Source organism: Solibacillus sp. FSL W8-0474 (assembly GCF_038004065.1).
GTDB classification, from domain to species: domain Bacteria; phylum Bacillota; class Bacilli; order Bacillales_A; family Planococcaceae; genus Solibacillus; species Solibacillus faecavium.
The window spans coordinates 3,223,054-3,453,739 of record NZ_JBBOQJ010000001.1 but is presented as its reverse complement, the minus strand read 5'-3'; the positions used below and the strand labels follow the sequence as shown (position 1 = coordinate 3,453,739).

Annotated in this window: 204 protein-coding genes, 17 tRNA genes, 3 rRNA genes, 1 other RNA gene, 1 pseudogene, 2 riboswitches and 1 other annotated feature (1 of these 229 cut by a window edge); of the genes and pseudogenes, 173 read left to right on the top strand and 53 right to left on the bottom strand. The window is 37.8% G+C overall.

Annotated elements, in window-relative coordinates; translation table 11 throughout:
• Positions 1 to 11 precede the first annotated feature (11 nt).
• The 8 genes from NYE67_RS17585 to nikC all read left to right on the top strand — a co-directional run bounded on the left by NYE67_RS17585 (position 12) and on the right by nikC (position 8,757).
• Positions 12 to 320: a hypothetical protein gene (locus NYE67_RS17585; protein WP_340730716.1), complete on the top strand. Its 309-nt coding sequence runs from the start codon at positions 12 to 14 to the stop codon at positions 318 to 320.
• Positions 321 to 509: 189 nt separating this feature from the next.
• Positions 510 to 1,058 carry a nucleoside tri-diphosphate phosphatase gene (gene ntdP, locus NYE67_RS17580; protein ID WP_191701017.1) on the top strand — a complete coding sequence of 183 codons (549 nt, stop codon included), beginning with the start codon at positions 510 to 512 and terminating at the stop codon, positions 1,056 to 1,058.
• Positions 1,059 to 1,188: 130 nt separating this feature from the next.
• Entirely contained in the window at positions 1,189 to 2,934 is a 1,746-nt protein-coding gene (locus NYE67_RS17575) for an ABC transporter ATP-binding protein (RefSeq protein ID WP_340730715.1), read from the top strand.
• A 161-nt stretch (positions 2,935 to 3,095) separates the two neighbouring features.
• Positions 3,096 to 4,115: an ABC transporter ATP-binding protein gene (locus NYE67_RS17570; protein WP_340726184.1), complete on the top strand. Its 1,020-nt coding sequence runs from the start codon at positions 3,096 to 3,098 to the stop codon at positions 4,113 to 4,115.
• Positions 4,090 to 5,067: an ABC transporter ATP-binding protein gene (locus NYE67_RS17565; RefSeq protein WP_340730714.1), complete on the top strand. Its 978-nt coding sequence runs from the start codon at positions 4,090 to 4,092 to the stop codon at positions 5,065 to 5,067. Before NYE67_RS17570 ends, NYE67_RS17565 begins: the two co-directional genes overlap by 26 nt.
• Before the next feature lie 39 nt (positions 5,068 to 5,106).
• On the top strand, positions 5,107 to 6,753 hold the full coding sequence (locus NYE67_RS17560; protein ID WP_340730713.1) for an ABC transporter substrate-binding protein: 1,647 nt from the start codon (positions 5,107 to 5,109) through the stop codon (positions 6,751 to 6,753).
• Positions 6,754 to 6,842: 89 nt separating this feature from the next.
• Positions 6,843 to 7,847, top strand: a complete 1,005-nt coding sequence (locus NYE67_RS17555) for an ABC transporter permease (RefSeq protein ID WP_340726181.1) — start codon at positions 6,843 to 6,845, stop codon at positions 7,845 to 7,847.
• A 16-nt stretch (positions 7,848 to 7,863) separates the two neighbouring features.
• Entirely contained in the window at positions 7,864 to 8,757 is an 894-nt protein-coding gene (nikC, locus tag NYE67_RS17550; RefSeq protein ID WP_340730712.1) for a nickel transporter permease, read from the top strand.
• 47 nt (positions 8,758 to 8,804) lie between these two features.
• On the opposite strand, the gene NYE67_RS17545 is transcribed toward nikC, so the two are convergent.
• Complete coding sequence (locus tag NYE67_RS17545; protein ID WP_340730711.1) at positions 8,805 to 9,899, bottom strand: aromatic acid exporter family protein; 1,095 nt, start codon at positions 9,897 to 9,899, stop codon at positions 8,805 to 8,807.
• A 175-nt stretch (positions 9,900 to 10,074) separates the two neighbouring features.
• The gene (locus NYE67_RS17540) at positions 10,075 to 11,361 is read right to left on the bottom strand and encodes a glutamate-1-semialdehyde 2,1-aminomutase (protein WP_340730710.1); all 1,287 of its coding nucleotides are present in this window, start codon (positions 11,359 to 11,361) and stop codon (positions 10,075 to 10,077) included.
• Between the two features lie 133 nt (positions 11,362 to 11,494).
• Here NYE67_RS17540 and bcp point away from each other — a divergent pair, with 133 nt between their 5' ends.
• From bcp to perR, 3 genes are all read left to right on the top strand, one after another.
• Positions 11,495 to 11,962 carry a thioredoxin-dependent thiol peroxidase gene (bcp, locus tag NYE67_RS17535; protein WP_340726177.1) on the top strand — a complete coding sequence of 156 codons (468 nt, stop codon included), beginning with the start codon at positions 11,495 to 11,497 and terminating at the stop codon, positions 11,960 to 11,962.
• A 23-nt stretch (positions 11,963 to 11,985) separates the two neighbouring features.
• A complete protein-coding gene (locus tag NYE67_RS17530; protein WP_340730709.1) occupies positions 11,986 to 12,933 on the top strand; it encodes a D-2-hydroxyacid dehydrogenase in 948 nt (315 codons plus the stop codon).
• Positions 12,934 to 13,110: 177 nt separating this feature from the next.
• Positions 13,111 to 13,557, top strand: a complete 447-nt coding sequence (gene perR, locus NYE67_RS17525) for a peroxide-responsive transcriptional repressor PerR (protein ID WP_340730708.1) — start codon at positions 13,111 to 13,113, stop codon at positions 13,555 to 13,557.
• 91 nt (positions 13,558 to 13,648) lie between these two features.
• On the opposite strand, the gene NYE67_RS17520 is transcribed toward perR, so the two are convergent.
• The gene (locus NYE67_RS17520; protein ID WP_191701029.1) at positions 13,649 to 13,990 is read right to left on the bottom strand and encodes a YgzB family protein; all 342 of its coding nucleotides are present in this window, start codon (positions 13,988 to 13,990) and stop codon (positions 13,649 to 13,651) included.
• A gap of 269 nt (positions 13,991 to 14,259) precedes the next feature.
• On the opposite strand from NYE67_RS17520, the gene NYE67_RS17515 reads away from it, so the two are divergent.
• The 23 genes from NYE67_RS17515 to nagB all read left to right on the top strand — a co-directional run bounded on the left by NYE67_RS17515 (position 14,260) and on the right by nagB (position 23,777).
• Positions 14,260 to 15,153 (top strand): nucleotidyltransferase-like protein, encoded by an 894-nt coding sequence (locus NYE67_RS17515; RefSeq protein WP_340730707.1) that lies wholly within the window; start codon positions 14,260 to 14,262, stop codon positions 15,151 to 15,153.
• A 339-nt stretch (positions 15,154 to 15,492) separates the two neighbouring features.
• Positions 15,493 to 17,047 (top strand): 16S ribosomal RNA (locus NYE67_RS17510).
• A 268-nt stretch (positions 17,048 to 17,315) separates the two neighbouring features.
• Positions 17,316 to 20,244, top strand: a 23S ribosomal RNA gene (locus NYE67_RS17505).
• Positions 20,245 to 20,364: 120 nt separating this feature from the next.
• Positions 20,365 to 20,480: ribosomal RNA gene (rrf, locus tag NYE67_RS17500) — 5S ribosomal RNA — on the top strand.
• The 16S, 23S and 5S rRNA genes sit together here with 16 tRNA genes alongside, the layout of an rRNA operon.
• A 13-nt stretch (positions 20,481 to 20,493) precedes the next feature.
• Positions 20,494 to 20,569, top strand: a tRNA-Asn gene (locus tag NYE67_RS17495).
• Between the two features lie 9 nt (positions 20,570 to 20,578).
• A tRNA-Ser gene (locus tag NYE67_RS17490) sits at positions 20,579 to 20,670 on the top strand.
• Between the two features lie 15 nt (positions 20,671 to 20,685).
• Positions 20,686 to 20,760, top strand: a tRNA-Glu gene (locus tag NYE67_RS17485).
• 23 nt (positions 20,761 to 20,783) lie between these two features.
• Positions 20,784 to 20,859, top strand: a tRNA-Val gene (locus NYE67_RS17480).
• Positions 20,860 to 20,884: 25 nt separating this feature from the next.
• Positions 20,885 to 20,959 (top strand) — tRNA-Met (locus NYE67_RS17475).
• A gap of 3 nt (positions 20,960 to 20,962) precedes the next feature.
• Positions 20,963 to 21,038, top strand: a tRNA-Asp gene (locus NYE67_RS17470).
• Between the two features lie 25 nt (positions 21,039 to 21,063).
• A tRNA-Phe gene (locus tag NYE67_RS17465) sits at positions 21,064 to 21,139 on the top strand.
• A gap of 7 nt (positions 21,140 to 21,146) precedes the next feature.
• Positions 21,147 to 21,222: transfer RNA gene (locus NYE67_RS17460), tRNA-Thr, on the top strand.
• Positions 21,223 to 21,228: 6 nt separating this feature from the next.
• Positions 21,229 to 21,312: transfer RNA gene (locus tag NYE67_RS17455), tRNA-Tyr, on the top strand.
• A 10-nt stretch (positions 21,313 to 21,322) separates the two neighbouring features.
• Positions 21,323 to 21,396: transfer RNA gene (locus NYE67_RS17450), tRNA-Trp, on the top strand.
• Positions 21,397 to 21,426: 30 nt separating this feature from the next.
• Positions 21,427 to 21,502, top strand: a tRNA-His gene (locus tag NYE67_RS17445).
• 39 nt (positions 21,503 to 21,541) lie between these two features.
• A tRNA-His gene (locus NYE67_RS17440) sits at positions 21,542 to 21,617 on the top strand.
• A gap of 15 nt (positions 21,618 to 21,632) precedes the next feature.
• Positions 21,633 to 21,707: transfer RNA gene (locus tag NYE67_RS17435), tRNA-Gln, on the top strand.
• Positions 21,708 to 21,716: 9 nt separating this feature from the next.
• Positions 21,717 to 21,791 (top strand) — tRNA-Gly (locus tag NYE67_RS17430).
• Between the two features lie 4 nt (positions 21,792 to 21,795).
• Positions 21,796 to 21,869, top strand: a tRNA-Cys gene (locus NYE67_RS17425).
• 48 nt (positions 21,870 to 21,917) lie between these two features.
• Positions 21,918 to 21,999, top strand: a tRNA-Leu gene (locus NYE67_RS17420).
• A gap of 246 nt (positions 22,000 to 22,245) precedes the next feature.
• Complete coding sequence (locus NYE67_RS17415; protein WP_191699444.1) at positions 22,246 to 22,449, top strand: helix-turn-helix transcriptional regulator; 204 nt, start codon at positions 22,246 to 22,248, stop codon at positions 22,447 to 22,449.
• Positions 22,449 to 22,826: a hypothetical protein gene (locus NYE67_RS17410; protein WP_340730706.1), complete on the top strand. Its 378-nt coding sequence runs from the start codon at positions 22,449 to 22,451 to the stop codon at positions 22,824 to 22,826. The genes NYE67_RS17415 and NYE67_RS17410 overlap by 1 nt, the downstream gene beginning before the upstream one ends.
• Positions 22,827 to 23,045: 219 nt before the next feature.
• Positions 23,046 to 23,777, top strand: a complete 732-nt coding sequence (gene nagB / locus NYE67_RS17405) for a glucosamine-6-phosphate deaminase (RefSeq protein WP_340730705.1) — start codon at positions 23,046 to 23,048, stop codon at positions 23,775 to 23,777.
• On the opposite strand, the gene NYE67_RS17400 is transcribed toward nagB, so the two are convergent.
• On the bottom strand, positions 23,778 to 24,692 hold the full coding sequence (locus NYE67_RS17400; protein WP_340730704.1) for a DMT family transporter: 915 nt from the start codon (positions 24,690 to 24,692) through the stop codon (positions 23,778 to 23,780).
• A 129-nt stretch (positions 24,693 to 24,821) separates the two neighbouring features.
• Here NYE67_RS17400 and NYE67_RS17395 point away from each other — a divergent pair, with 129 nt between their 5' ends.
• Positions 24,822 to 25,733, top strand: a complete 912-nt coding sequence (locus tag NYE67_RS17395) for a S66 peptidase family protein (RefSeq protein ID WP_340730703.1) — start codon at positions 24,822 to 24,824, stop codon at positions 25,731 to 25,733.
• Positions 25,734 to 25,957: 224 nt separating this feature from the next.
• On the opposite strand, the gene NYE67_RS17390 is transcribed toward NYE67_RS17395, so the two are convergent.
• Positions 25,958 to 26,467 carry a DIP1984 family protein gene (locus tag NYE67_RS17390; RefSeq protein ID WP_340730702.1) on the bottom strand — a complete coding sequence of 170 codons (510 nt, stop codon included), beginning with the start codon at positions 26,465 to 26,467 and terminating at the stop codon, positions 25,958 to 25,960.
• 12 nt (positions 26,468 to 26,479) lie between these two features.
• On the bottom strand, positions 26,480 to 27,169 hold the full coding sequence (locus tag NYE67_RS17385; RefSeq protein ID WP_340730701.1) for a B3/B4 domain-containing protein: 690 nt from the start codon (positions 27,167 to 27,169) through the stop codon (positions 26,480 to 26,482).
• Between the two features lie 89 nt (positions 27,170 to 27,258).
• Between NYE67_RS17385 and queG the strand changes: the two genes are divergently transcribed.
• Positions 27,259 to 28,392 carry a tRNA epoxyqueuosine(34) reductase QueG gene (queG, locus tag NYE67_RS17380; protein WP_340730700.1) on the top strand — a complete coding sequence of 378 codons (1,134 nt, stop codon included), beginning with the start codon at positions 27,259 to 27,261 and terminating at the stop codon, positions 28,390 to 28,392.
• Between the two features lie 17 nt (positions 28,393 to 28,409).
• Positions 28,410 to 28,883 carry a tRNA (uridine(34)/cytosine(34)/5-carboxymethylaminomethyluridine(34)-2'-O)-methyltransferase TrmL gene (gene trmL, locus NYE67_RS17375; protein WP_191699452.1) on the top strand — a complete coding sequence of 158 codons (474 nt, stop codon included), beginning with the start codon at positions 28,410 to 28,412 and terminating at the stop codon, positions 28,881 to 28,883.
• A gap of 39 nt (positions 28,884 to 28,922) precedes the next feature.
• Here the strand turns inward: trmL and NYE67_RS17370 are convergent, their stop codons facing one another.
• Positions 28,923 to 29,690 carry a sporulation protein gene (locus NYE67_RS17370; RefSeq protein WP_340730699.1) on the bottom strand — a complete coding sequence of 256 codons (768 nt, stop codon included), beginning with the start codon at positions 29,688 to 29,690 and terminating at the stop codon, positions 28,923 to 28,925.
• 69 nt (positions 29,691 to 29,759) lie between these two features.
• Positions 29,760 to 30,647: a VOC family protein gene (locus NYE67_RS17365; protein ID WP_340730698.1), complete on the bottom strand. Its 888-nt coding sequence runs from the start codon at positions 30,645 to 30,647 to the stop codon at positions 29,760 to 29,762.
• 363 nt (positions 30,648 to 31,010) lie between these two features.
• Between NYE67_RS17365 and NYE67_RS17360 the strand changes: the two genes are divergently transcribed.
• Positions 31,011 to 31,172, top strand: coding sequence for a multidrug ABC transporter ATPase (locus NYE67_RS17360; protein WP_340730697.1), 162 nt, complete (start codon positions 31,011 to 31,013; stop codon positions 31,170 to 31,172).
• A gap of 56 nt (positions 31,173 to 31,228) precedes the next feature.
• On the opposite strand, the gene NYE67_RS17355 is transcribed toward NYE67_RS17360, so the two are convergent.
• Positions 31,229 to 32,845: a long-chain fatty acid--CoA ligase gene (locus tag NYE67_RS17355; protein ID WP_340730696.1), complete on the bottom strand. Its 1,617-nt coding sequence runs from the start codon at positions 32,843 to 32,845 to the stop codon at positions 31,229 to 31,231.
• 177 nt (positions 32,846 to 33,022) lie between these two features.
• Here NYE67_RS17355 and NYE67_RS17350 point away from each other — a divergent pair, with 177 nt between their 5' ends.
• Positions 33,023 to 33,853 (top strand): aldo/keto reductase, encoded by an 831-nt coding sequence (locus tag NYE67_RS17350; protein ID WP_340730695.1) that lies wholly within the window; start codon positions 33,023 to 33,025, stop codon positions 33,851 to 33,853.
• A 27-nt stretch (positions 33,854 to 33,880) separates the two neighbouring features.
• A complete protein-coding gene (locus NYE67_RS17345; RefSeq protein ID WP_340726163.1) occupies positions 33,881 to 34,435 on the top strand; it encodes an acyl dehydratase in 555 nt (184 codons plus the stop codon).
• A 45-nt stretch (positions 34,436 to 34,480) separates the two neighbouring features.
• Here NYE67_RS17345 and NYE67_RS17340 read toward each other — a convergent pair whose 3' ends face one another.
• From NYE67_RS17340 to NYE67_RS17330, 3 genes are read right to left on the bottom strand one after another with little or no spacing between them, the layout of a single operon-like run.
• Positions 34,481 to 35,314 carry an RluA family pseudouridine synthase gene (locus NYE67_RS17340; RefSeq protein WP_340726162.1) on the bottom strand — a complete coding sequence of 278 codons (834 nt, stop codon included), beginning with the start codon at positions 35,312 to 35,314 and terminating at the stop codon, positions 34,481 to 34,483.
• A gap of 59 nt (positions 35,315 to 35,373) precedes the next feature.
• A complete protein-coding gene (locus NYE67_RS17335) occupies positions 35,374 to 35,844 on the bottom strand; it encodes a thioredoxin family protein (RefSeq protein WP_191699461.1) in 471 nt (156 codons plus the stop codon).
• 1 nt (position 35,845) lies between these two features.
• Entirely contained in the window at positions 35,846 to 36,271 is a 426-nt protein-coding gene (locus NYE67_RS17330; protein ID WP_340726161.1) for a disulfide formation protein C, read from the bottom strand.
• A gap of 127 nt (positions 36,272 to 36,398) precedes the next feature.
• Here NYE67_RS17330 and NYE67_RS17325 point away from each other — a divergent pair, with 127 nt between their 5' ends.
• The 5 genes from NYE67_RS17325 (at position 36,399) to NYE67_RS17305 (ending at position 41,731) form a co-directional block, all read left to right on the top strand.
• Positions 36,399 to 37,940 carry a carbon-nitrogen hydrolase family protein gene (locus NYE67_RS17325; RefSeq protein WP_191699463.1) on the top strand — a complete coding sequence of 514 codons (1,542 nt, stop codon included), beginning with the start codon at positions 36,399 to 36,401 and terminating at the stop codon, positions 37,938 to 37,940.
• A 102-nt stretch (positions 37,941 to 38,042) separates the two neighbouring features.
• Positions 38,043 to 38,546 carry a sigma-70 family RNA polymerase sigma factor gene (locus NYE67_RS17320; protein WP_340730694.1) on the top strand — a complete coding sequence of 168 codons (504 nt, stop codon included), beginning with the start codon at positions 38,043 to 38,045 and terminating at the stop codon, positions 38,544 to 38,546.
• Positions 38,546 to 39,826, top strand: a complete 1,281-nt coding sequence (locus tag NYE67_RS17315; RefSeq protein WP_340730693.1) for a DUF4179 domain-containing protein — start codon at positions 38,546 to 38,548, stop codon at positions 39,824 to 39,826. Before NYE67_RS17320 ends, NYE67_RS17315 begins: the two co-directional genes overlap by 1 nt.
• Positions 39,827 to 39,960: 134 nt before the next feature.
• Positions 39,961 to 41,073, top strand: coding sequence for a GAF domain-containing sensor histidine kinase (locus tag NYE67_RS17310; protein WP_340726158.1), 1,113 nt, complete (start codon positions 39,961 to 39,963; stop codon positions 41,071 to 41,073).
• 10 nt (positions 41,074 to 41,083) lie between these two features.
• Entirely contained in the window at positions 41,084 to 41,731 is a 648-nt protein-coding gene (locus NYE67_RS17305) for a response regulator (RefSeq protein ID WP_191699467.1), read from the top strand.
• Between the two features lie 52 nt (positions 41,732 to 41,783).
• On the opposite strand, the gene NYE67_RS17300 is transcribed toward NYE67_RS17305, so the two are convergent.
• Positions 41,784 to 43,091 (bottom strand): hemolysin family protein, encoded by a 1,308-nt coding sequence (locus tag NYE67_RS17300; RefSeq protein WP_340727284.1) that lies wholly within the window; start codon positions 43,089 to 43,091, stop codon positions 41,784 to 41,786.
• 428 nt (positions 43,092 to 43,519) lie between these two features.
• The gene (locus tag NYE67_RS17295; RefSeq protein WP_340726157.1) at positions 43,520 to 43,729 is read right to left on the bottom strand and encodes a YheE family protein; all 210 of its coding nucleotides are present in this window, start codon (positions 43,727 to 43,729) and stop codon (positions 43,520 to 43,522) included.
• Between the two features lie 107 nt (positions 43,730 to 43,836).
• Between NYE67_RS17295 and NYE67_RS17290 the strand changes: the two genes are divergently transcribed.
• From NYE67_RS17290 to NYE67_RS17265, 6 genes are all read left to right on the top strand, one after another.
• Positions 43,837 to 44,982: a DUF445 family protein gene (locus NYE67_RS17290; protein ID WP_340730692.1), complete on the top strand. Its 1,146-nt coding sequence runs from the start codon at positions 43,837 to 43,839 to the stop codon at positions 44,980 to 44,982.
• Between the two features lie 22 nt (positions 44,983 to 45,004).
• Positions 45,005 to 45,349, top strand: coding sequence for a YlbF family regulator (locus NYE67_RS17285; protein ID WP_340730691.1), 345 nt, complete (start codon positions 45,005 to 45,007; stop codon positions 45,347 to 45,349).
• A gap of 527 nt (positions 45,350 to 45,876) precedes the next feature.
• Complete coding sequence (locus NYE67_RS17280) at positions 45,877 to 47,379, top strand: coproporphyrinogen III oxidase (RefSeq protein ID WP_340730690.1); 1,503 nt, start codon at positions 45,877 to 45,879, stop codon at positions 47,377 to 47,379.
• Between the two features lie 275 nt (positions 47,380 to 47,654).
• Positions 47,655 to 47,903, top strand: coding sequence for a DUF3006 domain-containing protein (locus tag NYE67_RS17275; protein ID WP_340726154.1), 249 nt, complete (start codon positions 47,655 to 47,657; stop codon positions 47,901 to 47,903).
• Positions 47,904 to 48,018: 115 nt separating this feature from the next.
• Positions 48,019 to 48,807, top strand: coding sequence for an HAD family hydrolase (locus NYE67_RS17270; protein ID WP_340730689.1), 789 nt, complete (start codon positions 48,019 to 48,021; stop codon positions 48,805 to 48,807).
• A gap of 331 nt (positions 48,808 to 49,138) precedes the next feature.
• Entirely contained in the window at positions 49,139 to 49,513 is a 375-nt protein-coding gene (locus tag NYE67_RS17265; RefSeq protein WP_340730688.1) for a DNA polymerase III subunit delta, read from the top strand.
• 87 nt (positions 49,514 to 49,600) lie between these two features.
• Here the strand turns inward: NYE67_RS17265 and NYE67_RS17260 are convergent, their stop codons facing one another.
• Complete coding sequence (locus tag NYE67_RS17260; RefSeq protein WP_340730687.1) at positions 49,601 to 50,866, bottom strand: polysaccharide deacetylase family protein; 1,266 nt, start codon at positions 50,864 to 50,866, stop codon at positions 49,601 to 49,603.
• A 260-nt stretch (positions 50,867 to 51,126) separates the two neighbouring features.
• The gene (serA, locus tag NYE67_RS17255; RefSeq protein ID WP_340730686.1) at positions 51,127 to 52,749 is read right to left on the bottom strand and encodes a phosphoglycerate dehydrogenase; all 1,623 of its coding nucleotides are present in this window, start codon (positions 52,747 to 52,749) and stop codon (positions 51,127 to 51,129) included.
• Between the two features lie 80 nt (positions 52,750 to 52,829).
• Positions 52,830 to 53,075, bottom strand: a binding site (T-box leader).
• 378 nt (positions 53,076 to 53,453) lie between these two features.
• On the opposite strand from serA, the gene NYE67_RS17250 reads away from it, so the two are divergent.
• Positions 53,454 to 55,124: an FAD-binding dehydrogenase gene (locus NYE67_RS17250; RefSeq protein ID WP_340726149.1), complete on the top strand. Its 1,671-nt coding sequence runs from the start codon at positions 53,454 to 53,456 to the stop codon at positions 55,122 to 55,124.
• A 150-nt stretch (positions 55,125 to 55,274) separates the two neighbouring features.
• Positions 55,275 to 56,057, top strand: coding sequence for an enoyl-CoA hydratase (locus tag NYE67_RS17245; RefSeq protein WP_340726148.1), 783 nt, complete (start codon positions 55,275 to 55,277; stop codon positions 56,055 to 56,057).
• A gap of 122 nt (positions 56,058 to 56,179) precedes the next feature.
• Here the strand turns inward: NYE67_RS17245 and NYE67_RS17240 are convergent, their stop codons facing one another.
• Positions 56,180 to 56,365 carry a YhzD family protein gene (locus NYE67_RS17240; RefSeq protein WP_191699479.1) on the bottom strand — a complete coding sequence of 62 codons (186 nt, stop codon included), beginning with the start codon at positions 56,363 to 56,365 and terminating at the stop codon, positions 56,180 to 56,182.
• A gap of 196 nt (positions 56,366 to 56,561) precedes the next feature.
• On the opposite strand from NYE67_RS17240, the gene yhaM reads away from it, so the two are divergent.
• Positions 56,562 to 57,497, top strand: a complete 936-nt coding sequence (gene yhaM, locus NYE67_RS17235) for a 3'-5' exoribonuclease YhaM (RefSeq protein ID WP_340726147.1) — start codon at positions 56,562 to 56,564, stop codon at positions 57,495 to 57,497.
• Between the two features lie 25 nt (positions 57,498 to 57,522).
• Here yhaM and NYE67_RS17230 read toward each other — a convergent pair whose 3' ends face one another.
• On the bottom strand, positions 57,523 to 58,770 hold the full coding sequence (locus tag NYE67_RS17230; RefSeq protein WP_340730685.1) for an MFS transporter: 1,248 nt from the start codon (positions 58,768 to 58,770) through the stop codon (positions 57,523 to 57,525).
• 66 nt (positions 58,771 to 58,836) lie between these two features.
• Positions 58,837 to 59,934, bottom strand: a complete 1,098-nt coding sequence (gene serC / locus NYE67_RS17225) for a 3-phosphoserine/phosphohydroxythreonine transaminase (RefSeq protein WP_340730684.1) — start codon at positions 59,932 to 59,934, stop codon at positions 58,837 to 58,839.
• 296 nt (positions 59,935 to 60,230) lie between these two features.
• Between serC and NYE67_RS17220 the strand changes: the two genes are divergently transcribed.
• Positions 60,231 to 60,563, top strand: a complete 333-nt coding sequence (locus NYE67_RS17220) for a zinc ribbon domain-containing protein YjdM (protein WP_191699484.1) — start codon at positions 60,231 to 60,233, stop codon at positions 60,561 to 60,563.
• A 49-nt stretch (positions 60,564 to 60,612) separates the two neighbouring features.
• Here NYE67_RS17220 and NYE67_RS17215 read toward each other — a convergent pair whose 3' ends face one another.
• Positions 60,613 to 61,461, bottom strand: coding sequence for a peptidylprolyl isomerase (locus NYE67_RS17215; protein WP_340726143.1), 849 nt, complete (start codon positions 61,459 to 61,461; stop codon positions 60,613 to 60,615).
• A gap of 150 nt (positions 61,462 to 61,611) precedes the next feature.
• On the opposite strand from NYE67_RS17215, the gene NYE67_RS17210 reads away from it, so the two are divergent.
• A complete protein-coding gene (locus NYE67_RS17210; protein ID WP_081483416.1) occupies positions 61,612 to 61,716 on the top strand; it encodes a YjcZ family sporulation protein in 105 nt (34 codons plus the stop codon).
• 64 nt (positions 61,717 to 61,780) lie between these two features.
• On the opposite strand, the gene NYE67_RS17205 is transcribed toward NYE67_RS17210, so the two are convergent.
• The 5 genes and pseudogenes from NYE67_RS17205 to NYE67_RS17185 form a co-directional block, all read right to left on the bottom strand.
• Positions 61,781 to 61,966, bottom strand: coding sequence for a hypothetical protein (locus NYE67_RS17205; protein WP_191699486.1), 186 nt, complete (start codon positions 61,964 to 61,966; stop codon positions 61,781 to 61,783).
• 33 nt (positions 61,967 to 61,999) lie between these two features.
• Positions 62,000 to 62,542 (bottom strand): DUF3267 domain-containing protein, encoded by a 543-nt coding sequence (locus NYE67_RS17200; RefSeq protein WP_340730683.1) that lies wholly within the window; start codon positions 62,540 to 62,542, stop codon positions 62,000 to 62,002.
• Positions 62,543 to 62,686: 144 nt separating this feature from the next.
• Positions 62,687 to 63,247 (bottom strand): HTH-type transcriptional regulator Hpr, encoded by a 561-nt coding sequence (locus NYE67_RS17195; protein ID WP_191699875.1) that lies wholly within the window; start codon positions 63,245 to 63,247, stop codon positions 62,687 to 62,689.
• Between the two features lie 180 nt (positions 63,248 to 63,427).
• Complete coding sequence (locus NYE67_RS17190; protein ID WP_340730682.1) at positions 63,428 to 63,799, bottom strand: YtxH domain-containing protein; 372 nt, start codon at positions 63,797 to 63,799, stop codon at positions 63,428 to 63,430.
• A 159-nt stretch (positions 63,800 to 63,958) separates the two neighbouring features.
• Positions 63,959 to 64,384 (bottom strand): annotated as a pseudogene (locus NYE67_RS17185) (HIT family protein); the annotation flags it as partial.
• A gap of 166 nt (positions 64,385 to 64,550) precedes the next feature.
• Here NYE67_RS17185 and NYE67_RS17180 point away from each other — a divergent pair.
• Both NYE67_RS17180 and NYE67_RS17175 read left to right on the top strand, forming a co-directional pair.
• Complete coding sequence (locus NYE67_RS17180) at positions 64,551 to 65,300, top strand: ABC transporter ATP-binding protein (RefSeq protein WP_340726140.1); 750 nt, start codon at positions 64,551 to 64,553, stop codon at positions 65,298 to 65,300.
• The gene (locus NYE67_RS17175; RefSeq protein ID WP_340726139.1) at positions 65,284 to 66,462 is read left to right on the top strand and encodes an ABC transporter permease; all 1,179 of its coding nucleotides are present in this window, start codon (positions 65,284 to 65,286) and stop codon (positions 66,460 to 66,462) included. The genes NYE67_RS17180 and NYE67_RS17175 overlap by 17 nt, the downstream gene beginning before the upstream one ends.
• Before the next feature lie 445 nt (positions 66,463 to 66,907).
• Here NYE67_RS17175 and NYE67_RS17170 read toward each other — a convergent pair whose 3' ends face one another.
• The 3 genes from NYE67_RS17170 to NYE67_RS17160 all read right to left on the bottom strand — a co-directional run bounded on the left by NYE67_RS17170 (position 66,908) and on the right by NYE67_RS17160 (position 68,552).
• Positions 66,908 to 67,435 (bottom strand): chromate transporter, encoded by a 528-nt coding sequence (locus NYE67_RS17170; protein WP_340730681.1) that lies wholly within the window; start codon positions 67,433 to 67,435, stop codon positions 66,908 to 66,910.
• Positions 67,432 to 67,983, bottom strand: a complete 552-nt coding sequence (locus NYE67_RS17165) for a chromate transporter (RefSeq protein ID WP_340726137.1) — start codon at positions 67,981 to 67,983, stop codon at positions 67,432 to 67,434. Before NYE67_RS17165 ends, NYE67_RS17170 begins: the two co-directional genes overlap by 4 nt.
• Before the next feature lie 62 nt (positions 67,984 to 68,045).
• Positions 68,046 to 68,552 (bottom strand): Target of RNAIII-activating protein, encoded by a 507-nt coding sequence (locus NYE67_RS17160; protein ID WP_340726136.1) that lies wholly within the window; start codon positions 68,550 to 68,552, stop codon positions 68,046 to 68,048.
• A 249-nt stretch (positions 68,553 to 68,801) separates the two neighbouring features.
• On the opposite strand from NYE67_RS17160, the gene hemE reads away from it, so the two are divergent.
• From hemE to NYE67_RS17115, 9 genes are all read left to right on the top strand, one after another.
• The gene (hemE, locus tag NYE67_RS17155; RefSeq protein ID WP_340726135.1) at positions 68,802 to 69,851 is read left to right on the top strand and encodes a uroporphyrinogen decarboxylase; all 1,050 of its coding nucleotides are present in this window, start codon (positions 68,802 to 68,804) and stop codon (positions 69,849 to 69,851) included.
• A gap of 185 nt (positions 69,852 to 70,036) precedes the next feature.
• On the top strand, positions 70,037 to 70,969 hold the full coding sequence (gene hemH / locus NYE67_RS17150) for a ferrochelatase (RefSeq protein WP_340726134.1): 933 nt from the start codon (positions 70,037 to 70,039) through the stop codon (positions 70,967 to 70,969).
• Between the two features lie 14 nt (positions 70,970 to 70,983).
• Positions 70,984 to 72,417 carry a protoporphyrinogen oxidase gene (hemG, locus tag NYE67_RS17145; RefSeq protein ID WP_340730680.1) on the top strand — a complete coding sequence of 478 codons (1,434 nt, stop codon included), beginning with the start codon at positions 70,984 to 70,986 and terminating at the stop codon, positions 72,415 to 72,417.
• A gap of 164 nt (positions 72,418 to 72,581) precedes the next feature.
• Entirely contained in the window at positions 72,582 to 73,544 is a 963-nt protein-coding gene (locus tag NYE67_RS17140) for a YncE family protein (RefSeq protein ID WP_340730679.1), read from the top strand.
• A complete protein-coding gene (locus NYE67_RS17135; protein WP_340730678.1) occupies positions 73,541 to 74,233 on the top strand; it encodes a response regulator transcription factor in 693 nt (230 codons plus the stop codon). The genes NYE67_RS17140 and NYE67_RS17135 overlap by 4 nt, the downstream gene beginning before the upstream one ends.
• A complete protein-coding gene (locus tag NYE67_RS17130) occupies positions 74,230 to 75,621 on the top strand; it encodes a sensor histidine kinase (RefSeq protein ID WP_340730677.1) in 1,392 nt (463 codons plus the stop codon). The genes NYE67_RS17135 and NYE67_RS17130 overlap by 4 nt, the downstream gene beginning before the upstream one ends.
• Positions 75,621 to 76,118 carry a FixH family protein gene (locus tag NYE67_RS17125; protein ID WP_340730676.1) on the top strand — a complete coding sequence of 166 codons (498 nt, stop codon included), beginning with the start codon at positions 75,621 to 75,623 and terminating at the stop codon, positions 76,116 to 76,118. The genes NYE67_RS17130 and NYE67_RS17125 overlap by 1 nt, the downstream gene beginning before the upstream one ends.
• 120 nt (positions 76,119 to 76,238) lie before the next feature.
• The gene (locus tag NYE67_RS17120) at positions 76,239 to 76,814 is read left to right on the top strand and encodes a TetR/AcrR family transcriptional regulator (protein WP_340730675.1); all 576 of its coding nucleotides are present in this window, start codon (positions 76,239 to 76,241) and stop codon (positions 76,812 to 76,814) included.
• An 89-nt stretch (positions 76,815 to 76,903) separates the two neighbouring features.
• Positions 76,904 to 79,090 (top strand): YhgE/Pip domain-containing protein, encoded by a 2,187-nt coding sequence (locus tag NYE67_RS17115; protein WP_340730674.1) that lies wholly within the window; start codon positions 76,904 to 76,906, stop codon positions 79,088 to 79,090.
• 165 nt (positions 79,091 to 79,255) lie between these two features.
• Here NYE67_RS17115 and yhfH read toward each other — a convergent pair whose 3' ends face one another.
• Positions 79,256 to 79,381 (bottom strand): protein YhfH, encoded by a 126-nt coding sequence (gene yhfH / locus NYE67_RS17110; RefSeq protein WP_008406441.1) that lies wholly within the window; start codon positions 79,379 to 79,381, stop codon positions 79,256 to 79,258.
• Between the two features lie 140 nt (positions 79,382 to 79,521).
• On the opposite strand from yhfH, the gene NYE67_RS17105 reads away from it, so the two are divergent.
• The 8 genes from NYE67_RS17105 (at position 79,522) to NYE67_RS17070 (ending at position 89,562) form a co-directional block, all read left to right on the top strand.
• The gene (locus tag NYE67_RS17105) at positions 79,522 to 80,514 is read left to right on the top strand and encodes a lipoate--protein ligase (RefSeq protein ID WP_340726126.1); all 993 of its coding nucleotides are present in this window, start codon (positions 79,522 to 79,524) and stop codon (positions 80,512 to 80,514) included.
• A gap of 225 nt (positions 80,515 to 80,739) precedes the next feature.
• On the top strand, positions 80,740 to 81,444 hold the full coding sequence (locus NYE67_RS17100; protein WP_340730673.1) for a response regulator transcription factor: 705 nt from the start codon (positions 80,740 to 80,742) through the stop codon (positions 81,442 to 81,444).
• Positions 81,444 to 82,427: a sensor histidine kinase gene (locus tag NYE67_RS17095; RefSeq protein ID WP_340730672.1), complete on the top strand. Its 984-nt coding sequence runs from the start codon at positions 81,444 to 81,446 to the stop codon at positions 82,425 to 82,427. The genes NYE67_RS17100 and NYE67_RS17095 overlap by 1 nt, the downstream gene beginning before the upstream one ends.
• 23 nt (positions 82,428 to 82,450) lie before the next feature.
• Positions 82,451 to 82,747 (top strand): hypothetical protein, encoded by a 297-nt coding sequence (locus NYE67_RS17090; RefSeq protein ID WP_340730671.1) that lies wholly within the window; start codon positions 82,451 to 82,453, stop codon positions 82,745 to 82,747.
• Between the two features lie 11 nt (positions 82,748 to 82,758).
• Positions 82,759 to 83,532, top strand: coding sequence for an ABC transporter ATP-binding protein (locus NYE67_RS17085; protein ID WP_340726122.1), 774 nt, complete (start codon positions 82,759 to 82,761; stop codon positions 83,530 to 83,532).
• The gene (locus tag NYE67_RS17080) at positions 83,504 to 85,438 is read left to right on the top strand and encodes an ABC transporter permease (protein ID WP_340730670.1); all 1,935 of its coding nucleotides are present in this window, start codon (positions 83,504 to 83,506) and stop codon (positions 85,436 to 85,438) included. The genes NYE67_RS17085 and NYE67_RS17080 overlap by 29 nt, the downstream gene beginning before the upstream one ends.
• A 137-nt stretch (positions 85,439 to 85,575) precedes the next feature.
• The gene (locus NYE67_RS17075) at positions 85,576 to 87,126 is read left to right on the top strand and encodes a fatty acid--CoA ligase family protein (protein WP_340726120.1); all 1,551 of its coding nucleotides are present in this window, start codon (positions 85,576 to 85,578) and stop codon (positions 87,124 to 87,126) included.
• A gap of 462 nt (positions 87,127 to 87,588) precedes the next feature.
• Positions 87,589 to 89,562 carry a S9 family peptidase gene (locus tag NYE67_RS17070; protein WP_340730669.1) on the top strand — a complete coding sequence of 658 codons (1,974 nt, stop codon included), beginning with the start codon at positions 87,589 to 87,591 and terminating at the stop codon, positions 89,560 to 89,562.
• Positions 89,563 to 89,823: 261 nt separating this feature from the next.
• On the opposite strand, the gene NYE67_RS17065 is transcribed toward NYE67_RS17070, so the two are convergent.
• The gene (locus tag NYE67_RS17065) at positions 89,824 to 90,600 is read right to left on the bottom strand and encodes an enoyl-CoA hydratase-related protein (RefSeq protein WP_340730668.1); all 777 of its coding nucleotides are present in this window, start codon (positions 90,598 to 90,600) and stop codon (positions 89,824 to 89,826) included.
• Positions 90,601 to 90,712: 112 nt separating this feature from the next.
• Here NYE67_RS17065 and NYE67_RS17060 point away from each other — a divergent pair, with 112 nt between their 5' ends.
• The 21 genes from NYE67_RS17060 (at position 90,713) to NYE67_RS16960 (ending at position 109,627) form a co-directional block, all read left to right on the top strand.
• Positions 90,713 to 91,951 carry an EAL and HDOD domain-containing protein gene (locus NYE67_RS17060; RefSeq protein WP_340730667.1) on the top strand — a complete coding sequence of 413 codons (1,239 nt, stop codon included), beginning with the start codon at positions 90,713 to 90,715 and terminating at the stop codon, positions 91,949 to 91,951.
• 98 nt (positions 91,952 to 92,049) lie between these two features.
• Positions 92,050 to 92,904 carry a YitT family protein gene (locus NYE67_RS17055; RefSeq protein WP_340730666.1) on the top strand — a complete coding sequence of 285 codons (855 nt, stop codon included), beginning with the start codon at positions 92,050 to 92,052 and terminating at the stop codon, positions 92,902 to 92,904.
• Positions 92,905 to 92,955: 51 nt separating this feature from the next.
• Positions 92,956 to 93,267 carry a cytochrome c551 gene (gene cccB / locus NYE67_RS17050; RefSeq protein ID WP_340730665.1) on the top strand — a complete coding sequence of 104 codons (312 nt, stop codon included), beginning with the start codon at positions 92,956 to 92,958 and terminating at the stop codon, positions 93,265 to 93,267.
• Between the two features lie 153 nt (positions 93,268 to 93,420).
• Entirely contained in the window at positions 93,421 to 94,359 is a 939-nt protein-coding gene (gene hprK / locus NYE67_RS17045) for an HPr(Ser) kinase/phosphatase (protein ID WP_191699516.1), read from the top strand.
• Between the two features lie 28 nt (positions 94,360 to 94,387).
• Positions 94,388 to 95,272: a prolipoprotein diacylglyceryl transferase gene (lgt, locus tag NYE67_RS17040; protein ID WP_340730664.1), complete on the top strand. Its 885-nt coding sequence runs from the start codon at positions 94,388 to 94,390 to the stop codon at positions 95,270 to 95,272.
• A 267-nt stretch (positions 95,273 to 95,539) separates the two neighbouring features.
• Positions 95,540 to 96,187, top strand: a complete 648-nt coding sequence (gene ppaX, locus NYE67_RS17035; protein WP_340730663.1) for a pyrophosphatase PpaX — start codon at positions 95,540 to 95,542, stop codon at positions 96,185 to 96,187.
• The gene (locus NYE67_RS17030) at positions 96,184 to 96,714 is read left to right on the top strand and encodes an acyltransferase (protein ID WP_340726113.1); all 531 of its coding nucleotides are present in this window, start codon (positions 96,184 to 96,186) and stop codon (positions 96,712 to 96,714) included. Before ppaX ends, NYE67_RS17030 begins: the two co-directional genes overlap by 4 nt.
• 289 nt (positions 96,715 to 97,003) lie before the next feature.
• Positions 97,004 to 98,164: an ATP phosphoribosyltransferase regulatory subunit gene (locus NYE67_RS17025; RefSeq protein ID WP_340726112.1), complete on the top strand. Its 1,161-nt coding sequence runs from the start codon at positions 97,004 to 97,006 to the stop codon at positions 98,162 to 98,164.
• 3 nt (positions 98,165 to 98,167) lie between these two features.
• The gene (hisG, locus tag NYE67_RS17020) at positions 98,168 to 98,791 is read left to right on the top strand and encodes an ATP phosphoribosyltransferase (protein WP_191699521.1); all 624 of its coding nucleotides are present in this window, start codon (positions 98,168 to 98,170) and stop codon (positions 98,789 to 98,791) included.
• Between the two features lie 14 nt (positions 98,792 to 98,805).
• Positions 98,806 to 100,089 carry a histidinol dehydrogenase gene (hisD, locus tag NYE67_RS17015; protein ID WP_340730662.1) on the top strand — a complete coding sequence of 428 codons (1,284 nt, stop codon included), beginning with the start codon at positions 98,806 to 98,808 and terminating at the stop codon, positions 100,087 to 100,089.
• Positions 100,086 to 100,679 carry an imidazoleglycerol-phosphate dehydratase HisB gene (gene hisB / locus NYE67_RS17010; protein WP_340730661.1) on the top strand — a complete coding sequence of 198 codons (594 nt, stop codon included), beginning with the start codon at positions 100,086 to 100,088 and terminating at the stop codon, positions 100,677 to 100,679. Before hisD ends, hisB begins: the two co-directional genes overlap by 4 nt.
• On the top strand, positions 100,676 to 101,296 hold the full coding sequence (gene hisH, locus NYE67_RS17005) for an imidazole glycerol phosphate synthase subunit HisH (RefSeq protein ID WP_340730660.1): 621 nt from the start codon (positions 100,676 to 100,678) through the stop codon (positions 101,294 to 101,296). The genes hisB and hisH overlap by 4 nt, the downstream gene beginning before the upstream one ends.
• On the top strand, positions 101,290 to 102,048 hold the full coding sequence (hisF, locus tag NYE67_RS17000) for an imidazole glycerol phosphate synthase subunit HisF (RefSeq protein WP_340730659.1): 759 nt from the start codon (positions 101,290 to 101,292) through the stop codon (positions 102,046 to 102,048). Before hisH ends, hisF begins: the two co-directional genes overlap by 7 nt.
• The gene (hisIE, locus tag NYE67_RS16995) at positions 102,045 to 102,662 is read left to right on the top strand and encodes a bifunctional phosphoribosyl-AMP cyclohydrolase/phosphoribosyl-ATP diphosphatase HisIE (protein ID WP_340726107.1); all 618 of its coding nucleotides are present in this window, start codon (positions 102,045 to 102,047) and stop codon (positions 102,660 to 102,662) included. Before hisF ends, hisIE begins: the two co-directional genes overlap by 4 nt.
• Before the next feature lie 292 nt (positions 102,663 to 102,954).
• Entirely contained in the window at positions 102,955 to 104,481 is a 1,527-nt protein-coding gene (locus NYE67_RS16990) for a tetratricopeptide repeat protein (RefSeq protein WP_340730658.1), read from the top strand.
• Positions 104,482 to 104,558: 77 nt separating this feature from the next.
• Positions 104,559 to 105,503: a thioredoxin-disulfide reductase gene (trxB, locus tag NYE67_RS16985; protein WP_340726105.1), complete on the top strand. Its 945-nt coding sequence runs from the start codon at positions 104,559 to 104,561 to the stop codon at positions 105,501 to 105,503.
• Positions 105,504 to 105,854: 351 nt separating this feature from the next.
• Complete coding sequence (locus NYE67_RS16980) at positions 105,855 to 106,325, top strand: NUDIX hydrolase (protein ID WP_340730657.1); 471 nt, start codon at positions 105,855 to 105,857, stop codon at positions 106,323 to 106,325.
• A gap of 5 nt (positions 106,326 to 106,330) precedes the next feature.
• Positions 106,331 to 107,221: an RNase adapter RapZ gene (gene rapZ / locus NYE67_RS16975; protein WP_191699533.1), complete on the top strand. Its 891-nt coding sequence runs from the start codon at positions 106,331 to 106,333 to the stop codon at positions 107,219 to 107,221.
• 4 nt (positions 107,222 to 107,225) lie between these two features.
• Entirely contained in the window at positions 107,226 to 108,200 is a 975-nt protein-coding gene (locus NYE67_RS16970; RefSeq protein ID WP_340730656.1) for a gluconeogenesis factor YvcK family protein, read from the top strand.
• A gap of 48 nt (positions 108,201 to 108,248) precedes the next feature.
• On the top strand, positions 108,249 to 109,190 hold the full coding sequence (gene whiA, locus NYE67_RS16965; RefSeq protein WP_191699535.1) for a DNA-binding protein WhiA: 942 nt from the start codon (positions 108,249 to 108,251) through the stop codon (positions 109,188 to 109,190).
• A gap of 179 nt (positions 109,191 to 109,369) precedes the next feature.
• Positions 109,370 to 109,627, top strand: a complete 258-nt coding sequence (locus NYE67_RS16960) for an HPr family phosphocarrier protein (RefSeq protein WP_191699537.1) — start codon at positions 109,370 to 109,372, stop codon at positions 109,625 to 109,627.
• A 228-nt stretch (positions 109,628 to 109,855) separates the two neighbouring features.
• Here NYE67_RS16960 and clpP read toward each other — a convergent pair whose 3' ends face one another.
• Positions 109,856 to 110,449 carry an ATP-dependent Clp endopeptidase proteolytic subunit ClpP gene (clpP, locus tag NYE67_RS16955; protein WP_191699538.1) on the bottom strand — a complete coding sequence of 198 codons (594 nt, stop codon included), beginning with the start codon at positions 110,447 to 110,449 and terminating at the stop codon, positions 109,856 to 109,858.
• Positions 110,450 to 110,646: 197 nt separating this feature from the next.
• On the opposite strand from clpP, the gene NYE67_RS16950 reads away from it, so the two are divergent.
• From NYE67_RS16950 to NYE67_RS16930, 5 genes are all read left to right on the top strand, one after another.
• Positions 110,647 to 110,718 (top strand) — tRNA-Arg (locus NYE67_RS16950).
• 954 nt (positions 110,719 to 111,672) lie between these two features.
• Positions 111,673 to 112,455 (top strand): basic amino acid ABC transporter substrate-binding protein, encoded by a 783-nt coding sequence (locus tag NYE67_RS16945; protein ID WP_340730655.1) that lies wholly within the window; start codon positions 111,673 to 111,675, stop codon positions 112,453 to 112,455.
• Positions 112,456 to 112,484: 29 nt separating this feature from the next.
• Entirely contained in the window at positions 112,485 to 113,186 is a 702-nt protein-coding gene (locus NYE67_RS16940) for an amino acid ABC transporter permease (RefSeq protein WP_340730654.1), read from the top strand.
• Positions 113,187 to 113,909, top strand: coding sequence for an amino acid ABC transporter ATP-binding protein (locus NYE67_RS16935; RefSeq protein WP_340730653.1), 723 nt, complete (start codon positions 113,187 to 113,189; stop codon positions 113,907 to 113,909).
• 148 nt (positions 113,910 to 114,057) lie between these two features.
• The gene (locus NYE67_RS16930; protein WP_340730652.1) at positions 114,058 to 114,843 is read left to right on the top strand and encodes a basic amino acid ABC transporter substrate-binding protein; all 786 of its coding nucleotides are present in this window, start codon (positions 114,058 to 114,060) and stop codon (positions 114,841 to 114,843) included.
• A 231-nt stretch (positions 114,844 to 115,074) separates the two neighbouring features.
• Here NYE67_RS16930 and NYE67_RS16925 read toward each other — a convergent pair whose 3' ends face one another.
• A complete protein-coding gene (locus NYE67_RS16925; protein WP_340730651.1) occupies positions 115,075 to 115,335 on the bottom strand; it encodes a Parvovirus coat protein VP1-like protein in 261 nt (86 codons plus the stop codon).
• A 164-nt stretch (positions 115,336 to 115,499) separates the two neighbouring features.
• Complete coding sequence (locus NYE67_RS16920) at positions 115,500 to 116,747, bottom strand: Zn-dependent hydrolase (protein WP_340730650.1); 1,248 nt, start codon at positions 116,745 to 116,747, stop codon at positions 115,500 to 115,502.
• Between the two features lie 125 nt (positions 116,748 to 116,872).
• Here NYE67_RS16920 and NYE67_RS16915 point away from each other — a divergent pair, with 125 nt between their 5' ends.
• The 9 genes from NYE67_RS16915 to NYE67_RS16875 all read left to right on the top strand — a co-directional run bounded on the left by NYE67_RS16915 (position 116,873) and on the right by NYE67_RS16875 (position 128,836).
• Positions 116,873 to 118,414, top strand: a complete 1,542-nt coding sequence (locus tag NYE67_RS16915; RefSeq protein ID WP_340730649.1) for a PucR family transcriptional regulator — start codon at positions 116,873 to 116,875, stop codon at positions 118,412 to 118,414.
• A 170-nt stretch (positions 118,415 to 118,584) separates the two neighbouring features.
• Positions 118,585 to 119,940, top strand: a complete 1,356-nt coding sequence (locus tag NYE67_RS16910; RefSeq protein WP_340730648.1) for an aspartate aminotransferase family protein — start codon at positions 118,585 to 118,587, stop codon at positions 119,938 to 119,940.
• Between the two features lie 15 nt (positions 119,941 to 119,955).
• Positions 119,956 to 121,473, top strand: coding sequence for a CoA-acylating methylmalonate-semialdehyde dehydrogenase (locus NYE67_RS16905; RefSeq protein WP_340730647.1), 1,518 nt, complete (start codon positions 119,956 to 119,958; stop codon positions 121,471 to 121,473).
• A gap of 651 nt (positions 121,474 to 122,124) precedes the next feature.
• Entirely contained in the window at positions 122,125 to 123,522 is a 1,398-nt protein-coding gene (gene hydA / locus NYE67_RS16900; protein ID WP_340730646.1) for a dihydropyrimidinase, read from the top strand.
• A gap of 57 nt (positions 123,523 to 123,579) precedes the next feature.
• Positions 123,580 to 124,917, top strand: coding sequence for an NAD(P)-dependent oxidoreductase (locus NYE67_RS16895; RefSeq protein WP_340730645.1), 1,338 nt, complete (start codon positions 123,580 to 123,582; stop codon positions 124,915 to 124,917).
• Positions 124,918 to 124,928: 11 nt separating this feature from the next.
• The gene (preA, locus tag NYE67_RS16890; RefSeq protein ID WP_340726092.1) at positions 124,929 to 126,212 is read left to right on the top strand and encodes an NAD-dependent dihydropyrimidine dehydrogenase subunit PreA; all 1,284 of its coding nucleotides are present in this window, start codon (positions 124,929 to 124,931) and stop codon (positions 126,210 to 126,212) included.
• Between the two features lie 118 nt (positions 126,213 to 126,330).
• On the top strand, positions 126,331 to 127,812 hold the full coding sequence (locus NYE67_RS16885; RefSeq protein ID WP_340730644.1) for an NCS1 family transporter: 1,482 nt from the start codon (positions 126,331 to 126,333) through the stop codon (positions 127,810 to 127,812).
• A gap of 21 nt (positions 127,813 to 127,833) precedes the next feature.
• Positions 127,834 to 128,046 carry a hypothetical protein gene (locus NYE67_RS16880; RefSeq protein ID WP_340726091.1) on the top strand — a complete coding sequence of 71 codons (213 nt, stop codon included), beginning with the start codon at positions 127,834 to 127,836 and terminating at the stop codon, positions 128,044 to 128,046.
• Positions 128,047 to 128,398: 352 nt separating this feature from the next.
• The gene (locus NYE67_RS16875) at positions 128,399 to 128,836 is read left to right on the top strand and encodes a nucleotide-binding protein (protein ID WP_340730643.1); all 438 of its coding nucleotides are present in this window, start codon (positions 128,399 to 128,401) and stop codon (positions 128,834 to 128,836) included.
• A 122-nt stretch (positions 128,837 to 128,958) separates the two neighbouring features.
• Here the strand turns inward: NYE67_RS16875 and NYE67_RS16870 are convergent, their stop codons facing one another.
• Positions 128,959 to 129,135: an asparagine synthase gene (locus NYE67_RS16870; protein ID WP_340726089.1), complete on the bottom strand. Its 177-nt coding sequence runs from the start codon at positions 129,133 to 129,135 to the stop codon at positions 128,959 to 128,961.
• A 178-nt stretch (positions 129,136 to 129,313) separates the two neighbouring features.
• A complete protein-coding gene (locus NYE67_RS16865) occupies positions 129,314 to 129,925 on the bottom strand; it encodes a spore coat protein (RefSeq protein WP_340726088.1) in 612 nt (203 codons plus the stop codon).
• 95 nt (positions 129,926 to 130,020) lie between these two features.
• On the opposite strand from NYE67_RS16865, the gene NYE67_RS16860 reads away from it, so the two are divergent.
• The 9 genes from NYE67_RS16860 (at position 130,021) to eno (ending at position 139,551) form a co-directional block, all read left to right on the top strand.
• A complete protein-coding gene (locus tag NYE67_RS16860; RefSeq protein WP_191699566.1) occupies positions 130,021 to 130,608 on the top strand; it encodes a LemA family protein in 588 nt (195 codons plus the stop codon).
• A 48-nt stretch (positions 130,609 to 130,656) separates the two neighbouring features.
• A complete protein-coding gene (locus NYE67_RS16855) occupies positions 130,657 to 131,436 on the top strand; it encodes a TPM domain-containing protein (RefSeq protein ID WP_340730642.1) in 780 nt (259 codons plus the stop codon).
• 308 nt (positions 131,437 to 131,744) lie between these two features.
• Positions 131,745 to 131,978, top strand: a complete 234-nt coding sequence (locus NYE67_RS16850; protein ID WP_339214005.1) for a glutaredoxin family protein — start codon at positions 131,745 to 131,747, stop codon at positions 131,976 to 131,978.
• Between the two features lie 161 nt (positions 131,979 to 132,139).
• On the top strand, positions 132,140 to 133,177 hold the full coding sequence (locus NYE67_RS16845) for a sugar-binding transcriptional regulator (RefSeq protein ID WP_445683379.1): 1,038 nt from the start codon (positions 132,140 to 132,142) through the stop codon (positions 133,175 to 133,177).
• Positions 133,178 to 133,243: 66 nt separating this feature from the next.
• Positions 133,244 to 134,257, top strand: coding sequence for a type I glyceraldehyde-3-phosphate dehydrogenase (gene gap, locus NYE67_RS16840; protein WP_339214001.1), 1,014 nt, complete (start codon positions 133,244 to 133,246; stop codon positions 134,255 to 134,257).
• Positions 134,258 to 134,600: 343 nt separating this feature from the next.
• Positions 134,601 to 135,785 (top strand): phosphoglycerate kinase, encoded by a 1,185-nt coding sequence (locus NYE67_RS16835; RefSeq protein WP_340730640.1) that lies wholly within the window; start codon positions 134,601 to 134,603, stop codon positions 135,783 to 135,785.
• Positions 135,786 to 135,888: 103 nt separating this feature from the next.
• Positions 135,889 to 136,650, top strand: coding sequence for a triose-phosphate isomerase (gene tpiA / locus NYE67_RS16830; protein ID WP_340726084.1), 762 nt, complete (start codon positions 135,889 to 135,891; stop codon positions 136,648 to 136,650).
• Positions 136,643 to 138,184: a 2,3-bisphosphoglycerate-independent phosphoglycerate mutase gene (gpmI, locus tag NYE67_RS16825; RefSeq protein ID WP_340726083.1), complete on the top strand. Its 1,542-nt coding sequence runs from the start codon at positions 136,643 to 136,645 to the stop codon at positions 138,182 to 138,184. The genes tpiA and gpmI overlap by 8 nt, the downstream gene beginning before the upstream one ends.
• A gap of 74 nt (positions 138,185 to 138,258) precedes the next feature.
• The gene (gene eno / locus NYE67_RS16820; protein WP_191699573.1) at positions 138,259 to 139,551 is read left to right on the top strand and encodes a phosphopyruvate hydratase; all 1,293 of its coding nucleotides are present in this window, start codon (positions 138,259 to 138,261) and stop codon (positions 139,549 to 139,551) included.
• A 154-nt stretch (positions 139,552 to 139,705) separates the two neighbouring features.
• Here eno and NYE67_RS16815 read toward each other — a convergent pair whose 3' ends face one another.
• Complete coding sequence (locus tag NYE67_RS16815) at positions 139,706 to 140,923, bottom strand: Zn-dependent hydrolase (protein ID WP_340730639.1); 1,218 nt, start codon at positions 140,921 to 140,923, stop codon at positions 139,706 to 139,708.
• On the bottom strand, positions 140,916 to 141,635 hold the full coding sequence (locus NYE67_RS16810) for an L-2-amino-thiazoline-4-carboxylic acid hydrolase (protein ID WP_340730638.1): 720 nt from the start codon (positions 141,633 to 141,635) through the stop codon (positions 140,916 to 140,918). The genes NYE67_RS16815 and NYE67_RS16810 overlap by 8 nt, the downstream gene beginning before the upstream one ends.
• Positions 141,636 to 141,896: 261 nt before the next feature.
• On the opposite strand from NYE67_RS16810, the gene NYE67_RS16805 reads away from it, so the two are divergent.
• From NYE67_RS16805 to NYE67_RS16790, 4 genes are all read left to right on the top strand, one after another.
• Complete coding sequence (locus NYE67_RS16805; RefSeq protein ID WP_340730637.1) at positions 141,897 to 142,481, top strand: TetR/AcrR family transcriptional regulator; 585 nt, start codon at positions 141,897 to 141,899, stop codon at positions 142,479 to 142,481.
• A 438-nt stretch (positions 142,482 to 142,919) separates the two neighbouring features.
• Positions 142,920 to 144,335, top strand: a complete 1,416-nt coding sequence (locus NYE67_RS16800) for a DHA2 family efflux MFS transporter permease subunit (RefSeq protein ID WP_340730636.1) — start codon at positions 142,920 to 142,922, stop codon at positions 144,333 to 144,335.
• A gap of 79 nt (positions 144,336 to 144,414) precedes the next feature.
• Positions 144,415 to 144,543 (top strand): hypothetical protein, encoded by a 129-nt coding sequence (locus tag NYE67_RS16795; protein WP_340730635.1) that lies wholly within the window; start codon positions 144,415 to 144,417, stop codon positions 144,541 to 144,543.
• A 271-nt stretch (positions 144,544 to 144,814) separates the two neighbouring features.
• Positions 144,815 to 145,045, top strand: coding sequence for a hypothetical protein (locus tag NYE67_RS16790; protein WP_340730634.1), 231 nt, complete (start codon positions 144,815 to 144,817; stop codon positions 145,043 to 145,045).
• Between the two features lie 306 nt (positions 145,046 to 145,351).
• On the opposite strand, the gene NYE67_RS16785 is transcribed toward NYE67_RS16790, so the two are convergent.
• Positions 145,352 to 146,281, bottom strand: coding sequence for a nuclease-related domain-containing protein (locus NYE67_RS16785; protein ID WP_340730633.1), 930 nt, complete (start codon positions 146,279 to 146,281; stop codon positions 145,352 to 145,354).
• 180 nt (positions 146,282 to 146,461) lie between these two features.
• Between NYE67_RS16785 and NYE67_RS16780 the strand changes: the two genes are divergently transcribed.
• Positions 146,462 to 146,701, top strand: coding sequence for a hypothetical protein (locus NYE67_RS16780; protein WP_340730632.1), 240 nt, complete (start codon positions 146,462 to 146,464; stop codon positions 146,699 to 146,701).
• A gap of 62 nt (positions 146,702 to 146,763) precedes the next feature.
• Here the strand turns inward: NYE67_RS16780 and NYE67_RS16775 are convergent, their stop codons facing one another.
• Entirely contained in the window at positions 146,764 to 147,375 is a 612-nt protein-coding gene (locus NYE67_RS16775; protein ID WP_340730631.1) for a hypothetical protein, read from the bottom strand.
• Positions 147,372 to 148,013: a phosphate starvation-inducible protein PhoH gene (locus NYE67_RS16770; RefSeq protein WP_340730630.1), complete on the bottom strand. Its 642-nt coding sequence runs from the start codon at positions 148,011 to 148,013 to the stop codon at positions 147,372 to 147,374. The genes NYE67_RS16775 and NYE67_RS16770 overlap by 4 nt, the downstream gene beginning before the upstream one ends.
• Positions 148,014 to 148,207: 194 nt before the next feature.
• Between NYE67_RS16770 and NYE67_RS16765 the strand changes: the two genes are divergently transcribed.
• From NYE67_RS16765 to secG, 4 genes are all read left to right on the top strand, one after another.
• Positions 148,208 to 149,329 (top strand): ABC transporter substrate-binding protein, encoded by a 1,122-nt coding sequence (locus NYE67_RS16765; protein ID WP_340730629.1) that lies wholly within the window; start codon positions 148,208 to 148,210, stop codon positions 149,327 to 149,329.
• A 17-nt stretch (positions 149,330 to 149,346) separates the two neighbouring features.
• A complete protein-coding gene (locus tag NYE67_RS16760; RefSeq protein WP_340730628.1) occupies positions 149,347 to 150,348 on the top strand; it encodes a FecCD family ABC transporter permease in 1,002 nt (333 codons plus the stop codon).
• On the top strand, positions 150,345 to 151,190 hold the full coding sequence (locus NYE67_RS16755) for an ABC transporter ATP-binding protein (protein WP_340730627.1): 846 nt from the start codon (positions 150,345 to 150,347) through the stop codon (positions 151,188 to 151,190). The genes NYE67_RS16760 and NYE67_RS16755 overlap by 4 nt, the downstream gene beginning before the upstream one ends.
• 126 nt (positions 151,191 to 151,316) lie before the next feature.
• The gene (secG, locus tag NYE67_RS16750) at positions 151,317 to 151,544 is read left to right on the top strand and encodes a preprotein translocase subunit SecG (protein ID WP_191699596.1); all 228 of its coding nucleotides are present in this window, start codon (positions 151,317 to 151,319) and stop codon (positions 151,542 to 151,544) included.
• Positions 151,545 to 151,633: 89 nt separating this feature from the next.
• Here the strand turns inward: secG and NYE67_RS16745 are convergent, their stop codons facing one another.
• Positions 151,634 to 152,287 (bottom strand): response regulator transcription factor, encoded by a 654-nt coding sequence (locus tag NYE67_RS16745; protein WP_340730626.1) that lies wholly within the window; start codon positions 152,285 to 152,287, stop codon positions 151,634 to 151,636.
• Positions 152,288 to 152,342: 55 nt separating this feature from the next.
• A riboswitch (cyclic di-GMP riboswitch) is annotated at positions 152,343 to 152,426 on the bottom strand.
• Positions 152,427 to 153,467: 1,041 nt separating this feature from the next.
• Here NYE67_RS16745 and NYE67_RS16740 point away from each other — a divergent pair.
• The 9 genes from NYE67_RS16740 (at position 153,468) to ssrA (ending at position 161,813) form a co-directional block, all read left to right on the top strand.
• On the top strand, positions 153,468 to 154,049 hold the full coding sequence (locus tag NYE67_RS16740; protein ID WP_340730625.1) for a TasA family protein: 582 nt from the start codon (positions 153,468 to 153,470) through the stop codon (positions 154,047 to 154,049).
• 270 nt (positions 154,050 to 154,319) lie between these two features.
• Complete coding sequence (locus NYE67_RS16735) at positions 154,320 to 155,195, top strand: hypothetical protein (protein WP_340730624.1); 876 nt, start codon at positions 154,320 to 154,322, stop codon at positions 155,193 to 155,195.
• Between the two features lie 55 nt (positions 155,196 to 155,250).
• On the top strand, positions 155,251 to 155,865 hold the full coding sequence (sipW, locus tag NYE67_RS16730) for a signal peptidase I SipW (protein WP_340730623.1): 615 nt from the start codon (positions 155,251 to 155,253) through the stop codon (positions 155,863 to 155,865).
• Positions 155,866 to 155,910: 45 nt separating this feature from the next.
• Positions 155,911 to 156,567, top strand: a complete 657-nt coding sequence (locus NYE67_RS16725) for a hypothetical protein (RefSeq protein ID WP_340730622.1) — start codon at positions 155,911 to 155,913, stop codon at positions 156,565 to 156,567.
• Positions 156,568 to 156,746: 179 nt separating this feature from the next.
• Positions 156,747 to 157,493 carry an alpha/beta hydrolase gene (locus NYE67_RS16720; protein WP_340730621.1) on the top strand — a complete coding sequence of 249 codons (747 nt, stop codon included), beginning with the start codon at positions 156,747 to 156,749 and terminating at the stop codon, positions 157,491 to 157,493.
• A gap of 241 nt (positions 157,494 to 157,734) precedes the next feature.
• Positions 157,735 to 160,143 carry a ribonuclease R gene (gene rnr, locus NYE67_RS16715; RefSeq protein WP_340730620.1) on the top strand — a complete coding sequence of 803 codons (2,409 nt, stop codon included), beginning with the start codon at positions 157,735 to 157,737 and terminating at the stop codon, positions 160,141 to 160,143.
• Between the two features lie 74 nt (positions 160,144 to 160,217).
• Complete coding sequence (smpB, locus tag NYE67_RS16710) at positions 160,218 to 160,682, top strand: SsrA-binding protein SmpB (protein ID WP_336045717.1); 465 nt, start codon at positions 160,218 to 160,220, stop codon at positions 160,680 to 160,682.
• Positions 160,683 to 160,954: 272 nt separating this feature from the next.
• On the top strand, positions 160,955 to 161,209 hold the full coding sequence (locus NYE67_RS16705; RefSeq protein WP_340730619.1) for a hypothetical protein: 255 nt from the start codon (positions 160,955 to 160,957) through the stop codon (positions 161,207 to 161,209).
• Between the two features lie 247 nt (positions 161,210 to 161,456).
• Positions 161,457 to 161,813: a transfer-messenger RNA gene (gene ssrA, locus NYE67_RS16700) on the top strand.
• A gap of 127 nt (positions 161,814 to 161,940) precedes the next feature.
• On the opposite strand, the gene NYE67_RS16695 is transcribed toward ssrA, so the two are convergent.
• The 3 genes from NYE67_RS16695 to NYE67_RS16685 form a co-directional block, all read right to left on the bottom strand.
• Entirely contained in the window at positions 161,941 to 163,125 is a 1,185-nt protein-coding gene (locus NYE67_RS16695) for a site-specific integrase (RefSeq protein WP_340730618.1), read from the bottom strand.
• Between the two features lie 628 nt (positions 163,126 to 163,753).
• The gene (locus NYE67_RS16690) at positions 163,754 to 164,932 is read right to left on the bottom strand and encodes a tyrosine-type recombinase/integrase (protein ID WP_340730617.1); all 1,179 of its coding nucleotides are present in this window, start codon (positions 164,930 to 164,932) and stop codon (positions 163,754 to 163,756) included.
• 75 nt (positions 164,933 to 165,007) lie between these two features.
• Positions 165,008 to 165,199, bottom strand: coding sequence for a helix-turn-helix domain-containing protein (locus NYE67_RS16685; protein ID WP_340730616.1), 192 nt, complete (start codon positions 165,197 to 165,199; stop codon positions 165,008 to 165,010).
• Between the two features lie 241 nt (positions 165,200 to 165,440).
• Between NYE67_RS16685 and NYE67_RS16680 the strand changes: the two genes are divergently transcribed.
• The 10 genes from NYE67_RS16680 (at position 165,441) to NYE67_RS16635 (ending at position 183,860) form a co-directional block, all read left to right on the top strand.
• Positions 165,441 to 167,348: a hypothetical protein gene (locus NYE67_RS16680; RefSeq protein ID WP_340730615.1), complete on the top strand. Its 1,908-nt coding sequence runs from the start codon at positions 165,441 to 165,443 to the stop codon at positions 167,346 to 167,348.
• A 366-nt stretch (positions 167,349 to 167,714) separates the two neighbouring features.
• On the top strand, positions 167,715 to 170,825 hold the full coding sequence (drmA, locus tag NYE67_RS16675; protein WP_340730614.1) for a DISARM system helicase DrmA: 3,111 nt from the start codon (positions 167,715 to 167,717) through the stop codon (positions 170,823 to 170,825).
• Positions 170,822 to 172,555 (top strand): DUF1998 domain-containing protein, encoded by a 1,734-nt coding sequence (locus NYE67_RS16670; RefSeq protein WP_340730613.1) that lies wholly within the window; start codon positions 170,822 to 170,824, stop codon positions 172,553 to 172,555. Before drmA ends, NYE67_RS16670 begins: the two co-directional genes overlap by 4 nt.
• A gap of 18 nt (positions 172,556 to 172,573) precedes the next feature.
• Positions 172,574 to 175,828: a helicase-related protein gene (locus NYE67_RS16665; RefSeq protein WP_340730612.1), complete on the top strand. Its 3,255-nt coding sequence runs from the start codon at positions 172,574 to 172,576 to the stop codon at positions 175,826 to 175,828.
• Positions 175,825 to 176,547, top strand: a complete 723-nt coding sequence (locus NYE67_RS16660) for a DUF4391 domain-containing protein (RefSeq protein ID WP_340730611.1) — start codon at positions 175,825 to 175,827, stop codon at positions 176,545 to 176,547. The genes NYE67_RS16665 and NYE67_RS16660 overlap by 4 nt, the downstream gene beginning before the upstream one ends.
• Positions 176,548 to 176,836: 289 nt before the next feature.
• Positions 176,837 to 178,738 (top strand): site-specific DNA-methyltransferase, encoded by a 1,902-nt coding sequence (locus NYE67_RS16655; RefSeq protein WP_340730610.1) that lies wholly within the window; start codon positions 176,837 to 176,839, stop codon positions 178,736 to 178,738.
• Between the two features lie 12 nt (positions 178,739 to 178,750).
• Positions 178,751 to 181,735: a restriction endonuclease gene (locus NYE67_RS16650; protein WP_340730609.1), complete on the top strand. Its 2,985-nt coding sequence runs from the start codon at positions 178,751 to 178,753 to the stop codon at positions 181,733 to 181,735.
• 11 nt (positions 181,736 to 181,746) lie between these two features.
• Positions 181,747 to 181,959, top strand: coding sequence for a YdbC family protein (locus tag NYE67_RS16645; protein WP_340730608.1), 213 nt, complete (start codon positions 181,747 to 181,749; stop codon positions 181,957 to 181,959).
• Between the two features lie 548 nt (positions 181,960 to 182,507).
• On the top strand, positions 182,508 to 182,747 hold the full coding sequence (locus tag NYE67_RS16640) for a hypothetical protein (protein WP_340730607.1): 240 nt from the start codon (positions 182,508 to 182,510) through the stop codon (positions 182,745 to 182,747).
• A gap of 549 nt (positions 182,748 to 183,296) precedes the next feature.
• Entirely contained in the window at positions 183,297 to 183,860 is a 564-nt protein-coding gene (locus NYE67_RS16635; protein WP_340730606.1) for a hypothetical protein, read from the top strand.
• Between the two features lie 489 nt (positions 183,861 to 184,349).
• Here NYE67_RS16635 and NYE67_RS16630 read toward each other — a convergent pair whose 3' ends face one another.
• Positions 184,350 to 185,870 (bottom strand): hypothetical protein, encoded by a 1,521-nt coding sequence (locus NYE67_RS16630; RefSeq protein ID WP_340730605.1) that lies wholly within the window; start codon positions 185,868 to 185,870, stop codon positions 184,350 to 184,352.
• A 700-nt stretch (positions 185,871 to 186,570) separates the two neighbouring features.
• Here NYE67_RS16630 and NYE67_RS16625 point away from each other — a divergent pair.
• Complete coding sequence (locus NYE67_RS16625) at positions 186,571 to 187,365, top strand: hypothetical protein (RefSeq protein ID WP_340730604.1); 795 nt, start codon at positions 186,571 to 186,573, stop codon at positions 187,363 to 187,365.
• 414 nt (positions 187,366 to 187,779) lie between these two features.
• Here the strand turns inward: NYE67_RS16625 and NYE67_RS16620 are convergent, their stop codons facing one another.
• Entirely contained in the window at positions 187,780 to 189,420 is a 1,641-nt protein-coding gene (locus NYE67_RS16620; protein WP_340730603.1) for a competence protein CoiA, read from the bottom strand.
• 193 nt (positions 189,421 to 189,613) lie between these two features.
• Here NYE67_RS16620 and NYE67_RS16615 point away from each other — a divergent pair, with 193 nt between their 5' ends.
• Genes NYE67_RS16615 through NYE67_RS16605 form a run of 3 tightly spaced genes read left to right on the top strand, consistent with a single transcriptional unit; the run spans position 189,614 to position 196,704 of the window.
• Entirely contained in the window at positions 189,614 to 191,593 is a 1,980-nt protein-coding gene (locus NYE67_RS16615) for a DUF262 domain-containing protein (protein ID WP_340730602.1), read from the top strand.
• A gap of 27 nt (positions 191,594 to 191,620) precedes the next feature.
• The gene (locus NYE67_RS16610; RefSeq protein ID WP_340730601.1) at positions 191,621 to 195,202 is read left to right on the top strand and encodes an AAA domain-containing protein; all 3,582 of its coding nucleotides are present in this window, start codon (positions 191,621 to 191,623) and stop codon (positions 195,200 to 195,202) included.
• Positions 195,203 to 195,204: 2 nt separating this feature from the next.
• Positions 195,205 to 196,704, top strand: a complete 1,500-nt coding sequence (locus NYE67_RS16605) for a phospholipase D-like domain-containing protein (RefSeq protein ID WP_340730600.1) — start codon at positions 195,205 to 195,207, stop codon at positions 196,702 to 196,704.
• Positions 196,705 to 197,381: 677 nt separating this feature from the next.
• Here NYE67_RS16605 and NYE67_RS16600 read toward each other — a convergent pair.
• Positions 197,382 to 200,156 (bottom strand): UvrD-helicase domain-containing protein, encoded by a 2,775-nt coding sequence (locus tag NYE67_RS16600; protein WP_340730599.1) that lies wholly within the window; start codon positions 200,154 to 200,156, stop codon positions 197,382 to 197,384.
• A 272-nt stretch (positions 200,157 to 200,428) separates the two neighbouring features.
• Positions 200,429 to 200,683, bottom strand: a complete 255-nt coding sequence (locus NYE67_RS16595) for a hypothetical protein (protein WP_340730598.1) — start codon at positions 200,681 to 200,683, stop codon at positions 200,429 to 200,431.
• Positions 200,684 to 200,768: 85 nt separating this feature from the next.
• On the opposite strand from NYE67_RS16595, the gene NYE67_RS16590 reads away from it, so the two are divergent.
• From NYE67_RS16590 to NYE67_RS16505, 18 genes are all read left to right on the top strand, one after another.
• The gene (locus NYE67_RS16590) at positions 200,769 to 201,008 is read left to right on the top strand and encodes a DNA/RNA helicase domain-containing protein (RefSeq protein WP_340730597.1); all 240 of its coding nucleotides are present in this window, start codon (positions 200,769 to 200,771) and stop codon (positions 201,006 to 201,008) included.
• Positions 201,009 to 201,294: 286 nt separating this feature from the next.
• Positions 201,295 to 201,492, top strand: a riboswitch (cobalamin riboswitch).
• A 163-nt stretch (positions 201,493 to 201,655) separates the two neighbouring features.
• Positions 201,656 to 205,507, top strand: coding sequence for a DUF4430 domain-containing protein (locus NYE67_RS16585; RefSeq protein ID WP_340730596.1), 3,852 nt, complete (start codon positions 201,656 to 201,658; stop codon positions 205,505 to 205,507).
• Between the two features lie 66 nt (positions 205,508 to 205,573).
• The gene (locus NYE67_RS16580; protein ID WP_340730595.1) at positions 205,574 to 207,001 is read left to right on the top strand and encodes an S-layer homology domain-containing protein; all 1,428 of its coding nucleotides are present in this window, start codon (positions 205,574 to 205,576) and stop codon (positions 206,999 to 207,001) included.
• Positions 207,001 to 207,813, top strand: coding sequence for a DUF4430 domain-containing protein (locus NYE67_RS16575; protein WP_340730594.1), 813 nt, complete (start codon positions 207,001 to 207,003; stop codon positions 207,811 to 207,813). Before NYE67_RS16580 ends, NYE67_RS16575 begins: the two co-directional genes overlap by 1 nt.
• Positions 207,813 to 208,694, top strand: coding sequence for an energy-coupling factor transporter transmembrane component T (locus NYE67_RS16570; protein ID WP_340730593.1), 882 nt, complete (start codon positions 207,813 to 207,815; stop codon positions 208,692 to 208,694). Before NYE67_RS16575 ends, NYE67_RS16570 begins: the two co-directional genes overlap by 1 nt.
• Entirely contained in the window at positions 208,667 to 210,313 is a 1,647-nt protein-coding gene (locus NYE67_RS16565) for an ABC transporter ATP-binding protein (RefSeq protein WP_340730592.1), read from the top strand. The genes NYE67_RS16570 and NYE67_RS16565 overlap by 28 nt, the downstream gene beginning before the upstream one ends.
• Positions 210,277 to 210,975: an ECF transporter S component gene (locus NYE67_RS16560; protein ID WP_340730591.1), complete on the top strand. Its 699-nt coding sequence runs from the start codon at positions 210,277 to 210,279 to the stop codon at positions 210,973 to 210,975. The genes NYE67_RS16565 and NYE67_RS16560 overlap by 37 nt, the downstream gene beginning before the upstream one ends.
• 223 nt (positions 210,976 to 211,198) lie before the next feature.
• Positions 211,199 to 211,792, top strand: coding sequence for a hypothetical protein (locus NYE67_RS16555; protein ID WP_340730590.1), 594 nt, complete (start codon positions 211,199 to 211,201; stop codon positions 211,790 to 211,792).
• 410 nt (positions 211,793 to 212,202) lie between these two features.
• The gene (locus NYE67_RS16550) at positions 212,203 to 213,183 is read left to right on the top strand and encodes a LacI family DNA-binding transcriptional regulator (protein WP_340730589.1); all 981 of its coding nucleotides are present in this window, start codon (positions 212,203 to 212,205) and stop codon (positions 213,181 to 213,183) included.
• 3 nt (positions 213,184 to 213,186) lie between these two features.
• Entirely contained in the window at positions 213,187 to 214,059 is an 873-nt protein-coding gene (gene rbsK, locus NYE67_RS16545; RefSeq protein WP_340730588.1) for a ribokinase, read from the top strand.
• Between the two features lie 59 nt (positions 214,060 to 214,118).
• Positions 214,119 to 215,480 carry an acyclic terpene utilization AtuA family protein gene (locus NYE67_RS16540; protein WP_340730587.1) on the top strand — a complete coding sequence of 454 codons (1,362 nt, stop codon included), beginning with the start codon at positions 214,119 to 214,121 and terminating at the stop codon, positions 215,478 to 215,480.
• Between the two features lie 3 nt (positions 215,481 to 215,483).
• Positions 215,484 to 215,789 carry a DUF4387 domain-containing protein gene (locus NYE67_RS16535; RefSeq protein ID WP_340730586.1) on the top strand — a complete coding sequence of 102 codons (306 nt, stop codon included), beginning with the start codon at positions 215,484 to 215,486 and terminating at the stop codon, positions 215,787 to 215,789.
• Positions 215,790 to 215,816: 27 nt separating this feature from the next.
• Positions 215,817 to 216,710 carry an ABC transporter permease gene (locus NYE67_RS16530; protein WP_340726041.1) on the top strand — a complete coding sequence of 298 codons (894 nt, stop codon included), beginning with the start codon at positions 215,817 to 215,819 and terminating at the stop codon, positions 216,708 to 216,710.
• Between the two features lie 13 nt (positions 216,711 to 216,723).
• Positions 216,724 to 217,602 carry a carbohydrate ABC transporter permease gene (locus NYE67_RS16525; protein WP_340726040.1) on the top strand — a complete coding sequence of 293 codons (879 nt, stop codon included), beginning with the start codon at positions 216,724 to 216,726 and terminating at the stop codon, positions 217,600 to 217,602.
• 24 nt (positions 217,603 to 217,626) lie between these two features.
• Complete coding sequence (locus tag NYE67_RS16520; RefSeq protein ID WP_340730585.1) at positions 217,627 to 219,087, top strand: ABC transporter substrate-binding protein; 1,461 nt, start codon at positions 217,627 to 217,629, stop codon at positions 219,085 to 219,087.
• A 9-nt stretch (positions 219,088 to 219,096) separates the two neighbouring features.
• Positions 219,097 to 220,245, top strand: a complete 1,149-nt coding sequence (locus tag NYE67_RS16515; protein ID WP_340730584.1) for an ADP-ribosylglycohydrolase family protein — start codon at positions 219,097 to 219,099, stop codon at positions 220,243 to 220,245.
• Positions 220,246 to 220,267: 22 nt separating this feature from the next.
• Positions 220,268 to 222,367 (top strand): ADP-ribosylglycohydrolase family protein, encoded by a 2,100-nt coding sequence (locus NYE67_RS16510; protein WP_340730583.1) that lies wholly within the window; start codon positions 220,268 to 220,270, stop codon positions 222,365 to 222,367.
• A gap of 298 nt (positions 222,368 to 222,665) precedes the next feature.
• A complete protein-coding gene (locus NYE67_RS16505) occupies positions 222,666 to 223,145 on the top strand; it encodes a hypothetical protein (protein ID WP_340730582.1) in 480 nt (159 codons plus the stop codon).
• Between the two features lie 256 nt (positions 223,146 to 223,401).
• Here NYE67_RS16505 and NYE67_RS16500 read toward each other — a convergent pair whose 3' ends face one another.
• From NYE67_RS16500 to NYE67_RS16485, 4 genes are all read right to left on the bottom strand, one after another.
• Positions 223,402 to 224,691: an RNA-binding domain-containing protein gene (locus tag NYE67_RS16500; protein ID WP_339213934.1), complete on the bottom strand. Its 1,290-nt coding sequence runs from the start codon at positions 224,689 to 224,691 to the stop codon at positions 223,402 to 223,404.
• A gap of 495 nt (positions 224,692 to 225,186) precedes the next feature.
• Entirely contained in the window at positions 225,187 to 225,669 is a 483-nt protein-coding gene (locus NYE67_RS16495) for a hypothetical protein (RefSeq protein ID WP_340730581.1), read from the bottom strand.
• Positions 225,670 to 225,671: 2 nt separating this feature from the next.
• Complete coding sequence (locus tag NYE67_RS16490; RefSeq protein ID WP_340730580.1) at positions 225,672 to 226,928, bottom strand: replicative DNA helicase; 1,257 nt, start codon at positions 226,926 to 226,928, stop codon at positions 225,672 to 225,674.
• Entirely contained in the window at positions 226,925 to 227,656 is a 732-nt protein-coding gene (locus NYE67_RS16485) for a conserved phage C-terminal domain-containing protein (protein ID WP_340730579.1), read from the bottom strand. Before NYE67_RS16485 ends, NYE67_RS16490 begins: the two co-directional genes overlap by 4 nt.
• A gap of 594 nt (positions 227,657 to 228,250) precedes the next feature.
• Here NYE67_RS16485 and NYE67_RS16480 point away from each other — a divergent pair.
• The 4 genes from NYE67_RS16480 (at position 228,251) to NYE67_RS16465 (ending at position 230,388) form a co-directional block, all read left to right on the top strand.
• Positions 228,251 to 228,760 carry a DUF421 domain-containing protein gene (locus NYE67_RS16480; protein ID WP_340730578.1) on the top strand — a complete coding sequence of 170 codons (510 nt, stop codon included), beginning with the start codon at positions 228,251 to 228,253 and terminating at the stop codon, positions 228,758 to 228,760.
• Positions 228,761 to 229,020: 260 nt separating this feature from the next.
• On the top strand, positions 229,021 to 229,515 hold the full coding sequence (locus tag NYE67_RS16475) for an RNA polymerase sigma factor (protein ID WP_340730577.1): 495 nt from the start codon (positions 229,021 to 229,023) through the stop codon (positions 229,513 to 229,515).
• Complete coding sequence (locus NYE67_RS16470) at positions 229,512 to 230,066, top strand: zf-HC2 domain-containing protein (protein WP_340730576.1); 555 nt, start codon at positions 229,512 to 229,514, stop codon at positions 230,064 to 230,066. The genes NYE67_RS16475 and NYE67_RS16470 overlap by 4 nt, the downstream gene beginning before the upstream one ends.
• 1 nt (position 230,067) lies before the next feature.
• Positions 230,068 to 230,388, top strand: coding sequence for a YfjL-like protein (locus NYE67_RS16465; protein ID WP_340730575.1), 321 nt, complete (start codon positions 230,068 to 230,070; stop codon positions 230,386 to 230,388).
• A 166-nt stretch (positions 230,389 to 230,554) separates the two neighbouring features.
• Here NYE67_RS16465 and NYE67_RS16460 read toward each other — a convergent pair whose 3' ends face one another.
• A protein-coding gene (locus tag NYE67_RS16460; protein WP_340730574.1) for a plasmid pRiA4b ORF-3 family protein crosses the window boundary here: on the bottom strand, positions 230,555 to 230,686 show its 3' portion. Its footprint extends 1,035 nt past the window's final position; the window shows 132 of its 1,167 coding nt (coding positions 1,036–1,167); its start codon lies beyond the right edge, outside the window; its stop codon occupies positions 230,555 to 230,557.

The following is a 230,686-nucleotide window of genomic DNA, read 5'->3' as shown; positions in this document are numbered from 1 at the left end:
GGTGAAAAAATATGAAACGAAACGATCAAAACAACCGTAATAACCAACAAAATCGTAACAACCAGCAACAAAACCAAAATCAATTCCAAAACCAAAACAATCGTGAGGAATTTGGTGAAGATCTAAACTTTAATAATTTTAACCAAAATCAAAATCAAAACCAAAAGCAAAACCAAAACAACCAAAATCAACAAAATAATAACGAAGAATTTGGTCAAGAGTTGAATTTTAATGAAGTTCAACGACAAAACCAAAAACAAAATCGTGAGCAAGAACAACGTAACGCTCAATTTAATAAGCGTAATAACAATAACTTCTAATTTGAAGTAGAAGAGGGTGTTCTGAAAGTGTCGTACTTTCAGAGCATCCTCTTTGTTTTGGGATGAACCACTATCATTTTTCCGAATTTTTCACACAAAATTGAAAATAATTGCATTCTAACTACAAGTTTTGTTAAAGCATTGTTATAATACAATAAAGACAGCTAAGACGAAAAGGTGGGCTTTAAGATGGCATTACCGGTTGAAGGAGAAACAATCCAAATACATAGTTATAAGCACAATGGTAATATCCACCGTGTCTGGCAAGAAACGATGGTATTAAAGGCAACAAAAAATATCATTATCGGTGCGAATGAAAAAACACTTGTAACCGAATCAGATGGTCGCACATGGTTAACGCGTGAGCCATCGATTTGTTACTTCCATGCTGAGCATTGGTTTAATATTATTTGTATGCTGCGTGAAGATGGAGTGTATTACTACTGCAACATTAGTTCACCATTTGTGTTTGATAATAATTGCTTAAAGTATATTGACTATGATTTGGATGTAAAGGTGTTTCCTGATATGAGTCATGCATTGTTGGATGAAGATGAATATGAACAGCACAAGTTGGAAATGAATTATCCTGAAGTCATTGATAAAATTTTAAAGCGCAATGTCAAAACATTATTGAGCTGGATTGAACAGCGTCGTGGTCCATTTGCTCCAGACTTTATTGAATCGTGGACAAACCGCTATGAGCTATTAAGTGAAATTCAGGCAAATAAAGAGTAAACAAAACACAAGTGACTTTTTAGGTTGCTTGTGTTTTTCTTTTGGGTAAAGTCCAACTATAAATAGTAATTGAAAAATTATGATATGATAGTTGCTGTTGCAAAATTTCTGAGGGGAAGTGTTCTTTGCATTGGATAGTATTAAACGTTATATGCGGTTCGTAAAGCCGTATAAAATGCTCTTATTTTTAACAATCGTCATCGGTATACTTAAATTTGCAATACCGTTATTTTTACCATGGCTATTACAAATAATTATAGATGATATCTTATTAAAAGAAGGTCTGTCTACAGAAGAAAAAATGAGGCAGCTATTTACATGGATTGGTATTGCACTCGTTGTGTTCTTTATTATTCGACCACCCATCGAATATTACCGTCAATACTTTGCGCAAAATTTAAGTAATAATATATTATTTGATATACGTAAAGAATTGTATGGGCACTTACAAAAGTTGAGTTTAAAGTATTATGCAAATACCCGTGCTGGAGAAGTAATTTCAAGGGTAATTAATGATGTCGAGCAAACCAAAAACTTTGTCATGACAGGATTAATGAATTTATGGTTGGATTTAGCAACAATTTTAATCGTCATTGCCATTATGTTTACGATGGATGTAAAGCTGACAATTGTTTCGTTAATTGCACTTCCGTTTTACGCTTTTAGTGTTAAATACTTCTTCGGTAAATTAAGAAGGTTAACTAAGGATAGGTCACAGGCCTTAGCGGGCGTTCAAAGTTATTTACATGAGCGCGTCGCAGGGATGAGCATTATAAAAAGTTTCACATTAGAAAAGCATGAGCAAAAAATATTTGATGATACAAATGGTGAGTTTTTAAATAAAGCATTAGCCCACTCACGTTGGAATGCGAAGTCTTTTGCAGTCGTCAATACAATTACAGATATGGCACCGTTAATCGTTATTGGATATGCAGGTTACCAATATTTACAAGGCGCACTTTCAATTGGTGTACTCGTTGCTTTTTATGCATATATTGAACGCCTTTATGGTCCTTTACGTCGTTTAGTAAGCTCGTCAACAACATTGACACAATCTATTGCCTCGATGGACCGGATGTTTGAGTTAATGGACGAAAAATACGATGTCCAAAATAAACCGAATGCACTGCTACTTCCACAAGCAAAGGGTAAACTTCAATTTGAAAATGTCACTTTCCAATACGAAAAAGATGGGAAAATAATCTTGAATAGTGTGGATTTTACCATTGAGCCGGGACAAACTGTTGCCTTTGTCGGGATGAGCGGTGGAGGGAAGTCCACGATCGTCAGTTTAATCCCACGTTTTTATGATGTAACAGAGGGCGCAGTAAAAATTGATGATTACAATGTTAAAGATGTAAGTATAGAATCTTTACGTTCACAAATTGGGATAGTATTGCAAGATAATATTTTGTTTAGTGACTCAGTAAAGCAAAATATTTTAATGGGTAATCCAAATGCAACAGATGAAGAAATAGTTGCAGCTGCTAAAGCGGCAAATGCTCATGATTTCATTATGAGTTTACCTGAGGGCTATGATACTAAAGTCGGTGAGCGGGGAGTCAAACTTTCTGGAGGTCAAAAACAACGTGTAGCAATTGCACGGGTATTTTTGAAAAACCCTCCAATACTAGTATTGGATGAAGCAACTTCAGCGCTTGATTTGGAAAGTGAAGCACTTATTCAGGATTCGCTCGACCGATTAGCACATGATCGTACGACAATTATTATTGCGCATCGACTATCTACAATTACCCATGCACATAATATATTTGTTATAGAGCATGGGAAAGTAGTTGAAGCAGGAACCCACCAACTACTAATGGAGCAAGAGGGAGCATATTATAACTTATTCCAAGTACAAAAATTAGATTAAAACCTAAAAGCTATGTTGAAACAATAATTCAGCATAGCTTTTTTATTGGTTTAATATTCATAATATTCAATAAATTATATCACGATAATGTTGTAAATTTCCAATTGGTATAATATCATATTTTCAAATACTTTTAATCTTCAGAATATTGAGGTGGTTGAATGAGTCGAAAAGCTGTGTTGGAAGTGAGAGAGTTAGAAACTACATTTTTTTCGGATAGCGGAAAGGTTGCTGCTGTTGATCGAATAAGCTTTTCAATTCATGAGGGGGAAATTCTTGCCATCGTAGGAGAATCTGGTTGTGGGAAAAGTGTAACTTCTCTTTCCATAATGGGTCTTGTACCTAGTCCTCCGGGAAAAATAACGAATGGGAGCATTTTATTGAAAGGTCAGGATATCTCGAAATTCTCTGATAAGCAAATGCGAAAGATTCGAGGTAATGAAATCGCTATGATTTTCCAGGAGCCTATGACTTCGCTTAATCCATTATTTACGATCGGAAATCAGTTAATTGAAGCTATACGCATCCATCATCCGAAATGGTCGAAAAAGGAATCTACTGCGCGGGCAATAGAAATTATGAAACTAGTAGGATTACCAAGAGCAGAGCAACTGATTAAGGATTACCCCCATCAGCTATCCGGCGGGATGAGGCAGCGCGTTATGATTGCAATGGCTCTTGTATGTAATCCAAAAGTGCTCATTGCGGATGAACCAACAACTGCACTAGATGTAACGATACAAGCCCAAATTTTAAAATTAATGCGTGATTTAAATGAACGTTTGAACACCGCGGTCTTATTAATTACGCATGATTTAGGGGTCGTTGCTGAAACGTGTGAGCGCGTCATTGTAATGTATGCTGGTCAGATTGTGGAAGAAGCACCGGTTAATGAAATATTTAAAAACCCCCAGCATCCATATACAAAAGGGCTCATACAATCTGTACCTGATATGCGCTATAAGAAGGATACGCTTTATTCCATTCCCGGTAATGTACCAAAGCCAGGTTCTATTTCAGAGGGGTGCCGTTTTGCAGCACGCTGTGAATATGCATTTGAACGGTGTTTAACTAGTAATCCCCCATTATATGATGCTGCAGGGGCACATAGAGCACGATGTTTCTTATTGGAAATGGAAGAAGGGGGGATTTCACATGTCGAAAGTGCTGCTGAAAGTTGATCATTTAAAGAAGTATTTTCCAATTCGCCATGGGATGTTTGCCCGACATGTTGGAGATGTAAAGGCAGTCGATGATGTGTCATTCGAACTTTATGAAGGAGAAACACTTGGGATTGTCGGGGAGTCAGGATGCGGAAAGTCTACAACCGGTCGCGCAATTATGCGATTACATGAACCGACAGAAGGAAAAGTGTTCTTTGATGGTATTGAGCTTACAGATTTAAATAGTGAGCAAATGCGAAAAGTTCGAAGAGATATACAAATGGTATTCCAAGACCCGTACGCATCGTTAAATCCGAGGCATACGGTAGAAAAAATTTTGGAAGAACCGTTAATTGTCCATGGCATCGGCAATGCGAAGGAAAGAAAAAAAAAGGTTCGAGAATATTTGGAAATTGTAGGACTGAGCTCATACCATGCGAAGCGTTATCCTCATCAGTTTAGTGGAGGACAACGGCAGCGTATTGGAATCGCAAGAGCGCTTATGACCAATCCGAAACTGATTATTGCTGATGAGCCAGTCTCGGCACTTGATGTATCAATTCAAGCGCAAGTATTGAATTTAATGCAAAGATTGCAGGATGATTTAAAGCTCACTTATATATTTATTGCACATGATTTAGGTGTTGTACGGCATATTAGCGACAGAGTAGGTGTGATGTATTTAGGAAGGCTCGTTGAAATTGCTGAAAGTGAATCACTGTATCATGAGCCGCTTCATCCCTATACACAAGCGTTATTATCCGCTGTACCAATACCGGACCCAGTATATGAAAGAGAGCAACTATTACTAAAGGGTGATATTCCGAGCCCATCCAATCCACCAACAGGGTGTACTTTTCATACGCGCTGTCCGCATGCTATGGAAAAATGCAAACAAGTTATTCCTATGCTCCAGAAAATCAAATCGGGTCATTCTGTTGCGTGTCATTTATATGAAACGCCGCAATGATAATAGATTAAAAGAAAAAGAATCTAGGGGGTTGTTTTATTGAAGAAAGGTAAAGTGTATTCATTAAGTCTCATTATGCTATTAATGATGGCTCTATTTTTGGCTGCTTGTGGTGCTGATGATGGAGAGACATCGACAGCGGAGCCAGGTACAGACTCAAGTGCAACAAATACAGAAAGTGATGCGACAGACAATTCGAATTCTTCAACACCTCAAGTATTAGTATTTGGTCGCGGAGCAGATTCGGTTTCGCTCGATCCAGGTATTGTAACAGATGGCGAATCATTTAAAGTAACACAAAACTTGTTTGAAACGTTATTGAATTTCGGAAAACAAGATACAACGATCAACCCTGGTTTAGCAAAAGAATGGGAAGTTAGTGAAGATGGATTAACTTACACATTCCATCTTGAAGAAGGTGTAATGTTCCATGATGGTACAGAATTCAATGCTGAAGCGGTCATTAAAAATGTTAACCGTTGGAAGGGTGGAAAAGAAGAAGATTTCTACTACTTCAACTCAATGTTTAAAGCTGAAGGGGAAGACATTATTAAAGATGTAACAGCAGAAGGAGATTATACTGTTGTATTTACACTTTCCCGTCCGCAAGCACCATTCCTTAAAAACATAGCAATGAGCCCGTTCGGTATTGCTTCACCAACAGCATTTGAAGCAGCGGGTGAGAGCTTTGGTGATCAACCGGTAGGAACAGGTCCATTTAAATTTGTTGATTGGAAACGTAATGACTCAATTACAATTGAGAAGTTTACCGAATACTGGCAAGAAGGTTTACCGAAATTAGATAAAGTTATTTTCCGTTCAATTCCGGATAACTCTGCGCGCCTAAATGAATTAATGGCAGGTAACATTGATTTAGCAGATGGGATTAATCCTTCAGATGGAAAAACAGTGGAAGGTAATTCTGAATTACAACTTATTGAACGCCCATCTATGAACATCGGCTATTTAGGGTTAACGAATACTCGTGCACCTTTTGACAACAAATTAGTGCGACAAGCGGTTAACTATGCCATTGATAAACAAGCTATTGTAGACGCGTTCTTTGAAGGTCGTGCAGAAGTAGCAGCAAATCCAATGCCATCGTCAATTAGTGGCTATAACGATGCGATTTCTCCGTATCCGTATGATCCGGAAAAAGCGAAAGCATTATTAGCAGAAGCTGGCTATGACGGAAAAGAAATTGAGCTATGGGCTATGCCTGTACCACGTCCATATATGCCGGACGGTGCTAAAGTAGCGGAAGTTATTCAGAAAAACTTAGAAGATGTAGGCATTCCATCAAAAATCGTAACATTTGAATGGGCGACATATTTAGAAAAAGCGAAAAATGGAGAAGCAGATGCGTTCATGCTTGGATGGACTGGCGATAACGGAGATGCAGATAACTTCATTTACACATTATTGGATAAAGACAATATCGGCTCTAATAACTATGCGTACTATTCTAATGATGAAGTGCATGAGTTATTAATTAAAGCACAGTCAGAAACTGATGAAAATGTACGTAATGATTTATACAAAAAAGCACAGGAAATTATTCATGAAGATGCACCGTGGGTACCACTTGCTCACTCAACGCCTTTACTTGCAGCTAAAGCAGGGGTGAAAGATTTCCTTCCACATCCAACAGGTTCTGATAAATTAACTAATGTTTCATTTGAATAATAGAGGCTTTATTTAAGTGAAAGGGGAGGTAATACGCCTCTCCTTTTTTCTACTAGTAGAAACATACATTCATAAAAGGGGTGAAGAGCATGCTTCACTACATTGGCAAACGTCTACTGCATTTAATACCCGTATTACTCGGTATGACCTTTTTAGTGTTTTTAATTATTCGTGCCATTCCAGGTGACCCAGCCCAAGTAATTTTAGGCCAGCAAGCTACCGCGGATGCTATAGCAGCGCTTCGCCTAAAGCTAGGGCTCGATAATCCATGGTATGTTCAATACTTTGATTATTTAAAAGGAATATTTACAGGGAATTTAGGTGACTCATTAAGAACAAGACAACCAATTGCCACTGAAATTTGGCCATATTTGGCTGCTACATTTGAACTTGCACTTTTCGCTATGATTATTGCTGTTATTGTCGGAGTAAATGCAGGGATTATTTCCGCATGGTTTCAAAATTCCTGGTTCGATTACATGGCAATGATTGTTGCTTTAATAGGAGTATCCATGCCAATTTTTTGGTTAGGATTAATGGAACAATGGGCATTTAGTATCCAACTAGGATGGTTGCCAACTTCGGGTCGTGAGGAAGTACGAGATCCGGTTACTGCCATTACGCATTTTTATTTAATCGATACATTAATGCACGGTAGATTTGATCAGTTTGTTGATGTAATCAAGCATTTAATATTGCCGGGCGTTGCACTAGCGACAATACCTACAGCAATTATAGCTCGTATGACAAGAGCGTCCATGCTGGAAGTAATGCGATCAGATTTCGTTCGTACAGCTCGTGCAAAGGGGCAAAAAATGTTTATTGTTGTTTATAAACACGCTTTGAAAAATGCCTTAATTCCTGTGTTAACAGTAGTAGGTTTACAAACGGGGATGCTTTTAGGTGGTGCCATATTAACTGAAACTATTTTTAGTTGGCCTGGTATCGGACGCTATATATATGAAGCGATAGGATTCCGAGATTATCCTGTCATTCAGTCGGGCATTTTAATTGTTGCCTTTTTATTCGTCATGATTAATTTAATCGTTGATATTTTGTATACAGTAATCGATACACGCATTAAATACAACTAGGGAGGAGGCGCATAGCATGTCTGAAATCATACGAAATCAAGTACGACAAATTGAAGTTGAAGAAAAAGTAAAAGGGCCATGGCAAGAAGCATGGACGAGTTTCAAAAAAAGTAAATCAGCCTTAGTGGGCAGTGCAATTGTTATATTTTTTGTCCTTATTGCTGTTTTGGGCCCTTTTATAGCACCCCAAGGAATTAATGAGCAAAATTTAAGTATGCGCTTGCAGCCTCCATCCGCTGAATTTTGGTTTGGGACAGATGATTTGGGTCGTGACATTTTTTCGCGAATTTTACATGGTGCTCGAATCTCTTTAACAGTTGGTTTGTCCGCAGTATTAATTTCCGCAGTTGCTGGTAGCTTTTTGGGAATTATTGCGGGTTATTATGGTCGTTGGGTTGATACAATTATTTCACGGATATTTGATATTCTGCTCGCATTCCCAAGTATTTTATTAGCGATTGCGATTGTTTCAATTTTAGGTCCTTCATTGCAAAATGCCTTAATTGCAATTGCGGTCATTAATATACCGAACTTTGGTCGACTCATTCGTTCGCGGGTGCTTAGTATTAAGGAAGAGGAATATATTCATGCTGCAAAAGCAATTGGGATGAGGAATACGAGGATATTATGGAAACATATCTTACCGAATTCTATGACACCTGTAATTGTCCAAGGAACATTGGCGATTGCAACGGCTATTATTGAAGCTGCAGCACTTGGCTTTTTAGGGCTTGGAGCAGAAGCACCTCAGCCGGAGTGGGGTAAAATGTTGGCGGATGCGCGGATGTTTTTATTAAATGCACCGTGGGCTATGATATTCCCGGGACTTGCAATTATGTTGACGGTAATCGGATTTAACTTAATGGGCGATGGGCTACGAGATGCACTCGATCCAAAAATGAAAAATTAAAAAGAGGAGGTGTGCAAAAGCACATCTTCTCTTTTTAAGTAGTTCGTCTAATAAAAGTCTGATTCTAAATTAAGATTTTTTTCCTCACTATGATAGCTACGGTAGGAAACAATTAATGTATCAAGATGCTCTAAGTTTTCCTCGTAATCTAAAATCCTGGATAAAATGTAAAGCAAATGGTAGCTTGAAAACTGTTCATCTTCAGAAGCCTCTTCCTGGGCGAGAGCAATTTGTTTAATGAATTGCTCCATAAGCTCACTACCTTGTAAATATTCCTCATGCCGCGTCCATTTTGAATGTTCGGGCCTTAGTTTTCCTGTATATTTCAATAATAGTTGTTCGTGATAGGTTAGTAAAAAGTCCAACCGCTCCTGAATAATAATTTGAAATTTGTTCGGCAGCTTACCAAGTTCGTTTTCATGTTTATGCAATCGGACTAGTAATTCATAGCTTTTTTTCGAAGTTAATAGCATTTGACGATATATAACAAGCTTCCGTGCTTTTACATACTTTTGCTTGTTGGAATAACCGCGTTCTTCTTTAAAAAAGCCATACATTGTATCCAATTCATTTAGACGGGATTCCAATTTATTGACGGCCATCTTAGTAGATGTATGTTCACTTGCTTGGCGTACAGCTAGACGCGTCCAACGAATAATATCGTCTTGTATGGAGTTGATTTTTTTAAACAGCTTTACTTCATATTTCGGTGGCAAAAATACTAAATTTACAACAAAGGCAGCAAAAACACCGAGCATAATTGTTCCAAAGCGAATTAAGCCAAACATTAAAAAGTCATCACCAGGCACTTCCATAATGGCTATAACAGTAACAAGTGCAAGTGAAATAGATTTTTCAAGCTTCAGTTTCATCATAAGACCGAGTACGATAATTGCAGCAATGCCGACTGCAACGATATGATGTCCGAATAGTAAACCAAATATTACAGCAATAGTAGCTCCAATTAAATTCCCTTGCATTTGCTCTAAAATAGTAAGATAAGACCGGTAAATAGAAGGCTGAATAGCAAAAACAGCAGCAATGGCAGCAAATACAGGTGAGGGAACATTTAATATTTGAGCTAAAAATAGGGCAAAGACGATTGCAACGCCAGTTTTTAATACACGTGCACCAAGTTTCATGTGCACTTCCTCCTTTCTTGCGGAGTTATGATATAGAAGCCACTATAAACTAAAAATTTATAGTGGCTTTCATGTTTGTCTCGTATTATAGAATATCGCACTAAAGGACACTTTCAAGTAATGTTTTGTGCGCCGATACTCCAATAACTTGGAGGGCGCCTTTTCGCTTTAGTTCCTATAATTGAGAAAATGCGTAATCTACCGCTCTTAATGTTTCTTCTATATCAGCTACGGTATGCTCTGTCGTTAAGAACCATGCTTCATATTTTGAAGGGGCTAAGTTGATGCCTTGTGATAACATTAATTTAAAGAAGCGACCGAACTTTTCACCGTCCGTATTTTCCGCTTGCTCATAGTTTTCCACTTTTACATCAGTAAAGTAAATTGCGAACGCGCCTTTTAAACGGTTTAATGTTATCGTCACATTATGTTTTTTGGCAGCTGCTAAAATACCTTCCTCAAGAAGAGCACCTAAGCGATCCATTTCTTCATAAATACCCGGTTGCTGCAACACTTCAAGACATGCAATACCTGCTTGCATACTTGCAGGGTTTCCTGCCATAGTACCAGCCTGATATGCAGGGCCAAGTGGAGCGACTGTTTCCATAACTTCTTTACGACCACCGTATGCACCGATTGGCAGACCGCCGCCGATTACTTTCCCCATTGCGACTAAGTCCGGAGTTAAGCCAAGCATTGTATGTGCTGCACCGTAGTGGAAACGGAAAGCTGTAATGACTTCATCGTGAATTGTTAATGCACCATATTCTTTTGCCAATGCATGTACATGTTCCAAAAATCCTTTATGCGGTTCTACAATTCCGAAGTTGCCGACGATTGGTTCGATTAAAATCCCTGCAACATCATTGCCCCATTTTTCCATTGCTAATGTGAATTCTTCCTCGTTGTTAAATGGTACGGTAATTACTTCTGTAGCGACAGCATGAGGAACTCCTGCAGAGTCAGGTGAACCTAATGTTGCTGGACCTGATCCCGCAGCAACAAGTACTTGGTCGAAGTGACCGTGATAGCACCCAGCAAATTTAATGATTTTTGTACGACCGGTGAAGGCACGAGCGACACGTACACATGTCATCACTGCTTCAGTACCGGAGTTGTTAAAACGGACTTTATCTAATGTAGGAATTGCTTCTTTTAACATTTTTGCAAACTTAATTTCATGCTCTGTCGGTGTACCGAATAAAACACCAGTTTCAGCGGCGTGTGCAATCGCTTTTGCAATATGCGGATGTCCGTGCCCCGTAACGATTGGACCATAGGCTGCTAAATAATCGATGTAACGATTACCGTCTACATCCCAAAAGTATGCTCCTTTACCGCGGACCATGACAACAGGTGCGCCGCCGCCTACTGCTTTATAAGAACGGGATGGACTATTTACCCCGCCAACGATATGTTCGAGCGCTTCTGCATGAAGTTGCTCAGATTTAGTATGATTCATAATTTATTCCTCCAAAATAGGTTACATGAAATGATTTCATATCTATTGTAGTATGTAATGAAAGGGAACGCCAAAGAAATTGAAGCAACGGGCATTGTTTTGTATCATAGAAGAAAAATTTGGAGGGAAAGTTATGACATTAGAAAATTTACAGGCACCAGCATTTACATTGCAAAACGAAGAAGGAAAAACAATTTCGCTGGAAGACTATAAAGGTAAAAACGTGATTCTCTATTTTTACCCGAAAGATTTAACACCTGGCTGTACAACACAGGCTTGCGACTTCCGCGATAAATATGAAGATTTTTCAGATTTGAATGCCGTAATTTTAGGTGTAAGTTTAGATGATGCAGCGAAACATACCAAATTTATCGAAAAGCACGGATTACCGTTTTCGTTATTAGTGGATGAGAATCATGAAGTGGCGGAGAAATATGGTGTTTGGACATTGAAGAAAAATTTTGGTAAGGAATATATGGGCATCGAGCGTACGACATTTTTAATTAATGAAGAGGGCATAGTTGAAAAAGAGTGGAGAAAAGTACGTGTAAAAAATCATATTGAAGATGTGTTAAACTATTTAAAAAATCGCACAAATTAATGGGTGCTCAAAGGGGAGTTATAATGGCAACGATTTATTTTACATTTGAACCGCGTGAAGATTTAAAACAGCCGCTTTTATCGGAGTTTCCACAAGTAGATTTTTTATTTGATACAAAATTGGATATAGAGAAACTTGCACAGGCAGAAATATTAGTAACATACGGGGAAGATCTAAAAGAACAGCATTTGCAGTATGCAGATAAATTACAGTGGATCTTCGTTGCGTCAGCGGGAATCGAAAAAATGCCCGCAGAAGCAATCGCAAAACGTAATATTATCGTATCAAATGTACGTGGGATACATAAAAAGCCGATGACTGAATCGATCCTGGCGCATATTTTAGCTTTAAAACGTGTATTGCCATTTATTTATGAACAGCAACAAAAGAAAGAATGGAATAAAAAGGCCCGACCTACTGAGTTAAACGGCAGCACAGCACTTATAATTGGACCAGGTGCGATTGGGGGAGAAATCGGGCGTATATTACAGGCATTTGATGTTCATACAATTGGCTGCAACCGTTCAGGTACTGAAGCACCCTATATGAATGAAACATATAAGCTGGATGCCTTGAAGCAACATTTACCAAAGGCAGACATTGTAATTTCGATCCTCCCATCTACGAAGGAAACAAAACATCTGCTAACTCGTGAGCATTTTGAGGAAATGAAAAACTCTGCAATCTTCATGAACTTTGGACGAGGAGATGTAGTAAATACAGAAACACTCATTAAAGTACTCCAAGACAAATTGATTGAGCATGCTGTATTGGATGTATATGAAGTTGAGCCTTTACCATCGGATAGTCCATTATGGGATTTAGACAATGTAACTCTTTCTCCCCATTTTTCAAGTCATTCATCACGTTATGTGGAGCGAAGTTTAGATATTTTTAAACCGAGTTTGCAAAAATGGTTGAATGGAGAGCGGGACTTAGAAAATAAGATGGATATTCTTAGAGGTTACTAACTGAGAAAATTTGTTAGTGAAGTTAAGCTTTGCTTGGATGGATTTTCAATTAGCAATTTTATCTAATGACTTTTACTTCTATTAGAATAAGCAATTGTTGACAACTTGAGGATAAATTCGATACACTATTTATAACGATTATAAATTAATAATATGTATGAAAAGGGGTGTATGACGATGTCTGAAATGCATTTAAAGGATGCGCTGGACACGTTAAAGACTACTGGTGTACGAATTACTCCTCAGCGTCATGCGATTTTGGAATATCTAATTCAAAGTATGATTCACCCAACAGCGGATGATATATACAAAGCACTTTGCGGCAAGTTTCCTAATATGAGTGTCGCAACAGTATATAATAATTTACGAGTATTTCGTGAGGTTGGCTTAGTTAAAGAGCTTACTTACGGAGACGCAGCAAGTCGTTTCGATTTTGTAACGGGCGATCACTATCATATGATTTGTGAATGTTGCGGCAAAATTGTAGATTTTCATTATCCTGGATTAAATGAAGTAGAGCACTTCGCTTCTCAAGTTACAGGCTTTGAAGTTAATTCGCACCGTTTGGAAGTATACGGTACTTGCCCAGAGTGTATTGCAGTCGGTGGAAAGAAAGTTCAATAAAAAGTTTAACCTAGTAACGATTGTTGCTAGGTTTTTTGTATGAAAAAACTGCATTAACCCAAAGTGAGTATCAATGCAGCTTATTTATACTTTATTTTTTGTTGTATTCTTGATTAAATTCTTTACCTTCTAATGAAGGATCTAATGTAAGTGGTTCGTTGCAATACATGCAAATATCTACACGACCTAATACTTTTGTCCATTTTCCGCATTCCGGACAAACCACTTGTACTGCTTTAGTTGATAAAAGTCCAATCCATCCATAAACAGCAGTACTACCGATAATGCACAGAAGCCCTATAGACATGAAGATTAATACAAGAATTTGATTGTCTTTAAAAAAGATTGCACCATACATAATTACAAAGCCGATGAAAATAAGCGATAATGCAAATGATCGTATTTTATTTATTTTACTATTATACTTTTTCATTATAATTGCCTCCTAATCTAAAATATACTATAACATAAATTGGATTTAGATTAGTAGATTTGAAAGATTTTGGAGATATTCTATTATATGAATTTAAAGGTATTTCCAAACTTATTGTCGAAACAATTCTATTATTCTAGTTATAATTAATAACGACTTTTTATTGGATTAAATATTCAATGAGATAACACTAGTTAATTTGATATATAGCGATTACAATAACTTAGAAACAAATATATATAGTAGCAAAATTTTATAGGGGGATAACAATGGAACATATTTTAAGACCAATTTATCAGGAACGCGCAAGTCAGCCAGAGACGTTAGGGGTTATTTTAATTAATAAGCGTGAAGGCGCTGAGAATATGACCGATACATTTGATTCGGTACTTTTAATTATTGTAAAAGATAGTGACACGCCTATTTATTCAAAACACTATATGTATGGTGATGCGAAAATGGTGATGCATATATTAACGGAAGAGCGTCTGCGTAAATGGATCTTTATTGGTTCGAATAAGCGTTTAGTTGATTGGCTATTCCACGGTAAAATTATGTTCGATCGAAATGAATTTTTATTTAAGCTGCGTTCAGAACTACAAGAGTTTCCTTTTGTCGGTCGTAAGTTGAAAACAGGAATTCAGTTCGCTAAGTTAATCCGCCGTTATCAAGAAGGAAAAGAATTGTTTGAGGATGGTCACTATTTAGATGCTTATAATCATGTAGTTGCTTCATTACATCATTTAGGTAGATTATCAATTATTGATAGTGGTCACTATCCGGAAGTCACTGTATGGGCTCAAGTGAAACGAAATGACCCGGCGATTTATAAGTTATATGAAGAATTAATTATGAGTAATGAAAGTTTGGAAAAGCGTCTGGAGCTTTTATTTTTAGCAGGAGAGTTTCTAATTAATTCAAGAACGACTGATGGGGCGCAGCATATTTTAGAAACAATGCTTGCTCAACCCTATTGGACAATACAGGAATTACATGATCACCCTGAATTAAGTTACTACTCTATAGATCTAGAAGTTTTTGTTGAATATTTAATCGAGAAAGAGTTAGTTCAAGTAGAGACCGTAGTTGCTAAAAATGAAGCGATATTCCATCGTAACTATTATGTAGACCGACACTTTATTGAAAGTGAATACGGTTTATAGTATATTAATCAGAGCGTTAAATAACGCTCTGAAACTTTTTTTGAAAAAAGTATTGACGTAAGTGTGAGTGATATTGTAATATATTAAATGTCGCTAAGACGTACTCGAAAAACAAAATAACTTCTAAACGCTCAAACAACTTTGCAAAAAAAAGTTGTTGACAGAGAAAAGAAGAAATGTTAAATTAGAGAAGTCGCTAAAACGACATAGCAACAAAATGAACCTTGAAAACTGAACAAGCAACGTTAATGAAACAAGCTTCTTAAATGAAGCAAACAATAGATTTTAACTTTTAATTAAGTTGAATCGCTAGCAAAGCAAATGAGCTTTCAAACTACTTTTATGGAGAGTTTGATCCTGGCTCAGGACGAACGCTGGCGGCGTGCCTAATACATGCAAGTCGAGCGGATGATGAGAGAAGCTTGCTTCTCTCTGATTTAGCGGCGGACGGGTGAGTAACACGTGGGTAACCTACCTTATAGATTGGGATAACTCCGGGAAACCGGGGCTAATACCGAATAATACTTTTAAACACATGTTTGAAAGTTGAAAGACGGTTTCGGCTGTCACTATAAGATGGACCCGCGGCGCATTAGCTAGTTGGTGAGGTAACGGCTCACCAAGGCAACGATGCGTAGCCGACCTGAGAGGGTGATCGGCCACACTGGGACTGAGACACGGCCCAGACTCCTACGGGAGGCAGCAGTAGGGAATCTTCCACAATGGACGAAAGTCTGATGGAGCAACGCCGCGTGAGTGAAGAAGGATTTCGGTTCGTAAAACTCTGTTGCAAGGGAAGAACAAGTAGCGTAGTAACTGGCGCTACCTTGACGGTACCTTGTTAGAAAGCCACGGCTAACTACGTGCCAGCAGCCGCGGTAATACGTAGGTGGCAAGCGTTGTCCGGAATTATTGGGCGTAAAGCGCGCGCAGGTGGTTCCTTAAGTCTGATGTGAAAGCCCCCGGCTCAACCGGGGAGGGTCATTGGAAACTGGGGAACTTGAGTGCAGAAGAGGATAGTGGAATTCCAAGTGTAGCGGTGAAATGCGTAGAGATTTGGAGGAACACCAGTGGCGAAGGCGACTGTCTGGTCTGTAACTGACACTGAGGCGCGAAAGCGTGGGGAGCAAACAGGATTAGATACCCTGGTAGTCCACGCCGTAAACGATGAGTGCTAAGTGTTGGGGGGTTTCCGCCCCTCAGTGCTGCAGCTAACGCATTAAGCACTCCGCCTGGGGAGTACGGTCGCAAGACTGAAACTCAAAGGAATTGACGGGGGCCCGCACAAGCGGTGGAGCATGTGGTTTAATTCGAAGCAACGCGAAGAACCTTACCAGGTCTTGACATCCCGGTGACCACTATGGAGACATAGTTTCCCCTTCGGGGGCAACGGTGACAGGTGGTGCATGGTTGTCGTCAGCTCGTGTCGTGAGATGTTGGGTTAAGTCCCGCAACGAGCGCAACCCTTATTCTTAGTTGCCATCATTCAGTTGGGCACTCTAAGGAGACTGCCGGTGATAAACCGGAGGAAGGTGGGGATGACGTCAAATCATCATGCCCCTTATGACCTGGGCTACACACGTGCTACAATGGACGATACAAACGGTTGCCAACCCGCGAGGGGGAGCTAATCCGATAAAATCGTTCTCAGTTCGGATTGTAGGCTGCAACTCGCCTACATGAAGCCGGAATCGCTAGTAATCGCGGATCAGCATGCCGCGGTGAATACGTTCCCGGGCCTTGTACACACCGCCCGTCACACCACGAGAGTTTGTAACACCCGAAGTCGGTGAGGTAACCTTTATGGAGCCAGCCGCCGAAGGTGGGATAGATGATTGGGGTGAAGTCGTAACAAGGTAGCCGTATCGGAAGGTGCGGCTGGATCACCTCCTTTCTAAGGATTATTTCGGAATCATTCTCACGGAGAATGAAACATTAACGGTTGCTGTTCAGTTTTGAAGGTTCATTCTTAATTGAATGGAATACTTCAAAACCATGTTGGTTGATTCATCTTGTGTGAGTAAGCCGCATTTCGTTCTTTGAAAACTGGATAAAACGACATTGAAAGCAATAAATCAAATTTCTATTTTATAGATTTTTAAACAAGTCAAGCAATTGACGTGTAAACTTAAATCTTGGATTTTATCCAAGTGTTAACTTTTGGTTAAGTTAATAAGGGCGCACGGTGGATGCCTTGGCACTAGGAGTCGATGAAGGACGGCACTAACACCGATATGCCTCGGGGAGCTGTAAGTAAGCTTTGATCCGGGGATTTCCGAATGGGGGAACCCACTATCTTTAATCGGATAGTATCTACACGTGAATACATAGCGTGATGAGGACAGACGCAGGGAACTGAAACATCTAAGTACCTGCAGGAACAGAAAGAAAATTCGATTCCCTGAGTAGCGGCGAGCGAAACGGGAAGAGCCCAAACCAAAGAGCTTGCTCTTTGGGGTTGTAGGACACTCTATACGGAGTTACAAAAGAATGAGTTAGACGAAGCGACTTGGAAAGGTCCGCGAAACAAGGTAAAAGCCCTGTAGTCAAAAGTTCATTCCCTCCAGAGTGTATCCTGAGTACGGCGGAACACGTGAAATTCCGTCGGAATCCGGGAGGACCATCTCCCAAGGCTAAATACTACCTAGTGACCGATAGTGAACCAGTACCGTGAGGGAAAGGTGAAAAGCACCCCGGAAGGGGAGTGAAATAGATCCTGAAACCGTGTGCCTACAAGTAGTTAGAGCCCGTTAATGGGTGATAGCGTGCCTTTTGTAGAATGAACCGGCGAGTTACGATTACGTGCGAGGTTAAGTTGAGAAGACGGAGCCGCAGCGAAAGCGAGTCTGAATAGGGCGAATTAGTACGTGGTCGTAGACCCGAAACCAGGTGATCTACCCATGTCCAGGGTGAAGGTGAGGTAACACTCACTGGAGGCCCGAACCCACGCACGTTGAAAAGTGCGGGGATGAGGTGTGGGTAGCGGAGAAATTCCAATCGAACCTGGAGATAGCTGGTTCTCTCCGAAATAGCTTTAGGGCTAGCCTCGTGATTGAGAATACCGGAGGTAGAGCACTGTTTGGACTAGGGGGGCATCTCGCTTTACCGAATTCAGACAAACTCCGAATGCCGGATATTTATACACGGGAGTCAGACTGCGAGTGATAAGATCCGTAGTCAAGAGGGAAACAGCCCAGACCACCAGCTAAGGTCCCCAAGTAATCGTTAAGTGGAAAAGGATGTGGCGTTGCTTAGACAACCAGGATGTTGGCTTAGAAGCAGCCATCATTTAAAGAGTGCGTAATAGCTCACTGGTCGAGTGACGCTGCGCCGAAAATGTATCGGGGCTAAACGATTCACCGAAGCTGTGGATGCATACTTTGAGTATGCGTGGTAGGAGAGCGTTCTAATAGCGTTGAAGTCAGACCGGAAGGACTGGTGGAGCGATTAGAAGTGAGAATGCCGGTATGAGTAGCGAAACATGGGTGAGAATCCCATGCACCGTATGACTAAGGTTTCCTGAGGAAGGCTCGTCCGCTCAGGGTTAGTCGGGACCTAAGCCGAGGCCGATAGGCGTAGGCGATGGACAACAGGTTGATATTCCTGTACCACCTCCTCACCGTTTGAGAAATGGGGGGACGCAGTAGGATAGGGTAAGCACGCCGTTGGTTGCGCGTGTTCAAGCAGTAAGGCGTGTATGTAGGCAAATCCGCATACTTTAACGTTGAGCTGTGATGACGAGCTCTTATGAGCGAAGTTCCTGATTTCACACTGCCAAGAAAAGCCTCTATCGAGGTGAGAGGTGCCCGTACCGCAAACCGACACAGGTAGTCGAGGAGAGAATCCTAAGGTGTGCGAGAGAACTCTCGTTAAGGAACTCGGCAAAATGACCCCGTAACTTCGGGAGAAGGGGTGCTTCTTTGGGTGCATAGCCTAGAGAAGCCGCAGTGAATAGGCCCAGGCGACTGTTTAGCAAAAACACAGGTCTCTGCAAAACCGTAAGGTGACGTATAGGGGCTGACGCCTGCCCGGTGCTGGAAGGTTAAGAGGAGCGGTTAGCGCAAGCGAAGCTGTGAATTGAAGCCCCAGTAAACGGCGGCCGTAACTATAACGGTCCTAAGGTAGCGAAATTCCTTGTCGGGTAAGTTCCGACCCGCACGAAAGGCGTAACGATCTGGGCACTGTCTCAACGAGAGACTCGGTGAAATTATAGTACCTGTGAAGATGCAGGTTACCCGCGACAGGACGGAAAGACCCCGTGGAGCTTTACTGTAGCCTGATATTGAATTTTGGTACAACTTGTACAGGATAGGTAGGAGCCAGAGATCCCGGAGCGCCAGCTTCGGAGGAGGCGTCGGTGGGATACTACCCTGGTTGTATTGAACTTCTAACCCATGCCCCTTAGCGGGGTAGGAGACAGTGTCAGGCGGACAGTTTGACTGGGGCGGTCGCCTCCTAAAGAGTAACGGAGGCGCCCAAAGGTTCCCTCAGAATGGTTGGAAATCATTCGAAGAGTGTAAAGGCATAAGGGAGCTTGACTGCGAGACCTACAAGTCGAGCAGGGTCGAAAGACGGGCTTAGTGATCCGGTGGTTCCGCATGGAAGGGCCATCGCTCAACGGATAAAAGCTACCCCGGGGATAACAGGCTTATCTCCCCCAAGAGTCCACATCGACGGGGAGGTTTGGCACCTCGATGTCGGCTCATCGCATCCTGGGGCTGTAGTCGGTCCCAAGGGTTGGGCTGTTCGCCCATTAAAGCGGTACGCGAGCTGGGTTCAGAACGTCGTGAGACAGTTCGGTCCCTATCCGTCGTGGGCGTAGGAAATTTGAGAGGAGCTGTCCTTAGTACGAGAGGACCGGGATGGACACACCGCTGGTGTACCAGTTGTCTTGCCAAAGGCATCGCTGGGTAGCTATGTGTGGACGGGATAAGTGCTGAAAGCATCTAAGCATGAAGCCCCCCTCAAGATGAGATTTCCCATTACGCAAGTAAGTAAGACCCCTGAAAGACGATCAGGTAGATAGGTTCGAGGTGGAAGTGCGGTGACGCATGCAGCTGACGAATACTAATCGGTCGAGGACTTAACCACATTTTATTGCACAAATTCAATGAAACGTTTATCCAGTTTTGAAAGAATGAATTTATTATAAAAAACACTTGCCAAATAAGGAAAGTGTGGTATAATAAATAAGGTCTTTCTGAAAAATAGTCTAGTGATGATGGCAAAGAGGTCACACCCGTTCCCATACCGAACACGGAAGTTAAGCTCTTTAGCGCCGATGGTAGTTGGGGGCTTCCCCCTGTGAGAGTAGGACGTCGCTAGGCTGTATAGAAATATTCCGAAGTAGCTCAGTTGGTAGAGCATCCGGCTGTTAACCGGCAGGTCGCAGGTTCGAGTCCTGCCTTCGGAGCCATTAACTCTTGGAGAGTTGTCCGAGTGGCCGAAGGAGCACGATTGGAAATCGTGTATGCGGGTAACCCTGCATCAAGGGTTCAAATCCCTTACTCTCCGCCAGCCATTTATTAAAATGGCCCGTTGGTCAAGTGGTTAAGACACCGCCCTTTCACGGCGGTAACACGGGTTCGAATCCCGTACGGGTCACCATTCATTTCATTAATATCCAGCATGGAGGATTAGCTCAGCTGGGAGAGCACCTGCCTTACAAGCAGGGGGTCGGCGGTTCGAGCCCGTCATCCTCCACCATTCAAATTTTAAATCATAGTATTGTCGCGGGGTGGAGCAGTGGTAGCTCGTCGGGCTCATAACCCGAAGGTCACAGGTTCAAGTCCTGTCCCCGCAACCAAATGGTCCCGTGGTGTAGCGGTTAACATGCCTGCCTGTCACGCAGGAGATCGCCGGTTCGATCCCGGTCGGGACCGCCATTTTTAAAATACTACATATTAATATGGGTTTGTAGCTCAGTTGGTAGAGCATTAGATTGAAGCTCTAAGTGTCGGCGGTTCGATTCCGTCCAAACCCACCATATTTTTGCCGGTGTAGCTCAGTTGGTAGAGCAACTGACTTGTAATCAGTAGGTCGAGGGTTCGACTCCTTTCGCCGGCACCATTACCTGGAGGGGTAGCGAAGTGGCTAAACGCGGCGGACTGTAAATCCGCTCCTTAGGGTTCGGCGGTTCGAATCCGTCCCCCTCCACCATCCTTTTAATAGGGGCATAGTTTAAAGGTAGAACTACGGTCTCCAAAACCGTCAGTGTGGGTTCGATTCCTACTGCCCCTGCCAATAAATTCAAAAACTCAAAATAATATAGTGGCGGTTGTGGCGAAGTGGTTAACGCACCTGATTGTGGTTCAGGCATTCGTGGGTTCGATTCCCATCAGTCGCCCCATTTTTATTTAGGTTTAAGAGTTAAAATTATAATATAGTGGCGGTTGTGGCGAAGTGGTTAACGCACCTGATTGTGGTTCAGGCATTCGTGGGTTCGATTCCCATCAGTCGCCCCATTATATTAAAAGCTTTGGGGTATAGCCAAGCGGTAAGGCAACGGATTTTGATTCCGTCATGCCCTGGTTCGAATCCAGGTTCCCCAGCCATTTTTTTTTGCGGAAGTAGTTCAGTGGTAGAACACCACCTTGCCAAGGTGGGGGTCGCGAGTTCGAACCTCGTCTTCCGCTCCAATATGGCGGCATAGCCAAGTGGTAAGGCACAGGTCTGCAACACCTTTATCACCGGTTCAAATCCGGTTGCCGCCTCCATATTTAATTAATCGGTAATTCCGGTTTTTTTTTACCCTTTTTTATTTTGCCGATATGGCGGAATTGGCAGACGCGCCGGACTCAAAATCCGGTTCCTTCTGGAGTGCCGGTTCGACCCCGGCTATCGGTATCATTGAGTTCAAGTTAGAACTATTAAAACACCCTCAAAGTCTTGATTACAGGCTTTGAGGGTGTTTTCGTTTACTATAGTTTATTTTTTAGTTGAGAAGGAATTACAGTACTACAACAGTTGGCTTACAAACATCGAAGAAAACAAAACGTTTTCTCGTATTATATTTACAATTATTTACTTCTTTTATATAATGAATGTAAAGTTAGCTTTACGTAAAATATACTTTACTTTAGGTAGGTAAAAATGAAAAATAATATTAAGGATTTACGTACACGGTACGGTTTATCACAGGATGGCTTAGCTGAAAATTTAAAAGTTTCTAGGCAAACGATTATTTCTTTGGAAAAGGGACGTTATAACCCTTCCATTACATTGGCATTTAAGTTAGCCCGTCAGTTTAACTGTCACATTGAGGATATATTTATTTATGAGGAGGACAATCAATAATGATCACTGGAAACCGGTCATTCTTTTTGTTTATCGGTATCTTTATGCTTTTAATAGGTATTTTGATTAATGGATCTCATATGTTTTCTGGGAAGTTTCCTGATGCATTAATGGTAATTACCCTTTCAATAATGGCGTTTAGTTTGGCTTATTTAGAACCTCACTTTGCAGCAAAAGATGAACGTGCTCAAAAGATTCGAGAACGTGCAACATACATTAGTTATTTTTGGGGAGTGATATTTGCCATTATATTAATGTTGATATTTAACCCATTGTCTCCTCTAAATGTTTCAGCCTTTCAAGTGTTATCACTATTCATTGCATTATATATTTCAGTCGTATTTTTAAATATGGTTTATTATGCAAAAAAGTACTAGTTTACAATGTCCTGCCCTTTTTCCGGCTTGAAATTCATTCCTAACATATTAATTAATTATATGGGTACAATTAAAGTTAAATCGTATTTATTAAAAGGAAATATGAACTGTTTTATATAGCATATTAAAAATTTATGCTATAAAATTAACGTATTGATGTAAGGAACTTAGAATGATATTTATATTTGAATTATATAAGCATAGGGAGTAGGGGAATGAATGAATGCTGTAACAAATTTAAAATGGGTTGAAGCGACAGATTATGATGAAGTGAGTAAAATTGCTGCAAGTATTTTTGTAGAGCAGTTAAAGGAAAATAGTAAAACTGTTTTTGGGATGGCAACTGGAAGTACACCTGAAGGGTTTTATAAAGAACTAGTATCAATATATAAGGAAGGGAATATTTCCTTTGCTCAGGCTAAGTCTTTTAACTTGGACGAATATATTGGTATTAATCCATCTAATGAGGCAAGTTACCATTACTATATGGACCACAACTTATTTAATCATATTGATATGAAGCAGGAAAATATCTACTTACCAATAGGTAATGCAGCAAATATTGAAAAAGCAGCAATGGATTATGATGCAATGATTGAAGCAGCAGGGAATATTGATATTCAGCTATTAGGTATTGGTGTTAATGGACATATTGGCTTTAATGAGCCAGGAACACCATTCGATTTAGGTACAAACGTTATAGAGTTAGCTGAGTCGACTCGTGAAGCGAATAAAATTTACTTCGACTCAATCGATGATGTACCGACACATGCAATTACTATGGGTATTAAAACAATTATGAAATCAAAAAAGATTGTCTTACTAATTGCAGGTGTAGCGAAGCAAGAAGCATTTGATCGTCTTCGTAGTGGTGAAGTTACAGAAGACTTCCCAGCAAGTGTATTAAACTATCATCCAGACGTAACTGTTATTTATACGGGAGTAGAATAATTAAGAGGAGTGCTGATGATGCACTCCTTTTAATTTACTTTTTATAGATGAAATAAATACCCCGACAATTATGGCAACCCCGCCGATTAATTGTGCAAGTAGTAACTTTTCATTTAAAAAGATTACTGCAAAGATGCTAGCAAACAGAGGGATAAAGTTTAAGTAAATTCCTGCCTTGTTCGCACCTAATGCTACAACGCCTGTATTCCAGCTTAGAAATGCCACAATCGATGCAATGACTCCAACATAAAAAATAGCTCCAATAGTAGTAGTGCTCCATACAATAGTTTGTGATGTAGTGAGTAGTTCATATAACATAAATGGGAGCAGCATTAAAGCACCTATAGCAATTGTTACTAAAAATGTTGAATAGCCAGGGAGCCTGCCAGCATACTTCTTAATAAGCAATGAATAAATACTCCAACAACACACTGCCACTAGTACAATCAAATCTCCTTTATTAAATGAATAGGCAAGTAAGCTTTGTAATGAGCCCCCGGAAATAATAAAAGACACGCCTCCCAGAGAAATTACTGTACCTAACAATTGATATTTAGTTAAACGTTCTTTTAAGAAGAGAAAGCTTAATATGTATATAATTATCGGTGTGGAAGAATTCATTAAAGATGCATTGATGGATGTAGTATAATACAAACCGATATAAACGAGCGTATTGAATGCAGCGACTCCTGTCAAAGCTAACATAATGACGGCCACCCAATTTTGCTTGAGTGCATCCCATTCCTTTTTTGTCCTCTTGTACGCAATGGGGAAAAATACGGCAAAGGCAACAATCCAGCGTAAAAATGCCAGGGTTATAGGAGGAATTTCTCCAGTAACGGCGCGACCAATTACAAAGTTACCGCCCCATAATAAAGTAGCAAATATGAGAAGTACCTGTGGTGGGTATTTCATTAAATAGCAGCCCCTTAATATTGGAAAAATAATTTTATCTATTATAGGGACAACCTGGGGGGAATTGCAATGCGCTTTACATAAAACGCTATGATACAATAGCGACAGAAGCAAAAGGAGGTCATTTACTTGAAAATACGACCAGCAAGATTACAGCATGGAGATACAGTAGGATTAGTAAATTTAAGCAGCCCGCTTAATATAGAATCTTTAGGGGACAAATTAGCAATATTGGACGAGCTTGGTTTGAAATATAAGCTAGGCAATACGATCCAAGCGTATGACGGCTTTTTAGCAGGTACTGACGAGGAACGATTAGAAGATTTTCATCAAATGATTCGTGATCCGGAAGTGAAAGCGGTCTTTTTAGTAAAAGGTGGTTACGGTATTTCTCGAATTATTGATAAAATTAGCTACCCGTTAATCGAGGACAATCCGAAAATCATTTGGGGCTTTTCGGATGTTACTGCATTACATACACAAGTGAATGAGTTTTCGAATGTCGTTACATTCCACGGTCCTATGTTATCTAGTTCAAAAGGGGAACTTGATCCATTATCGAAAAAGATGTTTCAGCAATTATTCCAACCGATTGAAATTCAGTATACCGAAAGCATATCATCACTTCGTACAATCGTACCTGGCGTTGTACGCGGTGAGTTAACAGGTGGTAATCTGAATCGCCTTGTTAGTACACTTGGAACAAAATTTGAAATCGATGTACGGAAAAAAATTGTTTTGATCGAGGATATCGGTGAATCGATAGAACAAATTGATTTATCATTAAACCAATTACGTCTCTCCAGAAAGCTTGAGCTTGCTGCAGGCTTCGTTATAGGCGATTTTAATATGCTTAGCAGTGGATATAGCTATGATGATGTTATGAACGTTATAGAAGGGTATATAAAGCCCTTAAACAAACCTGCAGTAGCAGGATTTAAATTTGGTCATTGCGAACCAAATATTGCGATACCACTAGGAGTAGAAGCTATTCTAGATGCGGATGAAAAAACATTACGGATATTACCGGGTGTAGAATAATAATAGGAAATCAATAACAAAGACACCTTTTCACTACATAGTGAGCAGGTGTCTTTTAATAACGAGCGACGGAAATACACAATTTAGTTTGTAGTTATCTTTTACAATAGTTGGTCATTAGTGAAAGGTAACGTTGTAACAGTTAAAAGTTGATTGGTTTTTCTAAGTTTGCCTAAGCAAAAATCGCTCGTTATTACCTAGATTGGAGTCTCACCGCTCTAGGATTAGAAGTAGTTGCTATCATCAAATTCGATTTCTACTTGGTAGTTTTTAGCGTTAATTAAATTGGAAAGGCGATGTGCTTCCTTTTCCAGCTCGTTCGCACGATTACGATATGTCATCGGATCATACAGTGCTACACGGTATAGGATAGCTTCACCAGAATTGTGGTAGAATGCTTCTTTTTCTTCAGAACCTAAGCTTTTACATAAGGCAGCTTCTGCACGTAACTGGCTAGCAAGTTCGATCGCTTCTACAATAGGCATTTCCTCGTCTTTAAATACGATTAGATTATCAATATTTGCACGGTAAATGAGTGAATCCAGCTTACGAGAGTCATACCGTAATTGTTTTAATTCAGCTTCAAGCATTTCAAGTGTATAATCGGGCCTTTTTGGTTGTTCACCTTTTTCAATAATAACATGTGTTAGTTGATTTACAGCAAATGTACGTTCTTGAATTTTCTTTGTAATAACGCTTTTTAGTTTTACAGCCTCTGCTAGATTAATGCTCACACTATCAGCTCCTTAAAAATGAATTTTTTTATTCTCCGTTGAAAGGACATGCGCCTCAAACTCGCCACCGCTTACTTGGGTAAACATTTTTCCGGCACTGTTTAATAACTTTTGTGCTTCCTGTTCACTAATCGATGGGCGTAAATAAAAGATTTGCAATGCATTAGTCGTTACTTCAGTTACCGCAGTTCGCTTTGAATCAACATATGGGCTACCGAATGGACCGAACGTATCTTTTAAATAAATGATATTTTCCAATGTGTTGTAACGACCATTTATTCCTTCATAGCCTGTTGATGCATTACCAACTTGTATTTCAACATTTCCTTGAATACCATCCAAATCATATATGCCGACTGGAATTTCAAATTGCAATGAAAAGAAATTATTCAAATCTACCGCTATATGAAACGGTGTTAAATATTGCTGTTTAGCGATACGTCGCATTAAGCTTTCGGCAGAGTGACGATAACGATTTGGATCGGCACCATAAGATTTCCAAAGCTGGCGCCATTCTTTAATTCCAGTTCGCTCAGTTACAGGTTTTTCCTGTAATTCTAAATATAAATTTTCCTGATATAGTTGCGTGCGACCTTTAATCATTTGAGGAGATTCCTCTACGATAATTTTGCTATAATGGATAAGGCCAATTTTAAATTGTTCATTCACTGTAAAGAGTGAGTCATTAATAGTAATATTCAAATACAGCACCTACTTAAATAATAATATTGGATAATTATGTAATATAAAATAACTTGTATTCATTGTATCATTTGAAAGGAGCAAGTGAAATGAAAGTATCTCAACTTCAAGAAGAATTAATTCAATACGCAATTTCTATTGGGGTAGATAAAATCGGATTTACAACCGCTGCTCCGTTTCATGAACTGAAAAACCGTTTACGACGACAGCAACAATTAGGCTATCAGTCGGGATTTGAAGAATCGGATATTGAGCTTCGTACAGAGCCGTTAAAATTATTGGAAGATGCCGAAAGTATTATTGCTATTGCAATAGCTTACCCCTCCCGAATGCAGGATGCTCCACAGGGGAAAAAGGGAGAACGCCGTGGAATCTTTTGTCGTGCTTCATGGGGAGTCGATTATCATACAGCAGTGCGTGAACGTCTTCAGCTTATTGAATCATGGCTACAAGAAAGAGTACCAAATGTGAAGGTGAAATCGATGGTCGATACAGGGGAGCTTGTCGATCGCGCTGTAGCAGAGCGAGCTGGAATCGGGTGGAGCGGGAAAAACTGTTCCATTATTACACCTGAGTTTGGTTCTTACGTATATTTAGGTGAAATTATGACAAATTTACCTTTTGCTCCTGATACACCGATAGAGGATGAATGTGGAGACTGTAATTTATGCATTGACGTCTGTCCAACGGGTGCAATTGTAGCACCAGGTCAACTGAATTCACAGCGATGTATTGCTTTTTTAACACAAACAAAAGGGTTTTTGCCTGATGAATTTCGTAGTAAAATAGGGAATCGTTTGTACGGCTGTGATACATGCCAAACAGTATGTCCGAAAAATAAAGGAAAACTAAATTGGATTCATGAAGAATTCAAACCGGATCCTGAAATTGCCAAACCTTTACTTCTGCCTCTTTTATCAATCTCCAATAAAGAATTTAAAGCTAAATTTGGTCATGTTTCGGGTTCATGGCGCGGTAAAAAGCCAATTCAGCGCAATGCCATATTAGCATTGGCTCACTTTAAAGAAGAATCGGCAATGCCTGATTTAGTTCAGGTGCTGCAAAAAGACGAACGCCCGGTATTAAGAGGGACGGCCGCATGGGCAATTGGAAAAATAGGAACAAATGAAGCCGAGGGAATTTTATTGGCTGCCAAAAAAATAGAGCAAGATGAAGAAGTGCTAGCTGAAATAGAAAAAGGACTAGCAATGTTAAATCAATAAGAGAGAAGGATTTTGAAGTGCCAAACCATATTGTGTTATACCAACCGGAAATACCGGCAAATACAGGAAATATTGCACGTACATGTGCTGGAACGAATACATCTTTGCATTTAATACGTCCATTAGGATTTTCGACAGACGATAAAATGTTAAAACGTGCAGGATTGGATTATTGGGAGCATGTTAATGTTGTGTATCATGATTCTTTAGAAGAATTTATTGAGTACAGTAAGAATGGAGATTTATATTTAATTGAGACTTATAGTGATGAGCCTTTTACAACACATGATTTTAGTGATACGTCACGGGACATCTACTTTATGTTCGGAAGAGAAACGACCGGTTTACCGAAAGAGTTTGCAAAGGAACGTGCCGATATGTGCCTGCGCATTCCGCAAAGTGACCATATTCGCTCACTAAACTTATCAAACACAGCAGCCATCGTTATTTATGAAGCTTTAAGACAACAAAACTATCCAGGATTAAAATAAAAAAGGCAAGAAGCAGATTAATTTGCTTCTTGCCTTTTATTATTTCATTTTAGCTTCTATCGCGTGTGAAAGTTTTGCTGACAAATTATCATTATCGAATAGCGTAAGGCGAATGAAGCTTTCATCCATATCAAAAGCTTCTGATAAAAATCCTCCAAGGCCGCGTGCTCGTCGGTCGACTTGCAGTAGAATTTCAACCGAGTTAGGTGAATGACCTAAAAAGACTAACTCTAGCTCGTCTAGATACCGGCGATACGTTTGATTAGTAGGGGTAAATTCAAATTCCTGCACAATTGGTGTTTGGCGACGTAAATAAGATGGCGCTTGCTCATTGTCTACTTTACGTAATCGAAAACCAATGTTTTGAATTGCTGTTAACACACTATTTGCCAGAGGTGATGGCTGAATATCAATAAAGTCTTTATCTTTCGGATCCACAGCATTTTTAATGTCTAATCCAGTTTGAATCCACACTCGAGATTTACCTATAGTAATTGGAACTACAGAAGGTAAAGGAAATGCGAAGGGGATTTCACGTTTTTCATTTGCTTGAATTATAAACGGCTCATTTAGTTGGAACTGGGAAAGCATTGCTTGATCATTAATTTTTTTGTCATCGATTTCACGTATGAAATTTGTATAAAGTGATAAATAGATAGCATCAATTTGTTGCTCAGTACTCCCTCCAGTAATTTCCACTACACCCGTTACATTTTCATCTAATGTATAAGAAGATTTGTGTAATTTTGTATCAACTTTAGCAGAACCGATTCCTACACTCGCTAAAACTTTATTAAATAGTGACAATAAAATTCCTCCATTGTATGTTAAGTAATAATTTATACGCTGGAGGGAAAAGAAAGTTTCAAAAATATTTTATTCTCCGTCTACTGTAAACACGATTCTTAGACCATTAGGATCGATTGTTGAGAAAAGTTGTTTACCGCCATATGCAGGTGCTTCAGCAAAGGTCTCAACGACGAAATTATTGTCTATTAAACTTTGCTTAACTTCATCTGCATATTGCTCGTCTTTTAATACAATCGTAAATGATTTTAGACCGACCATATTCTCTGTTGGTACATGACCATTATTACTGTTCCAAGTATTCATACCGAAATGGTGATGGTACTTTCCTGTAGAGACGAACAGAGCCTGTGCACCATAACGCGTTACGACATTATAATCTAATACATTTGTATAAAATTGTTCTGATTTGTCTAGATTTACTACTGATAAGTGAACATGACCCATTACCGTATCAGCAGGTAAACCAGCCCATTTTCCATCTGCAGCTTCTAAAATAGGTTGGAAATTAAGTTGTTCTGTTACCATATGCACTTGTTCATGTTCATTCCATGTCCATTCTGTTTCGTCACGGTCTATGTAGATTTCGATTCCATTCCCGTCAGGATCATTTAAATAGAGTGCTTCGGATACGTCATGATCTGCTGCTCCAAGGCGAATATTTAAGTCAACAAAGTGCTGTACGATGTTTCCTAAGTCCTTGCGAGAGGGTAATAGTAATGCTAAGTGGTATAAACCTGCAAACCCTTGTTTTAGAGGTAGAGCATTTTGTACTTCCACAAGAGAAACTAAGCTCGTTTGGCCATCTGTTGTTAAATATGCTTCCGACTCTGTTTGCTGTAAGACTTTAAATCCGATTATCGTTGTGTAGTATTCAATCGAACGTTTTAAGTTAGAAACTTTTAGTTGAACATGAGCTGGATATAAATTTGGTTTTTTATGAAAATGAGTAGGCATATAACATTCTCCCTAATTAGTTATTTTTTATAATCAACTTACTTAATGTAACTAATATATTTTATAAAAGGGAAAAAGTCAAATTAAAAAGACAATCGCATAATTACGATTGCCTTTTAATGAAAAGCTAATAGGATTAGTTTTCTTTTGAGAATGGTTTGCTATCATAACCAGCAGTGAAAATTGCTGTTAAGAATGCGATGCAAACACCAAGAATTAAAATTAATTTCATGGAAGTATCCTCCTCATGTTTCTAATTATCTCTTTTTTTAGTATAGCATAAATTACCTGTATGAAAACTTTAATTATGTCAGAAATAGTTCAAAATTGGAAAAATATAAAATAAAAAATGGAGGGATTTAAATGAAAAAAGATGAGATTGTAAATGGCAATATGGCGAATTCAATGGAAGATTTAAAAAATCTCGGAAAGCAAATGGAAAATATGCGTGATGGAGGGCAATTGGAGGAATCGGATCGTATTGCAGATCCACAGCAATTTGATGATGAAGAGGAAGAGAAATAAATGAATTAAAGGTGTGCCAGAGGGAATATTCGGGCACACCTTTTATGTTTGATTTTCTAACTTGTTTGAACTTCGTAGTCTTTTAATTCTTCTCTTAATTTCGCTTTTAAAAACTTACCTACAGATGTTTTTGGTATTTCCTTTAAGAATACGATATCGTCCGGGAGCCACCACTTTGCAAAATCCTGTTCAATAAATTGAAGAAGCTCTTCTTTTGTGGCATGAGCATCTTCTTTTAAAACGACACAAGCTAACGGTCTTTCCTGCCATTTTGGGTGGGGAACAGCAATGACTGCTGCTTCAAAAACATCTGGATGAGACATGAGCGCATTTTCTAAATCAACAGAAGAAATCCACTCACCTCCTGATTTTATAAGATCTTTTGTACGGTCTGTAATTTTGATATAACCTTCCTTCGTTAATACTGCAATATCACCCGTATATAGCCAGCCATCACGGAATGCTTCATTTGTCCGATCATCTTTATAATACTCTGAAGCAATCCAAGGTCCGCGTACACGCAATTCACCCATAGTTTCTCCATCCCAAGGAACCGGACCTTTTTCATTTACGACTTCTGTTTCAATTAAAGATACGGTTAGTCCTTGCGTTACACGAATATTTAACATTTCATCATCCGTATAACTGTTCATTTCGGTTGTTGGATGCGACATACTTACAAGCGGTGATGTTTCAGTCATACCGTAAGCGTTTACATAAGGGACTTTTAACTTTTCGTTATAGGCTTGAATTAATCCTTTCGGTGAAGCTGACCCCCCAGAGATAATTAAACGAATGGATGATAAATCGCGTGGTTGCTTTTCTAGTTCTGCAAGAGCACCAAGCCAAATTGTCGGAACACCTGCTGTAATTGTCACTTTCTCTTGTTCTATTAAATCCAAGATTAAACTTGGCGTCATCATTGGACCTGGTAATACAATATTTGCGCCAAAATTAAGAGCAGCAAAAGGGAAACCCCATGCATTTACATGGAACATTGGCACAACTGGTAATGCAATATCACTTTCTTTTAGTGCAAAGGACTCCGCAAGACCAAGTGCTAAGCTATGCAAGACAATACTCCGATGTGTATAAACGACACCTTTAGGCATGCCTGTTGTTGCGGATGTATAGCACATCCCTGCCTGCATATTTTCATCTAAATCTGCAGGGAATTCGAAATTTTCATCGGCTTCCTGAAGAAGTTGTTCATAGCTGTAAACATTCGGAAAGCTGGATGGTGGAGCTACCGGATCATCACTCATGACGATAATATGCTTCACTGTTTTTAAATGACCTAGAGCAGGCTCTACTAATGGGAATAAGTCACCATCGATTAATAAAATTTCATCTTCTGCATGATTAATAATATAAATAATATGCTCGGGTGCTAGTCGGATGTTAATTGTATGCAGAATGGCACCACTACATGGAATAGCAAAGTAGGCTTCTAAATGGCGATGGTGATTCCATGCAAAAGTACCGACTTTTGTACCGCGCGTCATACCTAGCTTCGTTAAAGCATCAGCTAATCGATGAGTTCGTTTTACATAATCTTTGAATGGAATGCGATGTGTCATAGTAGGGCTAGTACGAGAAATGATTTGTTTGTTTGGAAAATACCGTTGTGCGCGCTTTAAAAAACCTGTTAAAACTAATTGCGTGTCCATCATAGTTTTTCAGCTCCTAAACAAATTTATTGAAAATCTATTGTAAGAATTTTCTGTTAATAAAATTGTGCTAAAAAACATCGAGACAATCTACCATTTTTTCCTTATTTTTGAAACCATTTCGTAACATTTACGTAAGTAGTGCTATAATAAAAACATTCTAATACCGAGGTGATGAATATGAATTTACAAATAACAAAAGAATTAACGAATGGAGTTAAAATGCCTATGCTTGGTTTAGGCGTTTATAAAATGACTGACCGGGATGAAACGCTTCAAGCAATTACTACGGCGCTGGACTTAGGTTATCGGGCAGTCGATACAGCAGCCCTTTACTACAATGAAGAAGAAGTAGGAGAAGCAATCAGACATTCTTCAGTACCGCGCGAGGATATTTTCGTGACAACAAAAGTTTGGAATAGTGACCAAGGCTATGACAACACGTTGCGTGCTTTTGAAACATCGCTAAAAAAGCTTGATATGGATTACATAGAACTATATTTGACTCACTGGCCAGTTAAAGAGAAGTATGTGGAAACATACCGGGCAATTGAACGCTTATATGAAGAAAAGCTGATCCGTGTACCGGGTGTTTCCAATCACCATGAGCATCATTTAAAAGACATCCTAGCAAGCTGTAATATTGCCCCAATGGTCAACCAAATTGAAGTACATCCATATTTAAGCCAAGAGTCCTTAAGAAACTATTGTGCACAGGAGCAAATTGCGGTAACAGCATGGTCACCGCTTGGACGGGGAAATGTATTAAATGACGATACAATTGTACGTATTGCACATGAATACAATGTCACACCAGCACAAATAATTTTACGCTGGCATCTCCAAAATGATGTCATTATCATTCCAAAATCTGTTACACCTTCACGTATTAAAGAAAATAGTGAACTCTACCACTTTGAATTAACAAAAGAAACAATGCGGCAACTGAATGCGGTCAATCGCAATGAGCGCTTTGGACAAAATCCGGATAATTTCAAATTTGATTTTTAACATATAATTACTTAGGGGAGTGAGACAATGTTTAAAAATTTTTCGCCCGGTTTATTTTTTTCAATGGCAGCAGTAACAGTTGTTATTTTTGCACCATGGATAATGATATTTCATCCAATTTTTCATCTGGAGTATTTATCTTATAATAATCGGGTATCGACATTCATCCCTAATCCTGTAAACCTGAGACTCGTGCTTTTATCTTGTCTAGCATTAATCATAGCGTTCGGCATTATTGGCTACAGACAAGAAAGAAAAATGTATCTTTTTAGTATTTTGTTTTTTGGATTAAGTATTGGGATTGCTTATTTATCTACAACAAATTATTTACTGATCAGCCAGGAAGCAATAGAAAGACACCATTTTTTTGATAAACAGCAATATCGATGGGAACAATTAGATGAGATTGTTTTTGAATATGTTGTAGGGAGTAAAAAGGGCGACATTACATTTACAGCAAAATCGGGGGAACAATTTGTTATTAATCATAAGGAAATTCATTCAGCAGGTGTAAGCCAAATTTATCACTTAGCATATCAGAATGGAATAACTTATACCGAGCGTGAAAAGAGATTAAAGTAAAAATAAAAATACGTCCGTAGCAAGTAAGCTTACGGACGTATTTTTTCAATTATCTTTTACAATAATCTGCTCATTTAAAAATGGGTGCATAAATGAAAGTTGAATTGCGTGCAGGGCATAATCGCCAGAAGCAGTTTCACGTGCACCGTACATTGTATCCCCAACAATCGGGTGACCTAAGTGAGCCATGTGCACGCGGATTTGATGGGTACGTCCTGTTTCTAGAACGACATGGACAACACATGTCCCTTTAAAACGATTTACTACCTCATAATGTGTAACGGCAGATTGTCCATTCGGGGCTACAACTCTACGTGTATTGTGATGACGGTCTTTACCAATTGCGGCTTTAATCGTACCACTATCTGTACGTAAGTTTCCTTGAACTTCAGCAGCATACGTACGGACGATTGTTTTTTCTTCAATCATACGATCAAAAATAGACTTCGCTATCGGATGTTTGGCAACAAGTAATAAGCCGTTCGTTCCTTGATCCAAACGATGTACATGCTCAGCGTAATGTCCCCCATTATCGACAATATGGCGCATTACATGATTCATACAAGTATCACTGTCCATTGGCTCATTTGGATGAGTAGCCATCCCTTTAGGCTTTGATACGATTAAGCAATGCTCGTCTTCATAGCGTACAGTCACTTCACATTTATCTGTTGGGATATAATTAGACGCGGGGATATCGAAAGCAAAATGAATTGTCGTCCCTTTCTCTAAAGGCTCTTTCCATAGTACTGGTTCATCATTTAATGTTACTGCTTTTGCCATGCGTAATTCATGGACAATCTTTTTTCCTAAACGCCATTTCGTACGTAAGAGCTCTTCTACAGTTAAGCCGTTTTCATTGATTGTATATGTGAACATTGTAAATTCCTCCAAATGAAAAATCGTGCTCATGAAGAACACGATTTTATTAATACTTCTTATTTTAACACAACATCATTAAAGAATTGGCGCGTTGTTTCATTAGGAGCGTCACCTTCTAAACGGGCAACTTCTTCACCGTTTTCGAAGTAAATAAGTGTTGGTGTTGCTGTAATATTATAAGTATCCCATTCATTAGTATACTCAAGAATATTTAATTGATCCACTTGAATATCCATCTCGTCAGCAATAGGCATAAGCTTCGGTGTATAATTTTTACAATGCGAGCATTCAGGACTGAAGAAATAGCCGACAACCCCTTCACCTGATTCAATTTTCTTTGCTAATGCATCTGGTAAAATGATATTTTGATAATTCTCATCATCCAAAAGATCAATTGTAGATTGTTTTAGATTTTTCGTGCCGTAAGGGTTATCCTCTAATTTCTCACTATTTTTCATATTTGTCAGTATAATAATTCCAGCGAATAATAAAACTATTACTGCACCGACAATTGCTAATTTCTTCATCCTAATTTTCCTCCTTTAAAACTTTTAACATATAAAAACTAATAATTGCAATAATAGTAAAAGCCGTAAGTGCTAAAAATGGAATCGTGATAAAGCCAAGCCAGTTAATGTATTGACCTGTACATGGCACACGTCCACATGCAGGGGCTGTATCCTGCAAAAAATCCAGTTTTTGTAACCCATAATGGTATAATGATGTTAAAGCACCAATCGTTGAGAACACGGCTGTAGTCATGGCGATTCTAGCATTTTTTTGTATGTATGCTATTGTAGCAATAATAACAATGGGATACATGAGGATACGCTGATACCAACATAATGCACATGGTTCGTAACCCCGTATTTCTGAAAAATATAAAGATCCAAGGGTCGCTGTTAATGATACTACCCAAATGACGAGCAAGGCATTTTCGAGTTTTTTAGACATACTGTTACCTCTATATTCATAATTTAATCTCAATTGATTATAGTTTGAATTCGAGAAAAAGTAAATTACTACGTTTATGGAGTGCTATGAAAAGGAAAGTCTATATATGTATGGAGGGGGAGTTATTATGACAGATGCATTAGATATGTCCAAATTTGAAAAACCAATGATTATACGAAATATGACAGTAGAGGATATAGATGCGATATTAGAAATTCAGCGCATATCTTTTCCAGGTATGGAGCCGTGGGAGCGGGCACATTTATATAGTCATTTAACAATTTTCCCGGAAGGACAAATTGTTGCAGAGTTAGATGGAAAGGTGATCGGTTCATGCTCGAGCCTACGTATAAACTTTGATGAATACGATGATCGCCATACGTGGAATGATATTACAGATAACGGCTTTATCACAAACCATGATCCAAATGGCTATAATTTATATGGAATCGAAGTAATGGTGCATCCAGAATATCGCCGTATGAAGGTAGGGCAAAGGCTTTATGAGGCACGTAAGGACTTGGCTCGTACACTCAATTTAAAGTCTATTATTATTGGAGGACGTATTCCGAATTATCATGTACATTCGAATGAGATGAGTCCACGTGAATATGTAGACGCGGTAAGCCGCCATAAAATATATGACCCGGTGCTGACATTCCAAATGATGAATGGCTTTATTTTAATGCGTATAAATCCGAATTATTTAACAGATGATGTTGCATCAGGAAAGTACGCAACGTTATTGGAATGGCATAACGTAGATTATCGTCCGCTCTCGAAGCGTCACTTTAAAACAAGTTATCCAGTACGTATTTGTGTTGTCCAATATATGATGCGTGCAATTGATTCCTTTGAGGATTTTGCAAAACAGTGTGAGTACTTTGTTGATGTAGGCTCTGATGCGGGTTCAGACTTTGTCGTATTCCCGGAAATTTTCACAACACAATTAATGAGCTTTTTAAATGAAAAATCACCTTCGCAGGCAGTCCGTAAACTGACAAAGTATACACCTGAATACATTGAATTATTTACAAGCTTAGCGGTTCGCTACAATGTGAATATCATTGGCGGTTCTCATTTTGTTGAGGAAGAGGATGAGGAGATTTACAATATCGCTTATTTATTCAGACGTGACGGGACGATTGAAAAACAATATAAAATTCACATTACACCAAATGAACGTAAATGGTGGGGAATCAGTAATGGCGATAAGGTCCGTGTGTTTGATACCGACTGCGGCAAGATTGCAATTCAAATTTGCTATGATATTGAGTTTCCGGAACTTGCTCGAATTGCAACAGATATGGGCGCGAATATTATTTTCACACCGTTCTGTACAGAAGACCGCCAAGGCTATTTACGAGTGCGCTACTGTGCTCAGGCGCGTGCAGTTGAAAACCAAATTTATACAGTTATTTCTGGAACCGTGGGGAACTTGCCTGAAACGGAAAATATGGATATTCAATATGCACAATCAGGCATTTTTGCGCCGAGCGATTTTGAATTTGCCCGAGACGGCATTGTAGGCGAAACAAGCCCGAACTTAGAAATGGTTCTCATTGGAGACGTCGACTTGGAAATTTTACGTCGCCAGCGTCAAGATGGGACAGTAAAGCATTTAAAAGACAGACGTCATGACGTATATCGTGTTGAATATTTAAAGTAAATTTAATGGGGATTCTGCTATTGTAAAAGATAGCAGAATTTTTTTATTTGGACTGAACGAAACGTATGTTACAAATGTCTAATAAGTAGGGAGGTGTCTTTCATGGATGAGCAGGAACTTATAAAAAGTGCGATTGCTGGTAACGAACGAGCAATTGTTGAAATGTTAGAGAGCTATGAAGACGGATTGTATAAAATAGCTTTTGCATATTTGAAAAATGAATATGATGCAGTCGATGCGATTCAGGAAATGACGTACCGTTGCCTAAAAAAATTACATACAGTCAAACAACCCGAATATTTGCAGACATGGCTTATTCGTATTTTGATTAATATTTGCCTTGATATGAAAAAGAAACAAGCTCGTTATGATTTGAAGGAAGAAATAGAAATACCGAATGAAGAGGTCCATCCTTTAGAGCTTGCAGATGTTATAGCGGAGCTGCCGATTGAACAGCAAGAACTTATATATTTACGATTTTTTAAAGATTTAAAAATGAAAGACATCGCTCGAATTCAACAAGTATCAGAAGGAACGATTAAATCTCGTTTGCACCATACGCTTAGAAAACTTCGAGGGATTTTAATAGAAAGAGGTGAACGATAATGGATGATAAGCTAAAGGAATATTTAAATAAGCTTGAAACCCCAAATGAAGCATTAGCAGCAGCAAGAGCCCAAGCAATCATGAAAAAAAGAGCGGACCAAAAAAGGCGAAATCATTGGACAGCTACCATTATCTCAGCTGCAGTCATCTGTCTTTTTATTTTGTCCATACGTTTTTCGCCGACAATCGCATATGCCGTATCAAAGGTTCCGGGATTAGAAACGATTGTCGAGCTCATTTCTCATAATAAGGGAATTGAGGATGTGTTGGAGCAAGGGTATAATGAGAAAGTTTATGCATCAGCTGAACAATATGGGGTCAAGGCAGTAATTGAAGAGGTTATAGCAGATGAAACAGGAATGTTCATTATGTATCGGTTAAGCAGTGAACAGGATTTGAGTAAATATAAAAAAATTAGTTTAAGCGTACTTCAAAACGGAGAACCCGTAAAAGCAGGTGTGGGATTTAGTACATTTATGGATGAGGAAACATATGAATTTGCGAATTCGATTGAAGTTGTTTCAAGCGAAGGCATGGATTATAGTGAACGGAATTTCGAAGTGCAATTCATGTTAAATGATGAAACGCTCCGTGTTCCTTTTGAATTGAAAAATAAAATTAAGCAAACGAAAGTTTATGCAGTTAATGAACAGTTGGAAATAGAAGGGCAGCGTTTTACTGTAAAAGAAGTCCAGATTTCACCACTGCGTGTAGGGATTCAAATAGCGGTTGATCCTATAAACGACAAACGTATATTAAGCTTTAATTCAATTGAACTGATGGACGAAAATAATGAGATTTGGAGTGAAGTTTCGAATGGCGTTACGGGTCATGGCACAACGGATGAAAATGTAATGACTCATTTTTTACAAAGCAATTATTTTAGAGAGCCTAAGTCACTGACATTAAAAATTTCTGAAGTGGAAGCTTTACCTAAAGGGCAGGATTATATGGAAGTTAATTTTGAGAAGCAAGAAGTAATTTTTGCTCCTGACTTTATTGATTTATCAAAGGTTGAAGTATATCCAAAAAAGTTAAGAGTACAATATAAGCCAGCAAACATGACACATTACCGTCAACTATTAGGTACTGCAATTGATGCGACAGGGAAAGAATTAGGTGAAATGAATTCATCCGTGTCGGGAATGGATGGAAATTATCACGAAGTCACTGTTAGCTATGATATTGAAAAATACGTTAGTCCAGTTAAAATTTATTTTAATAGTTATCCTTCTTATTTAGAAGGGGCAGCAGAAATTATCATTCCAATGCAAGAGTAACTTGTGAGTAAAGGGTGTCCCGTTAAGTTTTGGGACACTCTTTTCATTCAAAAGTATGAGGTGTGTAGCGGTGCGAACTGATTAAATGAAATGGTATGATAGAGAAAAGTGAATGATGCAAAGGAAGAGTCAGAATGCCAAAAGACCATTCGAATATTGCAATATTGAAAGAGATTGCAGAGTTATTAAATGAAGAGACCGAAATGATTCCAATGTTAAATGGGGCACTTTCAAAATTTTTAAGTGGAACAAAATTTGAAACGGGTTGGATTTTCTTTATTGATGAAAGAGGAAAATCGGAGCTTGTAGTGAAGCAAAACTTACCGGATGCGCTTAGCTACAATGATTGTCAGCATTTAAAGCGCGGTGGATGCTGGTGTGTTTCACGCTTCCGCAATGAGGAACTGGAAAAAGCTTCGAATATTATTGAGTGCCAACGAATTGAAAGCGCGATAGAAGCGAATGTTGGCGAGCATAGCGACATTACACATCATGCGACAGTACCATTGCAATCCGGTCAGGAACGTTTTGGATTACTAAATGTTGCATCGAGAAATACAGTACGCTTTAGCGATGAGGATCTGGACTTACTGGAATCAGTCGCATTTCAAATGGGCTCTGCGATAAAGCGCATATATTTAACAAATGAACAGCAGGAAATTGCCCTTGTGCAGGAGCGAAACCGCTTGGCTCGTGATTTACATGATTCTGTTAATCAGTTGCTCTTTTCGGTAACTTTAACTGCAAGAGCAGGGATTGAAATGAGCGAGCAGCCGGATATTAAGGAAACGTTTAAAGATATCCAACAGCTTACACAAGAAGCCCTGACGGAAATGCGTGCACTTATATGGCAATTGCGTCCAAAAGGATTGGAAAGTGGACTCATTGAAGCGATAAAAGTATATGCTGAAATGCTGAATTTGAAATTGGCGGTCAATGTTTCAGGTGTTATCCAATTTCCTTCAAGAATAGAAGAAACGCTATTTAGAATTGCGCAGGAGGCCTTAAATAACGTGCGTAAACATGCTGGCGTTACACAAGCAGAAATTTATATTAGCGTAACAGCTACGGATGTATTACTGGTTGTTAAAGATGAAGGGCAGGGCTTTAATATTGAGGCTCATCGCCATATACCTTCAATTGGATTGCAGTCAATCATTGACCGGGTTCATGCAGTAGGTGGGACCGCTGATTGGGTAAGTGAGATCGGAAAAGGGACAGAGTTATTAATTCGTTTACCATACTAGGGGGAGTTCGATGATACGAGTATTAATTGCAGATGATCATCATGTTGTACGCAGAGGACTATTATTCTTTTTAAAAACACAAAAAGATATTGAAGTTGTAGGGGAAGCCAAAAACGGGCTAGAAGCAATTGAGCTGGTAGAGAAATTTGCACCGCATATTGTACTTATGGATTTGGTCATGCCAGAGATGGACGGTATTCAGGCGACAAAAAAAATAAAAAGTAAGTGGCCAGATACGAAAGTACTTATGCTCACAAGTTTTTCGGATAAGGACCATGTGCTGCCGGCGATGGAAGCTGGTGCATCAGGCTATCAATTAAAGGATATTGAGCCAGATGATTTAGTAGAGTCGATTCGGCAAATTATGCGCGGCGAAAATACAATTCATCCGGAAGCTACATCACAGTTAGAAGAAGGGCTTCGAGAAGACGAAAATAAGCCTCATATTTTAAATCCGCTTACACCAAGGGAAAAGGATGTACTGGCTGAATTGACAAAAGGGAAAAGCAATAGAGAGATTGCATCATCACTTTATGTAACAGAAAAAACTGTGAAAACACATATTTCTAACATTTTTACAAAGCTTCAAGTTCAGGATCGTACCCAGGCAGCTCTTTACGCTGTGAAGCATAATTTAACGGAAACGAACGATGGATAAGTTCATAAATTAAAAAGAACGCAACCTTACTAAAAGGTGCGTTCTTTTTGAATTATACTTCTTCGTCTATTGTTTCAGAATTGGGAAGCTTAGTTACTTCTAAGTATAAGATGTGGTGGCCGTCCAATTCGGTAACTTTGAATTGGTAGCCTTGTTCATCGATTGTATCGCCTACTTGCATATCAAAACGCTGTGTCATAAACCAGCCGCCGATTGTATCGATATCTTCATCTTCAATTGTTGTCCCTAAAATATCATTCATATCTTGCAATAACATTTTAGCATCAAAGATGTAGTGGTTTTCTGAAATCTCCTGAATTTCAGGAATTTCATCTTCATCAAACTCATCTTGAATATCACCGATAATTTCTTCGATAATATCTTCAATTGTAACTAAACCGGATGTCCCACCGTATTCGTCCATTAAAATGGCAAGGTGAATACGTTCATTTTGAATTTTTAATAATAAATCACTAATTGGAATCGTTTCAATTACACGAATAACGGGTTGCATATATTCTTCGACAAGCTTATCACCATTTGTTGGATCTTTAATATAGGCTGTCAATAAATGCTTCATATTGACAAGACCAATGACGTGGTCTTTGTCACCGTCTGTAATTGGGTAACGCGTATATTGTTCAATACCCATTACTTCAAATACTTCGCGAATTGTTTGACCTTTTTCAATACTGATTATTTCAGTTCGAGGTACCATTATCTCTTTCGCAATACGATCAGAAAACTCAAAAATACTATTTACGTATTCATATTCAGAATGGTTAATTTCCCCACCCTTGAAGCTGTCTGATAAAATCATGCGAAGCTCTTCTTCAGAGTGCGCTTCTTCAGATTCAGAAATCATTTTTAAGCCAAAAAGTCCAGTTAATGCACGTGCTGATCCGTTTAGAGCACGAATAAAAGGGTACATAATATTATGGAATAAAATTAATACTCCAGATAGCTTTAATGTTACGGCTTCTGCTTTTTGAATAGCGAGAGTTTTTGGTGCTAATTCCCCTACGACAACATGTAAAAACGTTACGAGTGAGAAGGCAACAATAAATGAAAGAACAGATGTGATACTACCGCTTAAGCCGAAGAACTCGAATACTGGATGAAGAAGAATTTCAAAAGTCGGTTCTCCTAACCATCCTAGTCCTAATGCAGTAATCGTAATTCCTAACTGACAAGCAGATAAATACTCATCTAAGTTTGAAATTACCTTTTTTGCTCTAATTGCAGATTTGTTACCCTCTGCAACGAGCTGGTCAATTCTTGTTGTCCTTACTTTAACTATTGCAAACTCAGTTGCAACGAAAAATGCCGTAGCGGCAATTAAGATAGCAAATGCTATCAACCTAATGGTTAGTTCGATTCCTATGTCTACGTCCAACTATATTCCCTATTTGCGGCGCAAATGAGCGTGGCAAATAAAGAGTACACCTCCTAAAAAAAATTTAATAATATAATCATAAAATATTTACGTAAAAAAAACAATTTTTCAATTTGAAATTTGAGGAAATAATTTGTTTTTAATTAATGGGGAAATTATAGCGTTATTTATAATTTTAATAATATACAATCGAATTAATAGAAAATTGAAATTTTAGTAAATCTATGCTAATGTGAAGAGGTAGATAGTGATAATTTAGTAGACGGGAAATATAAAAAATAGCCAGCAAATACATATACCCGTAGCCAGCTACTAAATTATGATTAGCTCGAAACGCGCATAAAGGAGGGAGCATCCGAGTAGTAATAATCGGATGCTCCCTCTTTAATTTTTTATTCATATACATGAAAAAGCATTAATTCATGAATCACTTTTTCAATATTTTCCCTTTGGTCTTCTGAAGGACCTTCACCAATAAATTGAATACTACCATCTTTATAATACTCTGCTGCATAACGATTCTGCTCATAGAAGAAACTAATTGACCAGCCCGGTATTTGACTATTTTCAAATAGGGGTTTATAGCTAAAATGTTGAATCATGAAACTTCCCTCCCAATTTAATCGTACAGAAAGTAGTACATTGTTGCAATTTATCTTTTAAAAAATTAATAATAGAACATACACATGTTGAAGAAAGAGTGAGCAAAATGGGAGAATTTATTTCGTTATTATTCCTGCTTGGTGTTGTAGGCGCTGCTGTTGGTGCAGCGACAAACTATATGGCGATTAAGATGTTATTTAGACCATATAAGCCAATATACTTTAAAAAGTGGAAGTTGCCATTGACGCCGGGCTTGATTCCAAAGCGTCGAGAAGATTTGGCGATTCAGCTCGGAAAAACAGTTTCGGAGTACCTACTGACACCTGAAACGATTAAAAAGAAATTTTTATCTGAGGAAATACGCACAAATGTTTTAACCTTCGCACAGAATAAAGTAGCGCAAGAAGTATTTACAAACGAAAAAACAATTAATGATTGGATTCACTTAGCAGGTTTTACACAATTACCACAATCGGTTGAGGGAAAAGTCAATGACATTATCCATACTCAATTTATTTCCGTGAAAAATACATTATCTACGAAATCAATTAGAGAGTTATTACCTGATGATTTGGAGCCGGTATTGGATCGGAAAATTGATGAAGCGGTCATACAAATTTTGAAAAAGGGCGAAGATTATTTCTCGTCACCAGAAGGTACGATGACAATCAAAAATATGCTGGATGACTTTTTATCGACGAAAGGCTCTTTTGGTGGAATGATTCAGATGTTTTTAGGGGATTCTTCATCACTTGTGGATAAAGTGCAACGGGAACTCATAAAGTTTCTACAGGCGCCAGGGACCGCTTCACTTTTACACCGTATTTTCATAGCAGAATGGGAAAAAATTAAAAATCGTCCTGCAATGGACTTTATGAATGATGTGAATTTTGATACGATTGAAGCTAATGTCCAAAGCTATGCAAAAAATGCACTAGCATTGGAAACACGCCTGGATAAAACAATTAATGACTATTGGCCAAAAGGGAAAGCGTGGGCTTCTAATGATTTACTACCGAAAATAATGGATAAAGCATTTTTAGCTGCTGAAGGAAAACTTGAAGACGTATTAAAACGTCTGAATTTAGCTGGAGTTGTCCGTGAGCAAGTAGATTCCTTCCCGATTGCCAAATTAGAAGAGCTCGTACTAGGTATTATTAGTAAAGAGTTAAAATTAATTACGTGGCTAGGCGGTATTATAGGTGGTCTTGTCGGGATCATTCAAGCGTTAATCGTCTTTATGACGAACTAAAATTAGAAAGAAGGACTATTACATGATCAATATTTATGAAGATATTAATAAATTGGAAACAACATTCCGCAAGACTGATGAGTTTCAAAATTTACAAAAGGCAGTAGAGACAGTACGTGAAGATGAAGAGGCAAAAGTATTGTTTACAAACTTCCGTGATGTTCAATTGAAGATGCAAGATAAACAAAATGCTGGTGAAGAGATTACTGAAGAAGAATATGTATTTTTACAGAAAACAGCGCAACTTGCTCAACAAAATGTGAAAATTTTAGAAATGCTTGAAGCTGAAATGGCGTTAAGTGCAGTGATTCAAGAAATTAATCGTATTATTACACAGCCAATCCAATCTTTATATGATGGACTATAAAAAGGAAGAGGAGCACAGTTAAACTGTGTTCTCAGACTGTAGACAAACTCGAAGAAATTCGGGATTGCCTACAGTCTTTTTTATTAAAATAAAGTTAACTAATGAAAACCGTTGATTTCCATTGCGGGACCGATGCTTTCCCCGGGCACGGCTCCAGCTAACTAAATTGTGCCTACAACGGCAGGCACAATTCAGTGGATCTTCCGCGCGCGCTATTCCCGGTGGAGTCACGGTCCCTCCACTCCAATCAACTTATTCATCGCTTTAAATAAAGTGAGATACGATATCTACGATGACTAGTAATCAATCAAATCAATGAACATGAACAACTTATTCCTGCTAAGCATCTAGTAAAAATTTATAAAAAGACAAAAGGCCTTTTTTTGTTTTGCAATTAAAAAGTGAAAGTTTGTTTAATAAGAAGTGTCAAATAATATATGTAATAATTCATTTTTCTCTTATAGAGGTTTTTTTGTTACAATGAGATAGATTTTTATTATTTAAAATTAAGAAAGTAGAGAAATGTTATGAAAACAATTCATATAAATGAGCAGTTTAAAGAAGATTGGACGCGTGTTCTTAATCATATAGCAAATTTATTTTACGAAGACTCCGTTATTCAAATTGAGCAGGACGGTTCGGATATGTCGATTGAATTTAACAAAGCAATCGATGAAAATTTTACGATTTCCACTTATGCCAAACTTTTAGTGGATGGTCAAGAATATACGAGTGATTATTCCATTCAGTATACGACAGAAGGAACTGAGAAAGAGCAAAATATCCGAATGAAACGTGCATTGTCACATGTCATGCTTGATGTACTTGAACAATATTCAGGTATGGTACAGCAATGGGGGATACTGACAGGAGTACGTCCAACAAAGCTTTATCATAAATATCGTAAAGCCGGTATGAATGATGAGCAGATTGCCGCGGTACTAAAAGAGGATTACCGAATTTCAGATCAAAAGATCGCATTGATGAAAGCGATTGTTGAGCGTCAACTTACGATTATTCCTGATTTGGATGAGCTTGGAAAGGAAATTTCAATTTATATTGGGGTACCGTTTTGTCCGACAATGTGTGCTTATTGTACATTCCCGGCCTATGCGATCCAATCAAATCGTAAGGCAGGACGCGTAGAGAAATTTATCGATGGCCTTCACATTGAACTACGTGAAATGGGTAAATGGCTGACAGAAAAAAATATGCGCATTACTTCGATTTACTGGGGTGGGGGCACACCGACTTCTATTGAGGCGCATGAAATGGATGCATTATATAAAACAATGTTTGATGCATTCCCGAATCCCGAGTCCATTCGTGAAATTACGGTAGAAGCAGGACGCCCGGATACAATTACACCGGAAAAAATCGAAGTGCTGAAAAAATGGGGCATTGACCGTATTTCCGTTAACCCACAAAGCTATACGCAAGAAACATTAAAAGCGATTGGCCGTCATCATACTGTTGAAGAAACAGTAGAGAAGTTTTGGCTGTCACGGAATTCCGGTATGAACAATATTAATATGGATTTGATTATCGGCTTACCGAACGAAGGCATTAAAGAATTTAAACATTCTTTGGAAGAATCGGCTAAAATGCAACCGGAAAGCTTAACTGTTCATACACTGAGCTTTAAACGTGCTTCCGAAATGACTCGAAATAAGGATAAGTATAAAGTTGCCGACCGTGAGACAGTTGGGGAAATGATGCAGATGGCAACAGAATGGACAGCTGAAAACGGCTATGTACCGTATTATTTATACCGCCAGAAAAATATTCTAGGTAACTTAGAAAATGTTGGCTATTGTAAACCGAAAGAAGAGTCGATCTACAATATAGTCATTATGGAAGAAGTGCAAACAATTTTAGGTATTGGCTGTGGGGCATCCTCTAAGTTTGTGCATCCTGAAACAGGCAAGATTACACAATTCCATAATCCGAAAGATCCTGCCGCATACATTTTGACATTTGAAGAATCAATTGCAAAGAAAATAGCTATTTTAGAGGAGCTATATTCTTGATTAGTTAGGTCCTATACAAATAGCACAGCCACTTTCTGAGGTATGTGCTATTTGTTGTTTTTACCGAGTGGAGAAACAGGAAACGATTGTCATCACACCAGATTGGGTATCATATGAAATAGATACACAGCAGTGTATTGAGGGGGGCAACGAGGTGAATCCCATTGCCAAATGCACGAAGCAGTATCCAAGTTAGCTTGTTAGTAATGGTGCGTGTGAAGAGACTTTTGTAATTTTAAACAGTCAAAGTATATAAAGCGAAGGGGGAGATTGTAGTGAATGAAAATAAATATACGCTGGATCGATTTGAAGGAGATTATGCAATTTTTTTAAAACGTCCTCAAGAAACGGACCAACTTTTAATCCACCGTGATGAAATGTCAGTAGAGGTGAAAGAAGGGGACATTGTAGAAATTCAAGATGATGGCTTTGCGTATACGATTAAATTATTACCGGAAGAAACAGCTGATCAAAAACAGCGTGTTAACAATTTATTAGAGCAATTAAGGAATAAGAATCAGTAAGCACAGTACGGTAACAGTTGTTTTAAAAAGTTAGAAAAATCAAAAAGTATCGGAAACTATACGCTTCTATATGGTAGAATATATGAGTACATATATTAATTTTAGGAGCATAACAATGGCAATTAAAACAATTATATTCGATTTAGATGATACTTTATTATTTGATCAAAAATCTGTAAAAACGGCATTTGAAAAAACGTGTGACTATGCAGCAACTATAAAAAATGTAGACTCCCGAGAATTGGAAGAGGCGGTTAAAGTAGCGGCTCGTGGATTGTATGAAAGCTATCCTACATACGACTACACAGTCTTAATCGGAATAAACCCTTTTGAGGGGCTTTGGGGGACATTTGATGACCCTACACCACAATTTCAACAGATGAAGGAAATTGTGCCTGCATATCGTGCCCAGGCTTGGACAAACGGTTTAGCGACAGTTGGGATTGAAGATGCTGAGCTAGGCGCGGAACTTGGAGAGCGTTTTGTTGAAGAACGTAAAAAAGCCCCGTTTTTCTATGAAGATACTTTTGAGGTGTTAGATCAATTAAAAGGGAAATACGAGTTAATTTTACTTACAAATGGGGCACCAAGCCTACAAAATTTAAAGTTGGAGATTACACCTGAAATTGTCCCTTATTTTGACCATATCGTTATTTCAGGAGACTTTGGTAAAGGTAAGCCAGATGCTTCTATTTTCGAATTTGTTATGGATAAAGCAGGTTTAACAAATGATGAAGCCATTATGGTGGGTGATAACTTAATGACGGACATTTTAGGTTCATCTCGTGTCGGTATGCGGAACGTTTGGATTAACCGTGAAAACAAACCTAAAAACCCCGATGTAGTGCCAACTTTTGAAGTTACATCATTAACTGAGTTTTTACAGTTATTAAAGTCGATATAAAATTGAAGAGCTTGTGACAAAACGAAAACTATCTATTTTTTCAAAAAAGAAATAGATAGTTTTCTGCTTCTGGCAAAATTGATTTCCGTTACGGGGACGCTTTCCGGGGGCACGGCCTGAGCCTGTAGTCTCAGGCGTCGTGCGGTTCCCCCAGGAGTCGCCCCTTCACTCCAATCAATTCATAGAGTATCAACTTCTTAATAAGATTATTTTCCTTATAAAAAGAAAATTCTACTTATGTCTCAGCCTCTTTATTTCGTACATAAGAATGAATTTTCTGATTATTTATGTTATCATAATTAATAAGAAACTAATGAAAGAGGTTCTTCCTATGGGAAATGCTAATACATATCGCTGTGAAAACTGTAACCGTACAAATGAATCTATCCAAGTGAATAGAGTAATATTAGCTCATCATACGGCAAACCTTTGTTTAACTTGCGAACATGTACTTACTTTACCTAAAAATGAAGACCGCTTTTTCCAACTCATACGTAATAAAAAGAGACAGCACTCCAATATCGAGATGCAAAAGGCGCACCGGACTTTAACGGCTTTTATTGCAGTTGGTGTTTTGTTTTTAGTTGTAATTGCAGCATTGGCTGTAACACAAAACAATGGCTTCTCTACTCAAGCATTGCAGGTAATACAGTCAGATACGATGAATCAGCAATTGACGTTCTTACATTTAAAGTCATTCAATTAAAATATACAGGAATCACAATAAAGAGCATCGCAAATTTTTCCATAGTTTGCGATGCTTTTTAATTATTTTATTAAACAACTCAAATCATTACTTTTTTAGTAATTCTGAAACTGTCACAAATGTATAGCCTTGGATTTGTAAATCTATAAGTATTGTTTCTAATGCATCTGCAGTTGCTTGGTGAATATCATGCATTAATATAATGCTACCGTTGTTTACCTGTTCCTCTATAGCAAGCGCCGTTTTTTCCGGATCGCGGTGTTTCCAATCCAGTGTATCAATTGTCCACATTACGCTTGGCACTTTTAACTGCTTTATAACGGTTTCATCATAGCTCCCATAAGGCGGACGGAAAACCGTTGCATTTTTACCTATAACAGATTTAATTAACTCATCAGTTGATTGAATTTGATGATTCACTTCTTTTTGAGACAATGTTGTCAACTTTTCATGATTGTATGTATGATTGCCAATTTCATGGCCTGCTTCATATACTTCCTTTAAAACTTCAGGGTACTTCACCACTTCTTGGCCAATAACAAAAAATGTAGCTTTTGCGTTATATTTATCAAGTGTTTTTAATATTTGCCTCGTCACTTTCGGGTGGGGACCATCATCAAATGTTAAAGCAATTTTTTTTCCCTTCACAGGTTGTGCCGATTTAGGTTTGGATGGCTTCGGAGGTACAGCTTTTTGTACAGGAGTTGTTAAGCCACTCATAGGCACATAGCCAGATAGACTCTCAGATGTGACAAACGCCCAGCCCTTTAAGTTAGTTAACATTGTGACATTACTGTTTTTACGTAAAGTCCCTATTTCATCACTCGATGAGCTAGCAATAGATCGGACTACTAAATCTTTAGAGGCTTTTACCTTCATCTTTTTTCCTGTAGGCTTTATGAGAGCATGCTTATTTACATACCCTGCCAGACCACCGTATTTTATGAAAACAAAATCGGTAGAGTTAGATCCGTACAGTTCAACAATACTATTTAAATAAAGTTTTCCGATAGACCCGCTGTGTTGTTTATTCGTTACTCGGACAAGAGGCTCATTTTGGGATTTAACGAGCATGTACTGGGGAGAAACCGATTTTAAATACTCACTCTTTATAAAGCCGATTACCGTTTTGTACTGAATTTTAGTCCAACCTTCAGTTTCAGATAATACGATAATAGGGGTCGCCTTTGATAGAGAAATAATTTTTTCCTGCCGATTTTCTTTTAATACTTCGGTTTCTATCGTTGTTAGTTTAATTGTGGCTGAAGGAGCAGCGGAAGTACTTTCGACATTTACTGTAAAAAAGCCAATTAAACAAAAAATCAAAAAATAAAAATTGAATACTTTTTTCAACTTAATTCCCCTTTAGTAATATAAAAATGCGCGAGTAAAGTGAAAGTAGAAAGGAGGAATAGTGTAGATTAATTCACTTTCTCTAAAACCTTTAAATTAATTTATACTGAATTAAAACAAAGAGATACCATTACATTTAAACATATGTACTGTAAATGAAATTATGAAAATAAAAAAGGGGTTATCCCTGAAAGTTAGTTAGTACGAAGAAAGGCTTTGTTAAAGGTAATGTTTACCTTAACAAAGCCCCGTAGTTAAGTTTAAAGAGAAATAGCTTTTACTTCATCAATATTTTCAAGCTGTGCTACGAACAGTAAATCTTCTGTAGTCACTTCATTATCCACAACTAGCATCATAACAGCAGATCCGCCAATTTGGTCGCGTCCTACTTGCATTGTGGCAATGTTGATATTCTTTTCAGCTAATTTAGTAGCGACACGTCCGATAGAACCTGGTTTATCCTGGTTTTTAATATAAAGAAGATTACCGTTTGGAATAACGTCTACTACAAATCCTTCAACTTTTACAATGCGGGCACCTAGACCATTTAATAAAGTCCCTGCTACTGTATGTGTTTCAGTTTCTGTAACGATTTCAACTGTAATTAAGTTTGTAAAACCTTTTGCTGTTGTTGTTTTATGTTCATTTATTTGAATACCGATACGTTCAGCTAAATAACGTGCATTAACATCATTTACGTGAGAGCCGTGGTTTGTAGAAAGTAGTCCTTTAATGGCATTTGCCGTTAATGGGCGAACATCAAAGTTTGCGACTTCACCAGCGTATGAAATATTTAACTGTTGAATGCTTTCTTCAGTAACTTGAATTAAAAACTTTCCAAGCTTTTCTGCTAATGCGAAGAATGGCTCAACTTCTGCAAGCTTTTCTTTTGGAATAGACGGCATATTTACAGGGTTTGTTACTGTACCTGTTTTAAAGAACTTAATAATGTCGTTAGATACGTCAACTGCAACTGACTCTTGCGCTTCTACTGTAGATGCGCCTAGGTGAGGTGTAGCAATGACTTGTGGCAATGTTAATAGCTTATGATCTGTTGCCGGTTCCTGAACAAATACGTCCAGTGCAGCACCAGCTACTTTACCTTCGACAATAGCATCGTATAAATCATCTTCGTTAATAATGCCGCCGCGCGCACAGTTGATAATGCGAACACCGTCTTTCATAATTGCAAAACGTTCCTTGTTAATGATATTACGTGTTTCTGGTAATAACGGCGTATGAACTGTTACAAAGTCAGCTGCCGCACATACTTCATCCACAGTACCCTTTGTAATACCTAATTCTTTAGCACGGTCTTCCGTTAAGAATGGATCATATGCGATAACATTCATGCGTTGGCCTTTAGCGCGATAGGCTACTTCTGCCCCGATACGTCCCATACCGATAACACCAAGTGTCTTATTCTTAAGCTCTACACCTACATAAGATTTACGATCCCATTTTCCATTTTTTAATGTGTTGAACGCTTGTGGAATAAAACGTGCAAGTGATGTCATCATGGCGATTGTATGTTCAGCCGCAGAGTTTGTATTACCATCTGGAGCATTTACAACGATAATTCCATGTTCAGTTGCTGCATTTAAATCAATGTTGTCAACACCTACACCAGCACGACCAATAAGCTTTAAGTTTTTCGCTTTTTCAATTACTTCGCGTGTAACAGTAGTTTGAGAACGAACAAGCAATACGTCAACATCTACAATTTTTTTCATTAAATCTTCAGGTGCTAAACCTGTATCAACAATAATATTCAAATTTAGTTCTGTTTCTTGACGTAATGGGAAAATACCGTCATCACTAAGCGGATCTGCAATAAATACATTAATTGTTTTTGTGCCTTGTTCGATTAATTCTGTTGTCATAATAAAATCTCTCCTCTAATTTCTTTATTAATTTACTGAAATGATTCAACAAAAAAAGCCTTCCGTCCCTTACGTGTAACGTAAGGGGCGAAAGGCATTCATTAAACAAATCGCGGTACCACCCTTATTCGTTGCCATAATATTTAAAAAAATATATGTACAACCTTATCCATATGCGTAACGTGCATGGGACGGAATAACCTACTGATAAATTTCAGCTATTCTATTCAAGAGTGGAGCGAATTCGAAGCATACACTGATTTACACCAACCATCAGCTCTCTTTGGTAATACATTCGAAAAGCATGTCTCTATCGTTATATTTTGCTGTGTTTAAGTTGATAACATCATAAACCCGATTGTTCACCTTTGTCAACGGAGTTTTTAGAATAATTTGAGTAATTTTCTTTATGTTTAATAAATAACACCTTTAAAGCGAACTATTTAGATTAATTATCAATAAAATGTTCGGGTTTATAATTTCCCTATGTAAGCGCTAACGATGTTGATATAATAAGATTTAATTGAATTTACAGAAAATTTATAGCATTTAAAAATTATCATTAAAATTTATTTTTTATTTTGTGACATAATTTTGTCACGTTTAAAATTAAGCGTATTTTTTAATTGGAAAATAAATAGAAGGTGAAATGTAAAATAACTCGAAATGGTAATACATATGTACATATAAAGGGGGAGTAAAATATGCATTATGATGTAATCGTTATTGGAGCAGGGTTGGCTGGATTGACGGCAGCTTGTCAGCTAATTGACGCGAAGAAAAAGGTACTGCTTGTGGATCAGGAGCCGGCTAATTCAATTGGTGGGCAAGCATTTTGGTCATTTGGTGGATTATTCTTAGTTGATTCCCCTGAGCAAAGAAGGTTAGGGATTAAAGACAATAAAGAGCTTGCATGGCAGGATTGGCGTGGTTCGGCAGGCTTTGACCGTTTAGAGGACGAGGATCATTGGGCGTATGAATGGGCAAAAGCATATATCGATTTTGCTGCTGGAGAGAAATACAACTGGTTAAAATCCCAAGGCATCAATTTTTTCCCGGTCGTTGGTTGGGCAGAACGAGGCGGCTCTTTAGCAGGGGGGCATGGCAATTCTGTTCCGCGCTTTCACATCGTATGGGGGACAGGTCCTGCATTGGTAGAACCGTTTGCAAATAAAGTGTTGAATGCTTCTGAAAAAGGGGATATTACCTATTTGCCGCGGCATCAAGTCACAGAGCTGATTACTGAAGATGGGACTATTACAGGTATTCGGGGAAATGTTTTGGAAAATAGCATTATTCGAAGAGGTGAAGAAAGTTCTAGAGTAATAGTAGATTCATTTGAGTATATGGCAGATGCAGTAGTAGTGGCAAGTGGCGGAATTGGAGCAAATATCGAGTTAGTGAAACAAAATTGGCCATCAAGACTCGGGTCACCACCAAACAGCATGGTGTCGGGAGTACCTGCCTATGTAGACGGAAAAATGTTGGAAATTACTGAACAAGCTGGTGGTCGCATCGTCAATCGAGATCGTATGTGGCATTATACGGAAGGTTTAAAAAACTGGGATCCTATTTGGAATAATCATGGTATTCGCATATTACCTGGCCCTTCATCAATGTGGTTTGATGCATTAGGAAACCGTTTTACTGCTCCGAACTTTCCAGGATTTGATACATTAAGTACCCTTGAAGCGATACAGAAGACTGGATATGATTATTCGTGGTTTATTTTAACTGAAAAAATAATCGAAAAAGAATTCGCTTTATCGGGTTCAGAGCAAAATCTGGATTTAACAAAAAAGAGTATTAAAGATGTGTTGAAACGTGTTTTACCAGGACCGCCAAAAGCAATTCAGGATTTTAAGGATCATGGAGAAGATTTTGTAATTGCCGATAGTTTAAAAGATTTAGTGGCAGGTATGAATAAACTTGTAGGGAATGATTTACTCGATTTCCTGCATATTAAAGACCAGATTTTGGCACGAGATCGGGAAATTGAAAATCCCTTTACAAAAGATGCACAAATTACAGCATTACATGGTGCAAGAAATTATATAGGGGATAAATTAATTCGTGCTGCAAAACCTCATAAAATCTTGGATCCATCAGCAGGGCCATTAATTGCGGTACGCTTAAATATTTTGACACGAAAAACATTAGGAGGATTACAAACAAAATTAAACGGGCAAGTACTTAATGAGGAAGGAAATCCTATACCAGGACTTTTCGCTGCTGGTGAAGTGAGTGGATTTGGTGGTGGAGGCGTCCATGGCTATCGCTCATTAGAAGGGACATTTTTAGGGGGATGCTTGTTTACAGGCTTGCAAGTAGGAAAATATTTAGCTGTTTCCCATAAGTATTCGAGTATGACCTAAATGTAATAAGATCAGGCGCTAAAACATACAGTGTGATGGAGCTTGAGCCAAACGCACAAACTTTTATTAATATTGGTTTTGGAAAATTAAAGGGATATCACTAAGTTATGTCGAAATGAATGATTATTCATTTATAAGGGGTGTATGGAAATGAACTTTGAAACGATTAAATTGGAAATAGCAGAACGAAAAGCAACTTTAACATTAAATCGTCCGAATGCGATGAATGCAATGGATTTTACAATGATGCGGGAATTGGCCGACTGCTTCGAAGCATTACATAATGAAAAGGACGTCCAAATTCTGATAATTAAAGGAGAAGGGAAAGTCTTTTCAGCAGGAGGCGATGTGAAGAGGATGGTTGCCTCGAATGATTTTTCTGATTTTGGTACGATAATGGATGATATTGCACGTTTAGTCAGAGCATATTACACGCTTCCGATGATTACAATTGCACAAATTCATGGTGCTTCTGCTGGGCTAGGCTTTAGTTTGGCATTAGGAAGTGACATTATTGTTGCAGAACAATCAAGTAAACTGGCGATGAACTTTATCGGTATTGGTTTAATACCGGATGGTGCCGGCCACTTCTTTATGAAGGAACGTCTTGGTACAGTAAAAGCTAAGCAAATGATTTGGGAAGGGAAAGTAATGAATGGGGATGAGGCACTAGCGTTAGGTCTGATTGATTATAGTTGTCCAGATGGGACGGCATTAGAAACAGTTGATCAGCTCGTTGGGAAAGTACTGGCATCTCCAATTCTAGCAATGATTGAAACAAAATGTATTTTGCATGCTTCTAATCTTGACCAATTGGATGAAATTCTGAAGGGCGAATCAGAGGGACAAGTGAAGATGCGACAAACTACAGATCATTTAGAAGGCATTAAGGCATTTGTAGAAAAGCGTATGCCACAGTTTATAGGAAAATAATTAGCAATGAAAAATCCACCACTTTGTTGAACAGCAAAATGGTGGTTTTTTTAAGCATAAATTTCTAAAGAAAAATTAAAATGCCCTAAATTATAGGGCACCTCCGATTTATGTACGGTAGTTTACACGTGGAATAAAATTAATTTGCCAGATGAGTTTACTAATCGGTGAGTTTTTTCAGCAATACCTTTTTCTTCGATTTGCTTCTGGCCATCGATTTTTGCAGCGTCATCGTTTGCAAAAGTCCATACTTCATCGAATAAAGTTTCCCCTGTTTTCTCAAATGCAGTAAAACGATAATTCTCCATTTAAACCACCCTTTATAAGCAAGATAATATAATTATACTAGAAATTTTCGGATAATTCACGAAATAAAGCTTGTTTTGTAGAAAAAAGACGAAAGTAATGTCATTTAGATGAACAGGAATATAGTCTTTTAATCGATAAGTATTGCATATACATGTTACAATAAATTGTAATAGAGTTATAAAGGGGAGATTGCTTGTGAATGGAATTACAAAACTCCAACCGGGTGACCAAGTAGATCAATATTTACTTATTAAAGAAGCAAAAAAAGGTGTAACGACAGTTGGTAAACCATTCATGTCACTCATTTTACAAGACCGAAGTGGAGATATTGAAGCAAAGCTTTGGGATACAAATGAAGAACATGAAAATTTATATCGGGCTCAGGTAATTGTTAAAGTCGGTGGAGAAATTCACGATTATCGTGGAAAGAACCAGTTACGAGTAAAACAAATTCGCCCGACACGTGAAGAAGAGGGTGTTCAGATCAGCGACTTACTGCCGACATCCGCTATTCCGAAAGAGCAATTATTTGAAGAATTAAATCAATATTTCTTCCAAATTCAAAATCCCAATATTTCACGTCTCACACGCTATATCGTGAAAAAGTTCCAAGATCAATTAATCATATTCCCAGCAGCTACAAAGAACCATCATGATTATGCATCGGGTTTAATTGATCATGTCGTTTCAATGTTGAAATTAAGTGAAGCGATCTGTGATTTATATCCAACATTGAATCGGGACTTGCTATATGCGGGTGTGATTTTACATGATGTTGGTAAAGTGATTGAATTAAGTGGTCCTGTCGGTACAATGTATACGGTGGAAGGGAACTTGCTTGGCCATATCTCGATCATGGTCAATGAAATCGGTCAAGCTGCACATGAGCTAAAAATAGAAGGTGAAGAAGTGATGTTACTGCAGCACTTAGTGTTGAGCCATCACGGAAAAGAAGAATGGGGTAGCCCTAAAAAGCCTATGATTCAAGAAGCAGAAATATTGCATTACATTGATAATATTGATGCGAAAATGAATATGCTTACACGTGCCTTGGATAAAACAAAACCAGGTGAATTTACAGAGCGCTTATTCCCATTGGACAATCGTTCATTTTACAAACCAACGATATAAGAAAAAGCATGAGCCAAACCTTGGCTCATGCTTCTTTTAATTGCGGTTGTTTTTTTATAAGAATAACGAATAGGCTTGCGAGGAAACAAAATCCTCCTGCCAGCAAAAAGGCCATTTTGTATGAGCCAAATGCGCTGTAGAATACTCCACCGTAGTAGGCAGCTACTGCAGCCCCTACTTGGTGAAATGCCACCATCCAGCCGTACATCATAGCGCTTTTTTCTATACCGAAACGTTGACGTGTTAAACCAATTGTCGGTGGGACAGTTGCAATCCAATCAAGCCCATAAAAAATGGCGAAAATCATTAGCCATGCATAGGAACCTGTGTCAAGTGCAAAGGGAAGTGCAAGTAATGAAAGCCCTCTTAAAGAATAATACCAAAATAAAAGCCAGCGATTATCAAAACGATCCGATAACCAGCCTGATAATGTAGTACCGATTAAATCAAATATCCCCATAAAGGACAACATTGCGGCTGCTGTAACGACAGGGATACCAAAGCTAATACAATATGAAATAAAATGAGTCCCTATTAACCCGCTTGTCGATAAACCACAAATGAAAAAACTACCAGCCAATAGCCAAAATTCCTTTGCCTTCAATCCTTCAATAAGTGAAGCTATTGCCATAGCAAAAGGGTTTCCTGTCGAGCGTACCGGCTCTACTAGACCATCATGACCATAAGGAGCGATTTTTCTTTCAATCGGATAGCTGTACATAAATATGGAGATGACGATGATCATCAAGAGACTTAATACAAAAATTAAAGCAATTGCTGCTTGCCACGAATAGCGGTCAACTAATGCAGCAAGTACCGGCAATAATATCAGCTGTCCAGTAGCGGTTGCGGCTGTTAAAATACCTACTGCCAGACCTCTTCGTTTAACGAACCATCGATTTGCGACTTGTGTACTTAATACAGTTAAGAATAAACTAGAGCCGATGCCCATCATAATGCCCCATATAAGTATAAGTTGCCATTCTTTTTGCATGATGAAGGTACTGGCTAATGCGAGGGAAAGTAATGTCATTGATCCAAGCATCATACGCTTTAAGCCGTACTTTTCAACGAATGCAGCCATAAAAGGCCCTGAAAATCCGTATAAAAATAAAGATACAGCAAAAGCCATCGAAATAGAGGGGCGACTCCAGCCAAACTCCTGCTCAAAAGGATTAATGAATACCCCAGCGGATGAGCGGATAATACCAGCGACAATAATAGATATAAACGTGACAGCTAATATAATCCAACTATAATGCCATTTTTTCAACATTCTACCCCCCTATAGACAAAAATGCCCCCATGATATTAGGGAGCATTTTCACTTTAGTAAATTTTATTGGTTGTCTTGCTGGAATTTAACCATGAATTCTGAAAGAGCCAAGCAAGTTTCTACCGGTACAGCATTGTATGCAGAAGCGCGGCAGCCACCTACAGAACGGTGACCATTTAAACCAACGAATCCGGCTTCTTTTGCTTCAGCTAAAAATTTCTTTTCTAGCTCTTCGTCAGCAACGCGGAAAGTAATATTCATCAGTGAACGGGATTCTTTTGTTGCATGCCCAAAGTAGAAGCCATTTGAGTTGTCGATTGCATCATAAATATATTTTGCTTTTTCCTCGTTACGTTGCTCTATAACTTCTATACCACCTTGTTCTTCCATCCATTTTAAAACTTCACCTAACATGTAAATTCCGAAAGTAGGGGGTGTATTGTATAAAGAATTATTTTTAGAATGCGTCGTGTATTTTAACATTGTAGGAATGTTAGAATTTGCACTTTCTAATAGGTCCTTACGAATGATTACTACTGTTACACCAGATGGACCAAGGTTTTTTTGTGCCCCTGCATAAATCATTGCAAAGTTTGAAACATCTACTTTTTTCGATAAAATATCAGAAGACATATCTGCAATTAATGGAATATTACCTGTGTTAGGGAATGTTTTCCACTGAGTACCGAAAATTGTATTGTTTGATGTTAAGTGAACATATGCAGATTCTTGATCAATTTGGATGTCTGAAAGAGCAGGGATATTTTTATAGTTATTCTCTTTTGAACTTGCCGCTAAAACTGGTGTACCGAATAATGCCGCTTCTTTAAAAGCTTTTTCTGACCAAGCACCAGTTTGAATATAGCTTGCTTTTTGACCTTCTTTTAAGAAGTTCATTGGAATCATGGAAAACTGTAGGCTTGCTCCACCTTGTAGAAATAATACTTCATAGTTTTCAGGTATTTCATATAGCTTACGCAGACGTGCAATTGCTTCATTATGTACTTCTTCAAATGCTGCACTTCGGTGACTTAATTCCATTACTGACATGCCAGTACCTTTAAAATCAACCAGTTCTGCTTGTGCTTTTTGTAAAACTTCAAGTGGTAATGCTGATGGACCTGCATTAAAGTTATATGCGCGTTTTGTTGTTATCGTCAATGGAAACACTCCTTATGTTAGTTAATTCATATAAGTAGATAATATACTCTTTTTATATTAATGTGTGAAAATTCATTAAATTATTTTTCCAAAAGGCATAAATGAGAATAACTAACTACATATATAAGCATTTTTGTACAATGTGAAATACGAATGTTCGGGTTTAGGGGAAATAGTATTAATAAATTTAAAAGTTCATTTAATTATATTGGTGTGATAGTAGACCAGCCATGAACTTGTTTAAAGGTTTGATTTATGCCAGTATAGAGAAGATGAATGACTGGAGGTTTTATGAAATGGAACAATTACCAAAGTGTCCGGAATGTGGCTCGGAGTATACGTATGAAGATGGACAAAATTACGTGTGCCCTGAATGTGCGCATGAGTGGTCCCAATCGGTGGAAGTAGAAGAAGGGTTAGTTGTCCGAGATGCTAACGGGAACCTTTTAACAGATGGTGATACCGTTACAGTTATTAAAGATTTAAAAGTAAAAGGGAGCTCATCGACGCTAAAAATCGGTACTCGAGTTAAAAACATTCGTCTTGTGGAAGGCGATCATAATATTGACTGTAAAATTGATGGCTTTGGTGCGATGAAACTAAAATCTGAATTCGTAAAGAAAAACTAAAAAATGCGAGACCCGTCTGGAAATGGGTCTCGCATTTTTCATGTAGAAATTATTCAGCAGTAAAGCTAGAAAATGCGTCTTTTAGATCTTCATCTTTTACATCTATTTTAGCGCCTTTAATTAACTCCGCCATTTTTGCGTTCCAATCACCTTTTGTTGCAACGATTGACTCACGGATTTCTTCTTTTTTCTCTTCAAGTGTCCCGTAATCTTTTACAGCACGTTTTTCTTGTACTTGAATGATGTGGAAACCGTGTTGAGTTTGAACTGGTTTACTAATTTCATCAACTTTTAATGCATAAGCAGCATCATTGAATTCAGGCACCATTGTACCAACAGTGAACCAACCTAAATCTCCGCCTTGTTGACCAGAACCTGGATCAGTTGAGAATTCTTTAGCTAATTCCGCAAAATCTTCACCAGCATTTAGCTTTTCGATAATTTCATTTGCAGTTGCTTCATCTTCAACTAAAATATGGCGAGCATTTAATTCTTGAGAAGCTTGGTCATAATATTTTTGGATTTCTTCGTCTGTTACTTCAACATCTTCTGTAGCTTTTTGTTGTAACAAAGTGAAGCGGATATTTGTTTTTAGCATTTCTTCCGTTAAATTGCTCTGTGCTAATGCAGCATCATAGCCTTCACCATACTGCTCTTTTACAGTAGCTAATTCTTCTTCAATTTCTTCATCTGTTACTTTATATTTATCGTTTAAAATTCTTTCAACTACTACTTGTTGTAATAATTGGTCTCCTGCAATGTCTTTCATTGAATTATAAAATTCCTCTTGAGTAATGTCGCCTACATTTGTGGATACGACAACTTCATCTCCAGGATTACTACACGCAGCTAAACCAATTGAAGCTGCAACTGTTAATGCGAAAAGAGTTTTTTTCATGTTAATACGCCCCTAACTTAACTTTTATGCAAATGTAACTATAACATAAACGAAATAAAAACAAAAATGGTTCCATGGAAAAAAGAGCCTAAGTTTTATGAACGTTAGTGCATACGATAATTAGGAAAGCAAGGGAAGGAGGTGGCAAGTATGGGCGGTGGAGGTTATAACGGCGGCGGCTATGGCTCTGGATTTGCGCTTTTAGTTGTTTTATTTATCTTGTTAATTATCGTAGGCGCAGCATTCATCTACTAAAAAAAAAGGTGGTAAAAATCGTATTTTACGATTTTTACCACTTTTCAATTGAATGTGGAACGACTTAGACAGCCAGCAGCACTTCAACATACAAACTGACGAGTAAAATTGTAATTAAAACATTTATCGTACGGAAAATTTTTGGTTGTTTTTCTTCTGGAATTTCACGGCGACTGCATAATGCAGCAGTCATTCGATTTATTTGGAATAAGTATATTACTGAAAATAAGATGACAACAAGTAGTAACAAATTTATTCCTCCCCTCTAAAGCATCAATAAAAACTATAAATCAAGTGGTACTAAAATTTCATAGCCTCTAGGCGTCTCTTCAATTATAGCATTGTTTGGTGCAGACATTAAATTTTTCACATATAAAAAATCCATAAGACAAATACTACAATGTAAAGCAAGCAGTCCGCTAAAATAATGTGCGTATTGGGGAATTGAAAAGCCCCCAAATATTAAGCTTGCATTTATTACGATAAAAGGCGTGACAAGTGCAAAAAGATAAGATCTTTTTGGGATGCCATTTTCTAAGCGCATCTGAATAACTGGAATAAAATAGTATTTAATCTTCAAACGAAGTATAAGTGACTTTTTATATTGAAATAAAGCAAGATAATGCAAAAATTTGTGTAAAGGATAAAGAAACGGAATTACTAAAAAAACTAACCATAAATAATGATCAATATGCTTACCATTAAAATTAAAACTAAATGCAATGTAAGAAAAGCAAAAAACCAGTACAAAAATGGTAATTCCCAATAAAAATAAGCGTGTTGTACCGTATTCACGTTCAATATTAATCGTTTTCCAACAATGCATGTTACCCCCCCTAAAACAAAATGGATAACGATTTACTTTATTTTCCCATTAAATATTAAGATTTAAACATTAAACTAACTATAATGAAAGAAAAAAGAAATGTCACCAATTTAAATTGACGGCATTTCTTTCTAATTGATTTATTTAAGTAGTCGGTATACTCGGTTTTCCTGAATCGTCCAACGTCTCTTTGAAATTGTAGAAAGAGCGTTCGAAAATTTCAATGAAGTCATCGCCGTAAATATTGCGAATAACAGCCATTACATCTAAAAACTCAGGGAATCTCCCGTATAATTCTTTTAATGGCAATGCACCCAATAAAATAGAATGCTCTGTATCGTGATAGTGGTCATACATACGTAAAATCAGTTCAGAGCCCTTTTCAGTCAACTCGACATATGTATTACGTTTATCTTCATCACGTTTTGAGAAAGTGAGTAATCCACGCTCTTCCAATTTTTTTGAAAAGTTGAAAGCAGTAGATACATGCATGACGCCGAATTTAGCTACATCCGAAATTGAAGCGCCTTTCAAATGATATGAAATCCATAAAATGTGATGTTCATTAATGTTTAAATCGAAAGGTTTAATCCATGTTTGCCAATCTTTTTCAATAGCTTTCCAAAGAGCTTTTGATAGCTGTGCGACTCTTTGGCTGAACAGCATAGCCTCTCTTTGTGAGTATAAATCTTCTGTCAAAGCAATCACCTTCTTCTTTCATTATCATTTTAAAAATATTATAGCAATAAAAGAAAAGACTTTAAAGTTAGAAAAATGGAATAATTGAACATTGCTTGAAATATACTACAAAAAGATAATTTTAGGATTTAATTAACTATTTCTGTAAAAGATAGCAGGTCTAAATAACTACGAGTGAATAGCTGTTCATTGTACATTATTTTTGTTTGAAGGGATATTTTTCTCGATTTCACTTATAGAATTCTGTAAATTTTCAATTTCTTGTTTTAATAATGCTGTTTCTGGTTCGATTTCTGTTTTGAAAGTTGTGAAATTATCTTTTAATTCATTTATTATACTAGGCATATTATTCTGGGCTTCTGCCTTTAATGTTGTAATGGATTGTTTTACATTATTCAGTTCGCCCTGTACTTCTTGTAACTTAGATTTAACATTTTTTGTATTGGCAATAAGATTCTTTCTTAATTCAGTACCTGATTGTGGTGTGGAAAATAAAATGACTGCAGCACCGCTGACAATTCCTGTTGTGACCCCTAATAGAAATGATTTAACTTTCATAATGATTCCCTCACTTTTCCTAATATTTCTTTATCCAAATCTTTTTCCAAAACCATCTACCAATAAACATTTAAAACAGGATTTAGGATGGAGAGGAAAAATAATTCATACAAAAACCAGCATTTTGTATGGAGAAGATGCTGGTATCGTTAGATGAAACTATAACTGTGCTTTAATCTGCTCTGAAAGGTTTGCTAGTACATCCGCTTGGAAATCCTGTTGACGACTGTTCCATTCAACTACTAAGCCATCTGTCTCGTCATAGCGCGGTACGAGATGAAGATGATAATGGAATACGGTCTGACCTGCAGCAGCACCATTATTGTTGATCGTGTTCATACCTACTGGATTAAAGGCAGCCTTAATCGCATTCGCCACTTTTGGAGCAGCTGCATATAAATTGCGTGCAACTTCCTCTGGCATTTCAAATAAATCTTTGCAATGCGTTTTAGGAATTAGTAATGTATGACCCTTTGTTAATGGGGCAATATCCATAAAGGCAAATACATGATCGTCTTCATAAACTTTCAAACTTGGTATGTCACCAGCAATAATTTTACAAAATAAGCAATCGTTCATCGGATTTTTTCTCTCCTTTTTCTATTATTTTTCTTTATTTTATCATAGATTATTTTGAAAACTACTTTATGTAAAGGATTTGTATGAAACGTATAAAGAATTGGCTGATTCATTCAGTGTTCAACTTCATGAGCATTTGATAAACTGAATTTAGAAAAGAGGAGTGACGACTGTGACAATTTTACAATTAGAAAATGTAACAGGTGGTTATACGAAAAAACCTGTAATTAAAGACTTATCATTTGAAATTAAAAAAGGTGAGCTTGTTGGATTAATCGGATTAAATGGTGCCGGGAAAAGTACGACAATTAAACATATAATCGGTACACTCTTACCACGTTCTGGGGAAATACGCTTGAATGGCGTGACACTAAAGGAGAATTTGGATAAATATCGTTCTAGTTTTTCTTATATTCCGGAAACGCCTGTCCTTTACGAGGAACTAACATTGAAAGAACACTTACAATTAACAGCAATGGCTTATGGAATAGATGAAAAGACATTAAATGACCGTTCTGAAAGCCTATTGAAGGAATTCCGCATGGAAAAGCGTTTAAATTGGTTTCCATCGCATTTCTCAAAAGGGATGCGTCAAAAGGTTATGATTATGTGTGCATTTTTAGTTAATCCAAGCCTTTATATTATCGATGAGCCCTTTGTCGGTTTGGACCCACTAGGGATTCAATCATTACTAGATCAAATGGATGAAAAGAAGCGTGCAGGAGCATCGATTTTAATGTCGACACATATTTTGTCTACTGCCGAAAAGCATTGTGACCGCATCATCCTCCTGCACGAAGGACGAGTACGGGCACAGGGGACGATGGATGACTTACGGAAAGCTTTCAACATGCCGACTGCAACATTGGATGACTTGTACATTGCGATGACAAAGGAGCAGGACAATGAACAACATGCATAATGTATGGGCTAAGCGCTTTGAGCATTACATAGGCGAAGTAATGAAATATATGCGCTTCGTCTTTACGGGGCATATAGCCATTGTCCTCGTTTTTATTGCTGGCGCAGGAGGCTATCAATACAGTGAATGGCTAAAAGTAGTATCAACAGATTTCCCGGCTGAGTGGATTATTGCCATAATGATTGGGGCACTGATTGCATTGAGCCGACCAGTAACATTAATAAAAGAGCCGGATCAAGTATATTTATTGCCACTAGAAAGTCAGATGCCCGGCTACTTTAAAAAAGCGATGAACTGGACATTTTGGTCGCAAGTTTTGATTCCGGTTGTATTATGTATTATAGCGATTCCATTATTAAAGGCAGTAACTGAACTTTCTGCTGCAGAAATTTGGATGAATGTATTATTTATAGCAATCTTGAAGTGGTTTAATGTGCGAGGTGAATTCCATTATAGATATGTGAACCGTGGTCACTCAATTGGGTTGGACCGGGTTGTCCGGATGGTCGTATCAATTTTGGCAATTCAAATGATGCTAACAAACGGTTTTATCGGTATCGTATTCCTGATTATGCTCGTATTTTATAACATCACGCTTCAGAAAAAAATGCAGAATAATCCAGTACCATATGAACATTTTATTAAACTGGAACAAAATCGCATGATGCGTTTCTATCGTTTTGCGAATTACTTCACAGATGTCCCGCATTTAAAGGGATCGGTTAAACGCCGTGCTTGGTTGGATTTTGCTTATAAGGCGATTAGTTTTAAAAAGGAAAATACACAGGCTTTCTTAATTTACCGTACATTTATTCGAACAGATGACCATTTCTATCTATGGGTACGTCTAACGGTTATTTCGGCGATTATTGCTATGTTTATAACAATTCCGTTTGTAACATGGATTGTAGTCGGGGCATTGGCATTTGCAACGACTTTACAACTTAAATATGCATTAATGTCGGCAGGGGATTTCCGAATGGACATGCTTTATCCGATTCCACGAGATACGAGAAAGCAGGCAGTCGCAAAGTTACTCCGTCAATTAAGTATTGTACAAGCAATTATTGTGACAGCATGTGCGATAATGCAGCCTCAATTTTACATTCTTCCGTTTGTGATTATTGGAGTAAGTGAATTAACGATGAGAATGTCTAAATAGATTTAATAGCACAACAAAGAGCATCACTCCGAGTGATGCTCTTTGTTGTCTACAAAAGGTTACTAGAGTTCTTCTAGATGCGTTAACAGGAACAAGTTGTTCAAACGTTCTTACCCTATTTCTTGTTCATTAATTTGACTGCTAGTCATATTAGATCTTACCTCACTTAATGTAAAGGAATTAATAAGTTGATTGGAGTGGAGGGACCGTGACTCCACCGGGAACCGAACGTGCGGAAGATCCACTAACTTGGGCCTGCCGTCGTAGGCACAAGTTAGTTAGCTGGAGCCGTGCCCGGGGAAAGCATCGGTCCCGAAACGGAAATCAACGATGTCTAGATTCAATTAATTTTAAAATAAAAAACTGTAAACAAACACTATTTAAGAGTTTGTCTACAGTCTGAGAGCATCATTCCGAGTGATGCTCTTTTGTTTGCGCTATCATCCTATAAAAACAATCCCCCAATTAATAGACCAGCTAAAATGACAAAGGCAGGGTGAATTTTAAATTTCTCCAAAGCGAAATAACTTGCAGCAAGTAATAGAATTGTAGGAATAAGGTTATTTAATTCATAAGAAGTTTTTGCAAAATCAAATGTTAGAGAAAGCATTAATATTGCGATAGCCGGCAATACATAGCTGGACAAACGCTTTACTCGTAATGAATGACGATGCTTATATAATAAGTTTAACAATAACAGCATAAGTGCGAGGGAGGGCGCTACTGTTGCAAATAGTGCAACCATACTTCCTAAAACGCCGGCCACTTCAAAACCAATATAACCTGCCATTTTGGTTGCAATCGGTCCGGGTAAAGAGTTGGCAAGGGCGAATACTTCGCTGAATTCTGTTTTCGTCATCCAGCCATATTTTTGTACAACTTCATGCTCGATTAATGGAATTGCAGCCGGACCGCCACCGTAAGCAAGAATATTCGGAAAGAAAAATGCTAAAAATAAATGAAAGTAGGTCATGAGATATTACCTCCTTTCACAGGAAGAGCAAGTGCGATTATTAATAATGTAGCAATAACAAAACCGGGATGAATATTTAATACAATAATAGCAATGAAACTTACAATAAAAATAATCGAAGCCAATTTAATACCAAGGGATGCTTTTGACTTTTTTATAAAATCCCATGTTAAAACACCCATCATCACGGCAACAATGGGAATAACCCCATTTGTCATACCGTTAACGAAATTAGATTCGCTAAATTGCTTTAGTGAACCAAGTAATAATACCAAAAGGATGACAGTTGGAAGAACCGTTGCAAGTAATGCGGTTATGAGTCCTAGCCATCCACCTACCCGAAAACCAATATAACCAGCCATCTTTGTAGCAATCGGACCAGGTAAGGTATTTCCAATTGATATCACATCAGAAAATTCCTCATCTGTCATCCACTCATAAGTTTTAACAACCTCTTTATGTACTAGCGGGATTGTCGTGGGGCCACCACCAAAGCCAAGTATTCCCGATCTAAAAAATGCAATAAAAATATGTAACTGCTTATTCAATGTGTTTCCTCCTTTAAATAAGAAAGGAGTTACCTTCATAGGAGAGATAACTCCAAAAAACATTATTCTTTTGATGGGGCACTGTATGTCGTAATATATGCTGATGCGTTAAACATTGACTGCAAAGCCTGAGTAGTTCCCTCGAATACTGGAGAAAAAGAGGTTTTATACTCATTGCTGTTTTTCCATACTTCATAGGTAGCAGGTCCACCCCATTGGATAATAAATAAATATGTGTCTGCTTTGATCGGACGGAGTAGGCGATATGCAATGATACCGTCGTTTGTATTTAATGAAGAAATGGCGTCGAGAGCTTTTTTCTCGAAAACAGGACGTTCATCTGACATAATGGGCATATTGTAAAAAGTAAAATAGCCCTTCTGCTCAAACTGTCCTTTCTCTGCAATGACTTCGAAATTACGAGGTACAGCAAAGATAGACTTTTTATCGGTTTCATGTAATACAACAGAGTTACCATTTCCGTGTAATAAGATGAGCGGGTGCTTAGCATTTTTTTCGACTAACTTTTCCATATAGTCGGGTGTACCTGAAGTTACATAAAAATTCATGGATATGACCACCTTTTCTTTATTTAGGGGTTTGATTACGTAAACGTAATTGGTTCTATTATTTCCATTTATAAAGATGTTCAAGCTATTTGTCAAAAAGTTCTATAGCAGAAAGGACAATTTTATGACATTTAAAGAAGAAATCTATACAATTATTCTTGAAAAGCTTATAGTCAATAATGGATATCAATGACGTTTTTTAAAAGTACAGAATAAAAATGAATTTATTTTAAGGGGTAGAAATCAAACATGATGAAATTTAATGATACATTATTACGTGCTGCTCGCGGTGAACAAGTAGAACATACGCCAGTTTGGTTTATGCGCCAGGCAGGTCGTTCACAGCCAGAATATCGTGAAATTAAACAAAAATATTCATTAGAAGAGATTACAATGCAACCTGAACTATGTGCATATGTTACACGTTTACCCGTTGAACAATACAACGTAGATGCTGCCATTCTTTATAAAGATATTGTAACCCCTTTACCTGGTATGGGAGTAGATGTAAAAATTAAGGCGGGTATTGGACCGGTCATTTCTAACCCGATTCGTTCTGTAGCCGATGTAGAAAATTTGCGCGAGTTTAATGCAAAAGAGCATACACCATATGTTTTAGAAACGATTAAAATGTTAACGAAAGATCAGTTAAATGTTCCGTTAATCGGCTTTGGCGGTGCTCCGTTTACACTGGCGAGTTATATGATTGAAGGTGGTCCAAGCCGTAATTATGCAAAAACAAAATCCTTTATGGTTTCACAGCCAAAAGCTTGGATTGCGCTAATGGATAAATTAGCTGACATGATTATCGCGGATATTACAGCACAGGTAGAAGCTGGTGCAAAAGCAATCCAAATTTTCGATTCATGGGTAGGCGCATTAAATGTGGAAGACTACCGAATTTTTATTAAGCCAACAATGACACGCATCTTTGCTGAATTACGTGCTTTAAATGTACCTTTAATTCAGTTTGGTGTTGGGGCAACACATTTAGTAAACGAATGGCATGACCTGCCAATCGATGTCGTAGGGTTAGACTGGCGTTTACCAATCCGTGAAGCAGAAGCACGTGGTGTAACGAAGGCCGTTCAAGGGAACTTAGATCCTACATTATTATTGGCAGACTGGAACGTAATTGAAGCACGTGCAAAAGATATTGTTGACCAAGGATTAGCACATACAGGTGGTCATATTTTCAACTTAGGCCATGGTGTCTTCCCAGAAGTAGATCCAGCCGTATTAAAACGATTAACCGCATTTGTACACGACTACAGCCGCGAACAAATTGCAAAGCGATAATAATCATTAAATAATTAATTCTAATTTGATTCATTGCTATTTGAGAAGGAGAAGGTGAGTGTCCTACTGATGTTTTCACCGTTTGCACAGTGAAAACATTAACTCCTTTCTTGTCAGCAATAAAATGAAAGCGAAAATTATTCGAAAAAGAAGACGTGTTTAAAAACATTCAGAGGTGATCTTACATGAAAGAAGTACGTGGATTATTAGTAATGGCGTATGGTACGCCATATAAAGAAGAAGATATTGAACGTTATTATACACACATTCGTCATGGCCGTAAGCCGAGCCAAGAACATATTGACGATTTAACAGAGCGTTACCGTGCAATTGGCGGGATTTCACCTCTTGCGAAAATGACGGAGGCACAAGCACACGCATTATGTACACGTTTGAATGAGGTTCAGGATAAAATAGAATATAAAGTATTTATCGGTTTAAAGCATATTGAGCCATTTGTAGAGGATGCCGTAGAAGCAATGGTAAAAGAAGGTATTACTGAAGCTGTTTCCATCGTTTTAGCGCCACACTTCTCTACTTTCTCCATTAAATCTTACAACGGACGTGCTAAAGAAGCTGCCGAAAAATTAGGCGGTACATTAAATATTACTTCTGTTGAAGCATGGTATGACGAGCCGAAATTTATAGAATTTTGGAAGCAAGCGGTAAATGGTGAGTTGGCGAAGATGTCTGAAGAGGAACGTGCGAATGCTTGTTTAATTGTTTCTAACCACTCATTACCGGAAAAAATTAAATTAGCTGGTGATCCATACGAAGAGCAATTAGTTGAAACTGCCCGTTTAATTGAGGAAGCTTCTGATATTGTGAATGTTGAAGTAGGCTGGCAATCAGCTGGACAAACGCCGGAGCCATGGTTAGGGCCGGATGTGCAGGATTTAACAAAGGAATTATTTGAGCAAAAAGGTTATAAAGCATTCATCTATACGCCAGTAGGCTTTGTTACAGAGCATTTGGAAGTTCTTTATGATAATGATATTGAATGTAAAGTTGTATGCGATGAAATTGGCGCAAGCTATTATCGACCAACAATGCCAAATACGCACCCTTTATTTATAGACGCAATGGTAGATGCGATAAATAAGAAAATAGCGAATTAATATAGAGAGTGATGATGAAGGTGACTTTAAAAAAGAGGAAGGTTGTTATCGTTGGCGGTGGAATCACTGGTTTAACGACGGCATACTATTTACAACAAAAAACGAAGGCGCACAATTTACCAATAGATATTGTGTTAATCGAAGCGTCCCTGCGTTTAGGTGGTAAAATCCATACAGAGCGTAAAGATGGATATATCATTGAACGTGGACCTGAATCGTTTTTTGATACAGGTAGCAGTGTCCGTAAGTTGGCACGTGATTTAAATATCGAACATGAAATAGTTCAAAATAATAACGGTCGAACATTCATCGCTGTTGGTAGCAAGCTACATCAAATTCCGAGTAATATTTTACTCGGAGGGTCACCTAAAATATTCACGTTTATGACATCGAATGTCCTTTCTTTAATGGGGAAATTTCGAGCTGCAGGGGATTTATTTTTACCTAAATTACCTCATGAAGCCGACGAGGCGATCAGTGAGTTTTTCAGTAGACGCTTCGGGAAAGAGCTCGTAGAAAATTTGGTGGAACCGGTATTGGCGGGAACATTTGCCGGCGATGTCGATCATGTTAGTATGCAATCGATGTTCCCACAATTTTATCAGCTTGAAAATGATTATCGTAGTTTATTGGTTGGCATGAAAAAGACAGGTAAAGGAATTTACGCGCTTGTAGATACACCGGGTGAAATTCATTATGAGTCATTTGTAAATGGATTGGAGTCGTTAATTGAGACATTGGAAAACTCGTTGACCGACGTGACCATTCTTAAAGGACTGAAAGTAAATTGCATTGAAAATAATAGCGATTTTTCACAATCGATTGCATTAAATGATGGTACTACTATAGATGCCGATAAAGTTGTGATGACAACACCATTTAATGTGACTAAAAAAATCTTCCCGGATTCTGATATTATGCAGCAAGTGCCGGAGATGAACTATGCAACCATTGCAACTGTAACGATGGCTTTTAAACCTGGAACAACCAAAAAGTATGAAGGTGCGCTTAACTTCTTCGTTTCGCGTAACAGTCATTTTGCGATAACAAGCTGTACGTGGAGTCATCAGAAGTGGGATAATATTACCCCGGATGGTCATGAGCTAATACGTGTGTATATTGGTCGTGTCGGTGATGAGTCTATCGTAGAGCTATCAGATAATGAAATTGAGAAAATCGTTTTGCAGGATTTGAATCGGGCAGTTGGACTCGATGCACAACCGCTGTTTACGACAGTTGCCCGCTGGAAAGAAGCTATGCCCCAATATACTATCGGTCATCAGATACGCATGTCTTCAATGAAGGAGCAGTTTTACAAAGAATTCCCGAATGTCTATTTGGCAGGAAGTTCGTATGAGGGTATTAGTATCCCGGATTGTATCCTACAAGGGAGAGAAACCGCGGAGCTACTACTTGCGCAATTGTTAGAACAAAAGTTGGCAATTTAATCACTCAATATGTAAATTGAACAAAAACGCTGTATTAAAAGTATAATTGCTTTTAATGCAGCTTTTTTGGTGTGAATTTCCTTTATTCGTTCACAAAATTATCCTATTGGCTTCATGCAAATTTCACATATTTTTAGTACGCTTATTAATGAGGTGCAATGAAAATGAAAAAATTTATAATATATTTTTTTAGTTGCATAGTTCTTTTACTTTTAGCTAGTTGTGATAGCGAAAGAATGGAAGAAATTAATCCACATCAGCCTTTTGTTGCATCCCTTAATATTTTGCAGCCTTCCTTAACGTTTTACGAACAGTCAGGTGAATTACTCGCGACATGGGTTTTCGAGAAAGGATATACAGGAGCAGTATTAATTGGATTTGACCACGTATTGCTATATGGCTATCAATTGCAGCATGCAGATATTTTACAGCTTTCATCTGGGGAAAAGGTAAAGTCCATTGATGTAGGCTTAGGCATTACAAACGGTTATTATGATGAAGATACGAGCCAACTATTTTTAACAAATGGCAAAACAAATGAACTAATAAGCTATACCGAAAAAGGGAAGCTTAAGAAAAAAGTTAAGCTGCGCAATTATCCAATGTCAATGGCAGCGTCGAAAGATTATTTATATGTGATAAATTATAAAGATACTGTGTTATCTGTCGTACATAAAGGAAACTTAAAGGTAATCGATGAATGGCCTGTTTCAACTTCTTCCCAAGGGTTGTATGTATCATATGACCACCAGGAATTATGGGTTGGGGGACATGGTATAGGTAATAAACCAAACAAATTCGTCCGGGTTTATGATTTAAGTACAGGTCAGTTAAATAGAGAGTTCACACTGCCTCTAATGCCGATTGCCTTTTCGAAGACTGATGAAGATATCATCGTTTCGAGTCATGGTTCCAATACAATTTACCGCGTTGCAGCTGATGGTGATATATTATGGCAACAGGAGATTGGGGCAAATCCATTTGCAGTTGCCCAATTTCAGGATAAGTTGGTTGTTGCGGGATATGATGATCATACGCTTTACTTTATAGATGATGGCGAAGTTCAAAAGCGGGTTAAAACAAGAGAAGGACCTTTTCAATTGCTCGTAAGGGGGGATAGTCATTGACAACTATTTTAATAGTAGATGATGAAGAAAATATGCGCCAATTAATCGATGTTATTTTAACGAAATCTGGATTTGAAACGGTACAGGCATCAAATGGCGCTGAAGCATATTTTATCTTGTCCCAGCAGCAGGTGGATTTAGTTTTGCTTGATGTGATGATGCCAGGGGAAGACGGATTTGCTGTTTGTGAAGCAATGCAGGCTATGGCGAAAGTTCCTATTATTTTTTTGACAGCCCGCGATGCGAATGAAGATAAGGTAAAGGGTCTAATGATCGGGGGCGATGATTATATCGTCAAGCCTTTCACTGCCGATGAACTAGTCGCACGAATATTTGCGGTGTTAAGAAGGGTCGGAACAGTAAGTGAACAGCCTTCCATTCAATACTTGTACAGGGGTATTTTAAAAATGGATGAAATTTCTCGTAAAGTATACATCGAGCAGGAACCTGTATTGTTAACTTTAAAGGAATTTGAGCTTTTGCATTTATTTATGCTAAAACCGGGGATTGTCTATACGCGCGAGCAACTTTTAGAACGGATTTGGGATATTGATTATGCGGGTGGAGCTCGTACAGTAGATACTCATATTAAAACATTGCGGCTAAAACTGAGCAAAAAATCGAAAGAAGCGAGTGAATACATCCAAACTGTATGGGGTGTAGGCTATCGCTTTGAGCATACGACATGAAAAAAATATCTTCAAAGCTATGGCTATTAATGGTGTTATTTTTAAGTGCCACTATCATTTTTATGTACATATTTACGAACTTTTTATATGAACAGCTTTACGTGGAAGATACGAAAAGTACTATGATTGAAACAGGCGAGAAGCTTCAGACGAAGTATAGTGGAGGTAAAGTATCAGACGAACTAATTTCTGATATTGAACAATTTGCTGCCTACTCTAATCTTGAAATATTTGCTGTTCGAAATCCGAGGGAATTAAGTGCTTGTGTACCATTTGATATTGACTATGATGCATTAATTGGCCCGGATGAGCGGAAGCAATTACTTTCAGGGAATGCTGTAACAAAAATCGGTTATGAGGAACGATTCGATCGGCAAATTATATCCATCATTCTCCCTTTTACTGATCAAAATCGGCTGGAAGGTATTCTTTACATCTATTTTCCGTTAGCTAAAATTTCGGAATTGGCAAAAGAAGAAGTGATTTTACTCATTACAGGGGCCATTATGTTTTTGCTTGTAGCTGGCTTTTTCGTGTATCAAGGAATGCGGAAAATCCTACTGCCGTTGGAGACATTGCAGCATGCCGTAAAACAAATGACAGCCGGGGATTACAATGTACGGGTCAATGTTTCCGTAAATGATGAAATTGGGCATTTATCTTCCGCTTTCAACCAAATGGCGGATGCAATTCAGCAAGATGACGAAGTACAAAAATCCTTTTTAGCAACAGTTTCCCATGAGCTGCGTACACCGATCAGCTATGTGAAAGGATATAGTGAAGCCATTCAAAAAGGAATAATCGATGAAGCTAAGCGGGATGAAGCGATCCGGTTAATTGAAAAAGAAGCAACAAGAATGGAGCGCCTAACGAATGAGCTTATGCAGCTGGCACGTAAAGAAGACAGCCAGGCAGAATCGTATTTTGATATGCTAGTCTTTGCGGAAACTATCCGTGATGCCATTCGTTTAGTACAACAAAAAGCAAATAAAAAAAATATTCAAATCGATCAACAATTAAATGAAGAGATAATTGTCATTGGTGATGAAGAAAAACTTAAGCAAGTTTTTATTAACATCCTGGAAAACGCGATACACTATTCAACTGATCATTCTAGCATTCGTGTAGAATCTTCTATAGTAGATTCATATGCAGTTTTAACAATTACCGATTATGGGATAGGTATTCCACCAGAAGACCTGCCTCATGTAACAGAGCGATTTTACCGTGTGAACAAAGCGCGGAGCCGATCAGACGGCGGAAGTGGTCTCGGATTATCGATAGTGGAGCAAATTGTCAAACAGCATAAAGGAAAATTGAAAATTAAAAGTATATTAGATGAAGGAACAGTTGTAAGTGTAATGTTCCCTTTAATGGAGGAAGAATGATGAAAAAATGGTTATATAGTTTAGTTGCAGTACCTTTCGTATTATTCGGCTGTGGAGATGACGAAGTGAAAACACTAGAAACTGCTGAAGTACCTGCATTTGTCGAGGTACAAATTCAAACTGAAGAGCAATTAAACGTAGGGGAAGTTCAGCTTGCCGCACGTGTCACGCAGGATGAAGAAGTTGTGAATGACGCACAGGAAGTAAAGTTTGAAGTGTGGGAGTCCGGATTTCGGGATGAGGGTGCCATGTTGGACGGACAACTAACGGAGGATGGTATATACGTTGCGGAATATACATTCGATCATGATGGCGTATATTATATGTTTGCCCATACAACGGCTCGCGGAATGCATGTCATGCCAAAGCAAAAGCTCATTGTCGGGAAACCCGATATGAGTAAAGTCATCGAAGATATTAGCTCGGATTCAATGGAACATGGGTCAAGCCATGAAGGTGATGAAGAGGAAGAAGAAAAAGAGGAGCATGGACATTAATTGATTGCAAAATGAAATGAACGGTGTATAATAATGACTGGATGACCGATGTGGTATTCTGGTCATTTTTGATTTTAAAATTAATTATAAGAACGCTACTTTTTTTGAGGAGGTGGATTTATGGATCGTCGACATGAAATTCTACTGGCTGCAACAAAGTCCTTTACTTTATTCGGCTATAAAGCAACAACGATTGAACAAGTTGCAAAAATTGCTAATGTCGGGAAAGGGACAATTTATACGTTTTTCAAAAATAAAGAAGAGCTATTTCAGGAAGTTGTATTCCATTTAATCGGTGAAATGAAGCGCGAAACAGATCAGCTAATTGATACTAATGCGAGCTTTATGCAAAATGCCCATACAGCATTGATGAAAATGCTGCAGTTCCGTGAGCGTCATTTACTGTTTGCCAAACTAATAGATGAGGAAAGAGCACTGGGCACTCCTGAAGTACAGCAAATGCTGTTGAAAATTGAGTCGGAAATCATTTCATACGTCTCGATGCGTATTCGTAACGGTATTGCAAAAGATGAGGTCATTGACTGTAATCCTGAGCATGTAGCCTTTTTATTGTTTAAATCGTATTTGGCTTTTATTGTAGACTGGCAGTTGACGCATAATGAACCACTCAATGAACAAGAAATTTTGACATTATTCAGCGAAACCATTTTCCGTGGTTTGGCAAAGAAAAATTAGTAGTCACTTCCTAGTGAAGTGGTTTCTTTTTACCAATAAATGACCGAATGACGATATTGGTCATATGGTTTTAGAAGGAGGAAATTAGTGTGATAAAAGCAGAATGGCTGAAGATTTTCAAAACAAAAAAAATGCTTATTTCAGTTATTGCCGTTCTTTTTGTTCCTGTCATGTACAGCGGAATGTTCTTATGGGCATTTTGGGATCCATATGCTAATTTAGAAAGCATGCCAGTAGCCATTGTCAATGAAGACAAAGGGGCTATGATGGATGACGAAACAATGGAACTCGGTCAAACATTGGTCGACAAACTCATAGAGAGTAAGCAATTCCAGTTTGAGGAAGTAGATGTAAAGGAAGCAGACCAAAAATTACTCGATCAAAAATATTATATTTTAATTAAAATTCCGGAAAATTTCTCGGAACATGCGACAACATTATTAGAGGATCAACCACAAAAATTGGTGATCGATTATATTCCGAATGAAGGCTTTAACTTTTTAGGTGCACAAATTGGTGAAACTGCAATGGACCGTATTAAAGCGGAAGTAAATACACAAGTTTCTGCAACATATGCCGAAAAATTATTTGATTCCATTACACAACTTGGTGATGGTTTTGTCGAGGCTGCAAATGGTGCAGGAGAACTTGATGAAGGTGCCGCGAAGCTTGCGGATGGCGCTGATGAGCTGAAAGGCTATTTAGAGCAATTGGCATCAAGTACTGTTGAGCTATCTGATGGTACAGGCACATTAATAGCCGGTGCCAAAAATGCTGCGACAGGTGCAAACGAATTAGCAGCAGGGGTAGCAAAAATGGCTGAAGGTAGCAATCAATTGTCAGACGGAGCAAAATCTGCAGCAGATGGTGCCAATACTTTACAACAAGGGATTGAAAGCTATACTGATGGTGTTGCACAAGTAGCAAACGGACAAAAAGACATTACATCTGGTCAGGCGAGCTTAGCTGAAAATTTAACATTATTAACACAAGGTACAGCGAATATTGATGATAAAGTTAAAGCATTGGCGGATGGTTCAGCTAATGTAGCAGGTGGGATGGATAAATTAGCAAGTCAATTAGAAGGAATTCTTCCAATGCTGCCAGAAGAAAATCAAGAAGCTTTAAAAACAGCACTTGCACAGTTACAAGCTGGCAGTAAAGAGGTAAGCGGTGGTTTAGGCCAGTTACATGAAGGTATGAATGGGCTAGATGATAAAATCGCGGCGATTAGTGATGGTGCGAGTAAATTAAATTCAGGACAACAACAAGTCAATGCCGGTGTTGCACAATTACAGCAAAATTCAGAACAACTTCTTGCAGGAGCGCGTTCACTAGCAGAAGGCAACACAACTATTGCTGGAAAATTAGACGAATTAAGCAAAGGTGCATTGAGTGCCACTACTGGTGCCAATTCATTGGCGCAAGGTTTAAACACATTAGTGGATGGGTCAAATAAATTAAGTGATGGCACACGCTTATTAGCTGAAAAATCAGGTGAGTTAGTGCAAGGTTCGACTACTTTAGTAGATGGTACGAAAGAGTTAAAGGACGGTACGAAAACATTATCTGGTAAGTTAACTGAAGCAAGCGAAAAAGCAGAAGTTAATCCAACTGAAGATACTTATAATATGGTTGGCTCTCCTGTGGAAATAGAAAAAGAATCAGTAAACCATGTGCCTAACTACGGTACAGGTTTTGCACCATACTTCATTTCCCTAGGATTATTCGTTGGAGCATTATTAATCTCCATCGTGTTCCCATTTGTTGAACCAGTCATTATACCGAAAAACAGTGCAAGCTGGTTTGCAAGTAAAGTAACAGTATTGATCGGTGTTGGATTAGTACAATCTTTCATCACAATTGCAATTGTCGTTTGGGGGCTTGGTCTTGAAGTCAATAGTATGCCACAGTTCATTTTTACAACGATTTTAACAAGCTTTACATTTTTAGCAATGGTTCAATTATTAGTATCACTGTTTGGCGATCCAGGACGATTTATTGCAATTGTCGTTTTAATCCTGCAGTTAACAACAAGCGCAGGTACGTTCCCAATCGAACTAGTACCAGAACAATTGCATTTCTTTAACAAAATTTTACCGATGACATTCTCTGTACAAGGTCTAAAAGCAGCTATTTCAATGGGTGATACAGCATTCTTGATGTTCAACTGGGCTATTTTAGGTACAGTATTGTTCTCATGCTTGGCAATTACATTCAGTTACTTTACATTACTTTATAAAAAACGTTATTCAAAACATCATACAGAAGCTTAGAGAGAAGAAGCGTGGATTCAAGGGTAACCTGAATCCACGCTTTTTTATGGAAAGAAAAAGCCACGAGCATTGAGCGGGCTCGTGGTTTGTGTAAGTGTAAGCTATTATAGGTTCATCTTTTTTCTAAGATGAAGGGATAGTGCGAATTAAACAGTGAATATAGAATTAAAGAGAGTTACATTTATCACAATTGTTGCTGTAGCACTCGCTTTGTTCTTCGATTTTATCACCGCATTGAACGCAAATTTTATCAGGTAAATTCTTGAAAAATTCCACTACGTTTTCTAACATTGTGCATGCCTCCTTTAATGTTCTGTTATATTACTTCTGTTTATATTATGTATTGTATTATAACAGTTTGAATTCGTCAACACAAATGGCCTATTTTAAGTTAAAATAAATATGGACATATTGTGAAGGAGAGAAGCCCCATGTATTTTATCGATAACAAAGGGATTACAGATCCACGCATTAACTTGGCGATTGAAGAGTATGTATTAAAGAATATGGATATTGAGAAAGACGATTATTTACTTTTTTATATTAATCAGCCTTCAATCATTATCGGCAAAAACCAAAACACAATCGAAGAAATAAATACGGACTATGTAGAAGAAAACGGAATCATTGTCGTACGTCGCCTTTCTGGTGGTGGCGCGGTTTATCATGATCTAAACAACTTAAACTTCAGCTTTTTAACGAAGGATGATGGGAACAGTTTCAGCAACTACAAAAAGTTTACTCAACCAGTTGTGGATGCACTAGCAAAATTAGGCGTTAATTCAGAGCTTTCAGGCCGTAATGATATTTTGGCTGAAGGGAAGAAAGTATCGGGCAATGCACAATATTCGACTCGTGGCCGAATGTTTAGTCATGGTACGTTAATGTTTGATCTGGATATAGATGCTGTTGTTAATTCACTTAAAGTTAAACAGGACAAAATTGAATCTAAAGGGATTAAATCTGTGCGCTCGCGTGTGGCAAATATCGTTGATTTCCTGCCTGAAAAGATTACAGTTGAAGAATTCCGTATGGAAATTTTAAAATCAATTTTCGGTGGCGAGGAAAATATTAAATATTACGAGCTAACTGAAGATGATTGGGAAAAAATCCACGAAATTTCTAAAAGCCGTTATCAGTTATGGGAATGGAATTATGGCAAATCGCCACGCTTCAATATTCAAAAAACAAAGCGTTTTCCATCAGGCAGTTTAGATATTCGTTTAGATGTAAACAAAGGGGTTATTGAAGAAGCGACTATCTTTGGAGATTTCTTCGGTATAGGTGATGTGGAGGAAGTCGCACAATTACTGATCGGCACTAAATACGAACGTAATGCAATAGCGGAAAAGCTGAAAAATATAGAGATTCCTACTTACTTTGGTGGGGTTTCTGAAGAGGACTTCCTTCAATTAATATATTAGCATTCAGTGTATCGCATCATGAAAGTAATAGAGATTGTTTAAAGTGGGGCTCCAGATTTCGAGAGCTCCCTTTTTTTGATACAATAAGAGAGAAATTAGAAAATTTTTTCAGCCATCTTTTTGCGCGGAGAGAAGTCGCGTATATGCCACTACTGTGGAAACGATGGACTAATAAAAAGATTAGGTATTATTGTTGAATATCCTATTGAAAAGGAGGTCATTCAGATGGAAAAGCATCGGATTTTCATCGTCGAGGATGATCCAAAAATAGCTTCACTATTAGCAGATACATTAAGGAAATATCAATATGATGTGGAAACGATTGCTGACTTTGATTTATTAGTCGAGCAATGCCTGGCATTTTCACCACACTTGATTTTATTGGATATAAATTTACCTTCTTATGATGGATATTATTGGTGCCGAAAGTTAAGACAATTTACGAAGTGTCCAATACTATTCATTTCAGCCCGCTCCGGAGAAATGGATCAAATATTTGCGTTGGAAAATGGCGGGGATGATTTTATTACGAAGCCGTTCAACTATGAAATCGTACTTGCTAAAATTCGCAGCCATTTACGTCGTACATATGGAGAATATTCCGCAAGACAGGAGGAGCGAACAGTTGTACAAGGTCAGCTCACTTTATATTTGGAACGGATGGAACTTCAGTTAAGAGATTTGGTCATTCCTTTGCAAAAGAAGGAATGTATTATTTTAGGATTGTTAATGGGACAAGCACCAAAAGTGGTGTCTCGCGATCATTTGCTAGAGGAATTATGGGATGATCAAGCATTCGTCGATGAAAATACATTGAATGTAAATATGACACGTGTCCGGAAAAAGCTAGCAGACTATGGCATCAAATCAGTGATTGAAACCGTACGCGGGGCAGGCTACCGCTTTTTATTGAGTGCGGAGGAAATGTAATGGCGATCAAAATGTTTATTAAGGAGCATCTTTCCTATATTATTTTTCAAATTGTGCTGACATTATTTTTACTATCTTTATTTTGGCTGGATGGCTTTCGTAATATCAACACCGCCATTTATGCCATTGCTATTAGCACTCTTCTTATTTTTTCTTTTCTAGTTGTGAGGTATATGTTAAGACGCCGATATTTAGCAAAGATTTCGGTGCTTCCAAATACTATGGAAGATGCGCTTCAAAAAAACGCGAAAACTACCGAATATACAGTAACAGAACAGTATTTACATGAGCTTTACCGGCTGTATCAGCATGAAGTACAGGTATTGTATGCGACCCAATCGCGGCAGTATAAATTTATGAACCAATGGGTACATCAGATGAAAACACCCGTATCAGTTTTAGAGTTGTTGTTACAGCAGGATGAGGAGCTGGATAAAAAAAGTGTCCAAGAGGAAGTGGAGCGTTTAAAGCGAGGCCTTGAAATGGTGCTCATGCATGCGCGATTGGAAAATTTTGCGGACGATATGCAAATCATGAAAGTACCGCTTAAATCCGTTATTATGAATACCATTAACGAGAATAAGCGCTTATTTATTACGAACCGTGTTTTTCCGGAAGTGAATATTGATGAGGATATAGTGGTAATGAGTGATGAAAAATGGCTGCGCTTTTTAATTGAACAATTTATTACGAACGCGGTGAAATATACATTTGAACCAAATAAGAAAATTTATATTACTGTCGTGCAGAACGAAAATCAGGTGCAATTATGCATACGTGATGAAGGAATTGGTATACCGAAAGCTGATTTATCCCGAATTACGAAAGCTTTTTATACAGGAGAAAATGGCCGGAAAACGGGTGAATCTACCGGTATGGGACTTTATATTGCAAAGGAAATATGCGATAAGCTCGGGCATCAACTCGTGATTACTTCTGAAACAGGTCAAGGTACACAGGTAGAAGTGATCTTTCAATCATAGGGGTAGAAGCGTGTGAAAAACATTTGGAACATGTAGTACTTGATTTTGCCAAGGACCTTGGTATTGATCTTTCCAAGCCAAGTCAACTGGAAAGTCATCAAGTAAACGACAATACAGCCATTATGTATTCGGGGAAATACCATATTATCGGCGAAATTGTGGAAGGTGAAGTCGATGGATGGGATATCATACTTGGAGAGCACTGTTTTTCGCTAACTGATGAAATGGATCAAGTTCCAATAATGATGGATGGTCCTATTATCGAAATTAGCTTTGAAGTTGTCCTGCCTTGGGTGCTAGAAAGTAATATACTCATTTAAAAGGAGTTACTATGCCAATTTTACAAATACAGGAAGCGACGAAAGTGTATGAGGGAAAAGTGACGAAGCGTGCACTAAACCAACTTAGTTTTGAGGTGGAAAAGGGTGAGTTTATAGCAATTATGGGTCCGTCGGGCAGTGGTAAAACAACACTGTTAAATATGGTTTCCATGATTGATACACTTACTTCCGGAGAGATTATTTTCAATGGAATGAAACCGCAAAAACTTAATAGTGAGGAGCTCGCATTTTTCCGTCGACGTCAGCTCGGATTTATATTTCAAGACTTCAATTTGCTTCCGACTTTAACGGTAGAAGAAAACATTATATTGCCGTTAACGCTTGATGAACAGCCAATAGCTGTTATGGAAGAGCGCCTTCATCATTTAAGTGAACTGCTCGAATTGACTTCTATTTTAGAAAAGCGTCCAAATGAAATTTCCGGTGGACAAGCACAACGTACTGCGATTGCTCGGGCATTAATTCATAGACCGATGCTTGTTTTAGCGGATGAGCCGACAGGGAATTTAGACTCGAATGCGTCACGAGAAGTTTTGGAGCTGTTGGGAAAAATGAATCAAGAAAATAACACTACTATTTTAATGGTGACACATGATCCGATCGCAGCAAGCTATTGCGACCGTGTAATTTTTATTAAAGATGGTGAGTTTTTCAATGAAATCTATAAAGATGACCGACGCCAAACATTTTTCCAACGAATTTTAAATGTATTAAGTTTATTAGGGGGACATGTCGGTGACTTTTCTTCAATTCGCCTACCGTAACGTTTTCCGGAATTTTCGAAACTACGCTGCCTTTTTTATGGCTAGTTTTTTTAGTGTTTTTGTTTTTTTTATCTATTCAATGTTGATGTTTCATCCTGAAATAGAAAGAGGGTTTTTAGGAGAAGTATCAATTGCAGGGATGGTTATTGCTGAAATCATACTTGTTCTCTTTTCATGGTTTTTTATTTTTTATTCGATGCGGGCCTTTTTAGAGGCGCGTTCGAAGGAATTTGCGATATTGCTTCAACTTGGCATGGACCGCAACCAACTCGGAAAACTGATTATCATTGAAACGATGACAATTGGTATATTCTCATGCATTTCAGGAATTGTTTTTGGTTATGCATTTTCTAAGTTTTTCTTTATGATTGTGCGTGAAATTTTAAACTTAACTGCGTTGCCGCTCTATTTATCATGGGAGCCGTTTGTACTTACGTTATTTGTTTACTTGAGTGCTTTTATTGTAATTTCAACAATCAGCATTATTTTTACTCCTGATATAAAAATCCGGAATTTGATTCGGGGCCCGAAATTTGTTGATGTTGTAACGAACTATTCAAAACGTAATGCGATTTTAGGAATTGTACTTATTTTATGTGGCTACAGTTTAGCGCTTATTACAACCAAATCATCTATTTTTACGTATACGCTGCTTATCCCGATCTTTGTAACTTTCGGGACGTATTATTTCTTTACAGATACAACGCTTTTTATTATAGATCGTTTGAAGAATCGAAAGCTGTTTTATTGGAAACGAGCACGTATGTTGGCGATAGCCGAGCAAGTGCATATTTTACGTGTTAATTCTCGGATGTTCTTCATCGTTACCCTTGTTTCCACACTTGCCTTTTTAACAGTGGGTGTATTATCTGCAATGTCGTCCTATACTTCTCAATACGATAAGCTCAACCCGATTGGTCTTATTTATAAAGGAGTAACCGATAATCCATATGAAACTGAGCATATTCTCTCTATTATAGATGAGTTGGAAGATAGCGGAATAAGTTATCATATGACGCGTTTTACTGTAGTACGTCAAACATCCACCTATACTTCGAATCCGGTAGAGGTGTTTCGGGAAACCGATATTAACCATTTACTGTTTTCCTATAAATATCCGCTTGTTAGTTTAACGAGTGGGGAAGCGATGTTCATCCCGTACTCGGAAGATTCGATTGAAACATTGGAGGAGACGGTTGTAGAGACGGTTTTAAAGGAAAACGATATTCATCTGACGATTGATAGTGTGTATCCGAAAGTGTTTTTCCCATCTGCGATTATTAGCAGTAATGCGATTATAATTAGCGACGAAGACTTTACGCGTCTCGTAAATGATTTTGAGATGACACCTTATGTCGAGCCGGGGTATCACTTATTTACTTTTGATATTCCTAACTGGACTGAAACTGACCAAATTGGTCTTGGAATTCAGCAAATGGTCGCCAGAGATTATATTTTAAATAGTGACTATACACTGCCATTTTATTTTGAAAATGCTGGTTTAAATTATTCTTATATATTAGCTACGTATTCTTTGTTAACGCTCGTTGGTATATTAGTAGTAGCTGTATTTTTATTGGCTTCAGGTAGCTTTGTATATTTCAAAATATACGCAAACTTGGACCGTGAGAAAAAGCAGTTTGATATGCTTAAAAAAATCGGTTTAAGTGATAAGGAACTAAAGCGGCTTATTACAAGAAATTTAGTCATTCAATTTTTCCTGCCATGGGGCTTAGCCTTTATTCATAGTGCTTTCGCGTTCTTTGTCGTCCAAACTGTTTTAAATGATGTCATGAATTTATCGATCGTAAAGGAAGTTGTATTCTCATTTACGTTGTTTGGAATTATACAAGTTGTCTATTTTTATTTAATAAGATGGCGGTATTTATCTCACGTCCGAGGATGATGTGGATAGAAAAAATATGATTTTAGTACAATATTTCGGTATAAACGAGAGTTTGGTATTGTTTTATTAATATACTTATCTTATAATGCTAATAAAGTGAATATTGTTTCATTTTACGCATAAAGGGGATGGGTGTATTGAATTTAGTTGAAAAGGTAAGACAACAAGCTTTCGAACAACCAGAAAAAACAGCGTACTACTTTTTAGGGAAAGGCACGTCATACGGGGAATTGGAGCAAACCGTTGCGCGATTTGCTGCTGCCTTGGAAGATTTAGGTGTACAAAAGGGCGATCATGTCGCATTTTTACTTGGGAATACACCGCATTTCATCATCAGTCTTTACGCTTCTATGCGTATTGGTGCTGTGGCAATTCCGATTAATCCAATTTATACAGCAGATGAAATTTCCTATATTATTAAAAATGGTGACGTTAAGGTTGTTATCGCACTTGATTTACTTTTACCGCTTGTGGAAGCAGGGGTGCATAGATTACCACAAGTTGAACAGTATATTATTTGCGAAACGACACCGGAAATCGGTGAGAAATATGCGGCACTTTCGGATGCTGCTAAAGAAAAAACAAAGCTGTTTTCACAAGTACTGGCTACAACGGCTCGTACAACTGATCCGGTAGATTTAGCTCCGGACGATACAGCTATTATTTTATATACTTCCGGTACAACAGGTCATCCAAAAGGCGCAATGCTGACACATAATAACCTGTTTTCTAATGCACGTGATATTGGAGATTATTTGCAAATGACGACGGATGACCGTGTTATTGCAACATTACCAGTATTCCATGTATTTGCATTAACGGTTGTGGTGAACTCTCCATTAACGCGGGGAGCGACAATTTTATTGGCACCACGCTTTAGTCCAGGAGAAATTTTTGAACTAGCTTCGACATATAAGGCAACTGTATTTGCAGGAGTGCCGACAATGTTTAATTTCCTGTATCAGTATGAACAAGGTGATGTTTCGGCATTTTCAAGTGTTCGTTTAACAATTTCAGGGGGAGCATCATTACCAGTATCATTACTACATAACTTTGAGCAAAAGTTTAATGTACGAATCTCTGAAGGCTACGGTTTATCAGAAGCTTCACCGGTAACATGCTTTAATCCTATTGATCGCGAACGTAAACCGGGTTCAATCGGGCAGTCGATTGTGAATGTTGAAAATAAAATTGTTGATGAAAACGGCGAGGAAGTAGGAGTCGGTGAAGTCGGCGAATTGATCGTTCGTGGACCAAACGTAATGAAGGGCTACTACAAAATGCCGGAAGAAACGGCTGTTGCGATTCGTGATGGCTGGTTATATACAGGAGATTTAGCGAGCAGAGACGAGGAAGGGTACTTCTATATCGTTGATCGCAAAAAGGACTTAATAATTGTAGGCGGTTACAATGTGTATCCTCGTGAAGTTGAGGAAGTATTGTTCTCGCATGAAGGAATAGTAGAGGCAGCAGTTGTAGGCTTCCCTGACCGTGATTTTGGTGAGGCGGTACATGCATATGTTGTATTAAAAGATCCTTCTCTTACAGTTGAGGACATTCGAGCATATTGTGCAAAGCATATCGTGAAATACAAAGTACCGTCTGTTATTGAAATTTTGGACGAGCTTCCTAAGAATACAACAGGTAAAATTCTGCGACGCTCTTTAAAAGAAATCGCAAAAGCATAGCATACAAACACCTACTGCACTTGTGGTAGGTGTTTTGCTATTTGAAAAGGTTCTACAGAAATGGTAGAAGGAATTAATAATACACTTAAAGTATTAAAAGGAAGGCCTATATTTTTCTTTAATTTTAACACTATAAAGCAAAGATATTACTAATTAAATCATGTATATAAAAATGTAGGGATACACCTTGGTTAATCGAGAGTTGATTGGAATGGAGGGCGGCAGACTCCTGCGGGAACAGCACGACGCCTGAGACTACAGGCTCAGGCCGTGCCCGCGGAAAGCGTCCGCCCGTAATGGAAATCAACGGCTTTATTAGAAACAACAAAAAGAGGTAGTGACAATTGAAGAAATAATGACACTACCCCAACAAAAAGTTATACTAATAATATTTTGAACTTTCAAATAAAAAATGTTAAAGTATTATTACGGAAATCGAAATAAATTTTAAGAGGTGTTATAATGGCAAACTATGTAACGAAAGAAAGTCTTTTTGAAATACAATCCATTACGAATCCAATACTTGCACCAAACGAGAAAGAAGCATTATTTATACGCACTCAATTGAATGAGAAGGAAAATAACTATAATGCTCATCTGTTTCATATTGATTTGGAAACAGGGGAATCAACGCAGTGGACTTACGGCAACGAAAGAGTTTCAAGTCCACAATGGTCACCGGACGGCAAGCAAGTGGCGTTTTTGGTTAAGCGCAATGAAAAACAGCAGCTGTATATTTTAAATAGCCGTGGAGGAGAAGCCCAGGAAGTAACGACACTTCCGAATGGCGTCAATTCATACTTATGGAGTCCATGCGGTGAGAAGCTTTGGATTACGAGTACTGTAAAAAAAGGCTTGGGCATTACAGAGCAGGAAGAAAAAGAAGAGAAGAAAGTTCCAAAAGCATATGTAGTCGACAAAATGAAATACAAAGCAGATAGTGTTGGGTTATTACCTCAGGAACGTTATTCACAAATTGCGAAGGTCGATTTAGCAACAAAAGAAGTGAGTGCTTTTACAGAAGGTGATTATTCTCATAGTTTACAAGGGATTTCACATGATGGGAAAACATTGGTCATTGCAGTAAATCGTGCTGAAAATACGGATGATGTATTCCGTACACCACTATTTTTAGTTGATGTTGAGACGAAAGAAGAAGCAGTATTAATTGATGAAGATGGCTATTATGGTGGCGCGGAGTTTTCATTTGATGATCGTTATATAGCATTTGGCGGCTCAGACCATACATATAAAAACGCGACACATGGCCATGTTTATATCTATGATACAGAAACTAAAACAACGCAGAAGCTGACTGAGATGCTAGACGTACCAGTAGGGGATTATGCCGTTGCAGATATCCAGCAAGGTGTAGATGCTCCAACGGTCATTTGGACGGAAAATAATGATTTATACTTCCAAGTGTCTACTGAAGGAGATATCCGGTTATATTATGCTACATTAGACGGCGCAATTTATCCTGCATCACCTGAAAATGAACATGTATATGGATATGCCGTTTTCAAAAATGGTAACCGTGCATTGATGACGGTTTCGAATCCGACATTCCCTGGTGAGTTATTCGATTTCGACATTACAACGGGCGAGCGCAAACAGCTGACATCGTTTAATGCCGAGTTTTTAAAATCAACAACACTTTCAACACCGGAAGCGATTTCGTATACAGCGAAAGATGGTATCACTGTACACGGATGGATAATGAAGCCGGCTCAATATACTGAAGGCGAGAAATATCCTTTCATCGTGGAAGTGCATGGTGGACCTCATACATTGTATGCGAATACATTTTTCCATGAAATGCAGTTATTAGCGGCAAAAGGATACGGTGTATTATATGTGAATCCTCGTGGCAGTCATGGTTACAGCCAGGAATTTGTAGATGGTGTGCGCGGTAAATATGGTGAAGGTGACTATGAGGATATTATGGCGGGTGTTGACTATGTATTGGAAAATTATGCATGGATTGACGAGTCACGTTTAGGTATTACTGGTGGTAGTTACGGTGGATTTATGACGAACTGGGTTGTGGGACACACGAATCGATTTAAAGCAGCTGTTACACAGCGTTCGATTTCAAACTGGATTAGCTTCTACGGGGTATCGGATATCGGCTATTACTTCTCGGAGTGGCAAATGCTGGCGGATATGAATGACGTTGAAAAGCTATGGCATCATTCGCCGTTAAAGTATGCGGCAAATGTTGAGACACCGTTACTTATTTTACACAGTGAACGCGATTTCCGCTGTCCAATTGAGCAAGCTGAGCAGTTGTATATTACGTTAAAGCGTATGGGTAAAGAAGTTGGATTCGTCCGCTTCCCGGAATGTGATCATAACTTATCACGAACAGGGATTCCAAATTTACGACTAGAACGATTAGAGCAAATCACAGGTTGGTTTGAGAAATATTTATAAAAAGTAAGGAACTGGGGCATAACCAAAAAAGCCATTTTTCTCAAGGAGAAAAATGGCTTTTTTGCTATGTGTAAAATTGATTTCCATTCCGGGACGCTTTCCGGGACGCTTTCCGCGGGCGCGGCCTGAGCCTGTAGTCTCAGGCGTCGTGCCTTTCCCGCAGGAAGCTTTGCTTGTAGCGAAAGGCGTTAGCCGTCAGCTACACTCGCCCTTCATTCCAATCAAATTTCCTCTTCTGTCCCAGTCTCTTTTTTAAGAATTTTATTTCCCTTTAAACTGTGGGGGTCTTTTTTCTGCAAAGGCGTTTAGTGCTTCAATGCGGTCCTCTGTAGGAATTGTCAGTTCATATGCTTTGCGTTCAATTTGCAAACCAGTTTGAATGTCGGTTTTCATTCCTTGCTTCACGGCAAATTTAGCCTGCTGTAGAGCAATCGGTGCATTTTTTAAAATTAATGCCGCAAAATCAGCAGTTACTTCACGTAGATTTTCAAAAGGTGCTATTTTTGTGACCACGCCATATTGAAGCGCCTCTGCTGCAGTCATCCGTTTAGCCGTTAAAATAAGTTCGAGCGCTTTTGCTTCGCCGATTAAACGTGGCAGTCGCTGTGTACCGCCTGCACCTGGAATAATCCCTAAGCTTGTTTCCGTTAAGCCGAGTGAAATCTGGTCAGCAGCGATGCGGAAGTCACAAGCAAGTGCCAACTCAAGTCCTCCACCAAAAGCATATCCATTTAAAACACAAATTGTCGGCTGCGGTAATTGTTCAATCAGTGTAAACACTTCACCAAAGCGATTTAAATTTCGCTTTACCAGTGTGTCAGGCAGTGTTTTACGTTCTTTTAAGTCTGCACCAACAGAAAATGCTTTATCACCTGCTCCTGTAATCACGACAAGGCGAATATCAGGATGAATTTGAATAGATTCGATGACACTTCGTAATTGTTCAAGCATTTCAAAGTTAAAGGCATTTAACATATCCGAACGATTAAGAGTTATGTATGCAATAAAATCTTTTTGGTCGTATTTTACAGTATTCACATTTACTACCTCCTAATATTTTGTTACTCTATTTTTATAGTACATTGTAAATGGTTTTAATTACAACAAATTACATTATAGTGAAAATATACTAGAATTAGGGAGGGTTAAATTGGAAGTTTTCATCGGTAGACAACCAATATTTAATAAATACGAAGAAATCATTGCATATGAGTTGTTGTACCGAAATAATTACGTGAACAAGTTTCCGGATATTGATTCGGATACAGCGACAATCGAATTATTAATTAATTCATTTCTTTCCATAGGTATTAATGAAGTAGCAAATGGCAAACCGTCTTTTATTAATTTCACTGAAAATTTAATTATGCAAGATTCGGTAGACTTTTTAGACCCTGAACAAGTAGTGATCGAAATACTGGAAAACATTTCAATTACTCCTGAACTAATTCAACAGCTAAAACACTTAAAAAGTGCAGGTTACAAGCTTGCTCTTGATGATTTTGTAATTGATGAGAAAGTTCTTGTATATGATGAGCTCTTTCCTCAAATTGATTATATTAAAATTGACTTTTTACATACTTCGGAAAATGAGCGAATAGTAACAGAACAGCTAATTAAATCAAAATTTCCTCATATTAAGCTTTTAGCAGAGAAGGTAGAAACGCGCGAGCAATTCGAAATTGCAAAACAATCGGGGTATTCTTTATTTCAAGGATACTTTTTTGAACAGCCCCAAATATTAACTGCAACCGATATACCAGCAAATATCTTTCAATATTTTCAAATTATATCTTTATTACGTAATGATGAAGCGAATTTTGATTTATTGGCAGAAAATATCGAACGTGAGATTTCACTTTCATATCGGTTATTGAAGTTAATTAACGGATCCTCTAGGCGAACGAAAAAGAAGGTGCGTTCGATAAAGCAGGCAATATTAATGTTGGGACTGTTGGAACTGCGTCAATGGGTATACTTGCTAGCGATGCGTGAGTCGAATGTAAACCCTAATAACGATGTGTTTAAAGAGTTAATGTATGCATCGTTATTTAGAGCAAAAGCATGTGAAATAAGTGCTCGTTTAAATTATAAAAAAAATTACTCAGAGTACTTTTTAGTTGGGCTCTTTTCATTAATCGATTCTTTATTAAAACGTCCTATAAACGTTATTGTTACACAATTACCGTTGTCAGAAGATATTATAGAAACAATTTCTGGATCACAGACAGTTATGACGCCTTACCTTCAATTTAGCACAGCTTTAAGTAAGCTAGATTGGGAAAATATAATGCCGTTAGCCAATCAATTAAATATTCCGAGCGATGAGATTTTACCAATGTATGAGGAAATAAAAGGATGGGTAAATGATACGCTTAATATGAAATAATCGGTACAGCTCTACGTCCTCTTTACTTTAATGAAGTTCTCATTTTATGTTGGATTTGCTATAATTCAAAGGAATTTGCAAAAGAAGCGAGGATTAATATGACGTATAGTTCACAACATTCAGTGAAAGATAGTATAAAAGAGTATTTATTTGTCATTATAGGAGCGGCAGTCATTGCCTTTGGTTTTAATGTATTTTTATTTCCAAACCAAGTTGCTTCTGGCGGGGTTAGTGGGATAAGTACTATTTTGCATGGTATGTTCGGCTGGAATGCCGGAATAGTACAATATGCATTTAATATCCCTTTATTTATCGCAGGAGTACTTGTACTTGGGAAGAAATTCGGCATTAAATCATTTATCGGTACGATTGCGTTACCTTTTTTCGTTATTTTAACGGCAGACTGGGATGCATGGACGTTAAATCCGTTATTAGGGTCGATTTTTGGTGGGATTGTTGTCGGCTTAGGTATTGGACTTGTATTTAAAGGAAATGCTTCAACAGGTGGAACAGATTTACTTGCACAAATTATAACAAAATTTACAGGCCTGACTTTAGGGACGAGCGTATTGTTTATTGATGGCGTCATCGCTGTTAGTGCGGCGATTGTTTTTGATTTGGAAAAAGGCCTTTATGCTTTAATCGGTCTTTATGTCACAACAAAAACGATTGATATTGTTCAGCTAGGTTTTAGTCAATCTAAAATGGTTTATATCATTACGCGAAAAGAAATAGAAGTACGCGATGCGATTTATAAAGAAGTTAATCGTGGGATTACGAGACTTCCAGCATATGGTGGCTATACGGGTGAGGAGCGGCCGGTATTGATGGTTGTCGTCTATCAAACAGAGTTCACAAAGCTGAAACAAGTATTGAAAGCCGTTGATCCGGAAGCGTTTGTTATCGTTTCAGATGCTTATGAAGTGTTAGGAGAAGGTTTCAAAAAAGTATAAGTTTGTTATAATTAGCAGTGGATTAGTAAAACGTTTTTGGAGGGGTTTAGAGTGAAAAAAGGTTTACTTACATTAGTATTTGGCTCAGCGCTATTTTTAGCGGCATGCGGTGGCGATGATTCGGCAACAAACGGCGAAACAGCAGAAGTTGATGGTGAAAAAGTAGTTAAACAATCCTGTGCATCATGTCATGGTGGTCAATTACAGGGTGGAAATGCTCCAGCATTGGATAAATTAGGAGCAAAATATTCTGAAGAAGAAATTTTAGATATTATTTTAAACGGTAAAGACCGTATGCCTCCTGGGATTGTAAAAGGCGAAAAGGCTGAAGCGGCTGCAGAGTATTTAGCAACTTTAAAATAACAAACGAAACGATGGGCAAATGAGCTTCATCGTTTTTTTGTTGGGCTATTTTTAGCGGTTCCGTGAAGAAAAGTAAGTTCGTTTTATATTGGAAATTTATAAGTCATGTTAAAATACTAAATAGATGTCTGGAGATAGGAGCGTACCAAATTCATGATTCAAGTAATTGCGAAAGATGTTATGGAAAAATTCAATTTAAAGCTGATTAGTGGTGAAGAAGGAATTGGACGTTATATAACGACTAGTGATATTTCAAGGCCAGGTTTGGAAATGGCGGGGTACTTTACCCATTATCCGGCTGATCGTGTCCAGCTATTAGGGAAAACAGAGCTATCATTTTTTGAAATGCTGCCTGAAGAAGATAAAATCAGCCGAATGAAGCGCCTCTGTTCCGATGAAACACCAGCTATTATTATTTCGCGTGATTTACAGGTGCCGAAAGAGCTTATCGATGCATCCAACGAAAATCATGTACCTGTATTTGTAACAAATCAAACTACAACGTGGTTTTCAAGCCGGTTAACCAACTTTTTAGAAAGTAAGCTTGCCCCGACAACGGCAGTGCATGGTGTTCTTGTCGATGTATATGGGATTGGTGTATTAATAATGGGGAAAAGCGGTGTCGGTAAAAGTGAAACAGCACTTGAGCTAGTAAAAAAAGGGCATCGTTTAGTAGCGGATGATAGCGTTGAAATCCGCCAAGAAGGGGAAAATATGCTTGTCGGGAGCCCCCCGCCATTATTGGAGCATTTGCTTGAAATACGCGGAATCGGTATCATTGATATTATGACACTATTTGGCGCAAGTGCTATTCGTCCATATAAGCGGATTACGTTAATTATCGAGCTGGAAACGTGGGATCCTGAAAAGTTTTATGATCGTCTAGGTCTTGATGAAGAGAAGATGAAAATTATTGATACAGACGTAACGAAACTTACTGTTCCTGTTCAGCCTGGTCGAAATGTATCGGTAATTATTGAAGTGGCTGCTATGAATTATCGTCTGAAAAAAATGGGTGTTAATGCAGCAGAGGAATTTTCACGTCGTTTAGATGATATGCTTGTCGTAAATGATGAAATGGATGATTATTAATGGAGTAGGTAGTTGAAGGGAGAATTTTATGGGTACAAATTTATTAGCGATTAATCCGGTCGCATTTCACCTTGGATCATTTCCGGTGAACTGGTATGGCATTATAATTGGATTAGGTATTGTTATTGCTTACTTTTTAGCACAAAAGGAGTCGGTACGCCGTGGATTCGACCAAGAATTTATAGCTGATTTACTCATTTGGGCAATACCGATTTCGATTTTATCAGCACGTGCGTACTATGTTGTGATGAAGTGGGACTATTATAGTCAAAATCCAGGACGCATTATTGAAATTTGGAATGGTGGTATTGCGATCCACGGTGCCTTAATTGGGGCATTTATTACGGCTTATATATTCACTAGAAAGCGTAAAGTGAGCTTTTTGAAATTAGCCGATATTGCTGCACCGAGTATTTTAGTCGGGCAAATTATTGGTCGCTGGGGGAATTTCGTCAACCAGGAAGCTTACGGTGGACCAGTGTCGCGTGAATTTTTGGAAGGTTTATTTATTCCGAACTGGATTATCGAACAAATGTATATTAGAGAAGAAGGTACATATGTCCACCCGACATTTTTATATGAATCATTATGGAATGTTGTCGGATTAGTAATTTTACTGTTTGCTCGTAAATTGAATTGGCGACGCGGGGAAATGTTTTTCTTCTATTTAATATGGTATTCAGTAGGCAGATTCTTTATCGAAGGATTGCGTACGGATAGTTTATATATAGGGGACGAGTTACTGCGTTCTGCACAGGTTGTATCTATTATTGGAATAGCTGTTGGTATTATCGGTATTATTTACCGCCGAGTGTATGTTAAACCAGCTGTGCATTATTTAGATGAGGAAAAAAAACCAGCAAAACCAGCAGCAAATAAAAGTAAAAAGAAAAATAACAATAAAAAGAAATAATAGTACTGAGGCTGGGACATAAATCTTTGTATAAGGGAAATACTCTTATGAAGAAATTGATATTATATGAATTGATTGGAGTGAAGGGGCGACTCCTGGGGGAAAAGCACGACGCCTGAGACTACAGGCTCAGGCCGTGCCCCCGGAAAGCGTCCCCGGAACGGAAATCAATTCTGGCAGAAGTAGAAAAATATCTATTTTTTCTTTGGGAAAATAGATATTTTTCGTTTTGTCCCAGGCTCTTTTTAAAAGAAAGAGGCCGTGGTTATGAAAACAAAAGCGTTGTTATTTGATTTTGATGGTACGTTACTGAATACAAATGAATTGATTATCCAAACGTTTATGTATATTTTTGACGAAAGATTTCCCGGGCAATATTCGACAGTAGATTGCCTGAAATTCATCGGTCCGTCATTAAAACAGACTTTTGACGAATTAACACCTGGTGAAACAGAAATAATGATTGCAAAATATAGAGAGTGGAGTGCGGCAAACCATGATTCGTTAGTGACTGGCTATGAAGCGGTAGTTGAAACTTTGGAAGAGCTGCATGCATTAGGAATTAAAATGGCCATTGTTTCTACAAAAAGCAGAGAAGGGTTAGCTCGCGGAATGAAAATTTTACAAGCAGAGCACTTATTTGATGCTGTAGTTGGTTTAGATGATGTCGAACATGTAAAACCACATCCTGAGCCGGTTCTTTTAGCATTACAAAAGCTTGGCGTTGATCGAAGTGAAGCAATTATGATTGGGGATAACTCACATGATATTGAAGGCGGGAAGAATGCCGGTGTTCGAACAGCTGGTGTTGCCTGGTCTGCAAAGGGTGTCGACTACTTAATGTCTTATGAACCGACATATATGCTGCACCATATGCGTGATTTACTTGAAATTGTGAAAGGGGAGTCTTCATGAGGAGAACCGAACGCTATCGTGTACAAAATGCTAATTCATTGTGGAATGTATATGAAACGGTTTCGTTTTGGAAAGTAATGAAGTGCTTTATCGTAATCCAAATTGGACGTATTACACCTGTTATGGCTTGGAAAAATTGGCTGTACCGGACGTTTTTGAAAATGAAAATCGGCAAACAAGCCTCACTGGCGCTAATGGTTATGCCGGATTCGATGTTTCCGGAGCGTATTTCGGTAGGAGATAATTCCATCATCGGCTTTAATACGACAATTTTAGCTCACGAATACTTAATCGAGGAATATCGATTAGGTGATGTAGAAATCGGCAGAAATGTTATGGTTGGTGCAAACTCAACGATATTACCGGGAGTAAAAATTGGAGACGGGGCTATTGTTTCTGCTGCAACACTCGTTCATAAAGATGTCCCAGCTGGCGCAATGGCAGGAGGCAATCCGATGCGTATTATCTTCACTGCTGAGCAGATGGCAGAACGAAAAAAGAACGATCAGCCTGTATGGCAAAATTAAATTTGGAGACACTTTGCTACGGCGGGGTGTCTTTTTTAGTCTCGTCACATTTGCGGCAAATGAAAACTACTTGCAAACCCTTTGCCTAAGATATTTCACCATATATGATATATAATGAATTGATATATCAGAAAATTAAATTATTGAATATTCAACAATTCCATTGACTATGGAAACTAGTAGCAGTAAAATACTTTCATACACTAGTGATTCATTACTCTAGCGAAGTGAAGTGAAATTACGAAACAGGAAATAATATTTTATTTAAAAAAGTTTAGGATGTGTCAAAATGTCATCGATAAAAATGTTTGAAAAACCTCTTGGGATGCGCGATACATTTCCCGATATATATGAAAAACTTGAATTAATTCGATCGACTGGTCGAGAACTACTGCATACTCGTGGTTATGAGTTTATTAAAACGCCCTCTGTAGAATATTACGACACGGTGGGGAAAGCATCGGCAATTTCTGATGCCCGTCTATTTAAACTTGTTGATAGTCAGGGGAATACACTTGTATTACGCCCGGATATGACAACACCCATTGCACGTGTCGCGACTTCAAAATTACTAAAGGAAAAAATACCACAGCGCTTAGCCTATTTTGCAAATGTATTCAGAGCACAGCAACGTGAAGGTGGGCGCCCAGCGGAATTTGATCAAATGGGTATTGAATTAATCGGCGACAATTCAGTGTTTGCTGATGCGGAAGTCATTATGACTGCCATTGATTTAGTAAAGAGCTTTAATATTACCGATTTCAAAGTCACGATCGGACATGCCGGCGTATTAAGTCGCATATTAAAGGATTATACAGAGAGTGACGAACAGGCTCTTCATTTAAATGATTTACTCGTACAACGGAATTTTGTAGGCTTTGAAGAAGCTGTTTTGGCATTTGATTTACCGAAAACAAAATCTGATGCATTGTTGGCCTATATTGAAGAAGCGATTAGAGTCCCTTCTATAGAAGCTATTGAAAAATATGTCCGAAAAAATGATGCGCTTGAATATATGCGCAGCTTAGCAAAAATTTTGGATGCTGCTGGGTATGATGAATATATAGCATTCGATTTTACATTGTCGAGCCATATGAGCTATTACACAGGGATGTTATTTGAAGTATTTGCTTCAGGCAGTGGTTTCCCGTTAGGAAATGGTGGTCGTTATGATGGATTACTTCAGCAATTCGGTTCGCAAGTTGGCGCGACTGGTTTTGGATTACGTGTAGATCGCGTTTTTGAAGCGATGCCAAAAATTGATATTGTAACAGACAATGTACTTGTATTATTTGAATCAGAGCGTTTTTCTGAAGCTTTACAGACGGTGAAGCTTTTACGTGAACAAGGTAAGCAAGTGACGTTCCAATCATATGAGGGAATCGAAAATATAGAAGCATTGAAGGCACATTATAAAATAGTTAATGAATTTAAAAGCAGGGAGGCATAAGCAATGACAGAGCTAACAATCGCGATGCCAAAAGGCAGAATTTTTGAAGAGGCATATGAAATGCTGCTCGAGGCTGGTTTCAACCTTCCTGAAGAAGTAGAAATGTCCCGTAAGCTAATGATTGAAATTCCAGAGGAAAAGATCAGCTTTATTTTAGCGAAGCCTATGGATGTGCCGGTCTATGTAGAGCATGGTGTAGCCGATATTGGAATTGCGGGGAAAGATGTACTGCTTGAGCAACGCCGGACAGTTCATGAGCTGCTCGATTTAAAGATTAGTGAATGCTATATTGCTTCAGCAGGTTTACCGAATACAACGATGAGTGAAATCGCACCACGTATTGCGACGAAATATCCGAATATTGCGTTGAAATATTATAAAGGTATCGGTGAGCAAGTTGAAATTATTGAGCTGAATGGTTCGATTGAGCTTGCACCGATGATTGGCTTAGCGGATCGTATTGTCGATATCGTATCAACAGGACGTACATTAAAGGAAAATGGCCTCGTGGAATATGAACATATTGCCGAAGTCTCATCACGTTTGATTGCAAACCCTGTAAGCTATCGTATGAAAAGCGACCGTATTCAGGATTTAGTTACGCGCTTAAAAAAATGTGTGAAATAAGAGAGGCTAAATAGATGAAAATAACAATTTTAAACGATGGTATTTCTTTAAAACGCCAACTCGAGCAAGGTAACGAGCAGCAGCTGCAAACCGTTCGTGAAGTAATTCAGCAAGTACGAACAGAAGGGGATGCGGCAATTAAATATTATAGTGAAAAATGGGACGGCTTTGCACCTGAAAATTTACGTGTCTCGGAGCAGGAAATTGTTGAGGCTGTAAAAAATTTCGATCAGCAATTATATATCGATTTACAGGAGGCAGCTGATAATATTCGCCTTTACCATAATGAACAAAAGCGCAGTGGCTTTCACTTGCCGTTAGCAGACGGTTCGTATTTAGGGCAGCGAATAACACCCCTTGATGCAGTAGGGCTTTATGTGCCAGGTGGTTCTGCGGCTTATCCTTCTTCTGTGTTAATGAATGTCATTCCGGCGCAAGTTGCAGGGGTGAAGCGTATTGTCATTACATCACCAGCAGGAAATGATGGGAAGCTGCCGGATGCGGTATTAGTGGCAGCCCATATTCTAGGTGTGACTGAAATTTACAAAGTAGGCGGTGCACAAGCGATCGCGGCACTGGCTTACGGGACAGAAACAATTGCCCCGGTAGATAAAATTACGGGTCCGGGAAATATATTTGTGGCACTGGCAAAGCGTGAAGTATTTGGTGAAGTGGCGATTGATATGATTGCAGGACCATCTGAAATTTGCGTTTTGGCGGATGAAACTGCCTATGCCGATGAAATTGCAGCAGATCTTTTATCACAGGCTGAGCATGATGCACTGGCTTGCGCGGTACTCATTACGACAAGCGATGATTTGGCAGATGCGGTATCAGACCAGGTAGAAATTCAATTATCCAAATTACCGCGAGAAGCAATTGCTAGAAAATCAATCGAAAACTTTGGTCATATTTATGTGGCTGAATCGATGAAAGAAGCGGTGCGAGCGGTGAATTCATTAGCACCGGAGCATTTAGAAGTTGTAACGGAAAATGCCGAAAAGGTTTCGGAAATGATTACACATGCGGGTGCTATTTTCATCGGGCGCTATAGCTCTGAGCCAGTAGGTGATTATTTTGCTGGTACGAATCACGTATTACCTACAAATTCAACAGCACGTTTTGCAAGTGGGTTGAATGTGGATGATTTTATAAAACGAACGAGCGTTGTCTATTACAGCGAAAAAACTTGGAAGCAAAATTCGCCGAAAATTGCACGTCTTGCACGACTTGAAGGGTTGGAAGGACATGCAAGAGCAGTAGAATCACGGGGCTGGGATAAAGGAGAAGAAGAATGACACGTTTTGCGAAAATCGAACGAGATACAAATGAAACAAAAATTGCAGTAGAGCTTAATATAGATGGTTCTGGGCAAGCTGAAATAAAAACAGGTGTCGGTTTTATGGACCATATGTTGGATTTATTTATAAAGCACGGGTTATTTGACGGAAAAATTATTGCAAATGGCGACACTTGGATCGATGACCACCATACGACAGAGGATATAGGTATCGTATTAGGTCAAGTATTCCGTGAAGCATTGGGCGATAAAAAGGGGATCAAACGCTACGGTACAGCATTTGTCCCGATGGATGATGCATTGGCACAGGTTGTGGTGGATTGTTCGAACCGTCCGCACTTGGAATACCGTATTACACCTGAACTTAATGCCAAGGTAGGGTCATTTGATACAGAACTTGTGCATGAGTTTTTATGGAAGTTTGCGTTAGAGGCGCGCATTAATTTACATGTCATCGTTCCTTATGGACATAATACACACCATATTATTGAAGCAGTTTTTAAAGCATTAGCACGTGCCTTAGATCAAGCGGTTCAAATTGACCCGCGTGTGAAAGGCGTGCCATCAACGAAGGGGCTGTTAACGTGAAAATTGGTGTAATTGATTATGGAATGGGTAATTTATTCAGCGTTGAGCAGGCATTGAAGCGCCTTAATGTTGAAGTCATTGTGTCAAATGACAAAGCGGAACTGGAAACAGCAGATGCTTATGTTTTGCCAGGTGTTGGTGCCTTTCCAGATGCAATGAAGCGTTTAAAGGAAACAGGTTTAATTGATTTCATTCGCAATACGAAAAAGCCGTTACTCGGAATTTGCTTAGGAATGCAGTTATTGTTCGAAGAAAGTGATGAAGTGGCTGTAACGGAAGGGCTGGGCATTTTTAAAGGGCGTATTCAACGCTTTGAAGGGGTGTCCCGCATTCCGCATATGGGATGGAATGACTTAACATTGCAGCATACGCCAAGCTGGCTGGATAGAGATAACCTGCCTGCAGCACGCCATGTATATTTTGTCCATTCATTTTATGCGAACGGATTGGATGAGAAGGAACGGGTTGCTTCGGCAGACTATGAACATATACAAGTGCCTGGGATTGTGGCGAAGAACAATTTTACAGGTATGCAGTTCCATCCGGAGAAGTCAGGTCCGTTTGGTATGCACTTGTTGACGGCTTGGGCAGAAGGAGTGAAAGAAGGCGTATGTTAACAAAGCGCATTATTCCATGTTTAGATGTAAAAGAAGGACGCGTAGTAAAAGGTATACAATTTGTTGAACTGAAAGATGCAGGCGATCCGGTCGAATTAGCAAAATTTTATGATGAGCAAGGTGCGGATGAGCTCGTATTTTTAGATATTTCGGCTTCACATGAAGGACGTGAAACGATGGTCGATGTTGTCCGTCAAACAGCATCTGCGTTAGCCATTCCATTTACTGTAGGTGGTGGCATTCGTACTATTGAGGATATGAAACGCATTTTACGTGCCGGTGCAGATAAAGTGTCGGTTAATACATCTGCTTTAGAGCGTCCGGAGATTATTAAAGAAGGCGCGGATTACTTCGGTGCACAATGTATCGTTTGTGCGATTGATGCGAGATATTCCGAAGAAGACGGGACATGGATGGTGTATACACACGGTGGCCGTAACAAAACTTCATGGAAAGCTATCGATTGGGCAAAAGAAGCGGTAAAACTAGGTGCTGGCGAGATTCTACTTACGTCGATGAACCAGGACGGTGAAAAGTCCGGCTTTGATTTAGCGTTAACGAAGGCAGTTCGTGATGCGGTTACAGTACCGGTTATTGCAAGTGGCGGAGCGGGTAATGCTGAACATTTCCGTGAAGTCCTGCAGGATGTTGATACAGATGCCGCACTTGCTGCGAGCATTTTCCACTATAAAGAAACGAGCGTAGCAGAAGTGAAAAGCTACTTAAAAGAAAAAGGGGTACGTGTACGATGAATGTTAAATTTAATGAACAAGGGCTAATTACAGCAGTAGTACAGGATGCTCGATCAAAAGAAGTATTAACGGTTGCTTATATGAATGAGGAATCTTTACAAAAAACAATTGAAACGAATGAAACTTGGTTTTACTCTCGTTCTCGCCAAGAGCTATGGCATAAAGGGGCAACAAGTGGTAATACACAAAAGGTTGTTTCAATTAAAACAGATTGTGATCAAGATGCATTAGTAGTTGAAGTTGTTCCTGCGGGTCCAGCTTGCCATAACGGTACAACATCTTGCTTTACAGAAAGCTTGGTAGAAAACGAACGACCTGGTACTGTAGCAATTTTACCGCAGCTTGTGGAAGTAATTAAACAGCGTGAAATTGATATGCCTGAAGGGGCGTATACGACGTATTTATTCGATAAAGGTATCGATAAAATTTGTAAAAAAGTTGGCGAAGAGGCAACAGAGGTAGTAATCGGGGCGAAAAACCGTGACAAAGAAGAAGTGAAATGGGAATCTGCCGACCTTCTTTATCACTTACTTGTGTTACTTCAAGAACAAAAAGTGGATGTATATGAAGTGCTTGATGTGCTACAAAAAAGACATGAAGGTAAGAAGCAATAATCAGAAGAGAAATTCCGTTGTTTGCAAACATGATTTAAGTACATATTTGCTACATATGCTATAATGGAAAGAATTGATTAAGGGACGACACTTGTGCGTTCCTTATTTCTTTGTTTATTTCTCAGTGGTTGTCAAAAGGCTACTGAACGAAATAAAAGCTTCGGAAAGATGTCAACTTCCTGTTAGAGGATGATAATGATGCCGAGGCGTATTTTACTACAATTGAGCATACGATACACTTCGTATTGAATTATATAAAGGTATTGAACGGAAATGACTCGGAGGAATTTTATTGGAAAATAAACGTTTAAAAGCAAATGCATCAAATGTCGTGTCGTTTGTTCCGAATGGGGATTATTATTATAGCGTAGCATTAAAAGCAATTGAGCGGGATGAAATGGATAAAGCCTATAAGTTTATTAAGCGCGCAGCAGATTTAAGTCCGGATGACGCGCACGTGTTATTGCAATATGGCATTTTAGAAATGGAATTGCAAAACTTTGAACACGCCTATGAATTGATCCATACCGCTTATAGTTTAGAGCCGGATGAATCTGAGATTATATTTATGATGGCAGAAGTTTCAGGCTGTATCGGACATATTGCTGATGCACAAAAGTACGCAGCCCGCTATTTGGAAATGGAACCTAATGGTGCTTACATAGAGGATGCTTCTGAAATATTGGAATTTGTCGACTATGTAGGTGAAGAGATAGATGATATGGACGAATTTGAAGGGGCAAAGCATGTAGCGCAGGAAAAAGCTCGTCGTCACATGGAACAAGGGGATTTCCAAGCTGCAATTGAAATGTTGGAGCAAATTATTGAGGAATACCCGGATTTGTGGAATGCGTACAATAACTTGGCGTTAGCCTATTTTTATGTTGGCGATGCTGAACAGGCGCGCGCACTTTTATATAAAGTGTTGCGTGAAAACACGGGGAATCTCCATGCAATGTGTAACTTAGCGGTGTTTGCCTATTATGAGAGAAACACAGAAGAGCTTGAGAATCTCCTTTCAATATTAAAGAAAATCCAACCTTTTGAATGGGATAATCGCTATAAGCTAGGTGCAACATTGGCATTGATCGGTCAATATGATGAAGCGTATAAATGGCTGCGTTCAATGAGTAAAAAGGGATATGAAGGGGATCCAGGCTTTTATTTTTGGCTTGCCCAATCAGCCTACTTTACAGGACATGAAGCAGTAGCCAATGAATCATGGAAATTGCTGATTCAGTTGGACCCTTCAAAAGAAGGTATGGAGCCATGGAAAAGTAATGAAGGAACGATTTTCGGTAACTCGGCTGAAAATCATCGGGAATTCATTATTCGCCAATTATCGGATGAGCATGAATCAAGCCGGTTATTCGGACTTTTTCTATTAAAGCGTTCTGCGTATAAGCAGGAGATTGTAGCACATCCTACTATTTTAAATGTTGCTAGTTTTTCGGACTTGGAAAAACTATGTCTGGCCTATGCCCTTGAATATGATTTCGATAAAAAAAGTAATGAGGAAAAGCACTTTTTACGTTTTATGGAAGTGGCGGAACTTATAACAGAAAAAAATGAATCGATTTCACTTGAAGTAGCACAAATATTAAGCACGTGGTTTGCACTAGGCGAAATCGCTTTCCAGCAAGGGTATGCGTTTAAAAATAGTGCTGCATTGGCTGCTGCGGTTGAATATTCATATAACATCGCACTTGAAAAAAAGATAACGAAAAAGGCGATTGCAGGCAAATACGGTATTACAACTGCGACATTAACGAAGTATAGTGATGAATTGTACGAATTCATACCGGCTGACTTTGAATAGGGCAGTATATTTGTATTTATCCAAGCAATCTTATACGATAAAAATATCGTAATGGTATACGCAAGAGGAGGATCAACATGTCTGAAGAAAAAATTTATGATGTAGTAATTATCGGAGCAGGTCCGGCAGGTATGACGGCTGCGGTTTATGCATCACGCGCAAACTTAGCAACATTAATGATTGAACGTGGTATTCCTGGTGGTCAAATGGCTAGTACTGAAGAAGTGGAAAACTACCCAGGTTTCGATACAATTTTAGGACCAGAGCTATCTACAAAAATGTTCGAGCACGCGAAAAAGTTCGGTGCAGAATATGCTTACGGTGATGTTTCCGAAGTAATCGATGGTGAAGAATATAAAATTATCGTTTCAGGTAAAAAACAATACAAAACACGTACAATAATTATTACAACAGGTGCAGAATATAAAAAATTAGGCATTCCAGGTGAAACAGAGCTTGGAGGTCGTGGTGTAAGTTATTGTGCTGTATGTGATGGTGCATTCTTTAAACAAAAGAACCTAATTGTAATCGGTGGGGGCGACTCAGCTGTTGAAGAAGGTATTTATTTAACACGCTTCGCAGACAAAGTAACAATTGTTCACCGCCGTGATAAATTACGTGCTCAAAAGATTATACAAGATCGTGCATTTGCCAATGAAAAAATTGATTTCATCTGGAATACACAAGTGAAGGAAATTCATGAAGTGGACGGCAAAGTAGGGAAAGTAACATTAGTTTCAACGGTTGATGGCACTGAAAAGGAAATGCAGGCAGATGGTGTATTCGTATATGTGGGCACGCTTCCATTGACAGCTCCTTTTGCTTCACTGAATATTTTAAATGAAGCAGGCTACATTTTAACAAATGAAAAAATGGAAACAGCTATTCCGGGTATTTATGCAGCGGGTGATGTCCGTGAGAAAATGCTGCGCCAAATTGTAACAGCTACTGGCGATGGCAGTATTGCTGCACAATCAGCCCAACATTACATCGAAGAAATAAAAGAAAAAATAAATCAATAAATCCTTAACATAAATGTAATCATATCGTTACAAAATAAGGGTATACTAAAAGTAGAATTTGTTTTAACCCCCTTATATTTTTATCCTTAGGTTGTTTCAAGCGCGATCTGCGCTGAAACAACCTCTTTTTGTGCGGAATTATAGATACTCAGCCCTCAATCCTTTATTTACTAATGGGACAAATGGTACGAGTACTTTTACGTAATGCCTGGGACAAGGTATAATAGAAATATAAGCATTAGGAAAAGAAATTTAGCGTACAATAGCGTGAGAGGCTATCTGTACTTTATGTGGATTATCTTGAAAGTCATAAATTGATATCCACAAATGAAAGAATTGAGGTGATTACGTATGCAGCGTATTACAAATTTACTTGCAATAAAAGATGGCAAAGTGCTGTTGCTCCAAAAACCGAGAAGAGGTTGGTTTGTTGCACCCGGCGGCAAAATGGAGCTTGGGGAATCCATCTATGAATCAGCTGTTCGTGAATTTCAGGAAGAAACGAATTTAAAACCTAAAAACGTTCATTTAAAAGGTATTTATACTATGGTTATAAAAAATGGAGATACAGTCGTAGATGAATGGATGCTCTATACATTTATTGCAACAGATGTAGAAGGAACACCGTTTGTGGAAACACGTGAAGGCATTTTGGACTGGTATCCAATAGAGCAATTAAACGACCTTCCGATGGCAGCAGGTGACCGCACAAATTTATTATTTGCAACAGCAAGCCAAGGAATGCAATATGGTACATTTGAATATACAGAGGATTTTGAGCTATTAAGTGAAACCATTCAACACTCGATAGAACAAAACTAGAGGAGATGAAACAAGTGGGTAGTTCGAGCTTTACACATGAGTTAGTTATTATTACAGGAATGTCAGGGGCGGGCAAAACGGTCGCAGTTCAAAGCTTTGAAGATTTAGGCTATTACTGTGTTGATAATTTACCACCGGAACTTTTGACTACTTTTTTAGCACTAATGAAAGATTCCGAAAAGAAAATTTCACGTATCGCGGTCGTAATGGATTTACGTGGGAGAGAATTTTTTGGGTCGTTAATTGAATCGCTCGATGCGTTAATGAATGAAGAGGACATTTTACTCCGGATTTTATTTTTAGAGTCCGACGATGCCACTTTAGTTCGACGTTATAAAGAATCTCGTCGTTCACACCCACTTGCAACACAAGGCTTACCATTGGAAGGAATTCAACAGGAACGGGAATTACTTTCTGAGGTAAAAGGCCGTGCAAAAACAATTGTAAACACATCTAAGTTGAAACCCCGGGAATTACGCGAACGCATTGCACAGGAATTTTCAAATATGAGCAGCCCGACTTTTTCACTTAATATTATGTCATTTGGCTTTAAGCATGGCTTACCGATCGATGCCGATTTAGTGTTTGATGTACGTTTCTTGAAAAATCCTTATTATGTTGAGGAATTGCGTCATAAAACCGGTCTTCAGACAGAGGTTTCTTCCTATGTGCTTGCAACAGAAGAAACACAGCAGCTCATTGCCAAGTTAACGGACTTGTTTACGTTTATGATTCCGCATTATCGCAGTGAAGGAAAGTCGCAGTTAGTAATCGCATTTGGCTGTACAGGTGGACAACATCGCTCGGTAACGCTCGCTGAATACTTTGGCAAACTGTTAGCAAAAAATGATCAAGTCATCATTTCACATAGAGATATCAATCATAGAAAGGATTGATTAAATGAAGAAAAAGAGAACACGTATCGTCGTAATCGGTGGGGGCACGGGGCTTTCTACGATATTACGAGGTTTAAAACAGCATCCTTTTGATATTACAGCCATCGTTACGGTAGCAGATGACGGTGGCTCTTCTGGGCGTTTACGAGATGACTATGATATTCCGCCTCCAGGGGATGTCCGGAATGTGATTGCAGCATTGTCGGATGTAGAGCCTTTAGTTGAGCAAATGTTTCAATACCGCTTTTCGCAATCCAATGACCTTGACGGACATTCTTTAGGCAATTTAATGCTAACAGCTTTAACGGAAATTACAGGTGATTTTAACCATGCCATTGCAGAAATGAGTAAAGTTCTGAATGTGCACGGAAAAGTCATTCCTGCTGCAAATAAAAAAGTGACATTACATGCTGAATTAATGGATGGTTCAGACGTTATCGGGGAATCGAAAATCCCGTCTGGCCATGCACCAATTAAGCGTGTGTATTTAGAGCCGAGCAATTTAAAACCGTTGCCAGCTGCTGTTCACGCAATTGAACGCGCGGATTTTATTTTGATTGGACCAGGCAGTCTTTATACGAGCATCATTCCGAACTTATTAGTTAAAGGAATTGGCCAGGCGGTAATTCGAGCAAAAGGTGAGAAAATCTATATTGCTAATTTAATGACCCAGCAAGGTGAGACAGGTCAATATACAGCCTCACAGCATATCGAGGCCATTCATGCGCATGTAGGCGAACCGTTCATTCAATCGATACTGATTAATGAAAAAGAGCTTCCGTCGTCAGTTTATGAAAACTATCGTGAAGAAAATGCCGAGCCCGTAAAATTTGATATAGATAGAATAAAAGAGATGGGCATTAATATTATTCAAAAGGAAATTGCACTTATCCAAAATGGGACAGTACGTCATGATGCGAGTAATTTAGCGGATTGGCTGTGTGAATATACAATACTAAAACAACAAACAATGAAGTAATATTACTTGTAATCACTACATAGTTTGCTAGGAAAGGGGGAGCACATAATGTCATTTGCATCTGAAACAAAAAAGGAACTGACACAGGTTGAAGCGGATGACAGTTGTTTGAAGGCTGAAGTGTCCGCCCTTATACGAATGAATGGTTCGTTAAGCTTTGCGAATCGTCAAATAAGCTTAGATGTTCAAACAGAGAATGCAGCTATAGCACGTCGACTATATATCATTGTAAAAAGGCTCTATCCATATAATGTAGAGCTTCTTGTGCGAAAAAAAATGCGCCTGAAAAAGAATAATGTGTACATATGCCGTGTTCGGGAAGGTGCCCGTGAAATATTGGATGATTTAGAAATTGTATCGAATTCTTTTGAATTTAATCATACGATTTCAAAATCGATCATTCCGCGAAACAGTGAGCGCCGTGCCTATTTACGTGGGGCATTTTTAGCAGGCGGATCAGTTAATAACCCGGAGACTTCCTCTTATCATTTGGAAATCTATTCTTTATATAAGGAGCACGGGGAAGCGTTGGCACAGCTGATGAATCGTTATGATCTCAATGCAAAAACAATCGAACGAAAAAAAGGCTATGTCACTTATTTAAAAGAAGCAGAAAAAATTTCGGATTTTATGAATTTAGTCGGTGCTGTACAGGCAATGCTGAAGTTTGAAGATGTACGAATCATAAGAGATATGCGTAACAGTGTAAATCGTATCGTCAACTGTGAAACGGCTAACTTAAATAAAACAATTGGCGCGGCACTGCGGCAAGTTGAAAATATCCGGTATATTGATAATGCAGTGGGACTTGATCAGTTACCCGAAAAACTACGAGAAATTGCCCGTCTTCGAGTCGAATATCAGGATGTTACATTAAAAGAGCTTGGTGAGATGGTATCAACAGGCGTTGTAAGTAAATCAGGCGTTAATCATCGTTTACGTAAAATTGATGATATAGCGGAGGCCCTCAGACGTGGTGAAAAAATTTAGTGGCATTGGCTACGTAGAATTTTGGAATGAAACTTACGATTTAAGTACATTTATGCTAATGTATAGGTAATAATGGTAACGATTTCATGTGTACCGGAATCTATTATTGTTCTTTTCGAATAATTCCGATAAGATAGATAAAAGTAGCGATGAACGGTTGTGAAAGGGAGTATATCAAGATGATCGAAAAACAAGTAGAAGTAAAGCTGAAATCTGGCTTACAGGCAAGACAAGCTGCATTATTTGTACAAGAAGCAAATCGTTTTAAAGCAGACGTTTTTTTACAAAAGGATACGAAAAAAGTAAATGCAAAGTCGATCATGGGGATTATGAGCTTAGCAGTGGCTAAAGGTACAGTTGTCACATTATGTGCTGATGGTCACGATGAAGAAAAAGCCATTAATGCTCTCCAGCTTTTAATCGAAAAAGCAAACTAACTTGAAAAGCACAACCAATTCACAGGATGAACGGGTTGTGCTTTATTTTTTTGGGGGAGTGGCGATTAAATGAAGGAGAGTGACGAATAAGCTTACCTTTTTGGCGATTATCGTTATTGAAATGGCGAATAAATTTACACTTTTGGCTATTAAAATAGAGCGAGTGGCGAATAAAATGATGCATTAAAAAAAGCACACAGGATTAACTCCTGCATGCTTCATGTTACATTATTTATTTAATTGGTTACGCTCATAGATTTTGTCGATAAGACCATAATCTAATGCTTGCTTTGCAGTCATGAAGTTATCACGATCTGTGTCGCGCGCTAATGTTTCGTATTCTTGGCCAGTGTTCTCAGCCATGATGCGGTTTAATTTTTCGCGTAAATGTAAAATACGTTTTGCTGCGATTTCGATTTCAGTTGCTTGACCTTGTGCACCGCCAAGTGGTTGGTGAATCATTACTTCTGCATTCGGTAATGCAATTCGCTTACCTTTTGCGCCAGCAGAAAGTAAGAAAGCACCCATTGATGCTGCCATACCGATACAAATTGTTGAAACATCCGGCTTGATGAAGTTCATCGTATCGTAAATAGCCATACCCGATGTGATAGAACCACCTGGTGAGTTGATGTATAGGTAGATATCTTTATCTGGATCTTCTGCTTCTAAAAATAGTAGCTGTGCAACGATTGAGTTTGCTACGTTGTCATCGATTCCGCTACCTAATAAGATGATGCGGTCTTTTAATAAACGTGAATAAATGTCATATGCACGTTCCCCGCGATTTGTTTGTTCAATAACTGTAGGAATTAAGTTCATTGAATAATCCTCCCTTTGTTAAAGCTTTTATTCGCATTCTTATGCTGAAAAATGGAAATCATTTCAGCTGTAAACCTATCATACACGTATTAGTCAGTTATGGTCAAATATAAACTCTGACTTTTGCTATTGAAAATCTGGCGTACCATCTGTATAATGGGAAAAGTTGAACATATACTTATTTTACTTATTAATATGTCCTCGTGGTGTAATGGATAACACTTCAGATTCCGGTTCTGAGGCTGGGGGTTCGATTCCCTCCGAGGGCGTCTTTTTTTTTTGCGAATAATTAAGTATTAGCGTTCTTTAATAGGATGATAAGCATTCTAATTCCATTATTTAACATTCGTTTTAGGCACTATACTATAAATTTCCGAATTCTGTATAATTTAAACGCACTTTTAAAAAATATTTAAATTCTTTAAATGAAATTTATAATTTAGACTTGAAAAAAGAGAAGATAATTAGTAAATTATTAAAGGTTATGTTCAAGCGATACTATATTATCATGTCCAATAGGACGCCATTTTACTGTTTTCATATACTTTTCTATATCAATTGTAGAAAAATAGCATAATCGTTATTGTTCTACAATGGAGAATGGATTTTTTGGTAGGATAGAAGGAATCACTGTACCGATTCCTTTTATCCTTCGTTCATTCTTAAATCAAGACTACTTTCGGGATTGCCGTGAAGTAGTCTTTTTTTATACCCTAGTTTAGGGTTTATCACCTTAAATTGAGGATGATAAATAATGAGATAAATAGCGGAACGAATTTCCGTTATTTCGAAAATAACGGAAGAGATTTCCCTTATTGGTCTAAAAAACATGGAATTTCGGAATTTTATTTAAAATAACGGTAAAACGTTCCCTTATTTATTCAAAAAATGAGCTACAGCATTCAAATAACGGTAAAATCTTCCCTTATTTTAGGGGGCACTGGCAACCGCATGTTATGGTAATGAACCCAAATTTTTTAAAAGAGAGAATAAATATACAGTGTTCATCGTATAAAGAAGATTAAAAAACAAGAATGATATAATAATTTAATGAATAAATATTAAAAGATATGCAGATTTCTTATCAATTTTGTTATAAAAATTCATCATACTGCAATAATAATCAATTTTTTAAAAATTAAATGTTGTATATTAATTGGGGAATTAATATAATTGAACAAGATATTAATTAAAAAATTAAAAACTCCAGGAGGATATTTATAATGAACGCTAGAAAATTACTTAAATGGGCAGCCCCTTTAGCAGCAGCTTCAATGATTTTAACAGCATGTGGAACAGATGATAAAACATCGTCTACAGGGGATAAAGAATATACAAAAATCGTAGCAGGTACAGAAGCGACATATGCTCCTTTTGAGTATTTAGATGATAAAGGAAATGTAGTAGGTTTAGATGCTGATATTTTAGCAGCAATTGGTGAAGAGATGGGTATCGAAACAGAAGTTAAAAATGTTGGCTGGGACTCAATGATGAGCCAAGTGACAAATGGTGAGATCGATATGGGTGCAGCAGCCATTACGATTACAGATGAGCGTAAGCAATCATATGATTTCACAGATCCATACTATGAGGCGACATTATTAATCGTGACAAAAGAAGATTCTTCAATTGAATCTTTAGAGGATATTAAAGACAAAAAAATCTCTGTACAGATTAATACAACAGGTCACAAAGCAGCACAAGACTTACAAGGCGTTTCAAGTTCAAAAATTTTAGCATATGAAAACTTTTCAATTGCACTAACAGAAGTATTAACAGGTGCTTCAGATGCGGCGATCGGTGATAATGCGGTTATTTTAGAATACTTAGAGAAAAATCCGGATTCTGGTTTAAAAGCGATTGAAGACGATTCATTTGAAAAAGATTACTTTGGTTTCATGGTGAAAAAAGGGAATACAGAGCTATTAAATATTTTAAATGAAGGTCTGGACAAAATTAAGGCTAACGGAAAATTAGCTGAAATTACAGGTACAGAAATCGAATAAGCTATTTTTAATTTATTGGAGGGTTTCAGATGGAGTTTTTTGATTTTTTCCGTTGGGAAATTATCTGGAACTACCGTGAGCTATATGCAAAAGGACTTTGGGCGACCATTGTTCTAACCGCATGTGGTTATATTGGTGGTATCATTTTCGGTCTACTATTAGGGTTAGGCCAAGTTTCGAAAAAGAAATTGATTTACTGGCCGGCTAAATTTTATGTAGACGTATTCCGTGGTACACCATTGCTAGTGCAATTATTATTAATTCACTTAGCTGTTATTCCAACTATTTTTGGTTCATCACAAGGTTGGTGGGTATCGGGTATCGTAGGATTAATTTTAAATAGCGCGGCATACAATGCGGAAATTTTCCGTGCAGGGATTCAATCAATCGACAAAGGGCAAATGGAAGCAGCAAGGTCATTAGGTTTAACGCATAGTCAGGCGATGCGCAAAGTTATTTTACCTCAAGCATTCCGTCGTATGATTCCACCACTGGGGAATGAGTTTATTGCCTTATTAAAAGATTCATCTCTTGTAACGGTTATTGCCGGTGCAGAAATATTATACGTGAGTAAAGTCGTTGCCGGAACGTATCAGCGTTTCTGGGAGCCATATTTATTTGCAGCGTTCTTATATCTTGTATTAACGTACGCCGTAACGAAGCTCATCGCATTTATCGAAAAGCGGGTCGATATCAATTACAACCCACGTAAGAAAAAGGAGCGCGCGTAAATGATTAAAGTAGAAAACTTACACAAGCATTTTGGCAAGCTCGAAGTGTTAAAGGGCATTGATTATGAAGTTCATGAAAAGGAAGTTGTGTGTGTGATCGGTCCATCCGGATCTGGTAAATCGACTTTCCTCCGTTGCATGAATTTACTGGAAGAAGTAACAGATGGCGCGATTTATATTAATGGTGTCAAAATTAATGACCCGAAAACAAACATTAACGATATCCGAACAGAAGTAGGGATGGTATTCCAACAGTTTAACTTATTCCCGCACATGTCGGTTATTGATAATATTACAATGGCTCCGATGCAAATTCGCAACTTAAATAAACAAGATGCCGAGAAACTAGCAATGGAGCTACTTGATAAAGTTGGATTGCGTGAAAAAGCGGATAATTACCCGCAGCAATTATCAGGGGGGCAACAACAGCGTGTTGCAATTGCACGTGCTTTAGCAATGAAGCCAAAAGTGATGCTATTTGACGAGCCAACTTCAGCGCTGGATCCTGAAATGGTTAAAGAGGTTTTAGAAGTAATGAAAGACCTTGCCAAAGAAGGTATGACGATGGTAGTTGTCACACATGAAATGGGCTTTGCACGCGAAGTTGGTGACCGCGTACTGTTTATGGATGGTGGCTATATTGTAGAACAAGGTCATCCGGAAGAAGTATTCGGCAATCCTCAAAATGAACGCACGAAGGCGTTTTTAGGGAAAGTATTATAGAGATAGAAAAAGGCTATCTTTTACTATATTAAAATATAGTTGAAGATAGTTTTTTTAATATAAAATATCGGAAAATTCTAAATAAATGTTGTATTACTATATCCAACAAATGTATAATTATAACGTAAAATGTATAGGGGGATTTACAATGTCAAATAAAAAATGGTTAACAATGATGCTGCTTGTGGCATTATCATTAGTTTTAACTGCATGTGGTACTGGGGATAAAGAAACTTCCGGTGCAGGTGCCGAAGATAAATTTTCTAAACTATTAGTCGGCACGGAAGCTACTTTTGCTCCGTTTGAATCGATGAATGACAAAGGGGAAATTATCGGGATTGATGTAGATATTATGAATGCAATCGGTGAAGAGATCGGTTCAGAAATCGAATTTAGAAATGTTGGTTGGGAGCCGGTATTCCAACAGTTAAAGAATGGTGAGCTGGATTTAGGGGCATCAGGAATTACAATTACAGATGATCGTAAACAAACATTTGATTTCACAGATCCATATTATGAAGCGACATTAATGATTGTCGTAAAAGAAGATTCACCGATTACAACATTGGATGAATTAAAGGATGAAAAAATTTCTGTACAAATTAATACAACAGGTCATGAAGCGGCGAAAAAACTGCAAGGTATGACGAGCTCGAAAATTTTAGCTTATGAAAACCAGCCAATTGCCTTCCAGGAAGTAATCAATGGCGCAACAGCAGCGGCAATTGGTGATAATGCAGTAGTAATTGAGTACTTAAAAAACAATCCTGACTCAGGCTTAAAAGCAATTGAATCAGATCAGTTTGAAAAGGAATATTACGGCTTTATGGTGAAAAAGGGAAATACTGAGTTACTTAATCTTTTAAATGATGGTCTTGCGAAGATTAAAGAGAATGGTAAGCTTGAAGAAATTACAGGACAAAAAATCGACTAAGAGGGAAAAATATTTTCCGCTCCCGCCAGAATTGATTTCCGTTACGGGGACGCTTTCCGGGGGCACGGCCTTACACGAACGTCTCAGGCGTCGCGCTTTTCCCCAGGAGTCGCCCCTTCACTCCAATCAATTCATTTTGTCACTGATATTGCAGTTGCAGTTATTTGCACTTAATAGTTAGATGAATAGGCATGAAACCTTGTTAAAGGATTTCATGCCTATTATTTATTGTTATAAAAGATTATTTTTAACGTGGATGGCTTTAGAGAATAATCTGGCGTCTCTGCCCATTTTAGTGGGAGCGTATTTGTATTGGCTTAAACAGTGCTGGAATAGTGCATCGCAATATCTTTTATCGTATCCGTAGTCATAGCATGCATCGTGGTACATACAGCAGTTATCTACTGCATTTGTTGGTGCACCGGGACCGGTACAGCCAGGACCGCAGTATCGGTAACCCGGATAACAGAAACCGAATGCAGAGCGTCTCATTGTTTTTATCTCCCTTCTTTTTAATAGTTACCATATAGTATGATTTCCTAAATAAGAAGGGGAGGGCTAATCTAGTTATTACTAGGTGAAAACAATGCATAAGGCCCTGCATGATGTTAGTTAAAAAGCAGATTGGAGAGAGGCGTTAGTTTAGCCTCTTCTCGTTAGTTCATGCTAGCGGACTTTACCGGTAAAACGGCGCTTTCTGCGATTTTTAAAATGGCATTTACAAGAACGTCCGCACCCTTTGAGCATTCTTCATAGGAAGTGTATTCATCTTCACGGTGACTATAGCCGTTTTTGCTAGGGACGAAAATCATTGTGGATGGGATATACCCGGCAATAAATTGTGCATCATGACCGGCGCCGCTATACATTTGTTGGCTTGAATATCCTAATTCATTTACGCTTGCAGCTACGGCATCTATGACTTCCGGTGCGAAATGGACAGTGTCGCGGCTCCAGAGCTTCTTATAGCTAAGCTCACAATTTTCGATTTCCTTTGGCAGGTCAAAAATGATTTGTTCTACTTGCTGAATAACAGAAGGGTCTTGATGGCGGGATTCTAACGAGAATGTTACTTTATTTGGAATGACCGTATGAATATTCGGGTAGGCGTTAATGCGCCCGATTGTATAAACAAGATCATCAGGAAGCTGTTTTAGTTTGTTTTGCAGAATTGAAATAATTTGCATTGTGGCAAACATACTATCTTTTCGCATTGAAATAGGAGTAGTTCCGGCATGATTTGATTCGCCGGTTAATGTGATGTCATAACATACCATGCCAAGTACTCCTTCAACGACACCGATCTCTTTTTTATAATGTTCCAGCACGGGTCCTTGTTCAATATGGAGCTCTAAATAGGCGTGGGCATCTGTTAAGCGGTTTGCGATATCGCCTTCATAGCCGCTTTGTTTTAGGGCCTGTTCAAAAGTTACGCCTTCTACATCTGTGGAAGCGAGCATGTTTTCCTTTTCGAATTTTCCTGAAAGTACGCCCGAAGCCATTAACGAAGGTTCAAAGCGTGCGCCTTCTTCGTTTGTGAAGTTCACGATTGTGAGAGGGTGATTCAGTTCAAGGCCTGCATCAACGATCGTTTGTACGGCCTCTAACGCAGTTAAAACGCCGAGCACGCCATCAAAGCGTCCGCCTTTAATAACGGAATCCAAATGGGAACCCATTACAATCGGTAAATGGTCGGCTTTGCCTGGCAATGTTGCATACATTGTCCCCATATCATCTGTTGTGACAGTCATGCCAAGCTGTTCGCAAGTTTCTTTTAATTGGTTGCGGGCTAAAATATCCTCCTGGGAAAGGCTTAAACGTGTGACACCATTATTTTCCGTAGCTCCAAATTGACTGTATAAATCAATACTATTTTTAAGTCGTTCACGATTCGTTTTTAACATTAGGAGTCCCCCTTTAATCCATTAATATATATACATTAGCATTTTCATATAACAAATTAATATATACCTAATGTAAAATGATACAATAATTGTATGGACGATTTGTTAATTAGAGGAGGCTGCCTATGATAACTGTAAAAGAAGTTCTTAATCGAAAATACTTTGAATCTGCCAAAGTTGTTGCAGGTCAATCAGGATTAAATCATGCGATAAAATGGATACATATATTGGAAGTTATCGATGTGAAGCAGTTAATAACAGGTAATGAGCTCATTTTGACAACAGGCGTTATTTTAAAGGATAACGAGCAAGGTTTTTTAAACTTTGTCCAGCAGCTCAGTGATTTGGAAGTAGCGGGACTGTGTATCGAACTCGGTATGTACATTCAGGTCGTACCGGAAAGTGTCGTTAATTTAGCGAATAGTCTGGATTTTCCGCTCATTGTGTTTCAGGAAATCGTGCCGTTTATCGGGATTACGCAGGATTTGCATACAGCAATTATTCATCAGCAATACGATATACTGAGGCAGCTGGAGGATTATTCCCAAAAAATAAACAACTATGTTTTAAAGGTGAATGACAAAGCGAAGATTCTCCAATACATGCAAAAATATTTAAACGTGAATACTTACTTTGAAGTGAATAAAGGGACAAGTCTCGCAATCCCGGATAAAAAGATTGAAAATTATAAAGATTTCATCAATAGCTTGAACAATAAGAATAAGGCGAGTCTTGAAATGACGTTATTTGATCAAGTATATGGCACGGTTCATATTTATTCCGAGAAAAGGGAAATTACTGAATTGGATTTGCTTATTTTGGATCGGACAGTCGTTACATTATCTCAGTTTGTTTTAAGGGATTTATATATTGAGGAAAAACTTGAAAGTGAAAACCGTAAATTTTTTGAAAAGTGGCTGGAAGGTAAAAACAGTGATGATGAAATACGTTATTTCATTGAAGAATCAGACCAGAAGCTAAAACAAAACGGCTGGATGGTCATGATTCATCAGATGCGAAGAAAAAATATTATTAAGGATTTAACGAATTATAAAATTAATCTTCGTCAAGCTTTGCAAAAGGAAGGCTTTTATACATTTATCGTAGAGCAGTCGCAGTATTTAATTTTTATATTGAATGATTTGGGGCCGGAAGATACGTATAAAGAACGTATGAAGCGTGCGATGAATGAGCTGATTAATCAGTACAGGCTGGATACACTTATTGCGGTAGGTAAATATGTTTCTCATTACAATGAATTGAAGGAAAGCTATCAAACTGCGCAGGAGACACTTCAAATACGGATGACGAATATGGAGCTCTCTTATTTCTATGATGAGCTGCTTCTTTATCATATGGTAAAGGTTTTGCAAAATAATAACAGTTTAATGCAAGCAGCAAAGGAAAAGATTGAAAAGCTCAGTCAGTATGACAGTAAGCACAACACGAATTTAATTCAAACGTTGGATATATATTTTCAGTGTAACGGATTGAAAAAGGAAACGGCCGAAAAATTATTTATTGTGCGTCAAACGCTGTATCACCGTCTTGAAAAAGTGGAGCAAATTATTGGCAATGATTTTATGAATTACGAAAATCGTTTATGTATAGAACTCATGTTATTGATGACAAAGCATAATTATTATGAGGGGATGAAAGTCACCTAATATCGCTGGCCGGACTATACGAAAACGTTATATTAACCTACTAATGATGAACCGACTAAATTACCTTAATGTGAAGTGAATGCAAAAAATCATTTTACACAATGTATAATGCCCTAATAAGTTCGATAAGCGAAAATAGAGGTAAGTTCTGAAATTTAGGAGGGAAATGCATGAGCCAATACGTAGAGTATAACTGGAAGGCAAATGACGAAAAGCATGTGTGGCATTCGATGAAGCCTTATAACCCGGATGCAACGTTTATTGTAGATAGAGCAGAAGGGGCTTGGCTGACGGACATCGATGGCAACAAATATTTGGATGCGATGGCAGGGCTATGGTGTACGAATATTGGTTATGGGCGCAAGGAAATTGCAGAAGTAGCCTATGAGCAGATGCTTAAAAATTCCTATACACCACTCACATATGGGCATACTCCGTCCATCTTACTTAGCCAAAAAATTAGCGAGCTGCTTGGGGATGAATATGTCGTTTTCTACTCCAACAGTGGCTCGGAAGCAAATGAAGTCGCATTTAAAGTAGTGCGACAATACCATCAGCAAAAAGGTGAAACGAATCGCTATAAAATTGTTTCCCGCTACCGTGCGTACCACGGGAATACGATGGGTGCTTTAGCGGCTACTGGCCAGGCTCAGCGTAAATATAAATATGAGCCACTTGCTCCAGGTTTTTTGCATGTAGCACCACCTGACCAATACCGTAATCCGGAAGAAATGCAGGGTGAAGATCCAACGACATTACCGAGTGTGAAAAACTTGGATCAGGTAATGACGTGGGAAATGTCGGAAACGATTGCCGCTGTCATTATGGAGCCTATTATTACAGGTGGTGGGGTGATCGTACCGAATGAGGCCTATTTGCAAGGTGTCCAGGAAGTATGCAAAAAGCACGGCGCGTTACTCATTATTGATGAGGTTATTTGCGGCTTTGGGCGAACTGGGAAAGCATTTGGATTCCAAAACTACGGAATTAAGCCGGATATCGTTACGATGGCAAAGGGGCTGACAAGTGCCTATATGCCATTATCGGCAACTGCTATCCGTCGTGAAATATATGAACAGTTTATAGCTGAAGGAGATTACGAGTTTTTACGTCACGTTAATACTTTCGGAGGTTCACCAGTCGCTTGTGCGGTTGCGTTGAAAAACATTGAAATTATGGAGCGCGAAAATTTATTTGAGCAATCCACGCTGCTTGGGGAATCGCTCAAGGGAACTTTAGAGGGAAATTTAATTGATCATCCTTATGTTGGGGATATTCGAGGAAAAGGTTTATTGATCGGGATTGAGCTTGTGGAAGATAAAGAAACGAAAGCGCCGCTGGATATTAACAAGGTCAATGCGGTGATTGGCTATTGTAAGCAAAAGGGTGTCATTATCGGTAAAAATGGTGTGACAGTAGCGGACTTCAACAATGTATTAACACTTTCACCACCGCTTTCCATTACGTTAGAGGAAAAGGACTTTATTGCAACGACATTGATAGAGGCATTAAACAGCATTAAATAGAGGAGGACATTCATAATGACAGAAGCAGTTTCGGTAAAAAGATTAACGCATTTTATTAATGGAGAATTAGTCGAGGGAAAAAGCAGAAGCTATTCAAAGGTCTATAATCCGTCTACCGGCGAAGTGATTGCTGAAGTACCGATCGCAACAGCCGAAGAAACACGTGAAGCGATTGCAGCGGCAAAAGCGGCATTTCCTGCGTGGAGAGATTTATCCGTTGCGAAGCGAGCTGAAGTATTAATGCGCTTCCGATATTTAATTACAGAAAATATGGATCAGCTGTTGGATATCATTTGTACGGAAAGCGGTAAAACGTTGGAGGATGCGCGCGGTGAAGTAACGCGGGCATTGGAGTCGGTTGATCTAGCAATCGGGGCACCTCACCTTGTGAAGGGGGAGTATTCGGTCAATGTCGGCGGTCAAATTAATGCCTACTCGGCAAAGTATCCTTTAGGTGTCGTAGCTGCTATTTCACCGTTTAACTTCCCAATCATGGTACCGCTGGCGCAAACGTCAATGGCGATTGCTGTAGGGAATGCCGTTATTTTAAAAGCTTCTGAAAAGGTGCCGATGACTTCACTATTTGTAAGTGAGCTATGGAAAAAGGCAGGCTTGCCGGATGGTATTTGGACAGTAGTAAATGGCAGCAAGGACGCGGTAAATGAGCTTCTGGAAAACCCAACTGTACAGGCGATTTCATTTGTAGGGTCAACGCCGGTAGCAAAATATATTTACGAAACAGGTGCTAAATACGGTAAGCGTGTTACGGCACTTGGTGGCGGGAAAAATAATATGGTTGTTATGCCGGATGCGGATTTAGAGCAAGTGGCGAACGCGTTTATTGGTGCTGCGTACGGCGCGGCTTCTCAGCGTTGTATGGCGATTTCTACGATCGTGCCGGTTGGTGAAGAAACAGCTGATAGATTAGTAGCGATTTTAAAAGACAAGATCAGTAAATTAAAAGTTGGTAGCTACACAGAAGAAGGTACGGATTTTGGACCGGTTATTTCGAAGGAGTCCAAAGAAAGTATTTTAAAGGCAATCGATTTAGCTGAGCAGCAAGGTGCAACGATTGTGAATGATGGTCGTGAAGTGGATATTGTGAAAAATTCGGAAGGCTTCTTCGTAGGTCCGACGCTATTGGACAATGTGACAAAGGAAATGGATATTTGCGATCAGGAAGTTTTCGGACCGGCTCGAAATGTCGTGCGCGTAGGTTCGCTTACGGAGGCGATTGACTTCATTAACGATCAGGAGCTAGCAAATGGTGTCGCGATCTTTACAAATGATGGTGCTGCGGCGCGTAAATTTACTACGGAAATTGATGTGGGCATGGTTGGTGTTAATGTGCCGATTCCAATCCCAGTAGGCTATCATAACTTTGCCGGCTTTAAAGGGTCACGCTTTGGAGAAGGGCATATGTTTGGTCCGGATCAGGCGCGATTCTTTACAAAGACGAAAACGGTATCCGAGCGCTGGCCGGAAACAACAGAAACGACGGCATCGACATTCGCGTTTCCGAGCAATAACTAAGTTAATATGCAAAAACGGCCTGATACCGGAAAAGGGATCAGGCTGTTTTTTTATGTAATTGGAATTTTATTAGCACAACTGTGATGGATATTAGAAAATGCGGGTGGGATATTAGAAGGTTGAGAGGGGATTTTAGAACAGTTTGCACCTTTTTTAGCACATGCCGAGGTTTTATTAGAAGATCAAAAATATATTAGAACAACTGAAAATATATTAGAAGATTTCAAAGTTTATTAGAACATTTTTTGCTGAAAATATCGAAATAGCACTTATTATGTCATAAAATGTAACATGAAAAGTGATTTTTCCCTTATCTTTTTACGTTATGTCCAAAAAGATTATTGGAAAAATTACCTTTTGTATATTAATTTTTAACCGAGCATCGAGTAAAGTTAAGTGTATGAAGGGAAGAAGCATCTTTTAAAAATATTTTTATTTTTTAGAATAATTAGATATTATGTTATAAAAAATAACATATAATAATATATATTTAATTATATGCTTCTCAAAAGTTAAATATACCAAAAAATCAAAATCGTATTATTTAGTTCTAACTGTGACTTAAATTTATCGAAAATTCAGATTTAAATGTAGTTTCATCGGTTCTTTCTAGAACTTAGCTAAATTACTAGAAAAATAGGAGGGTTTACTATGAAAAAGATCATTACTGGGGGAACAATTGTTACGGCTACAGACACGTATAAAGGTGATGTGCTGATTGAGGATGGCGTAATTAAGCAGATTGCGGCAAGAATCGAAGACGTGGATGCAGAAATCATTGATGCTACAGGAAAGCTATTATTTCCGGGTGGTATTGACCCTCATACACATTTGGACATGCCGTTTAACAATACGGTAACAGATGATGATTGGCAATCAGGTACCATTGCAGCAGCATTTGGTGGAACGACGACAATTATTGATTTTTGTATTAGTGCAGGCTCTCCGACATTGATGGATGCGATTGATACTTGGCATGGCAAAGCGAAGGACAAGGCCGTGATCGACTATGGCTTCCACTTAATGATTGGTGATTTAAATGAACAGCGCTTAAAGGAATTACCGGAAGCACTGGAACGGGGCGGGATTAGCTCGATCAAAGTGTTTTTAGCATATGCAAAGGAATTCCAGGCGACAGATCGTACGTTATTCCAGGCATTTAAAGTCGGGAAGCAATTAGGTGCGACGGTTATGGTGCATTGTGAAAATGGGTCTGTTATCGATGAGCTAGTAGAAGAGGCGAAGGCGAATGGTAAGACGGAGCCGATTTATCATGCACTGACTCGTCCACCGGAAGTTGAAGGTGAAGCGACTAAGCGTGCAATTGAGCTAGCAAATTTAGCGGGTGCACAGCTTTATGTTGTACATGTTACGTGTAAAGAAGCCGTTGATGAAATTATTTCAGCGCGTAATAAAGGCTACAACGTTTTAGGGGAAACTTGCCCACCGTATTTAGTATTGGATCAGACAGCATTGGAAAAGCCGAACTTTGAAGGGGCAAAATATGTATGGTCTCCGCCTCTGCGTCCAGTAGAGCATCAGGAAGTATTGTGGAATGCACTGAAATCGAAGCAGTTGCAAACGATTGGCTCGGACCAATGCTCATTTAGCTTCAATGGCAAGAAAACATTAGGGAAGGATGACTTCTCAAAAATTCCGAATGGTGGACCGTTTATTGAAGATCGCTTCTCCGTACTGTATTCGGAAGGCGTAGCAAAAGGCCGTATTTCGGAAAATGAATTTGTCGATATGATTTCAACGCAGTCTGCGAAGATTTTCGGACTGTTCCCTAAAAAAGGGACAATTGCAGTTGGTTCGGATGCGGATATCGTATTATTCGACCCGACAGTGAAACGGACAATCTCGGCAGAAACACACCATATGAATGTGGATTACAACGCATTTGAAGGGCTGGAAGTAACGGGTGAGCCAATAAGTGTGTTAGTGCGTGGCGATTATGTCATTCAAGATAAAAAGTTCGTCGGCAAGCTTGGAAGTGGTGAGTATATTCGCCGCGAAGTGAAGAGTACCACTAAAGTAACTTCATAGAACTAATAATCAGCTGAAAAAGTAATAACAAATCAAACGGGAGAGGGTTGTTATGAAATGAGCAATAGTTTAGCGAAAAACTTTGAAGAAATATTTGGTGGTTTAACAACATACACAGCAACCGTGGAAGCGAATCGATGTTTGTATTGCTATGATCCACCGTGTGTTAAAGCGTGCCCGACAAGCATTAATATTCCGAGCTTTATAAAGAAAATCGCCTCGAATAATATGAAGGGCTCTGCACGTGTCATTATGGAAGCGAACCCAGTAGGAGCAAGCTGTGCACGTGTATGTCCGACAATCGAGCTTTGTGAGGGAGCTTGCGTGTTGAACAGTGAAGAAAAGCCAATACAGATTGGTCACTTGCAGCGCTATGCAACAGACTGGCTTCGTGAAACCGATGTGAAGTTGTTTACACCGAAACCTGCAAACGGCAAGAAAATCGCGATTATTGGAAGTGGGCCAGCTGGATTATCTGCTGCACGTGAACTGGCATTACTAGGATACGGTGTGACAATTTACGAAGCAGATGAAAAAGCAGGGGGCTTGAATTATTACGGAATCGTTTCATTCCGCCTACCTCAAGATGTTGTGGAATGGGAAGTGCAGCAAGTACAAAACCTCGGTGTTGAAATTAAAACGAGCACAAAAATCGGCGAAGATGTCCTAGTAGATGAACTTCTAGCTAATTTTGACCGCATCATCGTAGCGGTTGGTATGGGGAAAGTACCGATGCTAAATATTGAGGGCGAACACTTAGAAGGTGTCTATGATGCGATTGATTTTGTAAAAGAATCGAAAGCTTCGTTTACAGATAAAATGCTAGGCAAAAAAGCAGTCGTGATCGGTGCCGGTAATACTGCGATTGATGCGGCCACATGTTCAGTAAGGCTAGGCGCAGAACAAGTTCAGATCGTTTACCGCCGTACATCGAAAGAAATGACGGCTTATGACTTTGAATATGATTTTGCTAAGCAGGACGGTGTTGAATTTAGATGGTTATCGTTACCGAAGCGAATTATCGGGGACGAAGCCGGCAAAGTAATCGGTTTGGAATGCATTAAGATGAAGCTAACGGAAATCGAGAATGGAAAAGGTACGTTAACGGAGATTCCGGGGTCTGAATTTGTAATTGAAACGGATGCTGTCATTCGGGCAATTGGTCAAGCGAAGCAGTATGAGCTGATTGAACATCTAGGGCTGGCGAATACTCGTGGGGTCATTGATGTCGAGATGAATAGCTTAAAGACATCGAATCCGAAAATTTATGCTTGCGGTGATGTAATTTACGGCAATGGGTACGGTGAAGCGACTGTTGTATCCGCGGCACAGCAAGGGAAAGATTCGGCATACGCAATTCATTATGAACTAAACGCAAATTCAGAGATCGCATAGGGGGTATTCAAATGGCTGATTTAAGTATAAATTTTGCTGGTATAAAGTCACCGAATCCATTTTGGTTGGCATCTGCACCACCGACAAACTCGGGTTATCAAGTTCAGCGTGCTTTTGAAGCAGGATGGGGCGGCGCTGTTTGGAAAACGTTGGGGGACCCTATTTTAAACGTTTCTTCTCGTTTTGCAGCTGTCAGTTTTAATGGTCAAAAGGTGGCAGGGTTTAACAATATTGAGTTAATCACGGACCGACCGCTTGAAGTGAACTTGAAGGAAATTTATGAAACGAAAAAACGATTCCCGAATCATGCGATCATTGCTTCGTTAATGGTAGAACCAAAAGCTGAAAAATGGCATGAAATTGTAAAAAAAGTACAGGATGTCGGGGTCGATGGCTTCGAATTAAATTTTGGATGTCCCCATGGAATGGCCGAGCGTGGCATGGGTGCCGCTTCTGGTCAGGTGCCGGAACTGGTGGAAAAGCAGACGTTTTGGGCGAAGGAATATGCTCAAGTACCGGTCATTGTTAAGCTGACGCCGAATATTACTGATATTACGGTAACAGCAGAGGCGGCGATACGTGGTGGTGCTGACGCGATTAGTATGATTAATACAATCAATAGTTTGGCAGGCGTTGACTTAAACTCTTGGAATACAATTCCGCATGTTGGAAACAAAGGTGCTCATGGAGGCTATTGTGGTCCAGCGGTGAAGCCAATTGCGCTGAACATGGTTGGTGAATGTGCAAGAAATCCTTATATTAATGTACCGATTTCAGGCATTGGCGGTATTTCAAACTGGCAGGATGCTGCTGAGTTTATATTGATGGGTTCTACAAGCGTGCAAGTGTGTACAGCAGCGATGCACCACGGCTTCAGCATTGTAGAGGATATGATTGATGGCTTAAGCAACTATTTAGATGACAAAGGCTTAGACTCGGTCATGGATCTCGTTGGAAAAACGGTTCCGAAGTATTCAGATTGGGGCGATCTGGACTTAAATTATAAAGTTGTAGCAGAGATTAATAATGATGTTTGCATTAACTGTAATAAGTGCCATATTGCGTGTGAAGATACATCGCATCAATGTATCGATCTGTATACGGAAGACGGTCGTCCGATGTTGAAAGTTCGCGAGGAAGATTGTGTAGGCTGTAACTTATGTTCGATTGTTTGTCCGGCAGAAGGTGCTATTACGATGAAGGAATTGGTGCCTACACAACCACCAATGACATGGAATGAAAGACAGTCGTTGATCGCAGGATTTGCAGCGAACAGTTCGACTATTGCAAGGTAGTCCTTTGGTAAATATTTTTAAAGAAATACATGTCAGCCTAGCAAAGTCGCATCGAGTGATACCGGCTGGCTGACCCACGTCCTGTGGACCCAAAAATTGAATAATGAGAGGTGTAGCGATGTCCAATCCAAAAAGCTCGAGTAATAATTATTTGAAATCACCTGATTTACTTCCTGTCTCGCATGAGAATCGCAGTATTGGAGTGCTTGGCTTTGGTATGATCTGGGTAGGAATGGCGATCGTACTGGCCGCATTTGCGATCGGTGCTGGCGGAATTGTGAATTTGAGTATGCCGATGCTGATCCTTGCGACATTGGTCGGATCAATTTTAATCGGTATTTTTATGGTCATTATTGGTGATATCGGTGTAGAACACGGTTTATCGTTTCCTGTGTATATGCGTGCACCGTTCGGAACGATTGGAACACATCTTCCTTCATTTGCACGTGCATTTACGGCATCATGCTGGTTTGGTATTAATACGTATTTCGGAGCCCTTGCAATCAATGGAATTTTAAATATTATGATAGGCTTCGATAATTGGTTTGTGTGCTTTATTGTCTTTGCGACATTGCAATTATTCAATGTATCGTTAGGGATTAAATCAATTGAGCGTTTCGCTGATTTTGCTGCACCGATCATTATCTTTATTTCGATTTGGATGTACTTACAATTATCGGCTGAAGCGAAGGAACAAGGAAAAGCGGTATGGTCTTGGGTGGAAGCACCGCAAACAGGTTTTGAACAGTTTACGGCATTTATGATTGTCGCGATGGCAATTATGGGCTTCTGGGCAACACTTGCTGCGGATATGCCGACACTTTCACGTCACTTTAAAGCACCGAAAAATGAACGTAACTGGTTCAAGCGAAATAAAACGCAGTTATTAGGTTCACTTGTTGTTCAGCCAATTTTTAATACGCTGATGATTGTTATTGGGGCGGTATGTTATATGTCTACCGGTTCAGGTGACCCGATTAACGCACTACAGCAAGCGGCAGGTGGCATTGTCCTTGTAATGTTATTATCGATGATCGTACTGGCTCAATGGTCGACAAATACTTCCGCAAACGTTATTCCGGCTGCGACGATTTTCTCGAATATCGGCGGCCCGAAAGTACCGTTCTGGGTAGGTGTTGTCATTGCCGGTATTGTCGGGACGATTGTTCAACCGTGGAGCTTATTTGATATTTTAAATAGCGTACTGCTCGTTGTCGGCGGTATCCTTTCTTCAATTGTTGGTATTTTATTTGCCGATTATTATTTAATTCGTAAGCGACGAGTAAATGTAAAGGATCTATATGAAACAGACGGTCAATATCAGTATTTAAAAGGTGTCAATGTAGCGGGGATTATCGCGTGGGTACTTGGTGGGTTGATCGCGAATATTTGGCCATCATTTTCTTCACTAATTGGCTTCTTTGTAGGGGCGGCAATCTATTATGTGCTAGCGAAATTCTGGTGGTTCAAAAAGTATCCGCAAGCTGAAATTACGAATCCGAGTGATGAGGAGTATTTAGGCATTACAGCGGGACGCAGCTGGGAGATTGATGTGACGCCAGAACCGATTGGTGTTCAACAAACTGCTTCTACAGATTAAAATGTAAATGGGGGTGCGACGATGTCAGAATATGAATTTGTGGCAAAGGAAATTTTACAGATTGATGAATTACTGGCCGATAATTATATTTTTAAAAGCATTCACGAAAATTTAGAAGGTGCCTTCGTTACTTTTATTAATGAAGAGAGCAACGAAGAGCGTATGCTGCATATTAAAATGGCGGATGCGCGGAAATATTTCTCCAGTAAATTATACGAGCAATTACAAAGTTAAATAGGTGAACAGGCGCATTTCATTTCTTATATGAGATGCGCCTGTTTTTTGTTGGAGAGAAATAGAGGGAAGAGTTCCGCTTATTTGGGCATATCAAGTGTAAGTGGCCAAAAATAAGAGGAGAAATTCCCCTTATTTGCTTGTATGAGGCTGGAATACATGGATTTTTTAAAAATAACGGAAGTTTGTACCCTTATTTTAGCTGAATATGGGTTGTTCCCTTGAAATAACGGGAAATCCTACCCTTATTTTTTTGTAAAGCATATTTCGACATGTTTATACATATTGTGAAAAATACAGTGGATGCACTAGTCGGGTTCAGGCAAATTTTTTATTGAAGTGGAGGGCTTTTATGGGAGAAAAGAAGGGAACATTTAAGAAGTGGAAGGATAAAGTGAACGAGAAAGTCACGACACTAAGCAACAAGACGTCTTTTGCTGTAGATCGATCAAAAATACGTAAGCAGATTGCTGCGATTGAAGAAGAGATAAAACTGCTTAAACAGGAAATTGGGGAAATTGTTAATCTGAATCGGAACACCTTATTTTCGGTGAGTATGGTGAATTATCAGCTTATGCAAATTGAAGCGAAGGAAAAGGCTGTTGCGATGCTGGAACAGGATATTGAAGAATTAAATGAACGCAGTAAGGCAGCGGGTGCTGAAGAGGAGATGATAGTGGACTCTACAGATATTATCGAGGTTACGCAAACGTATATTTGTGCGAATTGTAATGAGTTTTACGATGAATCGAAAAAATTCTGTGAGGAGTGCGGCTACAAAATGGTCTGATAAAGTGTGCCCGACTTAAAATAGTTGGGCATTTTTTTATTTCTATAAAGAAAAAGCTGACTGCAAAGAATTATTATCCTTTGAGCCAGCTTCCTCGTCAAAAGCAGTTGTACCTGCTCTTTCTACTTACGATGTTCTACAAGGTCAATTGCACCCAATACCATATGGGCGAGACCGAAACCGAAAATGGTATTGGCAAGCATCTTGTTCGTACCGATTTTTTGTTTCATCGCATACCCTGTTGCAGTTACAGCTGATCCAAGTACAGTCGGAATTAAACCTTCACGAATATTTTTCATAAAAGCCCCTCCTTCATCGTAGTAGGTGATACAACACCATTATTAGTGTTTGTTCGTTTGGGGAAGTATATTCTTTAATTTTTGCAAGTAAATATTGGATATCCACAAAAAAAATGTATTATTATTAATTCAAAGCCAATAATTAATGGAAGAATTAATCCGAATACTTTATTGGGGATTAGTTAGGCATATTTTTAGCTTGCTGTGCCTGCCCATACATATTGAGCATCGTATTCATATCTTGCTGCGAAAGTTGTGGTACTTGATAATACCCTTTTTTGTTTTGGTACAAAGAGATTTCGTAAGCCATTTCGATACAGTTTGGTACAGAGTCCTGTAGCACACGACGTACAACTGGATTTGTAGACTCTAAAGCTGCAGCAGTTTTCCCAGCTGCTCCTGCTTTATGGCAGCTCAGCATGAAGCTTGAAATGATCGCGTCATTAATTTCGTTAGCAGAAGTAATTGGTTTTTTAGGCTCGCCTGGTGTCAAACCGTAGTTTGTATCATTGCCCATTTGCATATTGTAGCTGCGAGTTGGGTGTTTTGGATCGTGGCCTGTTTTGTAGGCTTCCATTGTAAGGTTGTATTCATCAAGCATAAATGGGTATTGTCGATCCATAATAGATAGTAGCTCTGGATCTTGAATTTGGTCACGTAATAAAACGTATTGATTTAATCCGCCGATCATAGCGCCTAGCACTTCATGAACATCCAGTAATTCATGGGCACCATGATTCATTGAGAAAGGCATTTGGTTGTCTTGTGATTGGGATGATTGGGTAAACATTCAGTAACCTCCATAATAAGAATTTCGTACGCTCTTATTGTGGAAGTGAATGAAAATTTTATACGCATTTTTTTAGAAAGAGGGGATGAGACAAAATGTATTCTAAAAATGAAAGAGGCAGTGCTGGTTTAATTACGGTCATTGCCATCATTGTAGTGATTGTCATTGCGGCAATGATCGTCGTACCGAAATACAACAATTTAGTGAGTGGGGAAGAAACGGTGGATGCAGCATGGGCGCAAGTGGAAAACCAGCTGCAGCGTCGATTTGATTTAGTGCCGAACTTAGTGAATACCGTTAAAGGTTATGCGAAGCAGGAAGAGGAGATTTTTACTCAAATTGCCAATGCACGTACACAATATGGCAATGCCAATACAGTTGGTGAAGCAGCGGAAGCGAATAATGATTTATCTTCGGCATTATCCCGATTATTAGTAGTCATTGAAAACTATCCGACCTTAAAATCGGATGTCCAATTTACACGTTTAATGGATGAGCTGGCAGGAACTGAAAATCGTTTAGCTGTAGCGCGTAAGGATTATAATGATACGGTTCAGCAATTCAATAATACTGTGCGTCGATTCCCAGGAAACTTGATCGCGGGCATGTTCAGCTTTGAGCAAAAAGATTACTTTGAAATTAAAGAAGGTGTGGAGGAAGCACCGGCTGTCGATTTTGATTAATCGAATTGCACGGGCAAGGTCCGAAATTTCTAAAAAGGGGGGTTGCGTATGAGATGGATTGTCTCGCTTTTCATATTATTCCTGGCTGTACCGCTTCAGGCGATGGCCGCTATACCGGAGAAGCCGGCTTATAATTCCTACGTTTATGATTATGCGAATGTACTATCTGATGATGTGGAACAACAGCTGATTCAGTCCGCAAAAGCATTGGAAGGTTCAACTGGCAATGTAATCGTCATGATGACCATTGATACGATCGGTGGAATGGATGCGTATGAATTCGGAACGGAAACGATTCGGCAATGGGGAATCGGTGGTGCGAACGAGAATAACGGGATGCTGATTTTCGCTACGACTGAGCAAGGTCCAGGGGAAAATGATGTATGGATTACGGTCGGCGGCGGCTTAGAGGGTGATTACCCGGACGGCAAACTCGGCAGTATGATTGATGAATATATGTTTCCTTATTTAATGAATGGGGATTATACGAGTGCTTTTGCGAATATTTTCTCTGTTTTTTATGAGGAAATGGGTGGTGAAGCAGGTGGGGCTGATTTAGTGAAGCCTGTTTCATCGGGTGATGATGACGGCATTTCCATTGGCTTTATTATTTTTATTATTATTCTCTATTACCTCATTACGAAGTTTGGCGGTGGCGGCGGTCCAGGTGGACGTAGACGTACTGCTCGACGTGTATACCGTAGCGGCGGATTCCCTGGTGCATTTGGCGGAGGTTTCGGCGGTAGAGGTGGCGGCTCTTCTGGCGGTGGATTTGGTGGCTTCGGCGGTGGCGGATCATTCGGCGGCGGGGCTGGCAGGAAGTTTTAGGTTTTAGGATGGGCATCTTACTCTTTCGGGGTGAGGTGCTTTTTTGAGGTGTGGTGTGCAGCAGGCGGTGGAGGTTTTCTAATAAGTGCCGGGGATGTTCTAATATGTGATGCGATTGTTCTAATAAAATGTTGATTTGCTAATAAAAGTGTTAGATGTTCAAATAAGTGGGGTTCATTTGCTAATAAGTGTTATGAAAGTGCTAATATGTCAGCTGGAAGCGCTAATATGTTGCAAAGATTTTCTAATAAAAGCTTCCCCCATTTCTATTTTCCCCGGCTATAATAGTAAAAAAGGGAGGAAATACCATGATTATTAAATTTTATTCAAAACCGGACTGTGAGCTTTGTGTGGAAGGGCTTCATACGTTGAAAATAGTTCAGGAAGATATCGACTTTACAATTGAGCACTATAATATTGAGGAAGATGATGCAGTGCATGAGAAATATATGCTGATGATTCCTGTTGTTGAGCAGGATGGGGAAATTATTCAGTATGGACAGCTTGATTATGCAACGTTATATGAGGCGCTCGGAGATTGAGATGAGCGCCTTATTTTTGTTGAAAGACATAATTCCGACAAGTATATAAGTTGCAAAACAACATTATGCATTTTATAATAAAGACAGAAATTATTTTTTTTGTTCTAAGTGGGACTAAAAAATAATGCGCGGGACAAAACTTGTCCAATATAGTCGAGTAGGTGGTTTTTTTGACTGATGTTTCGTTTTTTGCAGCAGAGCGCAAACTAATGCCTGAAATCGATAGGCTCTTTCAAAAGAGGTTTCGAATATTGCAGGCTTTAGCGACATTCGGACCGATTGGTAGGCGTGCTTTAGTCGAGCAGCTTCAGATGACAGAGCGTGATATTCGTAATGAAACAACCGTCCTCAGTGAGCAGCAATTGATTTCGATTCAGAAAAAGGGCATGATTTGTACGCCAAAAGGGTATGAAGTATTAGAACAGCTTTCCGAATTACATCGGGAGTTGTCAGGTATTGTGGCGATGGAACAACAGCTTAAAGAAATGTTCGGGATTGCACGCGTTATTATTGTGACGGGTGATGCGGAACAGGATATGACTGTAAAGCAACAGCTCGGTAAAGAAGCGGCACAGATGTTACAGCAACTCGCTAAAGGTAAAGATCAAATTGCTGTGACGGGCGGTAGCAGTGTTGCCTCGATGAAAGAGTATTTAACAGCAGGCACGGTGCTCGGTGATGCGAGTTTTATCGCAGCACGAGGCGGTATGGGTGACGAGATGACGTTCCAGGCGAATACGGTTGTTTCCAAGTTTGCTAAAAGGTGTGGCGCAAAATATCGTACTTTATTTTTACCTGAGCATTTAAGTGAGCAGGCTTATGAAGCGATGAAGGATGAGCCAATCATTAAAGAGATGATTGAATTGTATGAGCAGGTGGATATTGTCGTTCATGGCATTGGAGCCGCTCAGGAAATGGCACTTCGTCGCAATAGCACATACGAGGAGCAGCAGCTGCTTGAACAAAAGGGAGCCGTTGCAGAAGCGTTTGGCTATTATTTCAATAAAAATGGCGATATTGTTCATCATTTACGTACAATTGGGATTCAGCTTGAGCATGTAAATAAGGCGCAACATGTCATTGCGATTGCGGCAGGCAGTAACAAGGCAGCTGCAATTCAGGCTTATTTCAAAAATGCAGTAAAGCAGACGATTTTAATTACGGATGAACAAACCGCAAATACAATTCTAGAAAGATAAGTTGTTTTTAAAAGTATGTCCATTACACATACTGTTTAAATAATAAATATATTGGAGGAATTTCACATGGTATTACAATTAGCAATTAATGGATTTGGTCGAATCGGACGTTTAGTATTCCGTGAAGCAATGAAGCACGAGGAATTTGAAGTTGTTGCAGTAAATGATTTAACAGATGCCGGACAGCTTGCACACTTATTGAAGTATGACTCAGTACATGGTGTATACGATGCAGATGTTCAGGCGGAAGATGATGCATTTATCGTAAACGGCAAACGCATTCAAGTGTATTCAGAAAAAGATCCTGCAAAATTACCATGGGGCGAAATTGGTGTGGATGTTGTTTTAGAATGTACGGGTAGATGGCGTTCAATGGAAGAAGTAGAGAAGCATATTCAAGCCGGTGCGAAAAAAGCGATTCTTTCAGCACCAGCAAAAGGCGATATGCCAACTTATGTTATGGGCGTAAACCATACTGATTATGACCCATCAGAGGATGTTATCTCGAACGCTTCTTGTACGACAAACTGTTTAGCACCGCTGGCAAAAGTATTGGATGAACAATTCGGTATTAAGCGCGGTATGATGACGACAATTCACTCGTATACAAATGATCAGCGTATCCTTGACTTCCCGCACTCAGACCCACGTCGTGCACGTGCTGGCGCGGTATCAATGATTCCGACAACTACGGGTGCAGCGGTTGCAGTATCGAAAGTATTGCCACAATTAAAAGGTAAACTAGACGGCTTCTCAATGCGTGTTCCTACACCAAACGTATCTTGTGTGGATTTAGTTGTGGAGCTTGATAAAGACGTAACAGCTGATTCAATCAATGCTGCATTAAAAGAAGCTTCAGAGGGCGACTTAAAAGGAATTCTTGCGTACAATGAATTACCGCTTGTATCGATCGACTATAACGGCAATCCGGCATCATCAACAATTGATGGCTTATCGACAATGGTAATGGAAAACCGTATGGCGAAAGTAGTTGCTTGGTATGATAATGAAATCGGGTATTCTACTCGATTAATGGATTTAGCGTTATATATCGCTGAGCAAGGAATCGACAAAAACTAATTGTGACATACTTTTTAAAGAATGAAGAAAATATGTGACATATTAATTAGAATTTGACATAAAAAGTATAGCCTTTAAAAGGTAGAAACCTTATAATGTATAAGGGTAAAAGAGCGGCAGGGAATTACCCGACCGCTCTTTTTTTGAATATAAGAAAATTGGGTAAATACATATTGTTTAGAGATTTAAGCGCAATGATTCATCTTCGTCATAAATATTAGCGAATACGAGGGAAATCAGAGGCGACACAAGACAGCATTATTGAAGTTTGATACTATTTTAACTAACGAGTATACTATCCACACAATAATTTCACGATCGAATTTAAAGGAGGATTTTCTTTATGTTTTTAAAGAAGTCAATGAATGATGTAGATGTAAAAGGGAAGCGCGTATTTGTACGTGTTGATTTTAATGTACCGATGGAAGAAGGCAAAATTACGGATGAAACGCGTATTCGTGCAGCCGTTCCAACAATTGAGCAATTAGTGAGTGCAGGGGCAAAAGTTATTTTAGCTTCACACCTTGGTCGTCCAAAAGGTGAAGTGAATGAAGATATGCGTTTAACAGCAGTAGGTGAACGTCTTTCTGAATTAATGGGCAAGCCTGTTTCGAAGCTTGATGAATCAATTGGTACAGATGTAGAAGCAGCGGTAAACAATATGCAAGATGGCGACATCATTCTTCTTGAAAACGTACGCTTCCATAAAGGCGAAGAGAAAAACGACGAGACATTGGCAAAAGAATTTGCAAAATTAGCAGACCTTTACGTAAATGATGCATTTGGTGCAGCTCACCGTGCACACGCTTCAACAGAAGGTATTGCGAAGCATGTACTAGCTGTATCAGGTTTATTAATGGAAAAAGAATTAGACGTATTAGGGAAAGCTTTATCAAATCCGGAGCGTCCATTCACAGCGATTATTGGTGGCGCAAAAGTTAAAGATAAAATCGGTGTTATTGAAAACCTGCTAGATAAAGTAGACCACCTGATTATCGGTGGCGGCTTAGTATTCACATTCGTAAAAGCAATGGGTCATGATATCGGAAAGTCATTGCTAGAAGAAGACAAAATTGAGTTGGCAAAAGGCTTTATCGAAAAAGCAAAAGAAAAAGGCGTTCAGCTGCACATGCCAGTTGATGCAGTCGTAGCGAACGAATTTTCAAAAGATGCTGACACTAAAGTAGTTGCAATCGATGCGATTCCTTCTGACTGGATGGGACTTGATATCGGACCAAAAACTGCGGAAAACTATGCAGAAGTCATTAAGCAATCAAAATTAATCATTTGGAACGGACCAATGGGTGTATTCGAAATGGAGAAATTTGCAAATGGTACAAAAACAGTAGCAGATGCAATGGCAACAACAGATGGCTACACAATTATCGGTGGCGGTGATTCAGCTGCAGCGGTAGAGAAATTCGAAGTAGCATCTAAAATGGACCATATTTCAACAGGCGGCGGTGCTTCATTAGAGTTAATGGAGGGTAAGGAATTACCGGGTATTGTTGCGTTAAACGATAAATAATTTATAGAATAATTATTTGTGTCAACACTGACTCAAAGCGTCCGCCTTAGCGGAAAACAGTTAGTGTTAACGAACAAAATAATTAAAAACTGGAGGGTTTTGAATGAGAAAACCGATCATAGCAGGAAACTGGAAAATGTATAAAACATTTGATGAGGCAGTGGACTTTGTGGAAGAGATTCAGCAAGAGATCCCATCTCCTGATAAAGTGGATGCAGTCATTTGTGCACCAGCACTATATTTACCAACGCTTGTCGTAGCATCAGAGGATTCAAGCCTGGCAATTGGCGCACAAAATATGCATTACGAAAATGAAGGTGCATTTACAGGTGAAATCAGTCCTGTGATGCTTGCCAATATTAATGTAGATTACGTTATTTTAGGGCATTCAGAGCGTCGTGAAATGTTTAACGAAACGGATGAAGCGATTAACAAAAAAATTCGAGCAGCTCTTAGTCAAGGAATTGTACCGATTATTTGCTGTGGTGAAACGTTAGAAGAGCGTGAAGCGGAACAGACAGAGGCAAAGGTAGCACGACAAATTACAAAGGCGTTGGAAGGCTTTGCACCGATCGAGGTTGAACATATGGTCATTGCTTATGAGCCAATCTGGGCAATCGGAACAGGTAAAACGGCTACGGCTCAAGATGCTAATGTGGTATGCTGTGCAATTCGTTTAGCGATCGAAACGTTATATGGCAAAGATACTGCTAGAAAAGTACGTATTCAGTACGGTGGCAGCGTAAAGCCTGAAAATATTAAAGAGCTATTAGCGCAAGAACATATTGATGGTGCCTTAGTAGGTGGAGCGAGCTTAGATCCGGCATCATTTATGAAGTTATTGGAGGCGGCAGCAAATGCCTAAACAACCTGTTGCATTAATTATTTTGGACGGCTTTGCTTTTCGTGATGAAGTAAAGGGAAATGCCGTTGCCCAAGCATATAAACCGAATTTCGATCGCTACTGGAATGTTTACCCGCACGCTACATTAACAGCGAGCGGGGAGGCTGTAGGTCTGCCAGAGGGCCAAATGGGGAACTCTGAAGTAGGTCACTTAAACATCGGTGCAGGGCGCATAGTTTATCAAAATCTTACACGTATCCATAAATCGATTCGTGAAGGTGATTTTTTCAGAAATAAAGCATTTTTAGCTGCTGTTGAACATGCAAAAGCTCATGGTTCAAAGCTGCATTTAATGGGGCTGCTTTCAGATGGTGGCGTACATAGTCACTATGAGCATCTGTTTGCCTTATTGAAATTAGCGAAGGCAAATAATCTGGAGGAAGTGTATGTCCATGGCTTCCTCGATGGTCGTGATGTTGGTCCGACGACAGCGCTTAACTATATTCTAGAAACAGAAAAGCAGATGACGGAAATCGGTGTAGGGAAGTTTGCCTCGATTCATGGCCGCTACTATGCAATGGACCGAGATCGTCGCTGGGAGCGTGTCGCATTGACATATAACGCCTTAGTCGATGGAGTTGGACAGACTGCTTCTTCTGCTACTGCCGGTGTAGAGTCTTCGTATGAGCGTGATCTGCATGATGAGTTCGTTGTTCCGTTTGTTGTGACAGAAGAAGGTAAGCCGGTCGCTACAATTGATACGAATGATGCGGTTATCTTTTTCAACTTCCGTCCGGACCGTGCGATTCAATTGTCGCAAGTGTTTACAAGTGAAAATTGTGATGGCATTCCGTTATCACAAAACCATCCACAAAACTTAAAATTTGTTTCTTTCACACATTATAGTGAAGATGTCGTATCTGAAGTTGCCTATGAGAATGACAACCTTGTAAATACACTTGGTGAGGTCATTTCAAGAGCAGGCAAAACACAGCTACGCATTGCGGAAACGGAAAAGTATCCGCATGTGACATTCTTTATGAGTGGAGGTCGTGAAGTTACCTTTGTAGGGGAAGAGCGTATTTTAATCGCTTCTCCGAAAGTAGCGACATACGATTTGAAGCCTGAAATGAGTGCTTATGAAGTAACGGATGCTTTATTGAATGCCATTGCAGAAGATAAATTCGATGCAATTATTTTAAATTTTGCCAATCCGGATATGGTAGGGCATTCAGGCATGCTGGAGCCAACGATTAAAGCGATTGAAGCAGTCGATGAGTGCTTAGGTAAAATCGTCGATGCGATCGCAGAAAAAGGTGGCCATGCAATTATTACTGCAGACCATGGCAACTCGGATGAAGTTGTGACATTGGATAATCAGCCGATGACAGCCCATACGACAAACCCAGTGCCGGTCATTGTGACAAAGCCTGGTGTGATGCTTTATGAAGATGGAATTTTAGCAGATTTAGCACCTACTATGCTGGATTTGCTTGGGATTGACCAACCTGCCGAGATGACAGGGAAATCGTTAGTTATGCCAAACGAAAAGTAATTCGCGCGGTTAATTATATTGCTTGTCATTGTGCAAGCACCTAATAAATTTATTGACAGAGGAGATTTTTAATTATGCCATTCATTACTCAAGTATACGCTCGTGAAGTATTAGACTCTCGCGGTAACCCAACAGTAGAGGTAGAAGTATTCACAGAATCAGGTGCATTTGGCCGTGCGATCGTGCCATCTGGTGCATCAACTGGTGAATATGAAGCAGTGGAATTACGTGACGGAGATAAAGGCCGCTACTTAGGTAAAGGTGTTGAAAAAGCGGTAGAAAACGTAAACACAATTATCGCTGAAGAATTAGAAGGTCAATATTCTGTATTGGACCAAGTTGTAATCGACCAAGCGTTAATCGAACTTGACGGAACAGACAACAAAGGTAAATTAGGTGCAAACGCAATTTTAGGTGTTTCTATGGCTGTAGCACATGCAGCTGCTGATTACTTAGATATTCCTTTATATCAGTATTTAGGTGGCTTCAATTCAAAACAATTACCATTACCAATGATGAATATCATCAACGGTGGTGAACATGCTGACAACAACGTAGACATTCAGGAATTCATGGTAATGCCAGTAGGTGCGAAATCATTTAAAGAAGCATTACGTATGGGTACTGAAGTTTTCCATAACTTAAAAGCAGTTTTAAAAGGTAAAGGCTATAACACAGCAGTAGGTGACGAAGGTGGATTCGCGCCAAACTTAAGCTCAAACGAAGAAGCGATCACTGTTATTATTGAAGCAGTTGAAAAAGCTGGCTACAAAATGGGCGATGATATCCGTATCGCACTTGACGTTGCATCTTCTGAGCTTTACAACAAAGAAACAGGCAAATACGTTTTAGCTGGTGAAGGCGTAGAAAAAACTTCTGAAGAAATGGTTGCATGGTACGAGGAATTAACTTCTAAATACCCAATCATCTCAATTGAAGACGGCTTAGACGAAAATGACTGGGCTGGCCACAAGCTATTAACTGAGCGTATCGGTGACCGCGTACAATTAGTAGGTGATGATCTATTCGTAACAAATACTGAGAAATTATCTCGTGGTATTGAAGAGGGCGTGGGCAATGCGATTTTAATTAAAGTAAACCAAATCGGTACTTTAACTGAAACGTTCGAAGCGATTGAAATGGCGAAACGTGCTGGCTACACGGCAGTAATTTCTCACCGTTCAGGCGAATCAGAAGATAACACAATTGCTGATATCGCTGTTGCAACAAATGCGGGTCAAATTAAAACGGGTGCACCATCTCGTACAGACCGTGTTGCGAAGTACAACCAATTACTACGCATTGAAGATCAATTAGGCGACACTAGCCGTTTTGAAGGATTAAAGTCTTTCTATAATATTAAATAATGAATGAGTTAAGGCCGGGGCATTTATATGTCCCGGCCTTTTTAATAATTATTATAACCTTGAACCGTTGATTTCCATTCCGGGACCGATGCTTTCCCCGGGCACGGCTCCAGCTCAGCTAACTATCCCCTAGAGGTCGCTGGTTTCACTGTGATTATCGCTGATCAAGTTCAAGTAAAGTTTGTTTTAAAACATTTGCTCCTGCGATGATATCTTCGGCTGAGGTGAATTCTTTTGGGTTATGGCTGATGCCGTCTTTTGAGCGGACGAAAATCATTGCTACCGGGAATTGTCCGTTAAATTGCATCGCATCGTGTCCGGCACCGCTTGGTAAATGGACGACTTGCTGTCCATTGTCTGCGATAGCTTGTGCAATAATTTGTTGGATTTCGGCATCACATTTAACTGGTGCCACTCTTTGCAATGTTTCAATTGCTAATGTAAGTTGGCGCTCTTGTGCGATGGCTTGGGCTGCGTGATAGATTTCCTGTTCCAATGCATTTCGGACTTCCTCTTCGATATCCCGAATATCAACTGTAAAGGTAACTTCACCAGGAATGACATTGACTCCGTTTGGCGATACGGATAGCTTTCCGACCGTTGCTACTGCTGCAGGATACTGACGTGCAAGCTCTTCAATTTTCGCAATGATTAAGCTTGCGCCGACTAAAGCATCCTGTCTTAGTGCCATTGGTGTTGCGCCTGCGTGTTCAGCTGTACCGGAAAGAGTAATTTGCTGCCAAAGTGGTCCGGCAATGCCTGTTACTACACCGACACCTACACCTGCTTTTTCTAGCACTTTTCCTTGTTCAATATGCAATTCAACATAGCAGTCAACATTCGATAATTTTGCGTCGGCTACATTTGCGGCATCTAGCCCATCCTGCTGCATCGCTTCTGCTATCGAAATACCTTCTTCATCCGTACGCTGTAATTCCTCTAGCTGTAATGTTCCGGCAGCTGCACGACTGCCAATCATACCAAACTGGAAGCGTGTCCCTTCCTCATCCTTAAAAGCAATCACCTTTACCGGGCGTTTTAATGGGATGTTGTTGTCTTGTAGTGTATGGATTACCTCAATTGCACTTAATACGCCTAGCGCACCGTCATAGTGCCCACCGTTTGGCACCGTATCAATATGTGAACCTAACACGATGGCCGGAGTGTCAATATGACTGTTTACTTCACCGATAATATTGCCGATTGCATCAGTAGATACTGTCATTCCGGCTGCTTCCATCAGTTGCTTAATATAGAGATTCGCTACCATTTCTTCTGCGGTAAATGAAAAGCGATTGACCCCTCCCTCGGGAGTAGAGCCGATTTTGGCAAGTTCAGCTAGATGCAGCAGTAGTCGTTCTTCATTAATCATATAGAGGATCAATTCCTTTCTCTTTCATTTGGAAGCGGAAGTGGCACTGGCCTTCACGGAGTAAATACTGGTCGTGAATAACGTCAAATTTGTTGTTGTAGCCATAGGCAATGGAGTTATCAATGACTTGGCAGTACAAAATACCGTATTCATGCATATTGTCGTCAGCCCATTGTTGGCCAAGTGGACAGCCTGTAAAAGTTTGCTCCAATTCATTTGGCGTGTAGTTATCTTTCATTACGAATAACTCACTGCGCCCCATATCGTAGTTTGGAATATAGTTCTCAACGGTGTTTTCCTGCCCGTTTAAGCGAGCGCGCTGTGCAATGCCCCGACCACGTTTTTGTCCGAATTGCCATACGCTTTTCTTAATTACTTCTTCACCTTCATTACCGTAGCGGTCTACAATTTGCTTTGTGACCTGTGCAAACAGCTTGGCGAATAAGGCAAAGGGTGTGGCATTTTCGTAGTTGTCCGTCGCTTGATGGTCAGTGGGGATGTAGTCGTAAAGTGAGTGAATAGAACCTTCTAACGTTGCTTTAATAGCTATTTGCTCCGCATTATAGTAGCCAAAAGAGCGAACGGCGTTTTGTATGAGCGGTATGACCTCTTGCCCGAAAGCTTCTTTGGTATTCGTCTCGATTTGAGTGAAAAGCATTGCTGTCATGTATTCCATTGAATATGGTTTGATGGAAACCGGCTGTTGTTCCATAATGTATCGCCTCCTCAATAATAGTTTATAAAGCCTAGTGATATACTTAAGATTAGGCTATTTTATAATATTCTAATAATTATGTAAACGATTTGAATTTTTAATAGTTTGTATGAATCCAGTAGAGAGTAAGCAAGAAAGGAAACTGTTGAGATTTTGTGAACATTTGACTGATGCTTTTCGTCATTTGATATTATGTGATAAGGTTAGACCGATAAGTAAAGATGAATTAGACCGATCATTATAATTGTGGAGGGCAGCATGACAAAGCAAACAAAAGATAAAATTTTAGAAACAGCAACGAGGCTATTTTATTTTCAGGGGTTTCATGGAACAGGCTTAAATCAAATTATTCAGGAGTCGGGATCGCCTAAAGGTTCGCTTTATCATTATTTCCCTCAAGGCAAGGAGCAATTGGCAGAGGCGGCGATTGAGCTATCGAAGCGAAGAATTGGGGCGTCCATCCAGCGTTATATGAATGAATTTGAGGACGTAGAGGCTGCGTTAAATGCACATATTTTAGCAATGGCTGAGTTATTTGATATGGAAAGTGGCCTTGAGGAGCATTCATTTACGATTATGCCTTTTGGTTTGTTGGCGGCGGAATCGGCTTTTATGAATGAACGTCTACGCAAAGCATGCGGAGATACGTATAAGTATTGGGAATCGATTTATTATACGAAGCTCATTTCAAACGGCTATAGCGATGAATCGGCTGTCATCATTAGTAAAGCTGTCAGTGCGATGATTGAAGGTGCGGTAACGTTATCATTATCACAGCGGTCAAATGAACCGTTATTAAATATAAGTAAAGTAATCCCAGCAATACTTGCGCAATATAAGTGAACCGTTAAGGCGAAAATGTCTTAGCGGTTTTTTTAAGTCAATTTGTTCACAATTGATATTTTTTTGAGGGGAAATGGATAAAGAAGTGTTGCAAAATGAACGTTTATCATAGCAAAGCGCATTAAATGTTGATGTATCAGCTTTTGTCACCATTTGTTCAAATTTAGATTAAAATTTTGCAATCGTTTTCAAATCGGAAATGGAAGTAACTGTCTACGATGCATAGCTCCATAAAAGGTTATAAATGGATATTAGGTGTTCACAATTATAATGAATGGTCTAATTTTTATCCTGAAATGATTGAATTTCTATGAAAAAATTTGGTATATTGTAAAGCGTGCTGTTAAAGCAAAGCAAACGTTATATAACAGCAAAAGTATGATAGGAAGCAATTATCATCTTCATAAATAAGTTTTTATAGTACAGGAGGAAACAGAAGTGGCAGCACCTTTTTTCAATGTTAAAAGCCCTAAAGGTATGGCAGCGGTATTAATGATCGGGACGTTCCTAGGTCTATTCGGTGAAACAGCCTTAAACATGGCATTAACAAATATAATGGATGATTTCAGTGTATCCGCAGCATCAGCGGCGTGGTTAACAACTGGTTATCTTTTAGTTTTAGCAGTATTAGTTCCATTATCATCATATTTAGTACGTTGGTTTACAACGCGTCAATTAGTTGTGGCGGCAATTGTCATTGCAATTATCGGTTCGTTATTAGGCGCATTAGCACCAAACTTTACGGTTTTATTAGTCGGTCGTTTTGTACAAGCGGTCGCAACGGGTATTATTTTACCATTAATGTTTAGTGTCGTAATGTTAATTTTCCCAGTGCAAAAGCGTGGGGCAGTAATGGGCATTGTAGGTATTATTTTAACTGCAGGTCCAGCATTAGGGCCATCGATTGCAGGGTTAATCGTCTCTTCACTTAGCTGGCGATATATTTTCTGGATCATGGCTGTTGTTTATGCGCTCGTTATTTTCTTAGCATGGAATAATATAGACAACGTATCAAACGTTACACGACCTAAAATTGATCTATTATCATTAGTTGCATCGACATTAGGTTTCGGTGGTGTTGTTTTCGCACTTGCTACATTGGCTGAACAATCGATTACAGAAGTGATCGTTTGGGTACCGCTTATTGTAGGTTTACTATTATTAGTAGTATTCGGTATTCGCCAAACAAAAATGGAGGAGCCAATGATCGACTTATCGGTATTCAAGTCACCGATGTTTAGTTTAGGTGTCGCTTTAATGGTAGCGTCAATGTTCATGATTTTATCTGTAGCAATCTTAGTACCAATGTTCCTGAAAACAGTATTAGGTTTCGCAGCATTAACGGCAGGTTTATGTATGCTGCCGGGGAATATTTTAAATATTATTATGTCACCGATCGTTGGTGCTAATTTCGATAAAGTGGGAGCAAAAATCTTCACGCGCATTGGATTTACGATGATTTTAGTGTCGATGGTTGTATTCTTAACAACAATTTCAGCTACAACAGCGACTTGGATTATTATCGTTAACTTATGTGTATTTTTCGTTGGGGTTTCGATGACAATTATGCCGGCGCAAACAAATGCAATGAACTCATTGCAACCGCAGAAATTTGCGGATGGTTCAGCGGCCTTAAATACATTAACTCAAATCGCGGGTGCTTCAGGTACAGCAATCGCGATTACACTGTTCACAATTGGACAGGAAAATTATGCTGAAAAGTTCAGCAACGCATTACCGGGAGAAATGCTCGCGCACGGTGTACACACAGCGTTCGTCGTGGTGAGCGTAGTGTCTGTGATCGGGTTAGTAGGTTCATTCTTTGTGAAAAATAGTAAGCCAGTGGGGAACTAAGGTTTTTCGCTGGGTGTGCAGCATCGGGTTATTGCCGGTGCTGTTTTTTTGTGGGGTGGCGCGGGTTTTATTAGAAGAATTGGGTGAGTTATTAGAAGAGTTGTGCTGGATATTAGAAGAAGTGCGGGGGATATTAGAAGATAAGCGGATTTGGGGGTGCATCGCTGCATTAAGTGGGGCGGGGAAACGGGTGCGCGGATTTTATTAGAAGATTAAAGTGGGTTATTAGAAAATAGTGAGGGGATATTAGCACATTTCAGAGTTTTATTTGAACATCGGGAGCACTTATTAGCACAATGGGAACTTTTATTAGCAGATCGGCAATTTATTAGAACAAATAAATTTATATTAGAACATTTCGCGATATATTAGAAAATCCGTAGACAAGGGAATGCAAGTATTTCTTATGTATTAATGTTTTCTTAATATAATTATGGTATTGTTACTATAAATGAAATAAAAGGGATGTTTATTACTTTATGGAAAAAATAGATAGAAAATGGGTATATGCTGTACTCAGCGGCTTTTTCGCGATTTTTTTATTGATTATGTTTAAACCTACTGGATACGACTATATTGTTTTTGCGATTGCTTCTGCTTTATTAGCGTACGGTGGCTTTATTCGCAGGAAAAATATGATAGATAAAATTTCTGTTCCACTGGGTATCGTTTTATTTTTTGTTTTTGTAATATTGTATTTTGTAAATTAGTAGCCATTGTGCTGCTTTTTTTATTGCATAGAAAGAAGTGACTTCATCGAACCGTTGATTTCCATTTCGGGACCGATGCTTTCCCCGGGCACGGCTCCAGCTAACTAAATTGTGCCTATAACGGCAGGCACAATTTAGTGGATCTTCCGCGCGGTGCTCCTGCGGTTACTCGTCGCAAAATAAATTTTGCCATTCCCGGTGGAGTCACGGTCCCTCCATTCCAATCAACTTATTAATCACTTTAAATAGAAACGATGAACAACAAAAAGGTCTCGAGAGGTCGTCTCTCGAGATCCCTTCTTAATTTCAGTCAAACTTCTCCGGAATGATATAGTATGTCCCTTTATTCGTCCCATGCTTTTCGAGGCCGGCTTTGGCTAATAGTTTGGATGCGATATGGATACAGGGGATGTTGAAAAATTCGCGGAACGCTTTATTGGATATGCGGGGACTGACTAAAATGCGGTATTGCAATAAAGTTTCATATAGGGCTTCCTTACTTTTGGCGCCGCAGACGGGACAGATGAAATAGCCTTGCTTATAGTGCATTTCGTTGACGTAGTCGCACTGCTTGCATAAAACGCCGGTGCGGAGACGGTGCTTTTCTATCGTTCTGCGTGGGGGGAGCGGTTCGTATAATTGTTGGAATTGTTTTTGCAGAATAGTAAGATGTGCACGGGGTTTTGGATGGTGCTTATAGAGCCTTTCGATAAATCTTGGGATGCCGCTCATATGCATGATTGGGAAATTGTTTAAGGACTCATCGAGCTTTGCGCGGTAATTTGCTAGAACGACGATGTGGTAAACGGGAATGCATAGTTGCCAAGTCTTTAACTGGTGCTCGAGGAATAGCTGATGACGGTAGGCTTGGTCTAATGGATTGGGGAAATTTTCGTTCATTTGATCCTGTACGCGGAAAAATTCGTGTAGGGAAGGTTTGTAGAAGAGGGTACCGGATATTTGTTTTACTTCAATGACTAAGAGGAAATTTGGTGTTAAGAGCAAAGCGTCCATTTGATGGGTGAAGCCGTTGGAATTTTTACATTCAAAATTATAAAAGATGTGAAAATCTGATTTAAAATAAAAATCTGTTAGTAGCCGCTTTATTTTTTGCTCGCCTGATAAGCCGGCCTCTAATCGGTAAAATTCCTGTTGGATTGCTGAGGTCTCTGAATCGTCCATTCTTATGCGCTTCATCAGTGTTTCGATAAGTAAATAATGTCTTGATTTTTGCACTTTTTCCACCTCCTGTACTCATTATAAAATATCCTAATTTATGGGGAAATAGAAAGGGTGAAAATGTTTTTTTGCAGGAAAAATGAAAAAATATGTTTCTCTTTTGGTAAAGCTGGGAAAAGACCACCAAACAGTAAGGGAGGCAATTTATTTATGAAATTAAAAAAATACTCTACACTTATGGCGGCAGCGGTGTTATCTTTATCACTTGCAGCATGTAACGACGACGACGATCCGGTTATTATTGAAGATGATAACGATGGTGTTGTTGACGATAATAACGACGGTACTAATCTAGACTTAGATGTAGATAATGATGGCGATGCAGGTACTGATGGTGACGCAGGTACTGAAGGTACAGGTACTGAAGGCACAGGTGTTGAAGACGAAGACACTACTGATGACAACAGCAACGACTAATTAAAAGCATAAAGCATGGCGCTCGCATTTATTTGCGGGTACCATGCTTTTTTTCTGTTCTATTAAATTTCGCCGCAAGCTAACCATGGGAGGAAGCCGTCTAAAAACTTCTCCGTTGCCGGCATGAAATACGAACCGAAATGGAAATCAGGGTCAAGTGTTGTGACAATCCAAGTGCCTTTTGAGCTGACTTTATCGACGTACAATAATGAACCGCCGTCCTTCATATCGATGAGTGACTGCATGCCCTCCTGTAAATGGAATACGCCGTGCTGATGCCATGTGCACCCTGCTTCATCCAAGAAACCGTCACGGAATAACGGGTAATCCGGTGCAACCATACGTAAACCGCTGTCCGCATCCTTTTCAAGCCACCACCAGAAATTTGTCGGGCGCGTTTCCCAGTTTTGCCCTGGAATCCAGTTCCATGGCTGAGGACCGAATGCTACGACAACGCCGCCGTTATCAGCAAAACGTCGAATAGCCGGTGCTGCTTCCAGCAATAATTTGTTGTGCAATTGCGAAGGGACAATTAATACGTCCATATCTTCTAAATCCTGCTCCGCAAAGCGAGGTAAGTAGATGATTTTATCGAAATATTGTTTGTATTTTGGTGTGTTGAATGTTACGAAATGTGGTGCGTGACCGCTATATAAAACTGCTATTTTTCTCATGCTTGAGCTCCTTTTAAGCGTAGTAATTCTTCATCCAGCCATGCCAAAAATTGTGGTGCAATCAGCTGTGTCGAGTTTTCACCTGTTGCGTAAGTTAAAAAGTCACGGCAAGAAGCAGCGACAACTGTTCCTTTTGTTGCTGTGCGGTCAATGAAAACGATTGGTGTGCCGTCTGTATATTGTAAAATTACTTCCGATTCTTTATTTACGATAGGGTGTGACCCGCGTGCATAGAAGCCTGAAACGCCTTTACGATACGCAAGCTCCATCATGTCAACGCCTTCATAAAATGTCCCTTCAGATGCAGGCTCCATTAAATAATCAGCGTGCGACTTAATTTCCTTTGGCATAAACAATCCAGCGCCCGGTAGCCAAGGACGGAAAATATGTGTGTTGGCGATAACAATTTTCCCCTCATTTAAGAAGTTTTCAATTACTTGTTTTTGTTCATAAAGATGTTCCTGATCGATAAAGTCTGTTACGACCAACACATTGAATGCGGAAAGGTCAGCAGTCGAAATTTCATACTGATCGAGAAATGTTACATGGTCCATTGGTTCGTTTGAGACGTTCATTGCGCGTCCCTCTAGGCTGAATGCATGGCCGCCATCCAGTTTTACAATTTTGTATTCAGACATAAAAATCTCCTTTAATCCTGTAAATTTAATTAATTGATACATATTCTCATTTACTAATTGACACTGAAAATCATTATCAATTATACTCAATATTGTATTAAATTCAAATGATTTTTTAAATGAAATAATATTTTTTTATTATGAACTGGTAAAAAAGTAGTTACATAGTATTGGGAAGAGGAGAGACTTTTAAGATGAAACGTAAAGCAATTTTAAGTTCGCTTGCAGTGGCGGCGATGGCACTTGCAGCATGCTCAGATAAAGAGGTTGCAAATTCTGGAGGAGAGGTTCAGGCAACGGCAGAGGAAAAAATCGTTATCGACCAGGCGGGAACAGAGGTAACGATTCCTGCTGAAGTGAATTCGATTGTATCGGGCGGGATTTTACCATACTTCCACACGTGGTATGTGGCGACAAACTCTACAAAGGAAATCGTAGGGATGCATCCAAATTCTTATAATGCGGCAGAAAACTCGATTTTAGCGAAAATGTCGCCGGATATTTTAAAGGCGGATACATCGTTCGTTCAAAATGGTGAAATGAATGTAGAGGAATTAATGAAAATTAACCCGGACGTATTTTTCGAGCTCGCGACAGATGAAAAATCAATCGAGCAAGCGCGTAAAGCCGGTATAAATACAGTGGCGATAAAAGCAATTGATGCAGCGGCAGCAGAGCCACTTGCAACATTCAATAGCTGGCTGGAGTTAACGGGTGAAATCGCAAGAACAACAGATCGTGCAGATCAATTCATCGAAATCGGTACAGCGGTACAAAAGGAAATTAACGAAAAAATTGATGGCTTAACGAAGGAACAGAAGCCCAATGCATTAATGATGTATCAGTTGTCAGAGCAGGCGATTACAGTGAGCGGTAAAAACTTCTTCGGGAATCAATGGCTGAATGCAACAGGTGCCAATGATGTAGCAGAAGACGAAGTAACGGGTCGCAAAGATGTGAACATGGAGCAAATTTATAACTGGAATCCGGAAATCATTTACTTAACGAACTTTACGGAAATCCAACCAGAGGACCTATATAACAATACGATTCCAGGTCAGGACTGGAGCGAGGTTGAAGCGGTTAAGAATAAGCAGGTTTATAAAATTCCATTAGGTATTTATCGTTGGTTCCCGCCAAGTGGGGATGCACCGTTAATGCTGAAGTGGTTGGCGAATAATAACCAACCTGATTTATTTGACTATGATATGAACGCAGAAATAAAGAGCTATTATAAAGACTTTTACGGATTTGACATAACAGATAAAGAAGTAGAGCGCATTTTGCATCCTTCTTCTGATGCTGCGAAGTATTAAGAAATCGAGGGACGCTTATGAAAACGTGGAAAAATATTTTACTATGGGCTTTACCGCTCGTTATTGCCATCGCTTCACTCGGTATTGGACGCTTTGAAGTGGATTTTGTAACGGTCGTAAAAATTTTAGGCTCACATATTTTTCCGATAGAAGAAACTTGGACGCAAATGGAATATAACGTTGTCATGACCGTTCGGCTGCCGCGTATTATCCTCGCACTATTGATCGGTGCGGGGCTTTCCATTTCCGGTGCAGCTTTCCAAGGGATGTTTGCCAATCCATTAGTGAGTGCGGACATTTTAGGTGTCGCTGCAGGTGCAGGATTTGGTGCTTCTATCGGGATTTTATTATTCGGAAATGGTTATATAACACAAGGCTTGGCATTAATTTTTGGTTTAGCAGCCATTGGTTTTACGTATGTAATCGGCGGGTCTGGGCGCAATATGCCGATCTTTATGCTTGTATTGGCCGGGGTTGTAACAAGTGCGTTGTTTAATGCGTTAATTTCTTTAACAAAGTTTGTAGCCGATCCTGAAGAAAAGTTGCCTGCCATTACGTATTGGTTAATGGGGAGCTTAGGGACAGCCTCTTATCGTGATTTATGGACTGCCGGACCGATTATTTTAGTCGGAATGTTGATATTACTGGCATTACGCTGGCGCATTAACTTATTAACATTGCCTGATGAAGAGGCAAAATCATTAGGGATTAACGTAACACGTCTAAAGTGGCTTGTTATTGCAGGGGCTACGCTTTGTACAGCGGCAGCCGTTGCGGTAGCGGGGATTGTTGGCTGGGTTGGATTAATTATTCCGCATATTGCGCGTATGTTTGTCGGCAGTAATAATGAACGGGTATTACCGGTGTCCATTGCACTTGGCGGAGCGTATTTGTTATTAATCGATACACTAGCTCGTTCGGTAACGGCTGCGGAAATTCCGTTGTCTATTTTGACTGCGATTGTCGGAGCGCCGTTCTTTGCTTATCTTTTACGTCGTACAGGAGGTAGCTGGTCATGAAAATAGAAGTACGTGAAGGCAACTTCTGCTATGCAAAAAAGAAGGAAGTAAAGCCTTTTATATATGAATCGAATATTAGCTTTACGCTGGAGCCGGGGAAGATTATGGCCATTCTAGGTCCAAACGGTGCAGGGAAGACAACGCTATTAAAATGTATTACCGGCTTGCACGACTGGCGGGTTGGTGAAACATTGATTGATGATGTACCGCTTGCGAAAGTTTCGCAAAAGGAGCTTTGGAAGAAGATCGGTTACGTGCCGCAAGCGCATAAAATGGTGTTCGGCTTTTCAATTGAAGATTTAGTCGTGATGGGGCGTGCGCCGTATATTGGCTCGTTATCAAAGCCACGCAAGGAAGATTATGAAAAGGCGCATCATGCATTAAATGAAGTTGGGATTGTGCATTTGGCGAAAAAGTCGTGCAATGAAGTGAGTGGCGGGGAATTACAGCTTGCGTTAATCGCCCGTACACTTGTATCGAATCCAGAAATTTTAATATTGGATGAGCCGGAATCGCATTTGGATGTGCAAAAACAAGTTGTTATTTTAGAGACGTTAAAACGCCTATCTCAAGATCATAATATTTCATGTATTATTAATACACACTACCCGAACCATGCCTTTTATTTAGCGGACCAGGTGCTGATGATTGCGAAGAACAAGAAAGCGGTGATCGGTCCGGTACAGGAGGTCATGACGGAATCGCGCATGAAGGAGTACTTCAATATTGAACTGCGAAAGCTTATTTTTGAGGAAGAGGATTTACTATTTGAAACGATGGTGCCACTTGCGCTTGCTGCAAAACGAGATATTAGCGAATGCCGATTTAATAGCTTTGAATAAATCGCAGGCTGCAAAGCGCTATATTTGGATAAAATTTGCTGTGCATTTCCAAGAAATATTGTAAAGAGGTTCGCAGTTTGATATACTATTTGGTATTGTGACGTCCATATTTAGGAGGTGGAGCAAATGCATACGTTATTTACAGTATTACTTCTGATCGTAGCTTTAGCCTTAATCGTTGTCGTGTTATTACAATCAGGTAAAAGCGCTGGTTTATCAGGTGCCATCTCTGGTGGAGCTGAGCAACTATTCGGTAAACAGAAAGCTCGCGGGATGGATCTAGTATTACACCGCACAACAATCGTTCTTTCTGTTGCATTCTTCGTTTTGGCACTTGCTATTACGAAATTCTAATTGAACGAAAATTAAACGCCCAACCTCGCATTAAATGCAGGGTTGGGCTTTTTTTGCAAAATGAAATTTTAATCATTGGCACCACGTTATTAAACAACTACACTATGCTTAAATTGAACCAATCCTGTTTCGTTCGCAAAGAGCGCAACTTGCGTACGATCACCAAGCTCCAATTTTGATAATACCTGGCTTACATGCTTTTTTACGGTATTTTCTGATATATAAAGACTATGAGCTATTTGTTTATTGGAATAGCCCATTCCTAGTTTTTGCAATACCTCTTTTTCCTTAGAAGTAAGGAGCGCTAGACGGCTGTCATCTTTTGGTGACTCCTTTTGTGTTTGCATGAGCATATCTATTAAATCTGGATCATAATATTTCTTTCCCTTTTGAATGATTTGAATGGCATAAATGAGTTCTTCTGGTTGTGAATTAAGTGAAATATATCCAACCACGTCCATCGCCATTGCACGTTGAAATGATTCACGATCTTTTGAAAAGGTAAGAATCGCAAATTTGCAAGTGCCCCCTAATTTTCTCGCTTCTTTAATCAATTTTAATCCACATTCATCTCCTACATGAAAATTAATAATAGCCAAATCAGGCATTTCTTTTTGAAACAAATTAAGTGCTTCTTGTGTATTGTCGGATTCTCCGATTATTTCCAACTCTTCATCCGAAGATAAAATGGAAATTAACCCTCTGCGAATGATTGCTTGATCATCCACCAATAAAATTTTCATCAATAAATTGCCTCCCCAGTCAAATAAAAAAGTGCTCCTAAAAAGTGACTTTCAAATGAAATGAGGCCGGTTGCACCACTGACTCCATACATCCAAGGTGCCCAATTTGAGGATGTATTTCATAGTCTCCCAATGTAAAACTTAGTTAGCTCTATTAATAAGTAGTATTTGTGTTTTGTATAAGATTGAAGTGTCAGATGATGGAATTTTCAGTCTATTCTCTGCGGAATTTACTACGGATAAATTATTTTTTTCTATCAAAGTAACTCATGTCTTTAAATGTAAAATGTAGAAAATTACTATAGAAGGTTTGATAATTGGAAACTCTATTTGATTATACCTAGTTAACTTTGGTATTTTTTGTCATTTTATATCTGTCTTTAGGCACTTTCTTTGCAAACTTTCGTCGTTTCATATCTATTTATGTTGGAATTAAATAATAACATTCCAAATTTTATGACTTTTTGTACTTATGAAGCAAGCCATTTGGACTGGAAGTAGTACATTAGTTGGCTAATTAGACTCAATATTTCTTTCTATATAAGATAGCGAAGTACAAATGAAACATGTCGCCTAAAGAAGTGGCAGTAATCATGAATTATTAATAGAACAAAAGGGTGAGTGGATGTCACCGTCGGATGCCAATAGACATGGGTAAGTAGGTAAATGAAAACGTGTAAATGTAAATTACGATTCGAAATATTTTCATTAATTGGTTGTATTTCTTAATTTTAGCACTGTTTATAAGTAAGTTAATTAAAAAGTGATTTATAAAAATCAAAGTCAGCCTAATCATGCTATTAAAAATCTAGTATTGAAAAAAGAGTGCAAATCATTGGTATTTCAACGTTTATAGAAGCTGTCTAACCAATTGGTAGTATGTGGATTAGCACTAAAGTATACCATTGGGTAAGTTCCAAAGTAGAATGCCAAAGTGCTAAAAATCACCCATTAGAGGTGAGAGGAAATTTATGGGGCGGTCTATACTAAACCTAGTTCCACTTTCATAGTCGAAAAGTGAAGTGCAAAGGGGGAAGACGTTCATTTAGTAACACACTATGAATTTGGTGCAATTTATCAAACTGTAAGAATCTCGTACCCAACGTCGAGAAAGATGACTTTCTTATACGATCCAGGGAAGAGGCAAAAAAAACTAAAAAACTAATTGGAGGAATTTAAAATGAGTATCAAAAAGAAACTAGCAATGGGAATCGCAACGGGAGCACTAGCTGTAAGTATGATCGGCGGAGGAACTTATGCATTTTTCAGTGATACAGTAACAAGTACAAATTCATTCACGGCAGGTACATTGGATTTATCTCTTAACCCTACGGAAATTATCAATGTAGAGAATATTAAACCTGGGGACAAGATGACTAAAACATTTAAATTGACAAATGACGGTACACTTAATATTGCAAACGTGTTGCTTAAAACAGAATATGAAGTAACCGATTTAAACAATAATAATAGTGTAAATTTCGGTAAAGATATAAAGGCTAAATTCATGTGGGGCAATCATGTAATTTACGAAGATACTCTTTTTAATTTGCGACAAGGAGAGCTTAATACCCAGGAATTATTGAAAGGGAAAAATATCACTTGGGCCGGTTTAGCAAAAGATGAAACTCAGGAATTGAAAGTTGAATTTGAATTCATTAATAGAGATTATTCACAAGATTACTTCCAAGGTGATTCATTGAGTTTGACATGGAACTTTAAGGCTTTACAGGGTAATGGCGTAGAATTCAAATTAAACTAATTTTATATAGAATATGGGAGGAGAGCCCTTCTCCTCCCTTATTTTATGTAACAATCTGTCGGAACTCTTCCTTATATATATTTCTCAGCGTATAAATGGCGTTTGTGTTTTGAGGAATATATTTAAGGAAATTCCAATTAACGAAATTAGAAAGGCGGTATTGGATTGAACCCCAGACCTAGAGGCAAATATAAGAAAAAGACATACAATCTCATTTTGTATTTAAAAATGACCCTTATTGGATATTTAGCTATTTTTGGAGTCAATTATTTGTCTTCTGATACCACAGCCTATTACAGCAGTCAGTCTGTTATTACCGAGACGATTACTGCTGATATATGGGAAGTGCCAGTGGCTCCAGCCTGTGGGGAGGAAGACTTGGATGAGAAGGTGCCGGGTGAGGAATCCGAGCCTACAAACACAGAACAAACAACAAACACAGAACAAACAACAAACACAGAACAAACAACAAACCCTGAAGAAGCAGCAACTACTTCCCAGGAAGAAACAGCAACGGTTGCTATAACAAGTTCAGAGAATGAAATGGACTGTGTAATTGTGGTGGGTGCTCCTGGACCTGGAGCTATAGATGCAGGTAATTCAAGTGATTTTGCATGTAAGAAAACAGATGTACCAGTATTGGAAGTTCCTGTATCGGAAGTATCCGTTTCAGAGCCCGTAACAGCAGTGGTCCCTGTATCGAATGACAAAGTCGATTGTAAAAAAGAAGATAAAGATGAAGCTGAAAAGAAAGATGAAGAAAAAGATAAAGATAAAGCACCAGAAGATGTAGAAGCACCAGCTAGTGACAAAGAAGCTGACAAGAAAGATCCGGAGAAGGATGAAAAAGAAGCTGAAAAAGACAAAGCAGCAGAAGATGTAGAAGCTCCAACCAATGACAAAGAAAAAGCTTCAGAAGAGGCGGAAGCTCCAGCTAGTGACAAAGAAAAGGCAGAAGTCCCAAGCCAAAAGGAATTAACTCCTGTGGAAAAAGAAGCGGAGAAAGATTCCGGAACTAAAGAAGGTTCAGGTGAGAGCAAAGGAAGCGAGGGACAGAAATCGAACGATGAAAGTCCAACTCAGCCGGTTAGCAACCCTGAAACTACTAACAAAGCCAGCGAGGGTTCGCCAGTAGCGCAGCCATAAAACTCGTGAAGACTAAAAATACTAATAACAAAAAATCATGCAAAGGGTGGTTCGAATGAGACGTATAAGAAATAAAGCAAAGAACAGCAAAGTAATGAAATGGATCAACAATATTGTTACAGGTATTTTAATGACGCTTCTCATTAGCGTCGCTTTCATCGTAGTTATTTCAAAAGCATCGGGCGGAGAGCCTCAATTTTTTGGGTATCAATTAAAGACTGTTCTTTCGGGATCGATGGAACCAGACATCCAAACAGGTTCTATTATCGCTGTCAAACTTGCTGAGGATAAAACGAGCTATAAGGCAGGGGATGTCATCACATTCCAGGAAGCAGAAGACTTTTTAGTAACTCACCGCATTACGGAAGTTGTTAAAAGTGGAGATTCTGTACTTTACCGGACAAAAGGTGATAACAACAATGCAGAAGATATGAATCCAGTAATGGCTGAAAATGTGGTAGCACAGTACACAGGCTTCACATTGCCATACGTTGGGTATTTTAATAACTTTGCTTCTTCAAAAAATGGCGCACTTTTATTGATTATTCCAGGCATCCTTTTACTTTTATACTCAGCATTTACACTTTGGAAAGCACTAGCTTTAATCGAAATACCTCTTAGAAAACAAGATGAAGTCGTTGCAGAAGATAATGCGAAAAGTACATCTTGAATCGATTGCAAGGATATGGAGGATTATATGAAAAAACTGTTTCAAATGATACCGCTGCTTTTGCTGCTAGGCAGTATGTCGTTATTTCCCGTAAGCAGTGCGTTTGCAGATGATGAAAACACTACGGAAAACAATGAAATAAACATCAGCCTTTCACCAACAGAAACCTTATTTGATATTACGAATATGAAGCCTGGTGACTGGGCTCCTAGAACAATTACAGTCAAAAACATTGGAAGTAAAGACTTTGAATACCTCATGCAGTTACAAAATAGTGGAGATGAAAAGCTGTTTAACGAGCTGCTACTGGAAATAAAAGCTGGGGACGAGGAATTGTTTCAAGACAAATTGGCTGCCTTTAAATCTTTGCCAATAAGAAAACTGGCAACCGGCAATGAGGAGAATTTGGATGTAACAATTCGTTTTCCAGAGCATCTTGGCAATGAATTCCAAGGGCTTCATGCCACATTCGATTTCGTTTTTACAGCAGAAGGAAATGACAGTGAGGCAGAGACTGTGACTGTTCAAGAAGTGATGGTCGGAAAGATTGATAGCTCAGGAAGCCCCATGTCAGGTGGTCCACGTTTACCTGACAGCACAACAAATTTAGTTAATTTCATGTTAATTGGTGGTGCTCTTGGAGTAGGCGGGATTGTCTTAATCGTCTTCCTTTATTACAGAAAGCTAAGATTTGCTCAATAATCTTATACGGATTTTACTACACGCCTAACCAAGCATTTACTGCTAGGTTAGGCTTTTTCTTTTAGTACGGGGGAAAACACAGTATAATAGAAGAAATGGAAAGTTATTCATCAAATTTCGATTCGTAGGTGTGTGCGGGTCGTATTTTTCATATCATGAATAAGACAGGAGCGACTAGCATGAAAACAGCTTTGTCTTCACCGTTCTTTTTTGAGTCAGGGAAAAGAGCGGTATTACTATTACATGGATTTACAGGAAGTTCAGCGGATGTGAGGATGCTTGGTCGCTTTTTGGAAAAGCAGGGCTATACATCGCTGGCACCGCATTATAAAGGGCATGGTGTACCACCGGAAGAATTAATCGTCTCCAATCCCGATGAATGGTGGGAAGACGTAAAAAGTGGGTATACTACATTAAAGGAAGCAGGCTATGAGGAAATCGCCGTTGCAGGACTATCGCTCGGTGGCGTATTTTCATTAAAGCTTGCGACAAGTCATCCAGTGAAAGGTGTAGTCACAATGTGCTCACCGATGACGATGCGCACGACAGACATTATGTTTGAAGGCGTACTTGAATATGCAAAACAATACAAAAAAAATCAAGGTAAAAGTGAACAGGAAATTGAATTAGAGATTGAAGCAATTAAAGAGCAGGGCATGCCTTCATTGCCTGACCTGCAGCAGCTTATTTACGATGTACGACAAACGATTGACCATTTGTATGCGCCGATTTTAGTCATTCAATCGACGAACGACAAAGTCATCAACCCCGATTCCGCCAATATCATCTTTGATACCGTCGAATCCATCGACAAGAAACTCAGCTGGTATGAAGAATCAGGACACGTCATTACACTCGATAAAGAAAAAGACAAGCTTCATGAAGAAGTTCTCACGTTTTTAAATTCGTTAGATTGGACAGTCTAATGATGTGAAATAATTTTGTTCAATTTATTTATAAAGGGAAATTTTTTTAACTGTACAGCAGTTGATTGGAGTGGAGGGGCGACTCCTGGGGGATTAGCGTGACGCCTGAGACTACAGGCTCAGGCCACGCCCCCGGAAAGCGTCCCCGCAACGGAAATCAACGGTTATAAGGGAATAACCTTTTAAACATATTATAGGTAAACTTGAACTTTATTTTCTGTTCAAAGGAGGGAAATAATACATGACACAACAAAATGAATTACAACAGCGCGTCCTCGATATGATGAAGGACGATGGCTACAAACCAATGACCGTTTCGGAAATTGAAGATACGCTTGAATTGGTAGAAGCGGATGATTTCCGTGAATTAGTGAAAACACTCGTAAAAATGGAAGCACAAGGACAAATCGTTCGCTCCCGTTCGAATCGTTACGGTTTACCGGAGCGCATGAACTTACTGCGCGGCCGATTTATCGGGAATGCAAAGGGCTTTGGCTTCGTTGCACCGGAAGAACAGGGTATGGACGATATTTTCATCCCGGCACATGAAGTAAACGGGGCGCTAAACGAGGATACTGTATTAGTCCGTGTATTAAAGGAACAATCAGGTGACCGCCGTGAAGGTACGGTAGTTAAAATCGTTGAACGCAGCAAAACATCATTTGTCGGTACGTACCAGGCAAATCGTGGCTTTGGCTTTGTTATCACAGATGATAAAAAGCTGAATATGGATATTTTCATCGCGAAGGAAGATTCATTAGGCGCGGTTGATGGACATAAAGTAGTCGTAGAAGTGACGCATTGGCCAGATGCAGCGAAATCAGCGACAGGGATGGTAACGAAAATTTTAGGACATAAAAATGATCCAGGTGTGGACATTTTATCGATCCTTTATAAATATGATATTCCGCCAGAATTCCCGCAAGAGGTTGTCCAGGCGGCAATCGATGTACCGGAGGAAATTACGGAGCAGGATTTAGTCGGTCGTCGTGACCTACGTAATGAAGTCATCGTAACAATTGACGGTGCAGACGCAAAAGACTTGGATGATGCCGTAACAGTTGTCAAAAATGGCGATGGTACGTATAAATTAGGTGTTCATATTGCCGATGTTAGTTACTATGTGACACAGGGCTCGGTACTGGATGAGGAAGCTTATGAACGTGCGACTTCTGTTTATTTAACAGACCGCGTTATTCCGATGATTCCACACCGTTTGTCAAATGGGATTTGTTCATTGAATCCACAGGTGGACCGTTTAACATTATCTTGTGAAATGACGATTGATGGAGCAGGTCATGTTGTGAAGCATGAGATTTTCCAAAGTGTCATTAACACGACGGAGCGTATGACGTATTCGGACGTTTATAATATTTTAGAAAATCCGGATGAAAACCCGGAGCTAATGGAGCGCTATGAAAAATTAGTGCCGATGTTTAAAGATATGGCGGACTTAGCGCAAATCCTACGCAACAAACGTATGGGGCGCGGTGCGATTGACTTTGACTTTAAAGAATCAAAAGTATTAGTTAATGAAGACGGTTGGCCGACTGACATCGTATTACGCGAACGTACAGTAGCAGAGCGTCTAATCGAAGAATTCATGCTTGCGGCGAACGAAACGATTGCTGAGCATTTCCACTGGATGGAGCTGCCATTCATTTACCGTATTCACGAAGATCCGAAGCCAGAAAAATTACAACGTTTCTTTGAATTTGTTACAAATTTTGGTATTATGATAAAAGGTACTGGAAACTCGGTACATCCGAAAGCATTACAGGAAGTCATTAAATCGATTGAAGGCTTACCAGAAGAACCGGTTATTTCAACGATGTTATTACGCTCGATGCAGCAGGCGAAGTATTATGCGGAGTCTTTAGGTCACTTCGGCTTATCGACAGAGTTTTATACGCATTTCACATCACCAATCCGTCGTTATCCGGATTTAATCGTCCATCGTTTAATTCGTACGTATTTAGTAAATGGTGATACGTCGAAGGAAACAGTTGTACAGTGGAGTGCTGTAATGGATGAAATTGCGGAACATACGTCAAGCCGTGAACGTCGTGCAGTAGAGGCAGAGCGTGATACTGATGCATTGAAAAAAGCACAGTTCATGTCTGACAAAATTGGTGAAGAGTTCGAAGGGATTGTATCATCGATTACGAACTTCGGTGTTTTCGTGGAGCTTGAAAATACAGTAGAAGGACTTGTGCATATTTCGAATATGACCGACGATTATTACCGATTTGATGACCGTCAATTGTCAATGATCGGTGAGCGTACGGGTCGCCAATTCCGTATCGGGGATGAAGTGAAGATCCGTGTAGCGAATGTCGTGATTGAGGAATCATCAGTTGACTTTGAAATTGTCGATATGATCAGCAGTCCTCGTCCAGCACGTCGCTCAACATCAAAAGTCATTCATGCAGGCCGCAGAGAAGGGCGCAAAAAAGATGATGAGCGTACAGGCGAAAAACGCGACCGCAAAGCACGTGGCGGAAGCAAGGCACGTCCTGAGAAAGCAAAACGTTCAGGCTCGTCTGACCGTGATCCACGTGGACGCCGAAAAGAAGGCAAAGCGGGCGATAAGCCGAAGTTTTACGAAGGCATCGCTAAAGGAAAAAAGAAAAAGAGTAAAAAGAAATAATAAGGTGTGAAGCTATGGTGCAATTTTCGGCATCATAGCTACCTCCCTTATGTTGATAATAGAGGTGTTTAACGATGGCAAAAGGCGCAGGAAAAGTGTTAGCTCAAAACAAAAAGGCGAGCCATGATTACTTCATAGAAGAAACGATTGAAGCAGGGATGGTACTGACAGGTACAGAGATTAAATCTGTACGAGGTGCCCGCGTCCAGCTGAAGGAAGCGTATATTAGTGTGATGGGCGGCGAAGCATGGGTTAAAAATATGCATATTTCTCCGTTCGATCAAGGTAACCGCTTCAATCATGACCCACTACGCGAACGCAAGCTGCTCTTACATAAAAAGCAAATTAGTGAGTTAGTCGGTGCAGTAAAACGTGACGGCTATACAATCGTGCCGCTTAAAATGTATATTAAGGACGGCTATGCGAAGCTGTTAATCGGTCTTGCAAAAGGTAAGAAGGATTACGATAAGCGTCATGATATGAAGAAAAAGGAAGCAAAACGCGATATGGAGCGTGCTTTCAAGGATCGCCAGCAGTAAGCAGAATTTTTTTTATTTTAGTAAGAATAACTACCTAATAAGTAAATTGAATAGGAGCAGCCCGGTTTTTACTGAGGCCGCTTGTATAAAACTTTTTAAAAGGTATGTTAAAGGTTTTAAAATCTTTTAACATATCTTTTTTTGTGTGAAAAAAGTGGTTTTGAATATTTTACTTGTGGGTAATAATTAAAAATGGACATTAAATTGACAATATTTTAGGTAGAACAGGTTGTAATTAGGAAAGGTACTAGGATAATAGGGGGATATAACAGGTGATAAGAATACGCAATGCAGAAATTATAGATAAAATTGTTTTGTTCGTTGAAAAACATTGTGAAAATCCTAAATGCATGGCAATGGTAGAAGAACTCGTTGCGATAAAATGTCCAGAATACGAGGAGGTTTTTGAAGAACAAGTAGGAATGCCTTTAAGTGAATATATTTCAGCAATTCGTTTATGTAGAGCAAAGAAATCGCTAGTGAATAATGGGGGCGGCCGTATAAAGTTGCAAAGCCAATTCAGTTGATTCGTTCGTGGAAAGAACAGGACAATCATAAATGTGCTTGATGGAAATGAAGCGATGACGGAATAGTAGCTTTACGGTGGAGAGCGAAGCAAATATTGGCAAGGTGTAATCGAAGCGGATTTACTTGCAAGCTCGCATGTTTTGTCATATAATTTAATGTACTAGCCAGTGTGTATCTACTCATACGGTACACGTTTTAATGAGCATCTAGCTCATGCCGAAACTTAACTCGGGTTTACTACTACTCGGGGACGTTACGGATTCGACAGGGGTGGTTCAAGCTCTGGTCGCGCGTCGGAGGTCTCGTCTTCGTCAACAACGGAAGTTATATAATAACTGGCAAACAACAAAACTTCGCTTTCGCAGCTTAATACTGCGTAGCACTCAGCCTGTCTATCGCCCATGTAGACTACGCTGGGTTCAACTTAAGTGGGATACGATCGTTGGCACCACCTGAGTCAACGGTAAGAGATTTCCAGGTTAGCGATTCGGACGCCTGTCTGTCGGCATAAGAATTCGCGAATTGCAAATAGACAAACTACACGCGTAGAAGCCGGCGTATTGGAGCTTCTGGACGTGGGTTCGACTCCCACCGTCTCCATACTGTGAAATGTACTGAATTTCACTGAGTGTCATGAACGTTGATATAAAAACGTTTATGGCACTTTTTTTATGTCTTTGAATTGTACTGAGTGGTATTGAATCCTTATTAAAAACCTTATTAACCTTTGTTAATCCTTTGTTAGTCCTTTGGCAATTGGATCATTTTCATTTAAGAAATTCGTGAATTTATCAATCGTTTCGGATTTTGCTTTTTTAGTTACGTGTGCATAGACATCTAAAGTAGTTTTGACATCACGATGCCCTAGACGAAATTGAACTTCTTTAATAGATGCACCAGCTTCAAATAGTAAGGAGCAGTGTGTATGCCGTAATCCATGAGCGGTAATGTGTTCAAGACTATGCTTTTCTAAAAAAGGGGTTAGCCATTGAACGGTTTTATTTGGATCTTGAATACCATTATAAACATTTGAGAAAACAAGCTGCTTTTTAGTATTTGTATTAATTCCATTTGCTTTGAAAAGTTTGGCTTGTTCTTCTTTCCACGCAGCTAAATACTGTAATGTCTTCCCATCAATTTTAATCGTTCGTGGATCCCCATTTTTAGTAGGGCCTAAATATAACCCATTCTTACCTCTCTTAACCGCTTTATTAATTCGAATTTCATTTTCTTCAAAATTAATATCGTTCCAGCGAAGTGCAAATGCTTCTCCTTTTCTCATTCCTGAAAAACTTAGCAAATAAAATACAGCAATTCGCTTTAAATTTTTATCAGCTTCTAAACAAGTAAGGAACTCAAGCAGTTGCTCTCGCGAATAAAAGTTTTCAAATTCCTCATCTTCGTCATCTAAATTAATTTTCTTTTTAATAACAGGCATTTCCACAAGCTCAAAAGGATTTTTATCAATGATGCTGTGTTTCATAGCGTATTTCATCACTAGCGAGGCATAGTTTTTAATCATGCGGAAACGTTCAAGTTTTTTAGCCCATTGATTTACATGCTTTTGGCAAATAGCTGTATCAATATTGACAATACGATAATCTCCAAACATAGGCAAAATATGATTCCTAAAAATACGTGTAGTTTTTAAAAATGTGCTGTCTTCTACTGTATTTTCATAGTGTTCCACCCATAAATTATACACTTCACGATAAGTGTCCTTAGCAACTTTACCAAAAGTGCCTTTTTTGATTTCTTGTTGTAACGTCAAATACGCTTCTTTCGCTTCTTTTTTTGTTTTAAATCCACTTCGGGTTGTTGTTTTTTCTTTGCCTGTTAAATGGTCAGTACCGATATAAATATGAAATTTGTATCGGACTTCACCATTTTGTAATTTGTAAGAATGAATTTTCATTGTACGATCCTCCAGTTTCGTGTGCTTACGGAGACTAAAGGATGTAGTAAGGTACTACAACTTTTATTGTATGTAATAAAATCCTTTTGAGCAAATAAGAAACAAAAAACGTAACAGAGCTGTTGGGCTCTATTACGTCTAATAATTATTATTCAACCAAGTATGGTGGCGTAAAGGCTGGCAAATCCTCGAGGGAAGTAAATTCTTTGGCGAGATATTTGTCATAACATAACATTAAAATTTGTTATTCTTTAACTTGTCGACAAAAATCTTCATGGAGAACTTTGTTGTAGACTTCAAAGGCAGAGATATGATTGTAAAAGTGCATTTCAACTTCGTTTGAAAAAAAAGCTGTCCATACGAAATGATTGTCATGATCAAAGTAAATGCTAGCAACATCATAATGATTGTTAAAGTTTTTTACAGCTTTTGTTAAGCCAAAGACTTTGAATTCATCGAAGTTTTGAACGGTGTATATTGATTACTAACAACAATCCAAGTTCCTTCAATTTTTACAGCGTTAATTGTATTGTTCATACACCATTTTCGTACTGTAAGTTCTGTGACGTTCCATTTTTTGAAGCTTCTTTTAATGACATTAAGTGATTCCTACATAATTTCCTCCAGTTTATTTGATATCAAAATCTTTATAATAGTTTAATAGACGTTGCAAAACTTCTTGTTTAATAATGTCTGTGGCATGGACGTAAACTTCTTCAGTTATAGAGTTCTTATGAAAATGTCCGACACGATCTTTTACACCAAATAAGTCTGCACCAGCTTCAATCAGATTAGTAATGTGAGTATGACGTAATCCGTGTACAGTAATAGATTTAGTGCGGGTTTCTTCAATAGCAGTTTTTAAATAATCATTTGGATAAGTGATTTTTAAATAATTGTTAACTGTATTATTAAAAATAAGCTGTTCAGAATCTACTTTACGAATTAAACCTAATTGTTTTAATTCGCTTGCTTGTAACTCTTTCCATTTCAATAAGATTTGTATTGTAGTTGGATCTAGCGGAATAGTACGTGGTTGCTTATTTTTAGTTAGTCCTACATTATTACCGTTGTTGTGTTTCGAATAAGAATAAGAAGCGTTAATGGACACTCGGTTTTCTAGAAAATTAATATTAGACCAATTCAATACCAATACTTCACCTTTCCGCATTCCTGAAAAAATTAATAGTCGTAATAAACAGTGAGCTTTAAAATTTAGATTAGGCAAAAATCGGATGATTTTTTTGATATCTTTTACACCTAAAAAATTGTCATGTTTGATGTATGGTGCCTCTTTTGGAATTTTAGCTCGGGCAAAAGGATTAGCATGGATATGTCCATGAGTGATTGCAGTTTCCATGACGTCAGAAGCATAGTTAACAATATGATGGAAATACTTTAATTTTTTCGAAAGACCAATTGCGAATTGCTCACACATTGCAACATTAATTTTTGCTAATTTCCTTTCCCCAAAGAACGGTAAGATATGATTTTCAAAATAACCTACTGTTTTTGAAAAAGTACTCATAACTACGCCAGACACCTGATATGATTCGATCCATTGCTCATAAACCTGGTTATATGTTTTTAGCATACTTGTTGGATTTAAACCATTGCTAAATTCAAACTTTAACTTTTCAATAGCTAGTTCAGCTTGTTTTACCGTCTTAAATTTACTGCGAGTCACAGTTTCTTCTTTTCCTGTTAGCGGGTTTACTCCAATGTAAATCGTGAAGCGGAATAATGTTGTCCCATTTTTTAATTGATAATGTTTAATTTGTGGATACTTCTTTGATGTGTTTTGCATATGAAATGCCCTCCTATAATTTTATTTATGGTGATGGAGAGGATTAGCTTTAAAATAAGAAATCCTCTCATTGATTTAAAAGCTATGTTGCTTCATGAATTCGTCTAGAGCGGATTTTGAAACACGTCGAATTCGTCCAATCTCAGTAATTTCTAGACCCATTGCACGAAAAGACATTAATGTCTTGTACGAGATGTTTAAATATCCGGCAGCTGTTTTTAAATCCATCCATTCTGTATCTGTTTCCGTATGCTTAGAATATTGCATTTGAAATTTCCTCCTTTCGAGCTTTGAAATACTATACTTGCGAAGTAACCATATTCTAAGAGGTGAATAGTAAAAAAATATAAAGGAGTCTATTGAACTATATTTAGCATTAAGTAATGTTGTTTAATGTTATTTAAATTACTGGGAATTCCGATTAATAAAAAATTATAAGAAGTGGGGTTAAAAAGAAAAAAATCGTCTGGTATAGTATTTCAAATATTTTTGAAAGAGGTTATATTGGATGAATCAACTTAATAATATTAATGAAGTTAATAACGAAGTAAAAGTAGTTGAAGCTGGGCCTGAAGCGTTAAAATTATATAATGAAATATTAGGATCTCTTTCAGATAGCGCTCAAGATGAATACATTAATTCAGTGCAAGATGAAAGTATAATGGGTGTAAATGAGCCATTTATCAGTCCGATTTCATATGATAATAATTGTATTAATTATACGGATTTTGTTAAATTTTATACTGTTAGAATTAGTAACTTCACTTTGAAGCCAGTGTATAAAGTCCGCTCTGATAATAACGAAATTTATTATTGTATGGAGTTGAAAAATAAAAAAGAGAGTATTCGCACTCTAATGAATGCTGAAATTTTAACAAGTAATAAAGCCTTCCGACAATTTGTTAGAAGTAAAGGTGATTTTGCTTGGTTAGGGAATCAATACAGATTAGATTATTTAAATGAATATCTAATTGAGATGTTTGATTGTAATGAAGTTGTAGAAATAAACTATATTGGGTATCAGCGATTCGATGATGGTAATACCTTGCAGAACGGTGAATTGTGGGTATTTCCGGATTTTGCTTTTTTTAATGGTGAAGTGATTTTTCCCAATGAAGATGGAATTTTCATCACAGAGAAAAAAAGCTATATGTTAAATAAATTTTTAAGTGATAATTTAGAAATTAAAGTACATTATGTTGATGAAGAATTTGAACCTGATTTAGTGAAGATTTTATTGAGGGACCTTTATAAACTTTATGGTAATCAATTGTTTTTAGGAATTGGTTATATGATAGCTACGATGCAAATTAGTTGTATTGAAAAGATAACAAATGAATTTCCGTTTTATAGCCCAAATGGAATCACCCACTCAGGTAAAACTGAATATTTAAATTTGATATCAAAATTTGCAGGGGTTGAAGTAAAATTCACTTCGCCTCCAGAAAAAATTGATGTTTTAAGAAAGCAAGTTTCGTTTTATTCCCACTTACCATATGGTTACGATGAAGCTCAGGATGATGGAAATACGAGTTTTTATAAGCGGCATGAGGCTGCGTTGAAAGCTTACTTTAATCGACAAAATCAATTTCGTGGTGATAAAGATATTTTGAAAGTATATAATTATCCAATAAGATGTAGCTTGATTTTTGCAGGAGAAATTGCGGTAAATAATAGTGCCTTATCCACTCGTTCAATCCTAGTAGATTCCGCATCTTTTATACATGACAAAGTGGCATTTAAAAATGTTCGGTCAAACAAAGAATTGATACTTGGTATGGGGCAATATATGATGAAAGAATCTGGGAAATGGCGAGATACCTATATTGAAGCATATCATGAATATGTTGATTTAATTGACCAATACATTACTGAAAAAGTGCTTTCGCGTGTGAGGAATAATTATGCAGTTTTACTTGCAGGAGCAAAAGTATTTCTGCAAAATATTGAGCAGCATTTTAAAATCAATTTAAATGTAGAACAAGTATTGGACGAACTAATAAATTTTAGTACGAAAGAAATGATCAAGGCATATGTTGTAGCTGATGAAAATAAAAACGTTGTGAACTATTTAACAAGTATTGCTTATTTAGCAGAAAAGAATTCTTTAGTTGAAGGAGTACATTATAAAGTCGATATAGATAAAAATAAGCGACCAAAGGTATTAAATTTGGCAATCGGTGACGCCTGGTCTGCTATAGTAGATTCGAGATTAGGAACAATTTACACATCAAAAAATCAAGTTACAAATGATGTAAAAACATTACCATACTTCATTAAAACGAATTTGAATGCTCAAAAGAAAATAGGTAACAAAAATTTGCGTGTATGGCGTTTTGATTTACAACATCCAGATATACCGGAATTCTTTCAACATTTTAGTATTTCTAATAATTATACTATCGAAATTATATAATTTTGTTAAAGGCAGCTATCTAAGCTGCCTTTTTAATTTGCATTAAAAAGTAATCGAATATATACAGTAGCAAAGTAACATATATATTTTGAAGAGGTAAATGTTTAAAATAAGTATATCTACTAGTACTTCAGAAATAAATTTTTTTTGAGATATTACTATGTTTCTTTTGTTACTTTGCTACTTTTATTTATAAAATTCTTAACAAGGCTTTAGAAAGTCATTTCCGGTAGCAAATAGAAATTGCACTTTGATAGTATGTTACGAGTAATAATACAATCTCTAACATGGGAAATATTCCCTATATATATTCGTGAGGTGCTATAATAATAGAAACGACCTAAAAAGAAGGGGTATGCTATTAAGATGGAGAAATATGCAATTTTACGTAAAGATCTAATTCACGAGCTTGAAACGTATTTAATTGGCCCGCGCGCTAAAGATGAAATATTAGGGGCAGAAATCCGACCAATGCAGCTTTATTTAACAGGGAAATTAGTTCCATTTGGATCAACATCAGATGTAGTAAATGAACGTGATAATGCGATAGATACGCATGTACAAGCAAGTGAAGAAGAAATAAATGAGCAGTTAACAATAAAAAAACTATTCCGTCCCTCAACAATGGGATTTAGTTTTAAACTTCATGAACTAACAACTATCAAAATAGAAGCTACTTGGGCTATTTATGAAGATAAAGAACATAAACGTATACCCCAGTCAGAAACATGGCAGATTGACCTTACGCAAAATAAAATGAATACGCTAGAAAATTTAAATGATTCAAAGTACGGAAAAGTGCGTTTTACTGTTACGCACCGAAATGACTTGTTCCATGTAAATGTGTTTCTGATGAATAGTTTAAAGCGAGAAAATCAATACCCAGAACAAGATGAAGTTATGTTTCAAAGTGCATTAAAAGTACACATACCAACCACAAATATGGCTAAATTTACGTCAAAGGCCGATCAATATAATGTTCAGAACGAGCTTCTATATCGTGAAAAAGAAGAGTTAGCAATTGGTCATGGTGTTGGTGTCGATTGGGAAACAGTCGGAAATATCACAACAATTTATTCAACTTGGATGCCTCGATATGAATTGCCAAATGTTGATCATTATAAAGTGGAAAACCAGTCTTTTAAAATGAAGGAATTAAGTGAGTATCCTGTTAATATTTTGAAAGAAAATTTAAGTAGTATTCCTGCTGCCTACAAATTGTGGTTAAACCAAGAGCTTCAAATAGTTAATGAACTTCCACCATATTTAAAGGCTGAAGCACAGCAAAATGTACAAAAAGTTAAAGATATTATTCAACGTTTAGAAGAAGGAATTTCATTAGTAACAGAAAGTAATAACTCCTTATGTTATTTAGCGTTTCAATTTGCAAACCGCGCGATGCTATTGCAGCGGGCGCAATCCGGAGTAGCACAAACATACCGTTCAACAGGTGAACGAGTAGAACCTAGATTAGATGGTGAATGGCGTTTATTCCAACTAATCTTTTTACTGATGAATATTGCAGGTGCATCGGACGAGCAACACAAGGATAGAGAAATTGTGGATTTAATTTGGTTCCCAACAGGTGGTGGGAAAACAGAAGCCTATTTAGGTGTTGCAGCTTATGTGATGGCGTATCGAAGATTATTAGCCCCAAATCAAGTGGATAAATATGCTGGGGTTACAGTTTTTATGCGTTATACGTTACGTTTATTAACGACACAACAATTCCAACGAGCAGCAGCTCTAATTTGTGCTGCAGAAATGCTGCGTAAACCAAACGCGAACTTATTTGGAGCAGAGCCATTTAGTATCGGTCTATGGATTGGACAAGATTCTTCGCCTAATCGATTTGAAGATGCAATGGAAAAACTTGAACAACTTCGTGAAGGGAAAGAAGTAAAATCAGGTAATCCAATCCAGTTGATGCATTGTCCATGGTGTGGTTCTGAGTTAGGTCATGAACAATATGAAATTGATAAAAAATCACAAAAAATATATTGTTCAAATAATGCTTGTACATTTAAGCACGGTATTCCTGTTTATACGATAGATGAAGCAATCTATAAAAAGTTGCCAACATTATTAATTGGAACAGTAGATAAGATTGCTCAATTACCTTGGAAACAAAACATGCATGAACTGTTTGGAAATAAAAATGTTTATCATCGGGAATTAGGGTTTGAATATAGTGAATCTACTCCTAGAGGTTATAGTCGAATTGAACGTTTGAAACCACCAGAATTAATTATCCAAGATGAGCTTCATTTAATTTCAGGTCCTCTTGGTTCTTTAACAGGGTTATATGAGGTAGCCATTGATTTATTAACACGACATAAAGGAAAACCGGCTAAAGTAATTGCTTCTACTGCAACAATTAGCGGTGCGGATGAGCAAATTCGAGCGCTATATGGTCGAAAAATGCAGCAATTCCCATTAGCAGTGCAAAAAGCAAATGATAATTTTGTTTCAAAAGAAATTCCGACTACTGAAAAACCTGGCCGTTATTACGTAGGAATTTGTGCGCCAGGTGTTAGTAATAAAATCCAGGCCATTCAAACTTATAGTGCCTATACTACCATTACAAGAAGTGAGAAGAAGTTTAAAGTAGACCCGTATCATACAATGCTAGGGTATTTTAATACGGTTAAAGAATTGGCGGGTATGGTTACTACATTTAAAGATGAAATAAATTCACGATTAAATATGTTGGATCCTACAAATAAATTTGAACATGATTTAGTTGTAGAAGAATTAACAAGTCGAAAAAAAGCACAGGAAATTCCTCAATTACTCACACAAATGGAGAAAACACTAAATGAAGCTGGTGTCCTTGATGCAGTGCTAGCAACAAATATGATTTCAGTAGGAGTCGATGTAGATCGTCTAGGGACAATGATTGTACAAGGGCAACCTAAAACGACTTCTGAATATATTCAAGCGACAAGTCGGGTTGGACGTAAATATCCGGGTGTTGTATTTGTTTTATTAAATTCAATGCGATCTCGAGATTTATCGCATTTTGAACGCTTTAGAGCCTATCACCAAGCATTGTATCGCCATGTAGAAACTATGAGTGTTACGCCATTTGCAAAAGGGGCTTTATATAAAGGATTAACTGGCACATATATTGGATATATACGTCAAACGATTATGGAAATCAATGCAGAACAAAGTCCGAAAAAAATAACACAACTACAAAATAAAATAGATACAGCTACAGTTGAATTTTTAGAAAGAGTTCAACAAGCTAATGATGCTTCAATCGAAACGGAAGTAAAGGAATTATTAGATTGGTGGCGTGAATTGGCGTTTAAATACGCAGAAAATACACTTGCATATAAGGAATCACAATATGTAAAAACTTATTTATTAAAAAATTTTAATGAAGAAGTAAAAGAAAAAGAGGCACGTCCAGCTATGATGTCACTGAGAAATGTGGAAGCAGCTATCGAAATCGAGGTGTTGAAATCATGAGTCAGCAAAATGAAACAATCAGACCTTCTCAATTAATCTATCAATCAGGTCCTGGAGCAATCGTCGAACTTTTAAAACAGAGTGTAATCGTTAAATCGGCCGATCAATGGCATACGAGAAGAGCGCCACAAGAAAAAGATGTGCGTATTACATCATTACTAGGGGTAGATCATGTCCGAATTTTAAATGAAAATCCGGATAAGCAAAGAATAAAAGCAGTAGAATTTCCAAAATGGAAAATCTGTCCGAAGTGCCATAATATGACGAATTATGATAATGATACGTGTTACTATTGTGCGCGTAAAAATGAACATGATTTACAAGATCTTTATGCAAGTCGTTTTATTTTAGCGTGTGAAAACGGCCATATATCCGATTTCCCATATAATGAATGGGTTCATCGAAATAAAGTTTGTACAGAGCAATCTAAAGATCCACGATTAATGTTAAAAACACGTGGGTCAAGTGGTTCTTTGTCAGACTTACATGTTATATGTATACACTGTAAGCATAGTGAGAGTCTAGGTGGAATTATGAAGACAGAAGAAAGAGATCTTCATAGTTTATTTGATTGCAAGGGGGAAAGACCATGGATTAGTGATAAAGCTAAAGAGAAATGTAACTGTAAAATGAAAACAACTTTGCGCGGGGCTTCAAATGTCTATTCCCCATCTATTTCGAGCTTTTTACAAGTTCCATTGACCGCTTCTAGTTCAGAATTTGATGTACTCTATCTTGTAGAAAAAGATAAAGAGAAATTTAATAAAGCGTATATAGGAATGGGGGACGAGGGTCTTGAGATGGCATGTAGTTTTAAAAGTATCCCCACTTCGTTTGTACCTACTATTAAACGTTATTTAGAAGGTGAAATAACACTTGAAGAAAGTTCGACTTATGAATCGATTAAGAAGCAAGAGTGGAATACATTAACGCAAGATGAAATAAACGAAGAACGTTTTGCATCAAAAAAAGTTGATATTGCACCAATATTAGTACCATATTTTGATGGAGTATTTCGTATAGATTCTGTACCAGAAGTCCAAGTTTTAAAGGAATTTACCCGTTTAGGGTACTTTGACCGATTCACAGATGAAGAAGTAAATTCCCCACAACCTGTAGTTATGCCAAAGGAAGCAAAATGGCTACCTGCTGTACGAAATTACGGAGAGGGGATTTTCTTTCAGTTTAATTTAGAAAAACTCTTGAAATGGGAAGAAAATGAACAAGTAACGAACGTAATAGTAAAAGCATATAATGCCCAACGTAAAGAATTTGAAAAGAAGCCATTAGATATTTTACCGCGCCAAATATTATTACATACGTTCAGCCATGCACTATTACAAGAGTTTGCTGCTCACTGTGGCTATACAACAACTTCACTGAAAGAACGTATTTATGCTAGTGATGATATGTATGGCGTATTTATTTATACTGCTTCAGGAGATTCAGAAGGAAGCTTAGGTGGGCTTATAAACTTGGCACAAAGTGAAAAGTTGTTGCCGATTATTATCCGCGCTTTAGAAAATATGAGCTATTGTTCATCGGATCCAATTTGCTCAGATGGTGATTTTGAATACCATACAACCGCAAACGGCGCAGCTTGTCACGCATGTACATTTGTATCTGAAACATCGTGTGAATGGGGCAATTTACTTTTAGACCGTCGTACATTAGTCAACATTAATCCGAATGAAAACGATGGTTATTTTGATCAATTATTAGAAATGTAACGTAAGGGGTGTTAGAGGATGGAAGTAGAACTAGTGGATAATAAAGGGGATAACACCCTCGTTAATGTGATGAAAGATGAAATAAAAAAAGGCTCAAAAATTGCAGTTGCTTCTGCCAAATTTAGTATGAATGTCTTTCAAGAACTAAAAAAAACATTAGCTAAAGGGGATTCTTTTCGCTTTCTCTATACAGAGCCAACACTTTACGAGCAGGAAATAGATGATAATCATCAGTTCAAGTTGGTTGAAAGAAAAGGTCAGCAACTCCAATTAGAAGGAAATCAGTTTGAAATTCCGCTACGTAATCAAATGCAATCAAGACAAATTGCGAGGGAATTATCGGAATGGATCCGTCAACACGCGCAGTTTAAAACAATTTTAGGAGAAGTTTCTTATCCTAAGCAAATTATGATTCAAGGTAAATCCGATGAAGATATTTTTATTCAATCAGAAATTGAATTTACAGCAGACGGATTAGGTGTTACGCCTTCGAACCGTCAAGCAAGCTATACGGTCATGAAAGAAACGATAGGTGTGACCCAAAACATGCTCGCAGAATTTGATCGACTTTGGCAGGATGAAACAAAATCGAAAGAAATTACAAAAGAAGTGTTACAGCAATTAGATGTCTTTCAAAAGGAAAATTCACCAGAATGGCTTTACTTCGTCACACTTTATAATATTTTCTCTGAAAATTTAGAAGGCATGTCAGAGGACAATATTATTAAGGAAGGGACGAATTTTAAAGATTCGGTTATTTGGAACAAGCTTTACCCATTCCAGCGTGATGGTGTAATCGGCATGATTGATAAAATGGAAAAATATAATGGCTGTATTTTAGCGGATAGTGTCGGTCTAGGGAAAACTTTTTCTGCGTTAGCGGTTATCAAATACTATGAACTTCGAAATGATCGCGTACTTGTTTTATGTCCAAAGAAGCTGCGAGATAATTGGGCAGTTTACACACAAAACGATAAACGAAACGTGCTAAGTGATGATCGCTTTAACTATGACATTTTGAATCATACGGATTTAAGTCGTGAAAGTGGAACATCAGGAGAAATACGTCTAGATACGATTAACTGGTCAAATTATGATTTAGTTGTGATTGATGAATCCCATAACTTCCGTAATAATAATGCTCGGAAAGGGCGGTTGACGCGTTATCAAAAGCTAATGCAGGACATTATTAAAAAAGGTGTAAAAACAAAGGTGCTGTTACTATCTGCTACACCTGTAAATAATAAAATGAATGATATTAAAAATCAAATTGCTTTCATTACGGAGGATCAGGATACAGCACTAAAGGCAGAAGGTATTGAAAGTATCGAGCAAACATTGCGTTCTGCACAAGCTTCGTTTAACCGTTGGACAGCATTACCAGCAACAAAGCGAACGACAGAAGAATTTTTAAATATGGTAGAGCAAGATTACTTTCAATTGTTAGATTTATTAACGATTGCACGTAGCCGTAAGCATATTGAAAAATACTATAATGTACAAGATATCGGCAGTTTCCCTACCCGTTTAAAGCCAATTTCTATTAAGGCTGATGTGGACACAGAGCAAAAATTCATCAATATGGCTGAGGTTAATGAGCGTTTAGAGTCGCTAAGCTTCAGTATTTATCAGCCGATGAAATATGTTTTACCCCATAAACGAAAGCATTATGAAGAGTTGTATGATACGAAAGTAAAGGATGGCCAATCGACTTTTAAACAAACGGACCGTGAGTTTGCGGTAGCAGCATTAATGAAGGTGAACTTGTTTAAGCGTTTAGAAAGTTCTATCCATTCATTTAGATTGACGCTCGAAAAATTAGTGGGACGTATTGAAGGTACACTCCAAACATTACAGCTTCAAAATCAGCAAATCTATTCGGAACAGTATGAGGACACAGCGGAGCTTGACGACGATGAACTTGAAGCGATAACAGTCGGCAGTGACAAAGTACAAATCCAGTTAAATGATATTGATGCGCTAAAATGGGCAGGCGATTTGAGGGCCGATCTAGCAACATTGCAAGAGCTTTTACAGCAAGCTACGCAAATTTCTACAGACAGAGATGCCAAATTAGAACATTTAGTCAATCTAATTCAACAAAAAATAGAACAGCCAATTAATGAGGGCAATAAAAAGGTTATTATTTTTTCAGCCTTTGCTGATACGGTTAAATATTTGCACGATAATTTGGTAGAACGACTATTAAAAAAACAGCTTCATTCTGCATTAGTTGTCGGTAGTGGAGCTAATAAATGTACGTTAAAAGGTGTGCGTGTAAAAGATATTAATGACATATTAATCAACTTTTCACCGAAATCAAAAGAACGTCATAAGGTGGACAGTAAACGTACAGAAGAAATTGATATACTTTTTGCGACTGACTGTATATCAGAAGGTCAAAACTTGCAGGACTGCGATTATTTGATTAACTATGATATACATTGGAATCCCGTACGCGTCATCCAACGCTTTGGACGAATTGATCGAATTGGTTCAACGAATACACAAATCCAACTCGTCAACTTTTGGCCGAACATGGAATTAGATGAATACATCAATTTAGAAGAGCGTGTAAAAGGACGTATGAAAATATTAAATACTTCTGCTTCTGGGGAAGAAGATATTTTGGATACATCATCAAAAGAAATGAATGACTTAGAATATCGTCGCAATCAGTTAAAAGCGCTACAAAATGATGTGTTAAATTTAGAAGATGTTTCAGGAGCTATTTCCATCACCGATTTAACATACACCGATTTCAAAAGTGATTTAAGTACCGCGCTAAAGTCGTATAAAAAAGAACTTGCAGTTGCTCCAAAAGGTTTATATGCGGTAGTAAGTAATAACACTTTGCCAGAAGCTAAACCAGGTGTTATTTTCTGCTTTAAACAGTATAAAGAGGTAGCCATTGAAAGTAATAGTCTAGCTCCATATATTTTATTGTATGTAACAAATGCGGGCGAAGCATATATTCATTACACCCATGCAAAGAAAGTTTTAGACGCCTATCGTAAATTGACGCTTGGCAAGCAGCAACCAGATACAGCCGTAGTTCAAGTATTTAATGAGGAAACAACTAATGCAACGAATATGAAAGAGTATCAGGGTTTACTAAAGCAAGCAATTGATATTATTAAAGATAAGCAAGAAGAGGTTGGCTTTGAGAGCTTGTTTAGTTTTGGGGCGAATACAATAAAAGCGCAGCTGGACTTAGGTGACGATGAAATTGAACTCATTTCATTTATAGTTGTAAAGGATGAAACGGTATGAATGAAGGGCAATTATTAAGGACGACTCACTTTCCGAAAGCAACACAAATCATGAAAACGTTACCGTTTAATCAGATGGAAAATAAGCTCGCATCCGCGCAGAAAAAAATCATTTCTGAGCATGTTGTATCAAGGGGAATTCGTATTTTAGCGACAATTCAGTCGAGCAATACAAATATTCCTGTATTTGAAAGTGAAACAGAGCGTTATGATTCAATCGTTTTTTTAGCGATAAACGTCAAAGATTTAAAAAAATCAGTTTCAATTTATAAAGTATTTATGAGCATCATGCCGAATCCGCTTGTCATATTATTTTGGGACGAATTGAAAACAAGGTGGGTCTTTTCAACACATGAAAAGAAGAAGGATGGTTTTTTAGCGAGTAAATCATTATATGAAATCCAAGAAGGGGTTTCACTAGTAGCGGTTGAAAAGGGCTTGCGTTTTGATATTTTTGATAAAACAAATTTAAAAACGTTGTATGAGTCATGGGTTGAACGTTTACTTCAGTTGGAGATGCAATCACGCTATAATGTTTACACAACCGTGTCATTAAAAGATAATTTGTTAGAAAAGCTTGTTGCAATGGATGAACAAATAAATGAATATGTAAAACAAGCGAAAAAGGAATCACAGCTGAATAAGCGTGTAGAGTTGCAACAGGCGGTGAATAAGATAAAAGAACAAAAGGCCAAGTTACTAGAAGAAATAATTGAATAAAGAATAGTCCAATGTCTGCTGCGCAAATAATAGACTTTTTAACTTATATCCATGGTTTCATTATAATACGAAATGTTGGTGCTTAAAGGTTATGAATTTGATATTAAAGAAAAGCATGATGTATATTTAGGTGAGTTTTGTGTAATGAACAGAGCTGGTGAATTAATAAATACTGACCTAATTCAATTTGATGAAAATAGGTTAACGATATCATTATTGAAAGGTCATTACATGAGGAATTAGGGATATTCTTTAGGGAACTTAAAATGAAATTATGGAGGTAATAGCAATGCAGAAAATGACGGGTGAATCTATGGATTTAACGAATGAAAATATAGAGAAAATTAAAGAGTTATTTCCAGAAATCTTAACAGATGGTGGGAAAGTCGATTTTGATATGCTGAAAACGGTATTAGGTGAAGTGGTAGATACTGAAAATGAACGTTATCAGTTCACATGGCATGGCAAGAAAAAGATGATTACAGGTGCGCAAAAGCCATCAAAAGGTACATTACGACCAGTGCCGGAAAAAAGTAAGAACTTTGCTACGACAGAAAATCTTTATATTGAAGGGGATAATTTAGAAGTATTGAAGTTATTGCAAAAATCATATAACGGTAAAGTTAAATTGATTTACATTGATCCACCTTATAATACAGGGAAAGATTTCGTTTATAAGGATAATTTTAAAAACGGTATACAAAATTATTTAGAACAAACAAGGCAAGTTGATAGTGAAGGTAATATGCTTTCGACGAATACGGAAAGTAATGGGCGCTTCCATACGGATTGGTTGAATATGATTTATGCTAGGTTAAAGTTAGCTAAACCATTATTATCTGATGATGGAGTTATTTTTATTAGTATTGATGATAGTGAGCAAGAAAAGTTAAAGTTAATTTGTAATGAAATTTTCGGGGAAAATAACTTTATTGCACAAGTAATTTGGGAGAGAGCATTTGCTCCTATAAACCTAAAAAAACACTTTTCTGAAGCGCATGATTTTATTCTATGTTACGCAAAAAATAAAGAGCATTTAGTATGCAATGGGTTACCTCAAACTGAGGAATTATTAGCGAGGTATAAAAATCCAGACAATGATCCTAGGGGACCTTGGCAGAGTGATAATTTTTCAGTTGGTCCAGCAATTGAAGAAAAGCGTTACGAAATAATTACACCATCTGGTAGAAGTATATATCCACCGGATGGACGTTGTTGGTTATTAACTAAAGAACGATATTTAGAATTTATCACAGATAACCGCATTTGGTTTGGTGAAGATGGAAATAATGTCCCTCGAATAAAAAGGTTCTTATCAGAAGTAAAATCTACAGTAACTCCCATGACAATTTGGAAGTATACAGATGTAGGACATTCGCAAAGTGCAAGTCAGGCTTTAAAAAATTTATTTAATAATAAGGCGTACTTCACTTATCCAAAACCAGTGAGTCTAATAAAGCAAATAATTCAATTATATATAAATAAGAATGATGTTGTATTAGATTTTTTCTCGGGTTCAGCAACTACTGCTCATGCTGTTATGGAAATGAATGCAGAGGATGGTGGGAATCGTAAGTTCATCATGGTTCAGTTACCGGAACTTTTAGATGAAAAATCTGAAGCATATAAGGATGGCTATCGTACAATTTGCGACATTGGTGAAGAGCGTATTCGCCGCGCTGGAGAGAAAATTAAAGCTGATTTAAAAGAGAAGCAACAACAGGCAGGTTTATTGGATGGAGATGTAGTAGATCCAGAGTCATTAGATAGTGGCTTTAAAGTATTAAAGCTAGACACGTCTAATATTCGCGAATGGAATGTAGATTTTGCAAATTTAGAGGGCGAGTTTGATTTATACGAAACACCGTTTATTGATGGGCGTAAGGAGTTAGATATTGTATATGAAATTATGTTAAAACAAGGCCTTGAGCTGACTTATCCAATAGACACCTTCGAAGTGAATGGTCAAACGGTTTATGATATTGCGTTTGGTAGCTTATTTGTTTGCTTGTCGCAAAAAATTAACCCAAATATTGCAAAGTCGATTATTGCTCGTCGTAATGATCATGGTACAGAGACAAGTAGTGTCATTTTCAGTGACGCGGGCTTTGAGAATGATTCAGATAAATTGAATTGTATAGAAATCTTAAAAGATGCAGGTTATCCAGAAGATAACTTGTTGACACTTTAGAGGTGATACAACATGAAAATACAATTTGATGATTTAACGTATCAAACGGATGCAATCAATGCTGTTTTAGGTGTATTTGAAGGGCAGCAAATTCGTAAATCGGAGTTTACCATTATGGATCAAGATGCACAGGGAAAGCTTTTTGGCGAAAAAGGGGTCGGCAATAAAATCGATATTTCCGTTAGTAAGCTTCTTCAAAATATACAGCAGCTCCAAATTAATCAAGGTATCCCGATTGCAAAGGATATTCCTGGAGCATTCCCTCAATTTAATATTGAAATGGAAACAGGTACTGGTAAAACGTTCGTTTATTTGAAATCAATTTTAGAAATGAATCGTAAATACGGATTCACGAAATTTATCATTGTTGTCCCTTCTGTTGCGATTAAAGAAGGGGTAATGAAAACGCTTGAAATGACACGCCAATATTTTAAAACACAAATGCAAGGTCAAGTGTACCGTTCATTTATGTATGATAGTTCACAGTTAAATGATGTACAGGCATTCGCAACAAGTGATGATGTGGAAATTATGGTTATTAACATTCAAGCCTTTTCAAAAAGTACGAAAAATAATGACAATATGAATATTATTTATCGTAATGATATGGATGCACTGTACGGAATTGCACCAATTGAATTAATTGCTGAAACAAATCCAATCGTTATTATTGACGAGCCACAAAGTGTGGATAACACGGAAAATGCGCAGGCAGCCATTGCAGCATTAAATCCATCTGTTGCTTTCCGTTTTTCTGCAACTCATAAAAACAAAAGTTACCCCTTAATTTATAAGCTTGGTCCCGTAGAAGCTTATCAACAAAAGCTTGTAAAACAAATTGAGGTAGCGGGTATTAAACGTTCGATTGATGGTAACGAGGCGTATTTAAAGTTAGTGAGCATTAAAGCAACAGCTAAAACGATTACGGCAACTGTTGAAATGCTTGTAAAAAATAAAACAGATATTGAGAAGAAAGAAATTAAGCTCAAGCAAGGTGATGATTTATATATAAAGTCCAAGCGAATTGCTGCATATGAATCAGTTGGCTTTGTGAAGGATATTTCAGCGGAACCAGGCAATGAATATATCGAGTTTTCAGGTGAACCTTCGATGATTCGTTTAAGTCAGTCGCAAAATGAAGATCTAGAAATTAAGCGTGGTCAGATTCGTAAAACGATTGAAGAACATTTAAATAAAGAATTAAAGCTCAACAATCAAGGTATTAAAGTATTAAGCTTGTTCTTCATAGACAATGTAGCAAATTACCGCCAGTACGATGATGAAGGTAACGAGCTACTTGGTATTTACGGTCAAATTTTTGAAGAGGAATACAAGGATGCCTTGAAGTCTTCTAAGTATAAAACGCTTCGTGATTATGAGGTACCAGTAGAAGAAATCCACAATGGCTACTTCTCGATTGATGGCAAAAAGAAAGTGAAAAATACAACAGGTTCGTCAAAAGAGGATGAGACAACGTACAATATCATCATGAAAAATAAAGAAGATTTATTGACTATGTATGATGAGACGAAGGGTAAAACAAAAGCCGCGCATAAGTACCGCTTTATTTTCTCACACTCGGCTTTAAAAGAAGGGTGGGACAACCCAAACGTCTTTCAAATCTGTACGTTAATTGAGTCTGCGGATACAATTACAAAGCGTCAAAAAATAGGGCGCGGTCTTCGTATTGCAGTTAATCAAGACGGCGAACGTGTACCAGGCTTTGAGGTCAATACATTAACGGTGATGGCGAACGAAAGCTATGATGAATTTGCGAAAGGTTTGCAAACGGAATACGAAGATGAAGGTATGGAGTTTGGTCTCTTTAAACAAGATATTTTCAGTTCATTAGTCATCGAAGTAGATGAACATACTGGCATCAAAACGCCACTTGGACACGAAAAGTCAGAGCAGCTTGTTGCTTATTTAAAAGAGCAAAAGTACATTGATGATAAAAACAAAGGGACAGTAGCACTCGCAAAAGCAATCAAAGAAGAGACATTTGATATTCCTGAAGCGTTTAAAGAGCTTGCGCATGACATGAAAGAAAAAATCATCGAAGCAATTGAATTAAAATTTAATGTCGAGAAAATCGAGATTAAAGATAATGACAAAAAGGAAAGTGTGAAGCTAAATAAAGAAGCACTTTCTGGCCCATTTTTAGAGCTATGGGAACGCATTAAATATAAAACGAATTATACGATTCATTTAGATTCGGACAAGTTCATTAAACAAGCTGCGGAAAAATTAAATGATGAGCTAATCGTTCGTATAAATAAGCTAGAATTTGAACGCCACAAAATTGAAACTACTGAGGCCGGCATATCAACGGTTATGGAAGAATCCACAGTATTTGCAACGACTGAACGAAAATATGTAAAAGCACCAGATATTTTAACGTTCTTACAAAATGAAACGAAATTAAAGCGTAAAACACTAATACAAATACTGAAGGATAGTGGTACTTTATCTGATTTCAAACGTAATCCGCAAACGTATATGATGGAAGCAGCTCGTATTATCAATGCAGCAAAGCGTATGGCAATGGTGGATGGCATTAAATATGAAAAATCAGTAGGCGATGAAGTGTATGATCAATCGTTATTTATTAAAGAAGAAATTGAAACTTATAGCGATAACATTGTACCAGTAAGTAATAACCGCTCGCCATATGACCATATTATTGTTGATTCAACAGTAGAAAGGGAATTCGCGGTGGCTTGTGAGCAAGATTCAAATGTGAAGTTTTATATTAAGCTACCTGCTGAGTTTAAAATTAAGACACCGCTCGGAATGTACAATCCAGATTGGGCATTAGCGCTTGAAAAGGATGGTAAAGATCATTTGTACTTCATCGTAGAAACAAAAGGAAGCATTGCTGCAGAAGATTTACGTCCAACTGAACTAGCTAAAATTCGTTGTGGTGCGAAGCATTTTGCTGCACTTAAAACGGGTATTACCTTTACAAAGGCCACTCAATTACAAGAAGTATACTAAGAGGTGATTATATGGCAGACATCAAGTATGAAGTAGTAGAACATATCGGTGTATTATCTGAATCTGCAAAGGGTTGGAAGAAAGAGCTGAACCGTATTAGTTGGAATGGCAACGCTCCGAAGTATGATATTCGTGAATGGGCGCCTAACCGTGAGAAGATGGGGAAGGGTGTTACGTTGTCGGAGGAAGAAGTAAAAGAATTAAAGCAACTATTCAATAAGTAAATGGAACTCCAAGGGATGTAGAAAACAAACATTTCTTGGAGTTGATTTTTTATAATAATTTAAACGACTATGTAGAAAAAACCAACATTAGAAAAGGCTGAACAATTGCTAGAAACAATTTTGATAAAGGGAATGTTTAAGTAAAATAGGGATTTTGAAAAGTCAGAGTGGTTAAGAGTGATGCACTTTTTATGATAGCTACTATATGATAGGCACTACATTTAATCCCTTTAGAATACAGAGTTTCTTAGTTTTTTTGCAATTTAAAATTGGACCTAAATTTTATATAGTTCCTATTAATAGTAACTATCAAACTTATAACCATTATGTTCAAAAAATCCAACGGCCTGTTAAAATGAGACGTTGTTAAAGCTACAATAATTATATAAGTATTATTTTTACTTTTTGTTTGGACTAAATAAATCATGGGCCTTTTAGGTCTCTACTTTTGAAGAATCATCTACTAAGATGCATGTTTACGAACAATCGTACTGCGTTATAGTAGGTGTTTTTTTATAATTTTGAAAAGCAGAAAGGCGGAATTAAAAATGAAGAAGTTTGTAGTGGTAATACGATTAGAAGAAAAGGATGTGTATGTTACATCAATTGAGGCAGAATCATTAAATGAAGCCCAGAAAATTTTGGATAAGCGCTATTTTAATGAAAAAGAATCAATGAAAAAAGGCGAAGTGATGATTATTGCCGAAGTTGATGGAGAGCTTGTTTTTGATGTAAATAATCGCATTGTTGTGACGAGTGGTAATATGAATATGTTCTATAAGTTTTAATATGGAAATGGCTCTTGTGATTATTGCAGGAGTCATTTTTTATTTGCATTCGGTACATATTTTGAAAGAATTTATATCGTTATTACGGTTATGGTGTCCATCCTACAAAAGAAATTTAATTAGTAAAAAAGAAAATCCATTGTACACATTTTATTGGACAAACTGGACTTCTAGTTTAGCAATTACATATTGAGAAAGTGAATAACACTATTGATATAACGTATATTTTTGTAGTGAATGAGGATGGCATTGAAGAAGTACGAGCAAGATCATCAATACTTATATAATTGACCAGGTAACATGCTACATTAGTAATTTTCAAATTGTAAAAAAATAAAAGAATTGTTGATAATTTAGCTGTAATGAATTGATATTTAAATGTAGTCGAGCATAATTCATATAATCGTCCTCCTAAGAAATTTGAAACATTTTACATGATGATTTTTCATAAATCGAATAGCAAATACATAAAAATATTTTTAATTATTTGAAGTCTGCTCTAAGAATAAATAAAGTTAGAAGCTAAAATGTTAAAAAGGTGAAAAGGAGATGATTGCAATGCTAGAAAATGGGCATTTAAATCAGGAAAAATCAAACAGTCAGTTAGAAAAAAATCAGAATCAAGGTGCAAATCAAGCTGAAGAAAAGCAGTTTGTAACAATTAAGGAAGTAGTAACATTATTGAATGAGGACATTTCGATGGAAGTTGTGGCACAAAAGCTAGGATTGCGTGTGAATGTATTAGAGGCCAAGTTAGCTAAGGCAGCGGTTGTAAGTGGCGAAGATGGTCAATGGATATATATAGGTGAAAATAAAAAGGAATCATTAGCCCGTAATATTTATAAAAAAATTTATGTGAAGTCTTATGATCAAAAATATGTTCAAATATATGACACTATTGAAACAGTAGCTAATGAGCCAGTGACTAATTTAGATTACGAGCTTTATAAAGAAAGCTTAAAAGTAAAGAATCCAATTCATAAAAAATCTGTATTATTTGAGGAAGGGTTATATGATGATTTAAAAGAGGTGAGTCAAAAAAAGTCCATTAAAATAAGTCAATTGATAAACGTATTAATCAAAAAAGGATTAGATTATTACGAATCAAAGTAGCAAAATATCCTCCTTGCATAAATTGTTTGGGGGATTTTTTAATGCAATGCCGACAAAGAATCGCGAATCCCTATTGATGTTAATAACTAATAATTCTTCTTGAATCAGTTGAGCTATGGAAAGTACAAAGCGACAAATGTATATGTATATGTATATGTATAGGTAGTAATTTTATTTTTAAAACGACACACAGACATGACTACTAAACTTGATTATCTAACATAAAAAGCATTACACACCTTAATTCAACATAAAACAATGATTAACGATAATTTTATTTATAAAGATGGCAGTATTTTAAAGGTTTTTAAATTGGTTTGCTTCTTACTCCTGCAAGTCTTATAGAGGTATCGAGGTATACTCATAGAGCGTGTATGGAGTGAGTGTATCCCAAATAACTCATTTTTTATGAATACCCTTGATAGTCAGCGTGTAAAGGAAGCCAGTTACATCACATATTAAAAAAAGCCGGTTCATAATTGAGCCGGCTTATAATTCAAAAATACTGTTATATGGGATTTGCTTTTTACTTTCGTTATATATTTTAGGGGTATCAAATTTGGTTATAAAGTTTGTCATGGAAATGAATAACATTTTAGATGTATCCATAGCAATAGTATCTTTAGAGTTTTTTTGGGTTTTACGTAGTACATCATATTTTAATTGATTCTCAGTAGGATAAATTACTAAAATTTTGGTAATTTGACCTCCATAATATCCCTTGCCTACACGAGCTGCTAAATGTGCTAAGTGTTCTGATGTTTTAACATCCCCTTCACTCATAAAAAAAGGAATAATAAATTGCTTATTTTTGTGAATAGTGTGTTTGTAGTAAAACACTTTTTCAGGAATATATCCATCTGGATGAAATGTGTAGTCCTTTAGGGTGTCATTATTTTTTTCTGTAAAAAAGAATTCCCAATCGGAAAATTGTAATTCTTTTTTCTGAGAAAAAACTTCTATTAGTTCATCAATTAGGTCACTTTCTTCCGTAATTGGTTCTGCCAACTTTCTGAAAAAATTCTCTATAAAGCTTCTAGCACGGCTGAACTGAATCACATCTATTTCAAATTCCCACTGTTTGAATTCAGGAAAAAGCGGGATTTCTTGTTTTACATTTGAAATTCGTGTTAGACGCTTAGGATGATTTTGTGTTAAAACAGTATCTTCACGGTTATCTACAATTATAAATAATACATGATAATTTGATGGATCAATCTCTTTCTTATGAAGTTGAGGTTGCAAACGTGAAAGTTTTCCCTCAAATGAGGTATCATGTATGCTCTTTGATTTTCGAATTTGTTCATTTCCACAATCGATTTCTACATGTAAAAACTGTCCTTGAAGTTCAAATAGCCAGTCTGCAATGACTTCCGTATGCTCGTCTTTTTCTCGATATGGATTAATTGATGTTAATAAAGTTAATAAAGCTTTTTCAAATTTTTGAACAGGTCTATATGGTTTAAAGTGATTGATATTATCTTTTCCTAATTGCATCGATTTATAAATAGTAGCTGGTTCTGTTGATGTAAAAAAAAACACATCTGGTTGGATGCCTATAAAATAAAGATCCTTAGCATAGTAAATTTGAGCGTTGTTTTGTTCACGGTGATTTGCGATGACATCAAGAACTACCTGCCGAATAGCCAATGAATGATCGATATTTCTAATATTCGTTGATTTTATTCGAGCCTTTTCTTTAATATACTTTAACTTTTTTAATACCGATAACCCAGCACCTGCTAAAGAAATAATTACGACCGAATGCCCATTTTGTAGCTGTAACGATTTCTTCTTAATTAACCCAGCTTCCAACCACTTGCTCGTTTTTTTTCGGAACGTGGCTGGATGGACTAAATGGACAAAGGAAAAAAACTCATAAAGTTGTGGTTGTGACAAAAAGGTATGTTCGTTTAGAAAAAGTAATGCTTGAATTTCAGGGTAACCTAATTCTACGCGATGATTTTTGTTATTATAAATGAAGTGTACTTTAAATTCCTTAGAACTCATGATGATTTCCTCCGTTTTTAGTGTAAAGTTTTAATAAGCACACAATCATTTACTAGTTAAATAGCATAGATAGTGTGCTTGAAACAGAATTATTTAATTTTGCTCTACATATTATAGCCTCACAAAATGCATATTCTTAGTGTCGCTATAAAAGAAAAATCGCCACTTTTTTAAGTAGCGATTTTTTTCATTTTACATATGGTTGAAATAAAACATAAGGTCCATTTTTCTGTTCACTTGATAGTTATTAAATGATGCAATCAGTTTATAGGCAATTGTTTTAACTTTGGGTCGGGGAAACATCTAATTTTAAGTATATTTGTTGCTTAACTATCTATCTTGAAAAATCAATAAAAGGAGTGGGCCCATTTACATTGTATATAACTTGTAATCTTGTAAATAGTACATTTATAAAAATCTTTGGCTTTAGAAGAATTAACTTTATAAAACAAGGAACAAAACCTGCATTTCAAGGAGCAAAACCTGCATTTCATGGCATAAATGTAGACTTAAATTTACTTAGCTTTATAATTAGCTTTATAAATTATATTACTATAACAAGGATTTACTTAATTTATGGCATTAAGCAGTAAATAGTAGCTGATTGTTTAACGCTCTTATTTAGTATTTTCATAATGAGGAAAAATTAATATTTGCATTCTAGAAGATGAAAATTGAAAGGTAGGAGGATAAGTAAAAGGTGAATAATTTAATTATAGTAAAATTAAAGCAGCAATTTAGCAATGATTTGTTGTACATATATCTAAAAATGCATGGGTTTGAAGAAGACGTATTGTTTCCCCCCTTTCTAAATAGTATAAGCATCGAGCGGGAATATTCAACGTTAGAGGTGGCTGAACTGTTAGAAATAAAAGAAAATAACTTGCGCTATCGAATTACTAAAATGCGTGAGATTGGTTATATCGATAGCTATAGAGCTAACCGTTGTTATCGGTATAAATATTTGAATATTTACCGTATGTATTTAGTACTGATGATTTTAAAGATCAAGGGTCGAAATATTGGAGACATAGCAAATATACTAAAAGAAAGGCAACCGGAAATCGTTATAGAAGAAACGGAAACGAAGCCAGAGGAACCAAATATGATAAAGAAAGATATATGTGATTTAGAAATAAAAATATTGGATAAGCAAATTTTAATTAACGAATTACAAGAGAATATAAAAGAATTATATATATCACTCCTTGCTTTAGGTCATAAACTTAATCTAAGTATGTTAGAAAGTAGTATTGTTGGAAAAGTAAATGAAGCTCTAAAAAAAGCGAATAAAAAGTGGTTTCAGCGATCAAGTGAGTCAGAATATATTTATTTTGATATTGAATCGTCGAATCAACTTAGAATGTTAAAAGACCAAATAAACACACTACAGTCCGATATGAAAGAGTATGAAAAGAGCCTCGTTATAGAGAGGCATGAATTGCAAAAGTTACTCGATCTTAAAAGAGAATTATTAGTGAATTACGAAAAATAATAGTCTCAGGTAATTTCTCATCCATATCGTCAACAATGATAATGTTGTTTGACAATTTTTATTTTGAACAAAAGCAAACTGACTCAAAAAATTTGGAAATTTCATTATCTTTTTTATAATGAAAATAGATAAGTCAACAAAGAGTAGAGTGTTGGTAGCACTCCGACTTTATGGGTTGTCGGTATACTCCGCTAGTGGAGTGACCTCTGCGAAATATAAGATGGATAAGAATCACCCATCATAACTTCTTCCACAAAGTTATGATGGGTGGTTCTTTTTTTTTGCCTATTAATACAGCAGATAAGGCTTCGAGTAATGTCAGTTTTAAGGGAAATTAACGAGCGAATAACAGCTAAAAATATTTTCCAGGTAAGCATTGATTTAAACATTTGTTCGTAGTTGTCAAATATAAACTTAGAATTTTCCTTCCACTAATGCAAGAAAAGTATCATATATTGCTTGAGAGATAAATTCATCTTCTTGCACTCGATGCCTTAGTTCGGCTAAAAATTCCTTTTCATGTGCTTCTAATTGAATAGATTGATTTGATACATATTCCTGAAACCTCTCGATTAACCCTTTTTCAATATGAAGAGGTGATTCCATTTTATTAATAACGAGATTATGATAACGCTTCATTGCCTTTTTTATTTTTTGCTGTTCTTCAGTGTCAATAAATACAGGGGGAGTGTAGTGTACGTTCCATCCAATTCCCCGTAAATTAAATTCGGAAAAATATAACGCCACACAAGAGTTAAGTATTTTATCATCTACGATTGGAAACACATTGTTTTCGATTGTAAATGGATGAGTATACTTACGATATAATGTTTTTTTATCTAAGAATCCGCACTTTTCTAAGAGAACTAGATAGCTGTGAATGAGTGTAGCAACTTCTTTACTATCGCGAGGATCGTATCTAATTTGGTCTTTTATATTTTGAAATAAATATTTTGAAAAGATTAATTGGTTCTTACTATAATTATGCTTTATAGCTTTATGAAAAACGAATAATTGCCATAAAGGATAAGGTGTATGAATAGATTTATAATTTTCCATTTGAATATTAAATATGCCTGGAAAATTTGTATCTGTTAAACCGTATTCTTTTAATAATCTTTTAAATAGAACTTGTTCTCTATGTGACATACGTTGCAACACTTTTTCAATACTGAAGTCACTCAAATACTTTTTATATAATTTGAATTTCTTTTGTTGCTCTTGTCTTTGTTGGATCCTTTGTAATCTTAGGGCATTTTCCTTTTTACGTTCCCTCCATATTTCTGTAGCCTTCTTACTTCTATTTATAAAATATTCTTGAAGCCTTTCAAATGAAAGCTTATTTCCTAAAACGTATTTACAAGGAGATGGTATTTTAAAAATTTTCATTCCATTAAGGGAGATTTCTTGTAACTTTACTACAGCTCTAGTTTCTGTGCGATAAGAAATACCAAAAAATTGTCCAATATGTTTTACGATATTGTCTTTTACATCAATAAAGTACACGCTACGTTCTTTTTCAATAACAAATTGCTGATGGTATTTTAAGCGTAAAATAACTTCATCATCCTTGATATCTTCTGCATTTATTTCTTTATAATAGTTTTCTCCGAAAAGCCAAATATCTTTGATTCCGGCGATTGCATAAAGCTTTCGTCGTTCCAACCATTTCTCAGCAGTCTGTTCCGCACATTGAATTTCAAAAGCAAATTTATGACCATTCCCAAAATCCGCATACACATCCGCGATTTGATTGGTCTTAGCAATACTTTCTTCTAATGCAATATAAGCATTTGGATATTTATCTTTCAACCAATTATAAATCGCTAATTTACCACCAAGATGTTCTTGCGTTTCAGGTTCCCCAACAAAACTACATTCCACATGGCGATCATGATAAAAGTGGTGAATGCGTTTGGGACCACCGCGAAAGAAAACGTTCTTCTGACAGTGTGGACAGTATAGTTCCTTTGCTTTTGCCAAAGAATATAGGAGCTCTTTATCCTCGTGAAATGCAAATTGTTTTTCATCATTTGGATTGATTGCTACAAACATGTTTTCACCTCTACAAGATATAGAAATAATTTTATTTGTTACATTTTACATTCAGAATTCCGCGAATAGGAATTAGTAGATATATTATGCTTTTATTATATATTAAGTTAAAATATGGTAAAACATAATCAGTGAAAAAGATAGTATTTAAGTAGAGTTATTCAAAACTGTTTATAAAATTGGAGTGATTTAAGTGAAAGCGAATGAAACAAACCTTCAAGAAATAATCGAAGGTTCGAAGCAATATATCATACCAATGTTTCAACGTACATATAGTTGGGATCAAAAACAATGGCTAACATTATGGGAAGATTTAATGGAGTTAGTAGATGAAGCACAGCAATATGAAAATCATTTTATCGGATCAATCGTATCTATACCGGTAAATGCAAACCCTACTGGTGTGCAACAATTTGTAGTTATTGATGGACAACAAAGATTAACGACATTACTTGTTCTATTAAGTGTTATTCGTGATAAGGCGGAAGAAGATGGATTGCCTGAACTAGCAGCTGAAATTAACGAAACGATGCTTGTAAATCGTTTTAAAAAAGGTGAAGAGTATTTTAAGTTGTTACCAACACAAGTTGATAAAGATACTTTCAAAAAAATTATAAAAAGTGAAATTACAGAAGTAGATCAACATAGTGGTCTTGTAAAATGCTATGACTATTTTAAACATAAACTGAGAGATTTAATGATTGATGTGGAGCAGTTGAAAAATGGTGTTTTACATAATCTTTCATTAGTTAGTATTGTACTGTCTCCAGATGATAACCCTTATTTAGTATTTGAAAGCTTAAATGCAAAAGGACAACCTTTAACCGAAGCAGACTTAATCAGAAACTATTTATTTATGCGCATTGAACCATCCGAGCAGGAAGAAATGTATAAAGGTTATTGGCTGCCAATGCAAACGAATTTAGGAGATTCTTTAACGGAGTTCATCAGACATTTTTTAATGGGCGTAAACTTAAATGTCAAAAAGAAAGATGTTTATGTGAAATTAAAAGAGCAAGCAGATAAAACCAATGTCATTGATTATTTGAAGGAGTTGGCTGTATTTGCAACATATTATGATAAATTACTACATCCAGTAAAAGAATCTAACGGAAAAATTCAATACTATTTAAAGCGAATTCAACAGTTTGAAGCACGTACTGCATTTCCTTTTTTACTTTATATTTATCGTGATTTTGATGCAAAGAAATATAGTTTGGAACAATTCATTGAAATTTTATCAATAATCGATAATTTCATTGTTAGACGGTATGTTTGTAATATCGAATCGAAGCCATTAAATAAAATGTTTGGGTCTTTATATAATCAGCTTAAACCTTATAGTGAATCTGATTCTATACAAGAGTTAAAGGCATTTTTACAAGTAAGAGGTTATCCAAAAGATACTGAAGTTCTTCATGAATTAAAGAATTCACCTTTATATGGAGGTGGAGACAAGAGAGAAAAATGTAAGTTTATTTTAAGTGTACTTGAAGAAACTTACGGTCATAAAGAAAAGGTGAATTTAACACAGGCGACTCTTGAACATATTATGCCACAGACTTTAACTGAGTCTTGGAAAAATGAATTAGGTAGTAATTTTGAAGAGGTACATGAGAAGTATTTACATGCTATTGGAAATTTAACGTTAACTGGTTATAATTCAGAGCTATCAAACGAATCCTTTGAAACGAAGAAAAAATATTATATTAAGAGTAATTTTGAGTTAAATAAAGACCTTGTTAAATACAACAATTGGGACGAACAAGCAATAAATGACCGAGGAGAAAAATTATATGAAAAATTCATTTTAGCATGGCCTTATTTTGGATTAGCTAGCGTTAAAGACAATGATGTAACAGGTAGCTCGCCACGTTTATTATTTATTGGTGATGAAACGATTAAGGTTAAGGTTTGGCGAGAGGTGCTAGAACATACGGTTATGTTCATTTATAATCACAAGCCAGATTACTATCAGGAATTGTTGCAAACAAGAACGTTGCTAATTTCAGTAGAAAAGAATACAGAAATGCGCAGCGCAAAGCAGCTACCTAATGGCCATTTTATAGAAGCAAACTTCAGTGCGAAAAGTATCTACACCACATGTAAGAAATTATTTATTGATGCAGGATTTGATGCTGATACGTGGGGTGTAGAGGTTGAGGTTAAGTAAATTATTTAGTTTAAGGGGGAAATAAGTATGAACTGGATTGCTAATGATCGATATAAAGTTCTTACTTCATTGTCTGGAGGGAATATGTCAAAGGTTTTTCTTTGTATAGACTATGGTTCTAAGGAAAAGCAGGAAGTTGTTTTAAAAACATATCCCCATAAAGATGATGTTGATTTAGAAAAAATTCTTTTTCATAGAGAAGTAGAAAATTTAGAGAGACTTGAACATAAAAATATTATTGAAATACTAGATAAGGGTATCGATTATGAAAATAAGCTTAATTATATCGTTATTGAATATTTTGAAAGCCAAACTCTAGATAAAGTTACTATAGATAATTTTCTAGATTATAATCAAAAACTTAAAATAGTCCTGGATATTTTAGATGCTTTAATATACGCACATAGTAAAGGGATTATACACAGGGATATAAAACCACAAAATATTTTGATTAACTCAGGGTTAGAGATTAAGTTAATTGATTTTGGAATTAGTAAAATTGAGGATTCTATTTATAAAGGGTCTACTGTTAAAATGTATGGAACTAAAAAGTATGCATCACCTGAACACTTGAGGCAAGGTGATATGGATTCAAGAAGTGATATATATTCAGCCGCATTAGTAATTGCCGAGATTTTATTAGGACAAGAAATAGAAGGTAATATTAAGGAAACTCTTAGAAAATCGGATCTAGATGAGGCCCTAGTAGAAGTGTTAATTAAAGGGGTAGAAAATGAAGTTGAAACTAGGCTTCAGAAAATGCAGGATTTGAAAACTATTTTTCTTGAAAAGTTTAAAGTAGCAACTGATGAAAATATAGGCTTCTATGGTATTGGGTTAACAAATGGAGTAATAACTAAATTTCTTAATCAAGGAATTATTACTTCTCACTCTAGATATGAGGCAGCAAAGGTAATTGAAAAAGATTTAGATGAAGCCTATATTTCTATGACACTTAATATTTCTAAAAATGAGCAAAAAGAATATTTAGTTTTTGGAAGACAATATCAATATTATTGTGTAGTTGATATGAAAACCGATTATATATTCACGGTAAAAGGAGTAGCTATTCCTAATAGTATTAATCATGAAAATAGAAAAGAGCAGTCAGTGCAGTTAGTAGGTAAATTCAAAGTTTCAAATTTTAATCAAGAATTGCAACTGAAAACTACCTTTAATAATATTTATAACTTATTAGATGATTTTGAAGAGCTATATAGAGAAAAGATTATTTCTACGACTAGTGAGAAAAAATACAAAAATACATTTAGTAAGTGGGTTAAAGTTTTAGATTTAACAAAGAGGGATTTGCAAGATTCTAAATATTCCGTCCCTTATAATGGGTTCGAATATGATGAAATTACTGGGCAATTTATTATAAATTTAAGAAATGATGTAGATGAAATAAAGTTCAAAGAGGATCAGATGCTTGCAATGACAGCTGCAAGTAATAAAGAGAAAGAAATTAAAATTGGATATTGTATAGAGATAAAAGAAAAGCAGCTAATAATACAACCAACTAAAGATGTTGTACCCGAATTATTTTCTACACTGGGAGATATTTCCATTGACAAAAGTATGGTTGAATCTGCTTTAAGTAGACAATCTAAGGCCCTAAAAATCATGCAATTCAAAGAAAATATTAATCCTAAAATATCAGATGTAATTTTTAATCCTCAGAAGGCAGAAGCCGTAGTTATTGAGCCAGATATTAAATTTTTATCTAGTCTAGAAGAATCTCAAAAAAACGCTGTGAAAAAAGCTTTGAAAGCGGAAGATATATTTGTATTACAAGGGCCCCCTGGAACCGGTAAAACAACTTTTATTGGTGAATTGGTATATCAAATTATGAAAACTAGCCCAGAAAGCAAAATATTAATTTCTTCACAGTCTAATGTAGCAGTTGATCATGCTTTAAATAAAATTCAATCTATTTTACCTGAAATTAAAATGTTACGTATAGGTAGGAAGGATAGACTATCACAAGGTACAGAACAATTTATGGTTGAGGAACAATTAGATAAGTTAATTCTTTTAATAAAATTTAACTCTAACCAATTTATAGAACAGCTAAAATCTAAGGTGAATTTAAGTGAATCAATATTAGAAGCATATGAAAAAATAACTTCTATTGGTAATTTAAAAAATAAAAACACTGATATAAATAATGTAATTTACAAAAAAGAATCTGAATTATTTGTTATTAAGCAAAAGTATTCGGAGTTAAATACATTAATTGAAGATTTAAATAATGTGCATGCTAAATTAGAATTAGAACTTAAATCACAATTAGATACTGAATTAAGTCAAATTTTATTGGATTTTAAATCTAAATATGTAAATTTAGGTAGCCGGTTTTTAAGAGAATTAGATGAATTAAAGTCAATATCAAATCAAAAATTAGATATTGAAGATGAATTAGGTAAACTTCAAGATGAATGGCTAAATAACAGTATTACTATTGAGGAACTATATTCAGAACTTAACATAAATGGTACTGAAGATTTTATGGAATACAAAACTAAAATTGAACAGAAGATAAGTTCAAATAAAAAGGAATATGAAAAGTTTACAATTTTAGATTCCATTCAAAAAGAATGGATAAAGCGCCTTGGAGCAAATGCTAAGTTTTTAGAAATATTAATTCAAAGAACAAATATAGTCGGTGCAACTTGTTTAGGTATAGCTAGCCAACAAGCATTTCAAAGTATGGCCTTTGACTACGTTATAATTGATGAAGCTGGAAGAGCTACACCTCCTGAATTATTAGTTCCTATGGTTTTAGCTAAAAAAGTAATCCTAGTAGGGGACCATAAGCAATTGCCACCAATTGTAGATGAAAATTATGAAAGATTAATTAAAAATGAAGAAGAAATAAGTTTATCAGATTTAGAAAAAAGTTTATTCGAAGAGCTTATGGAAAATATTAACGAAAATTGTGTTGGACATTTAGAAGAGCAATTTAGAATGCACAAAGATATTGGGGATTTAATAAGCCATGTATTCTACAATGGTAAATTATTATCTAAAGCTAAAGATGAGGATAGAAATCATAATTTCTCGGAATTTTCTAAAGGAAGTGTTGTTTGGTTAACTACGATAAATAACCCAAATAAATTTCAACAAGAAATAAAAAAGAAGGATCATAAGGTTTTTTCTAATCCAACAGAAATTCAAATTATATTTGATTATATTGTAAAAATGGATAACGAATATCGTTCTAAGGGGATAAAAAAAGAAATTGGTATAATCACAGGCTATCAAGCACAAAAGATATTACTAAATAAAAAATTTGAAACGGAATATAAGAACAGATTTACAAATGTGACAGTAGAAATTAATACGGTAGATGCTTTCCAAGGTAGAGAAACAGATATAATTTTCTATTCTATTGTTAGAAGTAACCCGCGAGGAAATATAGGGTTTTTAAAAGACGCTAGACGTTTAAATGTTGCTCTTTCAAGAGCAAAAGAGTTATTAGTTATTGTAGGGGATCATGGAACAGTTACTCAAGAAAAACTGATGGATAATGATGCCATAAATCCGTTTAATAGTGTATATGAATTCATGCAAAATAATATAGGCTCATATCAGTTTGTGGAGGTGTAATGATGCTCGAAAAGTTAAGTGAAAAATATTCAGATTCAATACCCAATTATAGTTTAATCAAGCAAACGGAGATAGCAACGCCAGTCTATAATATTACAGTAGAATTGACTGTCTTAAAGAAAAAAGAAATAGGAATTGTTGAAGAGTTTATTATGAAATTCATTAACAGTGGAATAACTGACAAGCTTTTAATGTCACAATCATTGGGGCTTACTGAACAAATTATCAATAATTCATTAGCGTTAATGATTTCACAAAATATAGTAAAAAGTTCAGTAGATAACGGTTTTCAACTTACAGACAAAGGGAAAGAAACGCTTCGTGAAGCAAAGTTAATTGTACCAGAAGTTATGCTACTCAATTTTATTGTCGATGCATTGACTGGGGAAGTAGAGTCATACACGAGAATGCTTTACGATTCGAAAGAAGTAAAATCCTACAAATTAGATGTTATTAGACCTAATATACGGAAGCCTAATTTGGAAAATTTAGATTTTAATTCAATAAATAATTTGTTGAAAAAAATGCAGAAACAAAACGTTAGTGAGAGTTTTAAAGGGGACCTTATTTCTGTTAATAAAATAGAAAAATGCTATATTTCATATAGAAAAAAATATATGCTGATATTTAAAAGTATTCTCGATGAATTGGCAGATTTAGAAATTAAGATTTTTAATGGTGTTGAGAGAGAAACGGAATATGAAAATATAATTCTTCGAATGGAGAATGAAGGAATTAGACAAATTCCATTTGATAAAATAAGTGAAATGGATACAGTAGAGAATGCTGATTTATTGTTTACAAAAATTCCAACAGGTGTTATAAAAGAGGCTAAATTTAATACTCGAAAAATAGAGCTAAATAAGCAACGAACTGAAAAACTTACACAATTACTTAGTGTTAATGAAGAATATTCAAATCAGGAAAGTCTGGATCAAGACTTAGAGAGTAAAATTTCAAATACACAAATTATTAGAGACTTAAATGAACAAATAAATGAATTAAAAGCACAAAGTCAAAATGTTAATAGGTTTATTGAAACATATCAACATAGACCGATTTTAGAAGAGGCCTTTGATACTGCGAATAAATTAGTTTTATTAATTTCACCATGGATGAGAGTAGGCGCAATTGATAGATCTCTGGAGGAGAAAATAAAAAAGGCACTTTCAAGAGGTGTTAAAGTGATTATAGGTTACGGTATTGCACCGTATGATGAAACTAATGAACCTGCTTTAAAGCGTTTAAATACTATAAAAAAATCTAAAGTAGGAAAAAATCTAGAATTGGTTAACCTAGGTAATACACATGAAAAAGTCTTACTAGTAGATGGAAAATATGTTGTAATTACTAGTTTTAATTGGCTATCATTTAAAGGTGATCCAAATAGAGGTTTTAGACAAGAAACAGGTTTATATACCATAGATAAGGATACTATAAATAAAACACTGGATAGTTTAGAAAAACGTATGGGAAAAAATTTGAAAAGTTATTTAGAGTGACTTGATATAATGTAAATTGAAGTCTCCGTAAGCATATTTCATCAAACCTTATTAATTCCTTTGTAAGAGCTATATTTGACCCTTAAAAAAGCCCTTCAAACATTGATATAATAAGGTTTGTCTGTTTTATAGATTGAATACCCACCGTCTCCATACTTCCATACTTAGTATAAATAAATAATTCAAAATAAGTCGAATTCCTTGATATATAAGGAGTTCGGCCTTTTTGCTTTTTTGTCAATTCTTCCGGTGGAATTTATTAGGGAAATCAAAAGATTAAAGGAAAACAAAGTGATTACTATAATTTCTATAGAGTCTATTGATATATTACCTCCAGTATAAATTTCTCTGTAGTAATTAAGGCTTGTTCTTTAGAAGAGAAGATACCGGTTGCACCATTGATTATTGATTATTCGATCTTCAATTTCAATAATATGATCTGCAGAATTTGTTGATTAAAATCTTGTGATGGAGTATTTAAATCCTCGTAATTAAAAACTTAAACACTATATAGACTTCTTAATCCAGTTTCTAAGTTTAAAGTAAGTCATAAATTTAATGATTGTCTCGGTTTTTAAACTAGAAACTTGTTTGCTCGCTCATTATTCGAATAACCCAAATCGAACTTCCGATGAAGCTAGGGTCCTATTAGTTCCTGCATTTTGCCCTTAATAAACTTAACTCCTCACATTAAATTTAATGTTCATTGAATTATGGCAAGTAGGGTAATTACTACAGCCATAAAATTCGCCAGTTGGTCCTTTTCTCTTCAGCATATAACCACCACATTTTGTACATCGGATAGGGTTTTGTAAAATATTAATTTCTTTATACGTTTTATTGCACCCAGGATAATTCGAACATCCTAAAAAGCTTCGTCCATCATTACTCTGTCGAATCATTAATACACCTGTTTGACAGACATCACACTTTGGATTAGTACGTATAGTTTGCTCATTTGTCACTATTTCAAAAGGGATGGACTGTTCTTTAATGAGTTCTTCTACAAAAACAGATGTATCTTTTTCAGGAGCAATTAAGTATGTTCTATTTTTCGTACGTGTAATTGCCACATAAAATAGACGACGTTCCTCTGCATACCTAAATAAATCAGCCTCTGTTAAAACCAGTGATAATAAAGGATCATCCGAAATTTTATTAGGAAATCCGATTAAATGGTTACGCAAATTAATTACAATTACATTATCAGCTTCAAGCCCTTTCGAACGGTGAACCGTAATATAAGTGATTTTTGCTTGTGGATGCCGTTTATCTCTAATAAAGAGGTCACCTTTTTCATTGTTAATTGAAAATCGACCTTCATTATCTCTTTGTAACATAAATGTTAAGTCAATATTATTTCGGCCAACGACCTTAATTTCAGCCTGTTCTCCCATAGAGGCCACGATATCATCGACTGCAGCTGCAAATGCTTTTACAACACTGTCTACATATCCATAGATCTTTAATGGATTAAGTAAACGTTTATCGGATTTCAGCTGCTTTTTAATTTGGATTGGATTTTTTACAACAAAACGAGACGCAATATTAATTAGTTGCTGTGAGTTTCGATACGTCTTTTCAATTCGTAGTTGTTTTGAAAAGCCAAAAAACTGTTCAAATTTCGTAAATAAATTCAGGTCACTTCCTGCAAAGCGATAAATTGCTTGCCAGTCATCTCCAACGGCTAATATTTTAGCGTTAGTAAGATCTTTTAAAGCTTTCACTAAACGATAACGTCCCATTGAAATATCCTGAAACTCGTCGATTATTATATATTTATATGAAATGGATGTTGGTTGTTTTGTTTTGACAATATCCGTTGCTTTATTGATCATATCATTGAAATCAATAGCTAAATTTTTTCGTAACTCTTCTTGGTAGCCTTCATAAATGGGGCGTACAATTTTTAAAAAGAGCAGTGTACGTTCTCGTAAGAACCCAATTTTTTCTTGTTTAGCAGCTGCTTCTAATTGTTGATAATACTGTACATCGTAACCGTTAGACTTAAATAGAGTAATAAACGTGCTAACTAAATTTTTAAACTCCTTGAACTGCTGATTTTGCTTTTGTTCAATCAGTAACTTCCTATAAATACTTGTATAATCAGCCTCTATTAAAGGGATGTTTAGCTTACGCAACATGTCTTCTAGCTTTTCAAATAACACACCACTGGACACATAATGTGAGTATGTTTCAATCAATTTTGTCTGATTCTTTAAGTGAAGACTCCGTTTCCAGTGCATGCCTTCGATATATTTCTGTTCCTCAATAGGGGTTAGCCAAGGGGCACGATTGTTTTTGTTCACACCAAAGTGTTCTAGATAGACATTGTAATCTGGGAAGTAAAAGTCTGGTCGGTAACGTTTTCTAAATTGATCCGTTTCAAATGGGTAAACAGCTTCATATTCATAGTTCACGCCGTGTAAATAGAGATAGTTCGCAATCATTACCTCTTCTAAGCTTTTTACTTGCTCAAATTTAAGTGTTCTACGATTAACTTTTAATTCTTCACCTGTATTTATAACTTTTGAACGAAGCGTCTCTAAATCATGAGAAGATTGGTCTTCTTTATATTCTCCAAGTGTCGTAAAATTTTCGATATCTTTAGGAACTGCTAAATATGTAGCATAGAAACGAATGATTTCCTTCATTACGGAAGGGTTATGTAGTACTTGCTGATTAAAGTAGGTAGTTACATAATCAGATAGCGAATCCGAAATATCGGGACGTTGTTTTTCTTCATTTGTAATAGTCTCAAGACCAAGTTTATGAAAGGTCATTGCATCAATGGGAAGATCTAATTTCTCTTTTATACGTTCGGTCATCTCTTTAGCTGAGCTGGCTGTAAATGAAATGAGTAAAATCTCTTTAGGATCTACATGCAATCGCTCTACTAAATACTTTACTTTTCCTGAAATTGTTAACGTCTTCCCACTACCAGCTCCAGCGACAACTAATGTATTATCCTCGTTTGTTACAACGGCTCGACTTTGTTGAGGATCTAGTGACTTGCCATCTATATTGCTTAAGAGAGGTTTGGCTTCTATTAGTTCTTTATCAATAAAGGCCTCATTATACGTTGGTACCAAGTGATCTAAATTAGGATAAGTCTGATTAAAATACAGAAACGATTCCTGGCTCTTTAAAAGTCGTTTACTTAAAAGATTTATCTTTTGAGCTGTTTCTAGATAAGTTCTTTTAAGATTTAGTAAATCTGTATTAGCTATATATTGTTGCTTTAAATGTTCAAGGTCATCTTTAAAACGCTCTGATGCTTCTAATAATTCAATATCAGGAATTAATCTCTTATTTCTAAGTCTATTTCCTCCGAATATAATACCCAAAATAATTATAACTATTAATATTAAGTCCACTAAGTCACCGTCTTCCAATAAGTTGTTTACTATATATGGTGATTTGTTGTTAAATAAAAAAACTGTATTTAACAAATCCTTTAACAAGAAGTAGAAGATTCTACTTTTTTAAGAGTTTTTAAAGGGTATACACTTCGTATAGAAAAAGGCATCACATGATTGCCGTCTTTCGCTAACGCGAATAAACGGAAAGGAACTCAGCTAGCGCTGAATTCTTATCATGTCATGCCTTTTGTTAATGAATAATCTGAAAAAAGCATATATTATGTTGCTAAAGTTTTATTACCAAAAATGCCCTTACTATTTTTATGGGAGTGGTAAAAGTATTTTTAATTTCACTTCCCCATTTATTTATCCAATGCCTTCACGATAAACCTCTCCGCAGTAGACAAAGCTTCTTCTTTAGTGGGGAAGATACCTGTCATACCATTTATAATTTCATCTTCTACTTCAATAACATAATCTGCAGAATACTGTTGTTCCATATACTTTTTTAAAGTGATGGAGATGGTTACGTCCTCGTAATTAAAAACTTCAACGTCATAAACTTCGGCTTCGTAGGTACCTAATTCATAAATAATCGATTTTTCTAATCCAATCATGTAAATTCCTCCATTCAATAATAATGTGTTACACCTATAATTATATGGTAAATTATACAAGAAGACTATTAACTGTTTGATAATATTGATAAAATTTTCATACTATTTTTACTTTTTTATCCAAATCTTAACTTTAGCAATCTTGACGGATAAGGATGCTTACACAGGTACAGAAGGTATTGCCAATGTAACTGAAGCGAAGGAAAAGATTGTTCTAAATTCTATCAATATTTTAATGAAGCGTGGTATTAAAGGGCTCTATATTTATGCGAGTGATGAAGCGCTGCGTAATAAATTGCTTTCATTTCAAAGAGAAAACATTTAAATGAATTGCTTGATTAGGGGTATTGAATGGGAGTTGAACTCTTGTTTAATACCCTTTTTCCAATGCCTGTGAGGGGGCGTTTTTTTAAAGCCTTAAAAATTAGCTCCTTTTCTTTATTCAAGTTACCTTTATTAAGATATAAATTTGCTAATTCTAAATAAAATGGACATATGTAACCGTCAAGTAAAATGAAACGGTTAAGTAATTCAAAAATTCCCGTTTTATAATTTTCTGAAAAAAATACTATGCTAATCATATTTTTGTGTTAAAATAAATTCCAATTGAATATGTTTTGCAGAAATAGGTTGCTCTTAATTGAGCATAATAGGGAATTCGGTGTGAAACCGAAGCTGTATCCGCAACTGTAAGTGTAGAAGACTGTGTAAAATATGCCACTGTTAAACGAGGAAAAATGCCTCTAGTCAATGGGAAGGCTTGCACATGATACACGAGCCAGGAGACCTGACTTATTTTTATCGTATTAACTCTCTTCGGAATAAGGAGAATGTACGGCAAATAGATGAACGGGTATTTTTATATGCTTTTTTCTGTTTTCCGCCATTTCTCAATTTGAGGAATGGCTTTTTTTTTTGTATTGGGTTAATGGCAAAACATTATTCATGAAAAACTTTCAGGAGGTTTATTGCATGGATTTTTGGAAAAAGTGGTTGCATATAGCATTAACACTTGTTCTAATGGTATCACTTATAGCGCCAGCAACGGTAGATGCTGAGCAGGTAGAAAATTTAGAGCAACAAGTGGAACAAATTAGTATGCAACTAGAAGTAAAAGGGTTAAAAGAAAATATTATTGCCAACTCCAATATATCCATAACAAAGGGAGCAAGTGCACTTGAGGCGTTACAGCAAACATTAACAGCTGCAAATATCCCATTTGAAGTCGTGACTAGCGATTATGGCCCGTATGTAAAATCAATTAATAGTTTAGTATCGGGTTCATTAGGTCATTGGGATGGTTGGGGTTATTCGATTAACGGTGAATCACCTGAACTTGGTTTAGGAAGCTATGAACTTCAAGCAGATGATATAGTATCTGTTTATTATAGTTTATCGCCAATGTTAGAGGCACAGGCGTCTGAACAAGAGGGCGAGAAACTTGTTGAAGTGTCTGTAAAAGGGGATTTATTTACTGAACAGGCAGCAACTTTAGAGAATTGGATAACGCCAGATGGTTTAACAATTACAAACATTACTAAGCAGGACGATCAACAATTAACATTAGCAATTGAAGCGGCACCTGGTACATATGAATTACAGCTACTAGCTCCTGCATTATTAAGTGCACAAGAGCAAAAAATTTCAGTAAAAGTTGTCGATTCAATTCAACCTGTAAATGACTTAAAAGTGAATTTCCGTGTTGAAGGCATTGCAGGTACAGTACTAAATGTAAAAGACTTTGAAATTAAAGGTAACGGTAAAATTAATGCTGCACAAGTAACACAGCAAATTTTAGATGCCCATAAAATTACGTATGACTACAGCGCCTCAACGGGCTACTTTAAAAATATTGGTGTAGACGGTGAAAAAGGCCTAGGTGTAGGCAGTGGCTGGATGTACAAAGTAAATGGGGAATATCCAGATGTTTATGGAAAAGACGTTGAAATTAAAAATGGCGATACAATTGTTTGGGATTATATTAATGCATCTTCAGTTATAGAAAATTATGAATTCCCAGAGTACAACTTAATCATGTATTCAGGTGCTGAAGCTGTCGATAAAATTACGTTTAATCCAATCATTGATATGCCATCAACGGTAGTGGCAGGAACAGACGTAAAAATTAAAGTGACAGGTAAATATAATACAGTATCTTACTTGTATGAGCATATTTCAGGACCACATACAACGGATTTAGCAGACGTTACCGTTGAATATAACGGAAAAGAATATGTTACAAATGCACAAGGTGAAGTAACGATTCCTGCAGTGGAAGTAGTAGAAGGAAATTATGAACTTCGCTTTACAAAAGATTTACCAGGTACTATTTTGACGGATAAAGGCAATAAAGAACTTGCCTCATTCCCTCGCATTATTCGTACGTATGAATCATTATTGGTTACACCAGATGAGCAAGCAGCAGAAAACCGTAAAAAAGCGGAAGATGCATTAAAATTAGGCGCAACATACTTACAAGCAAATAAAGAAACCGTAACGGCACGTGTAAATGAATCACATAGCGCATTTTGGATGTTAACAGCGATGAAGGCAGCAAATGTCAATGCAGGCACATACGACTGGACAACTGCACCAACAACTGAAGGTACGTTCTTTACAACCCCGTTAGAAGCATCACAAAATGATACAAACAAGATTGCGGGCACAATTATTGCAGCAAAAGCATTAGGTTTAGATCCATTAAACATTAAAGGGCGCAATCAAGTAGCAGATTTATTAGCAATGCAAAAGGAAAACGGTTTGTTCTCGACAATTTGGGGTGAAGCATTCGCTTTAATCGCGTTAGAGCTAGCTAATGCAGAGTATGACCAACAAAAGCAAATCGAGGCTATTTTAGCTTTACAAAATAAAACAACAGGCTATTTTGGTGATAACGATGCAACAGGATGGACATTATTTGCACTTTCACCATTTAAAGATGACCCAGCAGTAAAAGCAGCGATTGACAAAGCGGTAGCGGCTGTACATGCGAACTACCAAGCAAAAGGCTTCACAGATAACTCGAACTCAATGGCAGCGATTATTTCAGGTCTAGCAGCAGTGGGGGAAGATTTATTCTCAACAAAATGGTCTTATAAAAAAGGTGATGACTACGTAAATATCGTAGGTCACTTAGTAGATAACTATATTCTAAAAGATGGTGGCGTACTGTATAAGGCGTCGCAAACGAACTCGAATTTAATGGCATTAGAGCAAGTGTATATCGCTTTAGCGGATGCGTTAAATGGAAAATCAACATTTTATACAGTAGCAGAAAATGCAGTAACTCCAGCTCCAACGCCAGAAAAACCAGATTCAGAGAAACCAGATCAAGAGAAACCAGGTACAGATGGCGGCGCAACGGCTCCACCAGTGATAACGAATAGTAAGGTAACGATGTCGATCACTGTATCTGCATCAGAAGTTGTTTTACCAAGTGAGCAGTTTGAAATTTTAGCAGATGAAACAGCATTTGATTTATTAAAACGTGTTACACAGGCAAAAAATATTGCGTTAAATGCACGACAAACATCAATGGGGATGTATGTTGCAGGTATTGCGGGCGTTAACGAGTTTGATCGTGGTAAATTAAGCGGCTGGATGTTCAACGTTAACGGTGCATTCCCAGAAGTATCAGCAGATGTGTATCAATTAAAAGCAGGCGATGTTGTAAGTTGGGTCTACACATCTGATTTAGGTGAAGATGTAGGCGGTTCAACAGGTGGCGGTTCAGCAGGTGCAGGTGGAGGTTCAACAGGTGAAGGATCAACAGTAACACCACCAACAACAGAAGAATCAGAGCAGACGGATGAAATCTTTACAACACAATTAACAGGTGCAGATTTAGCGGGGGAAAAAGAAGTAATCGTAACAACCCCAAAAGGTTTAGTACTAACAATTCCTGTTGAAAACGTAACACTTGCAGAGGGTGAAAAATTATCTGTAAAAGTTGAGGAACAAGATGGGAAAATTACATTTGCAATTCAGATTTTGAATGAAAAAGGCGAAACAAAGCCATTCCCATTCTCATCAGGCTATGTGAAATTAACGTTCTTTGTTAATGCAGCAAATAAAGTAGCTGTAGCTAATGGCAATGTAAAGTCTACATTCATTGCGGCAGTGAATAGTGAATTTAATGCAACATCAAATGCAGCAGAAAATGGAGAACTCGTTATTTTACAAGAAGAGAACGGTGCGTTAATAGCTGTACCGCATTTAATTGTAGACGGTAAAGCAACAGTGTTCACAAAAGCAGGTGGAACATTTGTAACATCAACTGAGCAAGTGACATTCAATGATATTGCAAATTTCAGCAATAAAGATGAAATCACGTATTTAGCAAACCGTTATGTAATTAAAGGATCAAACGGCAACTTTATGCCACAAAGTAAGATTACACGTGGTCAATTTGCGATGATGATTGCCCGTGCATTAGGTTTACAAGCGTTAGGTGAGAACCCATTCACGGATACAGTTGGGAAAGAGTATGAACAGGCGATTACAGCTTTATATGAAGCAGGTATTACAACTGGTCGTACAAATACAACATTCGATCCAAAAGATTACGTTACACGTCAACAAGCAGCAGCATTTATGGCACGCGTACTTGCTTACGTAGAGAAGAAGCCATCTGTAAATGGTGAAGTAACTTATAAGGACAATGCGCAAATTGGAGCAATGTACAAGCAGGATGTTGCACTATTAGCGCAGTTAAACATTATGACTGGTAAACAGGATGGTTCATTTGATCCACGTGGTTCTTTAACACGTGCACAAATGGCGAAAATTTTAAAACGTACATTAAATGAAGCAGGATTGATGTAAAACAATAAGTCGAAAGTCCATCATAAAACTATGATGGACTTTTGCCATATGAAAGAGGGGGAAAAAATGAAGCAATTGCATAAAATACTCGTTGTGCTATTCCTAACGATACTTGCATTTGTACCGCTACAGCAAGTGGAGGCAAAAAATACGGTTGATGCTTATAATTCAGCCGCTCAGTACATGGTGAAGCAAGTGCCAAATCCAACGTACGGTGATGAATGGGTTGTAATCGGTCTAGCACGAGGAGAGGCTCAAGTGCCAGCGAATTATTTTGAGACGTATTATCAAAATGTAGTGAAGGAAGTAAAAGCACTGAAAGGGAAGCTACACCAATATAAATATACTGAATACTCACGTGTCATCATTGCCTTATCAGCAATTGGAAAAGACCCGAAAAATGTAGGAGGCTATGATTTAACGAAGCCACTTGAAGAAGTAACGAATGTTGTCTGGCAAGGTGTGAACGGTCCGACTTTCGCACTCATTGCCATAGATACGAAGCAATACGATTCCCCTGTAAGAGCTCAATTAGTAAACACTATTTTACAAGAGCAGCTTCCAGATGGAGGATTTACGCTAAGTGGAGAAACTGCTGATTTGGATTTAACAGCGATGGCTATTCAAGCACTTGCACCGTATGCGGAAGATAAAAAGGTTGGACCTGCACTTCAGCGTGCAATCGCAAAAATGAATGCATTAGCAGCAAACGGTTATAACAACGCGGAGACAGCTGCACAAGTAATAACTGCTTATGCCGCATTACGTCTAGATGCAACGGAACATGTACAGAAAATGATAACTTTTTATAATGCAGCTGATGGTGGCTTCAAGCACGTCTTAACAGAAAAGAGTGCAAATGGGATGGCAACAGAGCAAGCGACGTATGCTTTAGCAGCATATAACCGCGTACTAAATGGTAAAAAGTCATTATATGAGATGGAAGAAACTAATAATAATTTTAATGATACAACAACAGGTTGGGCTAGACCTTATATTGATGAAGCGGTTGAGTTAGGTCTTTTAAAAGGATATGCCGATGGTACATTTAGGCCGAATAATCATTTAACTAGAACACAGGCAGTCGCAATTATTGTTCGTGCAATGAAGATTACCAATAAAGAGAATGCACCGTATGAGGATTTAGGAAATATGGCGGTTGCTAGTAAAAATGAGATTGCTGCAGCTTATGAGGCTGGAATTATTAAATATAACAATGGAACATTCAACCCAAATAAGAAAATTACACGTATGCAACTAGGTTTAATGCTTATGCGTGCATACAACATACAGCATGCACCATATGTCGCGAAGACGAATGTAACCTATAGTGATACTGCTCATTTACCCGCAGAAGAGCAACAAGCCCTTGCTTTTTTAGCTGAATATAGCATCGCAACAGGCTCAAACGGTAGATTTAACCCATCCAATCCGACAACACGTGCTCAAATGGCAAAAATGAGCGTTCAATTTGTGAAAGGAACGATGAAGTGATGAAAAAATTAATAATTTTTTTATTACTTACCTTTTTACTAACGGGCTGCGGGGTTCAATCAGTTGAACAATATGAGCAAATGCAAGAAGAGGAGAGAAGTAAGGAAGAAATCGTACAGCCAATTCCTCCAGAAACAAAGGAAGAGACCGCTGAACCTATTGTAGAGGAAGTAAAGTCTCCAAAAGAACAAAAAGAAGAAGTGGACGGAGTAGTAGAAACAACAAAAGCTGAAGAAAAGCAGGCCCCAAAACTGACTGAAAAAAAAGTAGTTGAGCAGCCAGTCGAACAACAGCCAATTACACAAAAGCCAACAGAGCAAAAAAAAGCTGATGAAAAACCGGTACAGCAAAAACCAGTTCAGCAAAAACCAGTTCAGCCAGTAGAGAAGCCGAAGCGTTACGCCACAATATCGATTCAAGTGCACAGCTTACTGAAACATTGGGATATGTTGCACCCTTCTTTGCAAAGCGAGCAATATGTTCCAGCAAGTGGTTTTGTTTTAAGGCCGAAAAAATATGAATTGCTCTCAGACAATGAAACTGTTTGGAAGGTTTTACAGCGTGCCGTGAAGGAACATGGTATTCATTTAGAATACGAAGGAGCAAATGAAAACGTTTATAACAACGTCTATATTGAAGGGATTAATCATTTATATGAATTTAGTGCAGGTCCTTTAAGTGGTTGGATGTATCGTGTAAATGGTAATTTCCCGAACTATGGAAGCAGTCAATACGTTTTAAAGGACGGGGATATTGTCGAATGGCATTATACGGTCGATTTAGGTCGCGACTTAGGAGTAGATGGGGAATAATGACAGCTTTTGAAACATATCATCCAATCGTCTTATTTGCATTCTTTTTATCAGTTATAGGAATTGGCATGTTTATTATGCATCCCGTATTTTTAGTTATTACTATTTGTGCGGCGATGAGTGTTAATTTTGCATTTCGTCGAGGGCGATTTCTACGAGATTGGAAGCTGTATGTGCCACTTTTTATTATTATGGCCATTATCAATCCACTCATAAGCCATGATGGAAAAATGGTGCTGTTTTATTTGAATGGCAATGCGGTAACAGTGGAGGCAATTTGCTATGGTGTGGCAATGGCAACGATGCTAACAGCTGTTATGCTTTGGTTTAGCAGCTACAACGAAGTGATGACCTCAGATAAATTTTTATATTTATTTGGGAAATTGTCACCCGTCCTTGCGTTAACACTATCGATTACGATACGTCTTGTTCCACGCTTTCAGCATCAGCTCATGCGTATTGCCCGAGCTCAAAAAACGATGGGAATGGATTATACTACGGGTTCACTTGTAAATCGAGCTAAATGTACGATGCGGATTATTTCTATTCTAATAACATGGGCACTCGAAAACGCTATCGAAACAGCAGATTCTATGAAGGCGCGCGGTTATGGGATTGGCAAGCGTTCGTCTTTTTCATTGTTTTTATTTGAAAAGCGTGACGGGATAATGCTTGGTATGATTAGTTTTCTTGTCGCGCTGCTATTAACTGCAAGTGCATTAGGCTATGCGACTTTTTACTATTATCCAACATTTACAGCGATTGATTGGAGCTGGAATAGTATAACGGTATACGCGATTTATACCGCATTACTAATGATTCCACTCGTTATTGAAGTAAGGGAGACACGAAAATGGAAATACTTAAAGTCGAAGATGTAACGTTTACGTATCCAAATGAGCCGAAGCCGGTGTTAAACAATATTAAGCTAAAGGTGGCGAGCGGAGAATTTGTTACGCTAATTGGACAATCTGGTTGCGGTAAAAGTACATTATTAAAGCAATTAAAAAAAGAACTTCAGCCACATGGGGACAAAAGCGGTGCCATTTATTATCAAGGTGAAAATTTGGAACAGCTAGACGCAAAAATAGCCGCGACAGAAATTGGCTACGTTATGCAAAGTCCTGAAAATCAAATTGTGACAGATAAAGTATGGCATGAGCTCGCATTTGGTCTTGAAAATTTAGGGATGGATCAGCTAACAATTCGTCGACGTGTTGCTGAAATGGCAAATTTTTTTGGCATTCATAAATGGTTCCGTGAAAAGACAACGGTGTTATCGGGTGGCCAAAAACAGCTGTTAAATTTAGCCTCGGTTTTAGTAGGGCAGCCGAAAGTATTGTTATTAGACGAGCCGACATCTCAGCTGGATCCGATTGCAGCGATGGAATTCATTCAAACATTAAAACGCCTGAATGAAGAACTAGGCATAACGATTATTTGTATTGAGCATCGATTAGAGGAGTTGTTACCGATTTCCAATCGTGTTGTTGTGATGGAACAAGGGGAAATAATCTATGATGGCACGCCTCGAAAAATGCTATTAGAGCTTCCAAAAGAGCATCCGATGATTACGGCGCTGCCAACAGCGACTAAAATTTTTGCTGCATTAGACGGCGAAGGTGAGGCACCGCTTACGATTCGTGAAGGACAACAATGGCTCCGTTCTTTTTCATGGCATGAGGTCGCATTTAAAGCAGAGGAGCAACAGTTAGGTAGCCCGATATTGGAAGCGAAAAACATTGCGTTTCGCTATGAACGTAATGCCCCCGATATATTACAGCAATTTGAGTTAAGCGTGCATGAAGGTGAATTTTATACAATTATTGGTGGCAATGGTACGGGGAAATCGACGGCTCTTAATGTACTGGCAGGTCTAGAGAAACCTTATAGAGGTGAGGTTTTAATTTTTGGAAAGAACTTAAAGCAATATCGAAATCAGGAGCTTTATCGTCAAACGGTAGCATACTTACCACAGGATCCCAAAATATTATTCACAGAAAAAACTGCAGAAAAGGAATTACAAGTAGTTGAGGCAACAGAGCAACGAATGGCTGTACTTATTGAACAGCTGCATTTACAGCATATTCTAATGCGTCATCCATATGATTTAAGTGGTGGCGAACAACAGCGTCTAGCACTTGCAAAAGTGCTACTGCTGGAACCGAAACTCCTTTTTTTAGATGAACCGACTAAAGGGTTAGATGCACATGCAAAGGAGGAACTAGCTGCTATTTTGCATCAGCTACAGCGACAAGGGTTAACAATTGTGATGGTAACGCATGATATCGAATTTTCTGCACAATACAGCTCACGCTGTGCATTGTTTTTTGACGGCTCACTCGTGTCACAAGGGACACCACGCAGCTTTTATAGTGGTAACAGTTTTTATACAACTGCAGCACATCGCATTGCTCGTTCGTTTGAAAAAGAAGTCATTACATATGAGGATGTGGTTACGCGATGTCAAAAAACAGAATTCGCATATTCGTCAATTTAATAGTGTTTGGGTTTGCCATGCCGGCTGTTCTATATTTAGGTATAACGGTTTTCGAGGACCGAAAGTATTATATGATTTCGCTTTGTGTAATTGCACTTAGCTGTATCCCGTTTTTCATTTCATTCGAACGTCGTAAGCCGCAGCCACGGGAAATTTTGACGATTGCAGTTATGGCAGCAATTTCTGTGGCTGGACGCTGCTTGTTTGTGGCTACACCAGGTTTTAAACCAGTAACGGCCATTACGGCTATAACTGGTTTTACACTAGGAGCTGAGGCAGGTTTTTTAACAGGGGCATTGTCAGCTCTCGTATCAAATATGTTTTTCGGACAAGGCCCATGGACACCATTTCAAATGTTTACCTGGGGGATGATTGGCTTTGTAGCTGGTTTGCTAGGTAAAACAAAGTGGATTACGAAAAAGGGGCCTCTCGTATTATTCGGCATTTTCGCTGGTATTTTTTTCTCATTTGGCATGGACATTTGGGGTGCAATTTCGACGTATGGCGTATTTGAGACGGAAGCTTACGTATTAGCACTTGCCTCAGCAATTCCGTTTACGATCATCTATGCTGTATCGAACGTTATTTTTTTATTAATTTTAACGAAGCCGCTAATGGAAAAACTAACACGTATTAAAATTAAATATGGCATGATGCAGTAATAGAAACGACAAAGTTACAAAGGCTTTGTCGTTTTTTTGCGCCAGGTATGGATATGAGCGTTAGAGTGATAGTCCTGAACTTTGAAGGCAGTAGTAGGAGACAAATCTCCCCCCTGAATAATGGAAAAACCCTTCAGCATAAAAATATTGAAATGAGATATAACGATGAGTATGTAAAGAAGCATTACTCGCAATATTATTGTGACAATACGGAGGCTATAAAATGAGCTCAGCTAAAGACGACTTTTTGGATTCAATTGACCCATTAGAGAGAAGTAATTTGCTAAAGATTATGAAAGATACCTTTGAAAAGCTTGATCGAGAATTCATCGATGAGTTAGCAGAAATAGAAGGCTTTTTTTATGAGGAAGATGAAGATGATATCAATTTTGAAAGCCATAAGAATTCAATGCTATTAGAATATATTAACAAGTGCGAGGTGCCTGAAGAGATTGATCCTGAAGAAAGTGTGTTTGATTTATCACGCAAAATTGTCCATTTTATTTTTAGAAACGGCATCATTGAAGATATGCATGCTGGTAAATATGGGTATGATGAGTTCTTGAAGATTCCTGAAAATACACCTCCAGAAGTCATTAGCCAGCTGTCTGATAATGATATGATGGCTTTAAATAAGTACATGATGGACCGAGTAGGGTATATTTTGCACTTATTACAAAATGCGGAGTACAGTAAGCTTCATTATATATTGGATAAAGAAAAATATCACGGTGATGACTGGGATCGTCCGGAAATAGAAAAAATAGAAAAGGAGACAGAGGACTTATTTTTAATTGAGTTTTCTCGTCATCAGTAATACTTAAAATTCTATGTTGTATGTACTAAATTTTATTAATTAGTGGAACTCCTTTCGTACGTAATCGGTTGACCAGACCTGATATTACTGTATGATAGGAGTATTTTTTTGTCTGTCCATAGCTAAAAGTCTTAGACACCATACATAGGGTATTTTCGTTTCAAAAAATGTCCAAACGTTGTTGTAAAAACGTTTGGACATTTTTTAATATTTGGCATTTTTAATTTATCATACAGTTTCCATAAATGAGGGGTAATCAAAGAATGACATTTCAATATAACAGACAAAATTCTCGAAGTTAACAGAAAAAATAGTAAAAATTATAAAAAGTGATTGACATAATTATATAAAAATTGCGATAATTTGTGTAACCGTTTACATTACAATTATAGACAAAAAAGGGAGATAAAATGGCGAATATTAAGGATGTCGCACGTTTGGCAGGTGTTTCAGTCGCGACAGTTTCAAGATATTTAAATCAAAAAGGTTATTTAAGCGAAAAATCTAAAAAGAAAATAGAAATTGCGATAGGCGAGTTAAACTACAAACCCAATTTAATCGCGCGTTCCTTATCAACAAAGCAAGATAGCTCAATTGGTCTGTTATTGCCGGATATTACAAATCCGTTCTTTCCAGAGTTAGCACGTGCAATTGAAGACGTAAGTATGGCTAAAGGCTACTCAATCATTTTGTGTAATACAGATGATAGCGTAGAAAAGGAAATCAATTATCTCCAGCTCTTAAAACAGAAATATGTAGCAGGTTTGATCATTACGATGAACCATTTACCAAATTCCGTTTATATGGATTTGGATATTCCGATTGTTGGTTTAGATCGAGTGGAAAATTTACCGTTTCCGATTATTACAACAGACAATGAACTTGGTGGTGAAATGGCAGCTAAGCATTTAATTGATAGGGGTAGTAAAAATATTTTAGTGCTGAGTGGTCCAACAGCTGAGGAATCGGTTGCACGTCGTGTTAATGGCTTTAGGCAATATTGCGAAAAATTTGAAGGTGTAACTCTTTCACTACAAGCATCGCATTTTAATTATAGAAAATCATATGTGGTTATTATTGATTTTTTAAAAAAGAATCCCACAATCGATGGTATTTTTGCTTGTAGTGATACGGATGGAATTGCAGCGATTAAAGCTGCTACAGCATTAGGCTATGCCATTCCGGAAGACATTCAAATTATGGGTTTTGATGGTGTTTCGATTGGTGAGCTAACATCTCCTAGTTTAACATCTGTTGCGCAAAATATTTATTTACTTGGCAGTTTAGCAGCCGAGCAATTAATTGCTCAAATTGAAGGACAGGAAGTTGCAAAGGAACTAATTAAGATTTCACCTGAATTAATTATACGTGACTCTACGAGAAAGGAGTAACTCATGATAACAGTACTTGGCAGTATTAATATGGATTTGGCAGTTGTCGCAGATAGCTTTCCAGAGCAAGGTGAAACGGTGCTCGGTAATGAATTTGCAACGATTCCAGGTGGCAAAGGAGCCAATCAGGCAATTGCCTGTGCAAAGCTTGGAAGTAATGTTCATTTTATCGGCTGTCTCGGACGAGATCGCTTTGGGGAACAGCTAGTTTCAAATTTACAAAGTCATCGAGTTAATACAGCCGGGATTCAATTCGTAGATGCTTCTACAGGGATTGCGAATATCTTAATCCATAACAATGATAACCGAATTATTGTTATTCCGGGGGCAAATGCCAAGGTGACAAAGCAGCAAATAGATGAGCACTGGCACTTGATTGAAAAAAGTAAGATTGTCATTATGCAGCTGGAAATTTCTAAAGATGTGGTAGCATATGCTATTCAAAAGTGTAGTGAGGCAAAAATTGACGTTCTATTAAATCCAGCACCAGCACAGCATTTTTCATTAGAGTGGATGGAATCAGTCACATATATAACACCAAATGAATCCGAGTGTCAGCAAATTTTCCAACGGCCATATGAGCAGGTTGTTGCCGAATATCCCAATAAAGTGATTGTTACATTAGGTGATAAAGGTGCGTGCTATCACGATGGTAAAAACCTTGTTGTAGTAAATGGTTATCATACAGAAGTTGTTGATACGACAGGTGCAGGCGATACGTTCAATGGTGCTTTAGCACATGCACTTACACAAAATTACACATTAACCGATGCTGTGTATTTGGCAAATATTGCGGCATCACTTTCTGTAGAAAAATTTGGTGCTCAAGGTGGTATGCCAACATTTGATCAAGTACAGCAACGTTTGAATAAATAATACGATTTTTTTATACCACAACATGTAAACGATTACATATGTAATTTCGAAGGAGGCAAATGCAGTTGAAGAAACAACTAAACATTCTTTCGCCATGTGGCATGCTAGGTTATGGGTTTCCACAAGAGAGCTTTGAGCGAGCATTTGAATATGAGATTGACGGTATTGTTGTTGACGCCGGATCAACAGATGCGGGCCCTCATAAATTAGGTGCAAATGTATCCATTGTTAGTCGAATGGCTTTAAAAAAGGATTTAAAAGCAATGATTGCAAAAGGGCTTGAACATAAAATTCCAGTTATTATTGGTTCGGCCGGTGGTGCAGGGGCAAAAAGCCATGTTGAACAAACAATTGAGGTTATTCGAGAAATATTACAAGAAATGAATGAGCATGCCAAACTAGGGATTATTTGGGCTGATTTTTCTCAGCAGGAAATTATTGAAGCGCTGAATGAAAATCGTATTTCACCACTATCAGAAAACATACCAGCGTTAACAATAGAAAAGATTGAACAAACCCATACAATTGTTGCTCAAATGGGTCATGAGCCATTTGTGCAGGCGCTTGAAAGTGGATGCAATATTATCATTGGTGGTCGAAGCTATGACCCCTCTCCCTTTGCTGCGCTAGGAATTTTTCATGGTATGGACGCTGGACTCTCATATCATTTAGGGAAAATTTTAGAATGTGGGGCGCTTTGTGCAACACCTGGTACAACGAAGGATTGTATTTTAGGAACGATTACCGAAGACAGTTTCCAAGTACGTGCATTAAACCCAATTCGCACATGTAGTCCGACAAGCGTGGCTGCGCATACATTTTATGAAAAAGAGCATCCATTTATTTTACACGGACCAGGTTTTACATTGAATTTAGAAAATTGTACGTTTACCGATATTGGTGATGGTGTTGTTGAAGTGAAAAATAGTCAATTTATTAAAGATGATACGTATCGCATTAAACTTGAGGGCGCACGGAAAGTAGCTTATCGCACGTTTGTGTTAGCAGGTATTCGCGATCCGTTATTACTGGAGCAAATCGATGAAGTCGAGCAAGAGGTATTACACCAAGTAGCACTTTATTTTTCAGAAATTCCAAAAAGCGCCTACCAAGTGAACTTTTATCATTATGGGCACAATGCAGTGCTTGGCGAACAAGAACCCGAAATATTTACTGGACACGAAATGGGCGTCATGTTTGAAGTGTTAGCAGATACACAAGATTTAGCGAATGCAATCTGTGCCAATGTACGCTCTACGTATTTACACTATGGATATCCAAACCGAAAATCCTCTGCGGGTAATTTAGCTTTTCCATTCGCTCCAAGTGATGTTGAGTTTGGTCCAGTATATGAGTTTTCAATTTATCACCTCATGGATATTAATGATAATCCGTTTCGCTTTGAATTGATGGAGGTGTAACACATGAAATTATATGAAAAAGCAAAAATACTTCGTAGTAAAAACTCAGGGCCATTTGAGGTAACACTCGATATCTTATTTGAAAACGAGCAAGATTATTTGGATGTAAAAAATGGTAACAAAATAACGGAAAAAGTTATTGCGAGGATCTATAAATTAGAGTTAAAAGACATACATCACTTCGTCTTCTTCGATCAAGCACTAGGAATTAAGATTACTATTGCGCGCAAAATTTCTTCTGGTAGTCCAGGTGATCGAGATGTTTACGGTGCACAGCAGCACGCACCATTAATGAATATAGAAGTCTAATCGCATTCGAAGGGAGGGCATTCGAACATGAGTTCATTGAAACGTATACGAAAAGACTATGTTTTATATTTAATGCTTTTACCCGGTCTAATTTATTTTACGGTTTTTCATATTATTCCAATCTTTAATATGAAGCTCGCATTTCAAGATTACAAGATTATTGGAGATAATACATGGGTGGGGCTCAAGCATTTTGAAACATTATTCAGTTCACCCGCTTTTAAAGACGTTTTGTTAAATACAATTATCATTAGTACGATGAAGATTATATTTATTTTTCCGATTCCAATTCTTTTATCGTTGCTAATTAATGAATTGCGCTTTGGACAATATAGAAAATTTATACAATCTGTATCTTACTTACCGCACTTTTTGTCTTGGGTAGTAATTGCAGGGATATGGATTACGTTACTTAATCCGGTAGATGGCGGTATTAATACAATTCGAAACTTCTTTCATTTACCGTCGCTTGATTTTATGACGAGTAAGGAGCATATCCGCTGGGTGCTTGTGTTTTCAGAGATGTGGCGTAGTGCCGGCTGGGATACAATTTTATACATTGCAGCGATTTTGAAAATTAACCCGGCGCTTTATGAAGCGGCAAAAATGGATGGTGCAAGCATGTGGCAGCAAATGCGATACGTTACACTACCCGCGATGATTAGTACAGTTATCACTGTATTTATTTTAAATTTAGGTTTCTTCATGAATGCAGGTTTTGACCAAGTGTTTAACTTAATGAATGATTCCGTATTAAGTGTTATTGATATTTTAGATACGTATGTTTACCGTATTGGTTTATTGAATGGTCAGTATGCTTACGCCACAGCAGCCAGCCTATTTAAAGGTGTTATCGGCTTAGTTTTAATTCTGGGCACGCATTTCTTATCAAAGAAATTAACAGGCAAAGGCGTCTGGTAAAGGGGGATTAACTATGAAGCGATTTTCAATATCGAAATCGATCATTCAATTTGTGCTATTTCTTTTCGCATTAGCCATTATAATCCCGCTGCTAAATATTTTAGCGATGTCTTTATCAGAGCCTTCGCGTGTAAATGAATTATCAGGATTAGGGATTATACCGAAAGGCTTTACATTTATAAACTACGAGATCATTTTATCGAACCCGTTAATAGTTCGAAGCTTATTAAACTCGTTGTTCATTACAATAGTAGGGACTTGTATTAATTTACTCTTAACGGCGTTAACGGCATATGTTCTTGCACGTACAGAATTTATTGGGAAAAAAGTGGTCTTATTTCTATTAATCGGCATTATGGTATTCGAGCCATCTATGATTACAGAATATTTATTAATGAAAGATATTGGCCTGTTAAATAGCTATGGCTCTGTAATTTTGTATAAGGCGATTAATGTTTACTACTTATTTATCTTAATGCGCTTCTTCCAAGAGATTCCGGACAGTATTATTGAAGCGGCGCGTATTGATGGCGCGGGGCATTTCCGCATTTTCACGACAATTGTATTGCCACTTTCGAAGCCAGCACTTGCAACTATGGCACTGTTTTATGGAGTGTATCACTGGAATGAATATTTCCGAGCAACCATTTATATTACAGATCCGAACAAATGGCCTCTTCAAGTAGTTTTACGCCAATTTGTCGTATCACAAGATAACCAAACGATGCTTAAAGGTGTCGAAGGGATGACACCAGAATTACTGGCATCGCTCGATTTTGGTTCATTGCAATCTTCAACCATTATCGTGGCGATTATTCCAATGTTATTACTTTATCCGCTTATTCTTAAGTATTTCACAAAGGGAACAATGGATGGCGGAGTTAAAGAATAAAAAAATATTAAGGGGGCATTTTACATGAAAAAATGGAGTGTTTTATTCTTAAGTCTACTTCTAGTGTTAGTTTTGGCAGCATGTAGTGACAATGAAGAAGCAACGACAGAAGCAGTAGTAGATGACGAAGGTAACACAGTAATTAAAGTTGTATTTAAAGATGATGGTCCATCAAATCCAGAGGCTGTAAAGTATTATGATGCATTAGCAGAAGCACTTAAAAAAGACAAAGATTTAAACGTGAAATTTGAACTAGTTGAAGTAGCACAGGGTAGCTATGCAGAAGCGTTAAATCTACTACTATACAGTGGTGAAATTCCTGATTTAATTTACTTCCAAGGTGGCGATGAGCAAATCGCAGCACAAGGATTATTAGAAGATTTAACTCCTTACATTGAAAAGTCGGAGCATATTAAAAATGTTTTACAACCACATAACAAAGCACGATTAGAAAACTATCCGTATTTATTATGGATTAAAAACCTTGATAACAAAGTACCTGTTGTGCGTACGGATTTCCTAGAGCAAACAGATGCAGGTAAAGCTTTACTACAAGAACCAACAGTAGACAATTACACAGCATTCTTTGAGGAATTAATGGCAAAAGGCTTAACTAAAAATGGTGTAACGGTTGCAGGGGATATTGCAGAGCTTGATTTCATCTTTAACAATGCATTTGGTGTAACGACTTCATGGATTGAACAAGATGGTAGCTATGTTTACAAAAAAGTAACTGATGGTGAAAAAGCGAAATTACAGTATTATAGCGAACTATACAAAAAGGGAATTTTAGATAATCAATATTTAACAAAAGCGTGGGATACAAAAGAAGATGCATTCTATAACAATGAAACAGCTGTTATTGTTGGAACAAACGGAAAAGTTGTAGATTTCTATAATAGCCGTCAAAAAGAAGTGAACGGTGATACGGCGGCATTAACGATATTACCTCCAGCAAAAGGTGAAGCACAAGGCTACGGTGCAACAAGTGTAACAAAAGAAACGCGTGGTTTAGCAATTTCTTCTCAATCGCCAAATAAAGAAATCGTATTTGAAATTTTAGATTACCTAGCTAGTCCAGCAGGTCTGAAATTTGATTCTCTAGGCTATGAGGGCGTTACTTACAATATGAATGGTGACACAGCGGAATTAACACCAGATTACTACGCAAATTGGTTTGCACGATACTGGGAGCCAGTTGATGCTGATTACGGTATGAAAATTAGTGAATCAACACCATTATTAAGTGCACCAGCGCAAGCTTCTCAAACAGCGGTAGGTGAGTACTACCAACAAGATAATAACTTTACAATTCCGGAAGATCAGATTTCAAACTGGGATGCAATGGAAAACATATATAAAGAATATGCAGCAGATATTATTACTGGAAAAAAATCAATCGATGCATTTGACGAGTTCGTAACAAAGTGGAATGAAGCGGGTGGCGAACAATTGACTCAATATGCAAATGAAACGATTAAATAGGAGCCAATTATGACGAACTTTTATGAACGTGTAAAAGGCGTCCTACTTTCTACAGCACTGGGCGATGCGCTCGGTGCTCCTGTAGAAAAGTTAAATCGCCGACAAATAAGTGAACAATATGGTTATGTAACTGAATTATCAACAAAATGGTATAAAGAAGATTTAGGTGCAGACGTAAACTTAGGAAGACATCGCGGCAATGGAACAGTGACGGATGATACGTTAATGACACTAGCATTATGTCGAGTATATGAAACGGAACAACGCCATTTAGATGCCTATGATTTAGCTAATGAATTTGTTAAGGAAATAGCTTTTCGCCCAACATTTATTCCAGAGTTCAAACGTGAGGCACTTATTATAGACCGTTTATTTTATCCAGAAAAACATATTTTTTTACGTCATGTGTTAGCGAATTGTGAGCCACGTGAGGGAGGCTACGGTAATATGGTGAATTGTGGTGCAGCGATGTATATAGCACCAATCGGTATTGTCAATGCGGGAAATCCTCTTGGAGCATATAATGAAGCGGTTTTATTTGCGAGCGGTCACCAAGTGAGCTATGGCTTAGAGGCAGCCGGTGTATTAGCGGCCTGTGTTGCAAAAGCTTTTGAGCCAAATGTAACGGTAGAAGCCATTTTACAAACAGCCCTTAAGCATGCTAAGGACGGCACAAAGATGGCAATCGAAGCGGCATTAAATTGTGTAGATACATTAAGTAAAGACACTCATTCGTATGATGAAATTGTTGCCGTGTTACATGAAGCGATTGCACCATATTCACCAATGGGAGATGACGTGCATCGTAAACTGGAGAAAGTTGGACTTCCATCAAATCATTACACGCCAAGCCGATTGTTTTCGATTGAAGAATTACCGTTAGCATTAGCATTTATTAAATTGAATAAAGGTTCTTTTTATGAGTCTATTTATGATGGTATAAACTCAGGTCGAGATACTGATTCCATAGGTGTGATGGCTGGAGTAATTTTAGGTGCGATGTATGGCGAATCCGTTATTAATGAAGAAGACGTAAAATTATTAAGTGAAACAAATCGCATTGATTTTGATGATGCAGCATTACGCTTTTCAAACATAGCCAAAGCCATTATCCGAGAAGATATCGAAACAGCTTTAAATAGGCAACAAATTATATAAATAAAATTTGGAGGTATCTTTCATGATCCCGACTAACTATGTAGACAAGGTTTACGCAAGTATTTTAGCAATGAATGCGGGTATTCGCTTAGGAGCACCTGTTGAACCGACGGAGTGGACACCAGAAGTCATTGCCGATGTATTTGGGGATATTCGTAATTATGTCAAAGACTATACAGTGTTTTCCGCGGACGATGATGCGAATGGTCCCATCTTTTTTTTACGTGCATTTTTAGATTATGCAAAAGATAATCAGCTTCAGCCAGAGCACATGGAGAAAACGTGGTTAAATTATATGCGTGAAGGGCTTGGAATGATTTGGTGGGGCGGTGACCAAATTAGTACGGAGCATACTGCTTATTTGAATTTGCGTAGAGGGATCAAAGCGCCGAAATCAGGCTCCATTGAAGTCAATGGTAAACTGCTAGCGGAGCAAATCGGTGGTCAAATTTTTATCGATTTCTTTGGTTTGCTATTTCCAAACAATCCCGAGAAGGCAGCGGATTTTGCTGAAATAACAGCATCTGTTTCACATGACGGGGAAGGTTTATATGGTGCACGATTTATTGCGGCTTGTATTGCCTCTGCTTTCACGGAAAAACCGATGCGAGCTATTATTGCAGATGGTTTAAATGAAATTCCGTCAGAAAGTACATATACAAAGGTAGTGGAGGCTGTTCTCGACTTCCATAAAGAACATCCGGATGATTTTTACGCCTGCCGTGAATATTTAGAAAACAACTGGGGCTACGATAAATACGGAGGTATTTGTCATATTATACCGAATGCAGGAGTTTGTGTTTTAGCACTGCTTTATGGACAAGGCGATGTTAGCCGCACGATTGAAATAGCGACGATGTGTGGGTGGGATACAGATTGCAATGCAGGAAATGTAGGTTCCATTGTGGGCGTACTGAATGGTTTGCAAGGGATTGCGGATCATTATCGGAAGCCTATTAATGATGCTATTGTCACTTCAAGTGTATCTGGCTATTTAAACATCGTTGATTTACCTACACTTACTAAACAAGTGGCGCTTATCGGCTATCGTTTAAATGATGAGGTAGCCCCGGAAGCTCTTGTTCAAAGCTACAAAGAAACGGATATCTATTTGGATTTTACACTTCCAGGCTCAACGCATGGCTTTAAAACTAACTATCCATTTAAAACATTTTTACGTCATAGCAGTGAGGGCTATCGAACAGCAGGTTCATTAGAAATCTTTTTAGATCGTATGTATGAAGGTGATGAAAGTACATTGTATTATCAATCCTTTTATCGTCGCAAGCAATTTATGGATGAAAAATATGCACCGACGTTTTCACCGACAGCCTATAGTGGCCAAACCGTATCAATGTATGTCAAAATCGATCAATATCAGGGAGAACCGGTTATTGCGACACCATATATTAAAACGACGACAACCGAACAAAAGATTTTTACTTCAACACCTATTGAACTGATAAGTGAATGGCAACAAATCGAATTTGTAATACCTGATACAAATGGAGAATTTATCGAAGAGGTTGGGATTCACCTTTACAGTAATTCAGACAAAACGTGTCGAGCATTTGGTAAGGTCTATGTAGATGAATTCCATATTACAGGTACGCCAAGCTATTCAATTGATTTTAATAAGCAATCAATTGAATTCCGTTCCGTAACAGGCTTTGCACATCATCGTGGGCAGTGGTCTTTACAGGATAATCAACTTGTCATGACAAGTGAAACTGACGCCTCAAGCTATACAGGACATTATTATTTAAAAAATGCAGATGTTAAATTAATGATGAAGCCTCTAGCAGGTCACAGCCATCATCTAATTTTACGTGCACAAGGCATTGAACGATATTACCGTTTAGGTTTTGAAAATACTAACGAGCTAGCAATTGTTGTCAAAGATCATTCGGATGTGCATGTACTTGCTAATACGCCTTTTACGTTAGAGTTAGGGCGTCAATATACTGTCGAAGCATCCGCAGTTGGAAACAAATTAACGCTAGCAATTGATGGGACTGTTTATTTAGAAGTAGAAGATGACCGTTTTGCAACGGGAATGGTCGGGGTAGGAACAGCAACTGGTGGAAGCTGTGAATATGGAACAATACATGTGAATTCGTAGTTAAAAGATTGTGTTAGCTATAAAGTTAGCACAATCTTTTTTTATATAATTGTTGGAAAGATCTTCATAAAATATGGGAGTTAGAAAACTTTAAATTGTCCAGTCTTTATATTGGGATCATCCAGAAATAGATACCATAGAGAAGGATACAGAAGACTTATTGTTAATTGAGTTTTCTCATCAAAAAAATATCGATAATTAAGTTTAGGTACATCTTGTTTTATCAGGATGTGCTTTTTTGCTTCATTCCACTGGTTATGGCATTCTAAAGGAAACGCCATTAGAGGGGGCTTTGTATATGATTTTAAAAAGAGGCGTAACGGGCTTTACTAAAGGGGATTTATCACTTGAACGGGATGGGGCAGCATGTACTGCTGAATTCAAAGGTTATTGCTATTCGTATATCGGGCAGTTAAAGGGGAGGATTTTGGCCTTTTATGACCCGGATATTGATGTTGGCTATGCTCATGCCCATGTGAAAATTGATGGGGAAGCATTCTATATTTTTTATAATGACCTATATGATTATGTAGCTTTCACAAGTAACTGTGAGATGGGGGGCTTAGAATTTATTGATCATCCATTATTGGCCAGCTTGTTTGAAAATCCTTATCAAGTATTAACCGTAGCGCAATTAACAGAGCCGTTAGCATTTCAAGCTAGTGGCAGTGGGAATCTTCTATTAAATGAAAATGACCTGAATGATGTGGAGCTTCATTTTATGAATCATTTTAGATCACAGACGGTAGGGGATTTAGTGTTTAATTATTGGGATTAGTATTTTCCTAGTTATTTAATAAATAAGGGAACGATTTACCGCTATTGCCGCTGATTGAAAAAATAACGTTAAAATAAGGGAAGAAAGTTCCGCTATTCCGTCCTAAAGGCATTATTTTCATGGTTTTTTACTGAATAACGGAAAACTGTTCCGTTATTTTCGCTGATTTAAGAAATATTTTTAAAATAACGGAAATTTGTTCCTTTAATTAACGAGCCTTCCAAATATGCAAAATGGAAGACTCATGTATTTGATATTATTCGTAATTAGATAAAACCTGATACTTTGTCTTTGGTCCGCTGCCGACCCGCATAATTTGTCCGCTTTGTATTAATTCCTCAAGAATTTTCCGCACTGTCGCTTTACTTTTTTTCAAATAATTTTCGAGGTCTCTTGCAGTAAATTCTTTACTTTGTGCTAGCCAGTTAGATAATGCTTCATTTTCATCAGTAGGCGTGAGTGAAATATATTTAGGAAGTGTTACGACGAAAGCATTCGGTCCAACCGTCCAGTACGGTTCCATTACACTGCCTTTATAGCTTTCTCTCATTCGTTGTAAGCCTGTGCCGTAACTTTCAATCCATTTTAATCGATACAAAACATTTGCAAGTTTTGGGTTGCGGCTTTGCGAGATGCCTAATTCAATATCTTCTAGCGTTAAGCCTTTCACGAGACCACCAACTGAAACAAGCTCCAGTCGATCCTGGAAGAGGTGGATGAGGATGCTTCCGCTAAAACTATAATCACGGTGTGTGAATGCGTTTATGAGTGCTTCACGTAATGCGTAGCTGGGATAGGTTTCAGTTTCAATCCTTTTAAGTCCTTCAAAATGGGCATGCTTTGCGTTATTGAGTGATAAATATTCATAGACAGCTTCCACTTGCTTTAAAATCGAGCCGCTAAATTCTTTTCGGTCTTGGAATTCTATTTTGTCATTACCTAAATAGCGTGCGCATTTTATCGTATGTTCACATTGATCGGAGAAAAGTAGACCTAAATTTGTATAATAGCCGTCTTCTGTGATTAGTCCGAGGGTGCGCATTTGTTCTGGACCGAATTTTAAGTTTTGTTCATCAAAAATTCTCTTCGCCTCAGTAAACGTCAATTCTTGTTGTAAGCTTCGCATTGTTTCAAAATTGGTACCGTCCGATTCAATAATCATTTGTCGGATATTTTCTTCGGAGGCATTTGTAACAGATGTTCCATAGCGAATAAAGACACCTGATGGTTTCATACCCTTTGCTTTTAAATGATAAGGACGACGAGTACCTCTCGCAACACTAATTTTTACAACGTTCTTACCTTCTAATTCAATAATTTCTAAAAAAGTATGCACTAAAATGTCTGGTTGGATACTATCGTGTAGCATACTCGAAACCGATTCGAGTACTTTATCTGCATTTTCTAGACCAATAATTGACCCATCATCATCAACGCCGATATAAAGCTCGCCACCTTGTGTATTTGCAAAAGCAATAATTTCCCGCTTAATAGCATCGGTTAATTCCCGCTTAAATTGTAAAGTCGGTGATTCTTTCATTTTCATTTCATTCACCTCTACCGATTATAGGTAAAAAATAATCGATTATAATCGATTAATCAATTGATAAGAATAATGCCTATTATAGAGTTATATGTAATAGCAGAATAAATGATACATTTATCATATGCTAATTAATAATAATATAAAATAGTGCATGCAGTTATTAGATAGCGTATTTGTTAAATTCAATCAGTGATCAAATGGTAGGCTTCTAAGTGTTTAATTATTGGGATTAATATTTTCAAAGTTATTTAATAAATAAGGGAAAGATTTACCGCTATTGCCGCTGATTTAAATAATAATGTGAAAATAAGGGAAGAAAGTTCCGCTATTCCGTCCTAGAGGCATTATTTTCATGGATTTTTACTGAATAACGGAAAACTGTTCCGCTATTTTTGCTGATTTAAGAAATAATGTTAAAATAACGGAAATTTGTTCCTTTAATTAACGAGCCTTCCAAATATACGAATTGGAAGACTCCTATTTAGTTTAATCAATCTAATTAACCAAACTCTTCTCCTTCACACTCTCCACAGCAACCTCCCCAACATAATAAGGAAATTTCTTAATGCGCTCCTTCAATATAAACATATAAATTTCCTCATCCGTTTCTTGATGGTAAATGCTTGTGTACTTGTGCTGGTTGTAAATGCTGTGCCACTTTGTTGGTTTAGTGCCGTAAATAGAGGCATGGAGCATTTGGGCATCATATGGTGTTTGGGCAAAGTATAGGGCGTACTGGGTAGGGGAAACGCTTGTTGCATACAGCTTGATGCGATTGATGCCGAGTACGTCGCGTTGATTCATTTCACGGATTTCGGCAATTTCCTCCTCAGTAAATGGGACTTCGTATATACGCGATGGGTCGTCTCCCTTTTGCAAATAGCCTTTCTTTAAAGCGAGGTAAATCCAGTAAGCACCGAAGTTTTCCTCGTATTTAATCATCTCAAGTAGCAGTGTATAAACGGTTTGTTTCTCCATTTCTATCGCTCCCTTGTCCAAATATGACCTGTTTTTTTGTTGTAATGGGCCATAGCTGTACCTGTTGGACCATTGCGGTTTTTGGCAACGATGAGCTCTAATGCATCGGGGGTATTGGTCTCTTCTCGTTCGTAATACGAGTTGCGGTACAGCAAAATAATGACGTCTGCATCCTGTTCGATGGAGCCCGAATCTCGTAAATCACTCATAAGAGGGCGCTTATTGCCACGGGATTCCACATTGCGGTTGAGTTGGGATAGACAAATGACCGGGCAGTTGAACTCCTTTGCCATTTGCTTTAAGGCGCGGCTAATTTTGCTCATGGCGATGGCTGCATATTCCTCATCACGGTCTGCCTGAATAATTTGCAAGTAATCGATTAAAATAATCGGTGTTTTGTTTTCATTTTGCCGAATAATACGGCGGGCTTGGCTGCGGATTTGCGGGATTGTTAAAGAGCTGCGATCATCAATTTCGATGCTCGATTTATTGACCCGTTCGAGTACTTGAATCCAGTTCTTTTTTTGTTCTTCTGAAAAGTATTGCTTCGGGTCGCGCATTTTTAACCGAGAGTATTGACCTGTTGTCGCAATGAGCCGATCGAGCAATATCGTTTTACTCATTTCCAATGAAAAGATAATCGGCAAATGTCCTTGCCAGCCTGCATAAAGGGCTAAATTGTTCATCACATCGGTTTTTCCCATGGAAGGGCGGGCTGCGATAATCGTCAGCTCGCCTGGTCGGAAACCATCGATTAGTAGCTCGAGGTCCTTAATATGGGGGATAATGAGTCCGGGTGTATGCACTTCCTCCCACGGTCGATTATCCATTGCGACTAAAGTTTGCGTGATCGTTGTATCTGTCCGATTTCCTTCGAGCTGTGTATGATCAAGGCGCTCAATAATTTGCGGAATCGCCCAATCACCTTCAGCTGCCTGAAATAAAATTTGGCCTTTTTGCCGCTCGCGCCATATTTCCCGCAACAGTAGGACATAATCGTCGAACTTTTCGGCATTAGCAAACCTCATAAGCTCCGTCACATAGGAAATCCCAATCGCTTCAATCTGTTCAAACCGTGCACTTAGTGTTAAGTAGTCTACTGGATGTCCTTCATTTGCGAGTTGCTGCATGAGTGCAAAAAGCTGTCGGTGGTATTGGCCGTAAAACATGTCCGGCTTGAGCTGACTATCGAGTATTAAATAATTTTCCTCGAGCATCGTTGCTAAAATGCTTTGCTCTAAAAATTCCTTTTTAATCATTCATAATCACCTTCATCAAAATCAAGTACGACAGGTGCCGGGACGTAATCATTATCCTGCATTCTTGCGAGGGCATTATTTAAATAGCTTTCAAAATTACCCGAACGGAATAATGTCATCGGCCTTAAGTATTTATACATTTGCGGGTCGTGCATCCAATTTCTCACTTGCTCATCAATGACTAAATAGCAGTCTTCCACCGTATAGCCTTCATTTAAAATCGCTTTGATGAGGCGGTTACTCGTTTTTGAATGTTCGTTAAAGTGCTTATTTGTCTTTTCGTTTAAATAGTGAATGATGGTTGCAATATCATTACTAGGGTCATTATTTGGTTTCATTTTTTTCTTTTCACGTAAGCTTGGCTCTTCTGGAAACAGCTCTTCCTGGGTATAAACTTTTTTCTGAAGCAGCTTATCAATTTTTTCATAATCGATTCGGTACCATTTCGAACGGTCGGTAACGAAACTGTTCAATTTGTTTGAGGAAAGGATCAGTTGATAGCGTTCTAATTTCGTTATGAGTCTTTTTACTTTCGTTATGTTCCAATAGGAGCATTGCTTTGCCCACCCTTCATACGTTTGGCGATACCAAATATGTCCTTCCTTCTCTACACCGTTCTTTTCTAATCGATAATGCAGCAGCTGCAGGAATAATGCCTCCTCAACACCGATTCGAACTGCCAAACTGTGTGATACAAGTAATTGTTTATCGTTCACTAATACTTTCATGTTCCAACCTCCCAATTTTGAAATACTGTCTTGCCTTATATATGGCATCCATAATCAAAAAAAGGGACATGAAACTGAAAATAATTTTTTGGGGAGATCCGAATGGGAGTTGCCCTAAAGAAAAAAACATGCAGTTGCGTGTTAACGCAACAATATATATTTATAAAAATAATTAAAAAAATAATTAAATCTTTTTGAGCAGACTTTTTTGAGCACATGATGATGGGATTTTATTGAGTCGTTCATGAGGGGATTAGAACGGGTCGATGGAAGGGAGCGATTTGGTCTTGGAAATAAGGGGAAAAGCGGGTCAAAAAATGCTCGAAAAAACAGAAGAAATTCTATTTTAGAATAATAAAAAGGGGTTTGTTTTATTAATATAATTTATCATTACAGAAAAATATGTACGGATATTTGGGGAAATTAAATCTTAATTTTTTCAAGATGTACTTTTTTGTAATCAAGATTTAATGTGCATTGAGAATTTGGAAGTTACGAATAGGGTATAGAGAGTAGGTATAGTAGCTTCAATGGTTGTGAGAATTTACTCGTTAAAAATCTTTACCCTAATAATTACGGAGAGGAGCTGGTAGCATGTTCTCAATAACATTAGACAGTTTTATTCGAATTATCACTGTTGGCATTCTTGCTTATGTCGGTCTAGTCTTCTTTCTGCTGACTTCTGGGAAACGGTCATTAACCCAATTAAATGCTTTCGATTTAGTGGTAACGGTAGCACTTGGTTCTATACTCTCGACAATTTTATTGAATAAAAATGTGAGCTTGCTAGAGGGACTGTTAGCATTTGTCCTGATGATTTTATTGCAATTCTTATTGACATTCACATCTGTACGTTGGAAAAAATTTAATAAAATCATTAAGTCCGAGCCGAGCTTGCTCTATTTGAATGGCTCATTTCTTAGAGAAACGATGAAAAAAGAAAGAATTAGCGAGGGCGATATACTGCAGTCTGTAAGGAATGATGGAATCGGAGACTTAAAGGAAGTTAAAGCGATTGTTCTTGAAAACGATGGCAGCTTATCAGTTATTAGCGGAGAACTGGGAAATACCTTGGCTAATGTAAAAATAACTAGAGAAAGCTAATGAACTTCATAGGAATTCAATGAGTGCCAAAATCCTTTATGATCAAGGATTTTGGCACATTTTTTTTATGGCCTATTGATAGATGATTTAATTACTCTGCTTTTAAATTTTTTTGGTTTTTCAATCCCCAATTACATAACTGTTTCAAAGTCGGTATAGTAAAATCAACAGAATACTTGAAAAAATATTTTAAAATATTTTGTAACGAAATTGAGGGTCGTGGTATTAATACTACGAACAACAGGAAAGTGAGGGCAGTTATGAACAAGTTAGAGGAACAATATGAACAAATTCATCCAAAACTCTATGCGTTTTTTTTATCCAAAACAGGAAATCGGATGACTGCTCAAGATCTTTGCCACGATACCTTTTACGAGGCTTGTAAAAGCATTGGCTCCTTTAATGGACAATCCACTTTGTCGACATGGATTTTCTCGATTGCGGGGAATTTATTGAAAAAATATTATCGGAAAAATAAGTATCAGCAAAGCTTAATGCAAAAGCTGTCAGCGATTCCGGAAACTGAAATGCTATCAATAGAAGAGTTAGCAGAACTCAATGAAGATACAAGAATACTTTTACATCATATTTCAAAACTAGATGATGCTTCGAGGGAAATTGTATTGCTACGCATATATGGAGAACTGAGCTTTGCAGAAATTGGTGACTTAATTGGTAAGTCAGAGAACTATGCGCGGGTAACGTTTCACCGGATGAAATTAAAGATTCAAAAATTAATGGAGGTGACTTTATGAACAAGGAATGTCCGGTTACACAAGATCTTTTACCTTTATACGAGGAAGATTTGCTTCAACCAGGGACAAACCAATTTGTCGAGGAGCACTTGAAAAGTTGCCAGGAGTGCCGCCACATTGCAGAACAATCTCAAATTCCTCTACCTGTTGAAGTAGAACATGGCGGTGGCTCTAAAAAAATGATGCGGAAAATTACGCTGAAGTTAACAACGATCCAGATATTCTTTGTTGCGATTGCCTTTATATTGGCGATGGGGACGACCGTGATGAATAACAATAGTGGATTTATATTTATCCTGACCTATGCCTTACTGGGCGCGGTTACCTATTTATTTTACCGCTCCATTCTTATTGCCGTTCTGCTAGCGGGGATACCGAATTTTGTATGGAACTGTCTGTTGTATATGACGGATTGGTTCGGTGAATTTTATGGCGGAAACTTTTGGGAAGCTTTTTCTATCGCACTCACATCGGTGATTATCCATTTAATCATAACGTTTATCGGAATAGTGATCGGTTTTTGTATTCTTAAAATAAGAGAGGAAAATTAATATGAAAAAGAAAATACTATATAGCGTAATTGCTATTACATTGATTGGTGTCCTAGTGTACGCTTACATGCAAATGAGCGGAAATACAGTGCATAAACAAAGAGCAAAAGAGAGCTTAGAAACATTTTTGCAGGAAACTTATCCAGACATGGAATATGAGATTAAACATGTAGGATACGGTTGGACGGATGTGACGTATGAGTTTGAAGTGGTGAGAAAGGATTCGTTGGCAGTTGAAACTACCTATACGTTTTATGTTTCTGGTATGGAGCCTTATGAAGTTTTTAGTGATACCATTCGGGGAACCAACATAGACAAGTGAATCGTTTAAAGGAATAAAAAAATACCTATAAGAGTACACCTCAAAAGTTAGCGTTAAAAACTTATGAGGTGTTTTTATATTGTGAAATACAGTGGGAATTCGCGGTAACTCTCCTAAATTTATTTAAAATCCTTACCCGGCCCATTGTCCCACACCTGGAAAATTACTAAATATAATAATAGTTATAGATTACGCTCTTTAGACGATGGTTTGTTTGCTCTACTGTGAAGGTTCTTTCCTTTTGCGATGCCGCCCAGATTTTCATGTCTTCGTGTTCAGGATCTGTTGCATCACCTAA

Excerpts from the sequence above, each read along its gene's own strand:
- NYE67_RS16635 (WP_340730606.1), top strand. The coding sequence starts at position 183,297 with ATGATTGCAATGCTAGAAAATGGGCATTTAAATCAGGAAAAATCAAAC.
- NYE67_RS17330 (WP_340726161.1), bottom strand. The coding sequence starts at position 36,271 with ATGTCTAAAAAACTCGAAAATGCCTTGCTCGTCATTTGGGTAGTATCA.
- NYE67_RS17175 (WP_340726139.1), top strand. The coding sequence starts at position 65,284 with ATGAACAACATGCATAATGTATGGGCTAAGCGCTTTGAGCATTACATA.
- NYE67_RS16570 (WP_340730593.1), top strand. The coding sequence starts at position 207,813 with ATGACAGCTTTTGAAACATATCATCCAATCGTCTTATTTGCATTCTTT.
- NYE67_RS16870 (WP_340726089.1), bottom strand. The coding sequence starts at position 129,135 with ATGAAAAATATTCGTGAAGGTTTAATTCCGACTGTACTTGGATCAGCT.
- NYE67_RS16895 (WP_340730645.1), top strand. The coding sequence starts at position 123,580 with ATGAGCAATAGTTTAGCGAAAAACTTTGAAGAAATATTTGGTGGTTTA.
- NYE67_RS16945 (WP_340730655.1), top strand. The coding sequence starts at position 111,673 with ATGAACGCTAGAAAATTACTTAAATGGGCAGCCCCTTTAGCAGCAGCT.
- NYE67_RS16775 (WP_340730631.1), bottom strand. The coding sequence starts at position 147,375 with ATGAGAAAAATAGCAGTTTTATATAGCGGTCACGCACCACATTTCGTA.
- NYE67_RS16740 (WP_340730625.1), top strand. The coding sequence starts at position 153,468 with ATGAGTATCAAAAAGAAACTAGCAATGGGAATCGCAACGGGAGCACTA.
- NYE67_RS17570 (WP_340726184.1), top strand. The coding sequence starts at position 3,096 with ATGAGTCGAAAAGCTGTGTTGGAAGTGAGAGAGTTAGAAACTACATTT.
- NYE67_RS17315 (WP_340730693.1), top strand. The coding sequence starts at position 38,546 with ATGGATGATAAGCTAAAGGAATATTTAAATAAGCTTGAAACCCCAAAT.
- nikC (WP_340730712.1), top strand. The coding sequence starts at position 7,864 with ATGTCTGAAATCATACGAAATCAAGTACGACAAATTGAAGTTGAAGAA.
- lgt (WP_340730664.1), top strand. The coding sequence starts at position 94,388 with ATGGGTACAAATTTATTAGCGATTAATCCGGTCGCATTTCACCTTGGA.
- NYE67_RS16480 (WP_340730578.1), top strand. The coding sequence starts at position 228,251 with ATGTTCTCAATAACATTAGACAGTTTTATTCGAATTATCACTGTTGGC.
- NYE67_RS16925 (WP_340730651.1), bottom strand. The coding sequence starts at position 115,335 with ATGAGACGCTCTGCATTCGGTTTCTGTTATCCGGGTTACCGATACTGC.
- NYE67_RS16980 (WP_340730657.1), top strand. The coding sequence starts at position 105,855 with ATGCAGCGTATTACAAATTTACTTGCAATAAAAGATGGCAAAGTGCTG.
- trxB (WP_340726105.1), top strand. The coding sequence starts at position 104,559 with ATGTCTGAAGAAAAAATTTATGATGTAGTAATTATCGGAGCAGGTCCG.
- NYE67_RS16790 (WP_340730634.1), top strand. The coding sequence starts at position 144,815 with ATGGAAAAAATAGATAGAAAATGGGTATATGCTGTACTCAGCGGCTTT.
- NYE67_RS17295 (WP_340726157.1), bottom strand. The coding sequence starts at position 43,729 with ATGATTCAACATTTTAGCTATAAACCCCTATTTGAAAATAGTCAAATA.
- NYE67_RS17515 (WP_340730707.1), top strand. The coding sequence starts at position 14,260 with ATGGAACATATTTTAAGACCAATTTATCAGGAACGCGCAAGTCAGCCA.
- NYE67_RS17270 (WP_340730689.1), top strand. The coding sequence starts at position 48,019 with ATGGCAATTAAAACAATTATATTCGATTTAGATGATACTTTATTATTT.
- NYE67_RS17200 (WP_340730683.1), bottom strand. The coding sequence starts at position 62,542 with ATGCATTGTTGGAAAACGATTAATATTGAACGTGAATACGGTACAACA.
- NYE67_RS17190 (WP_340730682.1), bottom strand. The coding sequence starts at position 63,799 with ATGAAAGTTAAATCATTTCTATTAGGGGTCACAACAGGAATTGTCAGC.
- NYE67_RS16670 (WP_340730613.1), top strand. The coding sequence starts at position 170,822 with ATGAGTCAGCAAAATGAAACAATCAGACCTTCTCAATTAATCTATCAA.
- NYE67_RS16940 (WP_340730654.1), top strand. The coding sequence starts at position 112,485 with ATGGAGTTTTTTGATTTTTTCCGTTGGGAAATTATCTGGAACTACCGT.
- NYE67_RS17310 (WP_340726158.1), top strand. The coding sequence starts at position 39,961 with ATGCCAAAAGACCATTCGAATATTGCAATATTGAAAGAGATTGCAGAG.
- queG (WP_340730700.1), top strand. The coding sequence starts at position 27,259 with ATGAAAGTATCTCAACTTCAAGAAGAATTAATTCAATACGCAATTTCT.
- NYE67_RS16760 (WP_340730628.1), top strand. The coding sequence starts at position 149,347 with ATGAAAACGTGGAAAAATATTTTACTATGGGCTTTACCGCTCGTTATT.
- NYE67_RS16535 (WP_340730586.1), top strand. The coding sequence starts at position 215,484 with ATGAAATTATATGAAAAAGCAAAAATACTTCGTAGTAAAAACTCAGGG.
- NYE67_RS16970 (WP_340730656.1), top strand. The coding sequence starts at position 107,226 with ATGAAGAAAAAGAGAACACGTATCGTCGTAATCGGTGGGGGCACGGGG.
- perR (WP_340730708.1), top strand. The coding sequence starts at position 13,111 with ATGTCTGAAATGCATTTAAAGGATGCGCTGGACACGTTAAAGACTACT.
- hemE (WP_340726135.1), top strand. The coding sequence starts at position 68,802 with ATGATGAAATTTAATGATACATTATTACGTGCTGCTCGCGGTGAACAA.
- NYE67_RS16515 (WP_340730584.1), top strand. The coding sequence starts at position 219,097 with ATGACGAACTTTTATGAACGTGTAAAAGGCGTCCTACTTTCTACAGCA.
- NYE67_RS16665 (WP_340730612.1), top strand. The coding sequence starts at position 172,574 with ATGGAAGTAGAACTAGTGGATAATAAAGGGGATAACACCCTCGTTAAT.
- NYE67_RS16610 (WP_340730601.1), top strand. The coding sequence starts at position 191,621 with ATGAACTGGATTGCTAATGATCGATATAAAGTTCTTACTTCATTGTCT.
- NYE67_RS16690 (WP_340730617.1), bottom strand. The coding sequence starts at position 164,932 with ATGCAAAACACATCAAAGAAGTATCCACAAATTAAACATTATCAATTA.
- NYE67_RS16920 (WP_340730650.1), bottom strand. The coding sequence starts at position 116,747 with ATGTTAAAAACGAATCGTGAACGACTTAAAAATAGTATTGATTTATAC.
- NYE67_RS17070 (WP_340730669.1), top strand. The coding sequence starts at position 87,589 with ATGGCAAACTATGTAACGAAAGAAAGTCTTTTTGAAATACAATCCATT.
- NYE67_RS16865 (WP_340726088.1), bottom strand. The coding sequence starts at position 129,925 with ATGTTTACCCAATCATCCCAATCACAAGACAACCAAATGCCTTTCTCA.
- NYE67_RS17415 (WP_191699444.1), top strand. The coding sequence starts at position 22,246 with ATGAAAAATAATATTAAGGATTTACGTACACGGTACGGTTTATCACAG.
- NYE67_RS17140 (WP_340730679.1), top strand. The coding sequence starts at position 72,582 with ATGAAAAAATTTATAATATATTTTTTTAGTTGCATAGTTCTTTTACTT.
- NYE67_RS17210 (WP_081483416.1), top strand. The coding sequence starts at position 61,612 with ATGGGCGGTGGAGGTTATAACGGCGGCGGCTATGGCTCTGGATTTGCG.
- NYE67_RS17120 (WP_340730675.1), top strand. The coding sequence starts at position 76,239 with ATGGATCGTCGACATGAAATTCTACTGGCTGCAACAAAGTCCTTTACT.
- NYE67_RS16605 (WP_340730600.1), top strand. The coding sequence starts at position 195,205 with ATGCTCGAAAAGTTAAGTGAAAAATATTCAGATTCAATACCCAATTAT.
- NYE67_RS16875 (WP_340730643.1), top strand. The coding sequence starts at position 128,399 with ATGGGAGAAAAGAAGGGAACATTTAAGAAGTGGAAGGATAAAGTGAAC.
- preA (WP_340726092.1), top strand. The coding sequence starts at position 124,929 with ATGGCTGATTTAAGTATAAATTTTGCTGGTATAAAGTCACCGAATCCA.
- NYE67_RS17170 (WP_340730681.1), bottom strand. The coding sequence starts at position 67,435 with ATGACCTACTTTCATTTATTTTTAGCATTTTTCTTTCCGAATATTCTT.
- NYE67_RS17285 (WP_340730691.1), top strand. The coding sequence starts at position 45,005 with ATGATCAATATTTATGAAGATATTAATAAATTGGAAACAACATTCCGC.
- NYE67_RS16485 (WP_340730579.1), bottom strand. The coding sequence starts at position 227,656 with ATGAAAGTATTAGTGAACGATAAACAATTACTTGTATCACACAGTTTG.
- NYE67_RS16930 (WP_340730652.1), top strand. The coding sequence starts at position 114,058 with ATGTCAAATAAAAAATGGTTAACAATGATGCTGCTTGTGGCATTATCA.
- NYE67_RS16585 (WP_340730596.1), top strand. The coding sequence starts at position 201,656 with ATGGATTTTTGGAAAAAGTGGTTGCATATAGCATTAACACTTGTTCTA.
- NYE67_RS17215 (WP_340726143.1), bottom strand. The coding sequence starts at position 61,461 with ATGAAAAAAACTCTTTTCGCATTAACAGTTGCAGCTTCAATTGGTTTA.
- NYE67_RS17025 (WP_340726112.1), top strand. The coding sequence starts at position 97,004 with ATGTCATCGATAAAAATGTTTGAAAAACCTCTTGGGATGCGCGATACA.
- NYE67_RS17350 (WP_340730695.1), top strand. The coding sequence starts at position 33,023 with ATGAATTTACAAATAACAAAAGAATTAACGAATGGAGTTAAAATGCCT.
- NYE67_RS16745 (WP_340730626.1), bottom strand. The coding sequence starts at position 152,287 with ATGAAAATTTTATTGGTGGATGATCAAGCAATCATTCGCAGAGGGTTA.
- NYE67_RS16495 (WP_340730581.1), bottom strand. The coding sequence starts at position 225,669 with ATGGAGAAACAAACCGTTTATACACTGCTACTTGAGATGATTAAATAC.
- secG (WP_191699596.1), top strand. The coding sequence starts at position 151,317 with ATGCATACGTTATTTACAGTATTACTTCTGATCGTAGCTTTAGCCTTA.
- NYE67_RS17355 (WP_340730696.1), bottom strand. The coding sequence starts at position 32,845 with ATGATGGACACGCAATTAGTTTTAACAGGTTTTTTAAAGCGCGCACAA.
- NYE67_RS16910 (WP_340730648.1), top strand. The coding sequence starts at position 118,585 with ATGAGCCAATACGTAGAGTATAACTGGAAGGCAAATGACGAAAAGCAT.
- hisF (WP_340730659.1), top strand. The coding sequence starts at position 101,290 with ATGTTAACAAAGCGCATTATTCCATGTTTAGATGTAAAAGAAGGACGC.
- NYE67_RS17585 (WP_340730716.1), top strand. The coding sequence starts at position 12 with ATGAAACGAAACGATCAAAACAACCGTAATAACCAACAAAATCGTAAC.
- NYE67_RS16885 (WP_340730644.1), top strand. The coding sequence starts at position 126,331 with ATGTCCAATCCAAAAAGCTCGAGTAATAATTATTTGAAATCACCTGAT.
- NYE67_RS16555 (WP_340730590.1), top strand. The coding sequence starts at position 211,199 with ATGAGCTCAGCTAAAGACGACTTTTTGGATTCAATTGACCCATTAGAG.
- NYE67_RS16915 (WP_340730649.1), top strand. The coding sequence starts at position 116,873 with ATGATAACTGTAAAAGAAGTTCTTAATCGAAAATACTTTGAATCTGCC.
- rnr (WP_340730620.1), top strand. The coding sequence starts at position 157,735 with ATGACACAACAAAATGAATTACAACAGCGCGTCCTCGATATGATGAAG.
- NYE67_RS16935 (WP_340730653.1), top strand. The coding sequence starts at position 113,187 with ATGATTAAAGTAGAAAACTTACACAAGCATTTTGGCAAGCTCGAAGTG.
- NYE67_RS16465 (WP_340730575.1), top strand. The coding sequence starts at position 230,068 with ATGAAAAAGAAAATACTATATAGCGTAATTGCTATTACATTGATTGGT.
- NYE67_RS17325 (WP_191699463.1), top strand. The coding sequence starts at position 36,399 with ATGACAGATGCATTAGATATGTCCAAATTTGAAAAACCAATGATTATA.
- NYE67_RS17540 (WP_340730710.1), bottom strand. The coding sequence starts at position 11,361 with ATGAATCATACTAAATCTGAGCAACTTCATGCAGAAGCGCTCGAACAT.
- hprK (WP_191699516.1), top strand. The coding sequence starts at position 93,421 with ATGATTCAAGTAATTGCGAAAGATGTTATGGAAAAATTCAATTTAAAG.
- NYE67_RS16560 (WP_340730591.1), top strand. The coding sequence starts at position 210,277 with ATGTCAAAAAACAGAATTCGCATATTCGTCAATTTAATAGTGTTTGGG.
- NYE67_RS17160 (WP_340726136.1), bottom strand. The coding sequence starts at position 68,552 with ATGAATTTTTATGTAACTTCAGGTACACCCGACTATATGGAAAAGTTA.
- NYE67_RS16695 (WP_340730618.1), bottom strand. The coding sequence starts at position 163,125 with ATGAAAATTCATTCTTACAAATTACAAAATGGTGAAGTCCGATACAAA.
- NYE67_RS17555 (WP_340726181.1), top strand. The coding sequence starts at position 6,843 with ATGCTTCACTACATTGGCAAACGTCTACTGCATTTAATACCCGTATTA.
- eno (WP_191699573.1), top strand. The coding sequence starts at position 138,259 with ATGCCATTCATTACTCAAGTATACGCTCGTGAAGTATTAGACTCTCGC.
- hisB (WP_340730661.1), top strand. The coding sequence starts at position 100,086 with ATGACACGTTTTGCGAAAATCGAACGAGATACAAATGAAACAAAAATT.
- NYE67_RS16780 (WP_340730632.1), top strand. The coding sequence starts at position 146,462 with ATGGCGGCAGCGGTGTTATCTTTATCACTTGCAGCATGTAACGACGAC.
- serA (WP_340730686.1), bottom strand. The coding sequence starts at position 52,749 with ATGACAACAGAATTAATCGAACAAGGCACAAAAACAATTAATGTATTT.
- rbsK (WP_340730588.1), top strand. The coding sequence starts at position 213,187 with ATGATAACAGTACTTGGCAGTATTAATATGGATTTGGCAGTTGTCGCA.
- NYE67_RS17130 (WP_340730677.1), top strand. The coding sequence starts at position 74,230 with ATGAAAAAAATATCTTCAAAGCTATGGCTATTAATGGTGTTATTTTTA.
- NYE67_RS17565 (WP_340730714.1), top strand. The coding sequence starts at position 4,090 with ATGTCGAAAGTGCTGCTGAAAGTTGATCATTTAAAGAAGTATTTTCCA.
- NYE67_RS17280 (WP_340730690.1), top strand. The coding sequence starts at position 45,877 with ATGAAAACAATTCATATAAATGAGCAGTTTAAAGAAGATTGGACGCGT.
- NYE67_RS17095 (WP_340730672.1), top strand. The coding sequence starts at position 81,444 with ATGGCGATCAAAATGTTTATTAAGGAGCATCTTTCCTATATTATTTTT.
- NYE67_RS16685 (WP_340730616.1), bottom strand. The coding sequence starts at position 165,199 with ATGCAATATTCTAAGCATACGGAAACAGATACAGAATGGATGGATTTA.
- NYE67_RS17410 (WP_340730706.1), top strand. The coding sequence starts at position 22,449 with ATGATCACTGGAAACCGGTCATTCTTTTTGTTTATCGGTATCTTTATG.
- rapZ (WP_191699533.1), top strand. The coding sequence starts at position 106,331 with ATGAAACAAGTGGGTAGTTCGAGCTTTACACATGAGTTAGTTATTATT.
- hemH (WP_340726134.1), top strand. The coding sequence starts at position 70,037 with ATGAAAGAAGTACGTGGATTATTAGTAATGGCGTATGGTACGCCATAT.
- NYE67_RS16960 (WP_191699537.1), top strand. The coding sequence starts at position 109,370 with ATGATCGAAAAACAAGTAGAAGTAAAGCTGAAATCTGGCTTACAGGCA.
- NYE67_RS16510 (WP_340730583.1), top strand. The coding sequence starts at position 220,268 with ATGATCCCGACTAACTATGTAGACAAGGTTTACGCAAGTATTTTAGCA.
- NYE67_RS17290 (WP_340730692.1), top strand. The coding sequence starts at position 43,837 with ATGGGAGAATTTATTTCGTTATTATTCCTGCTTGGTGTTGTAGGCGCT.
- NYE67_RS16540 (WP_340730587.1), top strand. The coding sequence starts at position 214,119 with ATGCAGTTGAAGAAACAACTAAACATTCTTTCGCCATGTGGCATGCTA.
- NYE67_RS16810 (WP_340730638.1), bottom strand. The coding sequence starts at position 141,635 with ATGGAACAACAGCCGGTTTCCATCAAACCATATTCAATGGAATACATG.
- NYE67_RS16835 (WP_340730640.1), top strand. The coding sequence starts at position 134,601 with ATGTTTTTAAAGAAGTCAATGAATGATGTAGATGTAAAAGGGAAGCGC.
- NYE67_RS17520 (WP_191701029.1), bottom strand. The coding sequence starts at position 13,990 with ATGAAAAAGTATAATAGTAAAATAAATAAAATACGATCATTTGCATTA.
- NYE67_RS16860 (WP_191699566.1), top strand. The coding sequence starts at position 130,021 with ATGTATTCTAAAAATGAAAGAGGCAGTGCTGGTTTAATTACGGTCATT.
- gap (WP_339214001.1), top strand. The coding sequence starts at position 133,244 with ATGGTATTACAATTAGCAATTAATGGATTTGGTCGAATCGGACGTTTA.
- NYE67_RS16645 (WP_340730608.1), top strand. The coding sequence starts at position 181,747 with ATGGCAGACATCAAGTATGAAGTAGTAGAACATATCGGTGTATTATCT.
- NYE67_RS17400 (WP_340730704.1), bottom strand. The coding sequence starts at position 24,692 with ATGAAATACCCACCACAGGTACTTCTCATATTTGCTACTTTATTATGG.
- NYE67_RS16500 (WP_339213934.1), bottom strand. The coding sequence starts at position 224,691 with ATGAAAATGAAAGAATCACCGACTTTACAATTTAAGCGGGAATTAACC.
- sipW (WP_340730623.1), top strand. The coding sequence starts at position 155,251 with ATGAGACGTATAAGAAATAAAGCAAAGAACAGCAAAGTAATGAAATGG.
- NYE67_RS16680 (WP_340730615.1), top strand. The coding sequence starts at position 165,441 with ATGAATCAACTTAATAATATTAATGAAGTTAATAACGAAGTAAAAGTA.
- NYE67_RS16855 (WP_340730642.1), top strand. The coding sequence starts at position 130,657 with ATGAGATGGATTGTCTCGCTTTTCATATTATTCCTGGCTGTACCGCTT.
- hydA (WP_340730646.1), top strand. The coding sequence starts at position 122,125 with ATGAAAAAGATCATTACTGGGGGAACAATTGTTACGGCTACAGACACG.
- NYE67_RS16475 (WP_340730577.1), top strand. The coding sequence starts at position 229,021 with ATGAACAAGTTAGAGGAACAATATGAACAAATTCATCCAAAACTCTAT.
- hisD (WP_340730662.1), top strand. The coding sequence starts at position 98,806 with ATGAAAATAACAATTTTAAACGATGGTATTTCTTTAAAACGCCAACTC.
- ntdP (WP_191701017.1), top strand. The coding sequence starts at position 510 with ATGGCATTACCGGTTGAAGGAGAAACAATCCAAATACATAGTTATAAG.
- NYE67_RS16630 (WP_340730605.1), bottom strand. The coding sequence starts at position 185,870 with ATGAGTTCTAAGGAATTTAAAGTACACTTCATTTATAATAACAAAAAT.
- NYE67_RS17100 (WP_340730673.1), top strand. The coding sequence starts at position 80,740 with ATGGAAAAGCATCGGATTTTCATCGTCGAGGATGATCCAAAAATAGCT.
- tpiA (WP_340726084.1), top strand. The coding sequence starts at position 135,889 with ATGAGAAAACCGATCATAGCAGGAAACTGGAAAATGTATAAAACATTT.
- ppaX (WP_340730663.1), top strand. The coding sequence starts at position 95,540 with ATGAAAACAAAAGCGTTGTTATTTGATTTTGATGGTACGTTACTGAAT.
- NYE67_RS17125 (WP_340730676.1), top strand. The coding sequence starts at position 75,621 with ATGAAAAAATGGTTATATAGTTTAGTTGCAGTACCTTTCGTATTATTC.
- NYE67_RS17250 (WP_340726149.1), top strand. The coding sequence starts at position 53,454 with ATGCATTATGATGTAATCGTTATTGGAGCAGGGTTGGCTGGATTGACG.
- NYE67_RS16720 (WP_340730621.1), top strand. The coding sequence starts at position 156,747 with ATGAAAACAGCTTTGTCTTCACCGTTCTTTTTTGAGTCAGGGAAAAGA.
- NYE67_RS16470 (WP_340730576.1), top strand. The coding sequence starts at position 229,512 with ATGAACAAGGAATGTCCGGTTACACAAGATCTTTTACCTTTATACGAG.
- NYE67_RS17305 (WP_191699467.1), top strand. The coding sequence starts at position 41,084 with ATGATACGAGTATTAATTGCAGATGATCATCATGTTGTACGCAGAGGA.
- smpB (WP_336045717.1), top strand. The coding sequence starts at position 160,218 with ATGGCAAAAGGCGCAGGAAAAGTGTTAGCTCAAAACAAAAAGGCGAGC.
- NYE67_RS16620 (WP_340730603.1), bottom strand. The coding sequence starts at position 189,420 with ATGTTTGTAGCAATCAATCCAAATGATGAAAAACAATTTGCATTTCAC.
- NYE67_RS17365 (WP_340730698.1), bottom strand. The coding sequence starts at position 30,647 with ATGCCTACTCATTTTCATAAAAAACCAAATTTATATCCAGCTCATGTT.
- NYE67_RS17320 (WP_340730694.1), top strand. The coding sequence starts at position 38,043 with ATGGATGAGCAGGAACTTATAAAAAGTGCGATTGCTGGTAACGAACGA.
- NYE67_RS16490 (WP_340730580.1), bottom strand. The coding sequence starts at position 226,928 with ATGATTAAAAAGGAATTTTTAGAGCAAAGCATTTTAGCAACGATGCTC.
- bcp (WP_340726177.1), top strand. The coding sequence starts at position 11,495 with ATGACATTAGAAAATTTACAGGCACCAGCATTTACATTGCAAAACGAA.
- NYE67_RS17240 (WP_191699479.1), bottom strand. The coding sequence starts at position 56,365 with ATGGAGAATTATCGTTTTACTGCATTTGAGAAAACAGGGGAAACTTTA.
- NYE67_RS16655 (WP_340730610.1), top strand. The coding sequence starts at position 176,837 with ATGCAGAAAATGACGGGTGAATCTATGGATTTAACGAATGAAAATATA.
- NYE67_RS16850 (WP_339214005.1), top strand. The coding sequence starts at position 131,745 with ATGATTATTAAATTTTATTCAAAACCGGACTGTGAGCTTTGTGTGGAA.
- NYE67_RS17340 (WP_340726162.1), bottom strand. The coding sequence starts at position 35,314 with ATGTTCACATATACAATCAATGAAAACGGCTTAACTGTAGAAGAGCTC.
- NYE67_RS16565 (WP_340730592.1), top strand. The coding sequence starts at position 208,667 with ATGGAAATACTTAAAGTCGAAGATGTAACGTTTACGTATCCAAATGAG.
- NYE67_RS17335 (WP_191699461.1), bottom strand. The coding sequence starts at position 35,844 with ATGAAGAAATTAGCAATTGTCGGTGCAGTAATAGTTTTATTATTCGCT.
- NYE67_RS16770 (WP_340730630.1), bottom strand. The coding sequence starts at position 148,013 with ATGTCTGAATACAAAATTGTAAAACTGGATGGCGGCCATGCATTCAGC.
- NYE67_RS16650 (WP_340730609.1), top strand. The coding sequence starts at position 178,751 with ATGAAAATACAATTTGATGATTTAACGTATCAAACGGATGCAATCAAT.
- NYE67_RS16660 (WP_340730611.1), top strand. The coding sequence starts at position 175,825 with ATGAATGAAGGGCAATTATTAAGGACGACTCACTTTCCGAAAGCAACA.
- NYE67_RS16520 (WP_340730585.1), top strand. The coding sequence starts at position 217,627 with ATGAAAAAATGGAGTGTTTTATTCTTAAGTCTACTTCTAGTGTTAGTT.
- clpP (WP_191699538.1), bottom strand. The coding sequence starts at position 110,449 with ATGAACTTAATTCCTACAGTTATTGAACAAACAAATCGCGGGGAACGT.
- NYE67_RS17265 (WP_340730688.1), top strand. The coding sequence starts at position 49,139 with ATGGGAAATGCTAATACATATCGCTGTGAAAACTGTAACCGTACAAAT.
- NYE67_RS16805 (WP_340730637.1), top strand. The coding sequence starts at position 141,897 with ATGACAAAGCAAACAAAAGATAAAATTTTAGAAACAGCAACGAGGCTA.
- NYE67_RS16905 (WP_340730647.1), top strand. The coding sequence starts at position 119,956 with ATGACAGAAGCAGTTTCGGTAAAAAGATTAACGCATTTTATTAATGGA.
- NYE67_RS16550 (WP_340730589.1), top strand. The coding sequence starts at position 212,203 with ATGGCGAATATTAAGGATGTCGCACGTTTGGCAGGTGTTTCAGTCGCG.
- NYE67_RS17030 (WP_340726113.1), top strand. The coding sequence starts at position 96,184 with ATGAGGAGAACCGAACGCTATCGTGTACAAAATGCTAATTCATTGTGG.
- NYE67_RS16755 (WP_340730627.1), top strand. The coding sequence starts at position 150,345 with ATGAAAATAGAAGTACGTGAAGGCAACTTCTGCTATGCAAAAAAGAAG.
- NYE67_RS16525 (WP_340726040.1), top strand. The coding sequence starts at position 216,724 with ATGAAGCGATTTTCAATATCGAAATCGATCATTCAATTTGTGCTATTT.
- NYE67_RS17530 (WP_340730709.1), top strand. The coding sequence starts at position 11,986 with ATGGCAACGATTTATTTTACATTTGAACCGCGTGAAGATTTAAAACAG.
- NYE67_RS16580 (WP_340730595.1), top strand. The coding sequence starts at position 205,574 with ATGAAGCAATTGCATAAAATACTCGTTGTGCTATTCCTAACGATACTT.
- NYE67_RS16575 (WP_340730594.1), top strand. The coding sequence starts at position 207,001 with ATGAAAAAATTAATAATTTTTTTATTACTTACCTTTTTACTAACGGGC.
- NYE67_RS16640 (WP_340730607.1), top strand. The coding sequence starts at position 182,508 with ATGAAGAAGTTTGTAGTGGTAATACGATTAGAAGAAAAGGATGTGTAT.
- NYE67_RS16530 (WP_340726041.1), top strand. The coding sequence starts at position 215,817 with ATGAGTTCATTGAAACGTATACGAAAAGACTATGTTTTATATTTAATG.
- NYE67_RS16765 (WP_340730629.1), top strand. The coding sequence starts at position 148,208 with ATGAAACGTAAAGCAATTTTAAGTTCGCTTGCAGTGGCGGCGATGGCA.
- NYE67_RS17055 (WP_340730666.1), top strand. The coding sequence starts at position 92,050 with ATGACGTATAGTTCACAACATTCAGTGAAAGATAGTATAAAAGAGTAT.
- NYE67_RS17545 (WP_340730711.1), bottom strand. The coding sequence starts at position 9,899 with ATGAAACTTGGTGCACGTGTATTAAAAACTGGCGTTGCAATCGTCTTT.
- whiA (WP_191699535.1), top strand. The coding sequence starts at position 108,249 with ATGTCATTTGCATCTGAAACAAAAAAGGAACTGACACAGGTTGAAGCG.
- hemG (WP_340730680.1), top strand. The coding sequence starts at position 70,984 with ATGAAGGTGACTTTAAAAAAGAGGAAGGTTGTTATCGTTGGCGGTGGA.
- NYE67_RS17105 (WP_340726126.1), top strand. The coding sequence starts at position 79,522 with ATGTATTTTATCGATAACAAAGGGATTACAGATCCACGCATTAACTTG.
- NYE67_RS16815 (WP_340730639.1), bottom strand. The coding sequence starts at position 140,923 with ATGATTAATGAAGAACGACTACTGCTGCATCTAGCTGAACTTGCCAAA.
- nagB (WP_340730705.1), top strand. The coding sequence starts at position 23,046 with ATGAATGCTGTAACAAATTTAAAATGGGTTGAAGCGACAGATTATGAT.
- hisG (WP_191699521.1), top strand. The coding sequence starts at position 98,168 with ATGACAGAGCTAACAATCGCGATGCCAAAAGGCAGAATTTTTGAAGAG.
- yhfH (WP_008406441.1), bottom strand. The coding sequence starts at position 79,381 with ATGTTAGAAAACGTAGTGGAATTTTTCAAGAATTTACCTGATAAAATT.
- hisIE (WP_340726107.1), top strand. The coding sequence starts at position 102,045 with ATGAATGTTAAATTTAATGAACAAGGGCTAATTACAGCAGTAGTACAG.
- NYE67_RS17245 (WP_340726148.1), top strand. The coding sequence starts at position 55,275 with ATGAACTTTGAAACGATTAAATTGGAAATAGCAGAACGAAAAGCAACT.
- NYE67_RS16505 (WP_340730582.1), top strand. The coding sequence starts at position 222,666 with ATGATTTTAAAAAGAGGCGTAACGGGCTTTACTAAAGGGGATTTATCA.
- NYE67_RS16595 (WP_340730598.1), bottom strand. The coding sequence starts at position 200,683 with ATGATTGGATTAGAAAAATCGATTATTTATGAATTAGGTACCTACGAA.
- NYE67_RS17345 (WP_340726163.1), top strand. The coding sequence starts at position 33,881 with ATGTTTAAAAATTTTTCGCCCGGTTTATTTTTTTCAATGGCAGCAGTA.
- NYE67_RS16725 (WP_340730622.1), top strand. The coding sequence starts at position 155,911 with ATGATACCGCTGCTTTTGCTGCTAGGCAGTATGTCGTTATTTCCCGTA.
- drmA (WP_340730614.1), top strand. The coding sequence starts at position 167,715 with ATGGAGAAATATGCAATTTTACGTAAAGATCTAATTCACGAGCTTGAA.
- NYE67_RS16880 (WP_340726091.1), top strand. The coding sequence starts at position 127,834 with ATGTCAGAATATGAATTTGTGGCAAAGGAAATTTTACAGATTGATGAA.
- NYE67_RS17220 (WP_191699484.1), top strand. The coding sequence starts at position 60,231 with ATGGAACAATTACCAAAGTGTCCGGAATGTGGCTCGGAGTATACGTAT.
- NYE67_RS17360 (WP_340730697.1), top strand. The coding sequence starts at position 31,011 with ATGAAAAAAGATGAGATTGTAAATGGCAATATGGCGAATTCAATGGAA.
- gpmI (WP_340726083.1), top strand. The coding sequence starts at position 136,643 with ATGCCTAAACAACCTGTTGCATTAATTATTTTGGACGGCTTTGCTTTT.
- NYE67_RS17085 (WP_340726122.1), top strand. The coding sequence starts at position 82,759 with ATGCCAATTTTACAAATACAGGAAGCGACGAAAGTGTATGAGGGAAAA.